At 70.0% G+C, this 230686-nt stretch carries 190 protein-coding genes, 3 tRNA genes and 1 other RNA gene (2 of these 194 only partly in view); 97 read left to right on the plus strand and 97 right to left on the minus strand.

Annotated features, from left to right (window positions below):
* From ACMCNO_RS33275 to ACMCNO_RS33285, 3 genes are all read left to right on the plus strand, one after another.
* Positions 1 to 294: the final stretch of a hypothetical protein gene (locus ACMCNO_RS33275; protein WP_412753359.1), read on the plus strand. 861 nt of this gene lie to the left of the window's left edge; 294 of the gene's 1155 nt are visible here — the last part of the coding sequence; its start codon lies beyond the left edge, outside the window; it ends in the stop codon at positions 292 to 294.
* Between the two features lie 51 nt (positions 295 to 345).
* Positions 346 to 1305 carry an ArsA-related P-loop ATPase gene (locus tag ACMCNO_RS33280; RefSeq protein ID WP_412753360.1) on the plus strand — a complete coding sequence of 320 codons (960 nt, stop codon included), beginning with the start codon at positions 346 to 348 and terminating at the stop codon, positions 1303 to 1305.
* An 80-nt stretch (positions 1306 to 1385) separates the two neighbouring features.
* A complete protein-coding gene (locus ACMCNO_RS33285; RefSeq protein WP_412753361.1) occupies positions 1386 to 2546 on the plus strand; it encodes an ArsA family ATPase in 1161 nt (386 codons plus the stop codon).
* A gap of 25 nt (positions 2547 to 2571) precedes the next feature.
* Here the strand turns inward: ACMCNO_RS33285 and ACMCNO_RS33290 are convergent, their stop codons facing one another.
* Positions 2572 to 2874, minus strand: a complete 303-nt coding sequence (locus tag ACMCNO_RS33290; RefSeq protein WP_412753362.1) for a WhiB family transcriptional regulator — start codon at positions 2872 to 2874, stop codon at positions 2572 to 2574.
* 329 nt (positions 2875 to 3203) lie between these two features.
* Here ACMCNO_RS33290 and ACMCNO_RS33295 point away from each other — a divergent pair, with 329 nt between their 5' ends.
* From ACMCNO_RS33295 to ACMCNO_RS33305, 3 genes are all read left to right on the plus strand, one after another.
* A complete protein-coding gene (locus tag ACMCNO_RS33295; RefSeq protein ID WP_412753905.1) occupies positions 3204 to 5636 on the plus strand; it encodes a transglycosylase domain-containing protein in 2433 nt (810 codons plus the stop codon).
* A 474-nt stretch (positions 5637 to 6110) separates the two neighbouring features.
* The gene (locus ACMCNO_RS33300) at positions 6111 to 6554 is read left to right on the plus strand and encodes a hypothetical protein (protein ID WP_412753363.1); all 444 of its coding nucleotides are present in this window, start codon (positions 6111 to 6113) and stop codon (positions 6552 to 6554) included.
* Between the two features lie 74 nt (positions 6555 to 6628).
* Complete coding sequence (locus tag ACMCNO_RS33305; protein WP_412753364.1) at positions 6629 to 7099, plus strand: hypothetical protein; 471 nt, start codon at positions 6629 to 6631, stop codon at positions 7097 to 7099.
* Positions 7100 to 7227: 128 nt separating this feature from the next.
* Here ACMCNO_RS33305 and ACMCNO_RS33310 read toward each other — a convergent pair whose 3' ends face one another.
* Positions 7228 to 7680 carry a GatB/YqeY domain-containing protein gene (locus ACMCNO_RS33310; RefSeq protein ID WP_412753365.1) on the minus strand — a complete coding sequence of 151 codons (453 nt, stop codon included), beginning with the start codon at positions 7678 to 7680 and terminating at the stop codon, positions 7228 to 7230.
* 25 nt (positions 7681 to 7705) lie between these two features.
* Here ACMCNO_RS33310 and ACMCNO_RS33315 point away from each other — a divergent pair, with 25 nt between their 5' ends.
* Both ACMCNO_RS33315 and ACMCNO_RS33320 read left to right on the plus strand, forming a co-directional pair.
* Positions 7706 to 8599: a metallophosphoesterase gene (locus ACMCNO_RS33315; protein WP_412753366.1), complete on the plus strand. Its 894-nt coding sequence runs from the start codon at positions 7706 to 7708 to the stop codon at positions 8597 to 8599.
* Between the two features lie 73 nt (positions 8600 to 8672).
* Positions 8673 to 8749 (plus strand) — tRNA-Pro (locus ACMCNO_RS33320).
* A 143-nt stretch (positions 8750 to 8892) separates the two neighbouring features.
* Here the strand turns inward: ACMCNO_RS33320 and ACMCNO_RS33325 are convergent.
* Entirely contained in the window at positions 8893 to 9708 is an 816-nt protein-coding gene (locus ACMCNO_RS33325; protein WP_412753367.1) for a hypothetical protein, read from the minus strand.
* A 104-nt stretch (positions 9709 to 9812) separates the two neighbouring features.
* Entirely contained in the window at positions 9813 to 10118 is a 306-nt protein-coding gene (locus ACMCNO_RS33330; protein ID WP_412753368.1) for an ArsR/SmtB family transcription factor, read from the minus strand.
* A 74-nt stretch (positions 10119 to 10192) separates the two neighbouring features.
* Here ACMCNO_RS33330 and ACMCNO_RS33335 point away from each other — a divergent pair, with 74 nt between their 5' ends.
* Positions 10193 to 11281, plus strand: a complete 1089-nt coding sequence (locus tag ACMCNO_RS33335; RefSeq protein WP_412753369.1) for a flavin-containing monooxygenase — start codon at positions 10193 to 10195, stop codon at positions 11279 to 11281.
* A gap of 142 nt (positions 11282 to 11423) precedes the next feature.
* Here ACMCNO_RS33335 and ACMCNO_RS33340 read toward each other — a convergent pair whose 3' ends face one another.
* The 3 genes from ACMCNO_RS33340 to ACMCNO_RS33350 are packed head-to-tail and all read right to left on the minus strand — an operon-like array spanning position 11424 to position 13309.
* Positions 11424 to 12641, minus strand: coding sequence for a tyrosine-type recombinase/integrase (locus tag ACMCNO_RS33340; RefSeq protein WP_412753370.1), 1218 nt, complete (start codon positions 12639 to 12641; stop codon positions 11424 to 11426).
* 3 nt (positions 12642 to 12644) lie between these two features.
* Positions 12645 to 12854 (minus strand): helix-turn-helix transcriptional regulator, encoded by a 210-nt coding sequence (locus ACMCNO_RS33345; protein WP_412753371.1) that lies wholly within the window; start codon positions 12852 to 12854, stop codon positions 12645 to 12647.
* Positions 12851 to 13309 (minus strand): hypothetical protein, encoded by a 459-nt coding sequence (locus tag ACMCNO_RS33350; RefSeq protein ID WP_412753372.1) that lies wholly within the window; start codon positions 13307 to 13309, stop codon positions 12851 to 12853. The genes ACMCNO_RS33345 and ACMCNO_RS33350 overlap by 4 nt, the downstream gene beginning before the upstream one ends.
* Positions 13310 to 14445: 1136 nt before the next feature.
* On the opposite strand from ACMCNO_RS33350, the gene ACMCNO_RS33355 reads away from it, so the two are divergent.
* Positions 14446 to 14784, plus strand: a complete 339-nt coding sequence (locus ACMCNO_RS33355) for a hypothetical protein (RefSeq protein ID WP_412753373.1) — start codon at positions 14446 to 14448, stop codon at positions 14782 to 14784.
* Positions 14785 to 14852: 68 nt separating this feature from the next.
* The gene (locus tag ACMCNO_RS33360) at positions 14853 to 15692 is read left to right on the plus strand and encodes a replication-relaxation family protein (RefSeq protein WP_412753374.1); all 840 of its coding nucleotides are present in this window, start codon (positions 14853 to 14855) and stop codon (positions 15690 to 15692) included.
* 52 nt (positions 15693 to 15744) lie between these two features.
* On the opposite strand, the gene ACMCNO_RS33365 is transcribed toward ACMCNO_RS33360, so the two are convergent.
* From ACMCNO_RS33365 to ACMCNO_RS33380, 4 genes are all read right to left on the minus strand, one after another.
* A complete protein-coding gene (locus ACMCNO_RS33365; protein ID WP_412753375.1) occupies positions 15745 to 15891 on the minus strand; it encodes a hypothetical protein in 147 nt (48 codons plus the stop codon).
* 116 nt (positions 15892 to 16007) lie between these two features.
* Positions 16008 to 16268, minus strand: a complete 261-nt coding sequence (locus tag ACMCNO_RS33370) for a hypothetical protein (RefSeq protein ID WP_412753376.1) — start codon at positions 16266 to 16268, stop codon at positions 16008 to 16010.
* Positions 16269 to 16289: 21 nt separating this feature from the next.
* Complete coding sequence (locus ACMCNO_RS33375) at positions 16290 to 17117, minus strand: hypothetical protein (protein ID WP_412753377.1); 828 nt, start codon at positions 17115 to 17117, stop codon at positions 16290 to 16292.
* Between the two features lie 54 nt (positions 17118 to 17171).
* Complete coding sequence (locus ACMCNO_RS33380) at positions 17172 to 17597, minus strand: glycine-rich domain-containing protein (protein WP_412753378.1); 426 nt, start codon at positions 17595 to 17597, stop codon at positions 17172 to 17174.
* A gap of 920 nt (positions 17598 to 18517) precedes the next feature.
* On the opposite strand from ACMCNO_RS33380, the gene ACMCNO_RS33385 reads away from it, so the two are divergent.
* Together ACMCNO_RS33385 and ACMCNO_RS33390 are read left to right on the plus strand one after the other, a co-directional pair.
* The gene (locus tag ACMCNO_RS33385) at positions 18518 to 19378 is read left to right on the plus strand and encodes a helix-turn-helix domain-containing protein (protein ID WP_412753379.1); all 861 of its coding nucleotides are present in this window, start codon (positions 18518 to 18520) and stop codon (positions 19376 to 19378) included.
* Entirely contained in the window at positions 19375 to 19587 is a 213-nt protein-coding gene (locus tag ACMCNO_RS33390) for a DUF397 domain-containing protein (RefSeq protein WP_412753380.1), read from the plus strand. Before ACMCNO_RS33385 ends, ACMCNO_RS33390 begins: the two co-directional genes overlap by 4 nt.
* A gap of 1105 nt (positions 19588 to 20692) precedes the next feature.
* On the opposite strand, the gene narI is transcribed toward ACMCNO_RS33390, so the two are convergent.
* From narI to ACMCNO_RS33410, 4 genes are read right to left on the minus strand one after another with little or no spacing between them, the layout of a single operon-like run.
* A complete protein-coding gene (narI, locus tag ACMCNO_RS33395) occupies positions 20693 to 21421 on the minus strand; it encodes a respiratory nitrate reductase subunit gamma (RefSeq protein WP_412753381.1) in 729 nt (242 codons plus the stop codon).
* Positions 21418 to 22125 carry a nitrate reductase molybdenum cofactor assembly chaperone gene (gene narJ / locus ACMCNO_RS33400; RefSeq protein WP_412753382.1) on the minus strand — a complete coding sequence of 236 codons (708 nt, stop codon included), beginning with the start codon at positions 22123 to 22125 and terminating at the stop codon, positions 21418 to 21420. Before narJ ends, narI begins: the two co-directional genes overlap by 4 nt.
* Positions 22125 to 23798 carry a nitrate reductase subunit beta gene (narH, locus tag ACMCNO_RS33405; RefSeq protein WP_412753383.1) on the minus strand — a complete coding sequence of 558 codons (1674 nt, stop codon included), beginning with the start codon at positions 23796 to 23798 and terminating at the stop codon, positions 22125 to 22127. The genes narJ and narH overlap by 1 nt, the downstream gene beginning before the upstream one ends.
* A gap of 1 nt (position 23799) precedes the next feature.
* Positions 23800 to 27501, minus strand: coding sequence for a nitrate reductase subunit alpha (locus ACMCNO_RS33410; RefSeq protein WP_412753384.1), 3702 nt, complete (start codon positions 27499 to 27501; stop codon positions 23800 to 23802).
* 289 nt (positions 27502 to 27790) lie between these two features.
* Here ACMCNO_RS33410 and ACMCNO_RS33415 point away from each other — a divergent pair, with 289 nt between their 5' ends.
* Together ACMCNO_RS33415 and ACMCNO_RS33420 are read left to right on the plus strand one after the other, a co-directional pair.
* Positions 27791 to 29185: an MFS transporter gene (locus tag ACMCNO_RS33415; RefSeq protein WP_412753385.1), complete on the plus strand. Its 1395-nt coding sequence runs from the start codon at positions 27791 to 27793 to the stop codon at positions 29183 to 29185.
* A 113-nt stretch (positions 29186 to 29298) separates the two neighbouring features.
* Positions 29299 to 29697, plus strand: a complete 399-nt coding sequence (locus ACMCNO_RS33420) for a hypothetical protein (protein ID WP_412753386.1) — start codon at positions 29299 to 29301, stop codon at positions 29695 to 29697.
* 769 nt (positions 29698 to 30466) lie between these two features.
* Here the strand turns inward: ACMCNO_RS33420 and ACMCNO_RS33425 are convergent.
* Positions 30467 to 30721 carry a hypothetical protein gene (locus ACMCNO_RS33425; RefSeq protein WP_412753387.1) on the minus strand — a complete coding sequence of 85 codons (255 nt, stop codon included), beginning with the start codon at positions 30719 to 30721 and terminating at the stop codon, positions 30467 to 30469.
* A gap of 768 nt (positions 30722 to 31489) precedes the next feature.
* On the minus strand, positions 31490 to 31930 hold the full coding sequence (locus ACMCNO_RS33430) for an SMI1/KNR4 family protein (protein WP_412753388.1): 441 nt from the start codon (positions 31928 to 31930) through the stop codon (positions 31490 to 31492).
* 153 nt (positions 31931 to 32083) lie between these two features.
* Here ACMCNO_RS33430 and ACMCNO_RS33435 point away from each other — a divergent pair, with 153 nt between their 5' ends.
* Together ACMCNO_RS33435 and ACMCNO_RS33440 are read left to right on the plus strand one after the other, a co-directional pair.
* A complete protein-coding gene (locus ACMCNO_RS33435; protein WP_412753389.1) occupies positions 32084 to 32341 on the plus strand; it encodes a hypothetical protein in 258 nt (85 codons plus the stop codon).
* A 418-nt stretch (positions 32342 to 32759) separates the two neighbouring features.
* Positions 32760 to 34499, plus strand: a complete 1740-nt coding sequence (locus tag ACMCNO_RS33440) for a SpoIIE family protein phosphatase (RefSeq protein WP_412753906.1) — start codon at positions 32760 to 32762, stop codon at positions 34497 to 34499.
* Between the two features lie 285 nt (positions 34500 to 34784).
* On the opposite strand, the gene ACMCNO_RS33445 is transcribed toward ACMCNO_RS33440, so the two are convergent.
* From ACMCNO_RS33445 to ACMCNO_RS33455, 3 genes are all read right to left on the minus strand, one after another.
* Positions 34785 to 35765 (minus strand): nitroreductase, encoded by a 981-nt coding sequence (locus ACMCNO_RS33445; protein ID WP_412753390.1) that lies wholly within the window; start codon positions 35763 to 35765, stop codon positions 34785 to 34787.
* Between the two features lie 3 nt (positions 35766 to 35768).
* A complete protein-coding gene (locus ACMCNO_RS33450; protein ID WP_412753391.1) occupies positions 35769 to 36332 on the minus strand; it encodes a DUF5994 family protein in 564 nt (187 codons plus the stop codon).
* A 107-nt stretch (positions 36333 to 36439) separates the two neighbouring features.
* Positions 36440 to 36790, minus strand: a complete 351-nt coding sequence (locus ACMCNO_RS33455) for a lipopolysaccharide assembly LapA domain-containing protein (RefSeq protein WP_412753392.1) — start codon at positions 36788 to 36790, stop codon at positions 36440 to 36442.
* A gap of 316 nt (positions 36791 to 37106) precedes the next feature.
* Between ACMCNO_RS33455 and ACMCNO_RS33460 the strand changes: the two genes are divergently transcribed.
* Positions 37107 to 38156 (plus strand): acyl-CoA desaturase, encoded by a 1050-nt coding sequence (locus tag ACMCNO_RS33460; RefSeq protein ID WP_412753393.1) that lies wholly within the window; start codon positions 37107 to 37109, stop codon positions 38154 to 38156.
* A 67-nt stretch (positions 38157 to 38223) separates the two neighbouring features.
* On the opposite strand, the gene ACMCNO_RS33465 is transcribed toward ACMCNO_RS33460, so the two are convergent.
* Together ACMCNO_RS33465 and ACMCNO_RS33470 are read right to left on the minus strand one after the other, a co-directional pair.
* Positions 38224 to 38955 carry a GAF domain-containing protein gene (locus tag ACMCNO_RS33465; RefSeq protein ID WP_412753394.1) on the minus strand — a complete coding sequence of 244 codons (732 nt, stop codon included), beginning with the start codon at positions 38953 to 38955 and terminating at the stop codon, positions 38224 to 38226.
* A gap of 36 nt (positions 38956 to 38991) precedes the next feature.
* Positions 38992 to 39726, minus strand: coding sequence for a GAF and ANTAR domain-containing protein (locus ACMCNO_RS33470; RefSeq protein WP_412753395.1), 735 nt, complete (start codon positions 39724 to 39726; stop codon positions 38992 to 38994).
* A 334-nt stretch (positions 39727 to 40060) separates the two neighbouring features.
* Between ACMCNO_RS33470 and ACMCNO_RS33475 the strand changes: the two genes are divergently transcribed.
* From ACMCNO_RS33475 to ACMCNO_RS33520, 10 genes are all read left to right on the plus strand, one after another.
* Positions 40061 to 40339 carry an STAS domain-containing protein gene (locus ACMCNO_RS33475; RefSeq protein ID WP_412753396.1) on the plus strand — a complete coding sequence of 93 codons (279 nt, stop codon included), beginning with the start codon at positions 40061 to 40063 and terminating at the stop codon, positions 40337 to 40339.
* 151 nt (positions 40340 to 40490) lie between these two features.
* Positions 40491 to 41666, plus strand: a complete 1176-nt coding sequence (locus ACMCNO_RS33480; protein ID WP_412753397.1) for an AI-2E family transporter — start codon at positions 40491 to 40493, stop codon at positions 41664 to 41666.
* A gap of 31 nt (positions 41667 to 41697) precedes the next feature.
* Complete coding sequence (locus ACMCNO_RS33485) at positions 41698 to 42780, plus strand: hypothetical protein (protein ID WP_412753398.1); 1083 nt, start codon at positions 41698 to 41700, stop codon at positions 42778 to 42780.
* Between the two features lie 89 nt (positions 42781 to 42869).
* Positions 42870 to 43538 (plus strand): hypothetical protein, encoded by a 669-nt coding sequence (locus ACMCNO_RS33490; RefSeq protein WP_412753399.1) that lies wholly within the window; start codon positions 42870 to 42872, stop codon positions 43536 to 43538.
* A gap of 87 nt (positions 43539 to 43625) precedes the next feature.
* Positions 43626 to 44123, plus strand: coding sequence for a hypothetical protein (locus ACMCNO_RS33495; RefSeq protein WP_412753400.1), 498 nt, complete (start codon positions 43626 to 43628; stop codon positions 44121 to 44123).
* A 176-nt stretch (positions 44124 to 44299) separates the two neighbouring features.
* On the plus strand, positions 44300 to 44698 hold the full coding sequence (locus tag ACMCNO_RS33500; RefSeq protein WP_412753401.1) for a PepSY domain-containing protein: 399 nt from the start codon (positions 44300 to 44302) through the stop codon (positions 44696 to 44698).
* A gap of 96 nt (positions 44699 to 44794) precedes the next feature.
* A complete protein-coding gene (locus ACMCNO_RS33505) occupies positions 44795 to 45541 on the plus strand; it encodes a response regulator transcription factor (protein ID WP_412753402.1) in 747 nt (248 codons plus the stop codon).
* On the plus strand, positions 45538 to 47010 hold the full coding sequence (locus ACMCNO_RS33510; protein ID WP_412753403.1) for a sensor histidine kinase: 1473 nt from the start codon (positions 45538 to 45540) through the stop codon (positions 47008 to 47010). The genes ACMCNO_RS33505 and ACMCNO_RS33510 overlap by 4 nt, the downstream gene beginning before the upstream one ends.
* A gap of 371 nt (positions 47011 to 47381) precedes the next feature.
* Positions 47382 to 49559: a fibronectin type III domain-containing protein gene (locus ACMCNO_RS33515; RefSeq protein WP_412753404.1), complete on the plus strand. Its 2178-nt coding sequence runs from the start codon at positions 47382 to 47384 to the stop codon at positions 49557 to 49559.
* A 298-nt stretch (positions 49560 to 49857) separates the two neighbouring features.
* Positions 49858 to 50082 carry a hypothetical protein gene (locus tag ACMCNO_RS33520; protein WP_412753405.1) on the plus strand — a complete coding sequence of 75 codons (225 nt, stop codon included), beginning with the start codon at positions 49858 to 49860 and terminating at the stop codon, positions 50080 to 50082.
* 174 nt (positions 50083 to 50256) lie between these two features.
* On the opposite strand, the gene ACMCNO_RS33525 is transcribed toward ACMCNO_RS33520, so the two are convergent.
* Positions 50257 to 51162, minus strand: coding sequence for a nitroreductase (locus ACMCNO_RS33525; protein ID WP_412753406.1), 906 nt, complete (start codon positions 51160 to 51162; stop codon positions 50257 to 50259).
* Positions 51163 to 51352: 190 nt separating this feature from the next.
* Positions 51353 to 51691, minus strand: coding sequence for a hypothetical protein (locus tag ACMCNO_RS33530; protein WP_412753407.1), 339 nt, complete (start codon positions 51689 to 51691; stop codon positions 51353 to 51355).
* Between ACMCNO_RS33530 and ACMCNO_RS33535 the strand changes: the two genes are divergently transcribed.
* The 3 genes from ACMCNO_RS33535 to ACMCNO_RS33545 are packed head-to-tail and all read left to right on the plus strand — an operon-like array spanning position 51690 to position 54241.
* Positions 51690 to 52673: an ABC transporter ATP-binding protein gene (locus ACMCNO_RS33535; protein WP_412753408.1), complete on the plus strand. Its 984-nt coding sequence runs from the start codon at positions 51690 to 51692 to the stop codon at positions 52671 to 52673. The two genes, ACMCNO_RS33530 and ACMCNO_RS33535, sit on opposite strands and share 2 nt — an antisense overlap.
* Positions 52670 to 53437: an ABC transporter permease gene (locus ACMCNO_RS33540; RefSeq protein ID WP_412753409.1), complete on the plus strand. Its 768-nt coding sequence runs from the start codon at positions 52670 to 52672 to the stop codon at positions 53435 to 53437. The genes ACMCNO_RS33535 and ACMCNO_RS33540 overlap by 4 nt, the downstream gene beginning before the upstream one ends.
* 3 nt (positions 53438 to 53440) lie before the next feature.
* A complete protein-coding gene (locus ACMCNO_RS33545) occupies positions 53441 to 54241 on the plus strand; it encodes a hypothetical protein (protein WP_412753410.1) in 801 nt (266 codons plus the stop codon).
* Between the two features lie 29 nt (positions 54242 to 54270).
* Here the strand turns inward: ACMCNO_RS33545 and ACMCNO_RS33550 are convergent, their stop codons facing one another.
* From ACMCNO_RS33550 to ACMCNO_RS33575, 6 genes are read right to left on the minus strand one after another with little or no spacing between them, the layout of a single operon-like run.
* Positions 54271 to 56082, minus strand: coding sequence for a condensation domain-containing protein (locus tag ACMCNO_RS33550; protein ID WP_412753411.1), 1812 nt, complete (start codon positions 56080 to 56082; stop codon positions 54271 to 54273).
* 15 nt (positions 56083 to 56097) lie between these two features.
* A complete protein-coding gene (locus ACMCNO_RS33555; protein ID WP_412753412.1) occupies positions 56098 to 58242 on the minus strand; it encodes a 2-oxo acid dehydrogenase subunit E2 in 2145 nt (714 codons plus the stop codon).
* Entirely contained in the window at positions 58232 to 59143 is a 912-nt protein-coding gene (locus ACMCNO_RS33560; RefSeq protein WP_412753413.1) for a thiamine pyrophosphate-dependent dehydrogenase E1 component subunit alpha, read from the minus strand. Before ACMCNO_RS33560 ends, ACMCNO_RS33555 begins: the two co-directional genes overlap by 11 nt.
* The gene (locus ACMCNO_RS33565; RefSeq protein ID WP_412753414.1) at positions 59143 to 59373 is read right to left on the minus strand and encodes an acyl carrier protein; all 231 of its coding nucleotides are present in this window, start codon (positions 59371 to 59373) and stop codon (positions 59143 to 59145) included. The genes ACMCNO_RS33560 and ACMCNO_RS33565 overlap by 1 nt, the downstream gene beginning before the upstream one ends.
* Positions 59374 to 59409: 36 nt before the next feature.
* Positions 59410 to 60582 carry a hypothetical protein gene (locus ACMCNO_RS33570; RefSeq protein ID WP_412753415.1) on the minus strand — a complete coding sequence of 391 codons (1173 nt, stop codon included), beginning with the start codon at positions 60580 to 60582 and terminating at the stop codon, positions 59410 to 59412.
* The gene (locus ACMCNO_RS33575; protein ID WP_412753416.1) at positions 60579 to 61688 is read right to left on the minus strand and encodes an aminotransferase class I/II-fold pyridoxal phosphate-dependent enzyme; all 1110 of its coding nucleotides are present in this window, start codon (positions 61686 to 61688) and stop codon (positions 60579 to 60581) included. Before ACMCNO_RS33575 ends, ACMCNO_RS33570 begins: the two co-directional genes overlap by 4 nt.
* Before the next feature lie 711 nt (positions 61689 to 62399).
* Between ACMCNO_RS33575 and ACMCNO_RS33580 the strand changes: the two genes are divergently transcribed.
* The gene (locus ACMCNO_RS33580) at positions 62400 to 63398 is read left to right on the plus strand and encodes a 3-oxoacyl-ACP synthase III family protein (RefSeq protein WP_412753417.1); all 999 of its coding nucleotides are present in this window, start codon (positions 62400 to 62402) and stop codon (positions 63396 to 63398) included.
* A 33-nt stretch (positions 63399 to 63431) separates the two neighbouring features.
* Here the strand turns inward: ACMCNO_RS33580 and ACMCNO_RS33585 are convergent, their stop codons facing one another.
* Genes ACMCNO_RS33585 through ACMCNO_RS33595 form a run of 3 tightly spaced genes read right to left on the minus strand, consistent with a single transcriptional unit; the run spans position 63432 to position 76049 of the window.
* Positions 63432 to 65753 (minus strand): lantibiotic dehydratase, encoded by a 2322-nt coding sequence (locus ACMCNO_RS33585; RefSeq protein ID WP_412753418.1) that lies wholly within the window; start codon positions 65751 to 65753, stop codon positions 63432 to 63434.
* Positions 65750 to 71215, minus strand: a complete 5466-nt coding sequence (locus tag ACMCNO_RS33590) for an SDR family NAD(P)-dependent oxidoreductase (RefSeq protein WP_412753419.1) — start codon at positions 71213 to 71215, stop codon at positions 65750 to 65752. The genes ACMCNO_RS33585 and ACMCNO_RS33590 overlap by 4 nt, the downstream gene beginning before the upstream one ends.
* The gene (locus ACMCNO_RS33595) at positions 71208 to 76049 is read right to left on the minus strand and encodes an amino acid adenylation domain-containing protein (protein WP_412753420.1); all 4842 of its coding nucleotides are present in this window, start codon (positions 76047 to 76049) and stop codon (positions 71208 to 71210) included. The genes ACMCNO_RS33590 and ACMCNO_RS33595 overlap by 8 nt, the downstream gene beginning before the upstream one ends.
* A 578-nt stretch (positions 76050 to 76627) precedes the next feature.
* Between ACMCNO_RS33595 and ACMCNO_RS33600 the strand changes: the two genes are divergently transcribed.
* The 6 genes from ACMCNO_RS33600 (at position 76628) to ACMCNO_RS33625 (ending at position 81615) form a co-directional block, all read left to right on the plus strand.
* On the plus strand, positions 76628 to 77377 hold the full coding sequence (locus ACMCNO_RS33600; RefSeq protein ID WP_412753421.1) for a thioesterase II family protein: 750 nt from the start codon (positions 76628 to 76630) through the stop codon (positions 77375 to 77377).
* A gap of 19 nt (positions 77378 to 77396) precedes the next feature.
* A complete protein-coding gene (locus tag ACMCNO_RS33605) occupies positions 77397 to 78110 on the plus strand; it encodes a YggS family pyridoxal phosphate-dependent enzyme (RefSeq protein ID WP_412753422.1) in 714 nt (237 codons plus the stop codon).
* 188 nt (positions 78111 to 78298) lie between these two features.
* A complete protein-coding gene (gene queC / locus ACMCNO_RS33610; RefSeq protein WP_412753907.1) occupies positions 78299 to 79003 on the plus strand; it encodes a 7-cyano-7-deazaguanine synthase QueC in 705 nt (234 codons plus the stop codon).
* Between the two features lie 6 nt (positions 79004 to 79009).
* On the plus strand, positions 79010 to 79648 hold the full coding sequence (gene queE, locus ACMCNO_RS33615; protein WP_412753423.1) for a 7-carboxy-7-deazaguanine synthase: 639 nt from the start codon (positions 79010 to 79012) through the stop codon (positions 79646 to 79648).
* Positions 79648 to 80004 carry a 6-carboxytetrahydropterin synthase QueD gene (gene queD, locus ACMCNO_RS33620; RefSeq protein WP_412753424.1) on the plus strand — a complete coding sequence of 119 codons (357 nt, stop codon included), beginning with the start codon at positions 79648 to 79650 and terminating at the stop codon, positions 80002 to 80004. The genes queE and queD overlap by 1 nt, the downstream gene beginning before the upstream one ends.
* Before the next feature lie 381 nt (positions 80005 to 80385).
* Complete coding sequence (locus ACMCNO_RS33625; protein ID WP_412753425.1) at positions 80386 to 81615, plus strand: ATP-grasp domain-containing protein; 1230 nt, start codon at positions 80386 to 80388, stop codon at positions 81613 to 81615.
* 46 nt (positions 81616 to 81661) lie between these two features.
* Here the strand turns inward: ACMCNO_RS33625 and ACMCNO_RS33630 are convergent, their stop codons facing one another.
* The gene (locus ACMCNO_RS33630) at positions 81662 to 82732 is read right to left on the minus strand and encodes a thioesterase II family protein (RefSeq protein WP_412753426.1); all 1071 of its coding nucleotides are present in this window, start codon (positions 82730 to 82732) and stop codon (positions 81662 to 81664) included.
* A 903-nt stretch (positions 82733 to 83635) separates the two neighbouring features.
* Here ACMCNO_RS33630 and ACMCNO_RS33635 point away from each other — a divergent pair.
* The 7 genes from ACMCNO_RS33635 to ACMCNO_RS33665 are packed head-to-tail and all read left to right on the plus strand — an operon-like array spanning position 83636 to position 91039.
* Positions 83636 to 83869: a phosphopantetheine-binding protein gene (locus tag ACMCNO_RS33635; RefSeq protein WP_412753427.1), complete on the plus strand. Its 234-nt coding sequence runs from the start codon at positions 83636 to 83638 to the stop codon at positions 83867 to 83869.
* Between the two features lie 2 nt (positions 83870 to 83871).
* A complete protein-coding gene (locus ACMCNO_RS33640) occupies positions 83872 to 85077 on the plus strand; it encodes a hypothetical protein (RefSeq protein ID WP_412753428.1) in 1206 nt (401 codons plus the stop codon).
* Positions 85074 to 86252 carry an acyl-CoA dehydrogenase family protein gene (locus tag ACMCNO_RS33645; RefSeq protein ID WP_412753429.1) on the plus strand — a complete coding sequence of 393 codons (1179 nt, stop codon included), beginning with the start codon at positions 85074 to 85076 and terminating at the stop codon, positions 86250 to 86252. The genes ACMCNO_RS33640 and ACMCNO_RS33645 overlap by 4 nt, the downstream gene beginning before the upstream one ends.
* Before the next feature lie 5 nt (positions 86253 to 86257).
* A complete protein-coding gene (locus ACMCNO_RS33650; RefSeq protein WP_412753430.1) occupies positions 86258 to 87382 on the plus strand; it encodes an arginine deiminase family protein in 1125 nt (374 codons plus the stop codon).
* A gap of 5 nt (positions 87383 to 87387) precedes the next feature.
* Entirely contained in the window at positions 87388 to 89094 is a 1707-nt protein-coding gene (locus ACMCNO_RS33655; RefSeq protein ID WP_412753431.1) for a carbamoyltransferase, read from the plus strand.
* Between the two features lie 18 nt (positions 89095 to 89112).
* Positions 89113 to 90138, plus strand: coding sequence for a tRNA-guanine transglycosylase (locus ACMCNO_RS33660; RefSeq protein WP_412753432.1), 1026 nt, complete (start codon positions 89113 to 89115; stop codon positions 90136 to 90138).
* The gene (locus ACMCNO_RS33665; protein ID WP_412753433.1) at positions 90131 to 91039 is read left to right on the plus strand and encodes a hypothetical protein; all 909 of its coding nucleotides are present in this window, start codon (positions 90131 to 90133) and stop codon (positions 91037 to 91039) included. Before ACMCNO_RS33660 ends, ACMCNO_RS33665 begins: the two co-directional genes overlap by 8 nt.
* A 28-nt stretch (positions 91040 to 91067) precedes the next feature.
* On the opposite strand, the gene ACMCNO_RS33670 is transcribed toward ACMCNO_RS33665, so the two are convergent.
* From ACMCNO_RS33670 to ACMCNO_RS33720, 11 genes are read right to left on the minus strand one after another with little or no spacing between them, the layout of a single operon-like run.
* On the minus strand, positions 91068 to 91937 hold the full coding sequence (locus ACMCNO_RS33670; protein ID WP_412753908.1) for a 3-hydroxyacyl-CoA dehydrogenase family protein: 870 nt from the start codon (positions 91935 to 91937) through the stop codon (positions 91068 to 91070).
* The gene (locus tag ACMCNO_RS33675; protein WP_412753434.1) at positions 91937 to 92944 is read right to left on the minus strand and encodes an isopenicillin N synthase family dioxygenase; all 1008 of its coding nucleotides are present in this window, start codon (positions 92942 to 92944) and stop codon (positions 91937 to 91939) included. The genes ACMCNO_RS33670 and ACMCNO_RS33675 overlap by 1 nt, the downstream gene beginning before the upstream one ends.
* Positions 92941 to 93975 (minus strand): isopenicillin N synthase family dioxygenase, encoded by a 1035-nt coding sequence (locus tag ACMCNO_RS33680; RefSeq protein ID WP_412753435.1) that lies wholly within the window; start codon positions 93973 to 93975, stop codon positions 92941 to 92943. Before ACMCNO_RS33680 ends, ACMCNO_RS33675 begins: the two co-directional genes overlap by 4 nt.
* Positions 93972 to 99833 (minus strand): aminotransferase class III-fold pyridoxal phosphate-dependent enzyme, encoded by a 5862-nt coding sequence (locus ACMCNO_RS33685; protein ID WP_412753436.1) that lies wholly within the window; start codon positions 99831 to 99833, stop codon positions 93972 to 93974. The genes ACMCNO_RS33680 and ACMCNO_RS33685 overlap by 4 nt, the downstream gene beginning before the upstream one ends.
* A 1-nt stretch (position 99834) precedes the next feature.
* Positions 99835 to 106002, minus strand: coding sequence for a type I polyketide synthase (locus ACMCNO_RS33690; RefSeq protein ID WP_412753437.1), 6168 nt, complete (start codon positions 106000 to 106002; stop codon positions 99835 to 99837).
* Between the two features lie 48 nt (positions 106003 to 106050).
* Entirely contained in the window at positions 106051 to 110379 is a 4329-nt protein-coding gene (locus ACMCNO_RS33695; protein ID WP_412753438.1) for a type I polyketide synthase, read from the minus strand.
* The gene (locus ACMCNO_RS33700; protein ID WP_412753439.1) at positions 110376 to 117482 is read right to left on the minus strand and encodes an amino acid adenylation domain-containing protein; all 7107 of its coding nucleotides are present in this window, start codon (positions 117480 to 117482) and stop codon (positions 110376 to 110378) included. The genes ACMCNO_RS33695 and ACMCNO_RS33700 overlap by 4 nt, the downstream gene beginning before the upstream one ends.
* A 48-nt stretch (positions 117483 to 117530) precedes the next feature.
* Complete coding sequence (locus ACMCNO_RS33705) at positions 117531 to 118685, minus strand: YqcI/YcgG family protein (RefSeq protein ID WP_412753440.1); 1155 nt, start codon at positions 118683 to 118685, stop codon at positions 117531 to 117533.
* A 60-nt stretch (positions 118686 to 118745) separates the two neighbouring features.
* On the minus strand, positions 118746 to 119522 hold the full coding sequence (locus ACMCNO_RS33710; RefSeq protein ID WP_412753441.1) for an ABC transporter permease: 777 nt from the start codon (positions 119520 to 119522) through the stop codon (positions 118746 to 118748).
* A 59-nt stretch (positions 119523 to 119581) separates the two neighbouring features.
* The gene (locus tag ACMCNO_RS33715; RefSeq protein ID WP_412753442.1) at positions 119582 to 120406 is read right to left on the minus strand and encodes an ABC transporter permease; all 825 of its coding nucleotides are present in this window, start codon (positions 120404 to 120406) and stop codon (positions 119582 to 119584) included.
* A 2-nt stretch (positions 120407 to 120408) separates the two neighbouring features.
* Positions 120409 to 121347 (minus strand): ABC transporter ATP-binding protein, encoded by a 939-nt coding sequence (locus ACMCNO_RS33720; RefSeq protein WP_412753909.1) that lies wholly within the window; start codon positions 121345 to 121347, stop codon positions 120409 to 120411.
* Between the two features lie 263 nt (positions 121348 to 121610).
* Here ACMCNO_RS33720 and ACMCNO_RS33725 point away from each other — a divergent pair, with 263 nt between their 5' ends.
* The 3 genes from ACMCNO_RS33725 to ACMCNO_RS33735 all read left to right on the plus strand — a co-directional run bounded on the left by ACMCNO_RS33725 (position 121611) and on the right by ACMCNO_RS33735 (position 123712).
* Positions 121611 to 122276, plus strand: a complete 666-nt coding sequence (locus ACMCNO_RS33725; protein WP_412753443.1) for an RNA polymerase sigma factor — start codon at positions 121611 to 121613, stop codon at positions 122274 to 122276.
* Complete coding sequence (locus tag ACMCNO_RS33730; protein WP_412753444.1) at positions 122273 to 123271, plus strand: CU044_5270 family protein; 999 nt, start codon at positions 122273 to 122275, stop codon at positions 123269 to 123271. Before ACMCNO_RS33725 ends, ACMCNO_RS33730 begins: the two co-directional genes overlap by 4 nt.
* 117 nt (positions 123272 to 123388) lie before the next feature.
* Positions 123389 to 123712, plus strand: a complete 324-nt coding sequence (locus ACMCNO_RS33735) for a hypothetical protein (RefSeq protein ID WP_412753445.1) — start codon at positions 123389 to 123391, stop codon at positions 123710 to 123712.
* Positions 123713 to 123790: 78 nt separating this feature from the next.
* Here the strand turns inward: ACMCNO_RS33735 and ACMCNO_RS33740 are convergent, their stop codons facing one another.
* A complete protein-coding gene (locus ACMCNO_RS33740; RefSeq protein WP_412753910.1) occupies positions 123791 to 124762 on the minus strand; it encodes a DNA adenine methylase in 972 nt (323 codons plus the stop codon).
* 227 nt (positions 124763 to 124989) lie between these two features.
* On the opposite strand from ACMCNO_RS33740, the gene ACMCNO_RS33745 reads away from it, so the two are divergent.
* The gene (locus tag ACMCNO_RS33745) at positions 124990 to 126588 is read left to right on the plus strand and encodes a diguanylate cyclase (RefSeq protein WP_412753446.1); all 1599 of its coding nucleotides are present in this window, start codon (positions 124990 to 124992) and stop codon (positions 126586 to 126588) included.
* On the opposite strand, the gene ACMCNO_RS33750 is transcribed toward ACMCNO_RS33745, so the two are convergent.
* From ACMCNO_RS33750 to ACMCNO_RS33765, 4 genes are all read right to left on the minus strand, one after another.
* A complete protein-coding gene (locus ACMCNO_RS33750; protein WP_412753447.1) occupies positions 126564 to 126917 on the minus strand; it encodes a hypothetical protein in 354 nt (117 codons plus the stop codon). The two genes, ACMCNO_RS33745 and ACMCNO_RS33750, sit on opposite strands and share 25 nt — an antisense overlap.
* Positions 126918 to 127075: 158 nt before the next feature.
* A complete protein-coding gene (locus ACMCNO_RS33755; protein WP_412753448.1) occupies positions 127076 to 127846 on the minus strand; it encodes a GntR family transcriptional regulator in 771 nt (256 codons plus the stop codon).
* 90 nt (positions 127847 to 127936) lie between these two features.
* Complete coding sequence (locus ACMCNO_RS33760; RefSeq protein ID WP_412753449.1) at positions 127937 to 128911, minus strand: AraC family transcriptional regulator; 975 nt, start codon at positions 128909 to 128911, stop codon at positions 127937 to 127939.
* Positions 128912 to 128978: 67 nt separating this feature from the next.
* Positions 128979 to 130598, minus strand: coding sequence for a methyl-accepting chemotaxis protein (locus ACMCNO_RS33765; protein ID WP_412753450.1), 1620 nt, complete (start codon positions 130596 to 130598; stop codon positions 128979 to 128981).
* 245 nt (positions 130599 to 130843) lie between these two features.
* Here ACMCNO_RS33765 and ACMCNO_RS33770 point away from each other — a divergent pair, with 245 nt between their 5' ends.
* On the plus strand, positions 130844 to 131188 hold the full coding sequence (locus tag ACMCNO_RS33770) for an STAS domain-containing protein (protein WP_412753451.1): 345 nt from the start codon (positions 130844 to 130846) through the stop codon (positions 131186 to 131188).
* A gap of 66 nt (positions 131189 to 131254) precedes the next feature.
* Here the strand turns inward: ACMCNO_RS33770 and pyrE are convergent, their stop codons facing one another.
* Entirely contained in the window at positions 131255 to 131782 is a 528-nt protein-coding gene (gene pyrE / locus ACMCNO_RS33775) for an orotate phosphoribosyltransferase (RefSeq protein ID WP_412753452.1), read from the minus strand.
* 152 nt (positions 131783 to 131934) lie between these two features.
* Here pyrE and ACMCNO_RS33780 point away from each other — a divergent pair, with 152 nt between their 5' ends.
* Positions 131935 to 132231 carry a hypothetical protein gene (locus ACMCNO_RS33780; RefSeq protein ID WP_412753453.1) on the plus strand — a complete coding sequence of 99 codons (297 nt, stop codon included), beginning with the start codon at positions 131935 to 131937 and terminating at the stop codon, positions 132229 to 132231.
* Here the strand turns inward: ACMCNO_RS33780 and ACMCNO_RS33785 are convergent.
* Together ACMCNO_RS33785 and ACMCNO_RS33790 are read right to left on the minus strand one after the other, a co-directional pair.
* Positions 132226 to 133278 carry an aspartate-semialdehyde dehydrogenase gene (locus ACMCNO_RS33785; RefSeq protein WP_412753911.1) on the minus strand — a complete coding sequence of 351 codons (1053 nt, stop codon included), beginning with the start codon at positions 133276 to 133278 and terminating at the stop codon, positions 132226 to 132228. The genes ACMCNO_RS33780 and ACMCNO_RS33785 overlap by 6 nt on opposite strands.
* Positions 133279 to 133303: 25 nt before the next feature.
* The gene (locus ACMCNO_RS33790; protein ID WP_412753454.1) at positions 133304 to 134569 is read right to left on the minus strand and encodes an aspartate kinase; all 1266 of its coding nucleotides are present in this window, start codon (positions 134567 to 134569) and stop codon (positions 133304 to 133306) included.
* 195 nt (positions 134570 to 134764) lie between these two features.
* Here ACMCNO_RS33790 and ACMCNO_RS33795 point away from each other — a divergent pair, with 195 nt between their 5' ends.
* The 5 genes from ACMCNO_RS33795 to ACMCNO_RS33815 all read left to right on the plus strand — a co-directional run bounded on the left by ACMCNO_RS33795 (position 134765) and on the right by ACMCNO_RS33815 (position 140283).
* On the plus strand, positions 134765 to 135565 hold the full coding sequence (locus ACMCNO_RS33795; RefSeq protein WP_412753455.1) for a hypothetical protein: 801 nt from the start codon (positions 134765 to 134767) through the stop codon (positions 135563 to 135565).
* A 211-nt stretch (positions 135566 to 135776) separates the two neighbouring features.
* Positions 135777 to 137516 (plus strand): 2-isopropylmalate synthase, encoded by a 1740-nt coding sequence (leuA, locus tag ACMCNO_RS33800; protein WP_412753456.1) that lies wholly within the window; start codon positions 135777 to 135779, stop codon positions 137514 to 137516.
* Positions 137517 to 137724: 208 nt separating this feature from the next.
* On the plus strand, positions 137725 to 138372 hold the full coding sequence (locus ACMCNO_RS33805; protein ID WP_412753912.1) for an HNH endonuclease family protein: 648 nt from the start codon (positions 137725 to 137727) through the stop codon (positions 138370 to 138372).
* On the plus strand, positions 138372 to 138710 hold the full coding sequence (locus ACMCNO_RS33810) for a hypothetical protein (protein ID WP_412753457.1): 339 nt from the start codon (positions 138372 to 138374) through the stop codon (positions 138708 to 138710). The genes ACMCNO_RS33805 and ACMCNO_RS33810 overlap by 1 nt, the downstream gene beginning before the upstream one ends.
* Positions 138711 to 138906: 196 nt before the next feature.
* Complete coding sequence (locus ACMCNO_RS33815; RefSeq protein ID WP_412753458.1) at positions 138907 to 140283, plus strand: calcium-binding protein; 1377 nt, start codon at positions 138907 to 138909, stop codon at positions 140281 to 140283.
* A 71-nt stretch (positions 140284 to 140354) separates the two neighbouring features.
* On the opposite strand, the gene ACMCNO_RS33820 is transcribed toward ACMCNO_RS33815, so the two are convergent.
* The 9 genes from ACMCNO_RS33820 to ffs all read right to left on the minus strand — a co-directional run bounded on the left by ACMCNO_RS33820 (position 140355) and on the right by ffs (position 151092).
* A complete protein-coding gene (locus ACMCNO_RS33820; RefSeq protein ID WP_412753459.1) occupies positions 140355 to 141392 on the minus strand; it encodes an ABC transporter ATP-binding protein in 1038 nt (345 codons plus the stop codon).
* Between the two features lie 17 nt (positions 141393 to 141409).
* Positions 141410 to 142477 carry an ABC transporter ATP-binding protein gene (locus tag ACMCNO_RS33825; protein WP_412753460.1) on the minus strand — a complete coding sequence of 356 codons (1068 nt, stop codon included), beginning with the start codon at positions 142475 to 142477 and terminating at the stop codon, positions 141410 to 141412.
* A 13-nt stretch (positions 142478 to 142490) separates the two neighbouring features.
* Entirely contained in the window at positions 142491 to 143492 is a 1002-nt protein-coding gene (locus tag ACMCNO_RS33830) for an ABC transporter permease (protein WP_412753461.1), read from the minus strand.
* A gap of 118 nt (positions 143493 to 143610) precedes the next feature.
* Complete coding sequence (locus ACMCNO_RS33835; protein WP_412753462.1) at positions 143611 to 145386, minus strand: ABC transporter substrate-binding protein; 1776 nt, start codon at positions 145384 to 145386, stop codon at positions 143611 to 143613.
* Positions 145387 to 145476: 90 nt separating this feature from the next.
* The gene (locus tag ACMCNO_RS33840) at positions 145477 to 146472 is read right to left on the minus strand and encodes an ABC transporter permease (protein WP_412753463.1); all 996 of its coding nucleotides are present in this window, start codon (positions 146470 to 146472) and stop codon (positions 145477 to 145479) included.
* A gap of 356 nt (positions 146473 to 146828) precedes the next feature.
* Positions 146829 to 147422, minus strand: coding sequence for a recombination mediator RecR (gene recR / locus ACMCNO_RS33845; protein ID WP_412753464.1), 594 nt, complete (start codon positions 147420 to 147422; stop codon positions 146829 to 146831).
* Positions 147423 to 147426: 4 nt separating this feature from the next.
* Entirely contained in the window at positions 147427 to 147735 is a 309-nt protein-coding gene (locus ACMCNO_RS33850; protein ID WP_412753913.1) for a YbaB/EbfC family nucleoid-associated protein, read from the minus strand.
* A gap of 99 nt (positions 147736 to 147834) precedes the next feature.
* A complete protein-coding gene (locus ACMCNO_RS33855; RefSeq protein ID WP_412753465.1) occupies positions 147835 to 150882 on the minus strand; it encodes a DNA polymerase III subunit gamma and tau in 3048 nt (1015 codons plus the stop codon).
* Between the two features lie 113 nt (positions 150883 to 150995).
* Positions 150996 to 151092, minus strand: an RNA gene (ffs, locus tag ACMCNO_RS33860) — signal recognition particle sRNA small type.
* A gap of 80 nt (positions 151093 to 151172) precedes the next feature.
* On the opposite strand from ffs, the gene ACMCNO_RS33865 reads away from it, so the two are divergent.
* Positions 151173 to 151260: transfer RNA gene (locus ACMCNO_RS33865), tRNA-Ser, on the plus strand.
* 85 nt (positions 151261 to 151345) lie between these two features.
* Here the strand turns inward: ACMCNO_RS33865 and ACMCNO_RS33870 are convergent.
* The gene (locus ACMCNO_RS33870; protein WP_412753466.1) at positions 151346 to 151486 is read right to left on the minus strand and encodes a hypothetical protein; all 141 of its coding nucleotides are present in this window, start codon (positions 151484 to 151486) and stop codon (positions 151346 to 151348) included.
* A 185-nt stretch (positions 151487 to 151671) separates the two neighbouring features.
* On the opposite strand from ACMCNO_RS33870, the gene ACMCNO_RS33875 reads away from it, so the two are divergent.
* Positions 151672 to 151809, plus strand: a complete 138-nt coding sequence (locus ACMCNO_RS33875) for a hypothetical protein (RefSeq protein WP_412753467.1) — start codon at positions 151672 to 151674, stop codon at positions 151807 to 151809.
* Here the strand turns inward: ACMCNO_RS33875 and ACMCNO_RS33880 are convergent.
* The 9 genes from ACMCNO_RS33880 to ACMCNO_RS33920 form a co-directional block, all read right to left on the minus strand.
* A complete protein-coding gene (locus tag ACMCNO_RS33880) occupies positions 151790 to 153103 on the minus strand; it encodes an acyltransferase family protein (RefSeq protein WP_412753468.1) in 1314 nt (437 codons plus the stop codon). The two genes, ACMCNO_RS33875 and ACMCNO_RS33880, sit on opposite strands and share 20 nt — an antisense overlap.
* Positions 153104 to 153393: 290 nt before the next feature.
* Positions 153394 to 153735, minus strand: a complete 342-nt coding sequence (locus tag ACMCNO_RS33885) for an STAS domain-containing protein (protein WP_412753469.1) — start codon at positions 153733 to 153735, stop codon at positions 153394 to 153396.
* 47 nt (positions 153736 to 153782) lie between these two features.
* Entirely contained in the window at positions 153783 to 154355 is a 573-nt protein-coding gene (locus ACMCNO_RS33890) for a DUF6886 family protein (protein ID WP_412753470.1), read from the minus strand.
* Positions 154356 to 154470: 115 nt separating this feature from the next.
* Positions 154471 to 154680: a hypothetical protein gene (locus tag ACMCNO_RS33895; protein WP_412753471.1), complete on the minus strand. Its 210-nt coding sequence runs from the start codon at positions 154678 to 154680 to the stop codon at positions 154471 to 154473.
* Positions 154681 to 155100: 420 nt separating this feature from the next.
* Positions 155101 to 158298 (minus strand): TIM-barrel domain-containing protein, encoded by a 3198-nt coding sequence (locus ACMCNO_RS33900; RefSeq protein WP_412753472.1) that lies wholly within the window; start codon positions 158296 to 158298, stop codon positions 155101 to 155103.
* Positions 158299 to 159378: 1080 nt separating this feature from the next.
* On the minus strand, positions 159379 to 160362 hold the full coding sequence (locus ACMCNO_RS33905; protein ID WP_412753473.1) for a response regulator: 984 nt from the start codon (positions 160360 to 160362) through the stop codon (positions 159379 to 159381).
* A complete protein-coding gene (locus tag ACMCNO_RS33910) occupies positions 160362 to 161339 on the minus strand; it encodes a sensor histidine kinase (RefSeq protein ID WP_412753474.1) in 978 nt (325 codons plus the stop codon). Before ACMCNO_RS33910 ends, ACMCNO_RS33905 begins: the two co-directional genes overlap by 1 nt.
* Positions 161340 to 162156: 817 nt before the next feature.
* Positions 162157 to 163113: a GNAT family N-acetyltransferase gene (locus ACMCNO_RS33915; RefSeq protein WP_412753475.1), complete on the minus strand. Its 957-nt coding sequence runs from the start codon at positions 163111 to 163113 to the stop codon at positions 162157 to 162159.
* Complete coding sequence (locus ACMCNO_RS33920; RefSeq protein WP_412753476.1) at positions 163094 to 163858, minus strand: GntR family transcriptional regulator; 765 nt, start codon at positions 163856 to 163858, stop codon at positions 163094 to 163096. Before ACMCNO_RS33920 ends, ACMCNO_RS33915 begins: the two co-directional genes overlap by 20 nt.
* 368 nt (positions 163859 to 164226) lie before the next feature.
* On the opposite strand from ACMCNO_RS33920, the gene ACMCNO_RS33925 reads away from it, so the two are divergent.
* The 14 genes from ACMCNO_RS33925 (at position 164227) to ACMCNO_RS33990 (ending at position 173849) form a co-directional block, all read left to right on the plus strand.
* Positions 164227 to 164472, plus strand: coding sequence for a DUF6284 family protein (locus tag ACMCNO_RS33925; RefSeq protein ID WP_412753477.1), 246 nt, complete (start codon positions 164227 to 164229; stop codon positions 164470 to 164472).
* Complete coding sequence (locus tag ACMCNO_RS33930) at positions 164472 to 164621, plus strand: hypothetical protein (protein WP_412753478.1); 150 nt, start codon at positions 164472 to 164474, stop codon at positions 164619 to 164621. The genes ACMCNO_RS33925 and ACMCNO_RS33930 overlap by 1 nt, the downstream gene beginning before the upstream one ends.
* Positions 164621 to 165394 carry a DUF2786 domain-containing protein gene (locus ACMCNO_RS33935; RefSeq protein WP_412753479.1) on the plus strand — a complete coding sequence of 258 codons (774 nt, stop codon included), beginning with the start codon at positions 164621 to 164623 and terminating at the stop codon, positions 165392 to 165394. Before ACMCNO_RS33930 ends, ACMCNO_RS33935 begins: the two co-directional genes overlap by 1 nt.
* A complete protein-coding gene (locus tag ACMCNO_RS33940; RefSeq protein WP_412753914.1) occupies positions 165394 to 166128 on the plus strand; it encodes a DUF2637 domain-containing protein in 735 nt (244 codons plus the stop codon). Before ACMCNO_RS33935 ends, ACMCNO_RS33940 begins: the two co-directional genes overlap by 1 nt.
* A gap of 13 nt (positions 166129 to 166141) precedes the next feature.
* Positions 166142 to 166306, plus strand: a complete 165-nt coding sequence (locus tag ACMCNO_RS33945; RefSeq protein WP_412753480.1) for a hypothetical protein — start codon at positions 166142 to 166144, stop codon at positions 166304 to 166306.
* A 95-nt stretch (positions 166307 to 166401) separates the two neighbouring features.
* Positions 166402 to 168654: an FtsK/SpoIIIE domain-containing protein gene (locus ACMCNO_RS33950; RefSeq protein WP_412753481.1), complete on the plus strand. Its 2253-nt coding sequence runs from the start codon at positions 166402 to 166404 to the stop codon at positions 168652 to 168654.
* A gap of 190 nt (positions 168655 to 168844) precedes the next feature.
* Positions 168845 to 169276, plus strand: a complete 432-nt coding sequence (locus ACMCNO_RS33955) for a hypothetical protein (protein WP_412753482.1) — start codon at positions 168845 to 168847, stop codon at positions 169274 to 169276.
* Positions 169277 to 169279: 3 nt separating this feature from the next.
* Positions 169280 to 169570 (plus strand): hypothetical protein, encoded by a 291-nt coding sequence (locus tag ACMCNO_RS33960; RefSeq protein ID WP_412753483.1) that lies wholly within the window; start codon positions 169280 to 169282, stop codon positions 169568 to 169570.
* Entirely contained in the window at positions 169567 to 169764 is a 198-nt protein-coding gene (locus ACMCNO_RS33965; protein WP_412753484.1) for a hypothetical protein, read from the plus strand. Before ACMCNO_RS33960 ends, ACMCNO_RS33965 begins: the two co-directional genes overlap by 4 nt.
* A gap of 170 nt (positions 169765 to 169934) precedes the next feature.
* Positions 169935 to 170819, plus strand: coding sequence for a bifunctional DNA primase/polymerase (locus ACMCNO_RS33970; RefSeq protein ID WP_412753915.1), 885 nt, complete (start codon positions 169935 to 169937; stop codon positions 170817 to 170819).
* Positions 170816 to 171091, plus strand: a complete 276-nt coding sequence (locus ACMCNO_RS33975) for a hypothetical protein (protein WP_412753485.1) — start codon at positions 170816 to 170818, stop codon at positions 171089 to 171091. The genes ACMCNO_RS33970 and ACMCNO_RS33975 overlap by 4 nt, the downstream gene beginning before the upstream one ends.
* A gap of 186 nt (positions 171092 to 171277) precedes the next feature.
* Complete coding sequence (locus ACMCNO_RS33980) at positions 171278 to 172042, plus strand: DUF3631 domain-containing protein (protein ID WP_412753486.1); 765 nt, start codon at positions 171278 to 171280, stop codon at positions 172040 to 172042.
* A gap of 315 nt (positions 172043 to 172357) precedes the next feature.
* Positions 172358 to 172567 (plus strand): helix-turn-helix domain-containing protein, encoded by a 210-nt coding sequence (locus ACMCNO_RS33985; RefSeq protein WP_412753487.1) that lies wholly within the window; start codon positions 172358 to 172360, stop codon positions 172565 to 172567.
* Between the two features lie 13 nt (positions 172568 to 172580).
* Positions 172581 to 173849 (plus strand): tyrosine-type recombinase/integrase, encoded by a 1269-nt coding sequence (locus ACMCNO_RS33990; RefSeq protein ID WP_412753488.1) that lies wholly within the window; start codon positions 172581 to 172583, stop codon positions 173847 to 173849.
* 71 nt (positions 173850 to 173920) lie between these two features.
* On the opposite strand, the gene ACMCNO_RS33995 is transcribed toward ACMCNO_RS33990, so the two are convergent.
* Positions 173921 to 174010 (minus strand) — tRNA-Ser (locus ACMCNO_RS33995).
* 120 nt (positions 174011 to 174130) lie between these two features.
* Here ACMCNO_RS33995 and deoD point away from each other — a divergent pair.
* Positions 174131 to 174847 (plus strand): purine-nucleoside phosphorylase, encoded by a 717-nt coding sequence (deoD, locus tag ACMCNO_RS34000; protein ID WP_412753489.1) that lies wholly within the window; start codon positions 174131 to 174133, stop codon positions 174845 to 174847.
* 163 nt (positions 174848 to 175010) lie between these two features.
* Here deoD and ACMCNO_RS34005 read toward each other — a convergent pair whose 3' ends face one another.
* From ACMCNO_RS34005 to ACMCNO_RS34020, 4 genes are all read right to left on the minus strand, one after another.
* Positions 175011 to 175466, minus strand: coding sequence for a nucleoside deaminase (locus tag ACMCNO_RS34005; protein WP_412753490.1), 456 nt, complete (start codon positions 175464 to 175466; stop codon positions 175011 to 175013).
* A gap of 124 nt (positions 175467 to 175590) precedes the next feature.
* On the minus strand, positions 175591 to 176109 hold the full coding sequence (locus tag ACMCNO_RS34010) for a tRNA adenosine deaminase-associated protein (RefSeq protein WP_412753491.1): 519 nt from the start codon (positions 176107 to 176109) through the stop codon (positions 175591 to 175593).
* 89 nt (positions 176110 to 176198) lie between these two features.
* Positions 176199 to 176366 (minus strand): hypothetical protein, encoded by a 168-nt coding sequence (locus tag ACMCNO_RS34015; protein WP_412753492.1) that lies wholly within the window; start codon positions 176364 to 176366, stop codon positions 176199 to 176201.
* 101 nt (positions 176367 to 176467) lie between these two features.
* Complete coding sequence (locus ACMCNO_RS34020; protein WP_412753493.1) at positions 176468 to 176836, minus strand: hypothetical protein; 369 nt, start codon at positions 176834 to 176836, stop codon at positions 176468 to 176470.
* A gap of 87 nt (positions 176837 to 176923) precedes the next feature.
* On the opposite strand from ACMCNO_RS34020, the gene ACMCNO_RS34025 reads away from it, so the two are divergent.
* Positions 176924 to 177691, plus strand: coding sequence for a M23 family metallopeptidase (locus ACMCNO_RS34025; RefSeq protein WP_412753494.1), 768 nt, complete (start codon positions 176924 to 176926; stop codon positions 177689 to 177691).
* Between the two features lie 102 nt (positions 177692 to 177793).
* On the opposite strand, the gene ACMCNO_RS34030 is transcribed toward ACMCNO_RS34025, so the two are convergent.
* Positions 177794 to 178942, minus strand: a complete 1149-nt coding sequence (locus tag ACMCNO_RS34030; RefSeq protein WP_412753495.1) for a hypothetical protein — start codon at positions 178940 to 178942, stop codon at positions 177794 to 177796.
* A 99-nt stretch (positions 178943 to 179041) separates the two neighbouring features.
* Here ACMCNO_RS34030 and ACMCNO_RS34035 point away from each other — a divergent pair, with 99 nt between their 5' ends.
* Both ACMCNO_RS34035 and ACMCNO_RS34040 read left to right on the plus strand, forming a co-directional pair.
* Complete coding sequence (locus ACMCNO_RS34035) at positions 179042 to 180082, plus strand: prephenate dehydrogenase (protein ID WP_412753496.1); 1041 nt, start codon at positions 179042 to 179044, stop codon at positions 180080 to 180082.
* Between the two features lie 41 nt (positions 180083 to 180123).
* Entirely contained in the window at positions 180124 to 180696 is a 573-nt protein-coding gene (locus ACMCNO_RS34040) for a DinB family protein (RefSeq protein ID WP_412753497.1), read from the plus strand.
* A gap of 9 nt (positions 180697 to 180705) precedes the next feature.
* Here ACMCNO_RS34040 and mtnA read toward each other — a convergent pair whose 3' ends face one another.
* Entirely contained in the window at positions 180706 to 181695 is a 990-nt protein-coding gene (gene mtnA / locus ACMCNO_RS34045; RefSeq protein WP_412753498.1) for an S-methyl-5-thioribose-1-phosphate isomerase, read from the minus strand.
* A 56-nt stretch (positions 181696 to 181751) separates the two neighbouring features.
* Between mtnA and ACMCNO_RS34050 the strand changes: the two genes are divergently transcribed.
* The 8 genes from ACMCNO_RS34050 (at position 181752) to ACMCNO_RS34085 (ending at position 191309) form a co-directional block, all read left to right on the plus strand.
* Positions 181752 to 182816 carry a PHP domain-containing protein gene (locus tag ACMCNO_RS34050; protein ID WP_412753499.1) on the plus strand — a complete coding sequence of 355 codons (1065 nt, stop codon included), beginning with the start codon at positions 181752 to 181754 and terminating at the stop codon, positions 182814 to 182816.
* A gap of 39 nt (positions 182817 to 182855) precedes the next feature.
* Positions 182856 to 184526 carry a DUF885 domain-containing protein gene (locus ACMCNO_RS34055; RefSeq protein WP_412753500.1) on the plus strand — a complete coding sequence of 557 codons (1671 nt, stop codon included), beginning with the start codon at positions 182856 to 182858 and terminating at the stop codon, positions 184524 to 184526.
* 629 nt (positions 184527 to 185155) lie between these two features.
* A complete protein-coding gene (locus ACMCNO_RS34060; RefSeq protein ID WP_412753501.1) occupies positions 185156 to 186241 on the plus strand; it encodes a hypothetical protein in 1086 nt (361 codons plus the stop codon).
* Positions 186228 to 189122, plus strand: coding sequence for an ATP-binding protein (locus ACMCNO_RS34065; protein WP_412753502.1), 2895 nt, complete (start codon positions 186228 to 186230; stop codon positions 189120 to 189122). Before ACMCNO_RS34060 ends, ACMCNO_RS34065 begins: the two co-directional genes overlap by 14 nt.
* Complete coding sequence (locus tag ACMCNO_RS34070; protein WP_130509633.1) at positions 189119 to 189589, plus strand: roadblock/LC7 domain-containing protein; 471 nt, start codon at positions 189119 to 189121, stop codon at positions 189587 to 189589. Before ACMCNO_RS34065 ends, ACMCNO_RS34070 begins: the two co-directional genes overlap by 4 nt.
* Entirely contained in the window at positions 189586 to 190056 is a 471-nt protein-coding gene (locus tag ACMCNO_RS34075; RefSeq protein WP_412753503.1) for a DUF742 domain-containing protein, read from the plus strand. The genes ACMCNO_RS34070 and ACMCNO_RS34075 overlap by 4 nt, the downstream gene beginning before the upstream one ends.
* Positions 190037 to 190663 (plus strand): GTP-binding protein, encoded by a 627-nt coding sequence (locus tag ACMCNO_RS34080; RefSeq protein WP_412753504.1) that lies wholly within the window; start codon positions 190037 to 190039, stop codon positions 190661 to 190663. The genes ACMCNO_RS34075 and ACMCNO_RS34080 overlap by 20 nt, the downstream gene beginning before the upstream one ends.
* Before the next feature lie 94 nt (positions 190664 to 190757).
* Entirely contained in the window at positions 190758 to 191309 is a 552-nt protein-coding gene (locus tag ACMCNO_RS34085) for a hypothetical protein (RefSeq protein ID WP_412753505.1), read from the plus strand.
* 113 nt (positions 191310 to 191422) lie between these two features.
* On the opposite strand, the gene ACMCNO_RS34090 is transcribed toward ACMCNO_RS34085, so the two are convergent.
* The 3 genes from ACMCNO_RS34090 to ACMCNO_RS34100 all read right to left on the minus strand — a co-directional run bounded on the left by ACMCNO_RS34090 (position 191423) and on the right by ACMCNO_RS34100 (position 202846).
* Entirely contained in the window at positions 191423 to 191818 is a 396-nt protein-coding gene (locus ACMCNO_RS34090) for a hypothetical protein (RefSeq protein ID WP_412753506.1), read from the minus strand.
* Between the two features lie 9 nt (positions 191819 to 191827).
* The gene (locus ACMCNO_RS34095) at positions 191828 to 202183 is read right to left on the minus strand and encodes a LamG-like jellyroll fold domain-containing protein (protein WP_412753507.1); all 10356 of its coding nucleotides are present in this window, start codon (positions 202181 to 202183) and stop codon (positions 191828 to 191830) included.
* A 99-nt stretch (positions 202184 to 202282) separates the two neighbouring features.
* On the minus strand, positions 202283 to 202846 hold the full coding sequence (locus tag ACMCNO_RS34100) for a hypothetical protein (protein ID WP_412753508.1): 564 nt from the start codon (positions 202844 to 202846) through the stop codon (positions 202283 to 202285).
* 375 nt (positions 202847 to 203221) lie between these two features.
* On the opposite strand from ACMCNO_RS34100, the gene wecB reads away from it, so the two are divergent.
* Positions 203222 to 204805 (plus strand): non-hydrolyzing UDP-N-acetylglucosamine 2-epimerase, encoded by a 1584-nt coding sequence (wecB, locus tag ACMCNO_RS34105; protein WP_412753509.1) that lies wholly within the window; start codon positions 203222 to 203224, stop codon positions 204803 to 204805.
* Positions 204806 to 204884: 79 nt separating this feature from the next.
* The gene (locus ACMCNO_RS34110) at positions 204885 to 205322 is read left to right on the plus strand and encodes a VOC family protein (RefSeq protein ID WP_412753510.1); all 438 of its coding nucleotides are present in this window, start codon (positions 204885 to 204887) and stop codon (positions 205320 to 205322) included.
* Positions 205323 to 205335: 13 nt separating this feature from the next.
* On the opposite strand, the gene ACMCNO_RS34115 is transcribed toward ACMCNO_RS34110, so the two are convergent.
* On the minus strand, positions 205336 to 206097 hold the full coding sequence (locus ACMCNO_RS34115; protein WP_412753511.1) for a dienelactone hydrolase family protein: 762 nt from the start codon (positions 206095 to 206097) through the stop codon (positions 205336 to 205338).
* Positions 206098 to 206360: 263 nt separating this feature from the next.
* On the opposite strand from ACMCNO_RS34115, the gene ACMCNO_RS34120 reads away from it, so the two are divergent.
* On the plus strand, positions 206361 to 207824 hold the full coding sequence (locus ACMCNO_RS34120) for a cellulose binding domain-containing protein (RefSeq protein ID WP_412753512.1): 1464 nt from the start codon (positions 206361 to 206363) through the stop codon (positions 207822 to 207824).
* 114 nt (positions 207825 to 207938) lie between these two features.
* Here ACMCNO_RS34120 and ACMCNO_RS34125 read toward each other — a convergent pair whose 3' ends face one another.
* Positions 207939 to 209366, minus strand: coding sequence for an MFS transporter (locus ACMCNO_RS34125; RefSeq protein ID WP_412753513.1), 1428 nt, complete (start codon positions 209364 to 209366; stop codon positions 207939 to 207941).
* A gap of 104 nt (positions 209367 to 209470) precedes the next feature.
* Positions 209471 to 210142, minus strand: a complete 672-nt coding sequence (locus ACMCNO_RS34130; protein WP_412753514.1) for a TetR/AcrR family transcriptional regulator — start codon at positions 210140 to 210142, stop codon at positions 209471 to 209473.
* Between the two features lie 182 nt (positions 210143 to 210324).
* On the opposite strand from ACMCNO_RS34130, the gene ACMCNO_RS34135 reads away from it, so the two are divergent.
* The gene (locus tag ACMCNO_RS34135) at positions 210325 to 211926 is read left to right on the plus strand and encodes a diguanylate cyclase (RefSeq protein ID WP_412753515.1); all 1602 of its coding nucleotides are present in this window, start codon (positions 210325 to 210327) and stop codon (positions 211924 to 211926) included.
* A gap of 167 nt (positions 211927 to 212093) precedes the next feature.
* Complete coding sequence (locus ACMCNO_RS34140; RefSeq protein ID WP_412753516.1) at positions 212094 to 212990, plus strand: SAM-dependent methyltransferase; 897 nt, start codon at positions 212094 to 212096, stop codon at positions 212988 to 212990.
* A gap of 56 nt (positions 212991 to 213046) precedes the next feature.
* Here ACMCNO_RS34140 and ACMCNO_RS34145 read toward each other — a convergent pair whose 3' ends face one another.
* Positions 213047 to 213343, minus strand: a complete 297-nt coding sequence (locus tag ACMCNO_RS34145; RefSeq protein WP_412753517.1) for a hypothetical protein — start codon at positions 213341 to 213343, stop codon at positions 213047 to 213049.
* A 52-nt stretch (positions 213344 to 213395) separates the two neighbouring features.
* Positions 213396 to 213659, minus strand: coding sequence for a hypothetical protein (locus ACMCNO_RS34150; protein WP_412753518.1), 264 nt, complete (start codon positions 213657 to 213659; stop codon positions 213396 to 213398).
* Positions 213660 to 213923: 264 nt separating this feature from the next.
* On the opposite strand from ACMCNO_RS34150, the gene ACMCNO_RS34155 reads away from it, so the two are divergent.
* Positions 213924 to 214160: a DUF397 domain-containing protein gene (locus tag ACMCNO_RS34155; protein WP_412753519.1), complete on the plus strand. Its 237-nt coding sequence runs from the start codon at positions 213924 to 213926 to the stop codon at positions 214158 to 214160.
* A gap of 32 nt (positions 214161 to 214192) precedes the next feature.
* On the opposite strand, the gene ACMCNO_RS34160 is transcribed toward ACMCNO_RS34155, so the two are convergent.
* Positions 214193 to 215080: a helix-turn-helix domain-containing protein gene (locus ACMCNO_RS34160; RefSeq protein WP_412753520.1), complete on the minus strand. Its 888-nt coding sequence runs from the start codon at positions 215078 to 215080 to the stop codon at positions 214193 to 214195.
* A 305-nt stretch (positions 215081 to 215385) separates the two neighbouring features.
* Here ACMCNO_RS34160 and ACMCNO_RS34165 point away from each other — a divergent pair, with 305 nt between their 5' ends.
* From ACMCNO_RS34165 to ACMCNO_RS34180, 4 genes are all read left to right on the plus strand, one after another.
* Positions 215386 to 215673 (plus strand): hypothetical protein, encoded by a 288-nt coding sequence (locus ACMCNO_RS34165; RefSeq protein WP_412753521.1) that lies wholly within the window; start codon positions 215386 to 215388, stop codon positions 215671 to 215673.
* Positions 215670 to 215855 (plus strand): hypothetical protein, encoded by a 186-nt coding sequence (locus tag ACMCNO_RS34170; protein WP_412753522.1) that lies wholly within the window; start codon positions 215670 to 215672, stop codon positions 215853 to 215855. The genes ACMCNO_RS34165 and ACMCNO_RS34170 overlap by 4 nt, the downstream gene beginning before the upstream one ends.
* A 124-nt stretch (positions 215856 to 215979) precedes the next feature.
* Entirely contained in the window at positions 215980 to 216357 is a 378-nt protein-coding gene (locus ACMCNO_RS34175) for a winged helix-turn-helix transcriptional regulator (RefSeq protein WP_412753523.1), read from the plus strand.
* Positions 216358 to 216423: 66 nt separating this feature from the next.
* Positions 216424 to 217044, plus strand: coding sequence for a malonic semialdehyde reductase (locus ACMCNO_RS34180; RefSeq protein ID WP_412753524.1), 621 nt, complete (start codon positions 216424 to 216426; stop codon positions 217042 to 217044).
* 63 nt (positions 217045 to 217107) lie between these two features.
* Here the strand turns inward: ACMCNO_RS34180 and ACMCNO_RS34185 are convergent, their stop codons facing one another.
* Entirely contained in the window at positions 217108 to 217947 is an 840-nt protein-coding gene (locus tag ACMCNO_RS34185) for a phosphoribosylaminoimidazolesuccinocarboxamide synthase (protein WP_412753525.1), read from the minus strand.
* A gap of 256 nt (positions 217948 to 218203) precedes the next feature.
* On the opposite strand from ACMCNO_RS34185, the gene ACMCNO_RS34190 reads away from it, so the two are divergent.
* Positions 218204 to 218860, plus strand: coding sequence for a cysteine hydrolase family protein (locus tag ACMCNO_RS34190; protein WP_412753526.1), 657 nt, complete (start codon positions 218204 to 218206; stop codon positions 218858 to 218860).
* 28 nt (positions 218861 to 218888) lie between these two features.
* Here the strand turns inward: ACMCNO_RS34190 and ACMCNO_RS34195 are convergent, their stop codons facing one another.
* The 3 genes from ACMCNO_RS34195 to ACMCNO_RS34205 all read right to left on the minus strand — a co-directional run bounded on the left by ACMCNO_RS34195 (position 218889) and on the right by ACMCNO_RS34205 (position 222696).
* Entirely contained in the window at positions 218889 to 220415 is a 1527-nt protein-coding gene (locus ACMCNO_RS34195; RefSeq protein ID WP_412753527.1) for a diguanylate cyclase, read from the minus strand.
* Positions 220416 to 220588: 173 nt separating this feature from the next.
* A complete protein-coding gene (locus tag ACMCNO_RS34200) occupies positions 220589 to 221224 on the minus strand; it encodes a maleylpyruvate isomerase family mycothiol-dependent enzyme (protein ID WP_412753528.1) in 636 nt (211 codons plus the stop codon).
* Positions 221225 to 221394: 170 nt separating this feature from the next.
* The gene (locus tag ACMCNO_RS34205) at positions 221395 to 222696 is read right to left on the minus strand and encodes a methyl-accepting chemotaxis protein (RefSeq protein WP_412753529.1); all 1302 of its coding nucleotides are present in this window, start codon (positions 222694 to 222696) and stop codon (positions 221395 to 221397) included.
* 213 nt (positions 222697 to 222909) lie between these two features.
* Here ACMCNO_RS34205 and ACMCNO_RS34210 point away from each other — a divergent pair, with 213 nt between their 5' ends.
* Together ACMCNO_RS34210 and ACMCNO_RS34215 are read left to right on the plus strand one after the other, a co-directional pair.
* Positions 222910 to 224499: a diguanylate cyclase gene (locus ACMCNO_RS34210; RefSeq protein ID WP_412753530.1), complete on the plus strand. Its 1590-nt coding sequence runs from the start codon at positions 222910 to 222912 to the stop codon at positions 224497 to 224499.
* Between the two features lie 239 nt (positions 224500 to 224738).
* Complete coding sequence (locus ACMCNO_RS34215) at positions 224739 to 225767, plus strand: NBR1-Ig-like domain-containing protein (protein ID WP_412753531.1); 1029 nt, start codon at positions 224739 to 224741, stop codon at positions 225765 to 225767.
* Between the two features lie 13 nt (positions 225768 to 225780).
* Here the strand turns inward: ACMCNO_RS34215 and ACMCNO_RS34220 are convergent, their stop codons facing one another.
* The 5 genes in view from ACMCNO_RS34220 to ACMCNO_RS34240 are tightly spaced (each overlapping or abutting the next) and all read right to left on the minus strand, a layout consistent with a single transcriptional unit that may run on beyond the window.
* Positions 225781 to 227184 (minus strand): MFS transporter, encoded by a 1404-nt coding sequence (locus ACMCNO_RS34220; RefSeq protein ID WP_412753532.1) that lies wholly within the window; start codon positions 227182 to 227184, stop codon positions 225781 to 225783.
* Entirely contained in the window at positions 227168 to 227533 is a 366-nt protein-coding gene (locus tag ACMCNO_RS34225; RefSeq protein ID WP_412753533.1) for a 4Fe-4S binding protein, read from the minus strand. Before ACMCNO_RS34225 ends, ACMCNO_RS34220 begins: the two co-directional genes overlap by 17 nt.
* Positions 227530 to 229158 (minus strand): FAD-dependent oxidoreductase, encoded by a 1629-nt coding sequence (locus tag ACMCNO_RS34230; protein ID WP_412753534.1) that lies wholly within the window; start codon positions 229156 to 229158, stop codon positions 227530 to 227532. The genes ACMCNO_RS34225 and ACMCNO_RS34230 overlap by 4 nt, the downstream gene beginning before the upstream one ends.
* Complete coding sequence (locus ACMCNO_RS34235) at positions 229155 to 230546, minus strand: LLM class flavin-dependent oxidoreductase (RefSeq protein WP_412753535.1); 1392 nt, start codon at positions 230544 to 230546, stop codon at positions 229155 to 229157. Before ACMCNO_RS34235 ends, ACMCNO_RS34230 begins: the two co-directional genes overlap by 4 nt.
* A protein-coding gene (locus ACMCNO_RS34240) for a TauD/TfdA dioxygenase family protein (protein WP_412753536.1) crosses the window boundary here: on the minus strand, positions 230543 to 230686 show its final stretch. 774 nt of this gene lie beyond the right edge of the window; 144 of the gene's 918 nt are visible here — the last part of the coding sequence; its start codon lies off the right edge, out of view — the gene reads right to left on this strand; its stop codon occupies positions 230543 to 230545. Before ACMCNO_RS34240 ends, ACMCNO_RS34235 begins: the two co-directional genes overlap by 4 nt.

A 230686-nucleotide genomic window follows, 5' to 3' on the forward strand; every position in this document is an offset into this window, starting at 1 on the left:
ACCGCGGTCTACACCGACCAGGACGCCACGGCGGCCGACGGCCTGATCTGCCGGGAGGCGCGCAACGCCAAACGGCTGGCCGCGCGGGTCGAGCAGATCAAGGGCTATTCGTCCGAGTACGCCTCCCCGACCTTCAGCTGGACCGAACCCGCGGTCGGCACGCGCAGCGACGACCTGGCGACCGTGTCGGTGCAGCTGACCATGGCGACCGCGGACGAGAAGACGGCCCAGCAGGGTCTCACCTTCACCGTGGTGCACAAGGGCGGCTGGCTGGTGTGTGACGTGCGCGGCTGACCGGCGCACAGCACCTGACCTCCGCGGGAAGGTCTGACCTACTGTGAAGTAGTGGGTGGGATCGAGCGGACCGGCCGCTGGCCGGCGCGGCTGCATGTGGTGACGGGCAAGGGCGGCGCGGGCAAGACGAGCGTGGCGGCCGCGCTGGCGCTGGCGCTGGCCTCGGGCGGGCGGCGCACCCTGCTGGTGGAGGTGGAGGGCCGGCAGGGCATCGCGCAGCTGTTCGGCACCGACCCACTGCCGTACGAGGAGCGGTGCATCGCGACCGTGGCCGGTGGCGGGGAGGTCCGGGCGCTGGCGGTGGACGCCGAGGAGGCGCTGCTGGAGTACCTCGACATGTTCTACCGGCTGGGCGCCGCGGGCCGGGCGCTGCGCAAGGTGGGCGCGATCGACTTCGCCACCACGATCGCCCCGGGCCTGCGGGATGTGCTGCTCACCGGGAAGGTGAAGGAGGCCACCACCCGTTCGGTGGACGGGCGCCGGGCGTACGACGCGGTGGTGCTCGATGCGCCGCCGACGGGCCGGATCGGCCGGTTCCTGAACGTGACCGCGGAGACCGCCCGGCTGGCCAAGATGGGGCCGATCAAGAGCCAGAGCGAGGGTGTGGCGTCGCTGCTCCGCTCCGCGATGACCTCGGTGCACGTCGTCACCCTGCTGGAGGAGATGCCGGTGCAGGAGAGCCTCGACGCGATCGCCGAGCTGGCCACCCTGCACATCCCGGTGGGCCGGATCATCGTCAACGGCGCCCGGCCTCCGCTGCTGACCGGCGGCAAGGTCACCAAGGCCGAGTTGCGGCGCGGGCTGACGGCGGCCGGGCTCCCGGCTGATGCGGCGACCGTGAACGGCCTGCACGCCGAGGCGCGGGCGCACCTGACCCGCCGGGAGCTGGAGGAGTCCCTGCGTGCCGAGCTGATCGAGGCGGGCCGCCCCATGGTGGAACTTCCGCTGCTGGAGCAGGGGGTGGACCGGGCGGCCCTGGACGAGCTGGCCGAGCGCCTGCTGGCCGGCTGACCGGGCGTTCGGTGTTCGACCCGCCACAGCACGCAGCGCCGCGCAGGGCGCCGGGAGCTACGACTCAGTACGCTCGAGGGGTGGCCGCCGCTGATCTGACCGCCCCACGCCTGGACGTGCCCCGGCTGGATGTGGACGGCCTGCTGGCCGACCCGGCCATCCGGATCGTGGTGTGCTGCGGCTCCGGCGGGGTGGGCAAGACCACAACGGCGGCTGCGCTGGGGTTGCGGGCCGCCGAGCGGCACGGCCGCCGGACGGTCGTGCTGACCATCGACCCGGCCCGGCGCCTGGCGCAGTCCATGGGGCTCACCGAGCTGGACAACACGCCGCGGCAGGTCAAGGGCATCGACACGGACGCCTCCGGCGGCGAGCTGCACGCCATGATGCTCGACATGAAGCGCACGTTCGACGAGGTCGTGCAGGCGCACACCACCCCGCAGCGGGCGGCGGAGATCTTCGCGAACCCGTTCTACCAGGCCATGAGCTCGACGTTCTCCGGCACGCAGGAGTACATGGCGATGGAGAAGCTGGGCCAGCTGCGGGCCCGCGACGAGTGGGACCTGATCGTGGTGGACACCCCGCCGTCGCGGTCGGCGCTGGACTTCCTGGACGCCCCGGCCCGGCTGTCCCGGTTTCTCGACGGGCGGATGCTGCGGCTGCTGCTGGCCCCGGCGCGCTCCGGCCGGAGCGTGTTCTCGCTGATGACCGCGTCGTTCGGGCTGTTCACCCGGGCGGTGCAGAAGGTGCTCGGCGCCCAGCTGCTGACCGACCTGTCGGGCTTCGTGGCGGCGCTGGATTCGATGTTCGGCGGCTTCCGGCACCGGGCGGACGAGACGTACCGCATCCTGCAGGATCCGCAGACCGCGTTCCTGCTGGTGGCGGCGCCGGAGCGGGATGCGGTCCGGGAGGCCGCGTATTTCGCTGAGCGGCTGGTCGCGGAGCGGATGCCGCTGGCGGGTCTGGTGCTCAACCGCACCCACCGGGCCGAGCTGAGCACGGTGTCGGTGGACGCGGCGGAGGCTGCCGCGGCGGCGCTGGACGCCGCCGGGGGCCAGCCGGTCACCGCGGACGCGCTGCGGGTGCACGCGCGGTTGCTGCGCCAGATCAGGCGCGAGGTGCAGGTCGCGGCCGAGTTCACGGGCGCGTTCCCCGCGGTACCGGCAGTGCCGGTGCCTGCGCAGCCCGCCGACGTGCACGACGTCGACGGACTGCGGACGATCGGCACCGCCCTCACCGCGTGACGGGTCCGGGCGTGGACCGGTGGAATCAGCGTGCCGAAACGAGCACCTTGTCGGCGCTCTTCTCCTTCAGCGCGGCCTCGAACATCTTCCGCCAGCTCGCCACGTAGGGGTGGCGGCGCAGCAGCGCGCGGCGCTCCCGCTCGGTCATGCCTCCCCAGACGCCGAATTCGATCCGGTTGTCCAGCGCGTCGGCAAGGCATTCGTAGCGGACCGGGCAGCTGCGGCAGATCCTCTTGGCCACGTTCTGCTCGGCGCCCTGCACGAAAAGCGCGTCAGGGTCGCCACTCTGACACGCCGCCATGCTGGGCCAGTCGCTGATCATCCCCATGTGTACACGTCCCCCCTTGCCTATACCCCCTGACGTCCGGCGGGCTCACGTCCCCCCAGGCCGCGCAGACGTCGTGCGACAGTTCGCCGGACCATCATGCTCCGTAGTCGGACGATTACGCAATGTTGTCCCTCAAAAACGTATAGCTCGGGAGTTCCGGGCATCTCGCCCATCGGCGCTGGGTGCAGTCGCGGTGCAGTCACGGTGCAAAGCCCGCAAGGTGCTGCGCATTCACCCGCAGAGACGGCACAATCACGGTGGGCGAACCGTGGCTTTCCGGCAGGCAGACACGGGCACACGTCGCGTACCCTGCTGGCGTGACCTCCTGGATGCGCCGACGCGATCACAACATCTTTGCCAATGCGACCTCGCTGCTGATCTGCGGCCTGCTCGCCGGTGTCGTCGTCGCCGCGGCCGCCTTTCCCGCGGTCGCCATGACCGGCTTGGCCGCCAAGGCGGGTGGCGAGACGTTCTCGCAACTGCCCAGCGAGCTCAAGCAGGCCACCGCGCCCCAGGTCAGCCGGATCTTCGCGTCCGACAACAAGACCCTCGTCGCGATCATGTATGACGAGTTCCGCAGCGACGTGCCGCTGCGCGACATCTCGGTCAACATGCAGCACGCGATCATCGCCGCGGAGGACCACGAGTTCTACCACCACAACGGCGTCGACATGAAGGGCGTCGCCCGCGCCTTCGTGAACAACAACAACGGCAAGTCGAAGCAGGGCGCCTCGACGCTGACGATGCAGTACGTGCGCATGTCCCTGGCGTACTCGGCGACCAACCCGAAAGAGGTCATCGACGCCACCCAGGACACCCCCCGGCGCAAGATCAACGAGATGAAGTACGCGCTGCAGATCGAGAAGGAACTCACCAAGGACCAGATCCTCGAGCGCTACCTGAACGTCGCCCCGTTCGGCAACGGCGCGTACGGCGTCTTCGCCGCCAGCCAGGTCTACTTCAACAAGAAGCCCAAGGACCTGACCGTGGCCGAGGCGGCGCTGCTGGCCAGCATGGTCAAGGCGCCGACCGCGTTCAACCCGACCACGCCCGGCGGCTACCCGCAGGCGCTGAACCGGCGCAACTACGTCCTCGGCGACATGGTCGAGCTCCAATACATCACCCAGGCGCAGGCCGACGAGGCCAAGAAGGTCGTGATCGCCCGCACGGTGCAGCGGGTCAGCAGCGGCTGCAACTCCGTGACCAAGAACTACTGGGGCTTCCCCTGCGACTACTTCTACCGGTGGTGGCTCAGCCAGGAGACCTTCGGCGCCACCCCGTACGACCGGGAACGGCGGCTCAAGAGCGGCGGCTACCGCATCCAGCTGGCGATGGACGTCACGGCGCAGAAGGCGGCGCGGGCCCGGATCCTCGACCACATCTCCGACAAGAACAAGGACGCGCTGCTGCTGGCCGCGGTCGAGCCGGGCACCGGCTACGTCCGCGCCCTCGCCGCGAACCGTAAGTTCAAGCTGGACGACCCGAAGAACCCGCAGAACCCGTACTCGTCGGATCCGGCGAAGGCCGACAAGAAGATCCGGGGCAGCTACCCGAACACCACGAACCCGCTGCTCACCGGCGGTGGCGACATCATCGGCTACCAGGCCGGCTCGGTAGCGAAGATGTTCACCATGGTCGCCGCGCTGGAGAAGGGCTACCCGCTCGGCTACACCATCAAGGCCGAGGTACGCGCCAAGACCCACTACCAGGCCGGGTACGGCGCCTCGTCGGCCTGCCCCGGCACCCCGTACTGGTGCCCCTCCAACGCCAGCTCCAAGGAAGCGGGCGTCTACAACATGTGGACCGGGTTCGGTAAGTCGGTCAACACGTACTTCGTGCCCCTGGAGGAGCGGGTCGGCGCGGAGAACGTCGTCGACGTGGCCAAGCGCTTCGGCCTCAAGTTCCGGGCGAAGGCGGACGCCGACAAGGCCAACGACCCGGACCAGGCACACGGATGGGGTGCGTTCACCCTCGGTGTCGCGGACACCACCCCGCTGGACATGGCCAACGCGTACGCCACCCTCGCGGGCGACGGCATGTACTGCGAGCCGACCCCGGTGCAGCAGATCAGCACCCAGGACGGCGAGAAGATCGACGTCGGCAAGCCGCACTGCACCCGCGCCACCAGCCCGGACGTGGCCCGGGCCGCGCTCGACGCGACCCGCTGCCCGGTCGGTGACTCGGCGCAGCTCGGCCACTGCGGCGGCGCCACGGCCCCGCAGGCGCACGGCGCGGTCGGGCACCCCGTGTTCGGCAAGACCGGCACCACCGACCACGACAAGACCGCCGCGCTGATCGTCGGCACCACCTCGATCGTGGTCGCGGGCTACATGGTCAATCCCGACTGGCCCGATCACCGTGACCGGATGCAGCACCCCATCGTGAATCCGGCCGTCTGGGAGACCGTCGCCGACTACATGGACGGCAAGCCGAAGGAGCAGTTCAAGAAGCCCGGCAACGAGAAGATCGCGTACGGCGACCAGCGGTCCATCCCCGACGTGACGTGTGACTCGCTCAGCGAGGCGCGGGACCGGCTGAACAACGCGGGCTTCAGTCCCACGATCGGCGCCGACGTGGACTCCAAGTGCCCGCTCGGCACGGCCGCCGGCACCAACCCGCCCAACCGGACGATCAAGGGTGGCGCGGTGGAGATCATGGTCAGCAACGGCAAGGCCGAGCAGCCGCCGATCGCGGGCACCCCGCCCGGCCAGACCCCACCGATCATCAATTTCCCGAACGGGAACAAGAAGCCGAAACGCTAGCGTCAGCTGCGGTACGAGGCAGCACTACGCGGCTCCCGGGTGGCGGGCACCGGTTGTTGGTCAACCGATGCGCCACCGGGAGCCGCTGTCGTTCGGGCATCTCCGCTGCGGACCCCGTTCCGTTGAGCCGGGGTCGACCAACTGCGGACAAATGATGCCATCCCGGGGCCTGCTGCTGTTCCGTGCCGCCAGTAATTCGATTTACACCGGACGATGACTGTTCTACCGTGCCTTCGGTATGCCGAATTCGCAGCCGCACCTTTGTCACCGCCTTGCCCGCGGCCGGCATATCCGCGATTGAGGCTGCGCTGCATTCGCGTGCGACAGGACGGCAATGGCCGATCTTTCCCCACTTCCGCCTTTGACCTCGCCACTTTCATCGTGATAGATTCATGCAAATGTTTGGATGGCCATCCGGTTCGCTCGACCGGCGGGCGTTACCCCGACATGACAAGAATCAGGAAAGGCAGCTGCATGACACGGAAATTGCTGCGCGCAGCCATGGCAGCGACCGCAGTGACGGGTTCGGTTCTCCTGATGTTTCCGGGCGCGGCGTTCGCCGGGCACGACGACAGCTTCAAGGTCCGGACCACGGACAGTTGTGGCGGAGCCGACTTCGTCGACTACGGGCCGGGCGCGCCGGGGGGCGGCGACAACGACGACTACATCGTCATTCATGACTACTGCGGCGACGGCTACGGCGTATCGGTGGACGTCTGGCGCACGGGCGAATTCTGGTCCCGGGGATACAACGGCGCGGGCTCCAGCGGCGCCGCCGTTATCTGGGATCCCTTCGCGGGCGCCAACAACGTCCGAGCGGGCGAGGAAATCGGGATCAAGGTGTGCCTGGCCCATGGCAAGGATGACTGGTCGGGCGCTAAGTGCCAGACCAAATACCACACCAGCGTGGACGGCTGACAACCTCGGCTATTCCCTGTCCTTGACGACGCATCACGGGGGTTTCCGGATGCTCGATGGCGAAGAAGGATTCAATGCGTAAATCCTCAATTCTTCAGAAGGGCGCCCGCGTCGCGCTCGCCGCCGGCGTCGCGGCCGGTATCAGCACCGCTGCGGTCCCGGCCACGCCCGCCGCCGCCGCCTGCGGTTCCGTGGTCTACGCCCACTACATCAACGACGGCAACATGGCCTGGAAGCTCAAGCAGAACTCCTCCTGCACCGAACGCTGGGGGCAGATCGTCGTCGACTACCAGCCCGACCCCACCGGCATCCCGCTGGCCATCCGCGTGGTGCGAGAAATCAAGTCGCCGTACGGCTACGCGCAGCAGGCCGCGTACACCAAGATCTCCGGGGTCGGCGCGGAGGGCACCTGGAACACCTCCCACACCAGCAACAGCTCGGGAGAGAACGACCGGCACAAGATCTGCTGGGATTTCGCCGACCGCAAGAACGGCAAGTGGGTCGCCCCGTCCAGCTGGAGCAGCTGCTCGAGCTGGCAGTACTAGGCGCGCTGGCAGTACTGGGCGAGCTGGCAGTTACTGGGCGAGCTGGCAGTACTGGGCAGGAAGCCAGTCCTGAGGACGGCGACGGCCGGGCACCTTCGGGTGTCCGGCCGTCGCCACGCCGGGCCTCGTCAGCCGAGCTGGCGGCGTACCTCCGCGGCCACCCGACCGCCCTCGGCCCGGCCGGCCACCGCAGCCTGGGCCGCCTTCATGGCCGGGCCCATCTGGGCCTTCCCAGTGAACCCGCCCGCCTGCAGCGCCCCCGCGACCAGCTCGGCGATCTCCTCGTCGCTGAGCTGCGTCGGCAGATACCGATCCAGGATCTCCCCCTCGGCGGTCTCCTTCGCGGCCGCCTCGGCCCGCCCGGCCCCGGCGAACGCGGTGGCCGCCTCCCGGCGTTTCTTCGCCTCCTTGGTCAGCACCGCGATCACCTCGTCGTCGCTGAGCTGACGGGCCTCGGTGCCGGACACCTCGGCGGTGCGCACCGCCGCAAGGGCCATCCGCAGCGTGGCCGTGGTCAGCTCGTCGCGGCCCTTCATCGCGGCGTGCAGGTCATCGTTCAGGCGGTCTTTCAGCGTTCCCATGGAGGGTCAAACTACCCTGGCGGGTATGCGAAAGCGCCCCCTTATCGCCCTGGCCGCCGGTACCCTCGTCGCCGGCGCCGCCACGTTCGCGTACGCCTCGCTGATCGAGCGGAACATGTTCACGCTGCGCCGCGTCGACGTGCCGGTGCTGGCGCCCGACGCCGAGCCCCTGCGCATCCTGCACCTCAGCGACCTGCACATGATGCCGGGCCAGCGGCGCAAGCAGGACTGGGTGGCCGCGCTCGGCGGCACCGACCCGGACCTGGTGGTGGTCACCGGCGACAACATGGCCGACCCCGAATCGGTGCCCGGCGTGGTGCGGGCCCTCCAGCCGTTCCTCGGGCTCCCCGGGGCGTTCGTGTTCGGCTCCAACGACTACCGCGGTCCGGTCTGGGGGAACCCGCTGCGGTACGTGCTGCCCGAACGCGAGTACGTGCAGGGCGTCGAACTGCCGTACGAGGCGCTGCGCCAGGCGTTCACGGATGCGGGCTGGGCGGACCTGAACAACGCCCGTACGGTCCTGAAGGCGGGCGGGCGCTCCGTGGAGCTTGTCGGCGTCGACGACCCGCACGTCGACCGGGACGACTACCCGTCCGTGGCAGGCCCCGCCTCGGCGGGCGCGGACCTGCACATCGGGGTCACCCACACCCCCGCCTCCTGGGTCCTGGACGCGATGGCTGCCGACGGCTTCACGCTGCTGCTGGCCGGCCACACCCACGGCGGCCAGGTGTGCGTCCCCGGGTACGGCGCACTCACCACGAACTGCGACCTGCCCACCTCGATGGCCAAGGGCCTGCACCGCTGGCCCGGCTCCGACTCCTGGCTGCACGTCTCCGCCGGGCTGGGCACGCACCCCACCGCGCCGATCCGCTTCGCCTGCCGCCCGGAGGCCACCGTCCTCACCCTGATACCGCGCTGACCTGCGAAATCATCCCCAAGGGGATACCGGATTTGCCTGGCCGGGGCAGTCGGATACTATTGCTCCGCACGCTCGGGGTGTGGCGCAGCTTGGTAGCGCGCTTCGTTCGGGACGAAGAGGCCGTCGGTTCAAATCCGGCCACCCCGACCACGGTAAGGCCCTGACCAGCAGAGATGCCGGTCAGGGCCTTACGTTTGTCTATGGGGTTTGAATCGCCCCCCGAAAACCCCCCGCAAACGCCTGGGCGCAATCAGGTTCGCCGGCCGGTGGTGACACCCAACGCGGTCCCAGGGCTATCGATGGCTGTGCGGGGCCGTGGATCGCGTCCTGAAGAGGTCAAAGCCAGCGTTGATGAGCACGAACGACGCGATCGTGCACCAGTAGAGCCCGCTTACCGAGGCTGTGATCCGGACATGGTGGATATCGCCTACGCGCTCCACAATCTCTCTGTCGAGCAGAGCGATGGTTCCGGTGATGTCGCCGTGCGCAAGGGAGCTACAGCCGCTCCAAACCACTTCGGCGAGGTCCGCGCCGAGTTCGGTCAGTTCGCCGGCCGCCTTGACGATGTCGGAGTACTGCGGTGACCGCAACGCCTTCTTAGCGTCGTGAGATGCCACGCCCGCTTTGATGACCAGGTCGATCAGCTGCTGCTCACGCTGTTCAACTGTCCGAGGGCCTTGATGCCCAACGAGTGCCTGCATCCTCGCCGAGTGGCGAACCTCCTTGGCCTGCAGGGACAGGCGCCGCGTTACCCGGTCCAGCCGCGTCGGCGGTCCAAGCATCCAGACAGCGCGGGCACCGTTTTCGAAGGCGCCGCGGATGAGCGAGGACTGCGCGTGCGTGTGGATGAGAATCGACGCCGAACGGTCGGTCAGTTCGCTGACCAGCGATGAGCGCAGGCACTGAATGTGATCGACGGCGACCGTGAGAGCGTGCCACGCACTGTGCGAGACCTGGTACGGGTCGGTCTTGGCATCGTCGCCCGCCAAGGGACTGCCCGGCTGCACGTGCCAGGCAGCGGCGGGCCTGTCGGTCGTCTCGCGCCATGCGTCGGCCTTGTCCAACAACGACAAGAGCTTTCGAAGGTCGCGGTCTTCGTCGGGCTGCACAGCCGGCGATGCTACGCCGGACCTCGTCGGCTCAGTGGGAATTTCGTCACCGACCGCGACACTCGACGCCCGCTCACGTCCACTTCGGCCCCACCTCAGAATCGCTAGCTGGGCGGGCAGCAGCTGCGCAGGATGGTCTGCAGCTCGTCGAGGGCGTTGATGATGCCGTCGCGGTCGGCGCAGTAGTAGACGGTCTTGCCTTCGCGGCGGGCTTGGACGATTCCACCGCGGCGCAGTGCGGCGAGCTGTTCGGAGGCGGTGGACTGGCCGATGCCCAGTTCGGCGGCGATCTGCCCGACGCTGCGCGGCTGAGCGTCGGCGAACAGCAGCAGGAGTTGTTGGCGGTTCTCGCTGGCGAGGGCGCGCAAGAACTCGCGAGTGCGTTCGCTCAGCGTCGCGGTGTCGGTCATCGGCTACCTCCGCCGCCGACTCTATCTTACATCGTCATATCGTGAATCCATGGGATGACGATACGATGGTCGGCATGACTCTCCTCGACGCTGTTGTCATCGGTGCCGGCCAGGCCAGCCTCGCCACCGCTCACGCGCTCCACCGCCACGGCCTGGACCCGCTGCTGCTAGAGGCGGGCTCATCGCCGACGGGGTCCTGGTCGCGCTACTACGACAGCCTGGCCCTGTTCTCCCCCGCCCGTTTCAGCGAGCTACCGGGGTCGGCGTTTCCTGGCGACCCGGACCGGTACCCGACCCGCGACGAGGTGGTGGCCTATCTGGCCGCATACGCCGAGCGGTTGGGCGCCCCGATCGAGCTGAACACGCCGGCCGTCGCCGTGACCCGTACCGGCGATGGGTTTGTGACCCGGGCCGGGGACGGGCGGGAGTTCACCTCTCGGCTGGTCGTCTCGGCCAGCGGCGGTTTCGGCGCTCCGTACCGGCCGAACCTGCCGGGCCTGGACGCCTTCGCCGGCACGGTGCTGCACTCGGCCGACTACCGGGAGCCGGCACCGTTCGCCGGTAGGCGGGTGGTGGTGGTCGGGGCGGGCAACTCGGCGGTGCAGATCGCCGTCGAGCTAGCGCAGGTCGCATCCGTCACCCTCAGCTCCCGCGGGCCGGTACGGTTCATGGCGCAGCGCCCGCTCGGCCGGGATCTGCACGAGTGGCTGCACCGCACCGGAGTGGAGCGGCTGCCGCTGGGCCGCCTGCTGCGAGGCAGGACCGTGCGGGTGCTCGACGATGGCCGCTACCGGGCCGCGATCGCGGCGGGGCGCCCGGACTGGCGCCCGATGTTCACCGCACTCAACGCGGACGGGGTGGTCTGGACCGATGGCGCAAGGGAGCCGATCGACGTGATCCTGCTGGCCACCGGCTATCGGCCGCAGCTCGCGCACCTCGCCGACTGTACGGGTCCGAACGGGCGCAGCGCGCTCGACGCGAGCGGCTATCCCGACCACGACCGGGGAGTGTCCACCGCCGTACCGGGCCTGGGGTTCGTGGGGTTGGAAGGGCAGCGGGGCATCGCCTCGGCCACCTTGCGCGGCGTGGGCCGCGACGCCGTCCACGTCGTGCGGCGCCTGGCCGCCGACGTCCGTGCTGTTTCGCCGGTCGGGGCATGGTGAACGCCGCCGGTCTGGTTCTTGCCGCGCTGTTGCTGGCGGCGAACCAGCCTCGGCGGCCGAGGTGTTCAATACCTCTCCGAGCGCGGCGCCGCGCTCGGAGAGGTACGGCCTGGCTGAAACGCCTCGATCGCGAACTGGGTAGCTACGGGGCCCGGGTCGGTCCCTGTGCACGGCGCTCAGGGCCAGTTGCCTCCGGGCTGGCCCCAAGCTGTTCGAGGATTCGGGAACTGTCCGGGGCGATGGCCGGTTTGACGATGTAGTGCTTCTTGGTGATCGACTCGTCTTCGTGGCCGAGTTGGCCTGCGGCGTCCTTGGCGTTGGCTTCCTTATCGATGAGGCTGGCAACGGTCTTGCGGGCGGTGTGCGGGGTGACCCATTCGAGGCCGGTGTCGGCTCGGGCTTGGCGCCACTGACGCCGCACGTTCTGCGGAGATAGCCACGTGCCGCGCCGGGAGGCGAAGATCGCATCGTTCGGATTGACGACCGCGGCGATCTTGCGCGCCATCAGCATGCCCACCGCGAAGCGAGGAAGGACGACGGTCCGGTAGCCGGCGTCGGTCTTCGTCCATTCCTGCCGGAAGAACCCCTTGCCCTTCACGTAGACGATCGTGCCGCACATGGTGAGAGTCGGTGGATCCGCGGCGAGTTCCAGGTCTTCCCATCGCAGGCCCAGGATCTCGCCGATGCGGGCGCCGGTGGCGAACAGGAGATCGACGATGTCGGCCAGATCGCCGGTTTGCCGAGGTCCCGACTTCCCGGGCGTGGGCTGCTGCCATTTCCTGATCGCCGCGCGGACTCCTTCGAGTTGATGCGGTTCGAGGGCGACCACCGTGCGGCGCTGCTTGCGGATTCGACCGGTCTCGCGCACTGGGTTGGTGGCGAGCGCGCCACGGCGTACCGCTAGGGCGAACATCTGGCCGAGGACGACCTTTGCGCCCTTGGCTGCTGACGGCCGGTCTTTGGCGACCTCGCGCAGGACCTTGTCGATGCGTCCAACGCTGGCCTCCCGAAGCCGCAGATTGCCGAGGGCTGGCCGGATCACGGTCCGCAAGCTCGTCGTGTACCTGTCTATGGTCTGCGGCGTGACGCGTTCCTCGGTCAGGATCTCGTCAAGCCAGAGGTCCGCGAGCGTGTTGACGCGGGTTTCCCTGGTGATTTCGTCGTCGTTCGGGGCGATGCGGTCACGCAGTTTGGTCTGCAACGCTCGGACGGCGGCCGGGCCGGTAGGGCCGGTGGCCTCGACGTCGCGGGTCTTGCCGTCGTAGTCGCGGAATCGGGCGCGGGCGCAGTGCCGGTTAGGGCCGAGTTTCTCGGTGCGGATGTTGCCCCAGGCTCCGATGGGCAATGGAGGTCGGGCCATGGTTCAGCGCTCCGGGTCGGTGTTGGCGTCGAGCCAGCGGTCGACTTCGCTGCGCCGGTAGCGCAGGGTGTTGCCGACCCGGATGGCGCGCGGTCCTCTGCCTCGGCTGTGCCAGGCGTACAGGGTGTTCTTCGGCTTGCCGAGCCAGGCCGCGACGTCGTCGATGGTCAGGAGCGGGTCGGGCCGCCATTCGGCGGCGGGCGCGGCGCTCATCGCCGGCCTGCCGTGGCGGACGAACCGGCCTGTGGGTCGGAAGCGGTGGGGGTGGTGTCGGGCTGGGCGTGGCCCGGCGTGGGATGTGAGTTGGGCGGGCACGGAGCGGCGGTCCTTTCGACGTGGTCCGGGGTGGGCCGGGGATGGGTGGCGATGCCGCCGCTGGTGTCGGCGTTTGCGGCGGGCGCCGGGTGTGCCCGTCGATCCACGCGGGACGCGGTGAAGGAATCAAGCCGACCGGTGTGCGGCCCGGCGGAATCGGCCGTGCTCGGCGTGGAGTCGTGCCGCGTGGTCTGCGGCCGGCGAACGACGGCGATGGCGGATCGGCGGCCCAGGTACTCAGCCGCCGCGATGGTCAGGTGGGCGTCGGCGTCGAGGACGGCGTCGCCGTCACGGGTGTAGCGGGCGATCAGGTGCGCGACGCGATCCGGGCGGATGCCGTACCAGTCGGGCACCTCACGCTCAGCCGCATCGGCTTGGCGCTGGGTGTGGCGTGGAACGACAAGAAGTCCGACAGACGCTCGAGGGCGCGGGTCGGAGGTGTGTGTCTGCGGCATGGGGTGTGGGCCATGTCCGCCGACGAACGCTGACATATAGAGATACAGATTTCGGGGCCGGATTGGACATCGGCTTGGGTTCCGCATGCCCGCCGCGCCCGGCTAACGCCGTCGCCGAGCACCCATAGCAAGATCGGCTCTGGGGTTGAACACACAGGTCGAAGCCATGATCGCAATAGCACCGCGCTGCTCCAGAGACCCCGCCGAGGCAACTAGTGATCGCGGTCACCTATAACAAGATCGACTTAGGGCTAAGAAGGACCATCAGCCACTTCCGGCCCGCATCTCACCTACTCATCGATGCCCTCCCGATGGAAGGCGTATCGGTGGCCGACTACGCCGACCGCACATGGCGCGGCAATTGGGCGGTCACCAAGGAACGCTCGCGGGCCGAGGACCGCCTGGTCGCGGCCATCCTGCCCTTGGCTGATTTCCGAGGGTGCGGCCGTGGTCGCCGAGGCCACGATGACGTTCGAGCCCAACTCATCGCACCGGAGCTGACCTGCGGCTTGTCCAAACGAGGGCCGAAATCTGTATCTCTAAGTGCGGGACTTTCCCGCACCTGGTGACCTCTTCGACCAGCCCCGCTGACGGCGCTGACACCCGCAACGGCCCCGCCGAACCCTTCCGAAGGAGGACGGCCACCGCGCCGGTCGCAGGTCACCACCATCCCTCGCCCGCCCGCCCGCCCGCCCAACCCCACACCCCGGGGTGTGGGGGCTCGGCCACCCCGGAGGTGCTTGTCCCATGAACCACCGCCCGCTCCACCGTCCCATGCCGACTCCGCGCCGCCCGGCCAACGACCGATCCGGTGCTCGCGCGGCGCCTCAGCGGCCTCGTCCCGCCGTCCCCGTCTGCCGTCCCGCCGTCCCGCGGACGTCGTCCCCGGCCGTCCCGCCGTCCCCCAGGCGCCGTCCCCGACCGTCCCGCGCTGGGTCTATGCCCGCTCGTCCTCGCCGTGGTCGGCGTCGGGTCGCCGCCGGTTCGGCCATGGGGAACCGGCCTGGGCCACGCCGTCCCCGACAATGCCCCCGGTGCCGGGGCGCCGTACCCGATCCCGGCCCCGCCGGATGGCGTGCGAGCGCAACGGGCTGTCTCGCGACGACGGCCGCAAGCGGCTCGGCACGGCGGTGACCGTGGCGGCGAGTACCGAGTCGGAGCCCGCCATGCCGGTTCAGGTTGCGGCTCTGGTGGGTCGCAACACCTTCACCGCTGGGGGCGAGCGGTCGAACGAGACCCCTCAGGAGCCGTCCAACGAGGGATTCAACGAGCTTTCCCACGAGGCCGAGGACTCGTGGGACCGCGCCCCCTATGACACGTCATCCGTGCACGTCAACGGCACCGAGGAGGACTGGTGGAACGGAACCGACTGATAAGAGATATCACTCCTACTAGCACTCACCGCTCTGCCCCTACCGGTGCCCGCCTCACGGCGTCCGTCGTGGCCGGCGAACTCGGTCGACTCACCCCCCGAGACCGGTTCCTGCTCGACCTGCTCGACCAACACAAGACCTTCACCACCGACCAGCTCGTCGACCTCGCCTTCGGATCCGTCGGCCGTGCCCGCAACCGGCTCAACACCCTGCACTCCCGAAACATCCTCGACCGGTTCCGCCACTACCAACGCCCCGGCTCGCAAGCCTGGCGGTGGACCCTCGGCCCGGTCGGCGCCGCGCTGATCGCGGCCGGACACGGTGACCCGCTGCCCCGCCCCGCCGCCGTGCGCGACGCCACGGCACGACTGGCCATGTCCCCGACACTCGGCCACCTGCTCACGACCAACGGGTTCTTCGTTGCGCTGACCGCGCACGCCCACACCGACCCCTCCACCCGGCTGGACCGGTGGTGGAACGAGGCCCGCTGCCGCGAACAGGTCGGCGCCGTGGTCCGCCCGGACGGGCACGGCGTGTGGAACGTCGGCGGACGTGCGGTGCCGTTCTGGCTCGAAGTCGATCTCGGCACCGAAACCCTGTCGCGCGTGGTCGGCAAGCTGACCGGCTACGCCGCGCTCCCAACATCGCGGGCGTATCCGGTGCTGTTCTGGTTCCCCACCGGCGCCCGCGAGCAGAACTTCCACACCCACCTCACCCGCACCGGGGTGCCCGACGCAGTGACCGTGGCGACCGCCGCCGACTACGCCGCCGACACCGGCGGCCCGGCGGGGCCGGTGTGGCGGGTCGCCGGACACCCCGGGCGGATCAGCATCGCGGACCTCGCCCCGACTGGGGACGGCGACCGTGGAAATGCCCTGCAGGACCGGTGGCATCCAAACGCGGCTTGATCTTGCCCCGTCGTGCCGGCGTGATGCAGCGCAGACCGGGTTCGTGGTCCTACTACACCCGGCCCGCCTGCCACGACTTGACCGCGTCGGGGATGACGTAGTTCGGGAACGGCTCCGTCTCTGGATCGGCGCCGGTCGAGACGCTGGCGCCCGAGATGCGGAGGAGCACCTTCGTGCCGCCTGCGCTGACCAGGCTCACGCCGCTCGGGGAGGTGCCTCGCGCGTCGGTCAGGCCGAGATCCGATAGCGCAACGAGCTGCCACGACCGGACCACCGTCGGACGTGCGACGTCAAGGAGTTGGACAACGAAGATGGCTAGGCGCGGTGGACAGGTGGCGGCATCTTGTCGGGCACCGGAATGGCCGTCTCGCTGGGCCACACCGCACCGAAGATCATCGCGGAGGCGGATGACTGATAGCGGACCCTGACGCCGCTGATGGACAGACTCTTGGACGTCTGGATGTTCGGTCCCCACGGCTCCGTGGCATCGCCGTAGCGGTCTACCTGCACGATGTCCGGGTGGTCGCTCGCTTTGAGCACGCCTTCGATGACGTCAAGAACCTCGGCCAGCCGCATTCCGCTCCGATCGATGCTTGTTCAGGAGGTGGGGAGTCTAAGGGCGGATCTTGGCCAGGCTGGTGATCGATGCGCCGCCCAGGATCGCGCCGCCGCACTGAGCTCGCGACGGTGCTGCGCTGGGGACTCCTGGCACCGCTGGGTGTAGAGCTTCGCCAGGGCGGCCGAGAACGCATCCAGCGCGGCCGGATCGGCTGTCTGCCACATCGGCACCGAGGCAGCCCACCGCTCGGCCTGCCCGGGTGTGTGCCCGGCGCGGATCAGCCGAACCACCATCAGCGCTGTGTCGATCCACACCGCGCCTCGGCATGGCGTTGACCAATCCACCACGAAGACCGCCGACCCAATGATGAAGTTCCGTGCTGTCACGTCGGTGTGCAGAAGGGTGTCCCCGTCAACCAGCTCGGGCGCCACGCGCCCCGCCCATCGGGCCGTCGCCGGTTGCACGCGATCGGTGGGCGAGGGTGTGAGCAGCGCTGATAGGTGTTCGAGCGTCGCGGCGATCCTCGTTAGATCGGGCGAGTTGGGAGCGAGGTCAGCGTGCCGGCCGTCGGCGACGTCGAATCCAAGTACATGCCAGTCGCCCGTCTCGACTTCCCACCTTAGGTGCGGAACCACAGAGCGAGGCAGGACGCCGTTTAGGCGCGCTTCGTTGCGGAGCACCCAAGCTCTGGGGTTGTCGGCCCGAGTCGCCTTGCAGAACACCGGCCGCCCGGCGGTGCGAAGGATGACGGCCATGTCGGCGAATGATCCCGCCGCCACCGGCTCAACCCGTTCCAGGTCGCCCGTGTGCTCGCGCACCGCGCCCTGAACGTCTAGGGGGAGGTCAAACCAGTGGCAGCGGTCCATCACGATTCCTCCGGGGTTATCGAGGGGACCGTACTCGACTTGCGGTGTTCAGCGTCACCGTCCGGGGCTGTCGGTACAGCCCGCGTGGCACTGGGTGCAATCGCTAGTAGCGCCGACGTTCCACAGGTCAGCGTCGAGGCGGTATCCGGCCGCGCGGATCGTCTCTACTGTGTTCGAGATCGGCACAGCGGCCGACTCGGGCGTGTTGGGCCATCCGTCGCCGGGTGCGTCGTCGGGCCGGTGGTGGATGAAGCGGCCCGCTACGCGGTCGCAGAACGCCTCGTAGTCACGGGTGTAGAGGATGAACGTGTGCCACCCGATGTCCACCAGATCGGACGGACCGATCGGCTCGGTGGTGACCGCGCACGCGCCGAGGAACGCAAGCGCCTGGTCGAGAATCCGGACGGGCATGTCAGGTGCCAGCTCGGGATGCTCGAAGGCAACGCGGGCTGTCAGCCGCGAGAACAGCTCCTCCGGCACCAATGAACGCCCATCGATGGCGCCCTTTGCTGTGGTTACGGACATGTGTTCCTCCTGCCGCTATGGGACATGAGCGACGATGCCCGCCGCACCGTTGAGGCGGCTCCGTCGCGGTGGGACCTAGATCGCTGAGACCTCAGCCCGGCATGTGCCGGTGCAGCTCAAGCCATAGGGATCAGTGGTTGACGGCATTGCGCAGCATGTTGTTCCCCGCCCCGATTGAGCCCCTGGCCCAGCCCAAGAAGCGGTCGTATAGATCGGGAGCGGCTCCGCGCGCATTCGCGGCCCAGTCGTCAATCGCCTCGACCAGGCAAGAGCCGAGGTAGATGGCGAGGCCGGTTGGGAACCGCTGGTACTGCTCAGCGAGTTCGACCTTCGCTGCGGCGCACGGCCATGCCTGCCCACAAGCGCGGCATTCCCAGGACGGTCGCGCCGCCTGATGCTCTGTACGGGGCATCAGCACGGCGGTCCGCCCGCGCGGTGGGTCTGCGCTGGGGTAAGCCACCCGGCCCGGCCGACTTGTGGGAACGCCTGGGTCTGCACGGACGCCCAGGCCCCAGTGTGGTCGTTGCGCACGACCTGCGAACGCTTGCGCATACGGGCCTTAGTGGCCTCGTCACAAAGCCATGGCATACCGCAGACGGCGCACCGCCGTGCACGCCACCATGCGAGGCGCTCCCACCATGCCTGTGCACGGGGGTAGTGCTGCATTGCAATCACCTCGATCGGTCGAAGACGGGACACGAGGGTGGTTCGCGCGCGCGGCCGGTGTAACCGCACCAAACCGCTGAGCAACAACGTACGCCGTGCAACATCGTGGTGCAATGTCTCCGGATGAGACAATGACTCATGCAAGACCATCCGCGCGCTGATCAGAGGGGGTTTGCAAGACTGTGCCGAGACGCAAGGGACGGGATGCAATGCCTGGTGCACGAGGATCGATCGACCGGCGACGGCTCGGCATCGAGCTGCGTCAGCTACGGGAGGCCAAGGGCCTCACCCTGGAAGACCTCAAGGCGCACACCGGCTGGTCGACGAGCAAGGGCAGCCGCCAGGAGCGCGGATTGGTGCCGATCAATCCGGCCGATCTGCGCACGCTCATGCAGTTCTACGAAGTCAAGGAACAGGCGATCATCGACGCCCTGTTCGCGCTGGCCAGCGGATCACGCGGCCGAGACTGGTGGCACCGATACGACGACGTCGTGTCCCGACAGTTCTCCACCTACCTCGGCTTCGAGGCCGTGGCCTCCGTTGTGCAGACATACGAAGGCATGGTCGTGCCGGGCCTCCTACAGACCCCGGAATATGCGCGTGCACTGGTCGATGCCGTCGGCGATGCTCAGAATGAAGAAGAGGCGGGGCGAAGAGTCGAGGCCCGCACCTACCGGCAGCAGATACTGCAAGGTGACGATGCGCCCCGCCTACATGCGATCTTGGATGAGGGGATCATGCATCGCGAGGTCGGCGGACGGGACGTCATGCGCGGCCAGCTTATGCACTTGCTCGACGCGGTACGGCGCACCAACGTCGTCGTGCAGGTCATCCCGTATCAGGCCGGCGCACACCGGGCCATGGAAGGCGGGTTCATCATCCTGCGTTTCGCCGAAGACGAGAACAGCGACGTAGTGAGCGTGGACCTACGCACAAGGAGTCTCTACATCGACGACCGCGCCGAGGTAGAGGAATACAGGGAAGCCTGGGAATCAGTGCTTGCAACGGCCGCCAGCCCACTCCAATCCCAGCAACTCATCGAAAGGGCGGCCGAGGAGATGAAGCGATGAAGACCTACCACGAAACCTTTGACCGCAACGCAGTGGAGTGGCGCAAGCGCTCCAACGGCAGCGGGGGCAACTGCGTCGAGGTCACCGACCTGACGGACGGCGGGTTCGCCATGCGCGACTCGAAGGACCCCGACGGCCCGATCCTGTTCTTCACCCCGGGGGAGCGCGCTTCGTTCGTCCAGGGCGTGAAAGAGGGCCTGCTCGACTAGGGAGCCGCTCTCGGATCATGGTGGTCCGGTCCAGGCTCCCGGCCAGGGCAAGTGCGGCCGGGTTGTGCACGGCGAGGTCGTCGGCGCGCACTACCAGGCCACGCCATTGTTGGAGCTGGTTAACCCAGTGTTCCGCGATATAGCGCTGCCTCTACTGCTTGGCGTCGAAGGCTGGTGGACGGCCACCGACCCAGCCTCGCCGCAGGCGGTGAGCCTTCTGGTCGCCACGGCTGCGGGATCTTGGCGCGGATCCCGCGCCTGCGCAGCCATTCGCGGATGGCAAGTACCCGAGGGACCGGTCACGACCGCGCCGGGCAGGGAATCCGCCCGGTGATTGACCGTCGAACGCGCGTTGGATCAGCCTGACTGCTCCGCTCTGGGCGGATTCCGGGCTGAGGCGGACCAATGTCCCTCCGTTTACCCCCGAAAACCCTTGCCTAGTATCGGCTTTTAATGACAAGGAATGACATGCCGCAGGCCACCTCTGAGCAGGTCAATGACCAGTTCCGGCAGTCAACGACATGCTTGGAACCGTGACGTTCCGCAAGAAGAGGTTCTGGCAACAAATGACAAGGCCCGACGGAGGCCGAGAACAACGGGCGGTCGGTTCAAGTTTCGTCGGCTACGCCGATGCCAGGATGTGCCGCTTCAGCGGCGGTTCCACGCCCGTCCCTCGAAGACCGAGAATACGCCAGGCGCGAGCCTCGACTGACCGCGACAGGCGTCGGAACTGTGCGGGTGCAGACCGACGATCGAACAATCCACTACGGACTCGGCGAGCGGGAACACTTCAGGGCATGGAGAACGGCCGCGGTTATGGGAGGACAGTCGATGAGCGAACTGAGTTGTATGCCGCAGCCGACCCCAACCACCACCAGCGTGGCCGCGGTCGCACACCGGGGGGCTTCACCCACCTCGGACCGCTTCGCCGCGACCTACCGGACCGTGTGCGGCCAGTCACCACGCGACACACTCCGCAGCTGACCACCTGGACCAGCCGCGACCCGACTGATCCTGACGGCCTGCGATGACCGTCATAGCCAACCGAGGATGGGTCTCTCCCCGGATCCGACCCTTGACCGGGTTTTCCAACCCGGACATCAGGTCATGATCCCACGCGTTCCCATCCGCGTCGGCTGGTTCGGCTGCCAAGCCGGTCTTCCCGTGACCGGTAGACGATGTATGGGCGAGTCAGGTAGCCGACCGGGGCGGAGAAGACGTGCACAAGCCGGGTGAACGGCCAGAGCGCGAAGAGGCCGAATGCGACGAGTGCGTGCAGCTGGAAGCCGATGGGTGCGTTGGCCATGAGTTCGGGCTGGGGCTGGAAGGCGAGAAACGAGCGATACCAGACCGATACACCTTCCCGGTAGTTGTACTCGCCGCCGAGGGAGAAGACCGAGCCGGCGATGGTGTTCCACATGCCCAGGAGGATGACGGCGCCCAGGAATGCGTACATGACCTTGTCCATCGACGTGGTGGCGCTGAAGACCGGACCGACCGTACGGCGTCGGTAGATCAGGATCACCATGCCGACGAACGCCATCAACCCGGCCACGAGACCCCCGACGACGGCGACGAGGTGGTAAAGGTGGTCGTCGATCCCGATGGCCTCGGTCCACGAGCGGGGCACCAACAAGCCGATGATGTGACCGCCGACCACCCCGAGCATGCCGAAGTGGAACAGCGGCGACCCGAGGCGCAGCAGCCGGTCCTCGTAGAGCTGTGACGAGCGCGTGGTCCAGCCGAACTTGTCGTAGCGGTAACGCCAGAAGTGACCAACGACGAAGGTTGCCAGGCAGAGGTAGGGGATGATGACCCAGAGGAAGGTGCTCACCGTGGCGCTCCTACTCCGATGGTGGGTCCGCTGATGAGTGCCGGGCCACGGACCGCGCTGAGGCTGGGGTCAGCACCGTAGCCGCCCAGACCGACCTCCTCGGCGGGCGGGCCTTGCTCGATGAGGCGCCGTACCGCGTCGGCTTCCACGCCGGCGAGTTCGGGAAGGGTGGCGCAGAGCGCGCGGAGCGCGCCGTGCCACGGTGACCCGATGCTTCCGTCGTGGTTGCGCCACCCGGCCAGCGCGATGCGCAGCATCTCGACGCTGGCCCGGTGCTCGTTGAGCAGCTGCCAGGCCACGTCGGGGTCGATGGTCGCGCCGTATTGGAGCACGGCGCACAGGTGGTCGGGAAGCTCTCCGCAGGTGTCGTCCCACTGCATGCCCCCCTGTCGGTACGCCTGCTTGAAGCGCAAGAGGGCGGCGCCCCTGCGGCGGGTGTCGCCGTAGGCGTAGTAGGTGAGGTAGAGGGCGCACTTGCGGGTGTGGTCGAAGGTTTCGACGTACTCCTTCTGCAGCTCTCTGAGCTCGCGGCAGCGTAGGTGTGCCAGCAGGCTTGCCAGCGGTGCGTTGGCTGGCACCTGCGCTTCGATGTCGTCGAGGCTGGCCAGCAGCTCAGCCGTCGGATAGTCCAGCAGGACCGAGCAGGCGGCCCAGACGTTGCGGGTGGTGACGGCTCGGCGGTGCTTGCGCGTACGGGGAAACATCAGGTGTCGTCTCCCTGATCCTTCGAGGCGCGTGGCGGGAAGAGCCCCTCCGGGGTGCCACGGCCGTCCCAGTTCAGCAGGTTGACGCGTCCGGCCTTGGACCCGCCGCCTACCAGCTCGTCGCTGGTGTCGGCGGTCTGCCGGTCCTGGAGCATCCGGAAGTTCTCGATTGCGACCGGGGTGGGATACCCGGCGCCTTCGCCTAGCAGGTCCTGTTGCCCGCCGCCGTAGTCGCTGACGGGGCATTCGGTGGCGAGTTCCTCCAGGGCGTGTGCCTGCTCGGCGTGGGCGGTGGGGATGACGTACCGCTCCTGGTACTTGGCGATCGCGAGGAGGCGGAACATGTCGTACATTTGTTCCCCGGTCATACCGACGGCCGCCGGGATCGTGTCGTCGGGGTCGCGATCGAGGTTGATGTCACGCATGTAGGAGCGCATGGCGGCAAGCTTGCGCAGCACCCGGTCGACGGGTGCGGTGTCGCCCGCGGTGAACAGGTTCGCGAGGTACTCCACCGGGATGCGCAGTGCCTCGATCGCGGCGAACAGGTTGCCACGTTCCTCGGCGTCGTGGCCGGTCTCCCTGATGACGTCGACAACCGGCGAGAGCGGCGGGATGTACCAGACCATCGGCATCGTGCGGTACTCCGGGTGCAGCGGCAGCGCCACCTGGTACTTGTTGATCAAAGCCCAGACCGGCGATCTCGTCGCGGCGTCGATCCAGTCGCCGGGGATGCCCGCGGCTTCGGCGGCGTGCCGGACCTCGGGGTCCGCGGGGTCCAGGAAGCAGCCCCGTTGGGCGTCGTAGAGTTCGTGCTCGTTCTCCACCGAGGCTGCCTCGAGGACCCGGTCGGCGTCGTAGAGCACGAGCCCGATGTAGCGCAGCCGTCCCACGCAGGTCTCCGAGCAGACAGTGGGGATGCCGACCTCGACGCGCGGGTAGCAGAAGGTGCACTTCTCGGCCTTGCCGGTCTTGTGGTTGAAGTAGACCTTCTTGTACGGGCAGCCGGAGACGCACATCCGCCAGCCGCGGCAGCGGTCCTGGTCGACCAGGACGATGCCGTCCTCGGAGCGCTTGTAGATCGCGCCCGAAGGGCAGGAGGCCGCACACGAGGGGTTGAGGCAATGCTCGCAGATGCGCGGCAGGTAGAACATGAAGGTCTGCTCGAACTCGAGTTTGACCTTGTCCTCGATGCCCTTGAGCAGCACGTCGCGGGCGGCGTGCTCGGGGGAGCCGCCGAGGTCGTCGTCCCAGTTGGCCGACCACTCGACGTTCATGTCCTTGCCGGTGATGAGCGACTTGGTGCGGGCGACCGGGAAGGTGTCGGTCTGGGGTGAGTTCAGCAGCGTCTCGTACTCGTAGGTCCAGGGCTCGTAGTAGTCGTGGATGGAGGGCAGCTTGGGGTTGGAGAAGATGTGCAGCAGCTTCCGCAGCCGGCCGCCGGCCTTGAGGGCCAGGCGGCCGTTGGGTTTGCGGACCCAGCCGCCTTGCCAGGTCTCCTGGTCCTCGTAGGTGCGGGGGTAGCCGAGGCCGGGCCGGGTCTCGACGTTGTTGAACCACACGTACTCGGTGCCGGTGCGGTTGGTCCAGGCCTGTTTGCAGGTGACCGAGCAGGTGTGGCAGCCGATGCACTTGTCGAGGTTCATTACCATGGCCATTTGTGCCATGACACGCATGTCAGAACTCCACCTTCGTGGCGCGCTTGCGGATCATCGTGACTTCGTCCCGGTTGGTGCCGATCGGGCCGATGTAGTTGAAGAAGTAGGCGAGCTGGGCGTAGCCGCCGACGATGTGGTTGGGTTTGAGCAGGATCCGGGTGAGGCTGTTGTGGATGCCGCCGCGTTTGCGGTCGCGTTCGGTCAGCGGGACGTCGATGAGCCGGTCCTGAGCGTGGTGCATGTACACGGTGCCCTCGGGCATCCGGTGGCTCACGATTGCCCGGGCGGCGACGACGCCGTTGCGGTTGACCATTTCGATCCAGTCGTTGTCCTTGACGCCGATCTTGGCCGCGTCTTGGTCGGAGAGCCACACCGACTGGCCGCCGCGCGACAGCGACAGCATGAACAGGTTGTCCTGGTACTCACTGTGGATCGACCACTTGTTGTGCGGGGTCAGGTAGCGCACCGAGACGCCCAGCTCGTTCTGCTCGCCGATCGGCGTCTCGCCGAACAACGCGGTCATGTTCAGGGGCGGCCGGTAGACCGGCAGCATCTCGCCCGTGCCGAGGAACCAGTCGTGGTCGACGTAGAACTGCTGTCGGCCGGTGAGGGTGTGGAAGGGCTTGAGTCGTTCGATGTTGATCGTGAACGGTGAGTACCGGCGACCGCCGGACTCCGATCCTGACCATTCCGGTGAGGTGATGACGGGTACCGGGGCGACCTGGGTGTCGGCGAAGGTGATCTGCTTGCCCTCGTGCTCGGCGGCGAGGTCGTGGAGTTGGGTTCCGGTGCGTTTCTCCAGGAACTTGAAGCCCTGGGTGGCCAGGTGGCCATTGGACACGCCGGCCAGGTGCAGAATCGCGTCGGCCATCTGCACATCGGTCTCGACCTTGGGCTGGCCGTCGCCGGCACCGCCGCGGGTCACCCCGTTGCGGCGGCGCAGGATGTCGATCTCTCGTTTGACGTCGTAGGCCACGCCCTTGGTGAGCATGCCGACCTTCTCCATCAGCGGGCCGATGGAGATCATCTTTTCGTAGATCGCGGCGTAGTCGCGGTCGGCGACCGCGATGACCGGCATGGTCTTGCCGGGCACAGGGTCGCACCCGTCGGGATGGTCGGGGCCGAGCCGCCAGTCCTTGACCACCCCGTGCACGGTGGCCATCGCCTCGGGCGTGTCGTGCCACAGCGGCTTGGCGATGACGTCCTTACGGGTGCCGAGATGGTCGGCGGCGAGCTCGCTGAACCTCTTGGCGATCGTCTTCCAGGCATCCCAGTCGGATTTGGTCTGCCAGGGCGGCGCGATCGCCGGGTTGAAGGAGTGCACGAAGGGGTGCATGTCGGTGGTCGACAGGTCGTGCTTCTCGTACCAGGTGGCGGCGGGCAGCACAACGTCGCTGAAGATGGTGCTGCTGGTCATCCGGAAGTCGATCGTCATCAGCAGGTCGAGCTTGCCCTCCGGCGCCCGATCGGCCCACCGGATCGTGCTGGGCCGCTGCGCCGGTCCGGCCTCGGCGGCGGTTGCGGCGCTGTCGGTGCCCAGCAGGTGCCGCAGGAAGTACTCGTTGCCCTTGGCGGAGCTGCCGAGCAGGTTGGACCGCCACAGCGACAGCACGCGAGGGTGGTTGTCCTCGGCCTCAGGGTCCTCCACCGCGAACCTGAGCCGGCCCTCCTTGAGCTCGCGGGCGACGTACGCGGGTGCCTCCATGCCCGCCGCTGCGGCGTCGTCGGCCAGGGTGAGTGAGCTGCGGTCGAAGGTGGGATAGCTCGGGGTCCAGCCGAGCCGGACCGACTGGGCGAGCAGGTCCATCGTCGTCTTTCCGGCGAAGACGCCGGTGCCGGCGTCGAGGTCGTCGGCGGTGAAGGTGTCGTAGCGGTACTGGGAGGTGTTGACGTACCAGTACGCGGTCTGGTTCATGTGCCGCGGCGGCCGTTGCCAGTCCAACGCGAATGCCATGTGCTGAAAGCCCATGATCGGCCGGATCTTCTCCTGGCCGACGTAGTGGGCCCAGCCGCCGCCGTTGCGGCCCTGGGTGCCGGTGATTGTGGTGAGCAGCAGGATTGCCCGGTAGATCTGGTCGGAGTGGAACCAGTGGTTGGTGCCGGCGCCGAGCAGGATCATGCCGCGGCCCTGGGTGTCGATCGCGTTCTGCGCCCACTCGCGGGCCAGCCGGGTGACCTGCGCGGCGGGCACGCCGGTGTGCTGCTCCTGCCAGGCCGGAGTCGCGGGGATGCTCGCGTCGTCGTACCCCCGCGGCCACACCCCCGGCAGGCCCGCCCGGTGCACGCCGTACTGCGCCAGCAGCAGGTCGAGCACGGTGGTCACCACCCGGTCACCGATGCGCCGCACCGGAACACCGCGCCGCTCGTACGTGACCTTGCCGTCGGTGCCGTCGAAGCGCGGCAGCTCGACCTCGACACCGTCCGGCGCGGCGGATCCCGACGCGGGGTACAGCGACAGTGTGGGGTCGATGTCACCGAGGTCGAGGTTCCACTTGCCCAGACCCTCGTCGCCGTAGCGGTGACCGATCGCTCCCCGGGGGATGCGCACCTCGCCGGAACCCGTGTCGATCACGGCCGGCTTCCACATCTGGTTCTCGCTGCCGCCCTCGGGATGCTCGATGTCGCCGGCGACCAGGTACTTGCCCGGACGGTAGGCGCCGTCGGCCTCGGGTTCGAGGCAGATCAGGTACGGCAGGTCGGTGAACTGCCTGGTGTAGTCGGCGAAGAACGGCGCGAGGGATTCGACGAAGTGCTCCCGCAGGATCACGTGCCCCATCGCCATCGCCAGCGCCCCGTCGGTGCCGGGCGCCGGGCTGACCCACTCGTCGGCGAACTTCACGTTCTCCGCGTAGTCCGGCGCAACGGCAACGACCTTCTGGCCGCGGTAGCGCGCCTCGGTCATCCAGTGCGCGTCCGGGGTACGGGTCATCGGCACGTTGGAGCCCCACATGACCAGGTAGCCCGCGTCCCACCAGTCCCCCGACTCGGGAACGTCGGTCTGGTCGCCGAACATCTGCGGCGAGGCGTTGGGCAGGTCGGCGTACCAGTCGTAGAACGACAGCATCGGCGCGCCGATGAGCTCGAGGAAACGTGCGCCCGAGGCGTAGGACACCGGCGACATCGCCGGGATCGGCGAGAAGCCGGCGATCCGATCCGGTCCCCACCGCTTGACGGTGTACACATGCGCGGCCGCCACCAGCTCGGCGACCTCATCCCAGCCGGTCCGGACCAGTCCCCCCTTGCCCCGGACCTTCTTGTACGCCCGCGACTGCTCCTCGTCCTGCACGATCGAGCCCCAGGCCACCACCGGGTCGCCGTACTTCTGCTTGGCCGCCCGGAACAGGTCCAACAACACGCCGCGCACGTAGGGATAGCGGACCCGCGTGGGGCTGTACGTGTACCAGGAGAACGCCGCGCCGCGCGGACAGCCCCGCGGCTCGTACTCCGGGCGGTCCGCGCCGGCACTGGGATAGTCGGTCTGCTGCGCCTCCCAGGTGATGATCCCGTCCTTGACGTAGACCTTCCACGAGCACGACCCGGTGCAGTTCACCCCGTGGGTGGACCGCACCACCTTGTCGTGGCTCCACCGGTCCCGGTAGAAGACGTCGCCCTCGCGACCGCCCCTCTTGTAGACCGCCCGATCATCGGGCGACACCTCGGCCTTCGTGAAGAACCGCCGCCCCGAGATCAGGGCCTGCTGGAAGGGGCTCTCAAGGCTCATCGGGCGGCTCCTCGGCGCAATTCTCGAAGGACTGGCGGACGAAGGGCCTCCCTACCGTCAGCCCGTACCAGCTCCCAGCACCACCGCCGCGCTCCGCGCGCGAGGAACCCACCAGACGGCCCACCACACCGGCGCCGGGAGCAGGGAAGCTGCGCTCTAGTCCACGCCGGCGACCTCCGCACGCACATTTCTCACCATGTCACACACCGCCCGCGAAATGGTTGCGATCCTTTAATCGATGTCACCTCGCGCGTTGCGGGCGGATCGATTTCCCGAAGGAGGTAGTGCGATGAAGCGCACCGCACCGACCGGGTCCGGGGAGTGGCTGCGATCCTGGGACCCCGAGGACGAGGCCAGCTGGGACTCGGGCCTGGCCTGGCGGACCCTGTGGATCACCACCTTTTGCCTGACGCTGGCCTTCGTCGCCTGGTTCCTGCCGAGTGCGATCATCCCCAAGCTCAACGCGCTGGGGTACCACTTCAGCAAGGACCAGCTCTACTGGATGGCGGCGATGCCCGGGCTGTCCGCCGGACTCTTCCGGCTCGTCTGGATGACCCTCCCGCCGATCCTCGGCACCAGGAAAATGGTCTCGCTGACCACGCTGCTGCTCATCGCTTCCACGCTCGGCTGGGGAGTACGGGTCCAGTCCCCCACGGCGCCCTACTGGGAACTCATGACGCTCGCCTTCCTCGCCGGCATCGGAGGCGGCGCCTTCTCCGGCTTCATGCCCAGCACCTCCTACTTCTTCCCCCGCGCCAAGCAGGGCACCGCGCTAGGCCTACAGGCCGGTCTCGGCAACTTCGGCGTCTCACTGGTGCAGCTGATGACGCCATACCTGATCGCGGTCTCGTTCTTCGCGTTCCTCGGTGACAGTCAGCAGATGGCCGTACCGGGCAAGCCGCCCAAGGAGGTCTGGTTCCAGAACGCCGCCTTCGTGTGGATCCCGCTGATGGTCATCGGCGCGGCGCTCGCCTGGACGCTGTTGAAGTCGGTGCCCATCAAGGCGAACATCCGGCAGCAGTTCGACATCTTCGGCAACACCGACACCTGGCTGATGACCCTGCTCTACATCATGACCTTCGGTACCTTCTCTGGCCTGGCTGCCCAGTTCGGGCTGCTGATGTCGAACCTGTACGGGTCCGGCAACCCGAAGATCGTCGAGGGCGTCGGCGCCACCGCCCACGTCCTGATCGACGGCTACACGGTGCCCGACCCGGTCAAGTACGTCTTCCTCGGCCCACTCATAGGAGCCGGTGCCCGCGTGCTCTTCGCCCCCCTCACCGACCGCATGGGCGGCGCCATCTGGACCCTGATCTCCGGCCTCGGGCTGATCGCCTCCATCGCCTACACGATCCCCGCCCTCACCCCGGACCTGAGCTCCGCCGCAGCCCTGGACTCGGACTTCCACCAGTTCCTCTGGGGCATGCTCGCGATCTTCCTGTTCTCCGGAATCGGCAACGCCTCCACCTTCAAACAGATGCCGATGATCTTCGAACGCCGCCAGGCAGGCGGAGTGATCGGCTGGACCGCCGCAATCGCCGCCTTCGGGCCGTTCTTCTTCGGCGTCGGCATCACCACCATCGGCGCGACCGCCTTCTACGCGGTGGGCATCGCATGGGCCGTGATGTGCGTGGCCATCACCTGGATCCGCTACGCCCGCAAGGACGCGCCTCGGCCCAGCTAGTGCCGTAACACCGGATACGGTCGCGCCCGCACGGCGTTGACGGCGTAGGCGCCGAGGTCGGCGCTGCCGGAAGAACTGCGCGAACCAGAGCGGGAGACTTGATGTGTGGTTCGGTGTCGGCGATCAGCCTGGCGGACAGCGAACGGGAACTGTGGCCGATCGTACGCGAGCGACTTCGTAAACCCGGGCGCATGATGGCGTTGATGCGAGGCGTCGTCGGTGACACCGAGGTGGCAGCGGTGGTCGCGGTGGAGCCACGCGGAGCGGTGGAACCGCTAGCGATATTGACCACCACACAGGAGATCGCCGACGAGATCAGCCTCTGCGGTGATCCGGACCTGGACCGGTTGGCCGAGACCAGTGTTCAGGCTGCCAAGATCGGTGAGTATGACGCCGAAGTCCTTGTCGGCGCGGGACCGGACGGACGGCGACGGCCACTGGCCATCCTGGTCAACCCGTGGCTCGAGCAGCACCTGCTGGTGTTTGCCAGGACCCTGTGGCGCAGGTACTGATCGCAGAACTGCGGCGCCGGTGGACGTCGCGCAGCCACAAACGGCACCCGGTGGACGGCTGATCGACCGACCAAGCTGCCTGGTCCATGGTGCTTCGCTCCTCTAGCGCGAGCAGGGCAGCCGACAGCTGCTCGGCGCCGGCCACACCGCCGTTCATCCGTGCACCTCCCGCTCCTTGCCCTTTTTGTCTCGACGGCCGGAGCAGGGATGCGGCTTAACGTTCCATTGTCTACTGGCAGCAGGACCAAAGGTTGGAAACGGACACAACTCGCGACGGTGCGTCCGCCAGCATCAGGACCTGACCTTCAACCCCGCTCTGTACTACCGATGATCCGCAGATCATGACCCGTGAGCGCCCACTCCGGGATTGAACAGTCCGCCCCTCATTGGGCGGCCGCATCCGTCCCGGGCAGGAACGGTCGATGCCCCCGTTTACCCCCCGAAAACCCCCGCCAAGTATCGACTTTCAGTGACAAGCATCAACAAGTCGCGGTCTGCGTCTGCGCAGGTCAATGACCGGTTCCGGCAATCAACAACAAGCTTGGAAACGTGACGTTCCGTAAGAAGAGGCCGTCGGTTCAAATCCGGCCACCCCGACCAAGAGAAAGTGCAGGTCAGGGCCGGTTTCCGAACACGGGAGACCGGCCCTGACTGCTTCGCTGGACGGTTTGGGGCAGGTTTTGGGGCAAAGCCCCGCCGGGCGGTGGTCAGAGCGCCCGTAGGAGCCGGTCGAGCACGGCGACGGCGAGCCGGCGCGAGCGCCTTCCGTTCAGGCATCGATCGATGCTCGCAGCTCGGCAATGGCGGCGAGAAGTTCGTCGCGGTTGCTGGCCTGCTTCACCCAGCGCGGAAGTCGCGCCACTAACGTCATTCCGCCTCGTTCGTAGCCGCCCGCCCGTTCGCGTACCTTCGCCGCAACGTAATTGTGCAACAGATCTAGGTGTCGGCGGTTGAAGGCCCACAGCGTGTGCCCACCGCAGCACTCGGTCGTCAGCCAGAGCGGAACTCGGAAGAAGGGATCCACTGGTCCTGCCCAGCGAATGCCTTCGGGTCCTGCCGGCGACCACGAAGACGCGTATGCACAGGCCGCACAGGTTAGGCGGCGAGGACTCCATAGCGCAGATGTGTCTCCGCCGTCGATCCTTGCGCTCACGGCATGCCGCAGCGAGGGCATACGACGTGGATGTTTTCAGCGGCAAGGTCGTACAAGCTGATTCCCGGGTCGCGGAACCGTTCCGAACCGTCGCCCTGCCGCACGCTCCTCGGATCCACCACTGAAGACTATCCAGATGAGCTGTGGACCCCGACTGTTACGCATCATCCGAAGCCGGTGCGCAGCGCATCGAGCGGAGCCAGGTGTGTTCGGGTCAGGCCATTTCCGGTCAGGCCGATGGGTTCAAGTTTTCCGTGCGGCCTCAAGGGCGCTACGCGTCGCAAGCGACGGCCACAAGCGGCCGCTTTTGAGCGGCGGAGCCTCCGCTACTCTCTACGGTCACGAGTAGCGGTCGGGCCGACGGCCTGACCGCTGCGTACGCAGGCCGACGGGCCCGGGGCACCGGCTCGCGGCACGATGCCTTTCAAGCCAGGTTCGACGCGCAAATCCGCATTGCCGAGAAAGCCGACTCTCCCGGATGCCGCTCCGTGCCTGGTCAGCGTGCATGGGACTCCGGTGGCGGTCTCGCCCTCCGGAGGCGACAGCCCAAACCGCAGGCAGATACCGTCCGCGCGGGGTGGATTGGCTGAAGCGTGGAGGGTCTGAGGACGGACTCTGCCGCCTTTCAGCCCAGCGAGATCAGTAGGCCTGATACCACTCGTCGCCCTCGACTGTGAGAATCTGCCTCAGGTAGTCCGCCAGGTCGTCCGCGACCCTGTGCCGTTTGTCAGTCTCGTGCTCCCACACGACGATCCCGGCCCCGGGGTCACCCGGTACGAACGCGAACTGGTCGCCTCCGCCGTTGTCACCGAAGAACAGCAGGCCATCGAACGGCTGATACAGGTCGGCGAAGGACGGTTTCGTCCGGAACATAATGTTGTCGTCGGCGATTCGCTTCGCCGTCCACACGACGTCCCCTCCGAATTCATCGAGCATCCCGTCGGTCTCGAGCAGCAGGCTGCGCAGGTCAGCCGGAACCTGCTGGCCCAGCCGGCTCACGATCTCGTCGATCGCTGCGGCGCTCACCGGCGAAGTGAACTCGGCTTCCGGATGCGCGGCAGTTGCCAGTTCAGTCCACATTCACATCACCTGATCCGGGGGTTGAACCAGTCACCCAGTGCGTCGTCGACATAGGTTGCACAGCCTACGACTTGCTGCCCTTCTCACAACCCAGGCCGGGCCCGTCCTCCAAGGCGACGGTTGATGTCACAGGCGCCGACTATGGTGCCACCCATGACGAGCGCTGAGCCCGAACTTGCCCCGGCCGAACCCATCGCGACGCACTACCTGGACAACCTCGACGAGGTCATCGAGCACCTGCGCGCCGCCGACCTGCTCGGCTTCGGGATCCGGCTCTCCTCGTACCTGGAGCCGACCGAAGGGGAGAGCTACCAGGAACGGTGGGCGCTGGAGCTGCTGGCCGAATCGCCCGAACGCGCCGACGACGCGGCGGATGAGGACACAGCCGAGACTCCGCAACAACCTTCCTGAGGCGGCCGCCAGCCAGGCACGATGGTCCGGGCTCAGGGTCGGAGGATCGCGCGATCCAGACGTAACGCCCCCTGGGCCCATCCCGTGTTTGAGACGGGTCGCCGACCTTGGGCTCCCAGCGCCATCCCGACCGGCGAGAGGCCCTGGCCAGCGGGAACGCCGGCCAGGGCCTCTCATCTGTCTATGGGGATTTGAATCGGCCACCCGAAAACACCAGAACACGATCAGATTCGTCGCGTGGCTGTGCCACCCGGGCCGCGACGGTTGGACGATCTTCCAAGGTTCGCTGTTCGGCGCTGTGTGACGATGTCCGGGTGCACATGATTGGTTTCGTGGGCGGCGTTGACCATGGGCTGTGCCGGGCGGCGGCGTGAGCGGCGACGCAGCGGCAACGCGCACGACAGCGGAACGGGTCGCGGTGCTTGGGCGCACCGGGTTGACCGCTGCCGCCGATCCGGCCTTCGACCGTTTCGCCGTGATAGTACGGGATGCCTTGAAGGTTCCGGTTGGCTTGGTGGCCTTGGCGGAGTCGGACCGGCAGGTGTTCCCCGGAGCATGTGGGCTCGCCGAGCCCTGGCAACACCAGCGCCAGATCCCGCTGTCGCACTCGTTCTGTCAGCACGTGGCCGACAGCGCCACGCCACTGGTGATCGAGGACGCGCGGACCGACCCGCGGTTCGCCGGCAATCTCGCTGTCACCGAGCTGAACGTCGTGGCGTACGCGGGCATGCCGTTGACCGACGAAGCCGGGCTGGTGCTGGGCTCGCTGTGTGCGATCGACACCGTCCCGCGCCGGTGGACCGGCGACCAGCTCGCCCTGCTGGCGGATCTTGCGGCCGCGTGCTCGGACAGCCTGCGGCTACGGATCGCCGCCGGTACGGCGCGGCAGCGCGAGGTGGAAGGGCGGGCACGAATGGTGCGGTCCGGTGCCGCGTTCGACCGGAGTCAGTTGTTGCTGCGGGCCAGTGTCGCGCTGGCGAGCGCGGGCACCGCCGATGACGTGGTGACCGTAGTCCGAGAGCTGGTCACCGGCACGTTGAACCCCGCCTACGTCGGGGTGTCGTTGCTCGACCGGGGCGGCATGGTGCGCTTGCGGTCCGGCCTGGCGTTGCCCGCCCATGTCGCGCGCCGGTGGGAGCACTACATCGGCACGGTCGCCACCCCGTCGGCGCTGGCTGTGCGCGGCGGCGCTACGGTCCTGCTGCCCGATCTGGCGTCCGTGCGTGCGTCGGCGCCGGACGCGGTGGACACGTTCCTGGAGATGGGCTGGCAGTCGGCGGCCAGCGTGCCGCTACCCGGCCCCGGCGGGCCGGTCGGCGCGTTGACATTCGTGTGGAAGCAGCCGTACACGCTGGACGACGCCGAGCAGACGGTCCTGGCGGCGTTGGCCGGCTACGTCGCCCAGGCGTTGCAGCGCGCCGACTACCTGGCCTCGCAGCAAAAGGTGGCCACGGTGCTGCAACGAGCGCTACTCAGCGACCTGCCGGACGTGGCCCCGTTCGAGGTGGCCGCCCGCTACGAACCCGCCTCCCGCAGCGAGCAGGTCGGTGGGGACTGGTACGACGTGGTCCCCCTGGGCACCGAACACCTCGCGCTGATCATCGGGGACGTCACCGGTCACGACATGCGCGCCGCCGCGCTGATGGGACGGCTGCGCAGCAAGCTACGCCTGCTGCTGGTCGACCGGCATGAGGCACCCGCGGCGCTGCTGCGCCGCCTCGAGGCCGCCAACCGCGCCCTCGGCGACCGGATCACCGCGACCGCCGTACTGGCGTACCTGAGCCCGAACGCCAACGGACATGGTCACCAACTGCACTGGGCCAACGCCGGCCATCCCAGCCCGCTGCTGATCGACCGGGCGGGCACCACGGTGCTGACCAGCCGCGACCCGCTTTTGGGCGTGCCACGGCACCAGCCCCGCGCCAGCCACACCCGGCACCTGCCGCCCGGCTCCACCGTGCTGTTCTACACCGACGGCCTCATCGAAACCAGGACGCAATCGTTCGACGAACGGGAGCGACAGCTGCACATCGCGGCGGCCGACCTGCACGGCACTCCGCTGCCCAGTCTTCTCGACCGGCTCTACGCCACGTTCGCCAGTGACGACCACGAAGACGATGTTGCCCTGCTCGCCGTGCGCACCCCGCCTTTGTCCTGAGTACAACGGCACCGGCTCTCTCCGCCGGGCTACTGACGCGTGGGGGTCGTCGTGCGAGCCTTGCGCAGATCGAGGACCGCGCTCGAGTCTCCTGGACCACGGCTCCTGCCCGCAGCGGGCGTGGTCATCCCGCGCGGTCGGAGAAATGAGTTAGGAACCCGGCCTTCCAGCAGGCCGACACACCTCGTACCCAGGGAGACCCCGAGCCGAACGGACCGACCGTCCAAAAGGCTCCCCGCCGCGGAGGCGGATGTGACCTCCGGTAAACGGATGTGGTGGAGTTGGTCACTCGAACGTTTGTGCGGCGGTCAGCCCCGGGTGCGCGCGGGCGGTCTGGCTGGCGTGGTGGCCCAGTCGCATCATCAGGTACGGGTGGTCGAGGTCGGGTATCGCGCGTCGCAGGGTCTCGCGCGCGTCGGCGTGCTCGATCGGTGCGCTGAAGGGCAGGATGGACACGTTGAGCCCGGTGGCGACCAGCGAACCGGCGGACAGCGCCTCGCCGGCGTGCAGCCAGTCCAGGTCCTGATCCCGGAAACCGTGCAGCACCGCGAAGGTCGCGGCTCGGTCGTGTTCGCCGTGTGCGATGGGCATTCTCAGGTCGTCGAGGGCACCGACGATACGGTCGCTGCCGGCCCACAAGGCCAGCTCCGAATGCCACTGCGCATCGGCCGAGTCGGAGTTGTCGGCGCTGGCGGTCGCCACGGTGAGTCCGAGAATCTGGTCCGGGCGTAGCACCGCGAGATGGACGTGCTGAGCCTCGAAGGCCGTGCGGATGGTCTGCAGATGCCCAGCCTCGATCGGGCTGCCGGTGACCGGGCGCAGGTCGGTGTGACGCAGCTTGATGGCACGGGCCATGCTGGCGGTGTCCGGGCTTACCGGGGCGGCGCTGTCGATGTGCAGGCGCGCCAGGTGGGCCGGGTCGGCGGGGTCGGGCCGGCGAACCACGGTCACCCGCCAGCCCCGGGCGGCGAGGGTGAGGCGGGCGTGGTGCAGGGCGGCGCCGCAGCTGATCGTGGCGAGTCGCCGCTCAGGGTCGGCGTGCTCGGACATCGACCGGGGGCCGAGGAACAGGTCCAGCACACCGTCGCTGACCTGCCACCGCCACGGCTGTGCGTTGTGGGCCGAGGGTGCCCGTCCGGCCGCGACCACAGCCCGGTAGAAGGCCTCGTTCGCGAGGCGATGGCTGACCGGGCGCACCCTGCTGGGCGAGGCCGGTGCCGTCGGGCCGGCAAATGGCCCGCGAGGCGGCGCCTGACCTGGTTTCATCGGTCAACACCCTGCCGGTTCTGGCACTGGGCGCTGCGCCGGAACGGAACCGAGCCGGCCGCCGTCGGTTTCCCATGCGTCTTCAGGTGCGTTGTTGACGGCTGTTCGGTGGGCTGGTGCGGTGACCGCGAGGATGATGTTCTGGGCGTGGACGAGGTTGGTGGTGGTGGCGGCCAGGATCATCGCCGCGTCGGCGGTGCTGCTTGCAGTGTCGGGCGCTACGACGAGCAGATCGACGCGTTCGTTGCGGTCGCAGATCGCGGTCAGCAGGCCACGGGGTTGGCTGGTGAAGTAGCCCAGCCGGAGAACCCTGCCGTGCACGCTGAGGCGGCGGGGGTGGCTGTCCCACCCTCCGGCTGCCAGTACGAGCCGGGTGACCGGGCCGCGAATCTGGTCGATGGCCAGAACCAGGCCGGGTAGTTCGGCGACGGGATCGGTGCTGCGTGGCCACCAGGCGCCGTCGAGCAGGGTGCGTCGGGAGCCGGTGGGTTCCAGGCGTAGCCGCGGGACGGACGGTGGCGTCACCGCGACGATGGTCATGCGGGCGCCGGCGGTCGTGGCTTTCATGGTCGACTCCTTCCGCCCGCCGCCGATGTCAACCCCGATTGGGACCCGGCGGCAGGCTGGTGGGGGGTGTGGTGGTTCATTAGGTCGCCGAACCCCGGGGTGTCGGTCTAGCGGCGCTGGTCTAGTTCGCGGCGATGGCGGGACAGGCGGCGTAGCTGGGCGATCCGGACCGTGCCGACCACCATGGTCAGCATCGCCGCGCCGACGGCCGCGATCAGCAGCGCCAAGGCCAGCGGCAGGCTGCCGCTCATGCCCAGGAAGTTGACCTGCACGCTGCCGGTGTTCTGCAGCATGAAAATGATCAGCACCACGGCCAGCAGCGCGGCGGTGCAGAGGCCGAACCAGGCCGAGCCGGCGCGGGTGCGGGTGCCCCGATCCGTCGCCGGCGCCTCCAGCGCGATGGCCGCAACCTGCGGCGGTGGCGCAGCGGCAACGGATGCGTTGTGGGATTGGGACATGACGTCCCCCTTGCGGTGTGGCCGGCGTGGCGGGCACCTCAGGGTGGATGTCGTCGATCCCGGAATACCTCCAACCCTACGCCTGTTCGGCCGGACCGGCGTGCCCTGGCGGCCGGGAGTTCCCGAATCGAGAAACACACACGTGCGATCGAAGGCGCCTCGGCCGAAGCGCCGCTGCGCGCGACGATGATCGTCGAAGGGTGAGCTCGGCTGCCCCGCCAGCCTGGTGTTTGGGCAGCCCAGCAGCGGGTATTATGACAACGATCGCCCTGGACCCTGGCGGCCCTACTGTCCTCGGCACGCTGCTGGAGCGATCGTGACGGCCATCGACATCCCCACCCGCAGACCGGGTGATTCTTCCGGATCCGAGACCCGTGGAAGCGCATACTCTGTACTGTCCCGGCAGGTCAAGCAGGCCGGGCTCCTCGATCGGCGACCCGGCTACTACGCCGCGCAGATCTCTCTCGTCGTGGCCCTCGGGGCTGCCGGGTTGGCCGCTTTGCTGGTGATCGGTGATTCCTGGTGGCAGGTGCTCGTGGCCGGGTATTGCGCGGTTGTCTCCACGCAGCTGGGTTTTCTCGGCCACGACGCCGGGCACCGGCAGATCTTCCGGTCCGTGCGCGGTAACCATCGGCTCGGCGTGGTGCTCGCCAACCTCGGCGTCGGCTTCAGCTACGGCTGGTGGGTCGACAAGCACAACCGCCATCACGCGCACCCCAACGACGAGGACAAGGACCCGGACATCGGCGCGGGCGCGCTGATCTTCACCACCGGGCAGGCGCAGGCCAGCGGGCGCGTCGCCCGGGCTTTCTACCGCTACCAGGCGTGGATGTTCTTCCCCCTGTTGTTGCTGGAAGCGGTCAGCCTGCGGGTCGCCAGTGTGCGATACCTGCTCGCCGACCGGGACCGTTCCCGGAGGTACGAGGCGCTGCTGATCGCCCTGCACGTGGTGGCGTGCCTGGCGGTCGTCGTCGTGGTGCTTCCACCCGGCAAGGCACTGGCCTTCGTGGCGGTCCACGAGGCAGTGTTCGGGTTGTACCTGGGCTGCTGCTTCGCACCCAACCACAAGGGCATGCCCACGCTGAGCGCCGCCGACAACGCCGACTACCTGCGCCGGCAGGTCCTCACCTCGCGCAACGTACGGGGCCACTGGCTCACCGACTTCGCCCTTGGCGGCCTCAACTATCAGATCGAGCACCACCTGTTTCCGTCGATGCCGCGGGGCAATCTGCGCCGGGCCCAGCGACTGGTGAAGGACTTCTGCGCGAACCAGCACGTGCCATACCTCGAGACCGGACTGATCTCGTCGTACGCCCAGGCGCTGCGGCACCTGGACAACATCGGCAACGACCGCACCCGACGGTGACCCGCTGCAGAGTCCGGCGAGGTCGCTCGCCGAACAAATCCCCCTCCACACCCGTCAGGTGCGTGCCTCAGCGCGGCGTCAGACCGGGCAGACTGGGCAGGTCGGTGACGATCAGATGCGCGACCTCGGTGAGCCGCCGGTTGTTGCTCCGGGCGTAGGCGCGGATCCGGTTGAACGCCTCATCGACGGTGACGCCTTGTACCTGCGCGAGGGCACCCTTGGCCTGTTCGATGACGATCCGGCTGTTCAACGCTCCCTGCAGCTGTTCGGTCAGCGCTTCACTACGGCGGATCGCGCGTTCCTGCATCAGACCGATGGTCGCCACATCGGCGAGGGATTGCATGATCGGGACGTCCGAGTCGTCGAAGTCGCCGCCGGTGGTGTCGCCGAAGACGTTCAGCGCACCGATCACCTGGCTGCGTAGCCGCAAGGGGAACGCGTGCACCGACCGGAAGCCGGCCGCCGTGGCCCGGGGTGCGAACAGCGGCCAGCGGTGCGTCTCCGCCGCGAGGTCGACGTTGATGACCGACTGACCCGTGCGGAACGCTTCCAGGCACGGGCCTTGTTCGTTCTGCAACTGAAACAACTCGACCAGACGGACGTTCTCGTCGGACCCCGCAATGAATTCCAGCCGTCCGTGTTCGTCGGCCAGCATCAGCCCGGCCGCGGCCGCCCCGACGAGGCTGCTGGCCCGGTCGGTGAGCAGATGCAGGAAATCGAGCAGGTCGAACTCGTCGACCAGGGTGTCGGCGACCTCCACGAAGATCGCGCTCAACCGATCAGCCGAAACGGTGCCCATGCCCTGCCTCCCGATATCCCTGAACCGACCAGCCGATCACTCTTTTTCCCCATCCAGGCTCAGCCGCCGGTTGACCACATCGCGCGCAACATCCTCGAGGCGACGGTTCTCGGCATAGGCATACGCCCGCATCCGCGCCAGAGCCTCACCGAGGGACACCCCGAGCTGGATCATGACCATCCCCTGCGCCTGGAACAATTCGGCGCGGTGTCCGACATCAAGCACCGCAGTGCCATCGCGGGAATGCCCGTTCGCCTGCCGGTCTAGCAACGCTTCCACGGTGACCGCCGCGAACCCGAGGGCCGTGCGGAGCTCCTCGTCGGTCAACGGGCCGACCTTGTCCCGGAAGATGTCGATCACCCCGAGCCGGACAGCGCCGATCTGCAGCGGAAACGCGAAGACGGCGCGGACGCCGCCGTCCTGAGCAGCCGGGGCGTAGACCGGCCACTGGTACGTCGCGGCGGCGGACAGGTCGGCGGTGAGCACCGGCTGCCGGCCGGCAAACGCATCAATGCAAGGCCCCTCACCCAACACAAACTGGAGCTCCTCGATGCGCTCGCTCACCGGGTCCGACGCCGCGGAGACGCCGCGAATCCCATCGGTGGTCATCACGCTGATACCAGCCCCGCAGGCCGACAACGCCCCGGCGGCGGCGCGGCAAACCCGGTGCAGCAGGTCCAGGTGATCGGGCTGCCGATCGATGAGACCGCGGACCGCAGCCCGGTGCGCTTCCGCTGCACCGTGTTCGCCTGGGCCGTCGGCGAAGGTCATGAATTCGAACACCGCTGAGCCGGCTGGGTAGAACCGCACATCCGTACCGGCACGGCCCACCCCCTTCCCATCGCCTACACCAAGGGCCAGGGCAGCATGAGCCAATGACTTAAGCGCCACATTACCCCAGAAAGGGCGGAACAGATGACTGCGGCAACCGAGACCGGAAGCGGGGATCGACGGGCACAGGAGAGACGCGTACCGTCAACCATGCGGCCCGTGACGGGCCGCAGCCCCGGACCCCGGCGCGCTACCAGCCATGCCTGGGGTGGATATGCGGCAGTACAGGTCAGCCGACTGCACCGTCACAGTGAGCAGCCCGAGTTCTACGCGCATGGTAGAGATACGCGTCGTTGGCGACCTCGACCGCGACGCCGCGCCCATGCTGATCGAAGTCGCTGACTACGTCAGCGGTCTCGCCGTCCGGCAGGTCGTCGTGGAGCTGGGTCGCCTCGGCTTCGCCGGGTCGGCGCTGTCGAACTGGCTGGCCAGCATGCAAAACCAGTTACCCCGTCGATCGTCCCTGGCGGTACGCCACCCCCAGCCGTTCGTCGGCAGGGTCCTCGCCGTCACCGACCTGGCGCACCTCGTCGACGACGGCCGATCCAACTGACGAGCCGGCCCCGGCATCCGCCCGCCGGTCATGCCGTCACCCTGGGATACGGACCCCGGCAGCCCGGACGCGCCCGTACAGAATCGTCCCCAGCCGAGCGCTCGTCCGGACCTTTCCGTTTTGTCCGCCCCGGGGCGGGTACATCAGGAGCGTGCAACCCGTCGACAACCGCACGATCGCCCGGTACACGATGGTCGTCATCGGCCTCGTTCTCGCGACGGTGCTGCTGCTGTTGCTGGTCTACCAGACCCGCCAGGTACTGACCTGGATCGTCATCGCGGCGTTTTTCGCCGTCGCCCTGCACCCGGCGGTGAGCTGGGTGGAACGCCGCGCGCGCTGGTGTCGGCGCTGGCTCGCCACGCTGATCGTGTTCCTGCTCGCGTTCGCGTTCATCGGCGCGCTGATCACGGTCTTCGTCGTCCCACTGGCCCGCGAGGGCGCCCAGCTCGCCGCAGACCTGCCGAAACTGATCACGGACGTCCGGGCCGGGCGGGGACCGATCGGCGGGATGGCCCAGCGCTTCCACGTGCTGGACTACCTGCAAAGCCATTCAGAGCAGCTGCGCGGCTACGCCGCCGGCCTCGGTGCGCCCACCCTGGCGGTGCTGCGCAGCGCCGCGACCAGCGTGGCAGCCGCAGTCACGATCTTCGTCCTCGCGTACCTGATGGTGCTGGAGGCGCCCAAGGTCGTTGACGGGTTCGTCGGCCTGTTCACCCCGCAGCGGGCAGTGCGGATCCGCCGGGTCGGCGGCGACTGCGCCAAGACGGTGACCGGCTACCTCACCGGCAACCTGCTCATCAGCGTGATCTGCGGGCTGCTCACCTACGCCGTCCTGGCGATCCTCGGGGTGCCCTTCGCCGGGCTGATCGCCCTGTTCGTCGGGCTGGCAGACCTGATCCCGCTGGTCGGCGCGACGCTGGGGGCGCTGGTCGGCGTCGCCGCCGCGTTCACCCAGTCGGTGACCGCCGGGATCGTGGTCATCGTCTTCTTCGTGGTCTACCAGCAGGTGGAGAACCACCTGCTCCAGCCACTGATCTTCGCCCGGACAGTGAAACTCAACCCGCTGACCGTTCTGCTGGCCATCCTGATCGGAGTGAACCTGGCGGGCATCCTCGGCGCGCTGCTGGCCATCCCCGTCGCCGGCATCATCCAGATCATCGCCCGCGACATCCGCCGCGGCCCGCCCGAGGCGAACCTCGCCGCCGACGGGCTACACCCGCCGCTCCCGCATGTCGACGGCCCCGTCTCAGCGGATCACTCCGCGCCGCCGCCAGAGCACCCGACCAGCGATGACCAGCGGTCGTCCTCGACACCTGTAGATCCATAAACTGGGGCTGATCGCGGCCGATGAGAGTGCTGTGAACCAGCTTGGGGCAGGCGGGGCGGACAGCAGCGCGGCCGGCGCCGAGCTGCTGTCAGCTGCCCTGCTCGCGCTGGAGGACCAAGTCATCCTCGATGCCGCCGCGGGGTTCTCCGCCGCGGTTCGACTCGAGCGGCAGGCTGATGCTCTGGGCGACGAGGCCCTGCTCATGCGGGCCCGCCTGTGCTGGATCGACATGCGCAGGCGCACCGGCGACGTGCCGGGAGCTGCCCGGCAGATCAAGAGCATCCACGCCTGGGCGCGCAAGCACGGCGACCGCCGGTTGCAGGCGCGAGCCCACCTCGTGTGGGCAGGCATCGAACGGCTGTCCGGCAACCCGGCCAACTTCCTGAGGCACGCGCGCAGCGCTGTGGAGTTGCTCGATGAGACAGCCACGGCGCACATGCGGATCTGGCACCGTCTCAGGCTCGCCGATGCACTGGCCGAAAACGGCGACCTGGACGCGGCCCGGCCGCGGTACCGCGAGGCCGAGGAAGTGGCCCGCGAGCTACATCAGTGGGAGCGCCTCACCGTGGTGCTCAACAACTGGGCCTATGCCGAATACGAGGCTGGCGACTACCCGCAAGCCGGGGAGGTCGCGCGGCGCATGCGGGACCACGCCGTCGCGCGCGGCTACCACTTTGACGCCGATGCGCTGGAAACGATCGGGGCGATCCAGGTCGCCAACGGCGAGTACGCCGAGGCGGAGCAAACGATGCAGGTATGCATCGCCCGCTACAACCGCGTAGGGGCCAACGACGCCGACGAACTGGCCGAGTACCTGCTCACCCTCGCCCGTGCCCAGCGTGGGCTCGGCGCAACCGACCGGGCCCTGGCGAGCCTGGACGCCGCCCGCCTGCAGTGCACCGAGCGTGGCCTGCGTGAAATTCTCGTCCGCGTGTTGCAGGAGAGGGCCGAGCTGCACGCTGCCCGAGGTGAGCACACCGAGGCGCGTGCGGCCACCCAGGCCGTCATCGCAGCCCGGGATAGCGTGACCTCCCCGCCGCGACAAACCATGCGCTTCATCCTGCACGCGATTTCCCAGACCCGCCGAGTCCTGCCAGGAGGACAGAGGCCGTAACCGGCTCGCCGCCATTCTGCCCATCACCACCGCGGCAACGTCACCGACGGCAGAACGGTCGAACGCTGAAGGCGCCGTAGCCTGTATGGGTGCCCTCAGCCAAGTCGCTCCTGCTGCTCATTGGCGCGGCGCTGATTGCCGTCGTGGGTGGGCTGTTGGGGTCGCCCTGGGCGACTGGTGTCGGCGTCGTGTTCGCGCTTGGTGTTCTTGGTGTCTTTCCGCCGGTGACGGCATCCGCTGTGCCTCGGGTGACACGCTGGCTGCTGTGGGGTGGCCTGCTCCTCCTCGCCGCTGCGGTCGTCGTGAAGGTGGGGGGATGGTGGAACTCACCGTTCCGAGACGGCTCCCTGACTGAGGGCGAACTAGTCACGCTGCTGGGTGACCGGGCCCGGCAACGGACGCAGTTCGTGCGAGCGCTGGCCGTGTTGGGCTTCCAGGTCCTGGCTTGTGGCTGCTTCGGCGTTGCCGTCGCATTGGTGCCTCGGGACCGGTTGCGCGGCCAGAAGGTCGGCCCACTCGTCATTGTCGGCGCCACGGCGCTGGCGGCGGCGACCTTACGGGCGGCGGACAGCGCTTGGCGCAGCGTGCCGGATCCGCCACCGGACAGCCATACCTTCACGATGACGGGCGTGCTCGTCCGGATCGATACGGGGCCCGACATCGAGTCAGCCGTCGCTGTGGGGGCGTTACTGCTCGGCGCCGCACTGATCGTGCTGACCTGCGCGCGGCTCAGCATGGTCGACGACGTTCCGCCCTGATGCCACGGCTCAGCCCTGCCGGGCGGGTGCAAGAGATCGCTGCGGCAGACGGTCACCGACACGAACTCCACTTGGAGGTCAGAACTCGTGATCCAAGCGTCGAGCGGCACCGCGACCGCCACCTTCCTCGCCGCCACGGCACTCGTCGTGACGGCATGCGACGGCGGCAGGCCCGCCGGTTCACCTCCGGCACCGGCGACGTCACCGGCATCACCCACCACGTCAGCTGCCGGCGGCGCCGACGCTGCCTTGAAGCAGGCGTTCAGCACCAGGGAGGCGCTCGGCAGTGGCGCAGGCCAGCTGGAACCCCACGTGGGCAACTCACTGGCCACCACACCCAAGAGCGTGCTGAGTGTGACGTTCGCGTTCGTCTGCACGGGTGGCGCCGCGGTGACGCTGCAGGTGGGCACCGTCGCCAGCGCCGCTTCTTCGACCAAGGCGACGCAGAAGTGTGACGGGTCGATCCTGCAACGGAGCGTCGAACTTCCCAAACCGGGCGCCGTCACGTTCGAGGGCGATGTCACGGGCACGCAGCCGGGCGGCTTCGCCTACGGGTACTACGTCGAGAAGAAACGACTGTCGTAGCGACGATCCTTGGACGCTTCTTGGTGGTTCCTTAACCGTGCGCTGTCCGTCTCCTGGCGTGGGTCTCTCTAGCGTTCTTGTCGTTCACCGCGGACCTCCGGCGGCCGGTGTCGGCTCGATGCGGCTGTTTCACGGTGGATACCGCTCGTAACCATCCACTGTGGGGAGACGTACTCGTGAAGCTCAAGCTCATCGTCCCGGCCGGCCTCCTGGTGCTGGCCGGCTTGTCGGCGTGCTCCGGCCCCGCCGGTCCGGCCGCCGGCAATCAGCAGCAGGCGCCGGCCGCCGCCGACCAGACTCAAGCGCAGTCGTCCGGGCAGCAGAGCGGCGACGAGGCGGGAGAGAAGAAGGAAAAGGAGGAGCCGCTGACCGGTGAGGTGAAGGAGAAGGCCGAAGCGGCGGCGGTGAAGAAGTTCCCGGGCACCGTGAAGAGGTCCGAGCACGACACCGAGAAGCCGGGCCTGTACGCGGTAGAGGTGGAGCAGGACGGCGGCAAGAGCATCGAGGTGTACCTCGACAAGGACTTCAAGGTCGTCGACACCAAGACCGAGGACGGCGACACGGACGGCGACTGAAGACACCACTGGCCGGAACCGGTGTCGCCGTGGCCCGGTGAGCCGCGCAGCGTCGGTATCCGTACCGCTACCGGGCGGCCGTGAAGGGTGGAACAGATGCTGACGAATCAGGCGCAGATGCGCGTTCTGCTGGTGGAGGACGACGCGCGCATCGCGGTCCCGCTGACCGAGGGGCTCGGCCGGTACGGGTTCACCATCGTGCACGTCGACACCGGCGCGGCTGCGTTGGCGGCGGCTCCGGCGGACCTGGTGCTGCTGGACCTCGGCTTGCCGGACATGGACGGTATCGACGTGTGCCGGCACCTGCGTGCCAGCTCAGCGGTCCCGATCATCATGCTGACCGCTCGTGACAGCGAATCCGACCGGGTCGTGGGCCTGGAGCTGGGCGCGGACGACTACCTGCCCAAACCGTTCAGTCTGCGGGAACTCGTGGCGCGCATCCGGGCTGTGGTCCGCCGCACCCAGGCACCGCCCGTACCGGCGGTGACCGCCGCCAGCCGCACCGCCGCCTCGACGGCTGCGGCCGCTGTCGAGGCGACGGTGCAGCAGCTCGGTGACGTACGCATCGACCGGCGCACCCGCCAGGTCCATGTGGGGGCCGACCTGGTCGCGCTGGCGCCCAAGGAGTTCGATCTGCTCGCGTTGCTGGCCGAGGACCCCGGGGCGGTGTACTCGCGGCAGCAGCTGATCGACGGGGTGTGGGACCTGCATTTCTTCGGCCCCACCAAGACCCTGGACGTGCACGTCTCGGCGCTGCGGCGCAAGCTCGGCAACCCGGCATTGATCGAGACCGTCCGCCGGGTCGGGTTCCGCCTCACGGTCGGCACGGAGGTGCGCGCATGACCCGGCGGCTGCTGTTCAGCTACCTCTCGTTGACACTGCTGGTCCTGCTCGCCCTGGAGGTCCCCCTCGGGATGGTCTATGCCCGCGGGGAGACCGGCCGGTTCCTGGCCGCCGTCGAGCGCGACGCGGTCGTGCTCGCCGAGCGCGCCGAGGAAGCCATCGAGGAAGGCGACACCGCGATCGTTCCGCGCCTGCTCGCCGAATACGTCGGCACCGGCACCTCGCAGGTCACGGTTGTCGATCCGCAGGGTGGCGTCCTGTCCCGTACCGGCTGGGACGGTGCGGACAGTGTTGCCGGGGATGCCGACATCGCCGCCGCTCTGCGCAGCCAGCGCCGCACCAGCGGGCTGCGGAACGACCCGGCCGGAGTGAGCTGGCTGTCGGTGACCGTGCCGGCCACCTCCGGTGAGAAGGTGCGCGGCGCGCTGCGCATCAGCTATCCCACCACCGCCGTCGACCGGCAGGTCACCCGCATGTGGTGGATCCTGTTCGGCGCCGGGGTGGCCGTACTCGCGCTGGCCGCCGCCGTCGCGGTCGGACTGGCCGGGTGGATCACCCGGCCCGTGCGGGAACTCGAACAGGCCACCACACGGCTGGCCTCCGGCAGCCTGACGAGCCCGCCCCCGGCGGACCTCGGGCCGCCGGAGCTGCGGCGCCTGGCGGCCACCTTCACCACCACGGCGGAGCGGCTGCAACAGCTCCTGCAGGCGCAGCGGTCGTTCGCCGCAGACGCCTCGCACCAGCTCAAGACCCCTCTGACCGCCTTGCGGCTGCGGCTGGAGAACCTGCACCACCGCGTCGATCCGGACGACCAGGCCAGCCTGGACGAGGCCATCGACGAAACCGACCGGCTCACCCGCATGGTGCACGGCCTGCTCGCCCTGGCCCGCCTGGACACCGCCGGCGAGACCACCCTGGTCGACGCCGATGCGGTCATCGCCGACCGGGCCGGGAGCTGGGCACCCTTCGCCGCCGAGCACCACGTCACCCTGGCCGTCACCGGCCAGCCGATCGGCGAGGTCCATGCCGTCCCGGATTCGCTGGAACAGGTACTGGACAACCTGCTCGCCAACGCGCTGCGCGTCGCGCCGGCCGACAGCACGCTGACGATCCATCGCGAGCCGCAGACCGACGGGGACGCCGCCATCCACGTCATCGACCAGGGTCCCGGCTTGAGCGCCACCGACCGGCTGCGCGCCTTCGACCGGTTCTGGCGCGCCCCCGGCGCGGCCGACGACGGCTCCGGTCTGGGGCTGGCGATCGTGCAGCGACTCGTGCACGCCAGCGGCGGACACATCAGCCTCGACCAAGCCCCCGGCACCGGCATCGACGCCATCGTCCGGCTGACCCGCCCCGTCGCTACGGCCAGCCGGCCCGCCCGCTACCCGCGCTCGCGTATCGCCCGCCACTCCACATCGTCCTCACCTGCGTCGGCGTTGCCGGACAGCCGCACGTGGAGCAGCGCATAACGCCCATTGCACAGAAATCGGGCGATGCGGATTCAAGAGCCTCAGGTTCGCAAGTCCGTTCCTGACAACGCATATCAGCGCCGATTTCCGGGGCTGGGACACCGACCTCAGCTTGACCACAGGAAAACCACAGGCCGCTTCATACGCTCGGCCGGTCCTAGGAGTTGCGTCACGGTACGGCGCAGACCTGGACGGATTGTCAGCTGTATCCGGGGGAAGGCGGTGGCGGCATTGCCGCCGCCGCCTTTCGTAGTTCGTTGAAAGGGAACCCGCCCATGCCTCAACCCGATGGTGCACCGCCGAGCGGTACGACATCCGATAAGCATGCCGTCCTGACTCCTGGTCGCACGGCCCGGCTCACTGTCGCGGCGGTGCTGGCCGCCACGGCCGGCCTCGCTGCCGTTTCCAGCAGCGCGGTCGCGGCGGCCGGGGTGCCGGTGTTCCCCGACAACCTGGTCGTCTTCCCGGACCGGGACTTCATCACGGTCGAGGGCTACCAGGACCACATCGGCGAGACCGCGGTCATCGAGGTCACCCGGCCCGGCGTGGGCATCATCGGCTCGGCCGCCGGCGTCGTCGAAGAGGGTGACGTCGCGTTCGAGATCAACCACCCCGGTGGCTACTGCTGGGGCGCGGGTACCGGGCTGAAGGTCACCCCGGACATCCAGCCCGGGGACGTCGCGTCGATCCGCTTCGGCGACGCCCCCGTCGCACGGACCATCGCAGGGGACGCGTTCGTCAACGGCGACGCGGTTCAGGACGGCCGCACGGTGACCGTGACCGGGCACATCGGCGCCAGCGTCGACCAGGCCAACACCGAGCAGCGCATCGTCGAGCCGGCGCTGACCGACACCGCCGTGGCCCGCCGTGACGTCCGGGCCCTGCCCGGCCCGCTGACGCGGGCGCCGCGGGGCGGTTACAGCTCCGGCATGACGTTCAGTGGTGACACGTTCACCGCGACGTACATCTTCGACGACCCGGCTGTCGCCAAGATCGCCGCCAACGCCGGTCTCGGCGAGCGCCTGCTGTCCTGGGAGCTGACCGACGCCGACGCCAACCGGCAGGGCCTCACCATCGCCGAGTTCGGCGAGGGGGGCGGCCCCGGCATGGGCGGCTGCCCCAACGGGCCGCTGCAGTCCGGCCCGCCCGGCCCGACCGACGTCACCGCGGTGAAGGTGGCCGGCGGCGTCAAGCTCAGCTGGACCCCGGCCGTCGCACTCCCGGGCACGCCCGCCATCACGGGCTACCGGGCGACAGCGGTCGCGCGGACCACGACCGGCGGTGAGCAGGTGGAGATCGGCCGGCGGATCAGCGGGCAGGCCGCCAAGGGCACCACGATCACCGGGCTGTCGGACACCGAGGCGTACGACATCGAGGTGGTCGCGGTGAGCAGCGTGGGACTGACGTTCCCGCCGGTCGTCGCGCAGCCGCAGACCGACGTGACGCCGCCTACGGTGACCGCGTCGCTGACGACCGGTAGCTACCCCACGGCCCGGCAGGTGACGCTGAGCGCCAACGAGTCCGGCTCGGAGATCTACTACACGACCGACGGCACCGACCCGATCGTGGCCGACGTCCTCTCCCCCGACGCGGTCCTCTACACCGGCCCGATCACCGTCGCGGAGACCAAGACGCTGAAGTTCGTCGCGTTCGACCTGGCGGGCAACGTCTCGGCGATCGGCGAGCGGACGTACACCATCACGAACACGCCGACCCCGGACGCGCCCACCTTCGGCACGACTTCCGTCGGCAACGGGCAGGTGACCGTGTCCTGGTCCGCCGGCGACCCGTCGATCACCGGCTTCGGCGTCCAGGTGCTGGACTCCGACGGCAACGCGGTCGGCGGCCTGCGGGAGACCACAGAGACGTCGCTGACCATCACCGGGCTCACGCCGGAGACGCCGTACTTCTTCACTGTGCAGGCGAAGAACGCCAATGGGTACGGCTCGCCGTCGGATCGGCTGGGCCCGCTGACGCCGCAGGGCGCGGTCGTGGCGAACGCCGGTCCCGACCGTACGGCCGTGGCCCGCAACACCACGGTCACGCTGTCCGGCGCGGGTTCCACCACGGTGGGCGCCACGTACGCGTGGACCCAGCTCGCCACCGGAACGTCCAACCCGATCGCGGCCGGCGATGCGGACCGGGTCACGCTGACCAACGCGAACACGCTGAGCCCGCGTTTCACGATGCCGCTCTACAAGTTCCCGATGACCAACAAGGGGCTGACGTTCCGGCTCACCGTCACCACCGCGAACGGCTCGAAGAGCGATGACGTGCTCATCACGCCGACGGTCGACCGGGTCACCATCGGCACCGCGAGGTGGAAGGCCCAGGACTTCAGGGTCACGGGCACCGGGTCGTTCGTCGGCGCCACTCTGCTGATCCACTCCGGCTCGCTGTCCGGAACGGTACTGGGCACCATCACCGTCACGGCCGCGGGTGACTACGACCTGCGGCTGCGTGACGGGCTGGCACCCACCAGCCGGCCCGGCGTCATCTACATCGAGTCGAACCAGGGCGGTGTCACCGGACCGTTCACCGTCTCCTGACCGCAGGATCGCACACCGGCTCCCGGGAGGCTCGCCTCAGTGGCGGGTCTCCCGGGAGTGCAGGTCACCGCTGGATCGAAATGTCGCCAGACGGCTGGGTCGCGGATCGGACCGCGTCCGCGGGGATGTGTACGGCGGGGCCTGGTAGCGGGCGTGTCGTGCGTGACGGCCGAGACGACCGGTCGGTCATCCGCACCAGGGGCCGCCGCGGGCGCTGCCTGCCGGCACGGCCGTGGGCGAGATGGTCCCGGGCCGGATTTGCCCTATGGCCCGAATGCCGAGTCTAGAGTCCGTGATTATGACAACGATTGTGTTGCGCGTTCGTCTTATGGACGGCGATCGCATGGATGTCAGGTACGAGGGCGCCGAGGCGGACACCGAAGAGGAGATCATTGATCATGTGATCTCGACGGTGGCTCAGGACGCCGGTGTGCTGCGTTGCAGCCACGGCGACCGCCTTGTCGTGCTGTACGGCCGGGGCGTTGCCGCCCTTGAAGTGGCACCACGTGGTGCGGTCTTGTGATCCGGATCCTCATCGGATGTCAGCCCGGGCGCGGACCCGAGCCCGGACTGGAGACTCGCGCGCTCCGGCGGTGAGGACCCGGCCCAGGGGCGGCCATGCTTCCTCGGGTGAGTGGTCGGCGGCTGCTCGGGGGCTGGTGTGCTGACCTCGCGGAGGGTGTGCCGGACGCTCCTCTCAGCGCGCCTGGACCCGCTCGATGATCTGCTCGACATTCAGGCGCGGGGTGGGCGGTGTGACCGCCGGGGTCTCGTGGCGGCCCAGACGCATCATGACGTACGGGTGATCAAGGTCGGGCGCCACGTGCCTGAGGGTTTCCCGCCAACGGTCCTGCTCGATCGGCGCGGAGAACGGCATCAACGACATGCCGTACTGGGTGGCGACCAGCCAGCCGGCGGAAAGAGCCTCGCCGGCGCACAGCCAATCCTTGGCGTGATCGCCTCGCCCGTGCAGCACCGCGAAGGTCGCGGCCCGGTCGTGTTCGCCTTGCTGGCCGGGCAGTCGAACGCGGTCGACGGCTCCTGCGATCCGGTCGGCGCCGGTCCACAGAGCCAGTTGATCGCGCCATTGTTCCTCGTCGGGTCCGGCCGCGCTGGAGCGAGCGGCTGCCACCGCCAGTTCCAGGATCTGGTCGGGACGCAGGATGTGTACGCGGATATCGTGCGAGTTGAATGCCCTGACTACAGTCCGTAACTCTCGCGGCTCGATCGGCCTGCCGGTGAGCGGCCGCAGGTCGGTGTGCCGTCGCCCGATGGCGCGGGCCAGCCGGGCGGTGCCGGGGCTGGCCGCCGCCGGGCCGTCGATGTGCAGGCGCGCAAGGTGCCGGGAACCGGTGGAGGCGGGCCGGCGATCGACGGTCACCTGCCAGCCCTGGGCGGCCAGACTCAGGCGCCCGTGATGCAGGGCGGCCCCACAACTGACCGTCGCGAGATGCCCGGCGGGATCGGGAACCCCGAGCATCCGGTCGGGATCCGCGAACAGATCCAGTTCGGCGCCGGCCAGGCGCCACCGCCACGGCTGTGCGTTGTGAGCCGACGGTGCGCGACCGGCCGCAACGACAGCGCGGTACAGGGCTTCGGTCACGGCTCTCGGACTGGTTGCCCCATGCGTGACTGGTGACGCCATCGGACTCTCCCATCGTCAAGACCAATGCAGGCGCGGGTCCTGGCCCGATGCGGGTGAGAACGAGGTCCACCGAGGCCGGTGCTTTCGACATACAGGCAGCGCGTGCCAAACCACCGAGAGTGGAGGCGGGACGCAGCTACCGGTTCCGTCAACTGTACGCCTGCCGGCGGCGAGCAAGTGAGCTCCATGGGCAACCTGCCAGTACTTTCATCGGTTCCGACGGCGCCGAGCCCCTCGACGGCGACGTGTCGTCGGCCGGGTCGGTGGATCGGCCTGGTGTGACGTCGTCGATGCGATCCGCTACCTCGACCGGACCGATGGTGATCGACTCGCGGTCGGTGCGCGCCGCAGGCGCGTGATAGCGTCCGACCTTGGCTCGACGCTGACCGATGTCGGTGTGTTGACCGGCGTCCGGAGGGCACACGATGCCGGGGTGCGCAGCGGTGTCGAGGCGCTGCCAGATATCGAGGCGCTGAAAGGCTGGCATGGTCGCTGACGTTCCCGCTATCGAGATTCGCAACCTTTCCCACCGCTACCGCACCCGGTCTGCGCAGCGGCGTCCCCGGTGGACCGAGAAGGTGGCGCTGGACGGCGTCAATCTCCGCATTCCGCAAGGCGAGATCCATGGGCTGCTCGGGCCCAACGGTGCCGGCAAATCGACGCTCTGCAAGATTCTCTCGACCGTCCTGGTGCCGTCCGAAGGGGACGTGCGGGTCCTCGGTCACAGTGTCGTCGATTACCAGCGCGTGCGGTCGCGGCTCGCCCTCGTCCTCGGCGGTGACCAAGGGCTGTACTCCCGGCTCACCGCTCGGCAGAACCTGCTGTTCTGGGGCTCCCTCTACGGTTGCACCCGATCACAGGCGCAGGAGCGGGCGGACCGCCTGATCAACCGCGTGGGGCTGGGTGGTCGCGGTGACGACCGGGTGGAGACGTTCTCGCGCGGCATGAAGCAGCGCCTGCACCTGGCCCGCGGCCTGATCGGGGACCCTAGAGTGCTGCTGCTCGACGAGCCCACCAACGGCATGGATCCGGTGGGACAGCGCGACTTCCGGGATCTGATCGTCGAGGTCTGCGCCGGGCGAACGATTCTGCTCGCCACGCACGACATGGTCGAGGCCGAGAAGCTCTGCCATCGGGTCAGCCTGGTCAACGGCGGAAAGATCATCGCCACCGAGTCACCGCAGACCCTCGGCACCTGGATCAGCCGGTTCGAGCGGGTCGACACCGGCGCGCTCGAACCAATCCACATGGACCGTTTGCGCGCCATGTCCGGGGTGGGTTCCGTGCGGGCCACCGACGACGGGACCCGGATCGAAACCGTGCGTCCGGGAGCCGCCGGGGACGTCATCCGCTACCTGCTCGATGCCGGGCACGTGGACATCCGCACCTCACTCCCGTCGCTGGAGGAGGTGTACCTGCACCTGATGGCGCCGGACGCCCGGAGCACCGATGCGTGGAGCGCGGCGTGAGGGCGGTCGTCGCAGGGTTCCGCTTCCAGTGGTGGCGGATGCTGCGGAACGCCGACGAGTTGCAGGCGTTCCTGATCAGTCCGCTGTTCGCCCTGATCTTCGGCGCGCTCGTCCTCAGCCGCAACCGACCCGACCTGCTCCCCTCCGCCGCCCTGGGCGCGGCCCTGCTGGGCATGTGGACGCTCTGTCTCCAGGCCGGCGGCAACGTCATCGAGTCGGAACGCCGAGGCGGCACGTTCGAGGCTTTGGAGAGCACGCCGGCCGCGTTGCGCAACATCGTGATCGGCCGGGTGGCCGTCATCTCGATGCTGACTCTGCTGACGCTGCCGGAGGTCTGGCTCTTCGTCCTGACCGTTTTCCACCGGACCATCACCGTCGGTCACCCGGTCCTGCTCGCCGTGACTCTGTTGCTGATCGCCATCGGACTGCATGCCACGTCGGTTCTGTTCTCGGCGCTGTTCGTGCTGGCCCGCGAGCCCGTCATCTTCCAGAATGCCCTCGCGTACCCGATCTATCTGCTGGGTGGCCTCGTGATACCGGTGGCCTACCTGCCGGACGCGGTGCAGCCGATCAGCCGGCTGCTGTTTCTGTCATGGGGCAGCGACCTGGCCCGGGACGCCCTCGCCGCCGCCGCGGTGGATGACCTGCCGGTGCGGCTGATGTCGCTCGGCGCCACGGTGCTCGCCACCATCGTGCTCAGCCAACTTGTGTTCACCATCCTGCTGCGCCGTGCCCGCCGAGTCGGCACGCTGAATCTGGTGTGAGGCATGCTCAATACGCGTCTGGACGTGATCAGGCCGGCCGTCCTGATCGGGCTGCAGGACTTCCTGGGCTTCTACACCTGGTACACGTGGACCTTCGGGTGGATGCTGCGGATCGTCTTCCAGGTCTTCTTCTTCGCCCTCATGGGCCGGTACCTGGACCGGCCTGATCTCGTGCCGTTCCTGGTCATCGGGGGCGCGGCCGCCACCGCGGTGCTCGAGTCCATGACGATCGTGCTGTTCACCTCGTTCGACCGGGCGGCGGGCACGCTGCCGCTGTACGCCTCGGTTCCCGGCGACTATTACACCGTGGTGGTGGCCCGGAACCTGTTCAACTGCGTGGTCAGCGGGACGGTGACCGCATCGGTGGCGCTGGTCGTGTCGTCGATCGTGCTGGACGTGTCACTGCCGCTGCGGATGGTTTTCACCCCGCTGCTGCTGGCTCTCGGAGCCCTCAGCTGCTACCTCTTCGGCGTGTTCCTCAGCGCCATCGTCGCTAAATTCCTGTCCAGCCGCTGGGTGGTGCTGAACGTCGCGTACATGGGCATCACCTCGCTCGGTGGCTTCCTCATCCCGGTCGGCTTCTGGCCGGCGCCGGTCTCCGCACTCGCCCAGCTGCTGCCCTTCACCCACGCGCTGTCGGCCATCCGCGGCCTGCACGGTGGCGCGCCGGTCCAGCACCAGCTCGGTCAGGCCGGGCTGGAGGTCCTGGTCCTGCTGTTCTGGCTGGTGGTCTCCCGCGTCGCGTTCAACACCTCGATCAACATGGCGCGCCGGGACGGCAGCATCGATTTCCGCGGCGCCTGACCGGCACCGCGGGGACCAGCAAGCCGAGGCTAGCTGCCTGTCGTCGCGATCGCCGCCGCGAGTTCGGCCGGGGTCGGCGTGGCGAAGACCTGCCGGAGCTTGATTTTCACCCCGAGATTCTTCTTGATCGACGCCACCACCCGGGCCGCCTTGATCGACGTGCCGCCGGAGCGGAAGAAGTGGGTGTCTCCCTTGACGTCGTCCTTGTCGAGCAGGTCACGCCACAACCCGATCAGCATGGTCACCACCTCGGGGTCGCCCGTCACCGCCGTCTCGACCGGGGTGGGTGCCGGCGAACGCGGCTCGGCCGGCTCCGCGGGCGTCTCCAGCCCGCCGGCCCATGCCCACCGGGCCTGCCGGCCCAGCGCGCGGTCATCGGCGTGCAGCTCGCCCCAGACCCCGGGCGGCAGCTCACGCCCGTACGGGTCACGCACGGACAGCATGGCGCCCGGCGCCACCTCGGCGAGGTCCGGCTGGTCGGCCGGTCCCGACGCCCGCACCTCGCGGTCGGCCTCGCTCCCGAGCGAGCGGTCGGCCTCGCTCCCGAGCGAGCGGTCGGCCTCGCTCCAGAGCGAATGGTCGGCCAGCGGCCGGTCGAGGTCGGTCACGCACGAGGCCAGCAGCGCGCTGAAGCGGTCGATGAACCGCTCCACCGCGACCACCGGGTACACCGACTCCCGGTAGATGACCTGCACGAGCATGTCCTCGCCGCGGGGGATGACGTTCAGGGTCAGATCGAGGCGGCTGTACGCCGTACGCACCGGCAACACCGTGATCCGGTACCGCGTCGTCCAGTCCGAGCTGTACGGCGAGTAGTTGAACATGTAGCGGAACAGCGGCTCGCGCCAGTCGGACGCCGAATCGTAGCTTCCCGGCATTGCCTCGTCGATGCTGGCGCGGACGTGGCGCAACCCGGTGAGGAACTGCTCCCGGACGTGCTTGGCCCAGTCCCGGAACGACATCGTCAGATCGATCACGCCCCGCAATCCCACGATGTTCACGTGGTAGCCCACCGTGTCCCGGGCGGCTGCGGTGCGCGCGTCCAGCGGCATCCCGACCACGACGTCCTCGCCCGCCCCATGGTTGGTCAGCAGCAGGTAGAAGACGCTGAGCAGTACAACGTGCGGCGAGGAGTTCAACTCCTTGGCCACCGCGGCGAGCTGGGCGACCGTCGCGGAGGGGATCGGCTGGACCATCTGCGATCCGCGGTAGTCGTCACCGTGGTCGGGCTCCGCGATGGACAGCGGGCGGGCGGTCTTCTCGGCGCCCGCCAGATGCTCACGCCAGAACTGGATGTCGGACTCGGAGGCCGGGGGCTCCGTGAAGGACTCGACCGGTCGGCTCAACGCCTCCGGCACCGGCTGCTCGGCGGCCGCGGCGTCGTAGACCTCCATGAACGTACGCAGCAGCATCGCGTTGGATTGGGCGTCGCAGATCAGGTGGTGGCTGGTGAAGCAGACGACGTCGCCGGCCGGGTCGCCGACGAAGTGCCCGACCCGGATGAGGGGCTCCTCGGTGAACCGGAACGGCCGACGGGCGAACGCGCCGATGTCGTCCATCAGCGTGTCCGCGGTGGTGGCGATGATGTCGACGTCGATGTCGACCTCGGACGGGTCCAGGACCCGCCGCACCGGTGCCCCGTCGACGTCGGCGAAAACGGTGCGCAGGGAGGGATGCATCTCGACGAGGGTGTCCACCGCCACCTTCATCGGCCACCAGCGCAGGGTGCGGCCCGTGGTCCGGAACGCCATCGGGACGTGCACGACCGCCTCGGGGTTCATGACCTGGAACAACCAGAGGCTGGCTTCCTTGGCGTTGAGCGGCCTGTCAGTGTTCTCCACGAATCCCATCCCCAGTCAGCCGGCCGCGCCTGCGAGCGTGGACAGCATGGTCTCGTCCTCGATGTGCTGTGCTACCGCGGCCAGGAAAGCCACCGCCTCGCGCCCGTTGACGAATCGGTGGTCATGGGCCAGGCCGAGATGGAGCACGGGGCGGCTCACCGCCCGGCCGTCCCGGACGGCCACCGCTTCCAGCCGGCCGCCGACCGAGAGGGCACATGCCAGGCCGGGCGGGATGACCGGTTGGACCATGACCACACCGGGCTCGTGGTTCCAGGAAACGGCGATGTTCGCGTCGCTCAACTGGTCTTCGGTCAGCTCACCGCGGAACGCGTCCATCCGCAGATCGGCGAGATCGTCGGCGATGTCCTGGAAAGAACGCCGATCCACCCCCCGGACAACGGGTACGAACAGCCCCCGTCCGGCATCGAGAGTGACTCCGACGTTGATGCCTTCCGGCAGGCGCACCGCCTCGTCGCCGGTCAGCGTCGCGAAACAGATCCGATGCTCCGCCGGGAGCCGGCCGAGAACCGCGACCACGGTCTCCAGCAGGCCGAGCGGGTCCTCGTCGGCCTGCACGCGAGCGGCGTTGACGACGTCGAACCCCGCCAGGCTGACCTCCCGGAGCACGAAGGCGTCCGGAATGCTTTGCCGCGAGACCGTGACGACCCGAGCGACCCGGCGCTGGGCACTGCTGAGCGCAACGACGTCGGCATCCTCCCGCGCCGGGGCGGGAGCGACGGGCGTGGCCGCGACCACCGGCTCCGCCGAGGTGGTCGAGTCCGTACCGCCGCCGATCGACGCGATCGTCTCGCCCGGCTCGCACGGGGAGCCCGCGGTGAGGCCGTGGCGCAGCACCCCTGCCGCGTTCGCGGTCACCACCTCGATGGTCTTGGACGTCTCCACCTCGGCGATGCTGTCGCCCTCGGCCACCACGGCACCGTCCGCGACCAGCCACTCCACCAACGTGTACTCGGTGTCGTTGGTGTTGAGTCTGGCCAGGACGACACGGTGCTCCGCGCCCGGCCGGCCGGTCGGGGCCGCGGCCGGCCGGGCCACCGGTTGGTCGGTCGAGGCCGCGGCGAGCCGGGCTCCCGGCTGGTCAGCGTGCCGTTCCGGCGCGGGTGCGGCCGCCCTACGCGGCGACACCCGGCCGACCCGGAGCAGGTCGGCCACGGCGGCGGCGATCCCGGCCGGTTGCAGCAGCATCTGGTCCTCGAGGTGTACCGCCGCGGGAATGGTCCGGTCGGCGGAGTGCAACAACCGGACCGGCTGCCGCAGTGCGCCCCAGAGCCGCTGGTGCAGCGTCGCGGCGACCTCGGCGCCCCAGGTCCCGCCGGCCGTACCCTCCTCGGCGACCGCGACGAGCCCGGCCGACTCGATCAAGGGCAGGACCGGCTCGAGGTCCAATGGGAAGATCCGCGCCGGGACGAGCAGCGCGACCCGGATGCCCTCGCGCAGCAGCGCGCGCTGGGCGTCCATGCACTCCTCCGCGATGGCGCCGCCGGCCACCAGCACCACGCTCACCTCGGGGCCGTCCACGGCCGGTGCGACGTGCACCCAGTTGTCGTCGATCCGTCGCGACGTCAGCGTGTCGTCGATCCGGCCGACCGGGTGCAGGCGACGACCGTAGAGGACCTTCTGCTCGAAGACGATGGCGGGCCGACCACGCTGGAACGCGGTTTCCAACACGTATTCCGGTTCGTGCAGGGTCGACAGCTCGTAGAGCTCGAGTCCCGGTACGCCGATGAAATGCTTCTGCAGGCTCTGGCTGTGCGTCGGGCCATAGCCGCGGCGACCACCGACGGGGCAGCGGACCACGAGCGGAAAGTGCTTCTCCTGGCCGTACATGCTGACCGTCTTGGCGGCGAAGTTGACGAGCTGGTCGAACGCCAGCGTGATGAAGTCGCCGAACATCATCTCGACGACGACCCGGTTACCGCAGAGCGCCAGGCCGTTGGCCACCCCGACGATGGCGTTCTCGCTGATCGGCGTGGTGCGTACCCGGTCCGGGTAGGCGGTGGTGAGACCCTTAGTGATCTTGAAGGCACCACCGTACGGGTCGGCGATGTCCTCGCCGAGGACGTACATGTCCCGGTGCCTGTCCAGCATGGCGTGCAGGGCGGCGTTGAGCGCCTGCCCGAGACGACGTTCACCCGGCATGAGCGGCCACCCCTGTTCCCGCGAGCGGGCGTGCGCGCACCTGCTCGACGATCCGCGCGACCGTGTCCCGCTGGTGCCGGTCGCGCTCGGTGAAGTCGTCGCCCAGCAGCGCGGCGTACGCGTCGTACCAGTCCTGCCCGGCCAGGGCGGCCAACTCGTCGGCCGTACGGCTGTCGTCGCCCTTGCTGTGCGGACCGATCCGGTGGGTGATGAACTCGACGACCAGCGGGGTGTGCTCGCGGCGCACCGCCGCGAGCGGCTCGCGCAGGCGCTCGCGGATGGCGGCGAGGTCGTGCCCCTCGACCCGGACATGCGGCACGGCGAACGCCGCCGCCCGCCCGGCGATCGAGCCCGCCATGTTCACCGCCAGCGGCGTCGACTGCGCGATGCCGTTGTTCTCCACGACGACCACCAGGGGCACCCGCCACAGCGAGGCGAGGTTCAGCGCCTCGTACACGCTGCCCTCGCCCCACGTCCCGTCCCCGATGTACGCCGCCACCAGCCCGCCGGCGCGCTTGCGGTGCAGGGCGACGCCGACGCCGACCGGCAGGCTCTCGCCCTGGATGCCGGTGGAGAGGAAACCGGGGGCAAGCAGGTGCTGAGATCCGCCGGCGCCGCCGCACGGACCGCCCTCGCGGCCGAGGATCTCCGCGAACAGGCCCTCGACGTCGCCCGTGCAGGCCAGGTAGTGACCGTGCCCCCGGTGGTTGCTGAGCACATATGCGTCCGCCAGCAGCGGTTTCATCGCCACCGGCACATACTCCTGGCCAAGGCAGGTGTGGGTGGTGCCGCCGATCTCGCCGGACGCGAACAGCTCCAGCAGGGCCCGCTCGACGTGCCGAATGAGCAGCATCAGGTCCAGATCGGCCAGGCCCGGACGGACCGTGTCGGCCGGGCTCATCACGCGGCGTCCTTACCGGCGACGATCCGCCGTAGATCCCCGACGGTACGGATGGACCGGATCTCCCGGGCCACGAGCTTCACTCCGAACTCGTCCTCGATCGCGGCGACCAGTTGGATGTGTTTCAGGCTGGTCCACGACGCCAAGGTACGCGGACCGAGGTCGTCGCTGAGCTCGTCGGCGGGCAGGTCGAGTTGCGCCGCCACGATCTCATCGAAGCGCTTGTCCACAAGACTCTCTCTCGTCAGGGGCGACATGCCCGCCGGTCAGATCGCGGCGGGTCGGCGAATGACCGGGTCATCGGCCTCCGCGTCATACCACCGCACGGGCTCACCGCCCGGCTGCGTCGGCAGCAGGAACCGGTCGGCCTCCGCGTCGGCCACGTGATAAGCCTGGAATGCTTCCTCGAAGCGCTGGCGAATGCCGTCCGCGCGAGCGTCGTACGTGTCGTGCGGAATCGCCGCGTGGATGGACTCCTCCGGTTGCAGCATGATGAGAACCGCTTCGTCGTTGCCGTACGCGTACCGCGAGTGCCCATGCGGGTAGCACGGCGCGAAGACCGTCACGAAGAACTGCTCGCCGTACAGCCACAGCCGCCAACGCTCGTCCGTGACGGTGTCGCGGTCGAAGGGGCGCGGCTCCTCGCCGGTGGCGTGCTCGATGAGGTGACCCATGAACGCCCGGAACAGCCGTGCGGTCTCGGCCACGTCCTTGCCACCGACGATCTCGGTCGGGAACGCGTACACGTAACCGTCGAGCACATCCGACTGCAACATCGAGCTGAACACCTTGAGGCCCGGAAGGGACGCGTCCATGTTCTCGGTGAACGACAGTGCCGGGTCGTAGTCGGGCGCCCCCCACAACCTTGCGGTCGCGGCGAACGGGCAGTACGTCCGTCGCATGATCGGCTCGAAGAGGCGCAGCGCCCGCGAGGACGTGGGGTTCGCCTCGTCGGCGGGTTTCGTGTCGCGCGGAGCGTTCACCTCCACCTCGAACGCTGTGCGCAGCCGGTCCACCGAATCGAACGCCCCGAGCAGCGCGATGACCAGGGCGCACAGCACCTCATGCAGCGCCTGCGCCTCGGCGACCGGCCCCTCGGCCGCCTGGTACCGCCGGGTGGTGCCGGCCACCGTGCCGGCCAACGTGACCACCTCGTCGCGCCATCCCGGGTCGTCGGCGCGGTCCCAGGTGGCCGCGGGCGCGTTGGCGAGCTCGGTCTTCAGGCCCCTGCGCGCGAACCCGGGGGACAGCGGCACTCTGTACCACACCGCGATCCGCAAGGCGGCGATCAAGAGACCGGTAGCGGTGACCCGGTTCGGGTCGGCGCGGAACGCGCGGGTGGCCTGTTCGAAGGCGGGCGTCGGTTCGCCAGCCGCGTCGAAGCCGGCCATCCGCTCGACCGCATCCTGCAGGCGGGCCAGGGGAAGGGTCGTGGTCACTGAGCAAGCTCCAGACTGGATCGTGCGTCGAGCAGGCGTGCGAGCGGCGCCGACAGGAGGTTGATGCGCAGATAGTCGTCGGGGTAGGGCAACTCGAAATAGGAGCCGTTCATGAACAGCACCCGGTCCAGCCCGATGCCCAACCGACCCCACGCGTAGTACGTGCACTGTGGTTCGGTGACCAGGTCGGTGATGATGCCGGCGGCGGTCAGGCCTGCGTACCGTTCGCTCACCAGGGCCGTCAGCGCCCGGTTGCTGTTCGGCGAGAGGAGCTGGTCGAACAGCAGGTGAGCGGCACGCACGTCGTACTGCGAGGTCGCTGCGACGAGTTTGCAGTAGTACCAGCCGAGATCCTCCTGGAGGGTCTTCGGCAGGATGAGGTAAGCGCATCTCACGCCATGCACGCACAGGCTCTTCGTCGGGCAGATCAGGCGGATGGTCTGCTCCGGCACCAGGGTCGCCGACTGCTCTGCGGCCATGGCCGCCCACTTGGTGTACTGGAAGGTGCCGTCGACGATCACCGTCGAGCCGGTGCGCTCCTGCCAGGCCCGGATCTCGGCGTGGAAGGCCGCCGAATACGCCCGGCCGCTGATCCACGAGGGATCGGTCAGCAGCAGGACCGTACGGCGGTCGGGCAACTGTGGGATGGTTCGCTGCTCGCCTTCGAGGGTCAGTCCCTCGCCGATCGGCGTCATCCGCATCCGACCGATCTTGGCGAGCTGGTAGTACGCGTGGTAGATCGGTGGCACGTAGCAGATTTCCGTCTCGCCCATCTGCGACAGCAGGATCATCACAGAGCTCAGCAGCGGACTCGACCCGGCGCCCAGAAAGATCTCCGACGCGTCCGGGAAGTGCCCGTCGACGGTGCGGTGGAACCCGCGAATCTTCTCTACCAACAACTCATCGTCGGCCATGAAGGTGTAGTCCAGCGCGTGGCCACCGTCGATCAGCTGGTCCGCGTACAGCGGCTTCAGATGCTCGTACGTGATGCCGTGCGAGGTTTCCCAGCCGGACACGAACGGCAGGTCGCTGGTACGGGCGGTCAGGTCGATGCGCTGGTGCGCCGCCAAGGTCTGCTCTTGACGCGGTGTCAGGGTGGATTTCACGGAACTCCTTCACGACAGGGTCGCTCTTTCCCACGGTGGCTCCGTGCTGGGCGCACGATCCGACCGCACGGTCGCCGGGATGCCGATCCCGGCGCAACCAGGGGTCAGGTGCGCACCGACAGCAGCGCTCCACAGGAGGGCGTCGGCAGGCGGCCGAAACTTTGACGGGTGTCCCCGCTCGCCCGAGCCGGGGACCGCTGGTTCACCAGGTCACGGTCGCCGAGGACCGGGCCCACCAGGGGAATTGCTGGATCCTGCCCGGTCTGGCCTGCGCTGGCGCCGCCGCCGGCGCCCGGCCCCGGATAGCCCCCGTGTTGTGGTCATGACTTGCTCTCGTCCTTTCACGTGGAGAGTCGCCGAATCGCTCCGCGCGGGATGACTCGCGAAAGCGACGCATGGACGGCGTTCGCGTCCGACCCTGCCGCGCCCCGAGGTCCGTTCGAGGCCGGAGAGCCGATGTGACCGAATGCGTCAGGCCCGTGACACTCTTGCTATCCCTGGTGTGTCCTCGAAATACCGAGCCTGCACCATGATCTCGCGCAGCGATGCTAGTAGATTCAGTCCGACCTGCCAACCTTGGTGGGCGCGGCCGAGGCCGGTCTCGCCTTTGCGGACGGCTGGGGCGCGGCGCCGATGGCCGCCGCGGAGGTTGTTGCCGGATGGCTCGGCGCCGGCCGGTGGGCGAGTAGCGGAGGACGGACTTTGTACGGGTTGGCATCATTCGGCAGCGCCCTCGGCGAGGCCGCGGCCGTCGCCGACGTCGTCGACGAGTACTGCGAGGACGTCGAGCGGGTCAAGGGCTACGGGTACCGTCAGGTGCTGCGCTGCCCGCCCGGCGTCGGCCTCACCGACCTGGCGGTGGACGCCGGCGGGGAAGCGCTGGTGAGTGCCGGAGTCGACGCCTCCCATGTGGACCTGGTGGTGCTGGCTGTCACCGACATCGCCGAGTACCTCTACTGGGACGCGGCCGCCAGCGTGGCGCACCGCCTCGGTGCGGACCGCGCGGAGTCGATGCTGCTGAGTCAGGCATGCACGTCCGGGGTCGTGGCGTTCGACGCCGTGGCGGGCAGGTTCGCCACCCACCCCGAGTACCACACCGCGTTGATCGTCACCGCGAACCGCACCTGCGAGCCGTACTGGAACCGGATGGCCACCCAACCCATGGTGTTCTCCGACGCCGCCGCGGCCGCAGTCGCCCGGCGCGGACATGGGCGGCTGCGCTGGCTGGCCACCGAAGTCCACACCGCGGGCCGGTACGCGCCGCTGTACCGGATGGCGGTCGGGGGCGCCGCCGAGCCGTTCGCCCCGGGCCACACCGCCGACGACCTCGTCGCAGCCGACGCCTGGGAGGTGATGGACTTCTTCGACTACGACGCCGAGCGATTCGAGGCGTTCATCGCGGAGCTGGATGAGCGTACCTGTCGGGTGGTGGCGGCGGCCTGCAAACGGGTCGGCATGGAGGTCACGGATCTGGCGCGGCTGGTTCTGCTGGCCGACAACCAGGACGCCATGAGCACCCTGTGCGCGCGGCTCGGCGTCGATCCGGCCCGGACCAACATGGATCTCGCCGCCCAGTACGGCCATCTCGGCGCCGCCGACCAGATCTTCGGTCTCGCCCGGATCGCGCAGAACCTCACGCCGGGCGACCGGGTCGCCCTGGTGTCCCGCGGGCGCGGCATGCACTGGGCCTGCACCATCATGGAGGTCTGACCAGCCTGGCCCGGCCGGCTCAGGCCGGGCCAGTCAGCCCTGCTGGGCTGCCGGGTCCACCACCACGAGGCGCAGCTCCGCCGTGTATCGGGAACCGCTGTGATCGGTCAGCCAGCAGTCCTCGAGTTCGGGGAGCATTTCGGAGAACGTCACGTCACCGCCCTGGCCCGCCTCGATCATGGCGCGTACCCCCTTCGCGACGATGTTCGTGTAAACCAGGCTGGTGAAGTCCACGAAGGTCGGCTTGTCCTCGGTGGCGAGCTTGTAGAAGACCCGCTCCGGCAGCCCCGCCTCGGCCCGCCACCGGCACATCGCCCGGTACCGGGCGCGCTCGTCCTTCACCCGCACCCACGCCAGGTCGTCCAGCCCGAACGTCCACGCCTCCCTGGCGATCACCATACGGTCCACGGTGATGCGCGGCTGGTGGCTGCGCTTGCGCACCGGTTTGAAGCCGTTCACCACGGCCGCCGAGATCAGGTCGCCGACAACCTCGAGCAGCGGGAAGGTACGCGAGCCGTCGGTGGTCTGAACCACCAGCCGCCCGGACGGTTCCCGGGTGACGAACAGGTCCGTGACCGGGATCGGATCCCCCGGCACGCCTCCGCTGTCGTCGTGCAGTGACCAGTACGTGTACTTCTCCGACAGCAACGCCGACGGCGGGTACGTCCGGGAGTTCACCGACTGCCAGTGCTTCGGCGGCACCAGATACACCCGCCGGTCGCCGTGGTCGGTCTCGTCCGCGGCGAGCACGTCGGCGGGCACCGCGTGCTGCTCCACGAACAGCCGGCTCTCCATGGTGTTCGAGGCGAGATGCATCTCCCCCAGCACGAAGGTGTAGTCACCGCGGGCCAGCGCGTCCGGACCGTTGGCGAGGAGCATGACGTCCGGCGAGTGGTGCAGCGCCGCGGACCACGCGGGCGGGAGGGAGGAGTCGAACTCGCGGCGCACGGCCTCCGCGATGTCCGCCGCGGCCACCTGATGACGCGACGTTCCGTCCGCGACCCTCAGGATCTTCTCCCACCGTCGCTGGAGCTCGGCGGTCACCTCACGCACCGGGGCGGCGAGCTGGCGCAGGGAGAAGAAGAGGTACGGCGTGGCGTTGCTGAGCACGGCCGCGAGCGGCGCCGGATCCCGGCCGGTACGCTGCACGGCTCGCTGGTACGCCTCGGCGAAGACGTGCTCGTACCGGCGGGCGGCCTCGGCGACGTACCAGCGGGCGCTGTCGAGCAGCTGGCCCAGCGGTACGGCCAGCGCGTCTGTCACCTCCGGACCCAACTCCAGGCGCACGTCACGGACGCAGTCCTCGTACAGGATCGTGCGCCCGCCGTACACCACCCCTGGTTTGCGGGTCGCCGGGACGCCGGCGGTCGCCTCGAAAACCTGGTTCGCCCGCTCGATGGCCGCGAGGAGCCGGGCTTCGTCCCCGGCCGCCGCGGCGACCGCGTCCCGGGCCTCCATCAGCGCGTCGAGCCGGGACAGCAGTTCCGCGCGCAGTGCCGGATCGCCGATGGCCTCCAGCTTCGCGCGCAACTCCAGTTCCGGGCGGGAGCAGACCGACCCCTCCAGATCGAGCCGGATGAGTTCCCGGGTGCGGAGGTCGGTCAGTATCCGGACGGCCGACTCGCCGTCGGCGAACTCGGGCAGCCCACTCCACGTCAACTCCTCGACGATGTCGTGGACCGCGTTCTTACCATCGCAGAGCGCGATGACTTCGGCTTCCGCGTCGGTGAGCATCACCGGTTCGCGGGTCGGCCGATGCACCACCCGGCCGGTCAGCAGATGCGAGTGCACTCGCCGGGGCCGCAGCCAGGGCAGGACGCGCGGATCCGCGGCCATCGCCTCGGCGACCGCGTCGATGGCCCAGACCTCGAAGTAGACCGTGCGCCGAGACAGCAGGGACCCGCCCACCTCCAGGTGGACCGGCCGGTCGGCATCGTCCGTGAATCTGGCCCAGCCGACCGGCCCGAAATAGCCGATCGTGTCGTTCTTGACGCAGTAGCGCTGCCAGTAGCCGGCGATGGCGAGCTCATGGTTGCGCCCGCGCACGTTACGCGGCTCCCCGGCCGCCGCCCGGTCGACGCAGTCCCGCAGCAGTTTGGCGTTCTGCCAGGCGACCGCCTCACGGAACAGTGGATCATGGGCGATGGACCGGATCGCGGCCGACAGCCGTCCGGTCGCCGGCTCCCACACCGCGCGCAGAGCGTCGTCCGACTCCGCGCCAGCGGCGGCGAGCTCGTCGTCACACAACTCGCGCACCCGGGTGGCCGGGAAGCCCGGTGCGCGCAGGACGGCGTCCCGCCAAAGCCGCCATCGGGTGCCGCCCAGCCGGACGGTGTGCAGGTCCCTGGTGCTCACTTCGCTCCCAGTCGGGTCAGCTCGTCGGCGAGCGCGCTTACGGTCGGGTGGTCGAACACCGCCGTGATCCCCAGCTCCACGCCGAAGAGGTCCTTGACGTTGTCCAGCAGCTCGATCGCGGTGAGAGAGTTGCCGCCGAGGTCGAAGAAGTCGTCGGTGTCCTTGATGTCGACGACTCCGAGGGCGGTCACCCATGTCGTCCGGACCCGGTCGGTGACCGAAGCCGCACCGGCGGGCTCCGCCGGTGTTTCCACGGCGTCCGGAGCAGCCGTCGCCTCCACCTCGGCGGAGGTTGGCCCCGCCGGCTCGGGACGGGCCGCCGCCTCGGTGAGCGCCACCGCGTCGGGCCGGGCCACCGCGTCGGGCCGGGCCACCGCGTCGGGCCGGGCCGCCACGATCGGCGTCCGCTCGGCCGGGAGCACCGCCGTCGGGAGCGTCTCGACGTCGGCCTGAGGCACGCCGTTGCGGTGACGACGCACTATGACCTGGCCGGAGACCTCCGAGCGCAGCAGCTTCAGCAACAGATCCGCGCCCTGCTCGGCCGACAGCCAATCCGATCCTTCGGCAACCGGGCGCTCCGGCTTCGGTGCCACACCCCCCGGCCTGTCGGACGCGCGTCGCATCGTGAAGCCGCGCGCCTCGACCAGAACTGTGCCGTCCTCCGCTGTGACGTCGAGGTCGGCGACGATCATGTTGTCGCCACCGTCACGGCGCCGGATGTGCGAATACACCGTGCCGGGCAACGATTCGCACCGCACGAGCAGCGAGCGGTAAAGGAACGGCAGATGGATCTCGTCCCGCTCGTTGTCCCGGGCAGTGGTGGTCGCACCGTCCATCAGGATCGGGTGCAGCGGGTGTTGCGCGGCTTCGGCGCCGAACGGCGGCGGCAGCTCCAGCGTCAGCAACTGGACACCGTCCAGGCCGGTGCGGATCTCCCGGACGGCCCGCCAGCGCGGCCCCAGGGTGAACGCCTGCCGGCCCACGGGCCGGCGTGGAGGCACCCGAACGTCGGGCAACGCGCTGCGTACAGCCGCCAGGTCCTCGTGGCGCTCCTGTGCCTCCACCACCTTGATCTTCGCCCGGGCGTGGGACTGCACTTCGTCGGGCGACATGCGTCCCACCGGCGACGAGCGGACCACCACATTGTGGAACCCGTTCGGGTCGGCCGGTTCGAAGGTGACCTCGACCTCCCGGGGTGCGCTCAGGGCGAGCATGTTCTGGAAGACGACATCCTTGAGCAGCACATGCGCACGCGGAACCTCGAACACCTCACGGAAGGCGCGGATGGCCCGGTCGATCAGGCCGGTGCCCGGCACCACGGGCACGCCCTGCATCCGGTGCTCGTCGGTCACCGGATCCGCGGCGGCGCTCTCGGCGCGGCGCCAGGTGCGCGACCCTGGCGCGGCGGCGGCCAGCGATCCGGCCGTCATGCCCAGCCGGTCGAATGCGGGCCAGCCGATCGACAGCACCCGGTCGGCGGCGGCCGCGCCCGTTGCGGCCAGCGCATCCAGCCAGGCGTTGGCCGCCGCGTAGTCGGCGCCCCCCATCTGACCGTCCACGGCGGCCCGGCTGGAGTAACCCACCAACAGGTCGAGGCGCGGCTGCCCGTGCAGAGCAGCCAGGACGTTGCGCAACCCATCCACCTTGGGCGCGAACACCGCCGCCGACTTCTGCACCGACCCGAACTGGACGGTGCCCGAACCGGGCTCGCCGGCGAGGTGGAACACACCGTGGATCTGGCCGTGGCCGGCCACCACACCGGCGATGACACGGCGGGTGGCGTCCGCATCGGTGACGTCACCGGCGACCACGTCCACGGACGCCCCGAGCGCGCGGATCCGGTCCAGCGCCACGTGGTCGGCAGTGGCCCCGCGGCTGAGCAGGATCAGGGTCGGCCGCAGCCCGGTCCGGGCCAGCGCGGTGGCGGTGAGCAGCCCGAGGGCGCCGGTGCCGCCGGTGATCACGTAGGTGCCGCGCGAGCGCAGCGGCTCAACCGTGTTCCCGACGGCGAGGTCCAGATGGGCCGCACGCCAGCGGCGCCCACCCCTCAGGACCCGGACGCCGGGCCGCCGCCATTCGGCCAGTTCCCCGGCCAGGCTCTCGAACCGGGTCTGCGGGTCGACGTCGATCAGCCCGTGCGGGACGGCGCTCTCGCTGTTCAGCGAGGTGATCAGGGCGTGCAGCGCGGCCCGGCCGGGATCGAGCGGTTCGACGCCGCTGACGTCGGCCGAACGCTCGGTGAGCACCAGCATCCCCGGTGCGGCGCCCGATGGGGCGTGCCGGTTCACCCGGCGCACCATCTCGGCGACCCGGGCGAACGGCGCGTGCGGGTCGTCGGCCTCTGGCGCACCCAGCGTCGATGCGTCCACCACCAGGCCCGGATAGCGTCCTTCTCCACCCAGCTCCGCCAACACCGGATCCAACTCGTCCAGGTCGCCGACCCGCAGGCCGTACGGCTCAGCGGACCGCTCGACGCTCAGCAACCCGAAGCCGACCCGGTTGAGCGCGGCGGTGACCAGCCGGCCCCTTTCCGTGTCGGCGGGCAGCAGCACGAGGACCGGCGTACCGGCGGTGTCGCGGACCGCGGTGCCAGGCGTCTCGACGACCCAGCACGGCATGGCGAACGGTGAGGCGGCGACTCCCTCCCGGGCCATCGGGGCGGGCGCCGCGACCACCGCGGGCGCCTCGACCACCGCGGGCGCCTCGACCACCGCGGGCGCCGGCTCCGCCGTGGGGGCGGAATCCGGCTCGGGCGCGGCGGCCAGGGGCACCGCGGCAACCGGCTCGACGTCGATCCAGTGCCGATCTCGCTGGTATTGATAGCCCGGCAACGGCACCCGGCGGACGTCCTGGTCGTCGGACAGCGCGCTCCAGTCGATCGCATGCCCGTCCGTCCACAGCTGCGCCGCAGCTCCCAGCATCGCCCGCCGATCGGCGTCCGCGGAGGTCAACCGGGCCGGCAGGGTTCCGGCCACCGCATGGCGGCCGTCCCCGCGTGCCGACGCCGACTGGGCCAGCGCCGACTGGGCCGGCGCCGACTGGGCCAGCGCCGACTGGGCCAGCGAGACCAACGTCCGTCCCGGGCCGACCTCCAGCAGGAACACCGGGCGATCCGCGATGGCGGCGGCCAGCGCTGGACCGAACCGCACCGGCTGTGCCAGTTGCCGCGCCCAGAACAGCGGGTCGCGGGCCTCCTCGTCGGTGACCAGGCGTCCGGTGGCGGCGGAGACGATGGGAATACGGGGTGCCGACAGTTCCATACCCCGCAGGCAGTCCGCGAACTCGTCGACCGCGGGCGTCATGGCGTCGCTGTGGAACGCGTGCGACGACGACAACCGGCGGTACGAGATCGACTGCTGGGCCATGGCGGCTTCGAAGGCGACCACCGCGTCCCCGGCGCCCGCGACCACGGACTGCCGAGGCCCGTTGTCGACTGCCAGCGACACCCCGGGAACGAGCAGGTCACGGACTCGGTCCGCGTCGGCCAGCACGGCAACCATCGCGCCGGACGGCAACCGGTCGACGGCCCGGGCCCGCACCACGACGGCACGCACGGCGTCCGGCAGCGTCAGCACCTCGGCGACCGCGGCCGCGGTGATCTCACCGATGCTGTGACCGAGCAGTTGAGCGGGTTCGACGCCGAGCTCGCGCCACCGGCGGGCAAGGGCGTACTCGACGGCGAACAGCAACGGCTGGGCGACCCGCGTGGGGCTCAGCTGGGCGGCGTCGGTGGCCTCCCGCCAGAGCGTACGAACCGGGAGACCCTCGGCGTCGAACAGGTCGAACACCTCGTCGAGGTGAGCGGCGAATCGGGCGTCGTGGTCGTACAGGTCGGCGGCCATCCGCGGGTGCTGGGCGCCCTGACCGGGGAACAGCATGGTGACCGGCCGGTTCTGCGCCCGGCTGCCGACCTGCTTCATGGCCTTGAGGGCGGCGACCGCCTCACCGGTGTCCGCACCCACCACGGCGGCCCGATGCCCGTACTCCGCCCGGCCGCTGTGCAGGACCCGGGCGGCGCCGGGGAAGACCGCATCGCCCTTCCAGCCGAGATAGCGGGCCAGCTTGTCCCGGTATGCCTCGACCGCCTCGGGTCGCGTCGCGGACCAGAGCAACACGCGAGGCCGGTACTCGGCGGGTCGGGCCTCCAATTGCGGCGCCTCCTCGAGCACGACGTGCACGTTCGTGCCGCCGACGCCCAGCGAGGTGACGCCGGCGACCCGGGGCCGGCCGGGCACGAGACGCCAGTCGGCGGCGGTGTCGCCGATGTGGAAGGGGCTACCGTCGAGGTTCAGCTTGTCGTTGACCTCGGTCACGTTGATCGTGGCCACCCGGCGCTGGTTCTCCAGGCACAGCACGGCCTTGACCAGCGAGGCGGCGCCCGCCGCATGCCCGAGGTGCCCGATGTTCGACTTGACCGAGGTGAGCGCGCACCAGGGGTCGCTCGCGGCGGGGGCACCCAGGCGCTGGAACGCCTGCTGCAGGGCAGCCACCTCGATGGGGTCGCCCAGCACGGTGCCGGTGGCATGCGCTTCGATCATCGAGACCTGAGCCGGCTCGACGCCGGACATGGACAGCGCCTCGACAATGACGTTGGCCTGCCCGGCGACGCTCGGAGCGGTGAACCCGACCTTGCGCGCGCCGTCGTTGTTCATCGCGCTGCCACGCACGACCGCGCGGATCGCGTCGCCGTCGGCGATGGCTTGGGACAGCCGCTTGAGCACCAGTACGGCGGCGCCGCTCGAGAAGATGGTGCCCGTCGCGGCCGCGTCGAACGGACGGCAGTGGCCGTCGCGGCTCCACGGGCCGCCGTCGCTCCACCAGTAGCCGTGCCCGACCGGGAACTCGACCTCCGCGCCGCCGGCCAGCGCGACGTCGCACTCGCCGTTCTCGATCGCGTTCACGGCCAGGTGCACGGCGGCGAGCGAACTCGAACAGGCGGTCTGCACGGTCAGGGCGGGACCGGTCAGATCAAGTTTGTACGCCACCAGCGTGGACAGCGAATCCACGTTGTTCCAGGAGCCCGCGCTCATGCCGCGAACACTGCGGAACTGGTCCGGGCGGGGGCGCACGTGCAGGTCGAGGTACCGGTTCGGGCCGGACGCGCCGAACACCCCTGCGTCGCCGAGCCGCTGCGGCGCGTACCCGGAATTCTCGATCGCCGCGTGTGCCGTCTCCAGGAACATCCGGATCTGCGGGTCGCAGAGCGCCGCCTCACGGGGCGTCATGCCGAACAGGGCGGCGTCGAAGTCCTCCAGATGCGGGGCCTGGGCGACCGCCCGGATGTAGCGGTCGTCGCGCAGCGCCTCCGGCGAGACCCCACGCGCCTCCAACTCGGCGGCGTCGGGAAAGTGCACCGACTCCACGCCTTCGGCCAGATTCAGCCAGAACTGGTCGGCGTTGCAGGCGCCCGGCACGCGGGCCGCCAGGCCGATGATCGCAACGCCCTCGGCGTCATTACTCACCGTGGTCTCCCCTGTTCGTCCTTGACACGGCGCGCACCGCTCGGCGGCGCTCGGCGCGACTGCTGCGCCCGGCTTCCGGGCGCCGATCACCGACCACCGCGGACGTGTCCGGTGTTTCTCCGGCGAGCCATGCGGCCAGCTCGGCAAGCGTCGGGTGCGCGAACAGCGTCGCCACCGGCATCGGGCGACGCAGCGCCTCGGTCAGTACGCCGTGAAAGCGCAGCAGCATGATGGAATTCAGGCCCGCGTCGAAGAAGTTCACGTCCGCGGGCAACGGCCGGCCCAGCAACGGCTCGATGAGCCGGTTCAGCCCGGCCACCCCGGGCTGGTCCCCGAGCACGGGCGGCTGCGGCACAGCGGGCCGGCCGCCGCCGGCCACGACCTTGTGGTTGTGGTCGGTGTCGAGCGCCGACACCACCTGCACCCTGGCCGGCACGAGGTAGTGCGGCAGCCGGTTGCCCAGTTGTGCGGCCAGGTCGCGCTGATCCACGGTACGGCCGGGCGCGGCCACCACCCGGAGGTCGAGCACGTCGCCCAGGGCCGTCCGGTTGAGCACGGCCACCGCTTGGCGCACTCCGCCGTGCCGGAGAGCGGCCCGCTCGATCTCCTCCAGGGTCCCGCGGAACCCGTTGATCAGGATCTGCCGGTCGCGGCGGCCCGCGATGACCACATTGCCCGCCGGGTCGCGGCGGCCGAAGTCACCGGTCCGGAACGCCGCCCCGGGCCGCCCGGGTAGCCCGTCGATGAAGCCGTCCTTGCCGCCCGCGACATAGGTGCCCAGGTACCGACTCTGCACGACGATCTCGCCGAGTTGGCCCGGCGGGCAGTCCCGGTCGTACTCGTCGACGACGCGCAGCGGGCCGCCCGGCGCACCCGTGCCGAACGGCAGGATTTCCTCGGCGGGGAGGCCGGTCAGGTCCGTGACGTCCTGCCAGGAGGCGATCTGCGGCGTCTCGGTGGTGCCGTACCCGTTGATCAGACGCGCATCGGCGAACGCACGCACCCGGTCGGCGAGCCCCGCGGTCAGCGCCGCGCCCGTGGAGATGATGAGCCGGAGTGACGGGTAGCGATGCCCGGTGTCCTCGTGTGCGGCGGCGAGCAGCTCGAGCAGGGCGGGGGTGGCGTACAGGACACTGAGACCGTGGTCGCGGACGAACTCACCGAGCCGCCGCGGATCGGTGAGCGTCCCCTCCGGTGGGACGACGACCGTGCCACCCACGGTGAGCGGCAGCAGGTTGCGCAGCAGAGGGTCGTGCCCGATCCCGGCCAGCAGGCCGATGTGGTCCTCAGCGGTCAGGCCGATGAGCCGGGTGAGCCAGGCGAGTTGCGCGGCGAGCACCTCGTCGCGGACGTACACGGCGGCCGGTTTGCCCCCGGTGCCGGTGGTGCACAGGATGTGGCCGCGCCCGTCGGTGACGCGGTGGCCGCCCGCGGCGGAGACGATGTCGACGCCGCCGTCGGCCGTCACCGTCGCCACGGCGGCCGGCCGGACCGTCCGGACGAGCTCGGCGCGGACCGCTTCCGGATGGCCGGCGTCCACCACGGCCGGGACGGCATCCAGTGACCAGACGGCCAGCAGCGTCGTGACCAGCGCCGACCGGCGCCGACCGAGGACGGCGGTCACGTCGCCGGGCCCCACCCCGGCGGCCCGGAGGCGCGTCGCGACAGCATCCACGTCGGCCACCAGGTCCCGGTACCGGCGGTCCTGCCCGGCGTCGCGGAGTGCCACCGCGTCGGGGTTGGCCCGCGCGGCGTCGAGGAACTGTTCCAGCAGGCCCGTCGCCGGAGGCTCCGGCGGGGTAGCCGGCAATGTGGCGGGCGCTCGCCAGGCGTACGCGGTCAGCGGGCGGTACGGGTCGGCGAGCAGCTGATCCAGCACCTCAGTGACCTGGTCCAGCAGCAGCACCGGCAGGGCCGCGTCGACCGTCTCGGCAGCGGCCACCAGCTCCAGGTCGTACCGCCCGTCGTCCTGCCGCAGGTAGAGGTTCAGGTCGAACAGTGCGGCGTACCCCGGCGTCCGGTGCAGTTCCACCTCGAGGTCTCCGAAGTCCGGGGCGCCGGCCGCCCGGGTGAGATCGTTGACCCAGATCTGGAACAGCGCGTTGCCCAGTGGGGAGGGCCGGACCCCCAGCGCGTCGAGAATCCGCTCGAAGCCGGCCGAGCCGTGCACCAGCGCCCCGGCGACCCGGCCCCGCACGTGCTCGAGCAGGCTGATCATCGACTCGTCTCGCGTCGCGTCGATCCGTAGTGGCACGGTGTTGAGCAGATAGCCGCCCACCCGGTCGTCGGCGGCGTCCTGACGTTGCGAGACGGGGATCCCCACGACCACGGCGTCGTGCCCCGACCAGGCGCTCAACACGCGGGCCAGGCAGGCGAGGAAAACGGTCAACGCGGTCGTGCCGTGCGTGCGGCAGAACCGGTCGAGCCGGTCCGACCACTCGTCGGTGAAGACCGTGCGCCGCGCGTCGCCGAGCAGGGAGCGGGGCGCCGCGGGACGGCGGACGAAGGGCAGCGCGGGCTCGTGCGGCACGTCGGCCAGCACGGTCATCCAGTAGTCCAGGTCGGCCCGGCATGCGGCGCTGTCCTGATAGCGGGTGGCACGGACGGCGTACGGGCCGAAGCTTGTGTCGCCGGCCGGCACGGGCACGCCCGCGTAGGCCCGGCCGAGGTCGCCCAGCAGCAGGTCGAGGGTGGCCTGGTCGGCAAGCAGGTGATGGATCGACAGGACCAGGACGGCGTGCTCGCCGTCGCGCAGCAGCGCGATCGTCGTGAGCGGGCCCCGGTCGGGATCGAACACCTCAAGGCCCACCCGCCGCACGAAGGCGTCCACCGCGGCCTCCGTCAACGGGCCGTCCGCATCCTCGACCCGTACGGTCAACCGGGCGGCGGTCTCCACCCAGTGCGCGTCGTCGCCGTCGCCGCCCGCCACGCGAACGCGCAGGCATTCGTACCGCGCCACGAGCTCGTTGACCGCCTCCTGCAGGCGGGCGGTGTCGACCGTGCCGGTCAGCCGCAGCGCGCCGACCACGTTGTACGGGGCGGCGCCGTCGTGGATCCGCCCGATCCGGCGCAGCGCGCGCTGGGCGGCGGTGAGCGGGATCGGACCGGAGACGGCGTCGTCGCGGGGGCGGACCGGGTCGGCCCGGGGCGCCCGGGCGACGGCCGCGCGCACCTGCTCCAGGCTGGCGTCATCGGCCAGCAGCGTCGGCAGCGGTAGTTCGACACCCAGTTCCGCACGGATCGCCGCCACCACGCGCAGGGCCGACAGCGAGTACCCGCCCGAGGTCACGAACCCGTCGTGGTCGTCCACCGGCCCCAGCGCCGCGCGCCAGATGCGGCCGAGCGGATCGCCGGTGTGGTCGTCCTCGGCCAGCCGGCGGGTGATCTCCGCGCGGATCGCCGCGCGGTCGGCCTTGCCCGACGACAGCATGGGGATGGTGTCGAACCACCAGATCCGCTGGGGCAGGTACGCGGCCGGAACCAGCCGCGCCAAACCGGTCCGCACGACGGCCTCACTCGGGCGCGGGACATCCTTCCGCACCGGCAGTGCCGCGTGCAGCTCCGGGCCGGCGTCGCGGTGCAGGACGACGACGTGGCCGGGCCCGGCCTCGTCGACGTTGGACAGCGCGGCCTCGACCTCGCCGACCTCGATCCGGACGCCACGAATCTTGACCTGGTCGTCCAGGCGGCCCTGGTACTCCAGGAGCCCGTCGACGATCCGCATCCGGTCGCCCGTACGGTAATAACGTCGACCATCGAGCGTCACGAACGCCTGGTCGGTGAGGTCCGGCCGCCCGACATACCGGTTGGCGACCGGCAGGCCGCCGATCCACAGTTCGCCGGACTCACCGAGCGGCACCGGAGCGCCGGACCCGTCGGTGACGCACAGGATCGCGTTGTCGATCGGCGCGCCGATGTAGATGGTGTCTGTCGGTCCGACGTCCGGAGGCACCCGCCAGGCGGTGACATCGATGGCTGCCTCGGTCGGGCCGTACAGGTTGTGTAGTTCCGCGGCGAAGACCCGGTGGAAATCCCTGCAGAGCGGGGCGGACAGCGCCTCACCGCTGCAACACACCACGCGAACGCCGGCTACCTGTGCAGGCGTGGCGACCCGCAGGAAATCCCCGAGCATCGTGGGCACGAAGTGGCAGGCGGTGATGCCGCGGTCGGCGATGAACGCGGCCACCTCGCCCGGTTCCCGGTGACCGTCCTCGCGGAGGAACACGCATGCCGCGCCGACGGTCAGCGGGCAGAAGAACTCCCACCCGGACACGTCGAACGTGTACGGCGTCTTCTGCAGGATGCGGTCGTCCGGGCGCAGTCCGAGGTAGTCGCAGGCCCATCGGATCCGGTTGACCACAGAGGCGCTGTTGACCTCCACGCCTTTCGGCTCGCCGCTGGAGCCGGAGGTGAAGAGCACGTAGACGGGCTGCTCCGGGTCCACGGTCGGCAGCGGACGCGACTCGGCGGTCGGTGTCGCGGTCCGGGGGATGCCGATCCTGGTCAGACCCGCGAAGGCGGGACCGGGGTCGGCATCCACGATGGCATGGCGCGCGCCGGACAGGTCCAGCATGCGGCGCGCGCGTTCGTCCGGTTCGTGCCGGCCGATGGGTACGTACCAGCAGCCCGCCTTGAGGATGCCCAGCAGCGCGACCAGCATGTCGACGCCTCGCTGTAGCCGCAGCGCAACCGGTGACGGTGCACCGCACGTGGCGGTGGTGATGGTCCCGGCGAGTTCGTCGGTCAGCAGGTCGAGCTCGCGATAGGTGAGACGGCGTTCGTGGTCCTCGACGGCGATCGCGTCGGGGAGGGTTCGACGTGTGTCGCTCAACATCCCGGGAAGCCCGTACGGATGGTTCCATTCGTGTGCCCGGCCGTGAAGCTGGGATATCAGAGCGTGCCCATCAATGCCGTTTACAACCACATTTACCCCGTTGAAGAGCGAGACGCACCACGCCGACGAACGCAATGCCGACGTCGCTAGCGGACCATGATCCGTCGCGGCGCCCAGCCTAGGTCCAACCGGGACCCCGCCGATGTCCCCCGGCGACGACCCACAGACCGCATCGACCACCTCGTCACCGGGTCGGGCCCCGTCGCAGCAATGCCGGCGGCGACACAGGACGAGGCGTCGACACCGACGGATTAAAGCACCCGCATTTCGCCGACCGCCACCCGAGTCGCCATCGGCGTCGGCCACGAAGATACAGCGGATTCGATCATCCTTGCTATCCTCGTCCGCACCAGGGTGGTGCTATATCGATGGACGTCAAGCGGACCGAGGTGACGGTTCCGCCGGCTCGACCCCGCCTTGGTGCGACATCGACTCATCGGTCGGCGCTGACGTCGACGCGGCATGCCGGACGGTGCAATTCGAATCCGCCGCCCGGCTGCGACACGGGGAGGCAAGCAGTGACAGCCCTGCTGTGCGACATCACAGGTTCGACGTCGGGTGGCATGACGGTGGTCGCCATCCCGGCGGCCGGCGCGGGCACGCCGTTCTTCCAGCCCTGGGTGCCGGTTCTCGAGCCGGCCGTCGACCTGACCGTGGTCCGGTTACCCGGACGCGGCGACCTCTGGGACGCCGAGCCGATCACCGACCCCGAGGAAGTGCTCAGCCGGGTCACCGCCGAGTTGGCCGACCGCGGCGCCGAGGACCTGGTGATCTACGGCTGTTGCACGGGCGGCCCGGTCGCCTATCAACTCGCCCACCGCCTGCTCCAGCAGGGCGTCGGCCGTCCGGTGGCGCTGGTCGTCAACGGGTCGGTCACGCCGGCCACCGCCCGCCGGGAACCGCATTTCTACTCGAGTTCCACGGAGGACCTGCGCAAGTACTTCGACGTGGCCGAGCCCGAGGACGTGGACGACGAGATGTGGGAGATGGCGGAGCCTCGCATCCGGGCGGACCTACAGGTGAGTGAGACCTGCGACTACGACGTGTCCCCGCTGGACCTGCCGATCGTCTCGGTCTACGGCACCGACGACCAGATGGTGAGCCGCGCGGAGAACCGACGTTGGGCGGATTACACCAGTCGCGGTGTCACCGTGCGCGAGCTGCCCGGCAGCCACTTCCTCATGAACGACTGCCCGGAGGCCGTCGCGCGGGAGATCCTGGCGGTCTGCGACATGCACCGCTCCGGCGGACGAGCTTTCGCGTCCTGATCGAACGGTGGAACAGCAGATGACGACAAGCTCGGTAGGCGCCCCGGCCGAGGTCCGTGAACGGGTGGACCGGCTGCGGGCGGATATCGCCCGCGTGGCGGTCGATGTCGGCCGGGACCCGGAAGGCGTGCACGTCGTGGCGGTCACCAAGACATTCCCGGCGGAGGTCGTCCAGCTGGCCACCGACCTCGGCTTCCCCGAGGTCGCCGAGAACCGCGTCGCCGAGCTGGTCCAGAAACACGACGATCAGCGGTGCGCCGCCGTCACCACCTGGCACTTCATCGGGCAGGTGCAACGCAACAAAGCACGCCAGGTGGCCCGCTACTCCGACGTGATCCACTCGGTGGACCGTCCTTCCCTGGTGGAGGCCCTGTCCGCCGCGGCCGTCGCCGAAGGACGCGTCCTGTCCTGCCTGATCCAGCTCAAGCAGGACAATGATCCGCAGCGTGGTGGCGCCCTGCCGGCCGATCTGATGGAGGTGGCCGAGCGCATCGCGGCGGCCCCGGGACTGGTCCTGGGCGGCCTCATGGCCATGCCCGCGCCAGATCTCGACCCGGCCGAGGCGTACCGGGCTGCCGCCGCCGAGCACCGCCGGCTGCTCCGCACGTATCCGACAGCCACGACCTTCTCCGCGGGTATGACCGGCGACTGGCCCGCCGCGGTGGCGGCCGGGGCCACACATCTGCGCCTCGGCGCGGCGATTGTCGGCCCACGCGCGCCGCGGGCCCACTGATCCCTCGCGTCCGCCGCGTCCCGAAATGCCTGGTAAAAGGCCTCCCTCGCCGCGCCGTCTCCGGACACCGGTATCCTGTCAGGGTCGGTTGCGCAGGGTGGCTGACGTTACGAGAGCCGCGTCCGCGACCGACCATCAGAGCGGGCCGGGTGCAATTCTCGGTGCGAGTGCGAAAGGCGGCCTGGTACATGTCTGCGGCGAGGCGCAGAGCTGTGGTGCTGCTCAGCGGAGGGCTGGACTCCGCCACGGTGCTCGCGATGGCGGTGCACGAGGGGTACGAAGCCTACGCCCTGAGCTTTCGCTACGGCCAGCGACACACGGTGGAGCTGGAGGCCGCCAGCCGGGTGGCGCGGGAGCTCGGAGCGGTCAAGCACGTGGTCGCTGACATCGATTTGCGCGTCTTCGGCGGGTCGGCACTGACCGACGACGCCCTTGCCGTACCGCACCACGACAGCGCGGACGATCTCGGTAGTGACATTCCGGTCACGTACGTGCCCGCGCGCAACACGATCTTCCTTTCTTTCGCTCTCGCGTGGGCGGAGACGCTGGATGCCTCCGATGTGTTCCTCGGGATCAGCGCGGTGGATTACAGCGGTTACCCCGACTGCCGTCCGGAGTACGTCGCCGCCTACGAGCAGATGGCCAATCTCGCCACCAAGGCGGGCGTCGAGGGCCGCCAGCGGCTGCGTATTCACACTCCACTGATCCAGCTGACCAAGGCCGAGACGATCCGCCGAGGGTTGGAGTTGGGGGTGGATTACGCCTGGACGCACAGTTGCTACGACCCGGTCGACGGGCGTGCGTGCGGAACCTGCGACTCCTGCCTGCTGCGCGGGCGTGGCTTCGCGGAACTCGGCCTCACCGACCCGGCTCTGGCAACGACGGCCGGGTGAGTTCCGGTGTACCGCGTCAAGGAGATCTTCTACACCTTGCAGGGTGAGGGGACCCATGCCGGTCGGCCGGCCGTGTTCTGCCGGTTCACCAGCTGCAACCTGTGGACCGGACGGGAGCAGGACAGGCATCGCGCCGTCTGCAAGTTCTGCGACACCGACTTCGTCGGCACCGACGGCCCCGGCGGGGGTCGATTCCGTTCTGCGGCCGATCTGGCGGGCGCCGTGGCGAAGACATGGCTGGGACAGCCCCACCCGCGCAGCCGCCCCTACGTCGTCTGCACCGGTGGTGAGCCGCTGCTGCAACTGGACGAGGCCGCCGTGCAGGCACTCCACGCCGAGGGCTTTGAGATCGCCGTCGAGACGAACGGCACCCGGCCCGCACCGGCCGGTCTCGACTGGATCTGCGTCAGCCCCAAGGCGGGCGCCGATCTGGTGCTCCGCCGCGGCCACGACCTCAAGCTGGTTTACCCGCAGGCCGGCGCGGAGCCGGAGATGTTCGAGGACCTCGCCTTCGACCACTTCCTGCTGCAACCCATGGACGGCCCCGACCGGGTGGCCAACACCGAGGCCGCGGTGCGGTACTGCCTTGATCATCCGCAGTGGCAGCTGAGCCTGCAGACCCATAAGTACATAGGAATCGCCTGATGGAAATCTTCCGGGAGTTCACCTTCGAAGCCGCGCACCGGCTGCCCCACGTGCCAGCCGGCCACAAGTGCGCGCGCTTGCACGGCCACTCCTACCGGGTGCAGGTCCACGTCCACGGCGACGTCGACCCTCAGGCGGGCTGGGTGATGGACTTCGGCCAGCTCAAGAACGCGTTCCAGCCGCTCCACGACCAGCTTGACCACTACTACCTCAACGAGGTCCCGGGCCTGGAGAATCCCACCAGCGAAGTACTGGCCCGCTGGATCTGGGACCGGCTGATCGGCCAACTTCCACTGTCGGCGGTCACGGTTCGAGAGACCTGCACCTCCGGCTGCGTCTACCGAGGAGAGCCGTAAAGCTACGGCCCTCGATCAGTTGATCAGTCCCGATCTCGCCGAGCCGGTGCAGCAATGTGCCGCGCTCCCGACATCGATGGTGATCGACCGAGAGTGTCGGAGTAAGCTCGTCGCGGAACGGGGAAGTTGGCGCCGGATATCGCATCGATGTCGGTAAGCATGGTTGTTGGCGCCGCACACCCTCCATGCCAGTGACCTGCGCTGCCGACTTCTTGATGCCACGCCACCGATCCCTCGCCGCCGTGTCCAGCGTTCGCATTCGCGACCGTTTGTTGAGAGGTGACCTGAATGCCTGCGGGTACTCCCGAGCCGCGCTACTACGTTGAACTGACTCTCCCAGGTCTGGAGATGTGGCCAGAACTTCACTTGCGGATGCAGCAGATGCGCAAGCTGGGGCACCGCATTCTGGTGCTGGCCACTGCCGAAGCTGCACCCAAGTTCACGGACGCGGCAGACGAGGTGGTCGTCTGCGACGACGTGTTCTCCGCGGAGTCGCTCGGAGCGGCGCTGGCGCCGTACGCCGCGGACGGTCTGCGCTTCTCCATCATCGGGGACAAGACGTGGTCCGCGCAGTTCAGCGTCGCGCAGCGGCTGGGCATGCCGTTCCCCGGGCTGATGGGCCAGTTGAACTGCCGCATCAAGCCTCGGCTGCGTCGCGTCCTGGCTGACACCATGCCCCTGCGTACGGCGGTGCTGTCGGTGGACGAGGCCACGCCGGAGCGGATCGACGCGCTCGCGACAGAGATCGGTTTCCCCTTCGTGGTGAAGCCGATCTGGGGCGCTGCCAGCAGCTACGTCGAGTTCGTCCACGACCGGGACGCTGCGCACGAGGTCATCACCAACACGTTCGCCGCGCTCGCCGAAGAACCCGACCTCCATCCCGTCGACGACGGCGAACAGGTGTGGGACCCGAAGCGGCAGATCCTGATCGAAGAGTTCATCACCGAGGGGCGGGAGCTGTCCTACGAGGCTTTCGTTCAGCACGGCCGGCTCGTGCCCCTGCTGATCCAGGAGAAGTACAAGTTCGACCGGGAGGGCGGCTTCCACTTCGAGACGGCGAACCTGTGCCCGACGCCGTTCGTGACCGAGGCTGAGGAAGCACTGATCCACAGCCAGCTGCAGGAGGCGATGACGAAGCTCGGTGTGGATGACACGTTCGTTCACGTCGAGTGCAAATGGGACGGTGAGCGTCTCCAGATCATCGAGGTGAATTCCCGCATCGGCGGTGGCAGCGTGCCGAAGATGCTCAACATCTTCCTCGGAGTCGATCCCCGCGAGATGACCCTGAAGCTCGCGCTGCGTGAGACGCTGCCGTCCGACTACCCGCGGAAGGACGGGTTCCTGCTCGGCGTGTTCGTCAACGCGCACGACTCGGGCGAGTTCGTCGGCTTCGACGGCCTCGACTGGGTCCACGAGCGGCCCGAGTTCTCGTTCGATCTCCAGTATCTGCAGCCTGGGACGGTCGTGCCGGCACGGAATGTCAAGAGTGGTCGCGAGCGCTGGCTGTACTGCTATGACGTCTTCTACCACTGCAACGACCTGGCCCTGATCCCCTACCTGCACGAGGAGACCCTGCGCCGCGTTCGGTTGCAGTTCAAGGAAGCCGGCTGACCGGCACGGCCGCAGGTGGCAGAGGAGAATGCACCAGGGACCGTCGTCAGGACGGCGACGGCATGCCGAGCAGGCGGCTTCTTACCAGATCGGCGACGGTTGCCTGGTGTTCTGCCTGTGAGAAGTAGAAGTGCCCACCCAGGAAGTCCCGCAACTCGAAGGGGCCGGAGGTCACCGCCGACCACGCCTGTGCGGCACGCCGATCGACCCAGGGGTCGTCGACTCCGTGAATCGCAGTCACCGGTACGTTCAGCGGCGCTCGAGGGCGCTCACCGTACAGCTCCACGGCCCGGCTGTCCGACCGGAGGACCGGCAGGAAGAGTTCCCGCATCCCAGGGTCGTCCAGTACGGAGACGTCGGTGCCGCCGAGCCTTCTCAGGTCGGCCACGATGGCGTCGTCCGTCGTGCGCACCGCGGCCTTGCCGTGAACGGTGCCGGGGGCGCGGCACGACGAGGCGAAGAGCCATCGCGCCGGATGGCCCTTCTCCGCCAGGAAGCTCGCTGCTTCGTAGCCGACCAGGCAACCCATGCTGTGACCGAACAACGCGAGTGGCAGGTCAGTGAGCTCGTGCTCGAGGAGTGCCGTGGACAGTTGCCTGGCCAGCTCTTCGATGTCGCAGACGAGAGGCTCGGCGTACCGCTCCATGCGACCCGGATACTGCACCGTGAGCACGTCGATGTCGCCCGCGAGCAGCTGCGAGAAACGGTAGAAGTAGCTGGCCGACCCGCCCGCGTGGGGCAGGAGCAGCAGCCGGCAGACCGGGTGGTCGGATCCTCGGTGGTAGCGCCACAGCCATCGGCCGGCCGGCGCCTTGACGAAGGCGGTCACGCCGGCTTCGACCCGTTCCCGCGACCGCGCAACAGCGTGGACAAGCGCATCGCATTTCCCTACGTGAGTTTGGCCGACGGTAGCAGACGTCGCCGCGCGCTTCGGCGGTGATCCCCAACGCCGCCAGGGCCCGTACGGCGCGCGTGTCGAGTGCGGTCGGTCCTGGCCAGCCGCTAGATCAGCGCCGGTGAGCAGACCTTCGACCGGTGTTTCGCCGACGCGTGGCCCGGCCACGGTTCGATTGACACCCATCCGTGCAATGTGGCATTGTCCGAAGCCGTTCGTCACAGCACGAGCATCGTCCACGCATAGCCGGTTATCATGATGCGGTCGCGGCTGACGGCCGCCGCTGTGGGTACCTGTCGACCCCGCACGGGGGGTGGATTTGGGGGATCTTTACCTTGAAGTACGGGGGAGCACCTCTCGTGGATGGTGCTGTTTGGGGCCACCCGAGATCGAAAGCCGGCGTTGACCGCAGATCGATTCAGGTCGACATAGGTCAGGTCCACCGGCAGCCACTGGAAGCCGCGAGCACCCTGCGGGACCAGGGCCTGGAGCCGTCCGCCGGGTCCCCGGTGGCCGCATGTCTGCCCTGGTCGGCGGATTCGGCCGTCGCCTCTCGCGCCGTCGCCTCTCGCGCCGTCGCGATGGCAGGCGGAGTCATCGCGCTGATCGACCCGGCATCCGCCGAGCCTCGCCATCGGCGCCCCGGCGTCGCCGCGGTGGACGACAGCGCGAGTTGCCCGCAGCCCGGCAGGAGATCGCGGTTCCGCACGCCGATCCGGCGACCTCCGCGATCTGATCATGCAGGTCACGGGGTCGGCGCGCTCGGTGCGGCAGGACGCGCATCAGCCCGCTGACGCGGCTGGCCGTACCGCGCGGGCGCGCCTCGCCGAGATCTCGATCGATGGGCGTACCGGGTGGGGCAGCAGCGTCGGGAACCGCTCCGTAGAGTCCTGTTCCTGGCCGCGCTCGCCGCGCCCGGGTGATGGCAACGTGAATTCGAGGCAAAGGCGAGTGGTGCCGACGTGGTCGTCACAGCACTGCGCCGACACATCAACCGGGGGCTGAGCCCCTCCCTGACCCGCCGACGGTGCAGCCGCCTTCCACGCCACCGCGGGTAGACCTGTCCACAAGCGACCCGCAGGCGTACCTGCCGGCGGCGACCGTATTCCACATCGGGAGAGATGCGTGGATCGCACAGATCAGATTCGCCAGTTCCTGGCCGAGCACATCGCTGAGCCCGTGGCCGACGAAGACGACATCTTCGCCCGCGGCCTGGTGAACTCGATGTTCGTCGTCCAGCTCGTGGCGTTCCTCGAGGAGGCGTTCGACATCCAGATCGACGGGGAGGATCTCGTCTTCGAGAACTTCCGGTCCGTCAAGGACATCGACGCCCTCGTGCAACGGCTGACCGGTCCGTGACCATGACACAGCCAGCCAGGACGGACCCGACGGTCCGCGTTTCGCTGTCCCGGCCGCTTCCGGCGCGGCTCGAGGCCGAACTGGGCAAGCGTGTCCACTTCATCAGCCCGGACGTCCGCACCTTCGCGTTCGTGCGCGGTGACGAGGGCGTCGAAGCGCTGGAGTTGACGCTCGTGCCGCACCCCGCGGACACGGTCGAGGAGCTCACCGACAAGATCAACCGCGTGGTGGAGCGCGAGGTACGCGTCCAGCGTGCCTGGCAGCCCAAGGTACTGTGGACCTCCGCGCGTGGCAGCGAGCGGTGGCCGGATCCGTTGCCCGACATGGTGCGCGCCGGTCTCGTCCACGTCCCCGGCCCCGGCACGGTGACCTTCGGTGACCTGATGATCAGACTCGTCGACTACCTGGACCGGCAGGTACGGGCGATCGCCATGGCCATGCCGCACAGCACGGAGTACCGCTATCCGACGCTGTTGCCCATGGAGGTGCTCGAGCGGCAGAACTATTTCGAGTCGTTCCCGCACTTCGTCATGTTCGTCTCCCGTCTGCACAACGACGCGGACGTCTACGAGACCTTCCTGCGCCGTTACCGCGATGCCGGGCGCCGCATCACCCCGGAGATCTTCAGCCTGGTCCGGGACGACCGGTACTGCCTGCCGCCGACGATGTGTTACCACACGTTCCACCAGGTGTCCGGCAGCTCGGTGGATCAGCGGGTGGTGACCTCCCGCGGCAAGAGCTTCCGGTTCGAGTCACGCTACGAATCGGGTCTGGACCGGCTCTGGGACTTCACGATCCGGGAGACCGTGTTCCTCGGGCCCGAGGCCTATGTGGTCGGCGCCCGCCGGCAGTTCCTCGAGGCTGCGTTCGCGCTCGTCGATCGGCTGGGGCTCGCCGCCCGCTGCGAGGTCGCCAATGACCACTTCTTCGGCGACGCTTCCAAGGACAGCGTGCTGTCGCAGCGGGTCATGGAGCTCAAGTACGAGATCGTCGCCGACGTCGCCGAGGGGAGAAGCATCGCCGTGGGGTCGTTCAACCTGCACGGAAGCCACTTCGGCGAGGCCTTCGACATCTCGCAGGGCGCCGGACCGAGCCACACCGGCTGTGTCGGTTTCGGTCTCGAACGCCTGGCGTCCGCATTCGTCACGCAGCACGGGGTCGATCCGAGCGGATGGCCCGAAGCGGTCCGGGCGGGGGTATCGGAATGAGCGCCGGTGTCGAGGCTGCCGACGTCCTGAGGCTGAGCAAGGAGTTCTTCGATCGGACGGTGGCGCCGAACGCCGCTGCGTGGGACCACGCGCAGGACATGGACGAGAAGATCGCCGGGCTCCTCGGCGCCCAGGGTCTCCTCGTGCCGTCGCTGCCGGAGCAGGCCGGTGGCCGCGGCTTCGACATGGACGTCCTGGGCCGGTTCAACGAGCAGGCGGGTCGCGCGTGCGGCTCGGTCCGCAATCTGATCGGTGTGCAGGGCATGGTCGCGCATGCACTGCAGCGGTGGGCGAAGCCGCCGCTGCGCGACCGCTGGGTGCCGCGCCTGGCCGCCGGTGAGGTGTATGGGTCGTTCGCCCTCACCGAGCCGCACTCCGGCAGCGATGCCCGCGCGGCCGCGACGGTCGCCGAGCGCCGGGGCGGGTCGGTGGTGCTCAATGGTGAGAAGTCGTGGATCAGCTTCGCTGCCCGCGCGGGCGTGTTCCTCGTCTTCGCCCGGCTCGAGGGGCACGTGGCGGCGATTCTCGTCGAACGCGACACCCCCGGGGTCCATGTCACACCGCAGGGCGATCTGCTCGGCCTGCGCGCCTCACACCTCGCCGCGATCCGGTTCGACGGTTGCGAGGTGCCCGCCGAGCACGTGGTCGCGCAGGGTCCACTGGCCTTCGACGCGGTGGCGACGGCCGCGCTGGACCACGGCCGGTTCAGCACGGCCTGGGGCAGCGTCGGGCTGGCCGCGGCGTGCCTCGACGCCTCCCTCGAGCGGGCTGCCACGCGTCAGCAGTTCGGGACGCCCATCGGGGACCATCAGCTCGTCGCTCGCATGATCACCCGGATGGTGTGCGCCGTCGACTCCGCCCGCATGCAGTGCGAGGCAGCGGCGCGGGCACGGGACTCGAGCGACCGGGACGCTGTTCGCCGGACGTTGATCGCCAAGTACGTCGCATCGGAGAACGCCTTCGCGGTGGCCTCCGACGCGGTCCAGATGCACGGTGCGTATGGATGCTCGGCGCAGAGCAGCGTCGAGCGGCACCTCCGAGACGCCAAGATCCAATGCGTCATCGAGGGCACCTCGCAGATCCAGGAGACACAGATCGGCCAGCTGACATTGACGTCCTGGCGGGCAGCCCAGCGCCGAGCCGAAGCCTTGGCGCCCTCGCAGAACGGAAGGTGACAGTCATGACCGCAGCACCGCTGGTGAACGCCTGGAACGAATGGGACCCGCTCGAGGAGATCATCGTCGGTCGCGCCGACGGGGCCGCCTTCGAGCCCGTGGAGCCCGGCTCCCGTCCGCAACTGCGCGACGGATCGGGTGGCCCGTTCCCCACCGGGCCGAAGCCCGACGGCATGGTCGAGGGTGCGAACGAAGAGCTCGACAACCTGGCCGAGGTCCTCAAGGGATACGGCGTCACGGTTCGCCGCCCCGAGGCGCACGACTACACGACCTCCGTGAAGACGCCGACCTTCGAGGTTTCGAACCAGTACTGCGGGGTCTGTCCCCGGGACGTCCTCATCACGATCGGCAACGAGATCATCGAGGCCACGATGTCCCGCCGGGCGCGCTTCTTCGAGTACCTGCCGTACCGGCCGCTCATCTACCACTACTGGAACAACGACCCGCAGATGGTGTGGACGGCGGCTCCGAAGCCGTCGATGGCCGACGACATGTACCGGGAGGAGTTCTGGGACTGGCCGCTGGAGAAGCGCCATGCGGAGATGCACAACTTCGAGTTCTGCGTCACCCAGGACGAGGTCATCTTCGACGCCGCCGACATGAGCCGATTCGGCCGGGATGTGATCATCCAGGAGTCGATGACGACGAACCGGCAGGGCATCAACTGGCTCCGCCGTCACCTGGAGCCCAAGGGCCTGCGGGTGCACACCGTCCACTTCCCGCTGGACTTCTTCCCGTCGCACATCGACTGCACGTTCGTGCCGCTCCGGCCCGGGCTGATCCTCACCAATCCTGACCGTCCGCTGCGTGAGGGCGAGGAACGGCTGTTCCTGGACAACGGCTGGGAACTGATGGAGGCGCCCACGCCGAGCACCGACAACCACGAGATGCCGCTGTACTGCCAGTCGTCGAAGTGGCTGTCGATGAACGTCCTGAGCATCGCGCCGGACGTGGTGGTGTGCGAGGAGCAGGAAAAGCCCATGCACGACCTGCTCGAGGAACGCGGCTTCGAGGTCGTCAAGGTGCCGTTCCGCAAGGTTTACGAGTACGGCGGCTCGCTGCACTGCGCGACCTGGGACGTGCGGCGCAGCGGCAAGGCCGAGGACTATTTCCCGAACCTGAAGGGGTGAGACCCGTGTACATACTCGGCCTCAACAGCGTTTACCACGAGTCGTCTGCGGCGCTCTTGAAGGACGGCGTGCTGCTGGCCACCGCCGAGGAGGAGCGCTTCAACCGGGTCAAGCACGGCAAACAGGCCCGATCGGACAATCCGCACGAGTTGCCGATGCAGTCGATCGCCTACGTCCTCGGCCATGCCGGCATCTCGCTCGCCGACGTCGACATGGCGACCTGCGCGGCGGACCTCGACGAGATGCGACGCGTCCACGAGGAAGGCCTGCCTTCCGCGTGGAACGACGCCGCGGACCGGGTGCGGTTCCTCGAGAACGTCCCGAAGATCCCCCAGGTCCTGGCCGAGCACGGGTTCCGCGGTGACTTCCGCTGGGTGCCGCACCACACGGCGCACGCCGCATCGACGTTCCTGGCCTCGCCGTACCAGGAGGCGGCGGTCCTCGTCGTGGACGCGCTCGGTGACGACGCCTGGTCGACGCGGCTCTACCACGGGCGCGACAGATCCCTGGAGTCGCTGCTCGACGTGCGGTACCCCGCTTCCCTCGGCTACCTGTGGGAAACCATCTCGGTGCTGCTCGGCTTCGGGGTGTACGACGCCGCGAAGGTGATGGGACTGGCCGCGTACGGTGATCCGGCCGTCTTCAAGGCCGCCTTCGATCAACTGGCGTGGTCGACGCCGGACGGCGGCTTCGACATGGACAGTGACACCCTGCGTTTCGCCGAGATCATGTACTACCCGCCGAGCGCCTACCACGATCGGCTCGTCGAGCTGTTCGGGATCACGCCGCGGCGGCCCGGCGACGAGATCGAGCCGGTCCACGAGCACATCGCGGCGGCGCTGCAGGCCAAGACCAATGAGCTCATGCTGCACATGGCCGCCCACCTGCGGCGTCGTACCGGCTCGGCGAACCTCTGCCTGGCCGGCGGGGTGGCGCTCAACTGCGTGACCAACACGCTGCTACTCGCGGAGTCCGAGTTCGAGAGCGTCTACGTGCAGCCCGCGGCCAACGACGCCGGTCTGGCGCTGGGTTCGGCGCTGTACGTGTGGAACGGTGAGCTCGACAAGCCGCGCACCGAGCCCATGACGCACGCGTACTGGGGGCCGGAGTTCAGCGACGACGAGATCCGGGCGGAGCTGGACCGGCGCGAGCTGTCCTACACGGTGCCGGACGACATCGACGCCACGGTCGCGCGGCTCATCTCCGAGGGCAACGTCGTCGGCTACTTCCAGGGCCGGATGGAGCTGGGGCCGCGCGCGCTGGGCTGCCGCAGCATCGTGGCCGACCCACGGGACCGCGCGATGCGCGAAATCCTGAACCACAAGGTGAAGCACCGCGAATACTTCCGGCCGCTGGCGCCGAGCGTGCTGGCGGAGGATGTCGCCGACTGGATGGAGGTCCCGGGCGACACCCTGGCGGCCGACATGATGCTGGTGACCTATCGGGCGAAGGAGGACAAGAAGCCGCAGATGGGGGCGGTTCTGCACGTCGACGACACGTGTCGGCTGCAGGCGGTCAGCGCCGCCACCAACCCCCGGTTCCACCGGATGATCTCCGAATTCAAGAAGATCACCGGAGTGCCGATGGTGCTCAACACGTCCTTCAATGACCAGGAGCCCATCATCTGCACGCCCGCGGACGCCGTCGCCACGTTCGAGAAGACGCAGGTCGACTACCTGGCTGCTGGTAGCTTCTTGGTCGCAAAGGTGTGATGCCGACGAAGGTGCCTGATGTTCTCGCGTGAGCTTGTAATCAACAACGGGCGAAAGTACGAGTTGCCCATCTTTCTTCCGGTTTACCAACCGCACCGGATGCAGGCCTTGCGGTCCGCATGGGCGGAAGGTCCGGAGATCGAGGGCTGCATCGTCAACTCGTACTTTCTCTACAAGCAGCGCGATCTTCGTCAACAGCTCGTCGAAGGTCCCGGGCTGCACGACTACCTGGGCTTCGACGGGTTGGTCACCACCGACTCCGGCGCGTTCCAAGGCCTCACCAGGCAGCTTTACCTCAACAACGCCGACATCGTCCGCTTCCAGGACCGCATCGGCAGCGACATCGTCTCCCCGCTGGATCTCATCACCCCGCCCGGCGACAAGAAGACCGTCGCCGAGGCGAAGCTCCTGTCGACCGAGAAACGCATCGTGAAAGCGATGCCGCTCGTCGAGCGGGGCATCCTCGTCGGGGTCCAGCAGGGGGGACGCTTCGCCGATCTACGCAAGCGCAGCGTCGAGTTCCTGCGGGACCTCGGCGTGCGGTATCTGGCGCTCGGTTCGCTCGTACCCTTCTTCAACCGCAACCACGACCTGCGCTTCGTCGGCAGGACGGCCGCGGAGGCGCGCGGCATCATCGGCCCGGACGTGCCGATGCACGTCTACGGCGCCGGCGATCCGGTCGAGATGCCGTTCCTGGTCGCCTGCGGCGTGAACGTCTTCGACTCCGCCTCGTACGGGCACTACGCCCAATCCGGGTGGTACATGACCCCGTACGGCGCGCTGCAGGACCTGGACAAGCTGGCGGCGGGCGAATTCATCTGCACCTGTCCCGTCTGCCAAGGCGAGCCTCCGCGCACGATGCCCGACACCGAACAGCTCATCATCCACAACCTGTGGACGATCCTCGTCACGATCCAGGTGATCCGCTCGCACCTCAGCGCGGGCACCCTGCCCGGCCACCTCGACAACGTGCTCAAGCTGCACGACGAATGGTTTCCCACCAGCGCGCTGCGGGGTTCGTGGCAGGAGGTCGGAATTGCCTGACCAAGGCGCCCAGATCCTGGAGGAACTCGCTGCGGATCTCGCCGGGGACGTCGTCCGGCGCTACCGGATCGATCAGGCCCGGGCAGTCGAGGTCATCCTCGACGAGTGGAGCCGCAACCAGAAGCTGCTGGCCGTGGTGGCCGCCGCCGGTTCGGCGAGGGAAGCGCAGCGCACCCGGGTGTACAAGGACGCGGCCACGCTGACCAAGAAGACCATCTACAACCGGCTGCGCTCGTACCGGGCCGAGCCGGCCGCGTTCGACACCGCCCTGCAAACCCTGATGGAGCTGCCCCCGGACGCATCCACCGAGCAGGTGGAGGCCGCCGCAACGGACATCGCCGCGGCCCATGTCAGCACGGCGGAGCGGCTCGGCCATCGCGCCCAGTTCCTCGACGTGCTGGAGGCCGCCAACCCGACCGGCAGCCGCGTCGTCGTCGACGCCGGCGCAGGTGTGCTGCCCGCCCTGCTCGGCGCCGACTGGCTCCACCGGCAGGGCATCACGCAATACTGGGCCCCCGACAAGGACCCGAAGGCGGTGGCGGCCGTGGCGGCGTACGCGGCAAGGCTGCCGGCGGGACTCGTCCGGCCGGCGCAGTGGAACGTGGCCGACGGCTGGGCGGCGTTGCACCGCCTGGGCCTGCCGGAGACGTGCGACGTGGCGTGGATGCTCAAGGTGGTTCCCGTCGTCCTCCGTCAGGAGCCACAGCTCGCCCCGGTGCTCGCCGCGGCGCCCGCTCCCCGGCTTCTCATCAGCGGGTCACGGGTGGCGATGGCCAAGCGTCAGAACATCGAGGCACGCGAGCGCCGTGTGGTCCAGCGGTTCTGCGCCGACCACGGGCTCCGGACCATCGGCGAGCACGTCACCGAGGACGAGTTCTTCCTGCTGGCTGAGCGCGGTTGACCCGACCGCGCCCAGCCGGCGGCACACGTCAGTAGCGGTAGAACCCGTGGCCAGCCTTGCGGCCGACCGCGCCCTCAGCGACCTTCTGCTGCAGGAGCTGACACGGCTCGTACCTCGTCTCCTGAGTGCTCTCCTGCAGTTGCCGCAGGGTGAGCACGACGGTGTCGAGGCCGATCAGATCCGCGGTCTCGAGCGGGCCCATGGTGTGACCGAAGCATCGCTTGAACACCTGGTCCACGGTGCCCGGATCGACGCCCTCCTCCTGGACGAGGCGAGCCGCCTCGTTGAAGAAGACGTGTGAGATGCGGTTGCTGACGAACCCGGGGAAGTCGCCGACCACGATGGCCTGCTTGCCGAGCGACTGCACCAGATCCTCGACGTACGCGAGGCACGCGTCCGAGGTGTTCTCGCCCCGCATCACCTCGACCGCCTCGGTGGCGTACGACGGGTTCATGAAATGGATGCCGATGACCGACTCCGGCCGGGTCGTCTCGGCCGCCAGCCGCTGGATCGAGATGCTCGACGTGTTCACGCCGATGCCGACATGCGACGGCAGGACCGCATCGAGCCGGCGGTAGAGATCCCGCTTGATCGACCAGTCCTCGGTGACGTTCTCCACCACGAACTCGCAGGCGGCGAGGTCTTCCAGGTCGACGCCGTACCGGACCCGCTCGGCGAGGTCCGCCCGGGACAGCCGGCCGAGACCCGGTCGGAGCAGCGGCGCGAACCGGACCGCCTCGGCGACCTTGCGCGCCGCGGCGGCCAGGGTCTGCTCGTCGCGGTCCACGAACACGACGTCGAAGTCGTGCAGGAGAAAGTCGGCTCCGACGGTGGTGCCGATCGCCCCCGCCCCCAGGACGCCGATGCGCCGCCGTGCCGTTGCCGCTGGGTCGCCCATCACGCCTGATCTTCCTTGTTGTCGTACGCGGTGGAGAACTGCTCGACGACCCAGGTGCCGAACTGCACGGGCTCGTACCGCGGCGGGTTGTCCTCGCCGCAGCACTCCGGCACCGGCGCGATGACCGCGTCGAAGGCGGGTTCAAAGAAGAACGGCATCGAATACCGGTGCCGTCCGCCGGGGAACCGCACCCGGTGCCAGGTGGCGGTGTAGCGGTCGTTGGTCCAGCGCTGCATCATCAGGCCGATGTTGACCAGCAGCGTGCCGGGGACGTGTGGCGCGTTGACCCACTCACCCTCCTGGTTGCGGACCTCCAAGCCATCCACGCCGTCCTGCTGGACGATCGCGAGGAAGCCGTAGTCGACGTGGGCGCCCATGCCGAACTCCACGTCCTCGAGACTGCGCTCCGGCTGGAACGGTGGGTAGTGGGAAAGGCGCAGGTCGCACAGTTCGTCGCCGGCGTACTTCTGGAAGAACCCGGCGTCGAGGCCCAGGCTGAGGGCCATTCCGGCGGCCAACTGCTCGCCCAGCCGGGTAAGCGCCGTCCACGCTTCCATCATCACCGGCCGGAACTCGGGCAGCGCGGCCGGCCACTGGTCCGGATCGTCCAGCGGGTGACGGCCGGCGCGGGCGCTCTTCGTCGCCGCGATCGTCTCGGCGTCCCGGCCCGACAGCGGCTGGAGGTCGAGGCATTCGTGGTAGTCCCGCTTCGTCGCCGTCACCTCGGCGAGCATCGGGATGTAGCCGCGGAACTGGCTGGTCAGGCCGAGCCGCAGCTTCATCTTCTCCTCAAGCGGCAGGTCGAAGAAGGCGCGGGTCAGCTCCATCATCCGTTCGGACAGCCCGTCGGGCAGACCGTGGTTGCGCACGTACAGGAAGCCGACGTCACGGCAGGCATCACCGATGCGCCGCACCGTGTCGTCGAGAGCCTCCTGGTCCGGGTTCTCGGTCACCAGGGCGCTCACGTCGATGATCGGAACCTCGTGGAATGTACGCTGCGTGCTCACTTCGCCACCTCCTGCTGGTCGGCGTTGCCGGGAAAGATCTCATGTACGCGGGCCCACTCACGTTCCCCGACGACGAACGGCTCGACGGCGTCGCCCTTCTCGCCGGGGCGCAGCCACGGGTTGTCCTCCGCGACCGCGACGACCACGTCCGCCCCCTCGGCGGCGACCGCCTCCCTCGGGTCGATCGGACGCAGCACGCTACCGAGCTCCGGGATGAAGAAGGTGATCACCGACACCCGGTCACCGCGCAGGTTGTCGGCGTGCACCCGGTGCCGGCACGCGGGGTAGTAGCCGCCGCTCCACAGGCCCATCAGCTCGCCGGTGAAGACCACGCACGCATTCGGCGGCGGGGACACCAGCAGCCACTCGCCGTCCTGGGTGCGTACCTCGAGGCCGTCGGAGTCCTGGATGCTCACGGTCAGCATGCCGCTGTCGGTGTGCTCGCCGAGACGGACCTCCTCACCGCGGTACTCGTCGGTGTCCCGGTAGTAGATGAGCCGGGAGAACCAGTGCAGGTCCTCGCCGAAGGCCGAGTCCGGCTTGCCGAGGACGTCGTGCTGCCCCATCGACCGGGCGAGGGCCTCGATGACGGTCCGGCCCACCTGTGACACCCACTCCGTGTAGCGGTCCACGGCGGGCCGGAACCCGGGAAGGTGATCCGGGTCGGGCCACTGATTCCCGCCGTACATGACGAACCAGTCCTGCGGGTCGGCGTCCGCCGGGGGCGTCGCCTCCCGGCCGAACTCCCAGGACTCCTTCAGGTCTTCCCTGCCGTTCGTCGACTCCTCGCGCGGGGCGACATAGCCGCGGTAGTGGGGCGAGTGCTTGACGCTGATGGCCGACTTGACGTCCTCCGGCGCCCGGAAGAACCGGCGGGTCTCGCCGAACAGGTCGTCGAAGGTCTCGTCATCGATCTCCGGCCGCAGGTCGAGGTAGAACAGCCCGATCTGCCTGGTCGCCTGGCGTACCACCGCGACGGCGTCGGGATCCTGGGCGGCCAGCGCGCCGATGCGCACGGTGGGGATGGTCATGCCGTCTCCTCCTTGATGTGTCGTAGGGAAGTACTCGGGCCCGCCACGACTGCGCGTACCGTCGCGATGAAGCGATCGGTCCAGTCGGCCACGTAACCGGCGCTGTGCACGTTCGTGCGGTAGTCGACGGTGAGCTGCAGGTGGTCGCCCGATTCGATGAGATCCAGCCGCAGGTCGACGAGCGCCGCCCGGGCCGGCACCGGACGGAACCGGGCGGACAGGCCGGTGAACTGCGGCGCCGGAACCGCGTGGTCGAGGTTGAAGACGGTGCGCAGGGGAAAGACCGGGGCGTCGCCCAGCAGGTCGGCGATGTCGGCGAGCGGCAGCTGGTGGGCGAAGCCGTCGAGCATCGTCTGGCGCAGGGCGCGGTGGTAGTCCTGCACCGTGCCGTCGAGGTCGAGGCGGCTGCGGATCGGCAGCATCTCGGCGCAGTAGCCGACGACAGAGGCGCCGCGCGGATAGTCCCGAGCCGCCACGGGCACCCCGAAAACGACGTCGTCCTCCCGGAACTGGTGGTGCACCATGAGCCCGTGCGCGGTGAGCAGCACCTGGAACGGCGTACTGCCGAACTCCCGCGCCGCCTTGCGCACCGCCGCCGTCAGGTCGGCGTCGATGATCCCGAAGTGCCGGGCACCCTCGTCGTCGTGCCCGGCCGGCGCGGCGGCCGGGCGCACCCCGGCGAGCTGCTCCTTCCAGTACGCGCGCCCGCCAGCCACGTCGCGGTGCGCGAGCCGGGCGAGGTGGTCCGTGTACTGCAACGCGGGCTCGGCCGGGACGCCCCCGCCGTACGCCGCCGCCAGCTCGTCCAGCAACACGGTCATCGAGATGCCGTCGGAGACGACGTGGTGCGCATACACCACAAGGTCGTGTTTCGCGTCGCCCCGATCGACCAGGAAGAACCGGGTCAGCGGCCCGGTGGCGAGGTCGAACGGCTCGGTGAGCCGGTCCTGCCACCACCGCTCGTACGAGCGGGACAGCGCTGCCAGGTCCACCGGCTCCAACCGCGGTGGCTCGCCACGGACCGGCAGGCCGTCGCGGAACACCGTTCGCAGGGCCTCGTGCCGGTCGACGACGGCGGCGACCGCCCGCCGCAACGCCGCCGTGTCCACCGGGCCGCTCAGCTCCACGTCCTCGGCCACGGTCCAGTCGACAGCCTGCGGCGCGGCGACGGATCGGGCCAGCAGCGCCTCCTGCGCGGGAGACACCCGCGGCAGCACCTCACCGTCGATGAACCCACCGTCCCGCATGGACTGCACAGCCTCGGCGGCGGCGGCGATGATGCGTTCGACATCGGTACGGCTGTGCTCGGTCGACAGGAAGCAGGTCCGCCCCTCCCACAGGTAGATTCCCCGCAGGAGCAGGTGGAAGTGGAACACCTCCATCGCCAACGGCTGGTACGCGTAGCTGGCGTTGCCCTTCCAGGTGAACCGGAACAGCGACCCGTAGTGCATCACCCGGATCGGCGCACCCTCGCGCCGGAACATCGTGTTCAGCGTCGTGGCGAGGTGGTCGGTCTCGGCGTTCAGCCGGTCCTGCAGCGCCGACCCCTGGTCGCGGAGGTGTCGCAGCATCGCCAGCGTCCCCGCGACGGTGGCCGGATGGTTCTCGAAGGTGCTGCCGATGTAGGTGGTCTCCGGCACCGCCTGGCCGGGACCGTCCTGCCATGCGCCGCCGTCGACGACGTCCATGTACCGGGCGGCTCCGGCGACCACGCCCACCGGGTAACCCCCACCGACGCACTTGCCGTACGCGGCGATGTCGGCCTCGACGCCGAACCATTCCTGCGCGCCGCCGAGCTTGACCCGGAACCCGGTGATGACCTCGTCGAAGATCAGTGGGACGCCCGCCCGCGCGGTGATCTCGCGAAGCCGGCGCAGGAAGGCCTCGGGCCGCACGCCGGGGTTGCGGCTCTGCACGGCCTCGACGAGCACGCCACCCAGCTCGTGCGCGTGCTCCTCGATGATGCTCAGCGACCGCTCGCTGTCGTACGGCAGGATCAGCGCGTCCGCGGCGGCGGAAGGCGAGATGCCGGGCGCCATCGGCACCGAGACGAGCGGGTCGCCGCCGACGTCCGGCAGGGCCAGCACCCGGTCGTCCTGGCCGTGGTACGAGCCGGCGAACATCACGAAACGGGACCGGCCGGTCGCCGCGGACGCCACGCGCAGGGCGCCGCGGACCGCGTCGGTGCCGCTGACGGTGAAGAAGGCGCGCTCCTTGCCGGTGATCTCGCAGAACAACCGGGCGACCTCGTCGGCGCCGTCGACGACCGGGCCGACCGAGACGCCGCGGGCCGCCTGCGCCGCCACCGCCTTGGTCACGAAGCCGGGGTCGTGCCCGCACAGCAGCACTCCGAAGCCCATCGCCAGGTCGACATAGTCATTGCCGTCGATGTCAGTGAGGTGGGCCCCGGACGCGCTGCCCGCCACGATCGGGTAACACGCCCGTCGGGTCTCCGGCCGTACCGTCCGCATCCGGGTGTCCACCCGATACGTCCGGTGGGTCCGCGCCCGGTCGAGCGATCCGGCGGTTCGGGCGGTGAACGCGTCGAGCAACTCGTCGAGGTGGCGGCGTTGCCGGTCGGTGAGCTCCGACTGGGCGGCCCTCGCCACGGTCGGGACCCCGTCCACGGCCGGCCGTGGGTGGGGCTGCGCCCGCCCCTTCGCCGCGGGTGCCGTCTGCGTGGTGTGCGAGACCTGGGCCGGTGCGCCACCGAGCATGTCGAGCTGCCGGTTCATCAGCGCGATCTGCGCCTGGATCAACCCGTGCAGCTCGCTGTCCTCGCCGGACCTCACCGCGGGCACCGCCGGAACCGCCGCCGGGTCCGGTCCTGCCACCGGTGCGGGAACCGCGGCCGCGCCCGGCCCCGCAGACAGCTGCGGCGCCGGCGGACGGCCGTGCTCCCGAAGATCACCGGCGAGGGCGGCGACGGTCTCCAGGCCCTCGAACAGCTGACCGACGTTGAGGCGGACGCCATAGCGGTCGTTGACGTCCTGGACGAGGCGGGCCATGACCAGCGAGTCCGCGCCCAGCTCGAGGAACGAGGCGGTCGGCGACAACAGGTCCGCCTCGGTCTCCAGATACTCGGCGAGCTGCTCGGCCACGAACCGGGCCGGATCGTCCTCCGGCACCGGGTGCGGCTCGGGCCCGGCGTCGGCCTGCGGCCGGGACGGCGCCTGCTCCAGCCAGTGCCTGCTGCGCTGGAACGGATATCCGGGCATGCTCACCGGGGTCCTCCCTGGTCCGTGAAGGCCGTGACGATCGAGGTCGACGCCGGTCGTGTAGAGCTCGACGGCGGCCGCGGCCATCTGCTTGCCGTCGTCGACGTGTTCCGCGAGAGACGACGCCCACACGACGGGGGCGTCGGTCCAGTTCTGCCGCCCGAGCAGGGTCAGCACCGGCGCCGCGCTGACATCGAGGGCGACGTCGCACCCGTGCGCGGCGAGCGTCCGCATGCTGTCGGTGAACCGGACCGGCTCACGCAGCTGCCGGCACCAGTAGTCCGCATCGATCCGGTGCACCACGGCGCCGGTCACGTTCGAGATCAGCGCAACCGTGGGCGCCGCGTACGTCAGGCGCCCGGCGAAGGCCCGGAACTCGTCGGTCACCGCGTCCACCATCGGGGAGTGGGGCGCGTGCGGCACCGTCACCGTCCGATGTTGCAGCCCCCGCTCGTCGCACGCCGCCAGGGCGGCGGCCACACCGTCGCGAGGACCCGCGATGAGCGTCTCCCTCGGGCCGTTCCAGGCGGCCACGGCCACGTCGGCGATGCCGGTCAGCACGGCCTCGACCTCGGCGGCGGGCGCGAAGACCGCAGCGGTGGCGCCCCGGCCACCCGTCGCCGCGCCGATGAGGTGCGCACGCTGGGCCACGAGGGACAACCCGTCCTCGAGCCCCAGCACTCCGGCGACGTGCGCCGCGGCGAACTCCCCGGTGGAGTGGCCGAGCACGACGGACGGCCGGACCCCCCAGGACTCCCAGACTCGCGCGAGCGCGCACTCGACGGCGTAGATGGCGGGCTGTGCATACCGGGTCTCCGACAGCCGGGGGTCCGGCTCGTCCGCGTAGAGCAGGTCGACCAGGCGCACCTCCCAGCCGGCGTGCTCGCCGAGCCAGCGGTCGCAGGCGTCCAGGGTGTCCCGGAACACCGCGTTACCCGCGTACAGGCCGCGGCCCATCCCCGGGTACTGCGATCCCTGACCGCCGAACAGGAAGGCGAGCCCCGGGCGCCGCTTCGCCTGCCGCTGCCGGACCCGGGCCTTGCGGCCGGCCAGGTGCGCGCCGAGCCGCTCCGAGGCATCGGCACCGCTCGTCGCGGTCAGGCCCAGCCGAGCCTGGTCACCCGCGTACGCCGCGGATGCGGCGCAGACGTCGGCGAAGGCCTCCGGGGTCTGCGCAGCGGCCAGGATCGGCACGACCTCGCGCGCGAGTTCGCTCAGCGCCTCGGGGGTGCGGGCGGACAGGGTCAGGACGCGGTGCCCCCCGGCCGGCGCCGCGGGTGCCGAGCGCTGCGGTGCACGGCCCACCACGACGTGGGCGTTGGTGCCGCTGAAGCCGAAGGAACTGACCCCCGCCAGGTCGCCGGTGAGGCCGGTGAGCCGGGTGGGCAACGTGACGGGAGTGGACTCCCAGTCGATGAGCGGGTTCAGCCGGCGAAGGTGGGTGGCGGGCGGTACCTCTCCGTTCCGGAGCACAAGAATGGTCTTGATCAGGCCGGCGATGCCCGCCGCGGCCTCCAGGTGGCCGATGGTGGCCTTCAGAGCGCCGACGGGCAGTGGGCCGGAGCGGCCACCGAACACCGCGGTGAGCGCATCCGCCTCGACCGGGTCGCCCAGGGCGGTGCCGGTGCCGTGCGTCTCGACGTACGCGATGTCGTCCGGCGCCGCGCCCGCGTTCGCCAGCGCCGACCGGATCACCGACTGCTGCGCCAGACCGCTGGGCGCGGTCAGCCCGTTGGTACGGCCGTCCTGCTCCACCGCGGTGCCGCGGATGACGGCGAAGATCTCCTCGCCGTCGGCGAGCGCCTCGTCCAGCCGACGCAGGACCAGCATTCCGCATCCCTCGCCGCGGCCGTAGCCGTCGGCGTCCGCGTCGAACGCCTTGCACACGCCGTCCTCGGCCAGCGCCCCACCGTCCATGAACCCCGTGAACGTCTCCGGCAGCAGGAGCGCGTTGACACCACCGGCCAGAGCGAGATCGGATTCGCCCGATCGCAGGCTCGACACCGCGAGGTGGACCGCGCTCAGCGACGACGAGCACGCCGTGTCGATGGAGATGTTCGGGCCACGGAGTCCAAGGTGGTACGAGATCCGCCCACCCGCGACACTGCACGCGTTGCCGGTGAGTCCGTACATCGCCGTGGTGTCGGCGCCGCGGTGCTCGGCCAGCCGGGCATACTCCGACTCGGCGATGCCGACGAACACCCCGGTACGGGTGTCCGTCAGCGTTCTCGGGTCTCGGCCGGACGACTCCAGCGCATGCCAGCTGACCTCCAGCAGCAGGCGCTGCTGCGGGTCCATCTGCCGGGCCTCGCGCGGCGAGACGTTGAAGAACGTGTGATCGAAGGCGTCCAGGTCGGGCAGGAAACCACCGCGAGCGCGCCACGGCCGCCCCTGCGCGTCCACCGGCGGCGTGTCCCACCTCCCGGCGGGCACGTCGTCGATCGCGCTTCGGCCCTCCCGCACCAGTCGCCAGAACTGCTCGATCGTGGCGGCACCCGGGAAACGGCAGGCCATGCCCACGACGGCGATGGGCCGGGTCGCAGCGCCCTGGAGCTCGGCGACGGACGAGCGCAGCGTACGGATCGTCCGCGCCGCCTTGCGCAGCCGTTCGAGATCGTCGGAGGTTTCTGTGGGCGACAACTCACTCAATCCCTTCGTCGAGTTCCCCGAGTTCCTCGTCGAGGATGCGGCGCAGGTTCTCCGCGTCGGCCTCGTCCAGGTCCGGTGTGCGAGACCTGTGCGGGGCCGCCGCCGGGGCTGCGGACGGCGGTGGCGCGAGCCGGGCAAGGAGGTAGCCGGCCATGTCGCCCAGCGACGGATGGTCGAAGACGGCCGATGCCGGCACCGGCAACGCCAGGTCCTGCTGGATCCGCTGGCGGAACTCGATGAGCAGCAGCGAGTCCACCCCGACCTCGGCGAACTGCGTCCGGTCGTCGAGCGGCGCCCGCGCCGGCAACCCGGTGAGGCGGCGGACCACACCCGCCAGGTAGTCCGTCATCGCCGCCGGGGTGCGGGGCCGGTCGGTGGGTGCGGCCGGCGACGCGGCGCTCTGCCTGTCCGGCGCCGCCGGATCCCGGTTGGGATCGACGATGACGGTGGCCGGCGCGGCGGTGCCGGCGGTGATCAACCGGTGCAGGATGTCGGCGCCGGTGTCCGGGTCGATCTTGCGGACGCCCGCCAGGTCCGCGGCCATGCCGGCGTCGGCCCACGGCCCCCAGGCGATCGAGAGTCCGGGCAGGCCGTCCGCCCGGCGCTGGGCGATCAGGCCGTCGAGGTACGCGTTCGCCGCGCCGTATGCGCCCTGGCCGCCGCGTTCCTCGACGGCGGTCACCGACGAGAAGGCCACGAAGAACGACGGGCGGTGTTCCCGGGCGACCCGGTCGAGCAGGGCTCCGCCGTACACCTTGGGCCGCAGGACCGTGGCGAACCGCTCGGCGGTCTGGCCGAGCAGTACGCCATCCTCGAGGGCGCCGGCCGCGTGGACGACCCCGTCCAGCGTGCCGGTGCGCGCGACGGCGCGCCGGACGTCCGCCTCCACGGCGACGTCGCCCTGCACGACCTCCACCTCGACGTCGCGGTCGCGCAGCGCCTCGATCGCCGTGGCCGCTTGCCCGGTGGGCGCGCTGCGTCCCATCAGGACGAGCCGGCGCACCCCCGCGTCCGCGAGCATCCGGGCCGCCCGCAGGCCGAGGGCACCGGCGCCGCCGGTCACCAGGACACCCGCGGCTGCCGGCAGGTCGACCGGTGCCGGCGGCACGAGTACGAGCTTGCCGGTGTGCCGGGCGCGTTGCATGTACCGATACGCCTCGGCCGCGTCCGTCATCGGGAAGGCACGCAGGGGAAGCGGCCTGAGCTCGCCCGTGGCGAACCGGGGAAGGAGGGCGGCGAACAGCTCGGCGACCAGGTCCCGGTTTTGCTCGGCGACGTCACCGAAGTCGAAGCGGTGGTACCGCACGCCGGGACGGAACTGCCGGGCCTGTTCCGCGGTCCAGACGCCCACCCGGCCCAGCTCGATGAACCGGCCACCGTCCGCCACGGCGCGCATGCCCGCCTCGATGCTGTCGCCGTTGAGGCTGTTGAGCACCACGTCCACGCCGCGCCCGCCGGTGATGTCGTGCACGCGGTCGGCGAACTCGGTGCTCCGGGAATCGAGCACGTGGTCGACGCCGAGCCGCCGCAGGACGTCGTGCTTCGGCGCGCTCGCCGTGCCGAACACCTCCGCGCCCGCGGCCTTGGCGAGTGCGACAGCGGCCTGCCCGACACCGCCCGCCGCGGAGTGGATCAACACCCGGTCCCCCGCACGCAGGGTCGCCAGGCGGTTCAGGGCGTACTCGGCGGTGAGGAACGCGAGCGGCAGCGTCGCACCCTGGGCATGGCTCATGCCGGCGGGCAACGCCGCGGTGTGCTCCGCCCGGACGTTCACGTGGGTGGCGAAGGCGTGCTCCGTGTACGCGATGACGTCGTCGCCGACGGCCCGGTCCGTGACCCCGGGCCCCACCGCCACCACGACCCCCGCGCACTCGAAGCCGAGCGGGACGGCATCGGCCCGGGTGATGCCCAGGTCGTCGGCGTAGTGCTCGGCAAGCATGCCCAGGGAGATCAGTACGTCGCGGAAGTTCATCCCCGCCGCCCTCACCTCGATCTCCACCTCGCCGTGCGCGGGGGCCGAGCGAACGAGCGGCACCATCGCCAGTGCGTCGGGAGTGCCGTACTCGGTGAGAACCAGCCTCGCCGGCTCGGGTCGCACGGGCGGGTACGTCGGGGTGAACGCCTCCCGGTAGGCCTGGCCGCCCCGGATCATCAGCCGGTCGCCGGAGCCCGGGTCGGCGATCCGCGCCGCCACCTCGGCCAGGTCACCCTCGTCAGCGACGTCGACGACGCGGCAGCGCAGATCGGGATACTCCGCAGAGACCGTACGCGCGAAGGCCCACACCGCCGTCTGCGACGGCGTTACCGCGGACGCATCCGCGGACTGCGCGCCGCGGGTCAGCAGCGTCACCGCGGGCGGCGTGACGCGGTCGCCCACCCGGCGCGCGTGCCGCAGAAGCACGTCCAGGAACCGCGTGGTCGTGGCGGCGTCGTCGCCCACCGGCTCGAACGCGACCACGACACGGGTGGCCGCGCCGAGATCCTCGTCGAGATCCCGCCGGGCACACCCGAGGACATCGGCGACCGTCGTGGCCCACGGCGTGTCGTCGGCGAGCAGCACGAGGTGCTCCGGTCCGGCGGCGTGCGCGGCCGGCGGGTCGGCCGGCTGCCACACCTGGCGGGCGAACCATGCGGGTTCCGGTCCGTGCCCGGCGAACGCGTCACGGTCGACGGCGCGGTCCTGGAATCCGTCCAGGACGCCGACCGGCTCGCCGTCCGGGGTGAGGATCGCGAAGTGCCACGCGCCGTCGCTGCCCCGCCGGCCGTACACGTGCCGCGCCCGGTGCAGGGCGGATCCGTCGAGGCTGAGCCGGCTGAGCGCGAAGGGCAGCCGGGCCGACCTGTCCTCGGCGGATCGGACCGCCTCGGCGAGCTGGAAACAGGCGTCCAGGAGTCCCGGGTGCACGCTGTCGGGGTTCGGCGCCGGCGGCTGCGGCGGTGGCGCCAGGTCGGCGAGAACCTCGTCGGCACCGGCCTGCACCGCCGTGAGCCACCGGAACGCCGGCCCGAGGTCGACGCCGCCCGCGGCAAGACGCTCGTACAGGGCGGCGGGGTCGACGGCGTGGTCGAGCCGGGCCCGGATCGCGGCCTGATCGAGCTGGTCGCCCAGCGCCGCGTCACCGGTGCGCACCTGGCCGACGGCATGGGTGACGCGTCCGCTGCCGGTGACGGTCTCCAGGGTGCATTCCCGCTCGGGACCGGCGCCGTGCAGCCGGGCCTGGATCCGTACGGTGCCCTGCGCGGGCACGACGAGCGGGGCCGGAAAGACCATGTCGACGAGCTCGACGTGCCCGCTGCCGGCCCCGGCGCGGGCCGCATCGAGGAGAACGGCCAGATGGAACGCGGCCGGAGCCACGACGTCGCCGTGGATCCGGTGCTCCGCCAGCGCCGCGGTCGCGGGTGTGAGCAGGGCCTGAGCCACGAGCGCGCCGTCCCCGGTGTCCTCGACGAGATCGGTGAACACCCCGCTCCGCGCCCGGGTGACCGGCGGTGGCTCGGGTAGCCAGTACCGTTCCCGCTCGAACGGGTAGGACGGCGCGCCGACACGGACGGTGTCGTGGTCGCCCTCGAACGCACGCCAGTCGACGTCGATGCCGCGCTCGTAGCATTCGGCCAGACCCGCGGCGAGCGTCGCCCATTCCTGCCCGGGCCGCACGCTCGGCACGAACGCCACGTCCGCCCGATCGGCGAGGCAGTCCCGCGCGAACCCCAGCAGAACCGGCTTCGGACCGATCTCGACGAGGACGTCGGCGCCGGCATCCGCGGCGTGCCGGATCCCGTCGGCGAACCGGACCGGGCTCAGCAGGTGGTCGACCCAGTACTCCGGCCGCGTGACGAGCTCCGGGTCGGCGACGCCGTGGACGTTCGAGACGACCGGGATCTGCGGTCGTCGCAGGCGGACCTGGCCGACGACACCGGCGAACGCCGCGGCGGCCTCGTCCATCAGCGGCGAGTGGAAAGCGTTCGACACCGACAGTCGGCGCGCCCGTACCCCGTCCGCCCGCAGCCGGGCCTCGGCTTCACCGATCTGGTCCTGCGGGCCGGAGAGCACCGTCTCGTGCGGGCTGTTCACCGCGGCCACGGCGGTCCGGTCGAGGTCCGCGATGACGGCGGCCGCGGTCTTCTCGTCCGCGGCGACGGCCGTCATCACGCCGTCACCCGGCCCGCGGTCCATGAGCCGGCCGCGGGCGACGACCAGGCTCAGCGCGTCGGCCACCTCGATCGCGCCGGCCACACAGGCGGCGGTGAGCTCGCCGACGCTGTGGCCGATCAGGATCGCCGGTGAGACGCCCCACGACTGCCACAGGCGGGCCAGCCCGAGCCCGAGGACGAAGAGGGCGGGCTGCGTCCAACTGGTACGCGACAAGTCCCCGCCGGCACCCTCGAACATGACCCCACGGATGTCGGCGCCGGTCAGCGCCTGGATCACGGGTACGCACTCGTCCACCGTCGCCCGGAACACCGGGGCGGTGGCGTAGAGTTCCGCCCCCATGCCGACCCACTGCGCTCCCTGGCCGGTGAACAGGAAAGCGACGGTCGGCTTCTGCGGCGTCGGCGACATCGCGGCGGCGCGGCGGTCGCCCAGACGCTCGAGGAGTTCGGTGGCCGTCCGGCCGGTGACCGCCGCGCGTACCGGCAGGTGGGCCCGGCCGGTGGCGGCGGTGAGACACAGCGCCGTGACGTCGGCGCCGGTCCGCAGCGCCTCGGCGTACCGGTCGAGCAGGACGCTCAGGGCGGCCGGCGTACGCGCCGACACGGGCAGCACGCGCACCGTACGCGGAGGTTCGGTGGTGGCCTCCCGGGCCGGGGGCGGGCCGAGCACGAGGTGGGCGTTGGTGCCGCTCATGCCGAACGAGCTGACACCCGCGTAGCGCCGCTCGCCGGGCCACGGCTGGGTGCTGGACGGGACCGAGAACGGCAGCGAGTCCCAGTCGATGTGCGGGTTCGGCGGATCGGCGTGCAGGCTGCGTGGGACGAGCCCGTGCGCGATGGCCAACACCGTCTTGATCACCGAGGCCGCGCCGGCCGCGCCCTCGGTGTGACCGATGTTCGACTTCACCGAGCCCAGCCAGACCGGTCCGGCGACGCCGCCGAACACCGAGGCGAGGGCGTCGACCTCGATGGGGTCGCCGAGCAGCGTGCCGGTGCCGTGCGCCTCGACGTAGCCGATCTCGTGGGGCTCGACACCGGCCCGGTGCAGGGCCTCGCCCACCAGGGCCGCCTGGGCGGCTCCGTTCGGCGCGGTCAGGCCGCTGGCGGGGCCGTCGTGATTGACGGCGCTGCCGCGGATGACGGCGAGGACGGGGTCACGGTCGGCCAGGGCGTCGGACAGCCGCTTGAGGACGATCATCCCGCAACCCTCGCTGCGGCCGAAGCCGTCGGCGGCGGCGGAGAAGGTCTTGCACCGCCCGTCGGGCGCCAGCGCGCCGGTCCGGGCGAGGGCCAGCGTCGTCTCCGGCGCAAGCCGCAGATGCACCCCGCCCGCGAGTGCCACGTCACATTCGCCGGTGCGCAGCGCCGCGATCGCCTGGTGCATGGCCACGAGAGCGCTGGAACATCCGGTGTCGACCGCCAGGTTCGGCCCGTTGAGGCCGAGCGTGTGCGAGATCCGGCCGGAGGCGAAGCACGCGCCCGTCCCGGTGGCGTCGTACGGGTCCACGACGCCGCTGCGCTCGGTCAGCCGGTCGACCAGCTTGGCGTAGTCGTTCTCGGCGTATCCCACGTACACGCCCGTCCGGGAACCCCGCAGCAGCTGCGGCGACTGCCCGGCGTGCTCCAGCGCCGTCCAGCTGACCTCAAGCAGCATCCTGGCCTGGGGGTCGGTGCGGGCGGCCTCCCGGGGCGACATGCCGAAGAAGGCCGCGTCGAACTTGTCCACGTCGGCGACGAAGCCGCCCCGTCTGCTGTACATCTTCCCGGGCGCGGCCCGGTCCGGGTCGTAGAAGCGGTCGACGTCCCACCGGTCGGCGGGGATCTCGTCGATGGCGTCCATCCCGTCCAGGAGCAGCCGCCAGTACGCGTCGAGATCCGGCGCCCCGGGGAACCGGCATGCCATCCCGACCACGGCGATCGGCTCGTCCGCCCGCTGCAGGCGGCGTTCGAGCGAGTCGATGACCGCGACGGATCGTCGCAGCGCCTCACGGAGTTCAGCCTCGGTCACGTCTTCCTCCCCCGGCGCGGATCTGCGGTGCGTGCTGGAGCCCTGTCATCACATGTCCTTGATCGCGCGGTAGCCGCGGTCCACCCGGGCGAGCATCGCGGCCAGCTCGTCGTCGCCCTCCGGGGCGGCTGCACTCGGTGGCGCGGGCGACGCGGTGCGCGGCGGCACCGCATCGTCCAGGCCCAGGTCCGCCCGCAACCGCGCGACGAGCCGTTCGACGGTCGGGAACGTGAAGGCCACGGTGGACGGCAGCCGCACGCCCAGCTCCGCCTGCAGCCGGGTACGCAGCTCGAGGATCGTGAGCGAGTCGAAGCCCATGTCGAAGAAGCCCTCGTGGTCGTCCACCGGCCCACTGAGGCGCAGGACGTCGCGCACGGCGTCCACCACGTGTTCGCGCAGAGCGGCGGTGTCCGCAACGCGCGTCGCCGCGGGTTTCGCCTCCGCGGCGGCCACCACGCCGGCCACGGCGTCGAACATCCCGGGCGGGCAGAGATCGGCGAGCGCGTCGCGGAACCGCGACCAGTCGGCCGGCGCCACCACCACTCGCGCCGGCACGTCCGGGTCCGGGGTGGCCAGCAAGGCCAGTAGCGTGGCGGTCCCGGCGGCCGGATCGATCATCCGCAGGCCCATCGCCTCGTGCATCGCGGCTTCCCCGGCGGCCATCCCCGGCCCCGCCCAGGGACCCCACGCCACCGAGATCGCGGGCAGGCCCTCCGCGCGACGGCGGGCCATCAGGCCGTCGAGGTATGCGTTCGCGGCACCGTACGCGCCCGACCCGCGCGTCGGCGCCACCGCGGCGAGCGACGAGTAGGCCACGAAGAACTGCGGCCGGAGTGGGCGGCTCAGCTGATCCAGCAGGTGGCCACCGTTCACCTTCGCCCGCAGCGCCGCGGCGAAGCGCTCCGGCGTCTGTTCCTCGAGGGGTCCGTCGTCCAGCACACCGGCGGCGTGCACGACACCGGCGAGCGGGGTGGCCTCGTCGATGGCGCGACGGACGTCCTGCTCCACCGTGACGTCGCCACGGACCAGCCGCACGTCCGCCCCGCCGTCCCGGAGCCGGTCGATGACCACCCGCGCGGCGTCCGAGGGTTCGCCGCGGCCCAACAGGACCAGGTGGCGTACGCCGGCGGCGGCGATGTCCTGCGCCAGGCGCAGGCCGAGCGCGCCGAGGCCGCCGGTGATGAGCACGGCTCCGGGAGCCGGTTGCCAGGACCGGTCGGCGGACATCGGCATCGGCGCCAGGACCGGCGTCAGCCGGCGTACCCCGTCCAGGCGGACGAACCGGTGCCCCGCCGCGGCGGTGAGCTCGGCCGTGAGCAGGTCCGGACGGACGACATCGGCCACGTCGACAGCGAGGCAGTCGAGGGACGGGTACTCGGCCTGCACGGTGCGGATCAGGCCCCAGAGCGCGCTCTGACCGGGATCAGGCGCGTCGCCGGCCGCGTCGCGCGTCACCAGGACCAGCCGGGGTGGTGCCGCTCGCGAGGCGAGGTCGCGGGCGAGCGACAGCAGTTCGGTACAGACGGCGGCCGTCCGCTGTGGATCCCCGCGGGTGACCGGAGCGGCGTAGACGACGTCGGTGGCCTGGGTGTCCGGCTCCAGCCCCCCGACGCGGCACGGCAGGGTCAGCTCACCGGCCAGCCGTTCGGCGTCCGGCCCCACCACGAGCGCGTCGAACCCGCGCGGCTGCGCGGCCGGCCGCGGCTGCTCGTGCAGGGCGACCTGGACCACCTCGAGCGGGCGTGCCCGGCGGTCCCGGACAGCGGCGTCGGTCAGCGCCCAGTGGCGTTCCCGCTGGAACGGGTACGTCGGCGCGGCCACGAACCGCCGGCCGATGCCATGATCCTTGGTGACCGCGGCCCAATCGATGTCGACGCCGCTCTCGTAGAGCCCGGCCAGGCTGTCCAGCAGCGTCTCCCGTTCCCGGCCACCGCGCAGGCTCGGCAGCCGCCGGGCGTCCTCCCAGTCCTGGCCGGCGATGCCCAGCAGCACGGGTTCGGGGCCCAGCTCGACCAGCGTGTCCACCCCCGCCTCGCGCAGTGTCTGCACGCCACGGTGGAACAGCACGGGGTTCATGGCGTGCTCGCGCCAGTAGTCGGCGTCGACCGTCGTGATGACCGTTCCCGTGAGGTTCGAGACGAGCGGGATCTCGGCCGTGCCGTACGTGAGGCGGCGCGCGAACTCGGTGAACGGCTCGGCGAAGTCCGCGAGCAGCGGGGAGTGGAAGGCGTGCGACACGGTGAGGCGCCGGTGTGCCACGCCCTGGGCGGTCAGCGCGTCGAGCACCGGCCGCAGTTCGGCCTCGTCGCCCGCCAGCACGGTGCTCTCCGTACCGTTGACCGCCGCGACGGCCGACCGGGTCGACCCGGCCATGAGCGGCTCGACCTGCGCGACGCCGCACCGGACGGCGACCATCACCCCGGGCGGGCACTGCTGCATGAGCCGGGCGCGCTCGGCCACGAGCCGCAGAGCGTCGGACAGTGTGAGGACTCCGGCCACGCAGGCGGCCGTGTACTCCCCGACGCTGTGGCCCAGGACGTAGTCGGGCCGTACGCCCCATGCCCGCCACTGTCGGGCGAGCGCGTAGCCGACGGCGACGAGCGCAGGCTGGGTGAAGCGGGTCTCGTGGATGCGCTCGCCGGAGTCGAAGAGCAACTCCGTCAGCGGCACCGGGAGAGCCGGGCCGAGGATCTCGGCGCATTCCTCGATGGCGGCCCGGAACACCGGCTCGGTCCGGAACAGCTCGGCGGTCATGCCGGGTCGTTGCGAGCCCTGGCCCGTGAACAGGAACGCCACCTTGGGCCGGTGCCCGGCCGGGCCGGACGGGCCGGGCCGCCGCAGGGCCGCGGTGAGGTCCTCGACGGTCGCTCCGACGGCGCATCGGCGCCAGGGGAGGTGGCTGCGGCCGACGGCGGCGGTCAGCGCGAGCGCGACCGGATCCGCCGCTGTCCGCAGCTGCCGCTGGTAGGCATCCGCCAGCTCGGCGAGCGCGGCCGAGTCGCGCGCCGACAGCGGGAGGAGCATCGGGCCGGCGGCGGGCTCGGCGCTCGGCTCAGCGGCGGCCGGGTCCGCCGACGGCTCGGCGACGACCAGGTGGGCGTTCGTGCCGCTGAAGCCGAAGGAGCTCACGCCCGCGATCCGGCGGCCCCCGTCCGGCCACGGCTCACCGGAGGACGGCACGCGGATCGGGATGTCGTCCCAGTCGATGCGCGGGTTCAGCTCGGTCACCTGCGGCGTCGGCGGTATCACCCGGTGCTGCAACATCAGCAGCACCTTGAGCAGACCGGCGATGCCGGCGGCGGCCTCGGCGTGACCGATGTTGGACTTCACCGAGCCGATCCGCAGGTGGTCGCGGCGATCGGCGAAGACCGCACCGAGGGCGTTGACCTCGATCGGGTCGCCGAGGGCGGTGCCGGTGCCGTGCGCCTCCACGTATCCCACGGCGTCGGGCTGCACCCCGGCGTCGCGCAGCGCGGCGCGGATCACCTCCTGCTGGGCGGGGCCGTGCGGCACGGTGAGACCGCTGCTGCGGCCGTCCTGGTTGACGGCGCTGCCGAGGATGAGCCCGAGGACCCGTTCGTGCGGGCCGACGTCGGACGCCCGCTTGAGCACCACGAAACCCCCGCCCTCGGCGCGTACGTAGCCGTCGGCGGCCGCGTCGAACGGACGGCAGCGTCCGGTGGGCGACAGCATGCCGGCCTTGGTGAGGCTGCGGCTCTCGTGCGGAGTGACCATCCGGTTGACGCCGCCGGCCAGGGCCAGGTCGCACGTGCCGTCACGCAGGTGCCGAACCGCCAGGTCCACCGAGACGAGCGAGGACGAGCACGCCGTGTCGATCGACATGGCCGGTCCCCGGGTGCCGAAGAAGTACGCGAGCCGCCCGCTCGCCGTGCTGGGCGTGGCGCCGGAGGAGAAGTACCCGTCGATCCCCTCCTCGTGGGTCATGCCCTCGCGGTAGTCGATGTTGCTGATGCCGACGAAGACACCGGTCGGCCTCGGAACCGAGCGCCCGGGGATGCCCGCATCCTCGAACGCCTCCCAGGCCAGTTCCAGCATCAGCCGCTGCTGCGGATCGAGCGTGACGGCCTCCCGGCCGGAAATCCCGAAGAACCGGGCATCGAACTCGCGCAGGTTCCCGACGAAGCCGCCGACGTCGACGAAGGTGCCGTCCACGGGCCAGCGGCCGTCGGTCACCGGGCCCAGGGCGCACGTTCCGCCGGTGAGCACGTCCCAGTACGCCGCCGGGTCCGGCGCACCCGGCAGCCGGCACGCCATGCCCACCACGGCGATCGGCTCGTGGCTCCGGGCCGCCGCGGTCTCCAGTTCGTCGATCCGGGCGAGCGCCTTGCGCAGCAGCGGACCGTAGTCGACGCTCATCGGGTCTCGAGCCTCTTCGCCAGCAATGCGGCCACCTCGTCGATCGACTGTTCCTCCGGCGCCGTCTCGTCGGACGGTCCGCCGGTCGGCAGGTTGAGGACCATGAGCAGGTGCTCGGCGAGCCCCGCCACGGTCGGATGGTCGAACACCGCGGTCTGGCCGAGCCGGACGCCGAACGCGCTCTGCAGCCGGTTGCGCAGTTCCAGCGAGGCGAGGGAGTCCATGCCGAGGGAGAAGAACCCGGCGTCGGGTTCCAGGCGTGGCACTCCGAGCACGTCCGCGGCGATCTCGTGGACGTACTCCTCCGCGAGTTCGCGCCGATGATCGGGGGTCGCTTCCCGCAGCCGGTCCTGGAGGGCGCCGGTGCGGGGCTGGTCCACCGGATCGGCCGGCAGCAGATCACGCACCGGACCCGGTGGCGTGGCGTGGTGCGCGGCGTATCGGGGCCAGGTGTGTGGCAGGACGGCCACGACGCCGCCGTCCGGCGGTGCGCCCAGGATGGCCCGCAACGCCGCGGTCGCCTCGCTCACCGGCAGCGTCCCCTCACCGAGCCGGTCGAGGCGTTCCTCGATGCCGGCCCGGGCGGTCATGCCCGTCTCCGCCCACGATCCCCATTGGATGGAGACCGCGGGCAGGCCGGCGGCGCGCCGGGCCGCGGCGAGGCCGTCGAGGTACGTGTTGGCGGCGGCGTAGTTGCCCTGGCCGGCCGTGCCGAGCAGGCCGGACGACGAGGAGAACAACACGAAGTGCGACAGCGGCAGGTGTGCGGTGGCGTGGTGGAGGGCGAAGGCGCCCCCCGCCTTCGGCGCCCAGGCGTCGTCGAAGCGTTCGGCGGTCTGTGACTCCAGGAGACCGTCCGCGAGCGTGCCGGCGAGGTGGTGCACCCCGGCCAGCCTCGGCATGTCCCGCTCGATGCCGGCCACGAGCGCCGCCACCTGCTCCGGATCGCTGACGTCCGCGGTGAACGTACGCACCTGTGCGCCGGCGTCGGCGAGGGCGGCGAGCCGGTCCCGCGCGTGCTCGCCGGGCTTCGTCCGGCCCACGAGGGCGAGATGGCGGACACCGGCGGACACCAGCGTGGCGGCGACCTCCAGGCCCAGGCCGCCCAGCCCACCCGTGACCAGATGGGTGCCGTCGGGGCTGATCGTCACATCCCCGGGCTGATCGCCGTCCGGCCGCAGCCGCAGGACCCGGCGCCGGCCGTCGTGCAGAGCCACCTCGTCGGCGACGCGGGCCGCCGTCTCGGCGACGATCGCGTCCGGGTCCTCGCCGTGCGGCGGCAGATCGATGAGGGCCGGCAGGCTGTCCGGGCGCTCCTGGCCGAGCACCCGGGTCATACCCCAGAGCGCGGTCTGCGCCGGCCGCGGGGCAGTGCCCCATGCCTGACGGGTGAGGACCGTCACCGGCGGCTGGGACGGCAGCTCCAGCAGCGCCCGGAAGCAGTCCAGCAGGGACAGCGTCAGGTCCCGGGCCGAGCCGGCGTCCGGGCCCGGGTCGGGGCGTTCCGCCGGCCAGGCGAGCACCACGGCGTCCGGCTGCTCCCGGGCCACGGCGTCGGCCAGGCCGGAGACGTCGGCAACGACCCGGCAGCGGGCGCCCTGCCGCTCGGCCGCCTCCGCGACCGAGCGCGCGAGACCGGATCCGACAGCGATCCACGAACCTGCGGGCGGGCGCGCCGGCAGCGCCTGCTCGGCCCACACCGGCCGGTACAGGCGGCGACGCCATCGGGCGGCGTCGGAATCCCCGGCCATGGCCTCGGCGGTCGCCTGCCGCAGGAGCACGCCGGCCATGACCACCAGGACCCGCCCGGCGTCGTCGTAGAGGGTGATGTCCCCGACGAGCGTGCGGGGGTCGGGGTCGTCGGTGGGGCGCAGCTCGGCGTGGCACCAGGCGGTGCCGGCGGTGCCGGCCCGGTGCAGGGTGACCCGCTGTGCTCCCACCGGGATGTACGTGCGCTCGGCGAACGGCCGCGGGTACGTCACCGTGAGCGCGAGCAGGCACGCCTCCAGCAGGATCGGATGCACGGCGTGGAGATGGGCTGCGGAGGTCACCCGGGAGGGCAGCTCGATGCGGGACAGACACCCCGCTCCGTCACGCCACAGCGCCTGCGTGACCTGGAACCACTCGCCGAGGTCGATGCGCCGGCCACGTTCCCCCCGGTAGATCTCCTCGGGGGACACCGGCGCGGCGAACCTGCGGCGCAGCGAGTCCAGCGCGCCGGCGGGCGACGCCGAGCCGGCCGTGAGCGTGCCCGCGGCGTGCAGGGTCCACGGCCCCGCGCCGTCCGCGCGCCGGGAATGGATCTCCACGGCGTGGCCGTCCGCGGCCGGCTTCAGCACCACGTGCAGGTCGCGGACCTCGGTGTCGTCGGCGAAGCGCATCGCCTGGTGGATGAGGAAGTCGTCGAGGGCGGGCCGGAGCAGGCCGAGCTCCGCGGCGGCGGCGAACGCGAGGTCCTGGTACGCGACCCCGGGCATCACCACGCGCTGGAAGATGCGGTGCTGCGTCAGCCACCGCGGGTGGTCGGGGTCGACCTGGGAGGCGAACCGGATCTCGCTGCTGCCCGGCTGTTCCACCCGCTCGCCCAGGAAGACACCCGCGGAGCGGCCCGCCACGGCTCGTGGCGCGCGGCGGACGGGTTCGATCCAGTGCCGGGCCCGCTGCCACGGGTACGCGGGCAGCGCGACCCGCTCGCCCCGCGGCCCGTGCACCCCGGACCAGTCGACGCTCCGACCGTCCAGGTACAGCCGGCGCAGCGAGTCGAGTATCTGCTCGCGTTCCGCGCCTTCGCGCAGGGTCGGCACGACCAGGACGCCATCGCGGGCGGCGAACCGTACGAGGGTCGGCTTCGGCGACACTTCGATGATCGTGGTGACGGCGTGGTCCTCGATCGCGCTGTCCACGCACCCGGCGAAGTGGACGGTGTCGCGGGCGTGCCGCACCCAGTGCTCGGCGTCGAAGGACTTCACGGCCTGCCCGGTGCGGTTGGACAGCACGGGAATGCGGGGCACCTGATAGCTCACCCGCTCGGCCACCATCCGGAACTCGTCCAGAATCGGGTCCATCAGCGCCGAGTGGAAGGCGTGCGAGACCCGCAGCGCGCTGGAGCGCCAGTCGCGGCGGTCCGCCTCGGCGCGGACGCGGTCGATCGGCCCGGCGGCGCCGGACAGCACCACCGAGTCGTGGCCGTTGACGGCCGCCACGCTCACGTCTGCGCCGATCTGGTCGAGCAGCTCGGCGACGGCGCCGGGCGAGGCGAGCAGCGACAACATCGCCCCACCGTCGGGCAACGCGTCCATCAGGCGGCCCCGGGCCACCACGAGGCGCACGGCGTCCGGCAGGGACATGACGTCGGCCAGGCAGGCCGCAACGAACTCGCCCACGCTGTGACCCGTCACGACGTCCGGGTGGATGCCCCAGGACTGCCAGAGCCGGGCCAGTGCGTACTGCACGGCGAAGAGAGCGGGCTGCGCCCAGGCCGTACGGTTCAGGTCGCCGCCGACGCCGTCGAAGACCAGGCCGCGCAGGTCGACGCCGGTGATCTGCCGGACCTGTTCGGCGCACTCGTCGAGGACTGCCCGGAACACCGGGTACGTGGCGTACAGCTCCTTGCCCATGCCGACCCACTGGGAGCCCTGGCCCGCGAAGACGAAGGCCAGGGCACCTTCGGGTCGCGACGGGTGCACCGTCGAGCGTTCGAGGAGATCCGCCGCCTGCCTCGCATCGGTGGCGAGCACGGCAACACGGTGCGGATGATGGGTACGCCCGAGCGCCGCCGACCGCGCGACGCCGGCGAGATCGGCTCCGTCCGCGGCGAGCAGCGCGCGGTACCGGCTGACGAGCGCGGCGGCCGCCTCCGGGTCACGCGCGCTGATCGGCAGGAGCATCGGCCCGGCCGGCGCGGCACCGGCGGGGGACGCCGGTTCGCGCTCCGGTGCCTGGGTGAGGACGAGGTGGCTGTTGGTGCCACCCATGCCGTGCGAGCTGACGGCGGCCACGCGGCGCCGACCCGGCGGCCACGCCTCGGTGGTGGTCGGTACCCGCAGCGCGCCGGACGCGAAGTCGATCTCGGGGTTGGGCGTGCGGAAGTGCAGGCTCGCCGGGATCACCCCGTGGTGGACGGCGAGGGTGGCCTTGATCAGCCCGGCGATGCCGGCGGCCTCGTCGAGGTGCCCGATGTTGCTCTTCACCGAACCGACCGCGACGCTCCCGGGCGGCGAACCGCCCATCGCGCGCAGCGCCTGGTCGAGCCCGGCGACCTCGATCGGGTCGCCGAGCGGCGTGCCGGTGCCGTGCGCCTCGATGTAACCGAGTTCGCTCGCCCGGACCCCGGCGTCCGCCAGGGCGGCGGCCACCACCTCGGCCTGCCGCGCGGTGCTCGGCGCGGTGAAGCCGAGCTTGTCGATGCCGTCGTTGTTGACGGCGGAACCGGCCACGACCGCGTAGATCCGGTTGCCGTCGGCGACCGCGTCCGAGAGCCGCTTGAGCAGGACGACGCCGCAGCCGTTGCTGAAGATCGTGCCGGACGCGTCGGCGTCGAAGACCCGGCTGTGGCCGTCGCGCGAGCGGATCAGGCCGTCCTCGTACAGGTAGCCCGCGCCTTGCGGGACCACCACCGACACGCCACCGGCGAGGGCGAGGTCGCATTCGCCCGCGAGCAGGGCCTGGCGGGCGAGGTGGACCGCGACCAGCGAGCTGGAGCAGGCCGACTGCACGCTGATGCTGGGACCGCCGAGGTCGAGGCGGTACGAGACCCGCGTGGGCAGGTAGTTCCGGTCGTTGCCGAGCTTCACCATGAACTGCTGGGTGTCGGCCTCGGTGAACGGCCGGCCCTCCGCGTAGCCGAAATGCGGCACGAGGTTGTTCACCAGGTAGGTGCTGATGCTGCTGGAGGCGTACACCCCGGTACGCGAGCCGGCCGGCACCTCGCCCGCGTCCTCGAACGCGTCAACCGCGCACTCCAGGAGGATCCGGTGCTGCGGGTCCATCAGCGCGGCTTCCTTGGCGTTGATGCCGAAATACGCCGCGTCGAAGTACTCCGGATCTGCGATCGGCCCCGCCATCCGGACGAAGTCCGGGTCGGCGAGGAGCGCCGGGTCCTGAGACCCTGCGTCGTCGGCGGAGCACTCCACGATCGCGTCGACGCGGTCGCAGAGGTTGCGCCAGAACGTCTCCAGATCCGGTGCGGCGGGAAAGCGGCCGGCCATGCCGACGATGGCGACCCTGTCGTCCGCCGGGCGGCCGGGCCGGACGGGGACCGGCACGGTGCCGGCGACCGGGCCGTCCGCGCCGAGCCGCTGAGCCAGCGCCCGGATCGTCGGGCACTCGATCAGGTCGGTCGCGCCGACGCGCAGCCCCAGTTCGGTGGTCAGCCGCCGGCGAATGGTGATCAGCTGCGCCGACACCCCGCCGAGGTCGAAGAAGTTGTCGCGGACCCCGACGTCGTCGAGCCCCAGTTCCTCGCGCCAGATCGCGGCGATCCGGCGCTCCAGCTCACTCCGCGGCGGTGCCTCGGTCATCGGCGTCGCGCGGATCAGCCGCTGCGGTGGCCGCAGACGGGCGCGTGCCGTCTTGCCGCTGGACGTGAGCGGTAGCTCGCTCTCCACCGCGAACCCGTACGGGCGCACCGCCATGGGCAGCCGCGCGGCGACGATTCCGGGCACCTCGCGCAGCACGTCGTCCGCGACGGCCTCGTCCCGCACGACGACGTGCACGACCAGCCGCGGCCGGCCGTCGATCTCGTGCAGCGCCGCGGCGGCCTCGCGGACGCCGGGGTGGGCGCAGGCGGCCGCCTCGATCTCCGCCGGCTCGATCCGGACGCCGTTGACCTTCAGCTGGGCGTCGACGCGGCCCCGGTGCTCCAGCCCCGCGTCGGTGAGTCGGGCCAGGTCGCCGGTGCGGTACCACCGCCCGGACAGCCCGGCCGGGGTGGTGAACCGCTCGGCGGTGAGCGCCGGCTGGTTGCGGTATCCCGGCGCGACGCCGGCTCCGCCGACGTACAGCTCACCGGGCTCCCCGGCGGGAACCGGCAGTCCCTGCTCGTCGAGCAGCGCGACCGCGACGTTGTCGATGGGCCATCCGATCGGCGCGATCAGCGGCCACCGGGTGACGTCGCCGGGCAGCGTCGCGACGGTCGCGTCCTGGAACTCGGTGGCGCCGTAGTGGTTGTGCAGCCGCACGCCGGTCCGGGCGGCGAGGACGCGCATCGGCTCGGTCAGCCGAAGCTGCTCGCCGGTGGTGACGATGTGCCGCAGCCCGGGCGGCTCGGGCAGCTGCGCGGCGGCCTCGGCGAACTGCACCAGCGCGGGTACGGCGAGGAAGACCCGCTCGATCCGCTGCTCGACGGCGAAGGAGGCCAGGGCGTACGGATCGCGCCGGCAGGCGTCGTCGGCGACGACCAGCGTGCCGCCGAGGCACAGCGCGGAGTAGATCTCATGGAAGGAGAAGTCGAAGCTGACGGCACATGCCTGCAGGGTCCGGGACCGGTGCGGCCCGGGCCGGGCACGTTCGTGCCACCGGAGCATGTTGACCAGCGAGCGGTGCGGCATCGCCACACCCTTGGGCCGTCCCGTCGATCCCGACGTGTAGAGCAGGTACGCGGCCGCGTCCGGATCGTCGTGGCCGGACACGTCCGTGCCGTCGTCCGGCGTCCGCCAGGAGGCGTCGAGGCGGTGCACGCCGCCCGGGATCAGCACGGAGTCCAGGCCTTCGGGCTGCTGATCGTCGTCCCCTACCAGCAGGAGCGCCGGCTCGGCGTCGGTGAGCAGGTGCCGGTGTCGCTCCACCGGGTCGGCCGGATCGAGCGGCAGGTAACAGGCGCCGGCTGCCATGATCCCCAGCTCGGCCGCGAACAGCGCGGCTCCGCGCGGCATCCGGACGGCGACGACATCGCCGGGGCCGACGTTGCGCTGGCGCAACCGGCCGGTGACCGCGGCGGCGAAGCGGCGGAGGTCCGTGTAGCTGGTCTCGCCGGTGGCGTCGACGACCGCGACGTCCTCGGCGTACCGCTCGGCGACATCCGCGAACATCCCGTGCACGGTGCTGCCGGTGACGTCCGTCACCGGTCCACTCAGGACGTCGTTGCGGTTCATTGCCTCGCTCATGGTCCTACCCCCGTTCGTGCCGAGCGCTCACTGATCGTTCCTGGACTGTCAGTGGGTGGGGTCCGGGTCGTACCACCGCACCGGCGGGTCTCCGGCACGCAGCGGGAGAAGGAAACGGTTGATCTCGCGGTCGGCCAGTTCGTACTCCTGGAAGGCCTCCCGGAATCGCTCCCGGATGGCGGCGGCCCGCGGACGGTAGTCGGTCATGCTGAGCTGCCGCAAAATGGCCTTCTCCGGCTGCAGCATGAACAACATCCATCCTTGTACGCCGTGCGTGTACCGGGAGTGGTCGTGCGGATAGCAGGGCGCGAAGACGCTGACGAAGCACTCCTCGCCCGCCAGCACCAGGTACCAGTTCGGATCCGTGACGGTGGCGACGTCGAGACCCGCCGGTGCCGCACTGGTCAGGGTGCGGATGAGGTAGTCGATGAAGGATCGGAACAGTCGGCCGAGGTCCTCGATGGACTCGCCGAAGACGTCGGTGGGGAAGGCGAAGACGAAGCCGTCGAGGACATCGCCGTCGAGCACCCGGACGAAGCGACGGATCCACGGCACGGCGGCGTCCATGTTCTGCTCGAACGACAGCGCACGGTCGTACGTCGGCGCACCCCACAGGATCGACTTCTGCGCGAAGGGGCAATACGTCTGATCCTGGACGAGACGGATGAGCCGGACCGGGTCCGCACAGGACGGATCGAATTCCACCGTGACATCCCCGACCGGCCGCCGCGCCGCATGCAGCCGCGTCGTCAGGCGGCTGACCAGATCATCGGCGGAGTCGAAGCCGGCACAGGCTGCGAGGATCAGTTCCGGCAGGGCGGTGTGCAGCCCGGTGATGCCCGGCTCCGTGCCGGGCGACATGTCAGAGTGGTAGTACGCCACCGTCCGCGTGACCGTCCGCGCCGCGCGCTGAACCCGGTCGAGAAGATCGGCGGTCGGGTCGGGGCCGGTCGCCGGGGCCACCGCATCCGACAGATCCACGCTTCTCGACGCGTCGGTCAGTGCGTGCTGGAGCACACAGCCGTGGTGATTCGCCAGGCAGAAGGCGATAGCGATGATCTCGGTGAGGGCGTCCCGGCGGGACTGGGCGTCCGCGGCGGCGACGCACGCCTGCACCTGCTCGGCCAGGTGGTCACCGGGCGCGCCGGTGTCGAGGACCATGCGGCGGAACGCATCTTGAAGACGCTGGACGTGCAACTTCAACGATTACTCCTTCGCTATGAGATCTCGGCGGCGGCACGCCGATGCGGTGCTGTGTCGGCGTCAGCGCAGGAACATGCCCCTGAGCCGCAGGCGGGCCACGTGCAACGCGCCCACGGCCAGGACGGCGAGATAGGCCACGTGCAGCAGAGCGCTCAGGGCGGGCGTACCCAGGAAGAACATCCGCGCCAGCTCGACGCCGTGGTACAGCGGCGACAGGTGCACCAGGAACTGCAGCGGCGCCGGGTAGCTGGACAGCGGGAAGAACGTGGCCGAGAACAGGAACATCGCGGTCGAGGCCAGGGTCACGTACTCCAGTTGGGCGTTGGAACGCAGCGCGGTGGCGCAGGCCATGCCCAGCGTGGCGAACACGAAGGAGACCAGCAACCCCACCGGGATCAGCAGGAGTGCCCAGGGCGTCGTCACCAGGCCCAGGGCGGCCAGCACACCGAGGAACAGCGTGCCGTAGAAACCGCCGCGCAGGACGGCCCAGCCGACTTCTCCGACGGCGATGTCGAGCGGGCCGATCGGCGTGGTGAGCATCGCCTCGTACAACTTGTCGTAGCGCAGCTTGAAGTAGATGCTCAGCGTCTCCGAGATCGCCCCGTTCATCGCGGAGGCCGCCAGCAGCGCCGGCGCGACGAAGTTCACGTAGGACACCACGGTGCCGTCGGCCAGCGTCACCGTCGGCACCAGCGAGCGGAAGCCCACCGCGACCGCGAGCAGGTAGAACAGGGGTTCAACGACACCGGAGATCAGGATGGGCCAGGCCCGCAGGTACAGGCGGGCCGAGCGCTCGACGATGACCCGGGCGAGGCCCCAGTACTCGTCGGCGGGCAAGATCCATCCCAGCGCCCCCTGCGTTCGGGGCGGAACCCCCGGCCGCGTCGAGGTCGTCGTCATACGACCAGCCGCCGGTGGAACTGCCGTCGACCCACGACGCTGCCGACCGTGAGCAGCGCGACCAGGTACGCAATGTGCAGGATGGCGCTCGGTACCGACAAGCCACCCAGCGTGACACCCCGTGCCAGTTCGATGCCATGCCACAGCGGGGAGATCCAGGCGAGCGGCTGCACGGCCAGCGGCAGCGCCGAGATCGGAAAGAACGTGCCGGCGAACAGGGTCATCGGCAGCACGACGAACCGGTTGATGGCGACCAGGCCGTGCCCGTCACCGCGAATCGTCGCGGCGACCGCCGCGACCGGCGCCGCGCATGCCGCCCCGGTGAGGACCGCGACCGGCACCGCAAGGGCGGCCATCGCGTTGGCCCAGCCGCCGAGGAAAATCCCGATCAGCAGGAAGATGACGGCCCCGATGAGCAGCCGCAGCACGATCCACAGCAGCTGCCCGGCGAAGAGCTGACCCGGGGTCACCGGTGTGGCGGTGACCGCGATGAAGTCCCGTTGCCACTGGAAGCTCGACAGGACCGGCCTGCCGGCCTCGGCGACGGCCGTGGTCAGGACAGTGCTCACCAGGAGCGCAGGAGCGATGTACTGCACGTAGGGGTAGCCGTCGGTGGTGGGGCCGGGCTGCACCTGCGAGCCGAAGCAGAGGCCCATCGCGCCCAGGAACAGCAACGGTTGGAGCAGGGACGCCTGCAGCGTGGTACGCCAGCTGCGCCGATACCAGCGCCAACAGGCCTCGACCCGGAGAGCGGCCGCGCGCCAGCCGCCGACGACCCCGCCGGTTGACTTCGGTGCCGCGACCATCGTGGTTCCCGCCATCGTCAGTCCACGAGCTTCCGGCCGGTCAACCTGAGGAAGACGTCCTCCAGGGAACTGCGACGGACGAGGCTGGAAAGGGGGTGGAAGCCCGCGGCGTGGATCCGGTCGAGGAGGCGTTCGCCGCTGTCGGAATACAGCAGGAAGCGGTCGGGCAGCGCCTCCACGCGTTCCGCGAGGTCGTCGAACGCCGTGCGATCCATCGGGGAGTCGGCGGGGAAGCGGAGTTCGACCACCTCGCGACTCGAGTACCGCGCGATCAGATCGGCGGGGGTCCCCTCGGCCAGGATGCGGCCACCATCCAGGACGATGAGCCGGTCGCAGAGCTGCTCCGCCTCGTCCATGTAGTGCGTGGTGATGATGAGCGTGACGCCCGCCTGCTTGAGCTGGTACAGCCGTTCCCAGAGCAGGTGCCGGGCCTGCGGGTCGAGCCCCGTCGTGGGTTCGTCCAACAGGACCAGTTCGGGATCGTTGACGAGCGCGCGGGCGATCGTGAGCCTGCGCTTCATGCCGCCGGACAGCGACTCCACGTGGTCGTTCGCCCGGTCCGAGAGCCGGGCGAACTCCATGAGCTCGGTGGCCTTGTCCGCAACGTGAGCCCGGGAGAGGCCGAAATATCGTCCATAGACGATGAGGTTCTCTCGGACGGTGAGTTCGTTGTCCAGGTTGTCCTGTTGCGGCACGACGCCGATCCGCGCCCGGATGTATGGGCCCCGGTCCCGCGGATCCATGCCGAGTATCCGCAGGTCACCACCGGAACGGGGGGACACGCAGGAGATCATGCGCATCGTCGAGGACTTGCCGGCACCGTTGGGCCCGAGAAATCCGAAGACCTCGCCGCTCTGAACTTCGAAATCGATACCGCGGACGACCTCGAAGTCCCCGAAACGCTTCTCCAGCGCCTTCCCCGACACGATTGCTGAAGGTGGAATATCGGCTTCCATCATTCCCTTGGGAGGTCCCTGGCCGACTGCCCCCGTGGCTGGCCGGCGGCGCAACGCTACTACGGGCGCACCGCGATGAGCAAGCAAGATCATGAATGGGAGAAGCCGGAGCAGGTCCGGGTGCATGTACGCGATGCCGGCGAGGATGACCGTCGGGACCGTCTCCTCGCCGTCCGCGGCTGCCCGGGTCGCTGCCGCCGCCTCGGGGTCGCGAACACTTTACCGGGCAGTGGCGAAGTGGGGTTGAGAGGATGGTGACAACGATGGAGACGGACGTGGATGTGGACTTGAATCCCTACGCCCGAGATGCGCCCGTCATCGCCACACCGCGCGGCGATGGCATGGCGCGGATCGGCGGAAGCGGGCGCAACGACGCCACGTTTCCCACGGACGCCGAGAAGATCGCTGAGGCCAGGCGGTCGCCGGAGCAGTTCGCGGCGGTGTTCGACCGGCACTACCGGCGGATCTACGCCTATGCGGCCCGACGATTGGGCCGTGACCTGGCCGAGGACGTCGCGTCGGAGACGTTCCTGGTCGCGTTCAGCCGGATCGACGGCTACGACACGAGCCGCCCGGATGCGGCGCCGTGGTTGTACGGCATCGCCTCGAATCTGATCGCCCGCCAGGGACGAGCCGAGTCGAAGCGGTACAAGACGCTGGCCAAGCTGTCGCCGGACGAAGCGGTCGGCGCCCACGACGACGCGGTCGCCGGGCGGCTCGACGCCGCGACCGCAAAGGGCCGGCTGGCCAGGGCGCTCGGCCGGTTGTCCACAACCGATCGCGACGTGCTGCTGCTGATCGCGTGGGCCGGGCTCAGCCAGCCCGAGGCGGCGGCGGCTCTCGACATTCCGGCCGGCACGGTCCGGTCACGGTTGCACCGCGCGCGCCAGGCGATGCGTGCGGCTCTGGGGGGAAAGGAACTTCAGTGAACGAGATCGACGTACTCCAGGATGTTTTCGGGCCGGACGAGGCCCCTCCGATGCAGGCGCACGACCGGGCCCGGGCGGCGCTGCTGGATCGGCTGAGCGGTCCCCACCCGGCGGCCCGTCGGCGCCCCCGCTGGACACTGCGGATCGCCGCGGCCGTGACGACCGCGGCGGCCGCCACCGTCGGTGTCGTCGCCGTGGAGAACCTGAACACGGCCGCGCCGAGCAGCGTCGGGCACGACACCGGCAAGCCGGGCGTGGCCAGTCGTCCGGTGCTCCCCCAGCTGCCGTTCGCCAAGCCGGCCGCGGCGGCCGAGGTGCTGGAGAACGCGGCGTTCACGGTCACGCAGAAGCCGTGGGCGAAGCCGCGCCCCGACCAGTTCGCCTACATCGACCGGACACAGACCCTCAACGAGGCGAAACTCGACGCGGAGGCGCCGAACGCGGCGCTGGTGAAGGGCAGGACCCATCAGACGCGTTTCGAGTCGTGGGTGCGCATCGACGGTGGGGTTCATGCCGAGCGGATCGACGGCGGGAAGGTCAAGGTCGCGGACAACGCACAGTTCACGACGGAGTCCTACGACGAGCTGGCCGGGCTGACCTCGCCGGAGAAGATCGACCGGTATCTCGCGAAGCCGAAGCGGTCCGGGTGGTTCAACCCCGCCATGATGGTCCTGCAGGAGGTTCTCCCGCCGGACGTCGAGGCCGCGGTCTTCCGCTGGTATGCCCGCAAGCCTGGCGTGAAGATCGACACCAGTGCCGTCAACCTCGACGGCCGCCCAGCGGTCGCGGTGACGTTGAACGTCGAGGGCTGGGTCAAGGACGAGTTCCTGTTCGACCCGAAGACCTACCAGTTGATCGGCCTGCGCTCGGTGGCGGTGAAGAACCACGTCTCCGAGGCGCTCGACGGGACCAGCCGGTTCAAGAAGGGCGACGTGCTGAACCTGGAGATCCGCAGCCGGGCTGGGATCGTCGACAAACTGGGCGACACGGCCTGACGGGACGGGGGGCGCGCAGTCCTGCGACGAGGGTTCGGCGCCCGGACATGGCTCACACTGCGATGACCTTGTAACCCCCGGCCCACGGGTCGATTACGACTACGGCACCGCCTTCCAGTGGGTGCTCACCCGTGGGACGCGAACTTCGGCAAGATCCGGGTGTGGACCGGCACCTCCTGGTCGGCGGCCGGCTACCTGAAGCCGGACACCGACTGGCACCGGGTCTCCTTCCTCGTGGACCCGACCGGCCAGCGGGTGGAGCTCACCATCGACGGCACCCAGATCGCGGCGCCGTTCTCCAAGACGACCAAGAACGGCTGGGGCACCGAGGTTGCGGCTCGCCTGCAGGCTGAGGCGATCTCCCTCTACCCCGGTTCCACGGCCACGTGGGGCCCGCAGCACGAGGTGCTGGTCAAGGACTGGACCTGGACCCGGTCGTAAGACTGCACGTACGGCATTGAGCAGGCGGACGGCCCGGGACTCCTCGTCCCGGGCCTTCTGTCTGCACACGCGCCGCGATCAGTCATCAACGCCGTCCGGCAACGCCTGCGGTGACCGGTGGGCCTGCCGGAGCGGAAGGCGCGCCATCACCCCTGCGGGCCCGCCGAGGCGATCGACGAGTGCGGGCGAGACGTACAGCGACTCGACGGTGTGGTGATCCAGGCCGTTGAGTGTCGCCTGGGTGGACTTGCCCGCGTACAGGTGCAGGTGGAGCAGGTTCAGGCTGCCCGGCAGCGGTCGTCCGTAGCGCTTGGCGCCGGTGGACCCGTCGTAGGAGAGCAGGAACGACACGTCTCCGGCCACCGCCTCGGCCAGATGCCGGAGGAAGGAGTCGTGATCGAGCCCCGCCATGTACCGGTGATCGCGCGCGCGGGAAACGCCCTGATACGGGGGATCCAGATAGACGACGTCGCTCCCGGCTGCGCCGAGCAGCATGGCCGGGTAGTCGGTGACGGTCGCCACCGTCGAAGGATTCAGCGTACGTGAGGTGCCGATCAGCCTGGCCCGCATGGTGTCCGGTTTCGCACCCAGACGGCGCTGGTCGGCGCCCTGATTGAACGCACCGTCCCGGTTGTACCGAACAGCGGCCTTGACGCAGCGCGCCAGCAGATACAGCAGGAATTGCGGATCGCCGGTGGCATTGAACTTCGCGCGAATCTCATCGTAGTAGGCGCGCGGATCGGCGCGCTGTTCGTGCCAGAGGCGCTCGTAGTCATCCGCCAGCGCGGCGGGTTCGTCCAATATCCGGACCCACAGCGCGATGAGGGGCTCGTTGATGTCGCAGATTCGGGCGGCGCGCGGAATGCCGAGGTGCTGCGCAGCGATCGTGACCGCCGCCGAGCCCGCGAACGGCTCGACGAGCGTGCCGGTGTCCGAGGGCAGCAACGGGACGATCGCGTGCGCGAGCCGGCGCTTGCTGCCCTGATAGGGGATCGCATGGGGGACGTTCTCCAGCGCGGCGATTCGCCCGGGCATCACGGCGTTGTCCATCACGCCGGTCAGTCTGCCGCCCCGGCCTGACGTCGAGCCGCCTCGGCGCGCAGGCGCGGGCCCAGTGGCAGTGGCCTCAACCAATCCCGAACCGCCTTTTTGCCCGATTTTACCGTTATGTCGAGCGGTCAGCGACCGGCCCGCGATGTGTCGGACAGCTCACCCCAACTTCTTTCAGCGCGTTGCGCCAACGCCGATGGAGAAACGGACGAAATGGGGGGTGGACCATGGATCACAGTGCGACCGGTGCCGAGCGGCTGTCGGCGGCCCTGCTGGAGGTCGAGGACTCCATCGTCTGGGACTTCGAGACCGGCCTGGCCCTCGTCACCGACCTGGAGCGGCAGGCCGAGGACCTGGGCGACGAGATGCTCGTCGCGCGAGCCCGCCTCTGCCGGGCGAACCTGCTCATCCGGACCGGCGACATCGCCAGTGCCGCCCGGCAGGTCTACGAGATCCACGAATGGGCGACCACGCACGGCGACCGCCGGCTGCGCTCGCGCAGCCATCTGGCCTGCGCGAACGTCGAGCGGCTCTTCGGTGACCTGGCCAAGAACCTGGAACACACGCTGAGCGCGGTCGAGCTGCTCGACGAGACCGCTACCCCGTTCATGCAGGTGTGGCACCGCACCAAGCTGGCCGATGCACTGTCCATCACCGGCGCGATGGACGCGGCCCGGCCGCGCTACCGCCAGGCCGAGCAGCTGGCCCGGGAGTTCGGCCTGTGGCAGCGGCTGGCGATCCTGCTCAACAACTGGGCATACGCCGAGTACGCCGCGGACGAGTTCCCCCGCGCCCAGGAGGTGGCCGCGCGGCTGCAGGAGCACGCCGCGGACCACGGCATCGACCTCGATCCCACCGCGCTGGACACGATCAGCGCGATCCAGATCGGCAACGGCCAGTACGCGGATGCCGAGCAGACGATGCTGAAGTGCATCGAGCTGCACCACGCGGGCCAGTGCGACGCCGCGGACGACCTGGCCGACTATCGCCTCACCCTGGCCCGGGCCCAGCGCGGCCTCGGCGCCCTCGACCGGGCTCAGGCCAGCCTGGACGCCTCCCGGGAGCTGTGCATCGAACGCGACCTGCACGAGATCCTGGTCCGGGTGCACCGGGAGCAGGCCGAGCTGCACGGTGCGCGCGGCGAGTTCACCGCGGCCTTCGAGATGTACAAGGTCTTCCACGCCGCGCACGAGAACCTGCGTTCCAAGCAGCGCGAGGCGCAGGCGCAGACCCGGCAGGCCATGTTCGAGACCGCCGAGGCCCGCGAGGAGGCCGAACGCTTCCGCGAGCAGGCCCGCCGCGACCCGCTGACCGGCCTGCGCAACCGGCGCTACGTCGACGAGGAACTCCCCGCCCTGATCGCGGCCGACCCGGACCTCACCGTGGCGATCGTCGACCTGGACTACTTCAAGCGGATCAACGACCAGCTCTCCCACGACGTCGGCGACCGGGTACTGGTCCAGGTCGCGAAGCTGCTGGAGACCGAACTGGCCGCGGTCGCACCGGACGGGTTCGCGGCCCGGCTGGGCGGCGAGGAGTTCCTGCTGGTGCTGCCCGCGACCGTGGTTCCCGTCGCGACCGACCGGCTCGACGGCATCCGGCGGGCCATCCGCGCGTACGCGTGGCAGGAGATCACCGGCACACTGCCCGTCACGATCAGCATCGGGGTGGCCGGCGTCCACGAGGCCCCCGACCTCAGCCAGCCGGCCCTGCTGTCCACGGCGGACCGCAACCTCTACATCGCCAAGCGCACCGGCCGCGACCGCGTCGTCTCCGCGACGGCGCGGGACCGCAAACGTACCTATCGCGACCTCGACGCGGCCTGAGTGCCGTCACCGGCGACGTGGTTGGCGTCGTCGCTTCCGGTCACCGTGACGACCTCGGCCCGCGCCGCCGTCACGGGCAACACCCGGCCGCGCTGCGCGGCCACCAGCTCCGGCCCGGCCTCGACCAGGCCTCCGCAGCACAGGCAGTCGATCATCCCGAAGCCGTCGCAGGCAGGGCACACGACCCAGGTGGACGCCGCGTGCGCCGCCACGCATTCCGGCGCCGCACACCAGCGATGCCCGCACCACAGGCAGACCTGCGCGAAGTTGAGCCGCAGCGGCTTCAGCTCCATCCCGTTGACGCTGGTCGGCATCCGCTCGTGTGCCATCGGCCTTCCTCTTACCACGACAGAGGGGTCGGCGCATCAGAGCGACCTACGTGGCGCCAACTTCCCTAGTGAAGGAACCGCTCGTCAGCGTAGGACATTCACTAGAGAAGTCAATGCGTGCGAACGAACCTGGCACGCCAGCCGGAAATCAGCCCGCTCTAGTCGTTGATCAGGTCGTAGACGAAGACGTAGGCCGTTCCGTCGAAGGTCATGTCGTTGATCTCGATTGGACGGTCGTCGGCGGTGAACGCCACCCGCGTGATCGTGACAACGGGGTTTCCGGACGGCAGCTCGAGCAGGCGGGACTCCTCCGGCGTCGGCATCCGTGCCGCCAGTTCCTCCACCCAGCGTTCGGGACCCAGGCCCTTGTCCCGCAGACGCCCGTAGACGCCGCCCGGGCCAGGATCAGGCTCCGCGATCGGCGTGCCGTCAGCGATCTCCGCCGGGAAGTAGGACGTCGCCAATTGAACAGGCTTGTCGTCGACGCGGTAACGGCGGCTGCGTCGCAGCACGGATTCGCCGGGCCGAAGCTCCAGCAGGGACGACAGCCGTTCGTCGGCGGCCACCGTGCCGACGGAGAGCACTTCGGTCGCGTGGGCCCGGCCGCCGAGTTCGGCCGTCTGGATCGTCGCGCCCGACGTCCACCGTTCGGTACGGAGCCGTCGTGATCCGTACCGGTAGACGGGCTGGAAGCGTCGCACGAATGTGCCGACCTTGGGCACTGTCTCGACCAGTCCACTGTTGCGAAGGACGCCAAGCGCCTCACGGGCGGTGACCCGGGCAACGCCATAGCGCTTGATCAGGTCATTCTCCCCCGGCACCCTCGAGCCCGGCCCGAGCTGGCCGGACTCGATCGCCATCCGGAGGTGCTCGGCGATCTGCTGATACACCGGCCCCGAATCCGGCGCCAAGTCTCGAAGGAAATCCACGGCCCCGTCCCTCTCTAGGGAAGAGAGACTACCCGGAACCGTACTCGGCCACCCTGGCGTGGCCGCCGTGAATTTGCCCGTAACCCAGTCTCAGCGGTGCAGGGTGTCCGAGGGTGGGCAGCCGTAGGCCGCGCGGTAGTAGGCCGCGAACCGGCCCAGGTGGGCGAACCCCCACCGGTGCGCGACCGCGGCCACCCCGATTCGGGACGGGTCGGCCGTACGCAGCTCGTCGTGTGCGCACGCCAGCCGCACCTTCCGGAGGTACCCCATGGGAGTGGTGCCCACCTGCTCGCTGAAGCCCTGCTGCAGCGTCCGTACGCTGACCCCCGCGCTCCGGGCCAGAACACTCAGGGTGAACGGCTGGGCCGGATCGGTGTGGATCGCGTCGATGGCACGCCGCACCGGGGCGGAGCGCGACGGCCCCACCGGCCGGTGCAACGCCTCCCGGTCCGGGTGCTCGGCGGTCAGCAGCAGCCCGCGCAGCACCGCGTCGGTCATCGGCTGCATCACCAACGGGTGGGTGGCGAGGCCGTCCGGGTTGGTGATCTCCGCGGTGAGGGTTTGCACCAGCCGCGCCCAGCTGCGTTCCGCGGGACCCGTGAGGTCCAGGCTGGCGCCGAACAGGATGGGGCCTTCGACAGCGCGGCCCAGCAGCGCGGACAGGGTCGTCTCCAGGGCCTGCCGGTCGACCACCACCGTGTGGGTCAGGGATGCGTCCGTCGAGCGGACGAGGATGTCTCCCACCGGCCGGTACACCGATGCGGCGGCCGTACTGATCTCGGTCTCGACGCCGCGATGCCGCGACCGCATCCGGCCCTCCCCCGCGAACGCGACGGTGTATCCGCCCTGCAGGTCCGGCACGCCGACCCGCACCCCGAGGCTGTGAAACGCCCGGTTGACCCGCAGCGGGCCGAACCCGAGCTGCTCATACCGGCAACGGTACGGCTGTCCCGCGGTCAGCACCGCGATCTCCAGCGGCATCAGCGCCTGTTCGATCCGCGCCCGCGCGTCGTCCACGTCCTCCGTCTCGAAGGCGTCGAAAACTACAGTGGACGGCCGATGCATTTGCCGATTATCGGCCGGGTAAGCAGCCGGAAACCAGGGCGGCGGAGCACGGCCCCAGCGCCCTCGCTCATACCCGGAACTGGCCGACCAGTCTGTGCAGTTCGCTGGCCAGGCGGGACAGCTCCTCGGCCGTACGGTTGGCCTCGCTCACCCCGACCGTGGTGTTCTGCGCCACCTCTGCGACGCCGGCGATGGTTTCGGTGATGTTCGTGGTCCCGGTCGCGGCCTCGCCCACGTTGCGCCCGATCTCGCTCGTGGTGGCGGTCTGCTCCTCCACCGCGGACGCGATCGTGTCCGAGTACGTGTTGATCCGCTCGATCACGTCGGCGATCTCCGCGATCGCGCTGACCGCGGCACCGGTGTCGGTCTGGATCGCCTGGATCCGGCTGGAGATCTCCTCCGTGGCCTTCGCGGTCTCCTGCGCCAGGTCCTTGACCTCGGAGGCCACCACGGCGAACCCCTTACCCGCCTCACCGGCCCGGGCCGCCTCGATCGTCGCGTTCAGCGCCAGCAGGTTCGTCTGTTCCGCGATCGAGGTGATCACCTTGACGATGTTGCCCACCTCGGCGGAGGACACGCCCAGCTTCGCCACGGTGGCGTTGGCGGCCTTGGCCACCTCGACCGCGCCCCGCGCGATACCCGCCGCGTCCGTGGCGCTGCCCGCGATCTCGCGGATCGACGCGGTCATCTCCTCCGCGGCCACGGCGACCGTGTCCACGTTCGCCGACACCTGCAGGGCCGCCGACGACACCATCTCGGCGCGCGAGCTGGCCTGCTGCGCGTCGACCGCCATGCGGGCGCTGACCGTGGCCATCTGCTGGGCCGTACCGGCCAGGCTCTGGCTGCTGCCGCCGATCTGGCCGATGGTCGCCCGCAGGGTGCTGGCGGCCCGGCCCAGCTCACCCGCCATCACGCCGATCTCGTCAGTCGCGTCCGCTTCCGCGGAGCAGGTCAGATCGCCGTCCGCGATGGAGCGGATCACGGTCGACAGGTCCCGTACGCGCCGGGACACCCCGCGCGCCACCAGCAGCCCGAAGATCGTCGCCAGCGCCAGCCCGGCCACCAGGATCGCGACCGTCACGGCGCGGGCGGTGGTGTACCGGGCCCGCGCGTTCGCCGCACTGGCGGTCGCCGCCTTGTTCTCCTCGGCGACCAGCTTGTCCAGCTCGGACATGGCCGCGAACGCGACCGGGTTGAGCGACTTGTCGCGAATCTCCGCGACGTCGTTGTGGTTACGGCTGGCCGGTACGAAGTCCGTGTCCCGCACCGTGCGGTACTTCTGCCACACCGCCACCAGCTGGTCGAGCCTGGCGGGGTCGACGGTCGTCTTCCGGTACGCCGCGACGTCCTGGTTGAAGGTCACGTCGCCGGCCTTCATGGCCTGCTCGTACTGGTTCATCCCGGCAGTGGTCCGGGACAGCGCGTGGTTCAGCACCCAGGCGCGCATGTCGCCGATGTCCACGGCGATCTTCCCGAGCTGCTGGCTGGGGACGACGCTCTTGCTGTACAGCTCCTGCGCCGAGGCGCTCAGCCGCGACATCTGCACGATCGCGAAGATCCCGACACCGGCCCCCACAACCGCCAGTACCACCACGATCATGAGGATCTTGGTGTACATGGGGCGGTTGAGAATGAAGCGTGTCAGAGCTCCGGGTCGCTTGCCGGGCTTCTGGGCGGCGGCAGTCATCAGCGTGGACCTCATCGGGGAGATGAACGGTGTCAGACCCATACATCGGTCGAGAGGGCGCCTTCTTGACCAATGTGAGGTCACGGTTGCACTAGATGCGGTTGGATGATCACTGATCGTTACCCTGCCCGGGCGACCCGTCCGGGGTCCCACGTCCGGGTGACGCCTGCCGGGAGTACGGCGGGAGCGGTGCAGGATGGGATTTCCGCTCGGTGACTGCGGCGGTACTGATCGGGAGGGTGCGGATGACGAGCCCGTTTGGAGTGCGTACGCACGACGACGGTGACGGGGTCGCCCGGCTCGTGGTCCGTGGAGAGATCGACAGCGACGTCAGCGCCGCCTTCACCGAGGCCATCATGGGAGCCGCTGGACAGAGCGGGGTGAGCACGCTGGTCATCGACCTGCGGCAGGTCTCGTTGCTGGCCGCGGCCGGTGTCCGGTCCCTGCTCGAGGGGCACGTCGAGGCGGCCCGCCACGGGTGCGCGTTCCGGGTGGTGAACACCCAGGGGATCGTCGAGCGGGTGCTGCGGGTCGCCGGGGTGATCGAGGTGCTCGGCGTGGACTCCGCCCCCGCGCGGGCGCGCCGCTGAGGCGCGACCGGCGCGAGGAACCGGGTCAGGCCGCCGCCGCTTCGAGGTCGGCGCAGGGAACCGGGGTCAGGCCGCCGCCGCTTCGAGGTCGGCGCGGGTGAGCAGGGCCCGCAGCGTGATGCCGGCCTTGGCGAGCGCCTCCGCCCCGCCCTCCTGCCGGTCGATGACGCACACCGCGTGATCCACGTGAGCGCCCAGCTTGCGCAGCTCCTCCGTGGAGATCACCACCTGGCCGCCGGAGGTGACGACGTCCTCGACCACGAGGACCCGCCGCCCGGCGACCTCGGCGCCTTCGGCCAGCCGGGCAGTGCCGTACGCCTTGGCCTGCTTGCGCACGAACGCGCACGGCAGCTTGGCGTGGCGCCCGAGCGCGGTGACGACCGCGATCCCGCCCATCTCCAGCCCGGCGAGCACCTCGGTGCCCTCGGGGATGAGGACCGCGAGCTGCTCGGCGAGCCGGTCGAGCAGCTCGGGATTGGCCTCGAACTGGTACTTGTCGAAGTATTCCGTGGCGGTCCGGCCGGAGCGCAGGACGAATTCGCCGGTCAGCCGGCTGACGTCGCGTACCTGGCGGGCAAGGTCGGTGTCGGTCACAAGGTCACAGCCTGGCAGGCGCGGCGGACCGCCGCGCAGCCGGGGGCGCCGGACGGTCACCCGAAGGCGTACTTGCCCCGGAGCGGCCTTGCACCTTGTCCTGTTTAGAGTAATTTGCGACCCATAGACGATGAGGCCCTGAAAGGAGTGTCGTGACCCCCTTCGCGTTTCTGTTCGTCATCGCCCTCGCCGGGTCGTCGTGTTTCGCGCTCGGCCGCGCGCTGGGCCGCGGCGAACGGTACGAGAAGGGCTACCGCGACGGATTTCGCGACGGCGAGACCGGCTCGCTGGCCCGTGCCGCCCGGCTGATCCAGCTCAACCACCGCTCGGGCGTGGCGCCGCCGCTCGAGTCGCTCGTGCTGCCGCACCCCGTGCCGCACCAGCTCCCGGCGCGCGGGGTCGGACCGGCGGTCGTGGGGGTCCCCGCCCGCCCGCAACTGGCGCTATAGGTCAGCGGCCAGCAGCTCGGCGATCTGCACCGTGTTCAGGGCGGCACCCTTGCGCATGTTGTCGCCGGTGACGAACAGGTCCAGTGCCCGCGGGTCGTCGATGGCCCGGCGGATCCGCCCCACCCAGGACGGGTCCGTGCCCACCGCGTCGATCGGCATCGGGAACTCGCCCGCCTCCGGGTCGTCGACCACGATCACGCCCGGCGCGTGCCGCAGCACGTCGCGGGCGCCGTCCGCGTCCAGCTCGGCCGCGAAGACCGCGTGCACCGCGATCGAGTGACCCGTCACCACGGGCACCCGTACGCAGGTGGCGGACACCTTCAGATCGGGCAGGCCGAGGATCTTGCGCGACTCGTTGCGCATCTTGAGCTCCTCGGACGACCAGCCCCACTGGGCCAGCTCCCCGGACCACGGCACCACGTTGAGCGCCAGCGGGGCCGGGAACGGGCCGAGGTCGTCGCCGACCGCCTGCCGCACGTTGCCGGGCCGGGAGCCCAGTGCCCGGTCCCCCGCCACCTTGCTGAGCTGGTCGTGCAGGACGTCCACGCCGATCTGCCCCGCCCCGGACACCGCCTGGTACGACGCCAGCACGAGCTCGCGCAGGCCGTACTCGTGGTGCAGCGGGGCGATCGCCATGATCATCGCCATCGTGGTGCAGTTGGCGTTCGCAACGATGCCGCGCGGGCGGTGCTCCAGCGCCTCGCGGTTAACCTCGGGCACCACGAGGGGGATGTCGGGCTCCATCCGGTACGCCGACGAGTTGTCCACCACGGTCGCGCCCCGGGCGACCGCGACCGGGGCCCACTCGAGCGACACCTCGTCGGGCACGTCGAACATCGCCACGTCGACGCCGTCGAACGCCTCCGCGGTCAACTCCCGCACCACGAGGGTCTCGCCCCGGCAGGTCAGCTCCCGACCGGCCGACGAGGCCGACGCGAGCAGCCGGATCTCGCCCCAGACGTTGCGCCGCGACGAGAGCAACTCGAGCATGACCGTGCCGACGGAGCCGGTGGCTCCGACGACCGCGAGAGTGGGCCCCGCCACGATCAGCGCGTCTCTGCCATGACGGCGCCTACCGCCCGGTGCCGGCGTAGACCACCGCCTGCTCGTCGCCGCCCAGCTCGAACTGCTCGTGCACCGCGCGCACCGCGGTGTCGAGGTCGGTGTCGCGGCACACCACGGACACCCGGATCTCGGAGGTGGAGATCATCTCGATGTTCACCCCGGCCTCGCCGATGCACGCGAAGAACTGCGCGGCCACACCCGGGTGCGAGCGCATGCCCGCGCCGATCAGGGACACCTTGCCGACGTGGTCGTCGAAGAGCAGGCTCTTGAACTTGATCTGATCCTGGATCTTGTTCAGCGCGGCCATCGCGTTCGGGCCGTCGGCCTTGGGCAGGGTGAACGAGATATCCGTACGGCCGGTGCCCTCGGTCGACACGTTCTGCACGATCATGTCGATGTTGATCTCGGCGTTGGCCACCGTGTTGAAGATGCGGCCCGCCGCGCCCGGCTCGTCGGGCACCCCGACGATCGTGATCTTCGCTTCGCTGCGGTCGTGGGCCACACCGGTGATGAGCGCCTGTTCCACGGAAGGATCCTCCATCGATCCGGTGACCAACGTGCCTGGCTTGCTGGAGTAGGACGAGCGTACGTGGATCGGCACGCCGAACCGGCGGGCGTACTCCACGCATCGCAACATCAGTACCTTCGCCCCGCCCGCGGCGAGCTCCAGCATCTCCTCGTAAGTGATCTTGTCGATGTGCCGCGCGTTGGAGACGATCCGGGGGTCGGCGGTGAAGACGCCGTCCACATCCGTGTAGATCTCGCAGACGTCCGCGTGCAGCGCGGCGGCGAGCGCCACCGCGGTGGTGTCCGAGCCGCCGCGCCCGAGCGTGGTGATGTCCTTGGTGTCCTGGCTGACGCCCTGGAAGCCCGCGACGATCGCGATCGCGCCCTCGTCCAGCGCGGTGCGCAGCCGACCCGGGGTCACGTCGATGATCCGGGCCCGGCCGTGCACCGAGGTGGTCAGCACCCCGGCCTGTGAGCCGGTGTACGAGCGGGCCTCGTAGCCCAGGTTGTGGATCGCCATCGCGAGCAGCGCCATCGAAATGCGCTCACCCGCGGTGAGCAGCATGTCGAGTTCCCGGCCGGGGGGCAGGGGGCTGACCTGGTTCGCGAGGTCGAGCAGGTTGTCCGTGGTGTCACCCATCGCGGACACGACCACCACGACGTCGTGGCCGGCCTTGCGGGCGTCCACGATCCGCTCGGCCACGCGCTTGATGCGCTCGGCGTCCCCGACAGAGGAACCGCCGTACTTCTGCACCACCAGCGCCACGGCGAACGACTCCCTCCAGCGGCGTACGTGCCGGCGCCGCCGGGGTCGGCGGCGCCTTTCAGGTCCGGACCAGCCTAGCCGCGGCCGTCCCACGCTTCGACAGGCGATCCCAGAATCCGGCCATCGGTACGACACGCCGGGGCCGGTTCCGCCCGTACGGCCAGGGTTACGGCCCAGGGAGGCGAGAATGTCGCGGTGCGCCCCACCCCTGTTGTTCGACGCGGTTTGTCCGCGTTGACCGCCGTGCTGCTCGCCATCGGCGTCACCGCCTGCGGCGACGCGTCCCCGGCGACGCCGCCCGCGAGCCCGTCGGCATCCGTGGCAGCCGTGCCCGACCCCGGCGCCGCCCGGGTCGACCTCGCGGCGCGGGCCGCCCTGGCCCAGGACCACCGGTACGCGGCGCTGTACCGGTGGACCGCGCCGGGCCAGGCCCCGCGCGACGTCGTGGTCACGGTGGCGACCGACGGCAGCTGGCGGGTCGACATTCCCGGCGGGGCGCTCGGCGGCACCGCGGACGTGTCGATCGTGCAGACCGCGGCCGGGGTGTACCAGTGCTCGCTGCCGTCGCCGACCCAGCCCGTGGTCGCCTCCTGCGTACGGATGGCCGACCCCGGCGAGCGGATCCCCCGCCTTTACGACCCGAAGGTGCAGCGGGTCTTCCGGCAGTGGCTGAGCGTCTTCACGGACCGCCGGGCCGCGCTGTCGGTCACGTCCGCGAAGCCGCTTGCGGGCGCGCGGGGCCAGTGCTTCGCGATCGACACGATCTCGGCGTCGATGAACGCCACCTTCGACGTGGGCATCTACTGCTACGCCGACGACGGGCTGCTCACCGCCGCCCGGCTCGACTTCGGCCAGATCGTGCTCGCCGGCTCGGTCGCCGCCCCACCGCCCCGGGTGCTGCTGCCCGGGCCGGTACGCGCGGGCGACCCGATGGGGATGACCGCACCCCCACCGTCCCCGTCGATACCGCCGAGCCTCATTCCCTCAGCTGAGTGAAACGGCTGGTCCCACGATCCGGGCGTAGAGTTAGCGATGACCGAAATGATCACGTAGGGTCATCTGCGACATGTGGTACGCGCTCCTTCTTCGCTGCCGCGACGAGGCCCCATCCCTGGCCGGCACCTCGTCGCGGAGTTGACGCGCGCCGGTCGGCCCATGGCAATGACCACCTCGCCTTGCCGCACCCGCTGACCCGAGGAGCACACCCATGTCATCTGACGTCTCCGATGATCCGATCGCCCGGCAGCGCCCCAGCGCGATGCCGTTCCACCGCTACCGCCCGTACCTGAATCAGTTCGCCGTCGATCTGCCCGACCGCCGCTGGCCCGGCCGCCGGATCGAGACCGCCCCCCGGTGGTGCGCGGTCGACCTGCGCGACGGCAACCAGGCCCTGATCGACCCGATGTCGCCCGAGCGCAAGCGGCGCATGTTCCAGCTGCTGGTGCAGATGGGCTACAAGGAGATCGAGGTCGGCTTCCCGGCCGCCAGCCAGACCGACTACGACTTCGTCCGGCAGCTCATCGAGCAGGACCTGATCCCGGACGACGTGACCATCCAGGTCCTGGTGCAGTGCCGCGAGCACCTGATCGACCGGACGTTCGACTCGCTCCGCGGCGCCAAGCGCGCCATCGTGCACTTCTACAACTCCACGTCGATCCTCCAGCGGCGCGTCGTGTTCGGCCTGGACAAGGACGGGATCACGGACATCGCCACCAGCGGCGCCCGGCTGTGCCAGAAGTACGCGGAGATCTACACCCCGGACACCGAGATCTTCTACGAGTACTCCCCCGAGTCGTACACCGGCACCGAGCTGGACTACGCGCTGGAGATCTGCTCGAAGGTCATCGACGTCATCGACCCCACCCCGGCCCGGCCGCTGATCGTCAACCTGCCCGCCACGGTCGAGATGGCCACCCCCAACGTGTACGCCGACTCGATCGAGTGGATGCACCGCAACCTGCCCCGCCGCGACAGCGTGGTGCTGAGCCTGCACCCGCACAACGACCGCGGCACCGGCGTGGCCGCCGCCGAACTGGGCCTGCTGGCCGGTGCCGACCGGATCGAGGGCTGCCTGTTCGGCAACGGCGAGCGCACCGGCAACGTCGACCTGGTGACGCTGGGGCTGAACCTGTTCTCCCAGGGCATCGACCCGATGATCGACTTCTCCGACATCGACGAGATCAAGCGCGCCGTCGAGTACTGCAACCAGCTCCCGGTGCACGAGCGCCACCCGTACGTGGGTGACCTGGTCTACACGTCGTTCTCCGGCTCGCACCAGGACGCCATCAAGAAGGGCTTCGGCGCGTTGCAGGCCGACGCGGACGAGGCCGGCAAGCGTGTCGACGACTTCGAGTGGGGCGTGCCGTACCTGCCGATCGACCCGAAGGACCTGGGCCGCAACTACGAGGCGGTCATCCGGGTGAACTCCCAGTCCGGCAAGGGCGGGGTGGCGTACATCATGAAGGAGGAGCACAAGCTCGACCTGCCGCGGCGGCTGCAGATCGAGTTCTCCGGGGTGGTGCAGCACGTCACCGACGTCGAGGGCGGCGAGATCTCCCCGCAGCAGATGTGGGACATCTTCGCGGCCGAGTATCTGGTCGACCACCAGCAGTTCGGCATCGTCGGGCTGGAGCGCTACTCGACCGCCACAGTGGACGGCAAGGTCGAGATCGACGCCGAGGTGATGCACCGCGGGGCGCGGCGGGCGCTGCTGGGCGTCGGCAACGGCCCGATCGACGCGTACGTGCAGGCGCTGAAGCCGCTCGACGTGCAGGTCCGCGTGCTCGACTACCACGAGCACGCGCTGTCCTCCGGCGGCGACGCCCAGGCCGCCGCGTACGTCGAGTGCGAGGTGGGCGACACCACGGTCTGGGGCGTCGGCCTCGACGCCAACATCGTCACCGCGTCGATCAAAGCCCTGACCAGCGCGGTCAACCGGGTCCGCTGAGCCGTGCCGGACGGTCCGGCCGGTTCGCCCGGCCGGACCGTCCGATGGCATCAGCCGCAGGCGACCTTGCCGAGGTGGCGGCGCTCTCCTCGTCGGCGTGCCTGTCAAGGTCCCGTCCGGGCGACGCGCCGGATGATCCGGACGGCGGGTGACAGGTCCGGCCATGCGGGCGTAACGCTCATACGATGGCTGTGTGCCTGCCCCCCACATGCGCACCGCGATCCGCGCCGCCGCCCTCGCCCTCCTCCTCGCCGCTGCCGCCGGCTGCGACCCCGCACCCGGCGACGCGTCCGCCGGTGGTGCCACGCCGACCGGCCGCGCGCCGGGAACGGCGACCGAGGCAGCCAAGCAGCTCGACACGCTCACCGTGGCCGCGCCGGGCTCGATGCGCGGCTACAGCCGGGCGAAGTTCCCGCACTGGGATCGCACCGGCACCAACTGCGACGTCCGCGACTCGGTGCTCAAGCGCGACGGCGCCAAGGTCAAGACCTCCGGATGCAACGTCGTCGGAGGCAGCTGGACCAGCGTGTACGACGGCAAGGTGATCGACTCGCCGGCCCAGGTCGACATCGACCACGTCGTACCGTTGGCCAACGCCTGGCGTTCGGGCGCGTCCGCGTGGAGCACCCCGCAGCGGGAGCAGTTCGCGAACGATCTGGACGACCCGCAGCTCGTCGCGGTGTCGCAGGGCTCCAACCGGGCCAAGGGCGACCAGGATCCGTCGACCTGGAAACCTCCGGCGCGCGAAAACTGGTGCGCATACGCCCAGGATTGGGTAGCGGTGAAGGGTCACTGGAAGCTGACCGTCACCTCGGCCGAGAAGGCCGCCCTCGAAGACATGCTGGAGACCTGCTGATGTCCGACACGGCCGACCCCGCCGCCGCCACCGCCGACCCCGCCGCCACCGGGTCCCCGGCCAGCCCTGCCGCTGCCGAACCTGCCGCAGCCACCAGCCGGACCGCCGACTTCACCGCTGGGCCCGGCGGCGTGATGACCGACGAGGTCGGCGTCGTCACCGGCGACCTCACGCTGCGCACCGAGCTGTCGGGCGGCGAGGCCATCCTGCGCGTGCAGTACAAGGACGCCGACGAGTGGTATGTGATCACCGGCGGCCGGACGCGACTGAGTGACCCGGCCGACCTGGACGCGGTACACGCGATCGCGTTGGGCCTGCTCAATCGCCCGGAGGGCTGATCGCGCGGGGACCGGAGGTGGGGCATTCCCGCCCGGATTCCGGGCGGCGGAACCACGTGATCGTCCCTAGCATCTAGGGGCCCGACATCCCTCGGTTCACCCAAAGGAGTCACCTTTGCCCCGCACTGCCCTTTTTCGTGCGCTTGCGCCGTCCAGAATTGCCCTCGCCGGTCTCACCGTCGTGTCCATCGGCGCGGTGGCCACACCCGCGAATGCCGCGACCTCCGGCGTGGTCTCCGTCGTAGAGACCACGAAGGTGCAGTACAAGGCGGCGAAGGGCACGACCAACAAGGTCGTCGTCACCCGCTCCGGGAACACGATCACGGTCGATGACCGGGTTGCGCTCAAGGCGGGAAAGGGCTGCGAGGCGGTCAAGGGCGACCGGACCCAGGTGCGATGCACCCCTGCGAAGGACCCCACCCGGATCCGGGTCTACCTCGGCGACAGGAACGACTCCGTGGTCAACCAGACCGACCTCGGGATGACCGCCGACGGCGGCAGCGGCAACGACCGGCTGACCGGCGGCCCGCGCGGCGACAACCTCCGCGGCGGCACCGGGTCCGACAGGCTGTGGGGTCTGGGCGGCCGGGACTACCTGCGCGGACAGGACGGCAACGACCGTCTCTCGGCCGGCGACGGCGATGACAACCTGGACGGCGGGGTCGGCAACGACATCCTGTACGGCGGCAACGGCGCCGACTACCTGTGGGGCATGGAGGGCGACGACAAGGAGTACGGCGGCGCCGGCCGCGACGTGTTCTGGGAGACGTTCGACCCGACCGTGTCGGACGCGGATGTGCTCTCCGGCGGGAGCGGCGAGAACGACGAGGTCAGCTACTCGGGGCGCGACAAGGCGGTCACCGCCGACGCCGACGGAGTCACCGGCGACGACGGGGCCAGGAACGAGCACGACTCCATCGGCACAGACGTCGAGGCGATCATCGGGGGCAACGGCAACGACCGGCTGGGCGGCACGGCCCGGCGCGACGTGTTGACCGGCGGCTGGGGCAGCGACACGCTGCTCGGCGGCGGTGGCGACGACACACTGTTCGGGCAGGGGGGCAACGACCGCCTGGAGGGTGGCGCCGGTGACGACCTCCTCGTCGGCGACGATTCCTTCGCCGCCCCGGCGACAGACGTGCTGCTCGGCGGTCCGGGCAGGGACACGGTCACCTACACCGACCACAGCCGGGCGGTCACGGTTGACCTCGACGGCTCGGCGGGCGACGACGGCCAGACCGGTGAGCACGACACGGTCGGCGACGACGTCGAAGGCATCGTCGGCGGCGCGGGCAACGACCAGCTCACCGGCAACGCCGCGGACAACATGATCTACGGGGGCTCCGGTGACGACGTCGTCCACGCCGGGGCGGGCAATGACCTGGTCGTCGGCGAGGACGGCCGCGACTCGATCTACGGCGAGGCCGGGGACGACGATCTGAGCGGCGACGACAGGTACCGCCCCGACGTGCCGGACCGCCTCGACGGCGGCGCTGACGCGACCGCCGCGGGCGACCTCTGCCGGGCGTACCAGAACGACGTCGTGGTGAACTGCGAGCGCGACCGCCCGTGAGATAGGCCCGCCCGTGAGATAGGCAAAGCGGCTGCCGACCCGGTGGGGTCGGCAGCCGCGTTCGTTTCAGATCAGGCGGAGGCGCCGGCCGGGCTGCGGCCCTGCACGGCCTCACCCTCGACCACCGGGAAGTGGCAGGCCGTCTGGTGCGACGCCGGGTCACCCGCGCGCGGCACCAGCGGCGGCTCCTCCGTCGCGCAGATCTCCTGCGCCTTCCAGCACCGGGTACGGAACCGGCAGCCGGACGGCGGGTTGATCGGGCTCGGCACGTCGCCGGTGAGCAGCACCCGGTTGCGCTGGGCGCGGTCGCGGCGGCTCGGGTCGGGCACCGGCACGGCCGACATCAACGCCACGGTGTACGGGTGCCGCGGGCTCGCGTACAGCGCGTCCCGCTCGGCGATCTCCACGACCTTGCCCAGGTACATGACCGCGACCCGGTCGGAGATGTGCCGCACCACGGACAGATCGTGGGCGATGAAGACGTACGTGAGGTCGAACTCGCTCTGCAGGTCGTCCAGCAGGTTGACGACCTGGGCCTGGATCGACACGTCCAGGGCGGAGACGGGCTCGTCCGCGACGATGAGCTTGGGCCGCAGCGCGAGCGCCCGGGCGATGCCGATGCGCTGGCGCTGGCCGCCGGAGAACTCGTGCGGGTACCGGTTGTAGTGCTCCGGGTTGAGGCCGACGAGTTCCAGCAGCTCCTGCACGGCCTTCTTGGTGCCCTGCGGGGTGGGGATCTTCTGGATCTGCAACGGGGCCGAGATGATCGAGCCGACCGTGTGCCGCGGGTTCAGCGACGAGTACGGGTCCTGGAAGATCATCTGCACGTCGCGGCGGAACGGCCGCAGCGCGCCCGTGGACAGGTGCGAGATGTCCCGGCCCTGGAACAGGATCTTGCCGCCGGTGGGCTCCAGGATCCTGGTGAACAGGCGGCCCGCGGTGGACTTGCCGCACCCCGACTCGCCGACCACGCCCAGCGTCTCGCCGGCGCGCACGGCCAGGTCGATGCCGTCGACCGCGCGCACCGCGCCGACCTGGCGCTTGAACAGCCCCTTCGTGATCGGGAAGTGCTTCTGCAGGCCCGTCACCTCGAGCAGGTTCTCGCTCATCGTCTTGTCACTCCCGCTCACAGGTTGGGTGCCACGTCGCGCTGGAAGAGTTCCCAGCGCTGCTCCGGCGACAGGTGGCACGCGGCCGCGTGGTGGCCGCCGCGCAGCACCGGCACCTCGGTGAACGACCGGTCGCCGTTCAGCCCGGCGTACGGGCACCGCGGGTGGAAGGCGCAGCCCGAGGGCAGGTTGATCAGGCTGGGCGGCGAACCCTTGACCGGGTTCAGGCGCTCGCGCAGGTCACGGTCGAGGCGGGGCATCGACCCGAGCAGACCCCACGTGTACGGGTGCTGCGGCTGCTCGAAGACGGTGTGCGCCGGGCCCCGCTCGATGATCTTCCCGCCGTACATGACGAGGACGTCGTCGGCGAGCTCGGCCACGACCCCGAGGTCGTGGGTGATCATGATGACCGCGGAGCCGAACTCCTCCTGCAGGTCCCGGATGAGGTCCAGGATCTGGGCCTGCACGGTCACGTCCAGGGCCGTGGTCGGCTCGTCCGCGATGAGCAGCGACGGGTCGTTGACCAGCGCCATGGCGATCATCGCGCGCTGGCGCATACCGCCGGAGAACTGGTGCGCGTAGTCGTTGAAACGCCGCTCCGGCTGCGGGATGCCGACCCGGGCCAGCATGTCGATGGCGCGGGTCCGCGCCTCCTTCTTGCTGGCGCGGGGGTTGTGCACCCGGTACGCCTCGACGATCTGCGCCCCGACCGTGAAGTACGGGTGCATCGCGCTCAGCGGGTCCTGGAAGATCATCGACATCTTGCCGCCGCGCAGGTTGCGCACCTGCTCGTCGGTGGCGGTCACCAGCTCCTGGTCGTCCAGCCAGACCTGACCGGTCACCTTGGCGTTGCTGCGGGTGCGGTGCAGGCCGAGGATGGCCAGCGAGGTGACGCTCTTGCCGGAGCCGGACTCGCCCACGATGCCGAGGGTCCGGCCGCGCTCCACGGCGAACGACGACTCCGAGACGGCCTTGACAATGCCGTCGTCGGTCTCGAACCGGACCGTCAGGTCCTTGATGTCCAGGTACGGGCGGCCTGCCCGGTCGGCCGGGCGGGCAGCACCGGCCAGCGAGTCGATCGACATGTGGTCTTCCTCCTCAGCCCAGCCGCACGCGCGGGTCGATGACGCCGTAGAGCAAGTCCACGATCAGGTTGATGATGACGATGAAGAACGCGGCGATCAGGGTGACCCCGATGATGATCGGCAGGTCGTTGCCCCGGATCGCGGTGAGTGCCTGCAGGCCGATGCCGTGCAGGTTGAACGCGGTCTCGGTGAGGATGGCGCCGCCGAGCAGCGCACCGAGGTCCAGACCGAAGATGGTGATGATCGGCGTCAGGCCCGAGCGCAGCGCGTGCTTGCTGATCACCGAGCGCTCCCGCAGACCCTTGGCCCGCGCCGTACGGATGTAGTCCTCGCCGAGCGTCTCCAGCATGTTGGCGCGGGTGAGCCGGGCGTAGGTCGCGGCGAACAGGAACGCCAGGGTGATCCACGGCAGGATCAGGCCGGACGCCCACTGCAGCGGATTCTCCGTGAACGGCGTGTACGACGGATTCGGCAGCCATTCCAGCCAGTACACGAAGATGGCCGACGAGAGCAGCGCCGTGAAGTAGATCGGCATCGAGACGCCGGCCAGCGCGGTGGACATCACCGCTCTGTCCAGCAGGCTGCCTTTTCGCAACGCCGAGATGACGCCCGCGCCGACCCCCATGATGAGCCAGATGATGGCCGCGCCGATGGCCAGGGAGATGGTGACCGGAAGGTCACCGAGCAGCTTGGGGGTGACCTCCTCGTCGGTCTTGAACGAGTACCCCATGCACGGTGCCGGGCAGTGCGTGACGTCCGGGCCGTTCGCGTAGTCGCGGCCCACGACGAGCCCCTTCAGGAACTTGCCGTACTGCACGATCACGGGGTCGGCCAGACCCAGCTTGGTCCGGATGCCCTCCACGGAGACCGCGTCGGCGGTCTTGCCGATGTAGAGCAGCGCCGGATCGCTTCCGGTGATCTTCGGGACCATGAAGAAGATGCCGAAGGTCACCAGCGTGACCACGAGCAACGTGAGTACGGCGTTGAGGAGCCGCCGAATGATGTATGCCAACACGACGTTCGGCCGAACAGCGAGCGGGCGCCGATCCTTGTGGGACCGACGCCCGCCCACCGCGGGCGGCCTTCACCTGCCCTTCGTTCTTCCCGGCACGTGCGTGCGGGCGGGGATGTTGCTACTTGCCGCTGCTGACGCCCAGGGCCTGGAAGTCGACCATGCCGAACGCGTCGTGGACGTAGACGTTCGTCAGCCGCGGGTTGCGGTAGTTGAGCGCCTTGTCGAACACGAACGGCAGGTAGTACGCGCCTTCCATGACCTTGGTGTTGATCTGGTTGTACAGGCCGTACGCCTTGGTCAGGTCGGTCTCCTGCGCGGCCTGGTCGAACAGGCCGTTGATCGCCGGGTCGTTGATCTCCGGCAGGTTGAAGTTGCCGTTCGGCAGGATGAACCGGCCGTCGACCAGCGCCTGCAGGTAACCCGTGCCGGAGGGCCAGTCGGCACCCCAGCCGGCGATCATGATGCCGTAGCCCTTCTTGTGCACGTTGTCGGGCGAGCCGACCACGGACGCGATCTGGGCACCGTCGTACTGGTCGATCTTGGCGTTGATGCCGACCACCTTGAGCGACGCCTGCAGCGCCTCAGCGGTCTTGATCTCGGCCGGCTTGTTGTTGCGCACCGCGATGACGGTGTCGAAGCCGTTCGGCTTGCCACACGCCGCGAGGGCCTGCTTCGCCTTGTCGGCCTGCGGCTTGCCCTGCGCCCGGCCGTACGGGTCGTACGACGGGTCCGCGCCACCGATGTTCGGCGGCAGCATGTTCGTGCCGATGTCGCCACCGGCCACCGGGCCACCCCGCGCGGCCTGCAGCGCGGTCGGGTCGGAGGCGTAGATGACGGCCTTGCGGCACTCGACGTTGTCGAACGGCGCGACCTTCTGCGACATGCCGGCGTACCGGATGAAGCCGGTGATCGGGGTGTCCGCGTTGGCCCGCAGGTTCGGGTCCTGCAGGATCTTCGCGCGGGCCGCGGCCTGCACGCCGGTCTGGCCGACGTCGATGTCCGCGGTGCCGGCGATCAGGCGGCTGTCGAGGTCATCGGCGTTGGTGGTGATCGTCAGGTTGATGTTGTCCGGCAGCGCCTTACGGATCGTGTCGGTCGACTGGTCCCAGTTGGGGTTGCGGACCCACTTGATGCTCTTGCCCGGGTCGTACGACTGGATCATGTACGGGCCGGAGGAGGCGGGCTTCTTGCCGTACTGCGCGCCGGTGTCCCGCTTCTGCGGCACCGGGCCCGAGCCCGGCATGGCCAGCAGGTACGGGAAGTCCGCGAACTGCTTGGCCAGGTGGAAGACGATCGTCGAGTCGTCCGGCGTCTCGACGGCCTTCAGGCCCAGCTTGTTCGGGTCGGTGTCCTTGTACGGGCCCTTGTACTCGTGCTTCGGGTCGAGCAGGTCGATCAGGTACACCGGGCCACCCGGGACGACGTCCTGCGCGAACACGCGCTCAACGCCGTACTTGATGTCCTTGGACGTGATCGGGGTACCGTCGTCGAACTTGATGCCCGACTTGAGCTTGAACGTGTAGGTCTTCTTGTCCGCGCTGATCTCCGGCGCGGCCTGGGCCAGGTCGGGCTGGAGCTTCAGGCCGTCCTTGCCGACCGCGCCCGCGTAGTCCACGAGCTTGCGGGTGTAGAGCCGGTTGAGGTCCCACACGAACGCGTAGTACCCGCGGACCGGGTCCCACGAGTCGGCGTCCTGCGCGCTCCAGAGTTCGAGCGTGCCGCCCTTGGCGGTGCCCGGGTTCACGACCGAGGTCGTGGCCGCGTTGTATGTGCTCTTGCCGGCGGTGTTGGTGCTGCCGTTCTTGCTGCTGGACCCGCCACCGCACGCGGCGGTGGTGAGACCCACAGCGACGGCCACACCTGCTGCCGCCACCACCCTCGCCTTACTAGCCACCTGTCCTCCTAAGTTCCTTGAACAGCGGAGCCTTGCGGCTTCGCGGATCGTGCGATGGCCGTCGGCCCGGCGGTCACCGGGCCGGCGGTGTCACCGGGCCTTCGGGTCGAGCGCATCGCGCAGGCCGTCACCGAAGAGGTTGAAGGCCAGCACGGTAATGAAGATCATCATGCCCGGAACGATCATGTACATCGGGTCGGACTGGTACGTGGCGATCGCGTCCGACAGCATGCCGCCCCAGGAGGGCCACGGCGGCGGGATACCGACGCCGAGGAAGCTCAGCGCGGCCTCGGTGAGGATGTTCGTCGGGATGATCAACGTCGTGTAGACGAGGATCGGCGCCGCCAGGTTGGGCAGCAGCTCCCGGAACAGGATCCGCGGCGAGCGGGCGCCGATGCTCTTGGACGCCTCGACGAACTCACGCTCCCGCAGCGACAACGTCTGCCCGCGGACGATGCGGCCGATGTACGGCCAGCCGAAGAAGCCGATGACCACGACGAGGATGCCGACCCGCGACCAACGGTCACCCAGGCCGAACATCGTGTCGGGCAGCACCGAGACCAGCGCGATCGCGAACAGCAGCTGGGGGAACGCGAGGAGGAAGTCCATCACCCGGCTGATCGCCGAGTCGACCCAGCCACCGAGGTAGCCCGCCGACAGGCCGAACAGTACGCCCAGCAGCGTGGAGAAGAAGGCGGAGAGGAACGCGACCGAGAGGGAGGTCTGCGCGCCGTACACGATCCGGCTGAACACGTCCCGGCCCGACGTCGGCTCGACGCCCAGGATGAAGTCCTTGCTGATGCCGCCCCACGGCCGGTTCGGCGTGCCGAAGGTCGGGTCGATCTCGCCGATGTGGAACTCGTCGATCGGGTGGCCGAACCACCTCGTCAACAGCGGGGCGATCACCGCAATGAAGGTCAGGAACATGACCACGACGCCGCCGGCCAGCGCAACCTTGTCCTTCTTGAGGCGGCGCCAGGCGATCTGCCTGAGCGAACGGCCCGCGATGGCCTGCTCGCCGGGCGCCCGCTCAGCGCCGTCCGCAGGCGCCAACTGTTCGGTGGACGCCTCTGGGCCGATCGACATCTACGCCGGTCCTTCCCCGGCCGCCGATGCCCGGACCACAGCATCCGTCGGCAACACCGCCGACCGGATGCGATGGCTCCCGTAGCGCCCGGCAACCGATCGGTTATCGCAAGCCTCGAGTGCCAACCCTCGACTCCCCGGCCAGGTCCGGCCGAGCTTCGAAGGCACTCGACGGCGGGTGTGCCGCCATCGCTAGGAACATTCACCTACAGCTTGGCCGGGGTCAAGGCTGCATGGTCTACACGGGCAGTTCCGTGTCTCCACCGTGACGCCATCGTGACCTCCGCGCGTTCCAAACGGACGGTATCGCGTAGAAGAGCTGGTAGGAAGCGAAATGGGCGTAACGGGGAGGAATCTCAGACCGCCCTGCGACCCTCGAACGCGCGACCGAGGGTGATCTCGTCCGCGTACTCCAAGTCACCGCCCACCGGAAGTCCGCTGGCCAGCCGCGTCACCGCGATGCCCATCGGTTTGACCATCAGCGCCAGGTACGTCGCCGTGGCCTCCCCCTCGGTGTTCGGGTCGGTGGCCAGGATCAGCTCCTTGACCTCACCGGTGCCCAGCCGCACCAGCAGCTCGCGGATACGCAGGTTGTCCGGCCCGATCCCTTCCAACGGATTGATGGCTCCACCCAGGACGTGATAGCGCCCCCGGAACTCGCCCGTACGCTCGATCGCCACGATGTCCTTGGGTTCCTCGACCACGCACAGCACCTCGTTGGTGCGCCGCGGGTCGCGGCAGATCCGGCACTGCTCCGACTCGGCCACGTTGAAGCAGATCGTGCAGAACCGGACCAGCTCCTTGACCTTGCGCAGCGCGCCCGAGAGCCGGTTCACGTCGGCCGGATCGGCGGACAGGATGTGGAACGCGATCCGCTGGGCGCTCTTCGGGCCGACGCCCGGCAGCCGCCCCAGCTCGTCGATCAGGTCCTGGATGGCGCCTTCATACACGGAATCAGAACCCCGGCAGGCTTAGGCCGCCCAGGCCGCCCGTGGCCGGCCCCATCTTCTGCTCGGTCAGCTCGCGCTGCGCCTCGGCCGCGTTGTGCAGGGCCGCGAGCACCAGATCCTCCAGCGTCTCCAGGTCCTCCGGGTCGACCGCCTTCGGATCGATCTTGACCGACTTGTACTCGCCCAACCCCGTCACCGTCACGGTCACCAGACCGCCGCCCGCCGTGCCGGTCAGCTCGGCCGCGGCCAGCTCGGCCTGCGCCTGCGCGACCTGCTGTTGCATCTTCTGGGCCTGCTTCATGATCTGCTGCATGTTCGGCTGTCCACCAGGACGCACGGCCGGCTCCTCGGGTCGTCGGTTTTTCGCCCGCTCAGCGTAGTGGGCGGCGGGGGCGTCCGCGCGTACGGCGGGTCAGACTTCGCCGATCTTCTCCGCCCCGAACGCCTCCTGGAGCAGCCGTACGGCCTGCTGCTCGCTGCTCTCCCGCGCGGTCTTCTCGTCGATCACATCGTCGAGCGGCTCGTCACCGGGATCGAATCCCTCGTACGCCGCGACCCCCCGCAAGGGCCCGTCGTATTCGGGGTCGTACGGCGGCTCCTCCGCCGGGGACCCGTCCGACCAGTCGCCGGTGGTGGCCTTCGTCGCCGTAGCGGCCGTTGACCTCGCCGCCGTCTTCCCCGCCGTACCGGCCGACGTCGGCAGCCCTGCGGCACCGGTGGTGCGGGCGCCGCCCGACCTGGCGGCGTTCGCGGCGGCGGCGCGGGCGGCGGCCAGGCCACCGGACGCGGCAGCCGCGCCAGCGCCACGGGCGGGGGGCCTGCCGCCGTTGCCGTTCGCAGTCGGTCCGCTCCCTGTCGATCCGCCGCTCGCCGATCCGCCGCTCGCTGATCCGCTGCTCGTCACCGGCCCGCTCGCCATCGGTCCGCGATCACCGGATTCCGGACGGCGGTCAGCGGCCCTCGACCCGCCATCGGCGGATCCCCCCGGGCGGACCGAACCGCCATCGCCGGGCGCACCTGGATGGGCACTGGCGGCCCGCCCGCCGTCGCCGGGCGTACCCGGACCGCGGTCGGTGGGTCGGCTCGGACCGCGGTCGTCGGGGGGCGGTGTCGGCGCTCCCGTCGATGTCGACCCGCCACCGGGCCGCGCCGGCTCCGGCCAGTCGTCGCCCTCGTCGCTGGGCGTGGGCTGCGGTGACGGCTCACGACGCCGGGTCGGCCCGGAGACCGGGCCGCCACCTGTCGCGCCGCCGCCCGCCGTCGTGGGTCCGGCCGGCGGTGACCGGCGCGGGTCTGGTGCGGGGCCGCGCGATCCACCCTGACTCGGCACGGACCGCCGGGCACCGCCCGGCGCCAGGCTCGCTGCACCGGCCTCACCGGCGACATCGCAGCGGATCTGCCACTGGCCGCCGAGCGATTCGTGCAGCGCGTCGGAGATCAGGGTCGGATCGGCGGCCACCATCTTGGCGTGCGCCGGGAACCGGAACGTCAACACGACCGTCCGGCCGTCGAGGTCCCGGACCGTGGCGCCTTGGGCCAGTGCGGCGATCTTCTTGCTCTTGCGCCCGACCGCCGTCATGACCTCAGGCCACGCGTCGCGGACCGCGTCCACCGTGAGCTGCCCCGGCTCGGCGACCGTCGCGGCCGCGCCGAGGTCGTCGGGCGCTTCCGGCGACCCGACCGCGGCAGGCGCCACCGGCGGCGGTCCGGCGGCATCGGGGGCCGCCGCCCCGCGCGGGTCCTGCCCGTCCGGAGGGCGCGCCTCCCAGCTCGCCGCATCCAGGTCCGGGCGGGCCGGGTTAGCGGGCTCCGAGTCCAGCGCGCCTGAGTCCAGCGCGTCCCCAGTCGGCTCACCCGAGTTCTGCACACCCGAATTCGGCCCACCCGAGTTGGGCGCGCCAACGTTCGGGGCGTCCGGTTTCGGGGCGTCCGATCCGGGCAGGTCCGGGCTCGGCACACCCGCGTCCAGCGCGTCCGGGTTCGGCGCGTCCGGGTTCGGCGCGTCCGGGTTCGGCGCGTCCGGGTTCGGCGCGTCCGGGTTCGGCGCGTTCGGCGGCGGGCGTTCGGCGGCCGGGCGGGCGGGCTCGCTGGACGCACCCGGGTGCGCGCCGGAGCGCGGCTCCGTGGCAGTCCGCCGCCCGGCGGCCGCCGCGGCGGCTCGCGCGGCCGACAGTCCCGTACCCGTGCCTGCGTCGGCACCCGGCTGCCCTACGGCCGATCCCGGTGGAGGCCCCCCCGCCACCGCAGATGATGGTCCCGCCGCCGGCGGTCCGGCTGCCGGGGCCCCAGCGTCACCGCTCACGGTCAGGCGGCGTTCCATGCGCTCGAGGCGCTGCAGCAGCGCGCCGGTCGAGTCCTCGGCACCCGGCAGCAGCATCCGGGCCGTGACCAGCTCCAACAGCAGGCGAGGCGCGGTCGTGCCGCGCATCTCGACGAGCCCGTTGTGCACGATGTCCGCGCAGCGCGACAGTGTCGCCGGACCCAGCCGGGCGGCCTGCGCGCCCATCGCCTCGAGCTGGTCGGCCGGGCCGTCGATCAGGCCCTTGGCCACGGCATCCGGCACCTGCTGGAGCACGATCAGATCGCGCAGGCGTTCGAGCAGGTCGGAGGCGAAGCGGCGGGGGTCGTGACCGGCCTCGGCCACGCGGTCGATCGTCGCGTACGCCGCGGCACCGTCCCCGGCCACCAGCGCGTCGCACATCTCGTCGATGAGCGCGCCGTCCGTGACGCCGAGCAGGGCGACCGCGCGAGCGTACGTGACCCCTTCCGGCCCGGCGCCCGCGATGAGCTGATCCAGCACCGAGAGCGTGTCCCGCGCGCTGCCGCCGCCCGCGCGCACGACCAGCGGGAACACCGCCGGCTCCACCTGGATCCCTTCGGCCTCACACAACTGCGCCAGATACGGCCGCAGCACCGCCGGAGGGATCAGCCGGAACGGGTAGTGGTGGGTCCGCGAGCGGATCGTGCCGAGCACCTTCTCCGGCTCGGTGGTGGCGAAGATGAACTTGACGTAGTCGGGCGGCTCCTCGACCAGCTTGAGCAGCGCGTTGAACCCGGCCGACGAGACCATGTGCGCCTCGTCGATCACATAAATCTTGAACCGGCTGCTGGCCGGGGCGAAGAACGCCTTCTCCCGCAGCTCGCGGGCGTCGTCGACGCCGCCGTGACTGGCCGCGTCGATCTCGATCACGTCGATCGAGCCGGTGCCGTCGTTGGCCAGCGACCGGCAGGACGGGCAGGTCCCGCACGGCTCCGGCGTCGGGCCGTGCACGCAGTTGAGCGAGCGCGCGAGAATCCGGGCGCTGGAGGTCTTGCCGCAGCCGCGCGGCCCGGAGAACAGGTACGCATGGTGCAACCGGCCGCTGCGCAGCGCCTGCGACAGCGGCTCGGTGACGTGTTCCTGCCCGATGACCTCGGCGAAGGTGCGGGGCCGGTACTTGCGGTAGAGCGCGAGTGCCACTCCTGCCGCCTCCTCTCGACCGCGCCATTCTCCGCCGAGGGTGTGACAACACCAAACGCCGTCCCGCCCGAGTGACCGGAGGTACGCCGCAGGGGGCGCGAGCGCGTGGGGAAAGAAGAGACCCCCCGTGCACCCGCCAGAGCCCGCTTATCCTTGCTGCCTTCCGGCCCTGGGGAGGTTCACGAGATGCACGCCGCACGAGGGGCTGTCCACCAGCGTACCCAACGCCCGGGGGTGGGACCCAGGGTGGTGGCGCAAGCGCGCCCGTGCCGTTCTGTATCCTGTGCGACGGAGGATTCGCCTAGAGGCCTAGGGCGCACGCTTGGAAAGCGTGTTGGGTTAACACCCTCACGAGTTCGAATCTCGTATCCTCCGCCACGCTGAGCAGGCCAAACACTAGAAGGCCGGTCCCGATGGACCGGCCTTCAGCGTCTCGGGTCCCAGTTTCGGTCTCAATTGACCCTCACGCGGCCTCGGTGTCGCCCTTCGCCCGCTCCCCCGGCTCGCCCGTCGGCGCGTCGGGCGCCTGCCAGATCAGCCCGCCGACCCGCTGGGCGATGTCAGCGCGGATCTTGTCGGTCAGGTGCTGGTACCGAACCGCCATGCTCGTGCTGGCCCACCCCATGACCCCCCATCGCGGCACGCTCGTGCACCTGGAGGATGAGCAGCAACTGGCTCCGCAGCAGGGGACTAGACCAGCGGTCTACCCGGGGAGAAGTGGCGCACCAAGATGCGGCCTTCTCTAGAGCGGGGAGACGTCTGGTTCCTGTGTGATAGTTCCGCCGCCGGTTGCACCGGCAGGAACCGCACCGGACCGACCTCGTCGACGAGCTGTATGTGGAGATCATCGACGTGCTCGAACCCTTCGAACGCGTCGGCACGATCACGCCGAGAGGCACGGAACTGCTCATCTGCGCCCGGGACTGAGCACCTCGCGGTCTCCCGGTGGACTGGCGACACGGCTTGGTGGGGCGACCAGCCGATCAATTCGGCGCCCCAGCTTCTGCCCGGGAATCTCCACAATTCTGTAGGTGACCCAGGAGATTCCGATGAGTACGCCCAGAAATAGGACCAGGACCGGAATCTGGGCGATTGGCGAAAGCCGGTCGGCCAGGTTGGCCAGGATCGGATCCAGCGCTTTGATGAGTACGTAGTGCACGAGGTAGATGGAGTAGCTGATCATCCCGAGCATGACCAGAGGGCGGGGCGCTCTCCTCCCGCTGGTGAGCCTGCCGATGGCGAAGAGGCCAGAAAAGGTCAGCAGGGTGACCACCGAACGCACCTGGTACCGCAAGGTGAGCGCACCGAGCGATTGCAGTTCCGCGATCCAGTTCGACAGCAGCGCCGCCGCGACCACCCCGGCGACCATGCCTGCGCACCACCAGTTCGTCTGCCCGCGGTCCGCGCGGTACAGCGTCGTGCCGACGAACATGACCGCCACAATGAGCAGTCCGTCCCACACGTGCGCCGGTTCCTGATTGGCAACCAGCAGGAGCCCCGCGATCCCCGCAAGCACCAATCCACCGGCACGTACGGCCCAACGACGCGCGCTGGTGACGGCGACGAGTCCTGCAGCCAGACAGACGGCCACTCCCATGGTGAGAATGTTTCCGACGCCCGGCACCGAGGAGATCTGCCGCGGCGTCAACGGCGCGGTCACCACCGCCAGCACGGCGAGCGATACGGCAACAGCTGCGTTTGCGGTGTGGAGTCGCAGCGTGAACAGCGCGCTGACAATCAGATAGAACGCCATTTCAAAGCTCAGCGTCCAGAACACCGCGCTAGCGAGGGGAACTCCGAGCATATCGGGAAGCATCGTGGCGTGCGCCACCGCCGCAGGGAATGGGTGATCTGACAGGTATCCGTCCATCGGGACCAGGCCGTTCTCACCGAGGACGACGACGGCCAGGCCGACAACCAGATAAAGCGGAAGGAGACGAAAGGCTCGGCTTATCCAGAAGGAACGCAGGCTCCCGTGTCGCTCCAGTGAGGCTGGAATGATGTAGCCGCTGACCAGAAAGAAGAGCATGACGCCGGCGGTGCCGGCATGGAGCCACTCGCCGGAAACCGCACGCACATCGCGGAAGAGGTATCGGCTCAGATGCGCGTAGACGACCAGAAGTGCCGCGACCGCCCGCAACCCGTCGAGCCAAGCAAGCCGATGCTGTGAAGCAACGCGTGGTGGCGACAAGGTCGGATCAACATTGGCAGCGTTGGCCACGGGGGCGTAAACCTCGGTCGGGGGGGCTCTGGTCGACAACCTGCCGAGGGTAGCGACGAGGCGGCATCCAGACCAGGCCGCATTCGAGCCGTTCGGCTGTAAGAATCGAACAGACCGGCGGGTGGCGAATACAGCACTCCAGCGGGGATTCGTGGCGCTTCAATTCGCGGCCGTGAAGGGCGCATCGAGCGCTATCATCGCCGGATGCCCGAACTGATCGCGCCCACTACCCGCCTGCACGCAGCGTGGCTCGAGGCGCGTGACGAGTGGCGCGCACCGATTGGACCGCGCTAGAGCTGGCCCGCCGCGATGGCGTCCTCGACCTCGGGGAAGATCGCGAAGTACCGGCTCAGTCCCACGGTCTCCATGAGCCTGACCAGGAACGGGTTCGCCCCGGCGAAGCTCATCCAGCCGCCCCGCGCGGTGATCACTTCTTTGCTGATGATGAACGCGCTCAGGCCGATGGAGTCGCAGAACTTGAGGTCGGTGAGGTCGACGACGATGCGGGGAACCGGCCGCTCGAGCAGCTCGGTGAGCTTGGCGCGCAGGGTTGGGGCGGTGTCGGCGTCGAGCTCGCCGGTCAGGCGCAGCACGGCGACGTCAGAACGATGATCGGTCACTGTGGCCTGCATGAAAGTCACTTTCGTCCCGGTTCTCTGAACTCGAAGGCTAGGCGAAATCACGATTGCATCGGCGCACAGCCGGTCCGTCCTGTCCCGGGCCGAGGTGTGGCATTGCGCAGCCGGATGCCGCTGAAGTCCAGCGTGCTGGCGGCCACCGCATCCATGAATCCCCACAGGTTGGGGAGCAGGCGCAGCTGAATGCCGGCGCCGGCGTGCAGGGCCACGAGGTCGTCGACCGGCTCGGCGGGGCCGAGCGGCACCACCGGCTCCTGCGCCACCATCGCGTGCGGGCGCGGCTGCCCGATGGGACGGAACGGCGCCGCGGGCAGGCGGTAGGCGTACAGCCGGATCTGTTGCAGGCGGGCCAGCCAGCCGTACTCGATGGCGTGGACGCGGTCGCCACCGCCGGGGCCGAGGATGCGCTCGCGGTCCGCGGCGGTGCTTCCGGGGTGTGGCCACGCCAGGACGCGCGGGCAGTCGCGCGGGAACCAGTACGACGGAGCCTGCTCGGCGTCGACCGCCCAGACGTACGGATCCGGCTGCTGAGCGGTGGCCGCGACGTGCGGCACGAAGCTGGTGATCGACGGGTGCTCGGAGAAGTGCAGGACCTCTCCCGGTGCAGGGCGCATCCCGACACCTAACACCCGGAATGCGATCGGGCCGGACCCCGGGTGGGGTCCGGCCCGATGACGTTCGGCTGTGCCAGGAGGGTGGAGCATGCGGCGCAGCCGGGTTCCCGGCGCCTTACAGCTGGCGCCACCTCCAGCGCGGACCACGCCACGCGTCGGCCAGGATCAGGGCGGATGCCCGTCCCGGACACTGCTGCACCTTTGACTTGCCGGAGGGGCCGCCCATCTGGGCCTCGACCTCCCAGGTCTCGCCGTCGGTGCGGACGTAGACATCCCGGCGCGCGAGCCGGTTGTCGCCATTCCACCAGTGCTGCTCAACTCTCACCTGGTCAACCCTAGGGGAGACATCGACGTGTGTGACCAGGCGAACTCATGAAACTTCCTCGCTGCCCGGTCGAAGGTGGGTTGTCCGATCCGGTGGTTTTGGCCGGTGTGACTTGCGCGTGAGCCGCGTCTCAGGGCGGTTCACTCATCAACACTCTGCGTAATCGCCGCAGGTGATGGAGATCGACTCCGTTGCGACGCAACGGGGCCGTCACGCGCAGGGCGCCTGATCAGCAATTTGATCATGCCCGACCGGCTTCGAGAGGAGAACCCTGGCCGCCCGGGGACCCTCGGGACGGCCGGCAAATTTTCGCACAGAGAGTGATCAAAGACGAATCTCGTGGGCCACCCAAAAGCACGCCCAAAAAGCACACCTCGCCCCGGAGACGCCCGGCAGGTGGTCGGGCGCACGTAGTGCCGCCTACTCGTAGGTGACCGTCAGCGGCTGTCGTATTGCGTGGGCGCCCATCCGCACCGTGAGCGACTTCGTGTCGGCGGCGTACGACCAGGCCGACCGGAACACCACACGACCGTCGACCCGGACGGCGCGCGGGGCGTGGACGCCGGCGAACACGACCGTCCACTCCCGCATGCTCGGCTGACCGGTGTAGTGACCCCGGACCGGCTCGATCCGGACGGTGTGCAGGGCACGCGACTCCCGGTAGGACAGCAACGTCGTGGCCTGGCGGGTGTGATCGGTCCCGTCGTCCTCGTACAGGATGGTTCGCCCGTTCCCGCCCGCGGCCACCGTGACGGTCGCCGCGCCCAGTGGGTTCATGTCGTCGCCGGGCACGTCGTCGACGCGGGTCGTCACGATGCCACCGGAGCGCAGGAACACCGGCATCGTGTCCAGCGAGGTGGTGACCTGCCGGGTCGTGCCGCCCGGATACGTCTCGCCGGTGAAGTAGTCGGTCCAGGTGCTGCCCGGCGGGAACCACACCGACGTGGTGGTGCTCGCACCCGGCTCGGTCGCGGGCGCCACCAGAAGGTCCGCACCGTACAGGTACTGCGCGCCCGCGGTCGCGTACGCCTCCTGCTGGTCGGGGTAGGCGAGGTACATCGGGCGGGTCATCGGCAGGCCCGTCCGGTTGGCTTCGGCGGCGGCGCTGTAGGTGTACGGCATCAGTTGCTCGCGCAACCGCAGGAACTTCACGGCGGACGCCTCCGCGGCGGGGCCGTACTGCCAGGGCAGGCGGTCGCTGTGGTTGGAGTGGAGCCGGTCGACGGGCTGGAAGGTTCCCAGCTGGACCCAGCGTGCGTACAGGTCGTCGGGCAGCTTCGTACTGCCCGGCTCGGTGCCGGACTGCTGCAGCCCGCCGGTGTGACCGCCGATGTCGTGACTCACGGCCGCCAGCCCGGTCGCGGCGGACTCGCCCGGCGTGTAGCCGACCTCGAACTGCAACGTCTCCCAGTCGGAGATCGTGTCGCCGGTGAAGTGCAGGGTGGTGCGTTTGTCGGCCCACGGGCCGGTCGGCACGGCGGTCGGGCTGCTGTAGCCACCCGACTGCAGCGATCCGTAGGCGCGAGAGAATGCGAAGCCGTTCTCGGTGGCGTACTTCAGGTTGATCCAGGCATCGGGGGTGACGCCCGGCAGCGAGGAGCGGCTGCCGTCGCAGCACCAGTCGAGCCACCAGAAGTCGACGCCCGCCGGTGCCATGGACCGGTGCAGGCCGAGGTAGGCAGCGACCTGGTCCGGGTCGCCCCAGTCGAACACATAGCAGTCCGGGCCGCTGTTGCATCCGGCGCGTACCAGCTTTCCCTTGGCCGCGGCCTGTGCGGTGGCGAACCTCGGGTCGATGCCGCGGATGCTGGGGTGGATGTTCAGCGTCGTGTGCAGGCCCTCGGCGTGCGCCCAGTCGAAGAAGCCCGCCGGGTCGGGAAACCTGGCCGGGTCGATGTCCCAGCCGTTCCACCGGTCACCGGCCTTGAAGTCGGTGTCGACGACGAGCACATCGAGGGGTACGCCCTCGGCACGGAACCGGGGCACGATCGTCTGCTGGAAATCAGCCGCGCTGCGGTCGTAGTACTCCGAGTACCACACGCCGTACGCCCAGCGGGGCAGCAACGCGGTCGGGCCGGTGAGGGTGCCCAGTTCGCGCAGCGCCCGGCCGTAGTCCTGGCCGTACGCGAAGACGTACCCGTCCTGATAGCCGCCGGGGTGGGCGGCGCGCTGGGTGACGGCCTGCGTGCCCGGGTCGAACAGCGCCGACGCGGTGTCGTCGAGCAGCGACCAGCCGTCGGCGTAGAGGATTCCGGGTGCCGTGGCGGCGGAGCCGTCGACGCCGTCGAGCGAACGGCGGTACCCGCCCAGCGGCGCGTGCGGGGCGAGCAGCGGGACATCGGGAGCGGCGACGGCCACCGTGTCGATGTTGACGTTGCAGCTGTCGTCGGTGGGACAGCCCAGCCGCACCGTGTTGGTTCCGGCGGCCAGCGTCACGGGCACCGCCACGGTCCGCCAGTAGTCCCAGCCGCTGGTCGGCGCCAGCGTGGCAGTCACGGGCGCATCGCCGCCGACCTGGACCGTCACGTCGCGCGCCCGCAGCGGCTGCCGACCGGCGCGGCCGTTCGCGTAGCGCAGTTGCAGCCGGTAGCTGCCGGCCGAGGGAACCCCCGTCACCGTGAGCGTGTCCGATGCCCCGGCCCGCTCCAGCCCGGCGAGGAAGCCGTCGCCGGAGTGGCCGTTGTGGTCGGCGGCCGGTTTCGCGCCACCCGCCAGCACCCCGGTGTCCGCCTCACACAGCGCGCCGAATGCACACGGCACGGCCCCCGGCGGGACGGGTTGCGGGTACGCCTCGCCGGCCCGCAGGAGTGCGATGCTGTCGACGTTGACGTGGCCGGAGTCGGCGGGATCGCGCCGTAGCGTGATCTCGTGCCGTCCGGCGGCGAGGGTGACCGGCGCCGCGGCGAGCGCCCACGTGTCCCAGGACCCGGTGCTGGGCAGCGTGATCCGCGACCCAGCGGTCCCATCGACGGCGACCGTGAGGTTCCGGGTGGTGTTCTGCCCGTCACCGCCGACGAAGTTCGCGTACCGGGCGGTGTACAGGTACGTCCCGAATTCGGGAACGGTCATCGCGACGGTCATGGCGTCGCCGGTCGCCTCGAATCCCGCAGCGAAGCCTTGACCGGTGTAGCCGCCGTGATCGCGGGCGACGCCGACACCCTGGAGCTTGCCGGATTCCGCCTCGCACAGGGCCCGCGGGGCGCAGGTCGGCGGGGCGTGATCCGCCCACGGCGCGGCCTGCACGGCCTGCCGTCCGGTCGTGAGCCGCACGGTCAGGTTGTCCGCGCCGAACGGGCCGGAGCCGACCTTGTACCGCAGCGTGACGGCACCGGTGTCGATGGTCAGCCAGTCGTCGGTCGTCCGGCTGCTGATGTGTGGCCGCCTGGTGGTCCGGCGGCCCACCACGTTGAAGGTGGCGGCGTCCACGAATCGGGAGTCGCCGGCGTACTCGGTGCGGATCAGCGTCGGGGAGAGCACCTCGAAACGTGCCTGCCCGGAGATCACCACGGAGTTGCCGGGGGCGGTGGCCGCCGCCTGGGCCGGATTGCCGAGCATTGCCGCAACCGTCAGGGCCGCCGTGGCGGCGGCGAGGTGCCTGGACAGGACGCCGACGCGCATCGAGTTCCTCCAGTCTGCTGCGGGGCGACCCCGCACCGGCCAGTCACTCCCGACGCACGTTTCCAGCGGCACCCATCGATGTCAACGCCCTTAATTCACCCCAGGAAGTAACACGGGCGTCAGGCGTTCTCGCAGCGAGGTGGCTCGGCCAGTGGACCGCCGAGGCTGGTCGGGCGCGTCACCAGAGACCGAAATGAGACCAGACGCGGAAACGCCCGGCGCCTCACGGGAAGTCGCCGGGCGTTCACCCTGCAAGCTGGCGGTGGTGAAGGGATTTGAACCCTTGGAGGGCGTAAACCCTCACACGCTTTCGAGGTCTGCGAGGCATCGTCCGTACTGGTCCGGCACCGTCTGTGAACAGGAGCGCTGGAGATCCGCGATCCCTGACGAACGCCCGCGGACGATGGCGAACGAGACCAGAACTGAGACCACGTCCGTGTGTCGTACCCGCGCCCTATGGTCGCTCCGTGACGCTCGCGAACATCACTGGCCTCGCCATCGTGTGCGAGGTCTGTGGCATCGATTTCGGCAGGACCTAACGGGCACGCACGGTGCCGACTGCGTCGAGTGCCAGCACCGGACGCCGCTGCACGCAACCGAACCAAGGACGACCAAGCTGCGAGCCCTAGGGGGCTTCTCCAGCAGTTTGCCATGGCTGGGTTGCGCAGATGGGTCGACTGCAGCCCACCCTGCGGAGAAACACTCCTTCGTGGACGGCCTGGCTGAACTCCTTCCTGTATCGTCAGCGGATTTACAGACCGCCAAGCAGGCACGTTGTGAGCAGCACAAACCCCTTCCGTCCGCGTGCCGTTGCCGGGCATTTGCCGCCGAAGGACCCGCAAGAGCCACCGAACGACATCGACTGCGGCGCCCTCCGGGTGATGAGCAGTTTCCGCCCCGTCTTACCCAATGCAAGTGGCGCCGTCCGCCGCAGAGTCTGTTCACATCGGTGGTAACGCACCAGCGCTTTTGAGCGAAGAGCGCCAGCCCTTCGGAAGTTCCCGGAGCGTTACAAGGGGAGGTCGAGCCTATGCCGAAGCTCCCGAAGTTTCCCAACCCCAGGGGACACAACCACTCACTCTAGTCGAATGCGTCTTCGACGATCCCAGTAGAGTGAGTCTTCTGAGTGCCGTCATCACAATAGTCAACCTGCCGAGTGGCGAAAGCAGGTAGCCGCTCATGGATAAGGATCCGTTCCTCGCGGGGGTTTCCGCAGCGGTCGCACTCGATCCGGATGAGCGCCGCCCACACTCGATACACTGGAGCGCGCTGAAGGTGCCGCGATCGAACATTCGATTCCTGATCCGAGATCTTATAGGTTACCTCCCGGGTCAGGGAACCCGTTTGATCCACTACTACAGCGCTCTTGTGTGTTTCGGCTATCGCTTGTTCGAGTGCGGTCTGGATGTGACCCACAGAGACATTGATACGCCCGCGCGTGCTCATTTTGATCGCCGTTTGACTCTGCTCCTCGATGGTCACCGCATATTTGCTACTCCAAGTGGCGCCTCGCTTGTCCTCCTGGCCACGGGTCAAGTGCAACACCGTCTGCCATCCGCCTTCGTCAACGAAGCTTTCCTGGAGCACTCGCAAGCCGATCAGAGAAAAAATGACCTGTGGGCCGAAGAACCCATATCGTTTCGGGGAACGGTACAGCTCAGTCACAGGACCAACGAGGCGCTGTTGACATTCTAGCCTGTACTCCAAATACTGCTGGAATACCACCTCCGCGAGCCTGTCGACATCCCCCTTCTTCAGAACCTCATTGAACTTGATGTTGAAAGCCGCCTCCCGGACATCGTCGGCCGATGCTTTTCCCGAGAACATGATGAGCCGAACGCCACCATCGACGGCACGCAGTTCTTGAGACAGGACAGTTCCTGCCTTCTCCGGCATCCTCTGATCCAGAACTGCAACCTTGATTGCCCTAGTCTTCATGATCGCTAGAGCATCCGTCGGATTGCTGGTTGCAACAACGGCAAGACCGGTGACGGTCTGTACGTAGTTCGCAACAGACTCGGCCGTCTTGGCGTGATCGTCTACGACGAGCACTTCTTCATTCATTACTGCCTCTTCGGAAGGGAAACGGTGAACGCAATCCAATCACCGTCGACATCGTGGCCAACTTGGCCATCGCGGTATGAACTGACGAGCCGTGAAACCGTCGCCAGACCGAGGCCCTGATGACCATCCTTGGTTGTCTCTCCTGGGCTGTATATCTTCAGTTCGGGCAGTGGTCCCGTCAATTGGTTTTTGACGACGATCCGGACGACTCGGAGGTCATCCCACTCGATAACCACTTTCCCATGAGGTGGTGACGCCTCGACAGCATTTTCAAGTAGAGGCAATATGATCGCCGCCAGCACGCTGTTCGAGTAGCCTTCGATTGAATCAGGAAGTGAACTTTCGACAACGACATCCTTATCTAGGCGCCGCGAATATAGCCGCGCTGCGCCATCTATTGATGCCCTTAGGCTATCGGGAGACCACGCCTCGTCGCTACCGAAGACCGCAGTTAGCCCCTCATACGCCGCGATGAAAGACTTGCAAACGTTGACCGCTTCGAGCAACATCTCGGAACTGTGCGATTCTTCAAGTGTGGCTCGCATGGTCAACGCCGTTGATTCAATAGCCAGCAGTGGAGTGTTTAGGGAGTGCGCAATCTCGCGCACAATCTCATTTTGACTATTCGCCGACTGGGCGCCGGGCTCGCTGCTATTGATAATTGTTACATGCTGAGTTGCATACTCTCGGTCGAGCGACGCAGTCAGATTCTCGATCTGTAGGGACAGGTCTCTCGGTAGCCGCTGAATGGAATCTGCAAGGTATTCCATCGCTACGGTATCGAGACCATTTAGGGTGCGCCTTTCCGCCACTTCGGCTACGGCCTTGAGGAGCCGCTCCTGCATCCAGAGCAACTCCCGCTCTAGCATCTCGCCGCGCCTCGCGTCTCTACGAGACACGAAGAGTACAAACGTGATGCCGACAAAGATGCTCAGAGTGCCAGCAACGGACGCTATTGCAGCCCAGTCCGGGTTCACATTTCGCCTTTCAGATAAAGGTCGACCCCTGCATGGTAGTTAGCCCTCCACACTGCCCGCTCCGATACCTGCACACCATCAGAATCGGTTCAACCAGGCCCCTACGCAAGCGCATCACTGCGGTCACCGGCCTAGCGTCGCGAGTGCGGAACCTTGTGGATAACCCGTCATCGACATTTCTGCTGCTGAAACGTTGTCGGAGGCACCGGAGACACCGCGGACCACCTTTGGCTGACCTGCGCTGGTCGAGGGTCACATCGACATGTTGAGGCGGAGCGCATGGTTCCCGGCCCGAGTTCGCGGCTGCCCAGACACCAGGGCATACGTCAAACGGCCGGGGTCGGCCGGGGCACCCGCGTCGGCCGCGTCTCCCAACGCTTCCGCTGTTCAAGCGTCTTGGGGACACCGGGAACACTCGGACAGGTCTCCGGTTCCTCCACCGCGAGGCCGGGTTGTGGGCTTCGGTGGCAGGTCGGTCGCCCCCGGGGGGCGTGCGGCCCGTCTGGCATCCTGCTCCTTCCATCCGCCCAAGGGATCGGCCGTTATCAGGCGATTAACCATCTCGCGAGCCTCGACCTCAGAGGCAAAGTCCCACCGAAGCACGCGGGCCGCTGTCGGGGCTGCCTTGGCGTGCAGTGATGTACCAACGGGTCTCGACGCTCAGCCAGATGTCCCGCCGCGTCATGCGCGCCCAATGTCCGTTCCACCACCGACCGCGAGAATCCACCGGCGCAGCATAGTCGAACACGCGTTCCATCGGCAGGCCGACGTAAACCCCCAGGTGCAGGCCCTGGTGGGCACCCCAACCTCTTGCAGGTCAAGCCGTGTTCGGGGACGTGGGGGACAGTGGCGAGACGGCTAGGGATTGGCCCGGCCTTACCGTCGCGATTCGGACGCTGCATGGCTTGCGATCGTCGTGCGTTAGGACGTACTTCGCGTCGGCGTCGAGCTGCCGCGAACTCTCAGTCACACGGCCAGCCTCCTGCCAGGAGGAGCCCGGTTGGCCGCTGTCGACCAGCCATCGGTTCTCTGCGAAGCGGAGGCGGTACCGATACCCCGGTATCACCAAGAGCGATCGGGGGCCGATCTGCGGATACCCCACTGTAAATTCCGGCACGTGGTGGGTGTGGCCCGGCCGCCAATTTCCGGCAGGATCGACCGAGTCTCCTGGGATGGACATAGGTGCATTGAGAGCTGGAATCTGCGGGACCTCCGCTAGCCGCGAACGCATCGACCCGCCCATCGGCCTGGCCAAAGTCTGGAATAGCGCACCAGAGTGGCGGCCCGGAACGTCGACGGTTCGAAGGTATGTCCAGCCCCGATCGCGGTAGTACGCATGCAAACCCGGGTTGTTCTTCCAGGCATCGAGTCGCAACCAATTGCACCCGAACCGGTACGCGTGATCTCCTGCCCATTCCAGCAGGAGTCTGCCTAGCTCATCGCCTGCGCGGGCACGTCGAACGTAGAGCTTGGAGACATAGCCGGCAGGTTCGGTCAATTCATCAGGGGTCCAGAAATCTGTATCGCCGTCGATTTCTACCGTGACGGTGCCGATGAGGGTGCTTCCATCACACAGGAACCAAACGTCTCCCCGTTCCAGAGAGGGCCGCATCTTCGTGCGCCACTTCTCCCAGGTAGACCACTGGTCTAGTCCCCGGCTGCGGAGCCAGTTCACGCCCTCGGCAAGCAGCTCGAATACCGTCTCGAACTCGTCGGCTCCCGCCTGCCGGATTGTAAAGGTGGTCAAGGGTACCTCACTCCCATGCGCGTTCATAGACGATGACGTGACGATCCCCCGGCAGGACGTTTGACGTACAACGCACGGCCCGCCCGTCCTGGGTGTATCCCGTGACGTAATGCAGGGCGACAGGTGTGCCAGCGCCCAAGCTCAAGCGTTGTGCTTCATCGGGCGTAGGCATGCGGATGAAATACTCATCAATCGCTCTGGCTTGAGGATATCCAAGATCGGCCAGGTATTGATTCGTTCCCTGTGCAATGTCGGCAGGTGACATGATCTCAGAGTCTCGAACGATGTCCAGCGGAAAGTGCGAGTCATTCGTATTCACTGGCTCGCCATTAATGTAACGAACTCTCCTGCGCGCCACGACTAGCTCGCCTTCGGCCAGTTCGAGGCGCTTGGCAATCTCGGCCGGAGCCTTGATGAGCGACACCTCGATCGTCTGCGATGGCACCCGACCCTCCGCAGTGATCTGCTGGCAGTAGCGGTCCATCTCAGGCGTCGCCGGTTGGGGCCGCGATTCCGCCTGCGGCCGATACACCATGTGCTCGAGCTGCCTGACGAAATGACCATGCGGACGCCGCGAGACGACCAAGCCCTCGGCCACAAGCGCGCCCAGGCCGTTGCGGACTGTCTGCCGCGCAACGCCGAACTCTTCGGACAACTCCTGCTCGGTGGGCAGTTGCTCCCCAGGCGCCAGCGCGCCCGAGGTGATGCGGTCGCGCAGGCTGGCCGCGATCCGCTGGTACGCGGGGAGGGTCGCGCCTCGGAAGGTGTTCACGCATCTGTTCTACGCGCCTGACCAGGGAATGTCTAGTCAATGTGGTCAGACCCCTTGACGCCTCGGCGTAACTCGTGCCACTCTCAGGCCAACGAACAGATTGTCTAGTCAATCTGTTCAACCTGGTCAAACCGCCGGGGGTAGCCGGGGAAGGCGAGGCGCCTGAGCGCCACGCACGCCTACGAGCCGCCGTGACGGGCTGCATGTTGACAACTGAATTCAGTGGGCCGCACCTCCCCGTAGCAACCGCCGAAAAGGTCGCCGCGCACGGCTCAGGTCCGTGTATCTGTCCCTAATCCTGCAGGTCGGCGCGGCTGTAGCCGCATCGCGCCACCGCCGCGCCGACCTCCCACCGTGGAGGAAACACCGTGAGGAAGCGCCATCGCACCATCGACGAACCAACCCCCGCCGACCTGGCCGCGATCGAGGACGAGTGGCCTCTGATCGAGGCCGAGCTGGACGTCGTCAACGCCGAGATCGCCATGTTGTACGCCGCCGATCGTGGCGGCCCGACCGTCCTGGACTGGCGCCGTCTGCGCCGGGCGGAAGCCCGGGTGACCCGGGTCGCCGCCGAGCTGGCCGCCAAGCCCGCTCCTCAGAAGGCGGTGGCCTGATGAACGCCCGCAAGCTGCTCGGCGGCGCCCTGGTCGCGTTCGGCCTGTTCTTCGCCATCACCAACCCCGGCCACGCCGCCGACATCGTCCACACGATCGCGTCGGGCATCGGCGCGTTCGCATCCGCCCTGGCAAACGGAGGCCACTGATGCACACCCCCAACCCCACCACCGGCCCGGCCGCCCCCGATCCAGGTCTGCTCGACAAGGTCCGCAAGCTGCTCGCCAAGGCCGAGGACGACGCCTGCACCCCGGCCGAGGCGGAGGCGTTCACCGCGAAGGCCGCCGCTCTGATCGCCAAGTACGGCATCGACCAGGCGCTACTCGCCGATACCACGCCCGGCACCGATGTGGTGGGTGACCGGGTGGTCGAGATGGACGCCCCGTACGCCCGGGACAAGGCCGGGCTGCTCGCCGGGATCGCCCACGCCTTGCGCTGCAAGACCGTGTGCCGTACCCGGCACATGCCCGGCGATGGCAAGCGGCTCTCGATGCACCTGTTCGGGTTCGGCGCCGACCTCGACCGCGTCGAGCTGCTCTACACGTCGCTGCTGGTGCAGGCTGCGCACGCCCTCGTCGCCGCATACGTGCCGTGGGGTCAGCACCCCGCCTCCTACCGGCGCTCCTGGTACGCCGGATATTCGACCGCGATCCACCGCCGCCTACGCGCGGCCGAAGCTCAGGCGCGGTCCGACGCCGAACGTGTCAGGGCCACCGAGCACACCGGCCGGTCGGTCGCCCTGGTCCTCGCGGACCGCAGCGCCCTGGTCGACCAGGCCCGCGCCGCCGCCTACCCGAACCTGACCGCCGGACGTGCCCGCCGGTTGTCCGGCACGGGCGACCGGGACGGCTACGCCGCCGGGCAACGCGCCGACCTCGGCACCACCCGCATCAGCCGGGCCGGACGCAAGGCGGTCCGGTGATGCGCCCCCGGCTGGTGTCCGGCCGCGCCTGGGCGTACGTCGGCGCGATCCTGGGCGGGATCGTGTCGATCGCCGCGAACGTCGCCCACTCCTACGTCCCCCCGCCCGGCGCGCCGGGCGGCTGGTCGCCGCAGGGCGGCGCGGTGGTCGGCGCAATCTTCTGGCCGGTCGCCCTCTTCGTCGCCGTGGAGATCCTGGCCCGCACCGCATGGCCCACGGGCCGCCGCTGGTCGCTGCTGCGCTTCGGAGGGCTGGTCCCGGTCGCGGGGGTCGCCGCGTTCGTCTCGTACAAGCACCTGTCCGGCCTGCTCGCCTTCTACGGCGAGGACGGCTGGACGGCCACCCTCGGTCCCCTGGCGGTCGACGGGCTGATGGTGATGGCGACCGGCGCCCTGCTGGCCACCGCCCGCTGGGTCACCGTCACCGAACCGGTGCCCTCAACCGTCCCGGCCGCCGCCACCGTGACGGCAACCAACCCGGCACCCGGCCCGGCCGCCGACGCCACGAACCCCGTCAAGGCCGCGACGGCGAAGCGGGTTACCCGCAAGCCCGCGTCGGCGGACAAGGTCGCCCGCGCTGCCGCCAAGCTGCCCGGCGCGAGCGTGGCCGCGATCGCCGCCAAGGCCGGGGTGTCCGAGTCCACCGCCCGCCGCCACCTGCCCACCCCGGACGCCCCGATGGCGTCACCATCCGCGCCCGCACCTGCGGAAACACCCACCCTCGCCGCCGCCTGAAAGGACCCCCGCCATGCGTCACCTCTGGCACCTGTTCAACACCGCCATGCTGCTGAACGTCGTCCTGTGGTTCCTCGCCGACACCACAGCGAGCAAGTGGCTGCACGGCATCGCCGCGATCGCGTTCGGCGTCGCCGTGCTGGCGACCCGGCCGAAGCAGCCACCCACCCTGCACTGACGCCGCCCGGCGGCACGGCCTCACGCCTGCCAGCAATGTGCCGTGCCGCCGGTCCCACCCACAAGCCCCTCTACGAACTCGCAGGAGAGAACCTGATGGTGCCGCAGAACCCTAACCCGGATGAGAACTTCGACTGGAGAGCCGCCGAGCACGACATCCGCGACGCGGAGGTCGTCGACCTGGACGCCGCGCGGCAACGCCGCGACACCCCGACCATCGTCCCGGCCCAGGTGCCGGACGACGCGGAGCCCGAGGTACTGGAAGGCGAGATCGTGGCCGCGAAGGTCACGGACGCGCCGCCGGAGTTGAAGCAGTGGGCGTGGGCCGTGGGGTGGCGGCACAAGGCCCGCCGCCTGTGGACCTACAAGTACCGCTACCTGTGGAACACCACCATCGTGCTCAGCGCCTGGAGTCTGCGCGCGTCCGGCTGGTGGTTCCGCGGTATCGCCCGCGCCGTCACCGACTTCTTCGCGTTCGTCGACGACCGGCAAGGCCTCACCGTGGCCGACCAGACAGCCGGCAGCGTCGACGGCAAAGCCGACGTGGACGCCTGGCTCAAGGCCCGCGCCGAGCGGCACCGGGAAGTCAAAGACCGCCGCCGCGTCGTCCGGTCCCGCACCATCCTTCCCCTGGCCTGCCTAGTCGCACTGATCGGGCTGCTGCTCTGGCTCGGCCAGGCCGACACGATCCGCAGCAACCTCGGCCACGCCACGCTCACCGCGTGGGCCGGGCTGGGCTGCTGGCTGGTCTGGTACGGCCGCGCCCGCACCGCCCCGTTCTTCCCGCAATTCCGCGAGCCCTCGCCATACCCGCCGGTCACCAACGACACCGTCACCAATGCGCTGCTCGCCACCGGCATCGGCCAATTCCGCGACGTCGTGAAGGCCGGACACTCCCCGGTCGACGTCATCTACCGTGACGACAGCGCGGGCGGAAAGATCGCAGAAACCCACCCCATCCCCGGCGTCACCACGCAGATGGTGATGGCCAAAGCGACCGTCATCGCTGGCGCCCTCAAACGGCCTCCCGCGATGGTGCACCTGTCCCAGGCCCCGACCGGCGTCCCCGGGCATGTGGAAATCCTGGTGCTGGACATCGACCCCGGCCAGACCAAACCCAAGCGGTTCGCCTACCTCGGCAAGCCAGTCAACGTCGGCGCGCCGTGCACGATCGGGTACGACCCGCGGAACCGGCCCGTACGGTGGCCGCTGCCCGGCGCGAACGGCATCACCACCGGCACCCCCGGCTCCGGCAAAACCGCCTACCTGATCGGGCTGGCCTGCCTGGCCGCCGCCGACATCGACGGCGCCCAACTGGCCATCTTCGACTTCAAAGGCATGGGCGACTACGCCGAGTGTGAGCCGGTCTGCTACGCCTACGGCGCGGACGCCGACCCCACCGAAACCGCCCGGATGCTGGTCGACTACCTCACCGGCCTGAAGCGGGAGGTCATCCGCCGCCGTCAGGTCCTCACCGATCTGAAGAAGGTCGGCTCTGAGCTGCTGGACAACAACGCCGCCGCGCTCACCGACCGGCTCGCCCGGTCCAAGAAGCACAACATGGCGTGGATCCTGGTCATCATCGACGAGGTGCACGAGGGCCTGGGCGACCCGCAGTACGGCAAGGCCATCGAGAAGTTGCTGATGGACCTGATGAAGATCGGCCGGGCCTGCGGCATCCACGTCGAGATCGCCTCCCAGCGCACCGACGTCGACTCCATCCCGTCCGGGATCAGTTCCCTGCCGATCGTGCGGGTGGCGTTCCACCAGAACGGCCAGCCCGGCAACGACCAGATCCTCGGCACCGGCGCCTACAAACGCGGCGTAGACGCGACCGCGTTCCGGCGCGGCGCAGCCGGGAGCGCCGCCGACGACCGGGGATCGTGCTGGTTCATCGGCTCCGAAGGCGGCGAACCCGTCCGGGTGCGGACAACGTTCACGTTGCCCGACACAAAGCGGATCGTCGCGTCCGCGCTGGCCGGACGCACGAAGGCAGGCACGCTGATCGGCGCGGCGGCCGGGATCGTGGAGCAGATCGAGGCCGCTCCGGCGCACTCCGCCCTCGATGACGTGCGGGCGGTGTTCATCGGCGACGACATCGCCCTGCACGGCGACGTGATCTACGCCCGGGTCAACACCCGCCACCCCGGCCGGTGGAAGTCCCAGGCCGCGCTGATCGCGGCGCTGAAGGGCGAGGCGCCGGGCTGGAAGAACCCCACCGTCGACGTCCACCAGATCCGCCCCGCTGACGCCCCGGTGGACGCCGGGATCGAGAAGACCCGCAGGGGCATCCGGCTCAACCACCTCCAAGCCGCAATCACCGAGCGTGACAACCGGCAGGGTGGCTGACGTTCCCGCCGCACCGGGGTTCCGGCTCTTCTCGGCCCAGCACGGCCCCGCGATGCATCGCGGGTAGGACCGCGATGCATCGCGGGGCCGCTACCCCCCACCATCGCGCCGCAACCGCACCACCACCAGCCGACTCGCACCCTCGCGCCCGGCAGGCACCGCACACCCAAAACCAGCCCCGGAGGCAGTTGTGACCACCCCTGCCCGCAACCCGCTATGGACGATGTTCGTCCTGCTCACCGCCCTGCTCTGGCTCACCGCCCGGACCACACCCGGACTCACCCTGATCACTATCGGTAGCCTCGCAGGCTACTTCGGACACCCCTGGTGGGGCCTCGCCCTGATCGCCGTCGGCGCGATGATCTACGCCGAACAGTGCTCCCGCACCCCCTACGCGCCCTGCCTCCGCTGCAACGGCAGCGGCCACCACAAGACACGCCGCACCCGAGCCTGCCACCCCTGCAAGGGCAGAGGCGTGCGGATGCGGTGGGGACGCGCCGTGATGAACACCTACCGCCGCGCCACCTACACCACCCCCGCCGCCCCCGCCGCCCGCCCGGCCCCGCCGGTCACCGCCACGACCTACACCCAAGCCCTGACCGACGACCCCCGCGAGCGCTGACCCATGACCCGCAAACCGCACGACCCCACCCACCACACCGGCTGGTGCGCCCGCGACCACCGCTGCAACCACGCCGAACACCGCTCCGACGACATCGCCGTCACCATCCCCGGCCACGGCCGGGCCGTGCTTACCCGCGTCCGCGACAGCCAGGGCCGCGAATACGGCGAACTCCGCGCCCGCATCCACCTCGACCCCGACGAGTACACCGCCCGCGTCCAGCTCCGCACCGCCCTGACCGACCTGCGCGGCCTGCTCTCCCGAGCCGCCGACTACACCCGGAGAAGCGCATGAGCACCTCCACTACCGGCCAGCCGGTCCCCTGCCATCCCAACCCGGCCGTGCGCGGCAACGCACCCAACTGCCCCTACACCGAGCCGTGCACCCGCCGCTGCCATGCCCTGCGCCTCGACCACGACGGACAACTCGTCACCCACATCACCCGCTACGCCGACCACCCGCGCGGCAACCCGGACCGGGACGACTGATGCACCGCCCCGCCGCGTGCGGGCACTGGATCGGTGGCGAGGCCCGCTACTGCCTCGTCACCGACCACATCAGCCCCTACCTGACCGGGCCGCGCTGCCCCGCGCACACCCCGGCCGCCCTCATCGGCGCCCCGGAACCACCCGCCGTCTCGCTCACCCAGGAGCCGACCATGCCCCAACCCGCCTGCCTGCTGACCGCCGCGTTCGCCCTCGCTGCGAAGGGATACCCCGTGTTCCTGCTCGGCCGCACCAAACGACCCGTGAAGAACTGCCCCGACTGCCCCAAAGCCGAAACCGACCCGGCCCATGACCCGGAAGCCTGCACCTGCCTGACCTGCCACGGTTTCTACGCCGCCACCCGTGACCCGGACCGGATCGAGGCGATGCACCACGCCGTCCCGGGCGGGCTACTCGCCATCCGCACCGGCCGCGTCTGCGACCTGGCCGTGGTCGACATCGATCCCCGCAACGGCGGCCGAATCCTGCCCGACCTCACGCCGCCCACCCGCTGCGTGCGCACCGGCTCCGACGGCTGGCACCTCTACTACCGCCACCCCGGCGGCACCCTCGCCAAAGACCTCACCAAACGCGGGCACCCCGGCATCGACATCAAAGCCGACGGCGGCTACGTCGTCGCCCCACCCTCCATCCACCCCGACACCCGCCGCCGCTACCGATGGGCAGGCAACCGGCCAGTCATTGAGATGCCCCCGCCGCTGGTCAACCTCTGCCGGCCAATCGAGCCACCCACCGCCCCGGCCGCCACCGCCACCCCAACAACCCGGGGGAGGGGCATCTCATCCCCGGCCGCCCTCCTGCAAGCACACCTCGACGCAGTAGCCCGCGCACCCGAAGGCACCCGCCGCAACACGCTGTACGGGGCCGCGCGTGGCGTAGCCCGCATGGTCAGGGCCGGAGTGCTCACGGCCACCGACGCGTACCAGGCGCTCTACGACGCCGGGGTTCGCGCCCAGCAATCGCACCGCGACATCCATGCCGCCATTACCGGCGGATTCCGCGCGGAGTCAGTTGCCACAGAAAGGATCGCCGCATGACACGGCCACACCGGGTCATCGAAGGAACCGCCATCCTCGACCGGCTTCACAACACCCTCACCCGCTACGTCGTCCTGCCCTCGCCCGAGGCGGTGGACGGTGTTGTGCTGTGGGTCGCCGCGAGCCACGCGCAACCGGCCTGGGCGCACGCGCCGCGCCTGGTCATCCGGGCACCCGAGAAGAAGTGCGGCAAGTCGCGGCTGCTCGACATCGTGGAAGGCACCTGCCACAACCCGCTCATCACCGTCAACGCATCCCCGGCCGCCGTGTAACGCTCGATCGGTACCGAGGACCCGCCGACCATCCTGCTCGACGAGGCCGACACCATCTTCGGCGGGAAACAGGCCGAAGCCAACGAGGATCTACGCGGCCTGCTCAACGCCGGTCACCAACGCAACCGGCCCACCATCCGCTACGACAGCAACACCAAGCGCGTCGAGAAGATCGCCACCTTCGCCATGGCCGCGCTCGCCGGGATCGGCCAGATGCCCGACACCATCGAGGACCGGGCCGTGGTCATCCGGATGCGGCGCCGCGCACCCGGCGAGAAGGTGGCGCCCTACCGGGAACGCCGCGACGGCCCGGCGCTGCGGCAGCTCGCCAACGACCTGAGCCAGTGGATCCGCGGCCACCTCGCCCCGCTGGAACGGGCGGAACCCGTCATGCCGCTGGAAGACCGGGCAGCCGACACCTGGGAACCACTCATCGCCATCGCTGACCTCGCCGGGGGCGACTGGCCCGAACGCGGGCGGCACGCGGCCGAGACACTGACCGCCGAACGCGACGGCGCCAGCGTCAGCTCCGACCGGATCCGGCTGCTGACCGACTGCCGTACCGCGTTCGGCAGTCTCGACGCACTGCCAAGCACGGTGTTGCTCGACCGGCTCAAGGCCGACCCGGAAGCGCCATGGGGCGACTACGGCGGGAGCGGTCTGAACGCGATGACCCTCGGCAAGCTGCTCCGCGAGTACGACATCACCTCACGCAACATCCGCTTCGCTCCGCCAATCGGGCAGGTCAAGGGCTACCAGCTCGCCGACTTCTTCGATGCGTGGCAGCGGTACTGCCCGGAACCGGCAGGGGAGCCGTCCCAGCCGTCCCAGCCGTCCCCGCCCAGCTCAACCCCGGGACGGCTCGCGACCGTGGTACGGCTCAAGCCGTCCCAGCCCACCTTGGACGAGATGCCCCCGCCGCCGAACGCCGATGCCGTTGGGACGGCTTGACCCGTCCCACTCGAAAAGCCGTCCCGGGCCTGACCTGCAACGGGACGGGCGGGACGGCTGGGACGGCTACCCCGCCCCTAACGGGACAGCCCGACCGGCCGCCTCAGAATCGGCCCGCTGAGAGCCCCGCAGACACATCGACGCATGCATCCCACCCATGCCTGTCCGAGATCTTGCCTCTACGCCGCTCTCAGCGGGCCGCTCTGCGCCTCGCCGCGCCAACCGCTCCCATACCCATGGTGGAAGACCGATCGCGCCCGATCGGCCTTCAGCGACGCCATGGGGACCCCTGCGCGCCCATCCCGGGAGATCCCAATGGCCACCGACGCCACCCCCCTTGTCCTGACCATCGAGCAGGCCGCCCGCCGACTCGGCATCGGCCGCACGCTCATGTACGCGCTCGTCACCAGCGGCGAAATCGAGTCCGTCACCATCGGCCGACTTCGCCGCATCCCCGCCGACTGCATCACCGAATACGTCAACCGCCTGCGTGAACAGAACACCCGCCTGCCGACGGCGGCCTGAGAGGAGAACCAGAATGGCGAAACGTCGATCCAATGGCGAATCCACCATCTACCCGGGCGCCGACGGCTCTTGGCACGGACGGGTAACTGTCGGCACGCGCGACGACGGCAAGCCTGATCGCCGACACGTGCGCGGCGCGACGGAGGCAATCGTCAAAGCCAAGGTGCGGCGGATCGAGCGGGACCGTGATAGCGGTCTCCTGCGCAAGCCCGGCGAGAACTGGACGGTCGAGAAATGGCTCACGCATTGGCTGGAGAACATCGCCACGCCGAACGTCCGGGAGAACACGGCGGCAGGATACCGGGTGGCAGTCACCGTTCACCTGATCCCCGGTATCGGCGCCCACCGGCTTGAGAAGCTCGCCCCGGAGCACATCGAGAAGCTGACCCGGAAGATGCAGCAGAGCGGCAGCAAGCCCGCGACGGCACACCAGGCCCACCGCACGCTCAGGACCGCCCTCAACGAGGCGCTGCGGCGGGGGCATCTCACCAAGAATCCCGCAAGTCTCGCCAAGCCACCGCGACTCGATGAGGAAGAAGTCGAGCCGTATTCGGTCGAAGAAGTACAACGGCTGCTGATCGCGGCGGCCGAGGCGCCACGGAACGGCACACGATGGGCAGTCGCACTCGCCCTCGGCCTGCGCCAGGGAGAAGCGCTCGGCCTGAAATGGTCGGACGTCGACTTGGATAACGGCGCGCTAATGGTGCGCCGTTCCCGATTGCGGCCGAGATGGCGGCACGGTTGCACGAAACCGTGCGGCCGGAAGATCGGCGGGCACTGCCCGGATCGGCAGCCATTGCGCACCGAGACCGCCGATACCAAATCGCGGGCCGGTCGCCGCCGCATTGGCCTGCCAGACCAATTGGTGTCGCTATTGCAGCAGCACAAACGCGCTCAAGACGCTGAGCGCAAGAAGGCCGCCCAGTTGTGGACTGACAATGATTGGGTGTTCGCTACACCGACAGGGGGACCACTAAATCCGCGTACCGATTACACCGAGTGGAAACGGCTACTCAAGACGGCAGGTCTGCGGGACGGACGGCTGCACGATGCGCGGCACACAGCAGCGACCGTGCTGCTGGTCCTGGAGATCGCCGAGCGGGCCGTGATGGGGATTATGGGCTGGTCCAACTCCGCCATGGCGAAGCGCTATCAGCACATCACCGAGCAGGTGCGGCGCGATGTGGCCGAGCGGGTCGGCGGTCTGCTGTGGCAGGCACCCGCGACCGACGGCGATCCGCCGGACGACGGCGCGGCCGGAGCGCCCGCGCCGGTCAACTGAGACCGGAACTGAGACCAGAGACGAACGGCCCGGCGGCTCACACAGAGTCGCCGGGCGTTCGCCCTGCTCAATGGCGGTGGTGAAGGGATTTGAACCCTTGGAGGGCGTAAACCCTCACACGCTTTCGAGGCGTGCTCCTTAGGCCGCTCGGACACACCACCGCGAAGTAGGTTACCCGACCCCTCGTCCGCTCCGCCGCCGGGTTGCCCGGTGTGCCGTGACCTCGACGTTCCAGGTAGCCAGCCCGGTCCGGGCCGATCGCGCCTGGCAGGATCGGGGGCATGAGTGTGCACATCGGCGCGCAGCCGGGCGACATCGTCGAGCGGGTCCTGCTCCCCGGGGACCCGATGCGGGCGAAATGGATCGCCGAGACCTATCTGAAGGACCCGGTCTGTTACACGCAGGTCCGCGGGATGCTGGGCTACACCGGGACCTGGCGTGGGGTACCCGTGTCGGTGCAGGGGACCGGCATGGGGATGCCGTCCGCGTCGATCTACACCCACGAGCTGATCAACGACTACGGGGTCCGCTCCGTGATCCGGATCGGCTCCTGCGGGGCGATCGTCGACAGCCTGAAGCTGGGCGACGTCGTCGCCGCGATCGGGTCCGCCACGGACTCGAACATGAACCGGGTCCGGTTCGACGGGCTGATCGACTACGCACCGGTCGCGGACTTCGGACTGCTGCGCACGGCCGTGGAGGTGGCCGAGGGCCGCGGGGTGCCGCTGCGGGTGGGCCCGATCCTGGCGGCGGACGCGTTCTACAGCGACCGTCCCGACCTCTACGACCGGCTCGCACAGTTCGGCGTGCTGGCCGTGGAGATGGAGTCCGCGGCGATCTACACGACCGCGGCCCGGTACGGCGCCCGCGCGCTCACCATCCTGACGGTCAGCGACCACATCATCCGCGAGGAGCGGATGACCCCGGCGGAGCGCGAGCAGGGCTTCGAGCACATGGTGCAGATCGGGCTGGACACCGCGATCTCCGGCGCCGCCTGACCCAGCCGGTCAGTCGGGCCGACCCGCGACGGCGCGGGCCGACGCGGCTTTGTGAAGAGTCCGGGTCAGCTGCTGACCCGGACTCTTCAAGGTCTGCAAGCCCGTACATCCAGGCGAGCAGCCGGCCTTCCCGCCACGCGGCAGGACGCGGCCCGTCGACCCGTCAGGGGCGGAAGAAGTCGCGCAGCAGGGCGCCGCACTCCTGCTCCAGCACCCCGGCGTACACGTCGGGGCGGTGCGTGAGACGGCGGTCGCGCACCACGTCCCAGAGTGAGCCCACCGCGCCGGTCTTCGGCTCCCAGGCGCCGAAGACCAGGGTGGACACCCGGGCCAGCACGAGCGCGCCCGCGCACATCGTGCACGGCTCCAGCGTGACCACCAGGGTGCAGCCTTCCAGCCGCCACTCGCCGGTCCGGGACGAAGCCCGGCGCAGCGCGAGGATCTCGGCATGGGCGGTCGGGTCGCCGGTGGCCTCCCGCTCGTTGCCCGCCGCCGCCAGTTCCCGCCCGCCGGCGTCGTAGACCACGGCGCCCACGGGTACGTCCGCGGGCGACGCCGCAGCCACGTCCAGGGCGCGGCGCATCCACGTCGCGTGCTCCGGCCGGACCGCAAGACTCACGCTGTGCCGCACCGCCCGGTGCCGCACCGCCCGGTGCCGCACCGCCGGCGGGCCGCGGTCCGCCTCGGGCGCTCGCCGCCCCCGCTGCACTCGCTCACGCCCCGTCGGCTCCACGCGCGCCCACTCACGCCTCGCGCAGTTCCTCGACCTCGTCGCCGCAGCCCAGCCGCTGACAGATCTCGGCGGTCACGTCGGAGGGCAGCATGCCCTCCAGACCGCACAGCGACAGCAGCTTGTGCGCGGTGATGCCCAGGTCGGCGATGAGCTCGGCATCGCCCACCGGATCCGCGTCGGGGTCGACGGCGGGCTTGTCGGCATCGTCGTCGCTCGGCGCCGGCGCGGCCAGGTCGTCGATCTCCAAGGCCGGAGCCTCGATGTCGCCGAGCAGCAGCGCGCCGACCCGGGACTCCTCGGCGAAGGCCGAATCGGACCCGAACACCCGCAGATCCTCGCCCTCGTCGAGGCGCAGGATCACCAGGTACTCGTCGTCGGCCTCGACGAACAGCAGCGAGAGCGCGGCGTCCGGTTCGACGTCACGCAGGCGATCCGCCACCTCGTCGATGTCGGCGAGACCGGACAGTTCCAGCTCCGACGCCGTCCAACCATTCTTGCCCCGGGCGACGGCGGCAGCAAAAGTCGACACGTTTCCCCCCACGCGACTTCGTCTTCAGCGCCTGACGGTAGCGGCAACGGCGGCGTGGCAACGGCGCCACGCCCCGAATGGTGACCAACTCAGTTCGCGGGGCGGCGGCGGACGGCGATCAGCTCGCGCAGTCGCGCGCCCCGCAGACGCTCCGGCCGGGCGCGCTCGCGGGCCGACTTGGCGTCGGCGAGAGCGGCCAAGAGTTCGAGCCGACGACGGCGACGATCCGGGTCCAGCCGCTGCGGTACGTGGGCCATGCAGCCGAGGTTGCCGACCGCGGAAGGGGTTCGTCAAGGCCAAGTACGCAGAGCCACAGTGGGTGCACGTCCGGTCAGCTCGGGCGCGGTCAGTGCGACCGTCACCACATCGGCCAGTCCTCCGTGGTGATCCACCTGATCGCGACGAAGATCGATGCGACGGAGAGCCCGAAACCGCTGATCAAGGCGACGCCGACGGCCACGCCCCGGTCACCGAGGACGGCCAGCGCGGCCGACACGGCCCAGGCCGAGACGGCGGCCAGCACCGTCCACCAGGCGTAGCTGACCAGGTCACGGCCGATGCTGCCGAACAGCACGAACCACAGCACGGTCGCGCCGATCCCGGCCAGCACCGGGCCGGCGGCTACCGGATGCGGTTCGCGGTAGACCGGCCGCCGCGGCAGTCCCGGGAAGAGCCCGGAGGGTTGCGGCACCGCCGACCCCGGCCAGGGCCCCTGCCGTTCGGCCATATCCGCCTCCTCCACTCCGGTACTTCCGCCAGCGTAACCAGCTCAGACGGGACAGCGCCGCGAGTGGATCTCTGTCAGGATGGCGCGATGCTTGTACGCCGTACATTTCTCCTGGTCACCGTGTTGTCACTCGCTGGATGCGGCTCCGCCGGCGGGGCCGGCGGGACGGCCGCCGCGACCCCGGCGTTCGTCGAGCCGTCGACCGCCGCCACGGCGTCGGCGCCGGAGGCGGTCCCCGCCGCGGAAGAACTCACCCTGCCGGTGACGTCCGCGAGCCAGACCACGGCACCCTCGGCAACCCCCCGGCCGACGGTGACGGCGACGGCCATCGCGACCTCGGCGGCGAAGGTCAAGTACGTCTTCCCGGTCAAGGCGTCGAACGTGGCGTTCCACAAGACCCATGCGAAGTACCCGGCGACGGACATCTTCGCCGCCTGCGGGAAGCCGGTCGTCGCCACGACCAGCGGCGTCGTGCTGGAGATCAGCCTCAAGGACAAGTTCAAGAAGGGCTCGCCCGACGGGCCCTACAACGGCGGCCTGTTCGTATCGATCAAGGGCGACGACGGGGTGCGCTACTACGGTTCGCACCTGAGCAAGGTGCTGCCGGGCATCAAGCCGGGCGTCCGCGTGAAGGCGGGCCAGGAGGTCGGCAAGGTCGGCAAGACCGGCAACTCGAGCGGTGTCTGCCACCTGCACTACGGCATCTCGCCGCCGTGCGCGAAGACCGGTGACTGGAAGGTCCGGCGCGGGGTGGTCTGGCCCGCCTCGTACCTGACCTCGTGGCGGAAGAAGGGCCAGAAGAGCCCGGTCGCCGCGGTCGTGGCCTGGAAGAAGAAGCACCACTGCTCGGCCTGACGTGTAGGGGGCCGCATCCTCGCCCAGGATGCGGCCCCGTTCAGCAATGCCTGCGAACTGCACCGGGTTCAGCCCGGCCCGGCCGAGTCGAACCGGGACGGCTCAGCCGAATTGCGCCAGGCGCTTCTGGTTCGCGCCGTTGACCGTGGTGAAGGCGCCGCCCGCGGCCAGCCGGCCGAGGCTCGCGCTGCCGGCCATGGTGAGCACCCCTTCGATGCCGTTGAGGTTCGCGGTCCAGCCCAGCAGACGACCGTCGGCCGGCGAGAGCGCCGCCAGCTTGACCCGGTCGATCGAGCCGTCGAGGCAGGTCCCCTGCGGTCCGGTGCGCGAGGTCTTGCAGGCGTGGTCGAAGTGGCCACCGACGAAGATGGCGCCGCCGAGCGCCACCACCGCCTGACCGTCGCCGTCGAACGTGGCGGTCCAGCGTTTCGCGCCGCTCGTCGTGTACGCGTTGACCGTTCCGCCCTGGCCGCCGTGTGCGCTGTAGACCCCGGCGGAGGTGACCGCGATCCCGTACGTGATGACCGAGGGGCGCGGCCTGAACCCGGTCACGATGCTCGCGCGGGTCGGGTCGAGGGCGACCAGCCGGTCGTACCCGGAGGCGCCGTTCACCCGGTGGAACCGGCCCCCCACGTACACCCGGGTGCCGGCGGCGGTGATCGCCTCGACCTGGTCGTCGGCGCTCGGCCGCCAGCCACCGTCGAGGGCTCCGGTGCTGAGGTTGAAGGCGGCCAGCCGCCCCCGTGACTGCCCGTCGACCGCGCTGAACGTGCCGCCCAGGTAGAGCCGGCCGTTGGCGGCGGCCGCCGCGTACGGTGACCCGCTGATGCTGTGTCTGAAGGTGGACGACACCGCGCCGCTGATCCCGTCGATCCGGGCGAGGCTGTCCCGCTTCTGGCCGCCGACCGCGCTGAAGTTGCCGGCGACGTACACGCCGGACCCGCTCACGGCGATGGCCTTGACCCGGCCGTTGGCCGCGGGTGCCCACGGCAGCAGGGCGCCGGTGGTCGCGTTGACCGCGGCCAGGCGGTTCCGCGTGATCGCCTTGCCCTTGACGATCGCAGCGGTGAAGTCCCCACCGACGTACAGCGTGCTGCCCGAGTAGGCCAGCGCCCAGACGGTCCCGTTGAAGCCGGGTACGGACTGGGAGCTGGAGGAGATCGCCTCGGCCGGAGTCGGCGCGACCGCGAGGACCACACCGAACGCCGCGACCCCGGCGATCCTTTTGAGGAATTTGTCCCTATAAGTCACGAGATCAACGTAACCGGATGAATATCTCATAAATGTGCGTTTGGATGAATCAGTGTCACGTAGTGACGAAACGGATTAATCCTGCACTGAGTTCGGTGGATGCGCCCCTGTCCGTACGGCCCACCCGAGGCACGGTGTGGGAGAGTCACCCGCGTGGACGTCGCGGTGATCGGGCTCGGGCTCATCGGTGGCTCGCTGGCGCAGGCACTGGCCGCGGACGGGCACCGGGTGGTGGGTTTCGACGCCGACCCGGCGACCCGCGGCACGGCGCGTACCGCCGCGGCGCACGCCCCGCCGCAGGCCCGCTGGCAGGTGGCCGGACGGCTGCGGGACGCGGCCACGCAGGCCGAGCTGGTGGCACTCGCGGTGCCGCTGCCCGCGCTGCCCGCGGTCCTCGCCGAGCTCGCCGGGTACGACGGCCTGGTCACGGACGTGACCTCGGTCAAGGGCCCGGTCCGCGACCTGCTCCGGCGGCACCTGCCCACCGCCACGTACGTCGGTGGGCATCCCATGGCCGGCAAGGAGACCTCGGGCTTCGCCGCCGCCGACCCGGGCCTGTTCACCGGCTGCGCCTGGGTGCTCTGCCTGGAGCCGCGGGAGACCGCCCTGCCCGGCTGGCTGGCCCTGGCCCGGGCGGTCACCGCGCTGGGCGCCCGGGCGGTGCCGGCCACGGCCGCCGAGCACGACCGCGCAGTCGCCGCCGCCAGCCACGTGCCGCATCTGCTGGCCGCGGCGCTGACCACCGCGGTCGCGGGTGACCCGCTGGCGGGCGCGCTGGCCGCCGGTTCCTTCCGGGACGGCACCCGGGTGGCCGCCACCCGGCCCGAACTCATCGCGGCCATGTGCGGGGGCAACGCCACGGCGGTCGGTCCCGCGCTCGACGGCGTCCTCAAGACGCTGGCCGAGCTGCGCTCCGCACTCGACGAACCGGACCCGGCCGCCGCGCTGCGCCCGCTGCTGGCCCCGGCCAGCTCCGCCCGCGCGGCCTGGCCCGTGCGGGCGGGCACGGCGGTCGACGTGCCCTGGCATGCCGACGCCCTGCTCGAGCTGGGCCGGGCGGGCGGCTGGGTGACCGGGGTGGACGACGAGCGCCGGGTGGTGCGGGGCGTACGACCCGAAACTGTCGGTGGCCGCCCCTAGGCTCAACGGCGTCCCCAGGACCGAGTCGAAGGAGTCGTGACATGCCCGGTCAGGTCGGCCCGATCGCCACCGAGCAGGAGGGCCTGCTCGCGTATCTCACCCAGATGCGCTACGTCCTGAAACTCACCGCGTACGGCCTCACCGACGAGCAGCTCCGGGCCACACCGTCCGCCAGCACGCTCAGCGTCGGCGGCCTGGTCAAACACTGCGCCTCCACCGAGGAGGGCTGGATCGCCACGATCCGCAAGGAACAGCGTCCGATCGACTTCCAGAAGTACGCGGAGGACTTCAAGCTCGCCGACGGCGAGACGATCGACGACGTGTTCGCCCGCTACGACCGCGCCGCCGAGCACACCGAGGAGACCGTCCGCGAGATCGGGGATCTGGGTTATTCGGTACCGGTCGACCGCTCCGTGCCGTGGAACCGCCCGGATCTCGATGTCTTCTCCCTGCGCTGGGTGCTGCTGCACCTCATCCAGGAGACCGCACGGCATGCCGGGCACGCGGACATCGTGCGGGAGAGCGTCGACGGCGCCACCGCGTATCCCCTGATGGCGGCGGCCGAGGGCTGGCCCGAGACGAGCTGGCTCAAGCCCTGGACACCCGCCTCGTAAGAGAGGGCATCACGGCTTCTCGCCGCGGTCCAGCCGGATCACCCGCCGGTCCGTGACGATGGCGGTGACCAGGTCGTGCGGTGTGACATCGAAGGCCGGATTCACCGCGTCCGACAGCGCGGTCACCTCGTCGGCGCCCCGGTCCTCGATCTCGACCGCACTGCCGCCGGGGGTGCCCGGGTCCACCGTCGACTCGGGGGCGACCACGAGGAAGGGCAGCCCGGCCCGGCGCGCGCCGAGGGCGTGCGCGAATGTCCCGATCTTGTTGACGACGTCGCCGTTGGCGCAGATCCGGTCCGCGCCGAGGATCACCGCGTCGACCTCGCCCCGGGCCATCAGGAACGGCCCGGCCGAGTCGACCGCCACCCGGAATTCGACCCCCCAGCGTGCCAGCTCCCACGCGGTGAGCCGGGCACCCTGCAACAGCGGCCGGGTCTCGCTGGCGATCACCCCGGCCAGCGCCCCACGGCGGTGCAGCTCGCCGACCACGCCAAGCGCCGTGCCGATCGTGACCGTGCACAGTCCCCCGGTGTTGCAGTGAGTCAGCAGGCGCGGCCGCGGCCCGCACAGCTCGCTCACCAGCTCGGCGCCGCGTACGGCCATCGCCTCGGACGACGCGATCTCCTCGTCGCGCACCGCGTACGCCTCCCGCAGCACGGCGTGCGGCCCCCGGGGCAGCAGCGCCGCGGCCCGGCGGGCGCCGCTGGCCAGGTTGACCGCCGTCGGGCGGGCGGTCTCGATCGCGTGGACGGCCGCCGCCAGTCCCGCCGGATCGGCCGCGAACTGCCGGGCGGCGAGCGCCACCCCGAACGCCCCGGCGACCCCCAGCGCCGGTGCGCCACGTACCGCCAGCGACCGGATCGCCGCGACCAGCTCGGCCACCGTGGCGATGCGCAGCACCCGCAGCTCACCGGGCAGCGCCGTCTGGTCGATGAGTTCGATCCACCCGGCGTCGCCGCCGTGGCCGGAGGCGTCCGTCACCCAGTCGATCGTTCGCATGGCGGCAACGCTAGCGGGCCGCCCGGCCGCCGGCCGCGTGCACTAGCGTGGGCCGGGTGAGCGCCCGCGATCCCGTTGCTGACCTGCGCCGGATCGCGTTCCTGCTGGAGCGGGCCAATGAAGCCACGTACCGGGTGCGGGCGTTCCGGTCCGCGGCGGCCACGGTCGCCGCCCTGCCCGCCGATGAGCTGCGGGACCGCGTCGCGGCGGGAACGCTGTCCGAGCTGTCCGGCGTCGGCGACGTGACCGCACGCTGTGTCACGGAGTCGCTGTCCGGGGAGGAGCCGGTCTATCTGCGCCGCCTGACCGCGACCGAGGGCACGGATCTGAGCGAGGCGGCGACCGCGTTGCGCACGGCGCTGCGCGGCGACTGCCACGTCCACTCCGACTGGTCCGACGGTGGTTCCCCGATCGAGGAGATGGCGCTCGCGGCGGTCGAACTCGGCCACGAGTACATGGTGCTCACCGACCACTCACCCCGGCTCACGGTGGCGCGCGGGCTCACCCCCGACCGGCTGCGCCGTCAGCTGGATCACGTGGCACGGCTCAACGACGCGCTGCCGGACGGCTTCCGCATCCTGACCGGCATCGAGGTCGACATTCTGGCGGACGGCTCCCTCGACCAGGAGGACGAGCTGCTGGCCCGGCTCGACCTGGTGGTCGGCTCGGTGCACAGCGGCCTGCGCGACGACGCGTCCCGGATGACCCACCGGATGCTCACCGCGATCGCCGACCCGCACCTGGACGTACTCGGGCACATGACCGGCCGCAAGGTGGCGGCGGCCGGAGCCGGCGACCGGGGCCACCGCGCCGGGCGGACCCGGCCACCCAGCGACTTCGACCTGGAGAAGGTGCTGGCCGCCTGCGTCGAGCACGGCAAGGCCGTGGAGATCAACTCTCGCCCCGACCGGCTCGACCCACCCAAGCGGATGGTGCGGGTGGCAGTGGAGGCGGGCTGCCTGTTCACGATCGACACCGACGCGCACGCGCCCGGCCAGCTGGACTGGCTGCACTTCGGCTGCGAACGGGCGGCCCTGTGCGCGGTGCCGCCGGACCGCGTGGTCAACACGTGGCCCGCGGACGCGCTCCTGGCCTGGACGGCGGGACACGACGGCGATTGAGGAAGCGTTTGGTCGGCGCACTCCCGTAGGGTCTGCGGCGTGGGACAGATTGACGACCTCGCCAACCGTTACGTCGCCGAGTGGGCGCCGCTCAACCCGATCGGCTCGACCTGGGTCGGCATCCCCGGGCGCGACGATCAGCTCGACGACTTCTCCCCTGACGGGTACGCGGCGGGTGCCGAGCTGACCCGGCGCACCCTCGCCGAGCTGTCGACGCTGGAGCCGGCGAGCGAGGCCGACGCGGTGGCCAAGGAGGCCATGCAGGAACGCCTCGGGCTCGACCTGACCCGGTACGAAGCGGGCGACACCACCAGCGATCTGAGCGTCATCGCCAGCGGCGTGCACAGCATCCGCCAGGTCTTCGACCTCATGCCCACCGAGGGCGAGGAGGCGGTCGCCAACATCGCGGCCCGGCTGGGCCAGGTCCCCCGGGCGGTCGCGCAGTATCAGCGCACCCTGTTGGAGCAGGCCGATGCGGGCCACGTCAGCGCGCGTGCCCAGATGCTGGCGGTGGCCGGCATGTGCGACACGTGGACCGACCCGGCCCGGGACGACTTCTTCCACGGCCTGGCCGGGCGGCTGGGGGCCGGCGGCGCGCTCGACGCGGATCTGCGGCGCAACGCCGCGGCGGCCACGGCCGCCACCGCCGGCTTCGCCGATTTCCTGCGCAAGGAGCTGGCACCGCGCGGCCGCGACTCCGAGGCCGCCGGCCGGGAACGGTACGAGCGGGCATCGCAGTACTTCCTCGGCGCCCGGGTGGACCAGCACGAGACGTACGCGTGGGGTTTCGAGGAGCTGCACCGCCTCGAGGAGGAGATGCGCGCCGTGTCGGCGGAGATCGCCGGATCGGGCGCGAGCATCGACGACGCGGTCGCCGCGCTCGATGCGGACCCGGCCCGGCGCATCCCGGGCAAGGAGGCGTTCCGCGACTGGATGCAGGCGCTGGCGGACAAGGCGATGTCCGAACTGCACGGCACCCACTTCGACATTCCCGAGCAGGTCCGGCGCATCGAATGCTGCCTCGCCCCGACCAGCGACGGCGCGATCTACTACACCGGCCCGAGCGAGGACTTCAGCCGTCCCGGGCGGATGTGGTGGGCGGTGCCGGAGGGGATGACGGAGTTCTCCACCTGGCGCGAGGTGACGACGGTGTACCACGAGGGGGTGCCCGGGCATCACCTGCAGGTCGCCCAGACCCAGGTCCGGGCCGATCTGCTCAACCGGTGGCGGCGACTGCTGTGCTGGTGCTCCGGCCACGGCGAAGGCTGGGCCCTGTACGCGGAGCGCCTGATGGACGACCTCGGCTACCTCGCCGATCCGGGCGATCGGCTCGGCATGCTGGACGCTCAGGCGCTGCGTGCCACCCGGGTCATCGTGGACATCGGCATGCACCTGGAGCTGGAGATCCCCCGCGACAATCCGTTCGGCTTCCACCCCGGTGAACGCTGGACTCCGGAGCTGGGCTGGGAGTTTCTGCGGGCGCACTGCCGGATGGAGGACGAGGTGCTGCGCTTCGAATGGCGGCGCTACCTCGGCTGGCCCGGCCAGGCCCCGTCGTACAAGGTCGGTGAGCGCATCTGGATGCAGGCCCGTGACGACGCGAAGGCCCGCCAGGGCGCCGCGTTCGACCTGCGCGCCTTCCACCGTGACGCGCTGAACCTGGGCTCGCTGGGTCTCGATCCGTTCCGCCGGGCTCTCGCCCGGATCTGAGCGCCGCGGGCCACCGGATCCGACCGGCGACGGGCCCGGCCTTTTCGCGCATGCGAACTGTCTGCGATGCGCGGCTGGGCCGGGTCTGTCCCATTTCTGGGCAAAGGATGCCCCGGCCTGGTCGACACGGCCTCGTCCGCCGGGCCGATCCCACGATTTGTCCCATAAGTTGGGACAACGCGAGTCCAGAACATGTAATTGCACCACTACTCTCCGCAAGATCCTTACGCAGAGTTGCTTTGCAGGTACTTAACGGTAACTTTGCATGAGTGATGAATGTTACTCCACAATGGAAACCCGGCCGGTGCTCGGACGCGCTTGTCGCGACTCTGTCCCGTGCTGGCACACCCCGCCCGTATCCAGCACCTTCACACCCTTCGGCCGGACCTGGCACCCGCTACAGCCACGAGCGGCCTGCAGCGTATCCCCCGATCAGACGACTCAACTCTGACCCTTGGAAAGGGGCCTCATGATTGTTTCTCGGATAGATTCACCCGGATCGGTGCGCCCGTCCGGCTACGCAACGTAGCCATCACACGGTCGCCGGCGCTGCATGGCGAAGGACGAAGGCAATGTCAGTCACGGTGAATCACCGGCCAAACCACTTGCGATCCGCCGTGGCGGCTGTTTTGACGGTTCTGATACTGGTTCCGGCGGGCTGCCTGTTCGCGTGGGTCTGGAACGACAACCAGGACCGCCGGGACAGCACCCAGCGGGAGCGGCAGGGCGTGGAGTACCTGACCGCCCTGGCGCCGCTGTTCAGCGGTCTGGCCGAGGCGCAGTCCTCGGCCCTGCAGGGCGTCGCCGCCCCGCCGGCCTCGCTGACCACCGCGGTCACCAACGTCTCGGCGGTCGACGCCCGCCTGGGCCAGGAGCTGGGCACCCGCGAGCGGTGGACGAACCTGCGCGACAAGATCGGCAAGTTCAAGACCATCAAGGGCGACGCCGAGGCGGTCTTCCTGGCCCACGTCGAGGTCAGCGACCTGGCCCTGGCGCTGTACACCGCCGTGCAGACCGAGTCCGGCCTGCTGCGCGACCCGGACAACGACGTGTCGCACCTCCAGCAGGTCATCGCCGTCGACCTGCCCACCACGGTCACGCAGGTGAGCCGCATGGGTGACCTGGCGCTGCTGGTCTCCGCCGCGGCCCCCGCCCGCAAATTGGTGCTCGCCCCGCAGTTCGGCGCTTCCGTGGAGTTCGTCAACGCCGCGGTCGACAACCTCACGGACAATCTGCAGGCGGCGGCCGAGGACACCACCAGCACCACGCTCAGCGGCAACCTGGTGAGCACGCTCGACCAGTTCCGGCGCGGAGTCGAGGCCCTGACCCGTGGCGCGAACCCCGGCGGCACCCCTAATCCGGCCACCATGGCCACCGCGCAGGCGCAGCTGCAGACCTCCCTGGCTGCTCTCTCCGGGGTGGTGGCCCGGGAGACGACCAACCTGCTCGACGACCGGCTCGACAGCCTCGACCTGCGCCACGCCGGCATCCTGTCGGCCGGGATCGCGGTGCTGGCACTGGCCCTCGTGGCCGGAATCCTGGACCTCACGGGACGACGGCGGGCAACGTCCGCCCGTCGTCCCGCCCCGGCCCCCGCCGGTCCGGACAGCGCCCGTGGCATGGGCCGCCCCGAGCCTGGCTACGGCCACCTGAACCAGGCGCCGGCCTATGGCGACGCCCCGACTCAGCGGGAGCGGTCCGGTGTTCTTCGGTAGCCTGCGCATGCGGGGCAAACTCGCCCTGCTCATCCTCGTCCCGCTGCTCGGCGTCGTGGGCCTCAGCGTGCCCATCATCGCCGACCGCATCACCGTCGCCCGCGACGCGCAGCAGGTCGCCGACCTGGTCTCACTGGCCGTCGACGTCGGCACCACCGTGCAGGAGCTCCAAGAGGAACGCCTGCTGTCGGTGGGCTACTTCTACGGGCTCGTCCCGCTGCCCGAGCTGTCGGTGCAGAGCGCCAAGGCCAGGGACCGTGTCCAGCGGTTGCGCGGCCTCAGCAAGGACCTCCCGCTGGGACTACGGCGGGCCATCGCCAACCTGTCGAAGCTCGACAACACCCGGCTGAACGTCCGCAACCGCGCGATCGCGCCCGAGGTGATCGTCGCCGAGTACACCACCGTCATGCAGCAGGTCTTCGTTCAGCTCGGGCTGTCGGCGAAGGCCGACCTGACCACCGCGACCGGCCGGCAGGTCTTCGCGCTCGACCAGGCGCTGCGTACCGATGAGCTGATCAGCCAGATCGCCAGCTACCTGGTCCCGGCCGTCATCACCAAGCAGCAGACGGTGCTCGGCCGGTTCTCCGTGGCGTTCGTCCAGCTGCAGCAGGTCTTCGGGAACTCCCAGCCGTACTTCACCCCGGCGCAGTACAAGCTGTACCTCGGCGCCCGGGAAGCGTTCGTGACCCGGCTGGGCCCGACGTTCTTCCAGTACGGCACGACCGACCCGCTCACCGCGGCCAAGTCGCTCAACATCAAGACCCTGTTCCCGTCGCTGCGCTCCATCTCCGTCATCGGTGGCTTCATGGAGAAGCGGATCGCCGCCGACGTGACCACCGCGGTCACCCAGACCCGGCAGGACGCGATCGGGACCGCGTACAGCGTCGGTGGCGGCTCGCTGGTCATGCTGGTCGTCGTTATCGGCCTCAGCATCCTGATGGCGGGCGCGGTCGCCCGCCCGCTGCGCCACCTGACCTCCTCCGCCGACCGGGTGGCCCGCGAGGCCGAGGCCGAACTGCAGCGCGTCGCCGACGACGACACCGACCACGTCCGGCCCATCCGCCTCGACGAGGTCGATGTGGCGGGCCGCGACGAGATCGGCGACCTGGCCCGAGCGTTCGACCGGGTGCAGACCACCGCCGCGCGGCTGGTCGAGCGGCAGGCCGTCGGTCGCCGCAACGTGGCGCAGATGTTCGGCCACGTCGGCCGCCGTACGCAGAACCTGGTCGGTCGTCAGCTGGCGCTGATCGACAGCCTCGAGCGCCGCGAGACCGACACCGAGCGCCTGCGCGAGCTGTACCGGCTCGACCACCTGTCCAGCCGTCTGCGCCGGAACGCGGGCTCGCTGGTCGTGCTCTCCGGTGGCGCCGGTGCGAACGAGCACATGGCCCCGCTGGCGCTGTCCGACGTCATCCGGCTGGCCCTGGGCGAGATCGAGGACTACACCCGCGTCGACCTGGACGTACCCGAGGAGATCGTGGTCGTGCCGTCGCTGGTGGCCGACCTGACCCTGATCCTGGCCGAGCTGATGGAGAACGCCACGTCGTTCTCCCCGCCGCACACCCGGGTCACCGCCACCGCGACCGAACTGCGCGGCGGCGCCCGGCTGGCCATCATCGACCACGGCCTCGGCCTGTCCCCCGAGCGCATGACCGAGGAGAACGCGCGGCTGACCCGCCGCGAGCGCCTCGACCTGGCGCCCACCGAGGTGCTCGGCCTGTTCGTGGTCGGCCGCCTCGCCCGGCGGCACGGCATCGAGGTGACCCTCACCGAGACGCCCGACGGCGGTGTCACGGCGTGGCTCGACCTGGAGCCCGCGCACCTGATCGCCCGCCCCGAGGCCATGCCGGCCGCCCCGATCCAGGCGTCCGTGGTCGGCCACCACACCACCGAGCTGCCGACGCTCATCGCGGGCGCCGCCGGCCGGCACGCGCCGGGCAGCACCCAGCCGTTCGACGCGAACAAGCTGAGCCGGGCCACCGAGACCATCGAGGCCGCGCTGACCTGGAACGCCTTCGCGGTCGCAGCCGGTCCGGCCGCGATCGAGGCGGGCACTCGCGGGTACCACCCGGATCCGTACGTGGACGACACGGTCTACGACGCGGAGCCGGTCCTCGACCACCAGCCGCGCATGCACGCGTACGACATGGGTGTCCCGATCGCCGGCCGGCACCCGGCCGCGCTGCCCGAGCTGGAGGGCAGGCTCGTCCAGCCCGCCCAGACGGAGATGGTGCTGCCCCGGCAGCGCCACCCCGAGCTGCCCGTACCGCAGGCTCTCACCGGCTCGGCGCATGCGGCCCCCTCGCCGCATGCCCTCGCCGGTCCGCCGTCGCTGCCCGCGCCGAGCGCCGCGCCCGCCAGCCCGGCACCGGACCTCCCCCGCGGCGGTGGGGCAGCCCCGCTGCGCCGACGGGTACCCGGCAGCCACATGCCGACCGAGACCGGACCGACGCCGCGTACCGCGCCGCCCACCTCGGACGACGCGCTCGCCGCCCGGGATGCCCTCGCGGACTTCGAGGCCGGGGTGGCCCGCGCCCAGTGGGACGCGATCGAGGCCGACGTCGCGGCCCCGCCCGCGGTGGGCTTCCCGCCGCAGCCGGCGAGCCCGGCGCCCTTCGGGGGAAGTCAGCCCTCGTTCGGGGCGAGCCAGGCCGCACCCGCGGCGAGCCCGCCGCCGTCCTCGACCGGCCATCCCCCGCTGGCCAGGCGCGTACCCGGCGCCTCGCTGCCGGTCACCAGCCCGCCGAACCAGGCGCCGCCCGCCTCGCCGGTCCAGCCTCTCGACCCCGAGGCTGCCCGGGCTCTGATCGAACAGTTCGAGCACGGCGTCGCATCCGCACTCAATGAAACCCAGCCACAACACGAGGGACAACCGCGATGACTTCCCCCTACTCCACGGACACCGGCAACGGACGCGACTTCGCGAACGCGCAACTGAGCGCCGAGGCGAAGACGTTCAACTGGCTGCTGGATTCCTTCACTTCCGGGACCGCGGGGGTCCGCGAAGCCATCGCCGTCTCCTCCGATGGCCTGCTGATGGCGATGTCCAACAGCAAGGACCGGTCGAACGCCGAGCGGCTCGCCGCGGTGGTCTCCGGCGTCACCAGCCTCGCGGGCGGAGCCGCCGCCTGGTACGCGCTGGGCAGCCTGAACCGGGTCATCATCGACATGGCCGACGGCTACCTGCTCGTCACGGCCATCAGCGCGGGTTCTGTGCTCGGAGTCATCGCCGACCGCAGCGCCAACCTCGGCACCCTCGCGTACGAGATGACGCTGTTCGCCACCCGCGCGGGTGGCGCCCTCAGCCCCCGTCTCATCGCTGAACTGAAGAACGCCGTCCAGCAATGATCACCGCGCCCGGCTCCGACGACCCGGCACCCCGTATGGCGACCGGGGTCCGGCCGTTCCTGCAGTCGGGCGCCCCATACGAGCGGCCGGCCGGCGAATACTTCGCACCGGCCCACGCCGCGGACGACCCGCCCGGTGACCAGACGAACGCGCTGCGGCCGTTCGTCATCACCTCCGGGCGGGTGACCGCGGCCGATCCCGCCATCGGGATGGAAACCCAGGTCACGCTCCGCCCCGGAGTGGTGCCCGACCGGCTCTCCCCCGAGCAGCGGGCCATCGTCGGCCTCTGTCAGGAGTCGCTGTCCGTCGCGGAGATCTCCGCACGGCTCAGGCTGCACCTCGGCGTGACCCGCATCCTTGTCAGCGACCTGCACGCGGCCGGCTACCTGGACGTACACGTGCTGGACGACGAGTTCCCCGACCCCGACACCATCATGCGAGTGATCCGTGGACTTCGAGCCCTCTGACCGCGTAGTCGGCACCGCCCGCGTGCCGGCCGGTCGCAAGCCTGGCGCCGCGCCCGTACCCGTCAAGATTGTCATCGCCGGCGGCTTCGGCGTCGGCAAGACGACGACCGTGGGCGCGATCTCCGAGATCGCGCCGCTGCGCACCGAGGCCGAGATGACCATGGAGTCGGTCGGCGTCGACAACCCGAACCCGGAAACGGCGAAGACGAGTACGACGGTCGCCATGGACTTCGGCTGCGTGACGATCGACGACACGCTGAAGCTGTACCTGTTCGGCACCCCCGGCCAGTCCCGCTTCGCGTTCATGTGGGACGACCTGGTCCGCGGCGCCCTGGGCGCGCTGGTGGTGGTCGACACGAACCGGATCGACGACTGCTACCCGGCCGTGGACTACTTCGAGCGGGCCGGCATGCCGTTCGTGGTGGGGGTCAACACGTTCAACGGGCAGCTCAGCTACAGCCTCGACGAGGTCCGCTGGGCGCTCGCCGTGCCAGAAGATGTACCCGTTCTGTCCTTCGACGCGCGGTTCCGCGGCTCCGTCCGGGATGCCCTGCTCGTCGTCCTTGATCGCGCCCTCGATCGAGCCCTGAAAATGAAGTCGACGTAAGGTTGCGCCGGACGTTCGGCCGACGTGGGTTCCCACAGCGGCCGTTGAGCGTGCAGAGTTGTACAAGGCAGCAACCTGACGGGAGGACAGGGGCATGCGGGGCGGACTGGACGACGCGCTGGACAAGCTGGCGCGCCGCGATGAGCTGCGCCGCCGCGCCGCGGGGGAGGCGACTCCACCCGTGGTGACGGAGCTGGTCGAGGCGATCGCCGCGGTCGTGGGCCGCAACCCGGAGCTTGCGGTGACCGTGGGGGTGGAGGGTGCCGGTGATCCGGTGCTGCTGCACTTCGCGGTCGAGGACGGGGTGGTGCAGGTCAGCGCGGACCACACGGTCGCGGTGCGGGCCACCGACCCTGCGTCGGCCACGCCTGCCGACTTCGACATCGCGGTCGGGGAGCCGATCGACGAGCCCGCCAATCCGGGTACGCCGCCCTCCGCGCACGGCGCTGGCGCAGACAGGCCGTGGGGTGCCGGGGACCACCATCGGTACGGGAGCCGCGCGCCTGAGCCGGCGCCGCAGCCGCAGCCGATGCCGAAGCCGGTGCCGTTGAAGGTGCAGCCGGAGGAGACGGAGCAGGCCGCTAAGCGTCTTGCCGCCCTGATCCGCGACAATCCCACCCTGCTGCGCGACACTCCGACGGACTGAGCGACTCCCGAGGCCGCCGGCGAGGCTCTGAGAAATTGAATCCGCCGCGATGATGCCAACGAGGAGTCCAGCGAAATGCGGCGTGCAAAACAATCCTCACGAGGGCCTCGAGGTCAACTCATGTCGAGGACATCACGTAGCACCGTCGCCGCCAATTCCTGCAGCTTGTCGAGCGGCTGTTCGGTAATCCGGAAGCTCGACCGAGCAGCATGCCGCACGAACTCCGGATCCAGCGAAAGGTGATACCTCTGTACGTAATAAGGCAGGTCCTGCCGCCAAACCCATACGCCGTCGCTGAGGATGGAGGGCGCGCCGGACACGTATCTGTCGCCCGAGATGACATCACGAGACGACTCCATGATGTCGACCAGAGGAATCCCATTCTCTAGATAGTTGACAATGTCGTCTTCTCGATCGGACGGCTCGGGGCGAACGGCCTCGACGAGGCTATCCACAAATACCTCCGGCCGCTTGGGCTCCAATTCGCGAAAGAATCCCACCGTACGCATTCGACCTCGTCACCTCCGACGCGGATGGAGCGTTACCCAGTCGCCGCCATTATCCACGACCGGGTCCTGCCCACGACCCAGGAGCGGATTGGTACCGACTCGATCCGTCGGCGCCAACACGGGAACATTCAACTCGTCGGCGACCTGCTGGCCAACTCCGGAAACACCCGAGTGACACACCATCAATCGACAGGCCTGCCCTTCTCGGTAATGCGGATTTGCCCTGATCGCATCGACGAGCTGGCCACCATTAGTGATCTCTCCATTTAGATCAACATATCCATCGGAAGTTCCGTGCGCCACAACGTCGTGCATCCCGGTGTTTCGGACGTTCTGGAAGTTCCTCATCGTCCTGGGGTCGCTGCCGACTGCCGTAGCGGTACGTGAATATGTGACCGGATGACCCGCCGCCGTGAGGTTATGCGGACCATCCATATAGTCCATTGAAGGTCGGCTCGATGCCGAGGGCCGTGCGCCTCCGCCCTTGCGCTTGAGGGCACTGACGCCCGGGATCATCCCCTCCAGCATTTCCCTCGGGTTGATCCGGCCCGTCGTCCCGACCTGGTTGATGAGGCCGTCGACGCCGTTCTCGGCGACCTCGGTCGCCAGCCGCCCGGCCAGGCCGGTGCCGACCTTGCTGGCCACCAGCGTCCCGACCTTGGCGGCGACAGCCCCACCGACACCGCCGACGAGACCCGACAGCGCACCGGTGCCCATCGAGCCGAGCGCGTCACCCAGGCCGTGGATGTTGCCCTGGGCTGAGTCCTTGGCCAGGTTGATCAGTGCGCCCGCGCCGACCATGCAGGCGATCGCACCGGCGCCCGCGGTGACCGCGGTGCAGGCCATGCCGGCGAGGATGGCGCCACCGATCGCGGCAACCTCGATCAGGGCGTCCTTGTGGTCGACGACCCACTTCTTCGTTGCCTTCGCGGCGTCCTTGACCGCGCTGACGGTCTTCTTGACCACCCGCTTGGCTGCGGACAGCGTGGCCTTGGCCGCCTGCTTGACGACCTTGGCGGCCTTCTTCACGAAGTTCTTGGCCTTGTGGTAGGCGTTCTTCACCCACTTCGGGGTGTGTTTCTTGACCGCCCGCACGACCTTCTTGTAGAAGCGCTTCGCCTTCGAGGCCCACTGGCGGACGTGCTTCTTGACCGCCTTCTTGACCTTGTTATAGATGCGCTTGGCCTTGTGGTAGACCTTCTTGATCTTGTTGACGCCGGCCCTGTAGACGCTCTTGGCCTTCGAGACGCCGTAGTTGTAGGCCCTCGACACGTAGGACGAGGTGTAGCTGTACGCGCTTGACGCGTAGCTGTACGCCGAGGACGCCACCGACGACACCGTGGACGTGACCGAACGCGCGGCGCTCTTCATCCAGTTCGGCAGACCCCAGTGGCCCGTCGGGTCGGTGACCGTCAGCGGGTTCGCGTCGCCGTACTGGTAGCGGTTGGCGTTGACCGAGTCCGGCGCCGGGTTGTTGTTCGCGGTGTCGCGAGTGTCGAACTGCCCGGTGTCGGTGTTGTACCAGCGCGCGGCCATGTTGACGCGGTTGGTGGACTTGTCGGTCCACTCGGACTGGTAGCCCAGGTTGCCGATCATGCCGCCGGTCGAGCCGATGACCTTGCCCAGCGGGTCGTAGACCGTGGACGCGTCGAGGGCGGTGCCGGTGGCGGTGAACTGGCCGACGATGTCGTCGTGGATGTCGGTCCACGTGTAGCGGGTGTTCGTGCCGGCCGTTTCGGCGATGACCTCGTTGGCCGTGCCACGGATGTAGGTGGCCTCGCCGTCGCCGGCCAGGTCGTTACCCCCGCCGGTGTAGGAGAAGCCATCCCGGATGGCCCGGCCGAGGGCGTCGTAGCGGTAGGTCTGGGCGCCGCCACCGGCGATGCCCTGGGTGATGACCTGCCCGAACGCGTCGGACTTGGTCTCGACCCCGTTGACCGCGCGCAGCGTGCCCCGCGGGGTGTAGCTGTAGTTGGCGTTGTCGCCGGTCAGCAGCCGGTTCCGCGCGTCGTACGTGAACTGCTTGCCGCCGTTCTGGATCCGGTTACCGGACTTGTCGTAGCCGTACACCGTGGTCGTGGTGCCGTTGTTCCACGAGGTGAGCCGGTCGGCCAGGTCGTAGTCGTAGGTGTTGGTGGTGGTGGCCCCGCCGAAGTTGGTGGTCTTCTTCGAGGTCAGGTCACCGTTCGCGTTCCACCCGTACTCGATCTTCGCCAGTGACGTGCCGGTGGCCGACTTGAGTTCGTCGCCGGTCATCCGGTGCAGGTCGTCGTAGGCGAAGTTCCGGCTGTTGCCGCCACCGTACGTGACCTTGGTGATCGCGCTCAGCTGGTTGTAGGCGTAGGTCTGGTCGACGCCCTTGCCGGTGTTGGTCAGCTTGTCGAGACGACCGGCGGTGTCGTACCGGTAGCTGGTGGTGCCGGCCGCGTCGGTGCGGCTGGCCATCGCGCCGTCGGGGTTGTAGGTGAACGACGAGTTCCCGGACGGTCCGGTGATGGAGGTCGGGAGGTCCCGGTCGTCGTAGGCGATGGTGTTGGTGCCCTGGTCGCCGGAGAACTTCGTCATGCGGCCGGACTTGTCGTAGTCGAAGGTCCGGTCCACGGTCTCGGCCTCGGCGCCCGCGCCGGCCTGCTTGGTGAGCTGACCCATCGCGTCGTACGTGTTCGTGAGGGACACGCCGCCGGGCAGCAGCTGCTTGGTCGGCCGGCCGACGTTGTCGTAGACGACGGTGAAGGTCCGGTCGGCCGGGTTCTGGTGAGCCGGGGTGGCCGGTTCGATCTGAGACTCGGGCAGACCCCACGCGTTGAACGTGGTGACGAACGCGTTACCGCGCCCGTCGGTGAACCGGGTCCGGTTGCCTTCCAGGTCGTAGCCGAACGTCGTCTCGATGGCGTCCGAGCCGCTGATCGGCTGCCGCTCGCGGACCAGCATCCCGGTCGCGTCGTAGTCGAACGTGGTCCGGGTCTTGCGCCCGTCGATGGTCGCGACCACGTTGCCCGCCGCGTCGTACTCGGTGGACGAGTCCTGCAGCAGCGTCCCGGCCGCGTTGTACGAGGCCGACTTCAGGGGCTGTCCGGCCAGGTCGTAGGACGTGGTCGTGTAGGTGCTGTCCGCCAGCGTGGTCCTCGTCGGCCGGCCCGCACCGTCGTAGGCCATCGTGGTGACGTTGTTCGCGCCGTCCTTGATGGTCAGCGTCTCACCCAGCGCGTTGTAGGTGGTGGACTGCTTCACCCCGGACGGAGACGTGGTCTCGGACAGCCAGCCGCCGTAGCCGTACTTGTAGCTGGTGGTGTCGGCGGTGTTGTCCTGCCGGACCAGGTCCGTCGAGGTCAGCACCCGGCCCAGGTAGTCATACGTGGCGGTGGTGACCGCACCGGTCGCATCGGTCGAGGACAGCAGGTCCCCGGCCAGGTCGTACGCGTAGGTGGTGACCCCGCCGTTGACCGCGGTCTTCTTCGACATGCGGTCGAGCTGGTCGTACGCGAAGCGGGTGATCCCGCCGTTGGGGTCGGTGACCGTCTCCAGCTGCCCGGCCGAGTTGTACGTGGTGATCGTCTCCGGGGTCACCGGTGCCGACGAGCCCGGCGGCGTGTAGCTCGGCATGCGCTGCAGCGTCGGACGGCCGTCGGCGTCGTAGAAGGTCGCCGACCAGTTGCCGTTGGCGTCCTTGTTGTCGGTGACCTCACCGAAGGTGTTGTAACCGGTCCAGGCCACCGCGTTCGCCTGCACGGCACCGGAGGTGCCGTTCTCGGTCAGCGCCGCCGGCGCGGTCGTCTTGACGACGTTGCCGTCCTCGTCGTACGACGAGTAGCTGGTGTTGCCGTTCGGGTCGGTCGCCGAGATCACGTTGTCGTCCGCGTCGTACGCGTACGACGTCCGGCTGACCTTCCGCTCCGTCGCGGGAGCGGCGCCGCTGGTCACGTCCGCGACCTCGGTCGCGCTCAGCGCCTGCTGGTAGACCTGCACGTCGTTGATCGAGCCGTTGACCTTGCCGACCAGCTCGCCGTTCCACAGACCCGCCCCGATGATCATCGAGGAGGCGGTGCCGAACGCCTTGCCGCCGACGGTGGATTCGAGCTTGCCGTCGACGTACAGCTTCGCGGTGCCCGCGGTCGCGTCGTAGGTGCCGGTCAGGTGCGTCCAGCGGCCCACGGCCGGGACCGTGGTGGACAGCGCCTCGGTGCCGTTCGCGTCGGCCACGTCGGAGCCGACGACCAGGAACCGCCAGCGGCCCGAGTCCTTGTCGAACGACAGGTCGAACGGCGACTGCTGGTCGCCACCACCGCCGACGACCCGGTACATCTTCGCCGTGTCGGCGATCTTCACCCACGCCGAGACCGTGAAGTCGCGGCGGGTGTCCACGACCGGCCCGGTCGTGGTCATCGCGTCGGTGCCCGCGAACACGGCGGAACCGCCGCGCTCGTCGCTCCACGACACCCCGGCCGGAGCGGACGCCGGGCTGTTGCCCGCGCTGTCGGCCGCCTTCAGCCCGGTACCGTCGGCCAGCTTCCACCGGCCCACCGGGGCCGCGCCGGAGTTGTTGTTCAGGTACGTGGTCTGGGCCAGCATCCGGCCGGCGACGTCGTACAACGCCTCCATCTTGGCCATCACCGTGCCCGACGCGTCCTTCTGCGTCGTGGCCACCGCCCGGTCGTCGTCGTCGAAGCTGACCGATGTGGTCCGCTTCAACCCGGCCGGGTCGGCGGTCGTGGCGGTCTCCCGGTTCACCGCGTCGAACGTGTGCTCGACCGTGGTGGCCCCGTTGTTGGTGACCTCCTTGGTCAGGTTCCCCGCCGCGTCGTACGTGTTCTCCTCGATGACGTGCGTCTGCGTGCCATCGGTGCGGAAGACCTTCGCCTCCAGACCGTTGTCCGTGTACTGGTGCCTGGTCGTCCAACCCATCGCGTCGGTCTCGGTCGCCAACCGGCCCGCCGGGTCGTACGTGTTGCTCGCCAGCACCAGGTCACGGGCGTCGCTCGGGTTGTTCGGGTCACCGGTGAAGCCGCGCAGCGTCGTCGACAGCAGGTTTCCCTCGGCGTCGTACTCGCTGTGCGTGACGACCCCGTCCGGGCTGGTCTGGTCGACCAGGCGCCCTGAGGTGTCGTAGGTGAACGTGGTGGTCGCCCCGCCCGGCGTGGTCGACGAGACCTCCTGGCCGTAGGCGTTGTAGCCGTGCGTCTCGACCCGCGCCGCGTCCCCGCCGGTGGAGTCCTGGGTGCGCTCCTCGGTCGGGTTGCCGTCCACGTCGTACACCGTCGTGGACACCCGGGTGTGCACCGCACCGGTCACCCGGTTGGTGACCGCGGGGTCGGTCTCGGTGACCTTGCGACCCATCCGGTCGTAGGTGGTCGTGCTGACCAGACCCTGCGGGTAGGCGTCCGAGATCTCCGTCTCGGTGAGGACCTGGCCCAGGCCGTCGTACGTGAACTTGGTGATCTTGCCGTTGGGCTCGGTCACCTGCGCCACGTCACCGGACTTGAAGTACGTCACGGTCTGGGTCGCGCCACCCGGCGTGATCACCTTCGTGGGCAGACCCGCCGGGGGCGTTCCCCCGTCGGCGGCGACGCTGCCCGCATCGGTGTAGACGGTGCGGGTCACCCGCTTCAGCGGGTCGGTGACGGTCAGCAGGTTGCCCTGGTCGTCGTAGCTGTTGCTGGTCAGGTACGTGTCGTCGCTCGCCGACGCGGATCGCCCGTCCCGCGTGGTCAGCAGCACGTCGTTCTTCGGGTTCGGCGTCAGGTTCGTCGACGTCGCGTCCGGGAAGTACGTGAAGTACACCGAGGAGCACTTGTTCGCGCTCTGGTCCTGGCAGGTGATCGACTGCTTGGTGTTGCCCCGCGCGTCCTGCAGCGTCTGGGTCAACGCGCCGTTCGGGTCGTACACCATGCTGGCGAAGCCGCCGACGTCGTAGCCGTACATCGTGGTGTTGCCCAGCTCGTCGGCCTGCGCCACGATCCGGTTGCCGTTGACGAGGTCGAAGCTGGAGACCTGCTGCGCGCCGGACGGCGTGGTCACGGCGACCTGGGAGACCGGCATCGGGATCGCGGTCGCGACACCGGAGATCATCGTCATGGCCACCGGCGCGGTCTGCTTGACCGTGTCCACGTGGTTCTTGACCTGGTCGCCGTTGAGCGCGCTGTCATAGAACGCGACGTCCGAGATCTGGCCCGGCCACCAGCCGATGTCCGTGGTACGTCCCGGCCACGCACCCGCCCACCGGCCGGAGCCGACGTACACGTGCTGCGAGGCGGTGGCCGACACCGCGCCCGACTTGACCGCGGCGACCGCGCCGTCGAGGTAGATCGCCTGCGCGTTGGTCGTGGCGGTCAGCGCCACGTGGTGCCACTTGCCGTCGTTGACCGCGGTCGGCGCCGTCATCGGCGACACCGAGCCGGTCCACAACCCGCCCCGGAGCTTGCCGTCCGTGCCCACATACAGCGCCGGGGTCCAGCCGCCGACGGCCGTCTCATCGATCGCGTCGGTCTGGTAGCCGAACAGCACACCGCCCTTGGTGTTGCCGGAGGGCAGCTTGAACCACATCTCGATCGTGTTCGGCCCGACCTGCGGCACGTCCTCGACCGGAAGTTCGAGGTACGACGAGGTGCCGTTGAAGCCGGCCGAGGGGGTGTCGCCGAACTTGCCGGCCGTGTTCAGGGTCACCGCGTTGTAGGTGGCCTGCCCACCGGCGACCTCGTTGACCGCGTCGGAGACGTCGGTGTCGCCGAGGCGCCAGTAGTCCTTCGGCTTCGCGCCCAGCACCGCGGCGGCGTACACCAGGCTGCTGCCCGCCACGGTCGGGTTGGCGAGCTTCCACGTGCCGCCGTTCTCGTCGACGACCGTGGAGACCTTGCCGGTCACCTTGTCGTAGCTGACGGTTGAGGTCACCCCGCCGCTCGGGCGGGTCACCTTCGACAGCACCGGCTGCGCGGTGCGGCCCGACGTGTTCAGGGTGGCGACCGTGGCAGCGTCCAGGGGTGAGCTGAAGAACGCGACGTCGGAGATCGAGCCCTTGAAGTACGTCGCCTTCGCCGGGCTCACGCCGGTGTTGGCGTGGTCGGGCCAGCCGCTGCCGACGTAGCCGCCACCGATGTTGATGATCTCGGCGACGTTGGTGTTGTACCGGCTGATCGTGCCCGCCAGGGTGCCCTTCGCGACACCGTCCAGGTACAGGGTCTGCGAGTCACCCTCACCGGCCAGCACCACGTGGTGCCACTTGCCGTCGGTGACCACCGTGTTCGACTGGATCGGGTTCGCGCCGCCGTTCCAGAACTCACCGCGCAGCTTGCCGAACTTGTCGATGTACAACGCGGGGGTGAAGTTGCTGCTGGAAGTGCCCTTGGTCAGCGAGTCGCCGTTGTAACTGAACAGCACACCGCCGGCGGTGACGGTGTTGAACCACATGCTCACCGACTGGTACTGGCCGTCCGCGACCAGACCGCTGGGCAGTTGCACGAACGAGCTGGTCCCGTTGAACCCGGTCGCCGTCGCGGTGCCGCCGGCCAGCCCGCCCGGCTGCCCCGGGGTCGTGCCGTTGTACCGGGCGTTGTCCATGCCCGCGTTCGCGAGCACCACGCTCTTGGCCGCGACCGAGCCGGCCGCGTCACCGAGCGGCCAGTACGACTCCGGGCCCACGTTCAGCACGGCGTTGGTGTACTGCGACGTGGTGTCGTAGTCGTACACCCAGCAGTGCTCCCAGTCGTCCGGCTGGCAGACCTTGGTCAGCTTGTCCTCGGTGTACGTGTACTGCCAGGTGTTCGACGTGTTCCCGTCGCCCGGCGTGGTCGGGTCGGTGAACACCGTCGCGACGTGTGCCGCGGTACCGCCGGTCGGGGTCTGCCACGTGATGCCCAGCTTGCGGCCGGAGGCGCTGGTCAGGGTGGTGGCGTTGCCGTTGGCGTCGTAGCCGACCGTCAGGGCGCGGTTGTTCGCGTCCTTGATCGAGGTCAGGCGGAACACCTTGCCGCCCGTCAGCGCCCGGCCGAACGTGTAGACCGTCGCGTCCTTGTCGGTCAGCGTGTACCCGGTGACCGTGCCCGCGCTGGACTGCTCCACCAGCGTCGAGAACCGACCCGAGGGCGGGGTGAACGTCCCGTTCGAGTTGCGCCCGAACGCGACCTCTTCGCCGGTCGGGTAGGTGATCCGCACGGACTGCACCGTGTTCGCGGTGTCCGCGACCCGGGTGGCACGGGTGTCCAGGATGCTCGACCAGCCGGTACCGAACGCCGAGTCGCGCCGCGGGTCCAGGCTGTTGTAGCTGCGGGTGATCGACAGCGACGGGCCGACCGTGGCCACGTTCGCGTCCGTCGCGGAGGTGGTGTAGTTACCCGTGCTCGAGTCGAAACCCTTGCCGCCGTTCTGGGCCAGGTCGCTGGTCAGGGTGGGCTGCGGCACCGCGGTGGTGAACGCGTACGCCGGGGTGGCCGCGCTGTAGGTCACCTTGTCGTACGCCTTGACCGTGTACAGGTACGTCGTGTTCCAGGCCAGCTTGCCGGCCGGCACCGTCCACGTCCCCGCCACCGCCGGAGAGGTGGCGATCGTGGTCTTCCCGTCCGCGCTCAGCACCGTGTACACGTACGTCAGGCCCTGGTTCGGCCAGTTGTCCGAGTCGTGGCCCTTGACCAGCAGTTCCGGGGTCAGGCTGTTGACGACGGAGTTGTTCGCCGGGTAGCGGACGTCGACCTGCGGGGCGACGTTGTTCGCGTACGTCAGCTCGAGCACCGGCTTGTGCGAACCGCTGTCGTAGTTCGCCGACGTGAACCGCTTCCAGGCGTTCGAGTCGGTCTCCGACGCGGTCAGCGCCAGGCCGTAGTTCGGGTTGCCCTTCGACCAACCGTCGATCGTGGCCGGGTTCAGGGTCACCGACACCCACTTGCCCTGCGACCGGTTCCCGCCCGTGTTCGTACACGCCGAGCCGGGGTCGGTGACGGTCAGCGACCCGATCGAACCGGAGTACGACGGGCCGTCCCAGCCACCATTGGTCAGATCCGCGACGGCCCACTTCTCCGTCGACGCCCGCACGTCGAACGCCCGGTCCACCGTGCAGGAGTACGTCCAGGTCAGGAACAGCTTCAGGACGGCCTTGGTGATCCGCTTGCCCTTGAAGCCGTTGTCGTCGAACTCATCGAAGTGAATGAACGAGCGCGCCTTGACCGTGCCACCGTTGTACGTGCCGATCGGGAGGTTGTCGCCGTTCTGGTTCGTCGTGCTGTTGTCGTTGTCGACGAACACGTCACCCGTGGTGCCGGTGGTCGCGGTCGGGTCCACCCGGACCGGGTAGACGCGAGCGGGGTCGTTCAGCCAGTTGCGGTCGGCCTCCACCCGCAGGACCGTCACACCGTCGCGCTCGGTCAGCTGGTAGGTGACGCCACCGGACTCCGCGGGCGCACCCGAGTGCGGGTCGACCTTCGAATCCTGCATCGAACCCTTCGGGAACCACGCCACCGCCTTGCCGTCGGTGTTGCGCAGCTCGATGCTGCCGTCCTCGGCGACCCGCGGCGTCAATCCCTTCAGCGCCAACGGGAACGTCCACGACGACGGCGCGTCCTTCGAGCGCAGGACGAAGGTCTCCTTGAAGCCCGCGTCGAACGTCTGCATCTCCAGGTCGGTCTGCGGGAGGATGCCCGGGTACGTGGCGGTGTTGCCGTCGATGGTCGGAGTGACCGGGGCCGCCCCGTCGAGGGTGTAGCCGACGCTCTCACCCGTGGGCAGCTTCAACGCGGCCAGCTGCGCAGCCGCCTCGGGCGCCTTGGCCGGAGCATCGGCCGGCGTGCCCGGGGCCGCCTGCGCCGGGGCCTCGGTCGTGGCCGGTGCCTTCGTGGCCAGCGACGCGTCCAGGCTGTTCGCGGCCATGTGCAGGCGTCCGTCGGAGCGCTTCTTCAGGTCCGGGTCGATCGGCTGGAACTTGCCGTCCTTGCCCCGGTAGTTCGCCGCTCCGCTGTACGTCCGGGTCGTCACCGAACCGTCGGCGTTGTCGAACACGTCCGAGCGGGCCGTCGAGCGGTCCTCGTCACGCTCACTGGTCGCCGCGTCGAAGCCGAGTTCCGCGTCGGGGGTGACCTTCCGGTCCCGGTTCGGGTCGTACGGCTGGTACGAGTCCAGCGTCCCCGCAACCTGCTTCGGCGCCCGGCCCGCACCACCCTGGGCCGTGGTGTCCGCCGTACTAGCGGGCCGGCGGCTGCCGCCCGGACCGCGCTTCTGCTGCGGCACCGCCGGATCGGGCTTCGCCCACGCCGGCCGCTGCGACACCCACGACCACAGCCAGGAGACCGGGAGCTCGGGGTCGCGTACGGCATCCACCGGGGCGGCGACCGTCAGTCCGAAAACGACCGCGGTGACGACTGCGATCTTCCCAGCGGCACGGCGCATGCCGGCTCCTCCCCCGTGATGGCGTGAAACGCGAGGGAGTTTGCGGTACTGATGCGACAGGAATCAAGTCAGTACGAGCCGCGGACAGGTAACGGTTCATCAGTCCTTGGTGATGGACAGCACATCGACGACTGCGGAGCGCACGCGCTCGGTCACCCGAGCGGGATCCGAGTCGTTGATGACGGACACGTTGGCCTGCGATTTGCCCGATCCCACCAACACAAAATGGACGTTGGGCTGCGAGGGTGCCGCGGCGTCCAACGCCGCGTTGGGCGCCTGGCCGACGGTGAGGATTACGTCACACTTGCCGCCGACCAGGGTCGCCAGGAAGGTCGCGGCGTTGGCACCGGTCTGCGGCCCGTCGACCTCGAGGAACTGCACCTTGCCGCGGGTCTCGAGCGAGGCCTGCCGCATACCCGCCCACACCGGGGCAGCCTGCTTGTCGGCCGTTCCGCCCGCGGGCGTCAGCAGACACGCGGTGGCCTCGGTGTAGACCCGGGCGCGGGGGTCAGGTCGCCCGTCGGGCCACAGGGCCCAGGTCAGCGCGCCGGCCAGCAGCACCAGCGCGGCGCCGCCGCCGATCAGCCAGCGCCGCCGTCCGCCCGGTAGCCGGAAGCCATCGCGCCCCGTCCTGCCCGCCGAGCCGCGCAGTCGCTTGTCCATTCGTCCGCCTAGCACGGCGCAGAGCGTACTCACCCTGTCTAGCCCACACCGAAGTCACACATCGTAGTCAGATCACCATTCCAACCCGCGATAGCGGCGCCATCACTCTTTGTCATTGCCGCGTCTGCTGCTGAGTCGGCGATAGGGCCTGAATCGGCCCGAGTCATGCACGGGTCGGCACGTCGGCCTGGCCGAACGGTGGGTTTGGCGCCACGGACCGGTCACTGCACTTGAGTGACAGTAAGTAGCCGTCTAGCGTCCAAGGCACTCCGGTAAACGGCACCACGGCATGGTGAAACCACGAACAGTGATGGTCGGGCGCGCCGGGTCCGTAGCCGGAGGACCGCCCGCCCCCTACCCGCGGAAAGAGGCACCATGTCGCTGCCCGAGGTGCACCTCGTCGGCGGCACCCGCCCCGAGGCAGTCCGGCTCGCCCCGGTGGCGACCGCCATGCGAGAGGCGGGCCTGCTGGCACCGGTCCTGATCGCCGGTGGCCCGCACCCCGCGATGGTCGTACCGGCGCTCGCCGCGTTCGGCCTCGACACCGACGTGATCCTGCCCGTCGGCGCCCGCACCGGGACTGAGGCGGCGCCGTTCACCGACCTCATCCGGCAGCTCGACCTGCTGTGGGGACGGCGTCCACCGGCCGCCGTGATCGTGCAGGGCGACACCGCCACCAGCCTGGCCGCGGCGCTGGCCGGCTTCTCGCGCCGAATCCCGGTCGTGCACCTGGAGGCGGGGCTGCGCTCGACGAGCCTCGACGCGCCGTTCCCCGAGGAGGCCGACCGCCGCCTGGTCGCGCAGCTCGCGGCGCTGCACCTGACCTCGACGCCGCTGGCCGCCATGAACCTGCTGGACGAGAACATCGCCACCGGTGACGTGTTGATCAGCGGCACGACCGTGACGGACGCCGCGGCGGCGGTCGCCGGACGCACGCTGCGGTACCGCGACCCCGGGCTGGCTGCGGCCCGGGCCGCGGCCGGGGACCACCGGCTGGTCGTCGTGACCGTCGGCGAATCGTCCGGCGCCCTGAACCGGCTCGTCCCCGCGGTGCACACCCTGGTCGCCCGGTATCCCGACATTCACGTGATCATGCCCGGCCCGGCGGATCGCACCCTCGTCGACGCCGCACTGCGCGGCGTGGACCGGCTGACCGTCACCGGCCCCCTCGTGCACGCGGACCTGTCGTGCCTGCTGTCCGAGGCGTACCTGGTGCTGACCGACTCCGACGGCATTCAGGAGGAGGCGTTGTCGTTCGGCGTCCCCGCGCTGGTGGTGCGCGACACCGACCTGATCGTCGGTGCGGCGGCCCGCCTGCTGGACAGCCGGGTACGCCGCGACGCGATGACCGTGGGCGGCATTCCGTACGGTGACGGGCAGGCCGCCAACCGCGCCGCCCAGGCCACCGCCGCCCTGCTCGGCCTGGCCGTGGATCCGGAGCCGATGCCGATGCCGAGCGCGAAGTCTCCGGAGGTCTCCGCGCGCCCCGGGGCGCGCCCGCCCCGGCCGCGGCCCGACGCGCGCCGGGTGGTCGTCGAGCACCCGGCCGCCCGCACCCCTCAGGTCGCGGCCGCGCCCAGCCGGTCCGGCACCGAGGATGTCGTCTCGTGTTACGCGCAGTCGTGGATCGACGGCGACCGGCACGCGATGCGTCGCCTGCTGGCGCCGGATGTGGAGGTCGAGTGGAACCTCGACCTGCCGGTCGACGACGAGGAACTGGTGCAGACGCTGCACCGGATCGCGGTGTTCGCCACGGAGATCTCGGTCGTCTCCCGGGTGTGCACCGGCACGGCGGCCACGCACGTCTACGACTGCCCGACCATGTTCGGCACGGTGCGTTTCGCCGAGTTCCTGACCGTGGCCGACGGCCACATCACCGAGGTGCGGCACGTCTACGACGCCGTGGGGCTGAACCGGTACCTGCCCACCCTGCTCGACGACGACGAGGGTGACGCCTGAAGCGGCGCTGGCCGCAAGCGCCTGAGCTGCGAGATCGAATGCTGCTCCGGTTGTCGGTGGTCCCGGTTAGCGTGCGGGCATGGCATACGACTTTCAAGTGACGGTCGACTGCGCCGAGCCGCACCGGCTGGCCGACTGGTGGGCCGAGACGCTCGGCTGGCAGGTGGAGCCCTCCGACGAGGCGTTCATCAAGGACATGATCGCCAAGGGGATGGCCACCGAGGCGGACACCACCACCCACCGCGGGGTGCTGGTGTGGCGCATCGGCGCGGCGATCCGGCATCCCGAGGCGCTGCCGAGCGGCCGGCCCCGGCGGGTGCTGTTCCAGGTGGTGCCCGAGCCCAAGACGGTGAAGACCCGCATCCACCTCGACGTGTGGGTGGGACCGGAGCGGGTCGAGCAGGAGCACGAGCGCCTGCTGGCCCGGGGCGCGACGTTCCTGCACCGGGGGCGGCAGGGCCCGCTTTCCTGGATCACCATGGCGGACCCGGAGGGCAACGAGTTCTGCCTGTCCTGACCGGGCGACAGCGTCACCTCGGCGGGCGGCGGCGGATCCGTTCGAGCAGCGCCAGCAGGTTCTCCCAATGCCGCTGCTCGCCCGCCGCCTGATAGGCGGCCGTGTCGGCCATGGTGAACCCGTGCTGTGCCCCGGGGTAGACCTCGGAGCGGTAGCGCACCCCGGCGGCGTCGAGCGCCCGCTCCAGGGTCTCGATCTGCTCGGCGGTCATCGACGGGTCCTGATCGGCGTGCGCGAAGTACGCCTCACCCGTGATCCGCCGGGCCAGCCGGTGCGGGCTGTCCGGGGTGTCGCTGACGAGCCGGCCGGCGTGGAAGGCGGCCACCGCCGAGATCCGGTCGGGGAACGCGGCTGCCGCGCGTACCGCGTTGGTGCCGCCCATGCAGTATCCGACGATCGCCACCGGGCCTGCGGCGACACCGCTCTGCGCGGTGAAGAAGTCGAGATACGCGCGGCTGTCGTGGGTCACGGTCTCGTTGTCCAGCCGCATGATCAGGGGCATGATCTGCTCGATGATCCGTCCGCGCTGCTCCGGATCGGACAGTCCCGACAGGTCGAACAGCGGCGCACGCCCGGCCCGGTACAGCAGGTTGGGGGCGAGGACCGCGTACCCGTGCCCGGCGATCCGGTCGGCCATCTCGAACAGCCGGGGCCGCAACCCGAACGCATCCTGGTAGACGAGCACCCCCGGCCACGGCCCGGCCCCTTCGGGGCGCACGAGGTACGCGTCGGCGACGCCGTCCTCGGTGGGGATGTCCACCATGATCTTGTGCATTGCGGGCGCCTCCTGCCAGGCAATTCGTCTGATCACGGCGAAACGTACACCCGACACCGCGGACATGCCGCCCAAGATGTGCGAACGGCGTGTGCAGACCTTCCCACCGCCACGAAACCCCGTGGGAGGTTCTCGTGATCGAACGCGCACCCGCCGTCACGCTGCGGGGCCTTCAGGCAGATTTAAGGTGCATACAAACCTAACTAATACAGCGGGGCACCAGACTCGACGCCTGTCAGAACCACCCGCGATAGGAGTCTTCGATGCCCCGCAACCGGCTACGCCTGACGATCTACCTCGGAGCGGCCCTGCTCGCCGTGGGCGGTGGCGTGGGCGCGGCGGTCGCGGCCACGAACCCGACCGGTGCACCGGCGGGCGGCAAGCTGACCGCCACCTTCAGCACCGACTCCAAGTGGGACACGGGCTACCAGGCGCGCTACACGATCAAGAACACCGGCTCGGCGGCGGTCACCGGCTGGCAGGTCTCCTTCGCGCTGCCGTCCACGGCCAAGCTCGGCACGTTCTGGGACACCGCGATCACCACCTCCGGCGCGACCTCCACGGCCAAGGACAAGGGCTACAACAACACCATCCCGGCCGGCGGGGCGGTCGAGTTCGGCTTCATCGTCGCGGGCAAGGGCGAGCCGACCAGCTGCACCATCAACGGCGCGTCCTGCTCGGTGGGCGGCGGGGGCACCCCGACGACCGCCCCGGCCACCAAGCCGCCGACCACCCCGGCCACCAAGCCGACCACCACGACGCCGACCACCACGCCGCCGACGGCCACGAAGCCACCCGTCACCACCGCGCCGCCCACGACGACCGCGCCCCCACCCGCCACCGGCGGCGGCGGCGATGTGAAGTTCGCCCCGTACGTGGACATGGGCCTGCTCAACAACGGCAGCCTGGCGCAGCTCGGCGCCGGCGGCGGGGTGAAGTCGTTCTCGCTGGCGTTCGTGACGAGCGTCGGGTGCAAGGCGAGCTGGTTCAACGCCTTCGACCCGCGGACCAAGCAGTTCGGCGACCAGATCGAGGCGGTGCGCAAGGCCGGCGGCGACGTGAAGGTCTCCTTCGGCGGCGCGACCGGCATCGAACTGGCCCAGGCGTGCACGGACGACAAGGCGCTGCAGGCGGAGTACCAGGCGGTCGTCTCGGCCTACAACCTGAAGTACATCGACCTGGACATCGAGGGCGCCGCGGTGGCCGACCGCACCACGATCGACCGCCGTTCGACCGCGCTGGCCGCACTGCAGAAGGCCAACCCCGGCCTGAAGATCTCGCTCACCCTGCCGGTGCTGCCGGAGGGCCTGACCGCGGACGGCGTCAACGTGGTGAGCTCGGCCAAGAAGGCGGGCGTCGACCTCGACCTGGTCAACATCATGGCGATGGACTACGGCCGGGCCGGGCAGGACTACGGTGACCTTGCGATCCAGGCCGTGAAGTCCACCAAGGACCAGATCAAGTCGATCTACGGCAACAGCGACGCGGCCGCGTTCAAGATGGTCGGCGTCACGCCGATGCTCGGCAAGAACGACGACCAGGGCACCTTCACCCAGAGCGACGCCCGTGACGTGGTCGCCTTCGCGAACGCCAACCACCTCGGGTTCATCTCCTTCTGGGAGCTCAACCGCGACCGCAACGCGTGCAACGGCGCGCTGTTCCAGTGCACGAACGTGGCGCAGTCCCCGAACGAGTTCAGCAAGATCTTCGCCGGTTTCACCGGCTGACGCTCAGTCGCTCCACCCACACGACGCGGCGCCGGGAATGCCCCCCTCCCGGCGCCGCGTCGTGTGTCGTCCCTGAAGTCCCGCACCCCCGATGGCACCCGACCGGCACGGGGCTCAGGCCGCGACGGCCGCCTCGGCGACCTGGTCCGCCGTGGGCCGTACGCGCGGCGCGCCCAGGGCCGTCAGGATGTTCACCGCCGCGAACAGCGCCGCGGCGAACAACCCGCGCTCGAAGCCGCCGACCAGCGCGTCCTGCGGATTCGCGCCGCCGGCCAGCAGCCCCTCGACGTGCGAGGTGGCCACCGTGGTGATCACCGCGAGGCCGATCGCGCCGCCCACCTGGTAGCCCGCGTTCACCACGCCGGATGCCGCGCCCGCCTCGTCCGGCCGGACCCCGGTGACCGCGGCGATCATCGCGGGGGTGCCGGTCGCGATGATGCCGATCCCGAACAGGATCAGGCCGGGCAGCAACTGCGTGACGTACGCGCCGGTCGCGTCCGCGCGGGTGAGCAGCAGCAGGCCGACAACACTGAGCACCGTGCCGCCGAACTGCACCGGCTTGGTGCCGAACCGCGTGACCAGCTGCGACGCGACCACGGCGCTGACGATGGCGGCGATGCCCATGGGCAGGAAGGCCAGGCCGGTCTCCAGGGCGGTCAGGCCGCGGACCTGCTGCAGGAAGATCGCCGTCAGGAAGAACATGGCCAGGAACCCGGCGCCGTTCAGGGCCAGGGCCAGCACGGACGTCCGCAGCCCGCGCGAGCGGAACAGGTGCAGCGGCACGAGCGGCGCGGCGGACCGGGCCTCGACCCGCAGGAAGACCGCCAGCAGGGCCAGCCCACCCGCCAGCAGCGCGATGACCTCGGTGGAGCCCCAGCCGAGCGGCTCGGCCCGGATGACGCCGAGCACGACGGCCAGCAGGCCACCCGTGCCGAGCAGGGCACCGGCCACATCGAACGTACGGCGGCCCGCCGGGCGCACCCGCGACTCCGCGACGAACACCGGCGCCAGCGCGACCAGGGCGATCGCGATGGGAACGTTCACCAGGAACACCCACCGCCAGCTCAGCGAGTCGACCAGCAGGCCGCCCGCGATCACCCCCAGGGTCCCGCCGAGGCCCGCGAGGCCGCCCCAGATCCCCATGGCGATGTTGCGGTCCCGGCCGTGCGCGAACGTCACGGTGAGGATGGCGAACGCGGCCGGGGACAGCAGCGCGCCGCCGAGGCCCTGCACGGCGCGCATGACCACGAGTTGCTCACCGGTGGCGGCCAGGCCCGCCGCCAGCGAGGTGAGGCCGAACAGCAGCAGGCCACCGATGAAGACCCGGCGCCGGCCGAGCAGGTCGGCAGCGCGCCCGCCGAGCAGCAGGAAACCCCCGAAGATCAGGGTGTACGCGCTGATGACCCACTGCAGGCCCGAGGCGGAGAAGCCGAGGTCCTGCTGGATGTCGGGGAGCGCGACGTTCACGATCGTCACGTCGAGCACCACCATGAACTGGGCGAGCGCCAGTACCACCAGCGCCGACCACGGGCTGCGTTTCACGTCTACCTCCGTCAGCGACACCGTCCCATGCGGCGTACATGTACAACGTATATGTACGCCGTACAGTGCCGTCAAGGTTCCGGCCGCGAAGGGGAGGTACTTGGTCAGGTCCGGCGAACGCCGCGGGTGCCCTGCACCAGCAGGTCGATGTTGAAGGCGAAGTAGTCGTCCCGGTCCGCGCACCCCACCAGGGCGGGCGCGGCGGCGACCACATGGGGGTAGCGCGCCGGCGAGAGCACCTCGAGCGCCGCCCGCTTGTGCCGCAGGATCTCCTCACGGACCTCGACGCTGACCGCGTTGTGCGGGTTCGGATCCGAGGTGACCAGGGTGATCACCGCGCAGAGCAGGTAGCGCCCCACCTGTGCGGCCCGCCCCGGGGCGAACCCGCCCTCCTCGAGCAGGGTCAGCGCCCGCTCCGCCAGGGCAAGGCCCGGCTCCGAGGCGAGGATCCGCTTCAGCGCGAGCCCGGCCACCGCCGGATGCGGCTGGATCGCGGCCAGGAACGCCCGGAGGACGTCACCCAGCTGCTCGTCCCACCTGCCGGCACCGGGCTCGGGCAGCCGCACCGCCGCGACCAGAAACTCCGCGATGCCGTCGAGCAGCGCGTCCTTGTCGTTGAAGTGCCAGTACATGGCCATCGGGGTGACGCCGTGCTCCTGCGCGAGCCGACGGATCGTCACCGCGTCCAGACCCTCCGCATCGGCCAGGGAGACAGCGCTCGCCACGATCGCGTCCCGGCTCAGACGAGGCCGCGTCGCCGTACGTCGGTTGGCCATCCGCCCACTGTACGACGCACCCCCGGAGAGACAGGGATCACACTCACGCCGCCGCAGCTATGACACTGCGTCACCGATCGAGAACACAGAGTGCCTGTGGCGGACGGGAATGGCGATCCAAATTGCCTACAGCCGGGCCGCCCAGGGCCGATGAGCACCGATGGACGGGAAGGGGGTGGCCGGTGAACGGCAGCGCAATCTGTGCCGAGCAGCTTTCGGCTGCGCTGCTGGCGATCGAGGAGCGCATCCTCTGGAACGCCGAGACCGATCTCGCCCTCACCACCGAGCTCGAAGCCCGGGCCGTCGAACTGGGCGAGGAGGCCCTCGCCGCGCGCGCCCGCCTGTGCCGTACGAACATGCTCATGCGCACCGGCGACGTCGCCGGGGCCGCCCGGCAGATCTACGACTGCTACGAATGGGCGGTCGAGCACGAGGACCGGCGACTGCTCGCCCGCACTCACCTGATCTGGGCGAACATCCAGCGTCTGCTCGGCGATTTCGCCAAGTGCCTGGAGCACTCGCTGAGCTCCGTCGAGCTGCTCGACGAGACCGCCACCCCGTTCATGCAGGTCTGGCACCGCACCAAGCTGGCCGACGCGCTGGGCATCAACGGTGCGATGGAAGCCGCCCGGCCCCGCTACCACCAGGCCGAGCAGCTGGCCCGGGAGCTGGGCCTGTGGGAACCGCTGACCAGTGTGCTCAACAACTGGGCCTACACCGAGTTCGCCGACGGCGACTTCGCGCGCGCCCAGGAGGTCGTCAAGCGCCTCATGGAGCACGCGGACACGCACGGCTTCGAACTGGACCCCGCGACGCTGGACACGATCGGCGCGATCCAGATCGAGAACGGCGAGTACGCCGAGGCCGAGGAGACGATGCGGGTATGCATCGCCCGCCACGAGACCGGTCTGCGCGAGGACGCCGACGACCTGCCCGAGTACCTGCTCACCATGTCGCGCGCTCAGCGCTGCATGGGTGCCCTCGACCGGGCTCAGGCCAGCCTGGACACCTCCCGGCTGCTGTGCGCGGAACGGGAGCTGCACGAGGTACTGGTCCGGGTGCACCAGGAACAGGCCGAGCTGCACGCCGCCCGCGGCGAGTTCGCCGAGGCGTTCGCCATGCACAAGACCTTCTACACCGCCCATGAGCGGCTGCGTTCCAAGCAGCGGGAGGCGCAGGCGCAGACCCGGCAGGCCATGTTCGAGACCGCCGAGGCCCGCGAGGAGGCCGAACGCTTCCGCGAGCAGGCCCGCCGCGACCCGCTGACCGGCCTGCGCAACCGGCGCTACATCGACGAGGAACTCCCCGCCCTGATCGCAGCCGACCCCGACCTCACCGTCGCCATCGTCGACCTCGACCACTTCAAGCGGATCAACGACCAGCTCTCCCACGACGTCGGCGACCAGGTACTGGTCCAGGTCGCGAAGCTGCTGGAGACCGAACTGGCCGCGGTCGCACCGGACGGGTTCGCGGCCCGGCTGGGCGGCGAGGAGTTCCTGCTGGTGCTGCCCAAGACTCCGGTGGCTACCGCCGCGGCGCAGCTCGACCACGTCCGGCTGGCCATCCGGGCGTTCGACTGGTGGACCATCACCGGCGAGCTGCCCGTCACGGTGAGTGTCGGCGTCGCCGGGGTGCACGAGGTTCCGGACCACTGCCAGTCCACCATGCTGTCCACGGCGGACCGCAACCTGTACGTCGCCAAGCGGGGCGGACGCGACCGCGTCGTCTCCGGCATGGCCCGCGACGGGCGTACGCGCTCGTACCGCGACCGCGACGCCGCCTGATCGTCACCGGCCGCCGCCCGCCCTCCTGGCTGGCCACGCCCCGGGGCGACGAACGATCGAGCGACGGGGCTGAATTTGACCCGCGAAGCCCGCTACTCTGACCACAGTGGCCGATTCGGCGCCCGAGCGGGCGTCGAGTGGTCGCCGACCAGACAGAGATCGTCGCGATGAGATCAGTTTCGGTCAGGCCCGCCGGCATCGGCCGCGCCCCGGCCGACCGGGATCAGGAGGCGGGCGTGGAGCAGGGCAAGGACGTTCCTCCGGCGGCGGAGCTCGCGCCCCCGGGGGTGAACATCAATGTGCCCCACTCGGCTCGCATCTACGACTACTGGCTCGGCGGCAAGGACAACTTCGCGGTGGACCGCGCGGTCGGCGAGGCCATGATCCAGGCGATCCCGGATCTGCGCTACATGGCCGGGGAGAATCGCAAGTTCGTCCACCGCGCCGCCCGTGACCTGGTCGCGAAGGAGGGCATCCGGCAGTTCCTGGACATCGGCACCGGCATCCCGACCCGGCCGAACCTGCACGAGGTCGCCCAGGAGATCGCGCCGGAGACCCGGGTGGTGTATGTCGACAACGATCCCATCGTGCTGGTGCACGCCCGCGCGCTCATGATGAGTTCCGCGCAGGGCCGTAGTGAGTACATCTCGGCCGACATCCGCGACCCGGGTGCCATCCTCGGCGATCCGCTACTGGCCGACACTCTGGACCTGACCCGGCCGGTGGGCCTCACGCTGATCGCGATTCTCATGCTGCTGGCGGACGCCGCGGATCCGTGGGACAAGGTCGCCCAGTTGCGCGACGCGCTGCCGTCGGGCAGCTGCCTGGCGATCACCCACCCGACGGCGGATTTCAACCCGGACGAGGTGGGCCGCGCCGTGGACGCCGCCACGGGGGCGGGCATGACGCTGGTCTGCCGTTCCCGCGACGAGGTGCAGCGCTTCTTCGGCGACTGGGAGATGCTGGAGCCCGGGCTGGTGCCGGTGTCCGCGTGGCGGCCGGATGTCCCGGTCGACCGTCCCGAGGCGGCGTACTACTGGGCCGGGGTGGCCCGCAAACCCTGACGTTCCACCCGGTCGGGCAGTCTGGCACGGGGGGACCCGACCACCCGACCGGTGACTCATGGCCGCAGCCGCGGTCGCTTGCGGGCAGGCGGCACCGGCATCCGTTGGGCGCGCACCAGCACCTGCCGGCGCGCGCCCTCCCGGCCCGCCGGGTCGATGACGACCCCCTCGACCTCAAGCCAGGTGTCCCCTTCGTGGGGTACCGGCCTGGCCCACTCGACCCGATCCACCTTGAGGATCAGCGGCCCCTGGCCGTAGCAGTAGTCCGTCTCGGCGAAGACGTGCACCGGCCGCGACCGCACCGCGGCCCGGAGCCGCCCGCCCCGGATGGTCGGGGCTGAGCGTGTCCACATCGTCCGCGCCGGCGCGATCCCGAGGCGCCGGCGCCGGACACATCGGACCAGCTCATTCACTCTCGTCGGACTCACCGCCCTGGGCCGGGGCCGCCTTGCCCGCCGCCGGTGCGCGGCGGGCGGCCGGACGGCAGAGCGCATACCGCACGCCGCCGAACCGGTGCGTCACCACGCTGGCCCGCGTCGATGCGGCCCGGACCTCGTCCGTGACCACCTCGTCGCGGTAGACGAGCGAAAGGTTTCCCCTCCGTTGCGTCTCGGCGGCCTCGTAGCCGCCGGGATCGGGGAGCTCAGGGCCGATGTTGGGAATCGACATGGCAGCACTCCTCCGCTCGGACGCCCCCGCCAGGGAGCCTCGCGTCGAGGTCGCAGAGGTCGATATCCGCGACCGGCCCGTCACTCGCAGATGTCACCGTAAGTGACATCCCCTCCTTGTCGTACGTGCGTTATCATGCTCACAATCCTGTTCTGACGCAAGGCCAGATGCACGTGCATTTGCACAAGGGTCGGGCCGGTGAAGGCGGAGGCTGGTTAGGACGCCGATCGACAGCCGATCGGAGACGGACGTAGGGAGCTTTGTATGGAGCGCATCGTCAACGGCATGCCCGCGGGTCAGTTGCCCGGCGTGACGTGGCAGAAGAGCGGTCGCAGCAACCCGAGCGGCAACTGCGTCGAGTGCGCCGCGCTGCCCGACGGCGGCGTCGCGGTACGCAACTCCCGGGACCCACACGGTCCGGCGCTGATCTACACGGCGGCCGAGATCGAAGCCTTCATCCTCGGCGTACGCGACGGCGACTTCGACAATCTGCTCGACTGAGCAGGCGGTCACCGCGACCCGAGCCGCCCGGCCTACGCGATCCGGCCGACCTCGTGCAGCAGCTTGCCGAGGATCTCCGGGGTGTGGCCGGGCGGTTCCGCGTCGATGCAGACCCGTTCCATGGCCATCGCGTAGTGGTCGACGTCGTCGCGTTTGTCCAGATAGATCCCGCTGGTCAGCTGCTCGACGTAGACCACATCCGGCAATTCCGGCTCGGGGAAGCGCAGGATCGCGAAGGGGCCACCCGCGGCGGCGTGCCCACCGGCGTGGAAGGGCAGGATCTGCAGCCGCACACTGGACAGTTTGGACGCCTCGATGAGCGCCTCGATCTGACGGCGCATCACCTCGACCCCACCGATCGGCCGGCGCAGCACCGCCTCGTCGATGACCGCCCACAACTGCGGCGGATTGGGCCGGGTCAGGATCTGCTGGCGCTGGTGGCGCAGCTGCACCCGGCGGTCGATCTCCGCGTTGGTGGCACCCGCATGCCCGAGCAGGATGACCGCACGGGCGTACTCGGGGGTCTGCAGTAGACCGGGAACGAACTGGATCTCGTACGTCCGGATCAGCGACGCCGCCGCCTCCAGGCCGAGATACGCCTGGAACCAGTTCGGCAGGACGTCGCTGTAGTGGTGCCACCAGCCCGGATTGTTCGCCTGCCGGGCCAGGCCGAGCAGCGCGTCGCGCTCCTTGGCATCCGTGACGCCGTACATGGTGAGCAGGTCGGCGACGTCGCGTTCCTTGAAGCTGACCCGGCCCAGCTCCATCCGGCTGATCTTGGATCCCGAGGCCCGGATCTCCCAGCCGGCATCCTCGCGGCTGATGCCCCGGCCCTCGCGCAGGCGGCGCAGCTGCGCCCCCAGCAAGATGCGCAGCACGGTGGGGCCGCTCTGCGGCGCCTCGTCCCGACCTGCGGCCACCTGACTCCTCGTCACCGTCTCTGGGCTGCCCGATCGCAGTCCCTCCGCATCCTAAAGGGGAGATCGCGCCCGCGTGAAACCGAACGGCCTGTTGGTACGCCCTCCCGCACAGGACTGATGCACGTGCAGAGTGCCTTGCGAACGCATGTGATCCCGAGCATGATAGCTGACAAACGCGTATCCGCCCGCTGACACAACGTGCAGAAAGTCCGCCGGATCGGCGGGTCTCGACGGCTCGACCGAGGCGCATCACCGACCGACGGCCCCTACCGTCGACGACCCGCGTCCACCGAGGAGGCATCGCGATGTCCACCCCGACCAGCGTTCCGCCGGAACGCGACCCGGCCGACGTGGCTCCCGCGGACAGCTACCGCAAGGCGGACCTGGTCTGGGTCTATCGGGACGGCTGGCGGGCCGGGGTCATCGAAGGTGCGTCCCAATACGCCGTCACGGCCACGTACCGCCCGGGCAGCAACCCGGCCACCGGGGTGGACACGTTCACCGCGGCGTACGTGAGCCGCCGGGCCGAGGAGGATCCCGCGCTGGACCGACGCTCCCCCGCCGGTCTGGCCCTGCGCCAGCCACGCGCATGATCGGCGCCGTCGCGGTCGCCGCGCTCGTCGGGCTGGCCAGCCTGCTCACCGGAGTCGCACTGGGCTGGCATCTGCGCCGCACGAACAACTGGTGCCCCGGCTGCGGCGACCGGCTGGCCTGCACCGCCTGCGGCGACCCGGCCGCCCGCCCGAACGGCCCGGAACCCGCACGCACGCGATAGATCGAGGACTGCGATAACCGTGCGCGCCTGCCTGCGCGGCGGCCGGCGTTCAGACCCGGGCCCGCGGCGTCGGTCCTGGTCAGCGGAGGCGTCCGGCCGCACCCTGCGGTGTTACGTTTCACGGGTGACATCGACGCGCCAGCGGCCCGGAACGGGCGAGTGCACCCGCGCCGACGCGGGACTGGCGCGCGCCTTCCAGTTCCTCGGCAAGCGGTGGAACGCGGCGGTGCTGGGCAGCCTCAGCGCGGGCCCCGCGGGGTTCCGGGAGCTGGCGCGCAGCATCGAGGGGATCAGCGACTCCGTGCTGTCGAACCGGCTGGTCTCGCTGGCCGAGGCCGGGCTGATCAGCCGTACGGTCGACGCCGGTCCGCCGGTCTCGGTCACGTACGCGCTGACCGAGCGCGGCGAGGCGTTGATGCCCGCGCTGGCGCAGATCTCCGCCTGGGCCGAGGAACACCTGCCTGCGGACCTGAGCTGCCGCCCGGCCGACGGATCCTGCTGAGCGTCGCCGTGTTGCGCCGGTCACATCCCTGGCGCCCCGCCGTGGGTAGCCGCTAGCTTTTTGAGAGTGGATAACACTTCTGAAGTCGTGCTGACCCGGCCCCGTCTCGACACCGACGCACGGGCCCTGCTCTTCACCGACGCCCGCACCGCGAACACCTTCGCCGACACCCCGGTCACGGACACGGAACTGGCGGAGATCTGGGAACTGGCCAAGTGGCCCCCGACCGCCGCGAACACGCAGCCCCTGCGGGTGCTCTACATCCGCACCCCGGAGGGCAAGCAGCGCCTGCTGCCGCTGATCAGCGACGGCAACCGGGACAAGACCGCCGCGGCGCCGGTCACCGCGGTGCTCGCGGTCGACACCCAGTACCACGAGCACATCCCGCAGCTGTTCCCGCACAAGCCGGACCTCAGGGACGTGTTCGCCGCGGACTCCGCCATGCGGGACGGCTCGGGCCAGTTCAACGCGGCGCTGCAGGCGGGCTACTTCCTGCTGGCGGTACGCGCGGTCGGCCTCGCCGCCGGTCCCATGGCGGGCTTCGACCGCGCCGGAGTGGACGCGGAGTTCTTCCCCGACGGCCAGTTCCGCTCCCTGCTGGTGGTCAACATCGGCCACCCCGGGGAGAACCCGTGGTTCGACCGGCTGCCCCGGCTGCCGCACACCGCGTCGGTCCACTGGGCCTGAGCCGCTCACCCGCCACCGGTCCCGGCCCGCCGGGACCGGCGACGTTCATGGCCACGGGGACGGTCAGCGCCAGCGGTCGCCGGTGAGGCGCTCGTACACCTCGACGTAGCGGTTGCGCGTCGCCTCGACGACCTCGTCCGGGATCTCCGGGCCGGGCGCGGTGCGATCCCAGCCCGTCAGGCTCGCCGACCAGTCTCGCAGGAACTGCTTGTCCAGATAACGCTGTGCGCCGCCGGGTTGCCACTCGGCGGCTGCCCAGAACCGCGACGAGTCCGGGGTCAGCAGCTCGTCGCCGAGGGTCAGCGCCCCGCTGCGGGAGAAGCCCAGCTCGATCTTCGTGTCCGCGATGAGGATGCCGCGCTCCGCTGCGATCGCCGAGCCGCGACGGTAGACCTCCAGCGTGATCCGCCGCAGCTCCGCGGCGACGTCCGCGCCGACCTGCGACTCCACGTCCGCGTACGTGATGAATTCGTCGTGGCCCTCGCCCGGCGGCACCTTCGTCGTCGGCGTGAAGACCGGCTCGGGCAGTCGCGAACCCTCGATCAGGCCGGCGGGCAGGGCGACGCCGGAGACCGCCCCGTCCTTTTCGTACTCCTTCAGCCCGGAGCCGGCCAGGTAGCCGCGAGCGATGCACTCGACCATCACCATCCGCAGGCGCTCGCAGCGCACCGCTCGCCCGGCCCACTCGGCGGGCACGTCCGTGGCGGAGATGATGTGGTGCGGGGCGACGTCGGCGAGCTGCTCGAACCACCACAGCGACAACTGGGTGAGGATCTTGCCCTTGTCCGGGATCGGCGTGGGCAGCACGACGTCGTAGATCGAGACCCGGTCCGAGGCGACGAGCAGCAGGTCGTCACCGTCGGCGTACACGTCCCTGACCTTGCCCGAGTGCAGTAGCTCCACGTGCTTCCCTCCGCCGCGCGTCCGACTGCGCCCACGGTATCCGACCTGCGGGGAGACGTGGATCCGGCCCGGGCGGGTCAGGAGCCGGAGGAGCGGCGGCGCACGGCCCACAGGCCGACACCGATCAGTACGGCCAGCGACGCCAGGCAGAACAACAGCGCGAGTACGTCGAACGGCTTGATTGCACCCATGATCGAAAACGTAGCGCGTCCAGGCGAATGTCTCGATCGGGCGCGGGGGCCGTTACGCTGCGGCCATGTCACCCGCCGTGGAGACGGACCCGTGGCTGAGCCCGGAGTGGGAGGGCGCTGCGCTGCTCACCATCGACGTACAGGCCGACTTCGTCGAAGGCGGCGCCAACCCGGTCCCCGGCACCGCGGCCGTGCTGCCCGCCGTCGCCGAACTGCTGGCCGCGTTCCGGGCGGCGGGCCGCCCGGTCGTGCACGTGGTCCGGATGTACGACGGCGACGACGTCGATCTGGTCCGGCGTGGACTGCTGGCCACCGGCGCCCCGATCGTGCGGCCCGGCTCGCCCGGCGCAGAACCGCCCGCGCCGATGCGCCCGACCGCCGCGCCCCCGCTGGACCCGGCGATGCTGCTGTCCGGCGGGTTCCAGCAATGGGGTCCCGCGGAGTGGGTGATGTGGAAGCCACGCTGGGGTGCGTTCCACCGTACGGATCTGGAAGGGTTTCTGCGGCGGCACGGGGTGACGACCGTCGTGGTGGCCGGGTGCAATTTCCCGAACTGTCCACGGGCGACGATCGTGCAGGCCAGCGAGCGCGATCTGCGCGTGGTGCTGGCCACCGACGCGATGTCCGGGCTGCGGGACTGGCACCTGGCGGAGACCGAAGGGATCGGTGTGCTGCCCCTGCCGGTGCACGCGATCGCGGCGGCCCTGCCGGCGACCGGCTGAGCGCCGTCGCGACCACGGGCCGCGGGCGTTACGCGGCGAGGCGGTCGCGTCCGGCGCGTTTGGCGGTGTAGAGGTGTTTGTCGGCGGTGGCGAAGAGGTTTTCGCCGGTCATGCCGGGTAGTAGCGGGGCGAGTCCCATGCTGACGGTGACGCGTAGGCCGAGGGCGGTCTTGTGCCAGTCGTGGTCGCGGATGACGGTGCGCATGCGGGCGGCGATGCGGGTGGCGGTGGTGAGGTCGGTGGCGAGGAAGACGCCGAATTCGTCGCCGCCGAAGCGGGCGGGCAGGTCGGAGGCGCGGCATTCGGTGCGCAGGATGTGGCCGATCTCGCGCAGGACGTCGTCGCCGACGGCGTGGGAGAAGCCGTCGTTGACCAGCTTGAAATTGTCCACATCGACCAGCAGCAGGCACATCTCGGCCGGGGAACCGTCGGTCTCCAGTTCCGCCATCCGGCGGTCGAAGCCGCGCCGGTTCGCCAGCCCGGTCAGCGGGTCGGTCTGCGCCGCCGCGTCGGCGCTCGCGTGGTCCGCCTCGAGCTGCACCCGGCGGCGGGCCTGCCGCAGCATGGCGACCCGGTCGAGCCGCAGGCGCCACAGCTGCTCGGCGTGCGCGCGCAATGCGGCGGCGAGGTGTCCGGTCGCCCCGCTGGGCCGGGCCTCCGCCGCGAGCACGCCCAGCTCGAACTGGAAGATCAGCTGGTGGCGCGGGGCACCGGCGAGGGCGCACAGCTGCTCGGCGGCGGTCAGCTCACGGGCGGCCGCCGTGAAGTCACCGGCGGCGCGCAGCGCGAGCCCGTACGCGAGGTGGGCCAGCCGGGCCTCGAAGCGGCGCCCGGCGGCGTGCAGGAACCGGATCGCGCCGACGGCTTTCTCCTCGGCCTCGCCGAATGAGCCGGTCTTGGCCAGCGCGCAGGCCAGCAGCGCATGCACCATGGCCTGATCCGACAGCTCGGTATCGTCCTCGGGCTGCTCCCACGGTCGCGTCAGGGCGATCACGTCGCGGTAGCGGACGCCGGCTTCCTCGAGGCGACCCACGTGCTCGAGCCGCAGACCCCATTCCAGTAGCGACTCGGCGCGCTGGGTGTCCAGGATGATGCGGCGGTTGCGGTCGATGTCGAGCAGCCGCCGGTCGGCGACGGACGCCTGCTCGGCCAGCTCGTACAGTTCTGCCCAACGGGCCGGTTCGGCGACCGAGGACATCGACGAGAAGTAGCGCCAGTCCCGCGGGCACGCCTCCAGCGTGGCCATGGCCCAGGCGATCAGGTGCAGGCCCTCTTCCAGGCGCCCCATCCGCACCAGGACGTCGGCCAGGTCCGCGCTGGCCTTCGCCCGCGCGGCCCGGGAGACGGCCCGGCGCAGCAGTTCCCGGCCCATCGTCTCGGCCTCGGCGTAGCGGCCCAGCTCGGTGAGGACGTAGACCCGGGTCTGCAGGATCACCCGGGCGGTGTCCCGGTCGCCAAGTGTCTGAGCGATCCACTCGTGCTGCTCGGCGCTGTCCAGCACCTCGTCGTAGTGGCCCTGGGCGTAGAGCATGTGGATGTAGTTCGCCAGGGACATCAGCGGTCCGGCGTGTGCGACGGGAATGGGAAGTGCAGAGCTCGACTCCATGCCACCCCCATCAACGCCCAGTATGTGGATCATTACGTTACGTATAGAATCGCTGCGTCCATTCGATCGGTAGGCGCGGGAGTGTTCTTAGTCGGCACCCGCGATGCGGGCCGTGACGGTGGCTACCCTCGACGCCCGGCAGCGCGTTCGCGCAGCACCGCCACACCGTTTCCGGCCAGATCGTCGAGGGCCGCCGTACGTCCGGTCATCGCCATGATCAGAGCGACCAGCGGGCCGGCCGCCTCCGGTCCGCTGCCGTGCTTCCACTGGGCGTCGGTGGCGGTCAGGCAGACACCCGCGATCCGGCTCTTGGCGCCGATCAACAGGTCACTGCCCCGGTAGAAGTCGGCGACTGCGACCAGGTGCGGCACCGGATGATCCCGGTAGCCGCCGACAGCGCGGAACACGTCCTCGCCGTGCACGATCGTCTCGCCCAGCCAGGAGAGGGCGGGACCCGGCGGCGCGGTCCGCGCGGGAATGCGCGCCCGCAGCGACTCGACGAGCTCGGAGTCACTCCGGCCGGCGATCACTGCGGCGATCTCCTTGTTCACCATCGCATCGAAACGGAAACCGCTGCCGATCAGCTTCGCGAAGAAGCGCGGCGGCGTCATCGACGCCGTGGCGATCACATGACCCACGACATCGCGGACCGTCCACCCCGCACACAGCGACGGCTGGTCCCATGCCGCGGCCGGCAGCGTGGCCAGCCCTTCCACCAGCGACTGTCGCTCCGCCCGGATCATCTGCCAGGTGTCCATCGCCTGATCCCTTCCGCGCCCCGGCCGAGGTCTTCGGTGGCCTCGGGGCCCAGCCCCCGCACGACGGCCGTTCACGTCCGGGCAGACCGGGTGCCACCTCGCTCGCCGATGCTACCGAGACAGGCTCCGCGGAGGTCGAAATCGCCTGGTCACGGGCGCGCCGGGCCGGATCACGCTGCGCCGCTGCGTACCTGGGCCACAGACGCGCCAACGCTCTGCGCCGCGGTGATCACCGCGGTTCGGGTACGGGCGGCGACATCGGTCTGCTCCCCGATCGTCGTGCACGCCTGGTGCTGCATCCGGGACACCGTGGACAGCCGCTGCGCGACGGCGTCCATGGCCTGCGCCACCGCCGACGCACCCGAGGTCACCTCGCCGATCGTGGCCTCGATCCGTCCGGTCGCCTCGGCGGTCTGCGCGGCCAGCGTCTTGACCTCGTCGGCGACCACCCCGAAGCCGCGGCCCCACTCGCCCGCCCGGGCCGCCTCGATGGTCGCGTTGAGAGCCAGCAGTTTGGTCTGGGCCGCCACGCTGTTGATCATGTTGGTGACCGCGACGATCCCGGAGACCGCGGACGTCAGGTCCTCGATCAGCGCCGTGGTGGCGGTCGCATCGGCCAGCGCGGTCGCCGTCTCGGCGGTCGCCGCGGTCACCAGCTCACTGGTCTGGCCGAGCGTGCGTTGCAGCGTCTCCATCGCCTCGCCGGCCTCAGCGGCCAGGCCGACACTGCGATCGGCAACGCTCTCGACCACCTCCTCCAGGCGGGTGGCCAGCAGCGTGCTGCGTTCCAGCTGTTGTGCTGCCTCCTGGGCGGCCACCTGCTCGCGCCCGGCGGCCTCCCCGGCCTCGGCCGCGGCCAGCCGCAGCGCCTCCTCGTTGCGGGCGGACAGCAGATCGGCCTCGGTCTGGGCGTTGACCGCGAACTTCCAGTACGCCATCTGAGCCACGCACATGGCCAGCACGAACACCGCGTGCAGCAGCGCGAACGGCAGCGGGTTCGCCTGGGCCCGCGGGTCGGAGAAGACGTGCATGGGGGTGAGGGTTCCCAGGATCAGGTGGTGCACCGCGACCAGGACCACCGCCAGCCCGAACGGCATCCAGTCCTGGTACAGGCCGATCAATGCCAGCACCACGAGGAAATGCAGGTGCAGGTCGGTCAGGCCGACGCCGCCGTGCACCAGGGCCACCGCCGCCAGCAGCAGGCCCACCGACACAGGCAGAGCCTGGCCCCGCCGCGTACGCCCGGCTCCCGAGACCACCGCGCACAGCACCGTGGCCGCGATGACGCCCCAGAGGAACACCGCGCCGAACGTGTCCCCATGGTGGTGAGTCAGGTTGCCACCCACCAGGGCCACCACGATGATCACCGGCACGTGTGCCAGCAGGACGAGCCGCAGCGCCCGGTGCCGGGTGGCGAACGCCGTGTCCGACAAGCGGACCTCGGGCATCAGGCGCGCAAAAAGACTGAGCATTTGGAGGGCATCCTCGGGTCACGAAGCCGCCGATCCGGCCTCATCAGCGGGGCTGCATCGACCCGGGAGAGCGATTTCTGAGCGAATCCTGAGCCGAATCTGAGGCCACCGCAGCGACGTGTCGAATGCGTCATTTGCGCGGGCTTGACTAATGCGGCACCGCCACCGGCCGAGGGGTTACTTGGCGGTAGCGACAGTCCCGGAGGAGGAAGCATGGAGTCGAGCTCTGCGCTTCCAGTACCCATCGAGCAGTTCGGGGCGCTGAAATCCCTACCCCTCCACCTGCGCCAGCTGTACAGCGAGGGCCATTACGAGGAAGTCCTCGAGCTCGCCGACGCGTACCTCTGGATCTCGGACGCGTTCAGCGACTCGGAGTCGGCCCACGCGATCGTGCAGTACCACTCGTACGCGCTGACCGAGCTTGCCCGGTTCACAGAGGCCGAGTTCATGTCGCGCGAGCTGCTGCGCCGCGCCGTCTCCCGGGTCGGCAAGGCCAAGGCCAACGCCGACATGGCCGACGTGATGTCGCGCATGGGCCGCCTGGAGGAGGGCCTGCACCAGCTGGCCGCGGCCATGACGATCCTGGAGTCCTGTCCCCGCGACCCCTGGTATCACGCGGCCATGTCGTCCGTGGCGGAGGCCGCCCGCTGGGCCGAGCTGTACGAGCTGGCCGACAAGGCCACCACCATGCCGCAGTTGAACGCCGTCGACCCCATGCGCCTGGTCATCCGTGACCTGCAACGCGCCGAGGCGCTGCTGGAATGGGGTCTGCGGCTGGACCATGTGGGTCGCGTCGAGGAGGCTGGTGTCCGCTTCCGGGATGTCATCGCGCTGACTCGTCCATGGCTGGACCCGGACGCCGACCCCGAATCGCTGCTCGGCTCGGATCAGGCGATGCTGGGCGCGCTGCTGGCCTGCGGCCTGGCCAAGACGGGCCAGGCGGAGGAGGCCCGACGCCTGGCGGCCTCGGTCATCCCGGACCTGCACGCCGACAGCCGGCACTTCGACGCCCGGCTCGCCCACCTCGCTTACGGGGTGGCGCTGCGCAGCCTCGGCAAGTACGAGAAGGCGGCGCGGGAGCTGATCGCCGCCGAGCAGCTGTGTGCCCTGGCGGGTGCGGCGCGGCACCGGTTGATCTTCCAGTTCGAACTGGCCATGGTCGCTGCGGACGCCACACCGTGCGAGGCCACCCGGCACCTGCTGGCCGCGGTACGCGCGCACGCCGAGCAGCTGTGGCGCCTGCGGCTCGACCGGGTCGCCATGCTGCGGCAGGCCCGCCGCCGGGTGCAGCTCGAGGCGGACCACGCCACCGCGGACACGGCCGCCCAGACGGACCCGCTGACCAGGCTGGCGAACCGGCGCGGCTTCGACCGCCGGATGGCGGCCGTAGCGGCGGACGCACGCGCGGTCACCGAACAGATGTGCCTGCTGCTGGTCGATGTGGACAACTTCAAGCAGATCAACGACGGCTTCTCCCACGCCGTCGGCGACGACGTCCTGCGCGAGATCGGCCACATCCTGCGCACCGAATGCCGCGCCTCCGACCTGCCCGCCCGCTTCGGCGGCGACGAATTCGGCGTCTTCCTCGCCACCGACCTCACCACCGCCACCCGCATCGCCGCCCGCATGCGCACCGTCATCCGCGACCACGACTGGCACAAGACCGCCCTCGGCCTACGCGTCACCGTCAGCATGGGACTCGCCCCGCTACTACCCGGCATGACCGGCGAAAACCTCTTCGCCACCGCCGACAAACACCTCTACACCGCCAAACGCGCCGGACGCGACCGCCTCGCCGCGTAACGGTCTCAGCCCCCCGCCGTGCGACCGCCGGGGAACAGCCGGTCCACCTGGTAGTTGACCAGCGCGATGGCGTCCTCGGCGGACCGCCCGCCGACCAGCGTCGTGGACTTCATCGATGCCCCGAGGGCGTCCGGCCCACGGTTGATCGCGAGACCACGATGCGAATCACCGCGCGTCGTTCGATAGCCTCTGACGCGTTCCGACAACGGCCCGGCGGCATCTCACAGTGGGGGTGACGGATGAAACGCGAGGTCAATGCCGTTCCGGGAAAGGGCGACGGCGGCCACGCCGGACAACTCGCCGAACAGTTGCGGGACCTGCGCGAGCGCGCCGGACGGCCCTCGTTCCGGGTGATGGCCGGACGGTCGGGCCGCATCTCGCACACGACCCTGCACGAGGCCGCCGCCGGTCACCGGCTCCCGTCGTGGGAGACCACCCGGGAGTTCGTCCGCGCCTGCGGCGCCGATGAGACGGAGTGGCGGGCCCGCTGGGAACGCGCCCAACCCAACACGCCCGGTGCGGACCGCACCCCTGGGGCACCCGTCCGCCCCGATCGGGCCCACCCCGCCCCACCGGACCCGAGCCCCAGCGACGCCGACCGGGCCGAGATCACTTCCGCAGCGGTCATTCCCGCAGCCCGGACCACAGTGGACGGCGGCCCCGCGGTGGCGGCCGTCAGAGCTGAGCAGACGACAGCTGTGGCGCCCGCGAGGGATGGCCTCGGCCAGGAGCGCCGGTCGATCCTGTGGGCGGCGGCCACGGTGCTGGTGGTGCTCACCGCGGTCGCGCTGGTACAGGTGATCGGCGCCGACCACAATCCGCCCGCGGCCACCGCGGGCGGCCCGGTCGCCGCCCACGACGCGACGCCGAGCAGCCCCGCGTCGGGCGACCCGTCCGCTCCCCTGATCCCCGGCGACGCCAGCCGTTTCGTCGCGGACGTCACCGTCCCGGACGGCTCGCACTACAGGGTGAACGAGGAGTTCACCAAGGTGTGGTCGATCGCCAACACCGGCACGGTCGGCTGGCACGGCCGCTACCTGGTTCCGAAGGATCCACCACGCAACGGCGACGGCACCGAATGCCGCTACCCCCACCGCGTGCCGATCGGCGACACGCTGCCCGGCGAGCAGGTCCACATCAGCGTCCGGGTGGTGGCGGCCCGGAAACCGGGCGTGTGCTGGGTGGGCTGGAAGATGGTCGACGCGCAGGGACGGATGTTCTTTCCCAGCCGCCGACCGGTGTTCTTCCTGGTCAATGTGGACCGGTGAGAGACGTTGACCCTTACGGCGTGGCGGGGGCCAGCCGGGACCCGGGCCGCGGAATCCGCAGCCCGCACAGCAGCGCACAGGCCAGCGCCAGCGCGTAGAGCGCCAGGGCGGCTGCGTACGATCCCGCGCTCGGATAGCCGGACGCGCTGATCGACCAGGTGAGCACCGCGCCGCCGAGGGTGGCGCCGAGGCTGCCGCCGACCGTACGCATGACGTTGTTCACGCCCGCGGACACACCGGTCTGCTCCCGCGGCACCGCCTCCACCACCAGGGCTCCCACCGCCGCGAACGCAAGACCCACCCCGGCGCCCATCACCAGGACGGCCGCGCACACCTGCGGCAGCGTGCCGTGCCAGACCGCCAGCATCAGGTACGCCGACCCGGCCGTGCCCGCCCCGACGGTCAGCGCGGCCCGCAGCCCGTAGCGCCGGACCAGGCGGCGCTGGGCGGGCAGCACGAGCAGGGTACCCAGCGCGGTGGGCAGCATCACCAGTCCCACCACGGTCGGGCTGGCGCCGAAACCGATGCCGCTGGCGACCGGCTGGGCCACCAGCAGCGGCACCAGCATCCACGAACCGAACATGCCGAAGCCGAGAAGCAGGGTGGCCGCGTTCGTGGCGCGCACCGTCGGCATGGCCAGGGTGCGCAGGTCGACCAGGGGATTCCGGGCGCGGCGTTGCCCGGCCAGCCACAGCACGGCCAGCGGAAGCGCGGCCAGGCCAGGCCCGGCGACCCGCGGATCCGACCAGCCGTACCGGCCCCCGAGGCTGATCGCCAGCAGCAGGAGGCCCAGCCAGGTGGCCAGCAGCGCGGCGCCGGGCCAGTCGACGCGGGTTGCCGCCCGGCGGGGGGCGCCGGGCGGCAGCAGCGCCGCGACCGGCAGGGCCGCCAGCGCGGACACCACGGCCGGGATGCCGAACAGCCAGCGTGACGACAGCACAGCCAGCAGCGGCCCGGCCGCGACCGTACCGGCGGCGCCGCCCACGCTCATCACGGTCGAGATCGCGACGAACGCCCGCGGGCGGTCGGCGGCCGCCAGGTGGTCGCGGACCAGCGCGAAGCAGATCGGGAACACCACCCCGCCCAGACCTTGGACGGCGCGCCCCGCCACCATCACGCCGAGCCCGCCCGCCGTGGCGGAGATGAGCGAGCCGACGCTGATCGCGGCGAGCGCGCCGAGCAGGATCCGCCGTTTGCCGTGCAGGTCGGCGAGCCGGCCCAGCACGGGCGTGGACACCGACGCGCTGAGCAGGAACGCGGTCAGCAGCCACGCCGCGCCGGACGGGGTGGTGCCCAACTCCCGCTGGAACACCCCGAGCGCGGGCACCACCAGCGACTGCAGCACCGAGTACGCGGCGGTGGCGAGGCACAGCGCGCCGAGCACGGCCCGCCCGCGCAGGTCAGCCCCGGCGGACATCGCGATCCGGGTTGATCCGGGTGGTGAACACGTGGTTGGTGTCACGGGCGCTGCCCGGCGTACGGCCCGGTCCCCAGCCGATCTGCTCCCGGTACCGGCCCAGCTGCCCCGCCGCGGCCAGCGCCGCCTCGTCGGCGTACGGGGAGCCGTCCGGCGCGGGTCCGCTCAACGGGGCGACGAACAACGCGTCCGCCGGACAGTACGCCTCGCACAGGAAGCAGGTCTGGCAGTCCGCCTGCCGGGTGATCACTGGCGCCGCGCCGGGCACGGCGTCGAAGACGTTCATCGGGCAGACCCGTACGCAGATGTCACACCGCACGCACCGGTCCCGGCTGACCAGCTCGATCATGCGGCACCCACCCCGGCCCCGAGCTGGCCACCGGCACCGGCTACCGGATCACTCCCCACCGCGGTCCAGACCTGGTCGAGACCGCCGACCGTGATCCGCCGCGCGCCGTCCGGTCGCGCGTGCGGCCGGTCGTCGCGCCGGTGCAGGCCACGGGTCTCGGCGCGGGCCAGCGCGGCGGTGTACATCCAGCGGGCGTGCGCGACGAGGGCCGCGGCCTGCCGGGCCGGTAGGGCGCCCGCCTCGGAGCGCTGGCCAGCGGCACCCACGGTCAGCCCGCCCGCGGCCTCGCGCCACAGGTCGTCGAGGGTGGACAGGCTGCGGCGCAGTCCCCGGCCGGTGCGGAAGTAGTTGCGGTCCAGCGGAACGACCTCGCGCTGTACCGCGGCGACCACCTCGGCGGCCGGACGTGACACCCCATCGGACGGGCGCATTCCGACCCGCCCGGCCGGGTGCAGCGGCGCCGCCGACCGGGTGGCGCGGCGGGCGTACCGGGCCGCGGCGGCGCCGGCCCACGTGCCGGACGCCATCGCCCAGGCGGCGTTGTGGCTGCCACCACCGCTGATCGCGCCGGTGACGTATTCGCGGGTGGCGACGTCCCCGGCGGCGTACAAGCCGGGGACGCCGGTGGCGCAGTCGTCGCCGGCCAACGCCAGCCCGCCGGTGCCACGTACGGTGCCCTCCAGCACGAACCGAACGGGATACGCGGTGGTGAACGGGTCGATGCCGGCCTTGTCCAGCGGCAGGAAGTAGTTGGGTTGCGCCAGCCGCGCGGCTGCCCGCAACGACTCGGGGGCGCGGTCCAGCCGGGCGTACAGCGGCTGGCCGGTAGCCGCCAGCCGGGCCAGCGCGTCCCGCCCGGTGAGCGGGTCGCCGACGTCCAGCTCCCGCCCGTCGGCGTCGTAGTACGTGGCGAACTGCATCATCAGCCCTTTGGTCTGCCCGCCGAACGCGGGAGCCAGCGCGTACGCGGCCGAGAACTCCATTCCGGACAGCGCCACGCCGACCTCGGCGGCCATCAGGTGCCCGTCGCCGGTGTCCACGTTGAGCCCCAGTGCCCCGGACAGGAACGCGCAGCCGCCGGTGGCCAGCACCACCGCGCCCGCGTGTACCGTCCAGCGCCGCCCGCCGTCCTGCCGCCGCAACCCGGCGGCCCCGCCCACCGCGCCGTCGGGGTCGGTGAGCAGTTCCAGCGCCGGGCTGTGGTCCAGGATGCGCACCCCGGCCCGCTTGGCCCGGTACCGCATGGTGCGCAGGTACTGCGGGCCTTGCAGACTGCCCCGGCGCTGCCGCCCCGCCTCGTCGACCGGGTACGGGTAGCCCCAGTCCGCGAGGTCGCCGAGCCGCCGGTACGCCTCGTCGACCGTCCGCAGCATCCAGTCGCGTTCGGTGAGCTGCCCGGCGCGCGTCTCCCGCTCCGCCACGGAGCGTTCCCGGGCGGCCCGGTCCGGCGGCACGTACCAGACGTTGTTGCCGCCCGCGGCGGCGGCGCCGCTGGTGCCGCAGTAGCCCTTGTCGGCGAGCACCACCCGGGCGCCCGCCCCGACGGCGGCGACGGCGGCCCAGGTGCCCGCCGGGCCGCCGCCGATGACCAGGACGTCCGCGTCGAGCCCCAGTTCACCCGTCACGGCCGGGCAGCCGTCGGCTGCCGACCGACGCTGCCGCTGCCCGCTACGCCGCTGGTGTCGCGGGCCGCGGTGTTGCGGTTGGCGGGCCGGGGCAGCCCGTAGTGCTCGCGCAGGGTGCGCCCGGTGTACTCGGTGCGGAACCGGCCGCGCTCCTGCAGGATCGGCACCACCCGGTCGACGAACTGCTCCAGGCTGCCGGGCAGCACCGGCGGCATGATGTTGAAGCCGTCGGCGGCGCCCGCGTCGTACCAGCCGGTGATGGCGTCCGCGACCTGCGCAGGCGTGCCCGCGAAGGTGAGGTGGCCGCGGCCGCCGCCGAGCCGGGCGATGATCTCGCGGACGGTGAGCCGTTCGCGGCGGCCCAGGTTGACCACGAGCGTACGGCGGCTCTTGGCCCCCTCCAGCTCGTCCTCCTCCGGCAGGTGGGCCGGGAGTTCGGAGTCCAGGCGCAGCTCGGCGACGTCCACGCCGAGCAGTTCGGCGAGGCCGGGCAGGGCGAACTCGGGGCGGATCAGCCGGTTGAGTTCGGCGTCGAGTTCCCGTGCCTGCGCCTCGGTGTCGCCGATGACGGGCACGATCCCCGGCAGGATCTTGACGTGATGCGGGTCGCGGCCGTGTTCGGCGGCGCGCCGCTTGAGGTCGTCGTAGAACTCCTGCGCGTCGGCGAGGGTCTGGTGTGCGGTGAACACGGCCTCCGCGTACTTCGCGGCGAAGGTACGGCCGTTCTCCGACGATCCGGCCTGGACCAGCAGCGGGTGGCCCTGCGCGGAGCGGGGGACGTTGAGCGCGCCCGCCACCCGGTAGAACGGGCCCTCGTGCGCCGGTGGGTAGATCCGGTCGCTGTCGCCCCAGACCCCGCGCTCCTTGTCGGCGAGGATCACCTCGTCGTCCCAGGAGTCCCAGAGTTTGAGGGAGACGTCGATGAACTCGGCGGCCCGCTGGTAGCGCTCGGCGTGCGCGGGCAGGTGGTCCAGGTTGAAGTTGCGGGCCGCGTCCAGCCCGGCCGTGGTGACGATGTTCCACCCGGCCCGGCCACCGCTGATCAGGTCCAGCGAGGCGAACCGCCGGGCCAGGTTGTACGGCTCGTTGTAGGTGGTCGAGGCGGTGGCGATCAGCCCGATCCGTTCCGTGACCCCGGCCAGCGCGGTGAGCAGGACGGTCGGCTCCAGGGTCCCGGAGGGGCGGCGTTCCACCTGGTCCCACAGGACCGGGCCGTCGGCGAGGAACAGCGAGTCGAGCTTGCCGCGCTCCGCGATCCGGGCCAGGTTCTGATAATGCGCGACGTCCACGTGGGCGTACGGGTCGCTCTGCGGCAGCCGCCAGGCCGCCTCGTGGTGCCCGACCCCCATGAGGAACGCGTTGAGGTGCAGCTGTCCCGGCCGGCTCATGATGCCGTGGCCTGCGGGGTGTAGTGGCCGGCCTCGTCGCCCTCGATCACGTAGCTCGTGGCGCCGTCCGCGCCGACCGGCACGTCCCCGGCCACGGTGACCCGGTGCAGCTTGCGGGGCAGATCGCCGTAGTCGTCGGC

It is taken from the genome of Krasilnikovia sp. M28-CT-15 (genome assembly GCF_047159595.1).
GTDB lineage: Bacteria > Actinomycetota > Actinomycetes > Mycobacteriales > Micromonosporaceae > Actinoplanes.

Excerpts from the sequence above, each read along its gene's own strand:
- ACMCNO_RS33290 (WP_412753362.1), bottom strand. The coding sequence starts at position 2,874 with ATGGGGATGATCAGCGACTGGCCCAGCATGGCGGCGTGTCAGAGTGGC.
- ACMCNO_RS33295 (WP_412753905.1), top strand. The coding sequence starts at position 3,204 with ATGCGCCGACGCGATCACAACATCTTTGCCAATGCGACCTCGCTGCTG.
- ACMCNO_RS33300 (WP_412753363.1), top strand. The coding sequence starts at position 6,111 with ATGACACGGAAATTGCTGCGCGCAGCCATGGCAGCGACCGCAGTGACG.
- ACMCNO_RS33305 (WP_412753364.1), top strand. The coding sequence starts at position 6,629 with ATGCGTAAATCCTCAATTCTTCAGAAGGGCGCCCGCGTCGCGCTCGCC.
- ACMCNO_RS33310 (WP_412753365.1), bottom strand. The coding sequence starts at position 7,680 with ATGGGAACGCTGAAAGACCGCCTGAACGATGACCTGCACGCCGCGATG.
- ACMCNO_RS33315 (WP_412753366.1), top strand. The coding sequence starts at position 7,706 with ATGCGAAAGCGCCCCCTTATCGCCCTGGCCGCCGGTACCCTCGTCGCC.
- ACMCNO_RS33330 (WP_412753368.1), bottom strand. The coding sequence starts at position 10,118 with ATGACCGACACCGCGACGCTGAGCGAACGCACTCGCGAGTTCTTGCGC.
- ACMCNO_RS33335 (WP_412753369.1), top strand. The coding sequence starts at position 10,193 with ATGACTCTCCTCGACGCTGTTGTCATCGGTGCCGGCCAGGCCAGCCTC.
- ACMCNO_RS33340 (WP_412753370.1), bottom strand. The coding sequence starts at position 12,641 with ATGGCCCGACCTCCATTGCCCATCGGAGCCTGGGGCAACATCCGCACC.
- ACMCNO_RS33345 (WP_412753371.1), bottom strand. The coding sequence starts at position 12,854 with ATGAGCGCCGCGCCCGCCGCCGAATGGCGGCCCGACCCGCTCCTGACC.
- ACMCNO_RS33370 (WP_412753376.1), bottom strand. The coding sequence starts at position 16,268 with ATGCGGCTGGCCGAGGTTCTTGACGTCATCGAAGGCGTGCTCAAAGCG.
- ACMCNO_RS33375 (WP_412753377.1), bottom strand. The coding sequence starts at position 17,117 with ATGGACCGCTGCCACTGGTTTGACCTCCCCCTAGACGTTCAGGGCGCG.
- ACMCNO_RS33385 (WP_412753379.1), top strand. The coding sequence starts at position 18,518 with ATGCCTGGTGCACGAGGATCGATCGACCGGCGACGGCTCGGCATCGAG.
- ACMCNO_RS33390 (WP_412753380.1), top strand. The coding sequence starts at position 19,375 with ATGAAGACCTACCACGAAACCTTTGACCGCAACGCAGTGGAGTGGCGC.
- narJ (WP_412753382.1), bottom strand. The coding sequence starts at position 22,125 with ATGTTTCCCCGTACGCGCAAGCACCGCCGAGCCGTCACCACCCGCAAC.
- narH (WP_412753383.1), bottom strand. The coding sequence starts at position 23,798 with ATGCGTGTCATGGCACAAATGGCCATGGTAATGAACCTCGACAAGTGC.
- ACMCNO_RS33410 (WP_412753384.1), bottom strand. The coding sequence starts at position 27,501 with ATGAGCCTTGAGAGCCCCTTCCAGCAGGCCCTGATCTCGGGGCGGCGG.
- ACMCNO_RS33415 (WP_412753385.1), top strand. The coding sequence starts at position 27,791 with ATGAAGCGCACCGCACCGACCGGGTCCGGGGAGTGGCTGCGATCCTGG.
- ACMCNO_RS33430 (WP_412753388.1), bottom strand. The coding sequence starts at position 31,930 with ATGTGGACTGAACTGGCAACTGCCGCGCATCCGGAAGCCGAGTTCACT.
- ACMCNO_RS33435 (WP_412753389.1), top strand. The coding sequence starts at position 32,084 with ATGACGAGCGCTGAGCCCGAACTTGCCCCGGCCGAACCCATCGCGACG.
- ACMCNO_RS33445 (WP_412753390.1), bottom strand. The coding sequence starts at position 35,765 with ATGAAACCAGGTCAGGCGCCGCCTCGCGGGCCATTTGCCGGCCCGACG.
- ACMCNO_RS33450 (WP_412753391.1), bottom strand. The coding sequence starts at position 36,332 with ATGAAAGCCACGACCGCCGGCGCCCGCATGACCATCGTCGCGGTGACG.
- ACMCNO_RS33455 (WP_412753392.1), bottom strand. The coding sequence starts at position 36,790 with ATGTCCCAATCCCACAACGCATCCGTTGCCGCTGCGCCACCGCCGCAG.
- ACMCNO_RS33465 (WP_412753394.1), bottom strand. The coding sequence starts at position 38,955 with ATGGGCACCGTTTCGGCTGATCGGTTGAGCGCGATCTTCGTGGAGGTC.
- ACMCNO_RS33470 (WP_412753395.1), bottom strand. The coding sequence starts at position 39,726 with ATGACCTTCGCCGACGGCCCAGGCGAACACGGTGCAGCGGAAGCGCAC.
- ACMCNO_RS33475 (WP_412753396.1), top strand. The coding sequence starts at position 40,061 with ATGGTAGAGATACGCGTCGTTGGCGACCTCGACCGCGACGCCGCGCCC.
- ACMCNO_RS33505 (WP_412753402.1), top strand. The coding sequence starts at position 44,795 with ATGCTGACGAATCAGGCGCAGATGCGCGTTCTGCTGGTGGAGGACGAC.
- ACMCNO_RS33510 (WP_412753403.1), top strand. The coding sequence starts at position 45,538 with ATGACCCGGCGGCTGCTGTTCAGCTACCTCTCGTTGACACTGCTGGTC.
- ACMCNO_RS33520 (WP_412753405.1), top strand. The coding sequence starts at position 49,858 with ATGACAACGATTGTGTTGCGCGTTCGTCTTATGGACGGCGATCGCATG.
- ACMCNO_RS33535 (WP_412753408.1), top strand. The coding sequence starts at position 51,690 with ATGGTCGCTGACGTTCCCGCTATCGAGATTCGCAACCTTTCCCACCGC.
- ACMCNO_RS33530 (WP_412753407.1), bottom strand. The coding sequence starts at position 51,691 with ATGCCAGCCTTTCAGCGCCTCGATATCTGGCAGCGCCTCGACACCGCT.
- ACMCNO_RS33545 (WP_412753410.1), top strand. The coding sequence starts at position 53,441 with ATGCTCAATACGCGTCTGGACGTGATCAGGCCGGCCGTCCTGATCGGG.
- ACMCNO_RS33555 (WP_412753412.1), bottom strand. The coding sequence starts at position 58,242 with ATGCCGGGTGAACGTCGTCTCGGGCAGGCGCTCAACGCCGCCCTGCAC.
- ACMCNO_RS33560 (WP_412753413.1), bottom strand. The coding sequence starts at position 59,143 with ATGAGCCCGGCCGACACGGTCCGTCCGGGCCTGGCCGATCTGGACCTG.
- ACMCNO_RS33595 (WP_412753420.1), bottom strand. The coding sequence starts at position 76,049 with ATGTTGAGCGACACACGTCGAACCCTCCCCGACGCGATCGCCGTCGAG.
- ACMCNO_RS33605 (WP_412753422.1), top strand. The coding sequence starts at position 77,397 with ATGACGACAAGCTCGGTAGGCGCCCCGGCCGAGGTCCGTGAACGGGTG.
- queC (WP_412753907.1), top strand. The coding sequence starts at position 78,299 with ATGTCTGCGGCGAGGCGCAGAGCTGTGGTGCTGCTCAGCGGAGGGCTG.
- queD (WP_412753424.1), top strand. The coding sequence starts at position 79,648 with ATGGAAATCTTCCGGGAGTTCACCTTCGAAGCCGCGCACCGGCTGCCC.
- ACMCNO_RS33625 (WP_412753425.1), top strand. The coding sequence starts at position 80,386 with ATGCGCAAGCTGGGGCACCGCATTCTGGTGCTGGCCACTGCCGAAGCT.
- ACMCNO_RS33640 (WP_412753428.1), top strand. The coding sequence starts at position 83,872 with ATGACACAGCCAGCCAGGACGGACCCGACGGTCCGCGTTTCGCTGTCC.
- ACMCNO_RS33645 (WP_412753429.1), top strand. The coding sequence starts at position 85,074 with ATGAGCGCCGGTGTCGAGGCTGCCGACGTCCTGAGGCTGAGCAAGGAG.
- ACMCNO_RS33650 (WP_412753430.1), top strand. The coding sequence starts at position 86,258 with ATGACCGCAGCACCGCTGGTGAACGCCTGGAACGAATGGGACCCGCTC.
- ACMCNO_RS33660 (WP_412753432.1), top strand. The coding sequence starts at position 89,113 with ATGTTCTCGCGTGAGCTTGTAATCAACAACGGGCGAAAGTACGAGTTG.
- ACMCNO_RS33670 (WP_412753908.1), bottom strand. The coding sequence starts at position 91,937 with ATGGGCGACCCAGCGGCAACGGCACGGCGGCGCATCGGCGTCCTGGGG.
- ACMCNO_RS33680 (WP_412753435.1), bottom strand. The coding sequence starts at position 93,975 with ATGACCATCCCCACCGTGCGCATCGGCGCGCTGGCCGCCCAGGATCCC.
- ACMCNO_RS33695 (WP_412753438.1), bottom strand. The coding sequence starts at position 110,379 with ATGAGCGTCGACTACGGTCCGCTGCTGCGCAAGGCGCTCGCCCGGATC.
- ACMCNO_RS33700 (WP_412753439.1), bottom strand. The coding sequence starts at position 117,482 with ATGAGCGAGGCAATGAACCGCAACGACGTCCTGAGTGGACCGGTGACG.
- ACMCNO_RS33715 (WP_412753442.1), bottom strand. The coding sequence starts at position 120,406 with ATGGCGGGAACCACGATGGTCGCGGCACCGAAGTCAACCGGCGGGGTC.
- ACMCNO_RS33720 (WP_412753909.1), bottom strand. The coding sequence starts at position 121,347 with ATGGAAGCCGATATTCCACCTTCAGCAATCGTGTCGGGGAAGGCGCTG.
- ACMCNO_RS33725 (WP_412753443.1), top strand. The coding sequence starts at position 121,611 with ATGGAGACGGACGTGGATGTGGACTTGAATCCCTACGCCCGAGATGCG.
- ACMCNO_RS33740 (WP_412753910.1), bottom strand. The coding sequence starts at position 124,762 with ATGGACAACGCCGTGATGCCCGGGCGAATCGCCGCGCTGGAGAACGTC.
- ACMCNO_RS33745 (WP_412753446.1), top strand. The coding sequence starts at position 124,990 with ATGGATCACAGTGCGACCGGTGCCGAGCGGCTGTCGGCGGCCCTGCTG.
- ACMCNO_RS33750 (WP_412753447.1), bottom strand. The coding sequence starts at position 126,917 with ATGGCACACGAGCGGATGCCGACCAGCGTCAACGGGATGGAGCTGAAG.
- ACMCNO_RS33760 (WP_412753449.1), bottom strand. The coding sequence starts at position 128,911 with ATGCATCGGCCGTCCACTGTAGTTTTCGACGCCTTCGAGACGGAGGAC.
- ACMCNO_RS33765 (WP_412753450.1), bottom strand. The coding sequence starts at position 130,598 with ATGACTGCCGCCGCCCAGAAGCCCGGCAAGCGACCCGGAGCTCTGACA.
- ACMCNO_RS33770 (WP_412753451.1), top strand. The coding sequence starts at position 130,844 with ATGACGAGCCCGTTTGGAGTGCGTACGCACGACGACGGTGACGGGGTC.
- leuA (WP_412753456.1), top strand. The coding sequence starts at position 135,777 with ATGTCATCTGACGTCTCCGATGATCCGATCGCCCGGCAGCGCCCCAGC.
- ACMCNO_RS33805 (WP_412753912.1), top strand. The coding sequence starts at position 137,725 with ATGCGCACCGCGATCCGCGCCGCCGCCCTCGCCCTCCTCCTCGCCGCT.
- ACMCNO_RS33810 (WP_412753457.1), top strand. The coding sequence starts at position 138,372 with ATGTCCGACACGGCCGACCCCGCCGCCGCCACCGCCGACCCCGCCGCC.
- ACMCNO_RS33820 (WP_412753459.1), bottom strand. The coding sequence starts at position 141,392 with ATGAGCGAGAACCTGCTCGAGGTGACGGGCCTGCAGAAGCACTTCCCG.
- ACMCNO_RS33825 (WP_412753460.1), bottom strand. The coding sequence starts at position 142,477 with ATGTCGATCGACTCGCTGGCCGGTGCTGCCCGCCCGGCCGACCGGGCA.
- ACMCNO_RS33840 (WP_412753463.1), bottom strand. The coding sequence starts at position 146,472 with ATGTCGATCGGCCCAGAGGCGTCCACCGAACAGTTGGCGCCTGCGGAC.
- ACMCNO_RS33850 (WP_412753913.1), bottom strand. The coding sequence starts at position 147,735 with ATGCAGCAGATCATGAAGCAGGCCCAGAAGATGCAACAGCAGGTCGCG.
- ACMCNO_RS33870 (WP_412753466.1), bottom strand. The coding sequence starts at position 151,486 with ATGGCGGTTCGGTACCAGCACCTGACCGACAAGATCCGCGCTGACATC.
- ACMCNO_RS33885 (WP_412753469.1), bottom strand. The coding sequence starts at position 153,735 with ATGCAGGCCACAGTGACCGATCATCGTTCTGACGTCGCCGTGCTGCGC.
- ACMCNO_RS33890 (WP_412753470.1), bottom strand. The coding sequence starts at position 154,355 with ATGCGCCCTGCACCGGGAGAGGTCCTGCACTTCTCCGAGCACCCGTCG.
- ACMCNO_RS33900 (WP_412753472.1), bottom strand. The coding sequence starts at position 158,298 with ATGCGCGTCGGCGTCCTGTCCAGGCACCTCGCCGCCGCCACGGCGGCC.
- ACMCNO_RS33905 (WP_412753473.1), bottom strand. The coding sequence starts at position 160,362 with ATGAATGAAGAAGTGCTCGTCGTAGACGATCACGCCAAGACGGCCGAG.
- ACMCNO_RS33915 (WP_412753475.1), bottom strand. The coding sequence starts at position 163,113 with ATGAACGCGCATGGGAGTGAGGTACCCTTGACCACCTTTACAATCCGG.
- ACMCNO_RS33930 (WP_412753478.1), top strand. The coding sequence starts at position 164,472 with ATGAACGCCCGCAAGCTGCTCGGCGGCGCCCTGGTCGCGTTCGGCCTG.
- ACMCNO_RS33935 (WP_412753479.1), top strand. The coding sequence starts at position 164,621 with ATGCACACCCCCAACCCCACCACCGGCCCGGCCGCCCCCGATCCAGGT.
- ACMCNO_RS33940 (WP_412753914.1), top strand. The coding sequence starts at position 165,394 with ATGCGCCCCCGGCTGGTGTCCGGCCGCGCCTGGGCGTACGTCGGCGCG.
- ACMCNO_RS33945 (WP_412753480.1), top strand. The coding sequence starts at position 166,142 with ATGCGTCACCTCTGGCACCTGTTCAACACCGCCATGCTGCTGAACGTC.
- ACMCNO_RS33950 (WP_412753481.1), top strand. The coding sequence starts at position 166,402 with ATGGTGCCGCAGAACCCTAACCCGGATGAGAACTTCGACTGGAGAGCC.
- ACMCNO_RS33960 (WP_412753483.1), top strand. The coding sequence starts at position 169,280 with ATGACCCGCAAACCGCACGACCCCACCCACCACACCGGCTGGTGCGCC.
- ACMCNO_RS33965 (WP_412753484.1), top strand. The coding sequence starts at position 169,567 with ATGAGCACCTCCACTACCGGCCAGCCGGTCCCCTGCCATCCCAACCCG.
- ACMCNO_RS33970 (WP_412753915.1), top strand. The coding sequence starts at position 169,935 with ATGCCCCAACCCGCCTGCCTGCTGACCGCCGCGTTCGCCCTCGCTGCG.
- ACMCNO_RS33975 (WP_412753485.1), top strand. The coding sequence starts at position 170,816 with ATGACACGGCCACACCGGGTCATCGAAGGAACCGCCATCCTCGACCGG.
- ACMCNO_RS33980 (WP_412753486.1), top strand. The coding sequence starts at position 171,278 with ATGGCCGCGCTCGCCGGGATCGGCCAGATGCCCGACACCATCGAGGAC.
- ACMCNO_RS33985 (WP_412753487.1), top strand. The coding sequence starts at position 172,358 with ATGGCCACCGACGCCACCCCCCTTGTCCTGACCATCGAGCAGGCCGCC.
- ACMCNO_RS33990 (WP_412753488.1), top strand. The coding sequence starts at position 172,581 with ATGGCGAAACGTCGATCCAATGGCGAATCCACCATCTACCCGGGCGCC.
- deoD (WP_412753489.1), top strand. The coding sequence starts at position 174,131 with ATGAGTGTGCACATCGGCGCGCAGCCGGGCGACATCGTCGAGCGGGTC.
- ACMCNO_RS34015 (WP_412753492.1), bottom strand. The coding sequence starts at position 176,366 with ATGGCCCACGTACCGCAGCGGCTGGACCCGGATCGTCGCCGTCGTCGG.
- ACMCNO_RS34020 (WP_412753493.1), bottom strand. The coding sequence starts at position 176,836 with ATGGCCGAACGGCAGGGGCCCTGGCCGGGGTCGGCGGTGCCGCAACCC.
- ACMCNO_RS34025 (WP_412753494.1), top strand. The coding sequence starts at position 176,924 with ATGCTTGTACGCCGTACATTTCTCCTGGTCACCGTGTTGTCACTCGCT.
- ACMCNO_RS34035 (WP_412753496.1), top strand. The coding sequence starts at position 179,042 with ATGCGCCCCTGTCCGTACGGCCCACCCGAGGCACGGTGTGGGAGAGTC.
- ACMCNO_RS34040 (WP_412753497.1), top strand. The coding sequence starts at position 180,124 with ATGCCCGGTCAGGTCGGCCCGATCGCCACCGAGCAGGAGGGCCTGCTC.
- mtnA (WP_412753498.1), bottom strand. The coding sequence starts at position 181,695 with ATGCGAACGATCGACTGGGTGACGGACGCCTCCGGCCACGGCGGCGAC.
- ACMCNO_RS34070 (WP_130509633.1), top strand. The coding sequence starts at position 189,119 with ATGACTTCCCCCTACTCCACGGACACCGGCAACGGACGCGACTTCGCG.
- ACMCNO_RS34075 (WP_412753503.1), top strand. The coding sequence starts at position 189,586 with ATGATCACCGCGCCCGGCTCCGACGACCCGGCACCCCGTATGGCGACC.
- ACMCNO_RS34085 (WP_412753505.1), top strand. The coding sequence starts at position 190,758 with ATGCGGGGCGGACTGGACGACGCGCTGGACAAGCTGGCGCGCCGCGAT.
- ACMCNO_RS34090 (WP_412753506.1), bottom strand. The coding sequence starts at position 191,818 with ATGCGTACGGTGGGATTCTTTCGCGAATTGGAGCCCAAGCGGCCGGAG.
- ACMCNO_RS34095 (WP_412753507.1), bottom strand. The coding sequence starts at position 202,183 with ATGCGCCGTGCCGCTGGGAAGATCGCAGTCGTCACCGCGGTCGTTTTC.
- ACMCNO_RS34100 (WP_412753508.1), bottom strand. The coding sequence starts at position 202,846 with ATGGACAAGCGACTGCGCGGCTCGGCGGGCAGGACGGGGCGCGATGGC.
- wecB (WP_412753509.1), top strand. The coding sequence starts at position 203,222 with ATGTCGCTGCCCGAGGTGCACCTCGTCGGCGGCACCCGCCCCGAGGCA.
- ACMCNO_RS34110 (WP_412753510.1), top strand. The coding sequence starts at position 204,885 with ATGGCATACGACTTTCAAGTGACGGTCGACTGCGCCGAGCCGCACCGG.
- ACMCNO_RS34115 (WP_412753511.1), bottom strand. The coding sequence starts at position 206,097 with ATGCACAAGATCATGGTGGACATCCCCACCGAGGACGGCGTCGCCGAC.
- ACMCNO_RS34120 (WP_412753512.1), top strand. The coding sequence starts at position 206,361 with ATGCCCCGCAACCGGCTACGCCTGACGATCTACCTCGGAGCGGCCCTG.
- ACMCNO_RS34130 (WP_412753514.1), bottom strand. The coding sequence starts at position 210,142 with ATGGCCAACCGACGTACGGCGACGCGGCCTCGTCTGAGCCGGGACGCG.
- ACMCNO_RS34140 (WP_412753516.1), top strand. The coding sequence starts at position 212,094 with ATGAGATCAGTTTCGGTCAGGCCCGCCGGCATCGGCCGCGCCCCGGCC.
- ACMCNO_RS34145 (WP_412753517.1), bottom strand. The coding sequence starts at position 213,343 with ATGTGGACACGCTCAGCCCCGACCATCCGGGGCGGGCGGCTCCGGGCC.
- ACMCNO_RS34150 (WP_412753518.1), bottom strand. The coding sequence starts at position 213,659 with ATGTCGATTCCCAACATCGGCCCTGAGCTCCCCGATCCCGGCGGCTAC.
- ACMCNO_RS34155 (WP_412753519.1), top strand. The coding sequence starts at position 213,924 with ATGGAGCGCATCGTCAACGGCATGCCCGCGGGTCAGTTGCCCGGCGTG.
- ACMCNO_RS34165 (WP_412753521.1), top strand. The coding sequence starts at position 215,386 with ATGTCCACCCCGACCAGCGTTCCGCCGGAACGCGACCCGGCCGACGTG.
- ACMCNO_RS34170 (WP_412753522.1), top strand. The coding sequence starts at position 215,670 with ATGATCGGCGCCGTCGCGGTCGCCGCGCTCGTCGGGCTGGCCAGCCTG.
- ACMCNO_RS34190 (WP_412753526.1), top strand. The coding sequence starts at position 218,204 with ATGTCACCCGCCGTGGAGACGGACCCGTGGCTGAGCCCGGAGTGGGAG.
- ACMCNO_RS34195 (WP_412753527.1), bottom strand. The coding sequence starts at position 220,415 with ATGTCCCTGGCGAACTACATCCACATGCTCTACGCCCAGGGCCACTAC.
- ACMCNO_RS34200 (WP_412753528.1), bottom strand. The coding sequence starts at position 221,224 with ATGGACACCTGGCAGATGATCCGGGCGGAGCGACAGTCGCTGGTGGAA.
- ACMCNO_RS34205 (WP_412753529.1), bottom strand. The coding sequence starts at position 222,696 with ATGCTCAGTCTTTTTGCGCGCCTGATGCCCGAGGTCCGCTTGTCGGAC.
- ACMCNO_RS34210 (WP_412753530.1), top strand. The coding sequence starts at position 222,910 with ATGGAGTCGAGCTCTGCGCTTCCAGTACCCATCGAGCAGTTCGGGGCG.
- ACMCNO_RS34215 (WP_412753531.1), top strand. The coding sequence starts at position 224,739 with ATGAAACGCGAGGTCAATGCCGTTCCGGGAAAGGGCGACGGCGGCCAC.
- ACMCNO_RS34220 (WP_412753532.1), bottom strand. The coding sequence starts at position 227,184 with ATGTCCGCCGGGGCTGACCTGCGCGGGCGGGCCGTGCTCGGCGCGCTG.
- ACMCNO_RS34225 (WP_412753533.1), bottom strand. The coding sequence starts at position 227,533 with ATGATCGAGCTGGTCAGCCGGGACCGGTGCGTGCGGTGTGACATCTGC.
- ACMCNO_RS34235 (WP_412753535.1), bottom strand. The coding sequence starts at position 230,546 with ATGAGCCGGCCGGGACAGCTGCACCTCAACGCGTTCCTCATGGGGGTC.